Source organism: Microbacterium nymphoidis (genome assembly GCF_021044885.1).
Taxonomy (GTDB): Bacteria; Actinomycetota; Actinomycetes; order Actinomycetales; family Microbacteriaceae; genus Microbacterium; species Microbacterium nymphoidis.
The window spans coordinates 857,623-1,087,200 of record NZ_JAJNOD010000001.1 but is presented as its reverse complement, the minus strand read 5'-3'; the positions used below and the strand labels follow the sequence as shown (position 1 = coordinate 1,087,200).

Below are 229,578 nucleotides of genomic sequence, written 5' to 3'. Positions count from 1 at the left end.
GTCGATGAGGCCAAGGAAGCCGGCGAGCCGATCAAGTTCCTCGTGCAGGGCACGCTCTACCCCGACGTGGTGGAATCCGGCGGCGGCGCAGGCACCGCCAACATCAAGAGCCACCACAACGTGGGCGGCCTGCCGGAGGACATGCAGTTCGAGCTCGTCGAGCCGCTGCGCACCCTCTTCAAGGACGAGGTCCGCGCCATCGGCCGCGAGCTGGGACTGCCCGAGGCGATCGTCTCGCGCCAGCCGTTCCCGGGCCCCGGCCTGGGCATCCGCATCATCGGTGAGGTCACGCAGGACCGGCTGGATCTGCTCCGCGACGCCGATGCGATCGCGCGTGAGGAGCTCACCGCCGCCGGTCTCGACAACGAGATCTGGCAGTGCCCGGTCGTGCTGCTCGCCGATGTCCGCTCCGTGGGAGTGCAGGGTGACGGACGCACGTACGGCCACCCGATCGTGCTGCGCCCGGTGTCCAGCGAGGACGCGATGACCGCCGACTGGTCTCGTCTGCCGTACGACGTGCTGTCGAAGATCTCCAACCGCATCACCAACGAGGTGCGCGATGTCAACCGCGTCGTGCTGGATGTCACGTCCAAGCCGCCGGGGACCATCGAGTGGGAGTGAACTCGTCGAAGCACCTGACCGCGCCCGCGGTCAGGTGCTTCGTGCTTGCATCCCGGCTCATCCCGGATCTGGACGGCGGGTTCTGCCGCGCCGTCCTCGGTCGCGCGCGTGACCTCGTGGACGCCGGAGTCCCGGCCGAACTGCTGACCGTGGATCCGGGCAGCGCCGCCGACCATGACGCCCATCGCGCGGAGTTCGTGCGCCGAGGCGAGCTGGATCGTCCCGAGCGGCTGCGCAACCTCTTCGACGAGGCCAGCGCGGATCCATCGTGGGTGCGTGCTGCCGCGCATCCGGGGACACGAGACCCCGCGCTGGAGTACCGTCCGGTCCCCGCGGCCCACCCGGTCCTTGAGCTTCCCGTGATCGCCGGGAACCCCGACTGGCACCTCAGCACAGCGCCCGTGGTGGTGCTCGCCGCGGACGGCTCGGAGGCCGGCGTGCTGGACGGCTTCGGGGGACTGTACCGGGCGTGGCTGGACCACGTTCTGGCGACGGCACCCGGTGATGGCCTCCAGAGCGTGGTGATCGTCGAGGCGCGGCAGCTGGGGGAGCTGCTCACCGCCTGGGACTCACCCGCGAAGCTCGTCCACACCACGCACACCGCCCACATCGGGGAGCCCTACACCCCGGACGCGCCGATTCTGCCGCTCTGGCAGCGATGGCTGCATGCGGCCGGTGCGTTCGACGCGGTGGTCTGGCTGACGGCAGCGCAGCGCGACGACGTGATCGCACGGTTCGGCGCCGGGCGGATCGACGAGGTCCTGCCGTTCGGCGCGACGGCTGTCGCGCACCCGCGTCCAGCGGCCGAGCGTGACCGCCACCGTGCGGTGATGATCAACCGCCTCGCGCCAGGCAAACGGCTCGATCACGCGGTGCGCGTCTGGCGAAGGGTGGTGGACCAGCTGCCCGATGCGGTGCTGGACATCTACGGCGAGGGAGCGTCTCGCGGCGCGATCGAGGCGTTGATCGACGAGCTCGGCCTCACGGAGCGCGTCATCCTGCACGGCCAGATCGCCGATCCCGATACGGTGCTGGATGATCCGGCTGTGCTGCTGCTGACCACCGCGTTCGAGGGCCAGGGACTCGCCGTGCTGGAGGCGCTGGCACACGGGACGCCGGTGGTGAGCTACGACGTCCGTTACGGCCCCGCCGAGGCCCTGTCGGACGGCGGCGGTCTCCTCATCGCCTCCGGAGACGAAGACGCGTTCGGCGATGCGGTGCTCCGGATCCTGACGGACGACGACCTGCATGCGCGGTTGGTGGCCGAGGCGCACGCGGCGGCGCGGTCGCGCTCCCGCTCGGCGGCGACGCGGGAGATGCTGCAGATGCTGGCGCGCGTCGCGGAGCGTCCGCGACGGCGCTGAGGCTCAGGCCTCCGCGATCTCCGCGAAGAGCTCCTCCACGCGCTGACGCTCCCAGTCGAGGATCGGGTCGTCGGCGTGCGCTGACATGTTCTCCACGGCGGCGTCCAGAATCTCCTGTGCCGCGTCGGGGTCGGCGAAGCTCACAAGCTCGCCCAGGGCCACGGCTGCCTGGCACCCGACCACGGTGGTGGGGTCGGCATCGACCACCTCGCGCAGCAGGGCCTCCGCCTTCTCGAACTGCTTGCGATCGGCGAGCATGAGCGCGCGCTGGAACTTGACCTGCTGATTCACCCTTCCAGTTTCCACCCTGTCAGCGGAAACGACGAACGGGGCCGGATTCTTCCGGCCCCGTTCGTCGATGAGGGGATCAGTCGTTGCCGCGCGCGATCGCGATGATGCGCAGGATCTCCACGTAGAGCCAGACGACCGTCACCATGACACCGAACGCGGCGTACCAGGCGAGGTTCCGGGGAGCGCCGTTGCGCACGCCCTGCTGGATGCCATCGAAGTCCAGCACCAGCGAGTACGCGGCCATGATGACGACCAGCACACCGATGATGAGACCCAGCGGGACGCCGAAGCCGGCGATGTTGAGCTTCGCGCTGTACATGCCGAAGCCCTGGTTCAGCACGCCGGTCCACATCAGGATGAGGTTCAGCAGGGAGAACACCAGATATCCGACCATCGCGATCAGGAAGATCTTCGTGGCGCGCTTGCTGGCGCGGATCTTGCCGCTGGCGAACAGCGCGAGAGTGACGCCGACCACGGCGATGGTGGCGAGGGTCGCCTGCATGACCACGCCCGGCCAGAACGCCTCGAAGGTGGCCGAGATGGCGCCGATGAACAAGCCCTCGAACGCCGCATAGGCGAAGATCAGAGCCGGACGCACCTTCTTGCGCGACGTGAAGGTGACGACCATCGCCAGCACGAAGCCGCCGAGCGCACCGAGCGCCCACGGGATCATGTTGGTGGGCTGACGGTAGCTGACGGTCAGGCCGCTCGCCGCCCAGATCCAGCCGACGACCGCGGTGATCAGCAGCACGCCGAAGAGCGCCGCCGTCTTCCAGATGGTGTCTTCGTACGTCATGCGGCCGTGGTCGATGGCGCTGGCCGTGGGGGCGGCGTACATGCCCTCCAGGTTGGCCTGCACCGCGGCGTTCTGCGCGGCCTGCTGCGAAGCAGCCCACTGCGCGTTCTGTCCGGCCGATTGCGGGCTCTGGGTGTACGGCTGTCCGTTCAGGGTGTAGCCGCCCTGCGCGGGCGGCGGCACGAGCCCGGTCGTCTGCGCTCCCGCAGGAGCAACCGGAACGGCGGGAGCGTTACGCTCCTGGAACGCCGAGTTGCTGAAGATCGGGTTTCGAAGGGCCATTGCGGCTCACGCTCCAATGCTGTGTGTCAAGGACACGGTGTTCTTCATTGTACGGGCGGGATCCGGGAGAATCCCGGGATTCTCAGACGGCGAACAGCATCTGACCGGCTCGGCCACGTTCCGAGGACCCGGGGATCACGGTGCCCGGCGAGAGATGACCCCAGCGGACGATGATGGGGTGGTGCCCGGCGAGAGATAGCCCCAGCGGACTACGATGGGCCGGTGCCCCGTCGTCGCCCCCTCGTCATCGGCCATCGTGGAGCGCCCGGATACCGTCCGGAGCATTCTCCATCCGCGTACGACCTCGCCCTCGCGATGGGTGCGGACGCCGTCGAGCCGGATGTGGTGGTGTCGCGCGACGGGGTGCTGGTGGTCCGGCACGAGAACGAGATCTCGGGAACCACCGACGTGTCCGAGCGCCCCGAGTTCGCCGATCGGCGTACCACCAAGCGGGTGGACGGTGCCGAGCAGACCGGATGGTTCACCGAGGACTTCACCTGGGAGGAGCTGTCGACGCTGCGGGTGCGTGAGCGCATCCCGGCACTGCGCGCTACCAGCGCCACCTACGACGACCGGCAGCCGATGCTGCGCCTGCGCGACGTGCTGGACCTCGTCCATCGCGCCTCCCTCGAGCAGGGCCGTGAGATCGGTGCGGTGGTCGAGATCAAGCACGCCACGTACTTCGCCGGGATCGGGCTGGACCACGTGCCGCTGCTGCTGGCCGAGCTGGAAGCGTGCGGCTGGGGTGGTGGCGCGCACCCTCTCGTGATCGAGTCCTTCGAGCAGACCGTGATCACCCGCCTGCAGCAGGAGGGGCTCCGAGCGACCTATGTGTACCTGCTGGAGGCTGCGGGAACCGCCTACGACCTGCGCGCGTCCCGTCAGGCCGGCGTTCCTTCGTACGCGGATCAGCTCGGCCCCCGCGGCCTCGACGTGCTCGCGAGCCAGGTCGACGGGATCAGCCTGGACAAGAAGATCATCCTCCGGCCCGATCGGATGGGCCGCTCGCGCGGGCCGGCGCCGGTGGTCGAGGATGCCCATCAGCGTGGACTCCAGGTGTTCACGTGGACGGCCCGGCCCGAGAACGCGTTCCTGCTGAAGCAGTTCCGCACCGGTGCGAAGGCGGAGTTCGGCGACTACGAAGGCGAATGGCAGATTCTTCGTGAGGCCGGGGTGGACGGCGTGTTCGTCGATCACCCCGACCTCGGCGTCGACTTCTTCCGCGCACCGGCCGTTCGCGACTGATCACGGGCTTCTTCGTTCCTGCCCGCTTGTGATTTCCGGATGCGCGATGTCGGTGGCATGAGCGATGCTGTTATCCGCCGCATTCGTCGATCCGCACACCGGGGAGCATCATGACCGACGCCCACATCGCCGACACCCATGACCTCATCCGTGTGGTCGGAGCACGGGAGAACAACCTGCGCGACGTCTCCGTCGAACTTCCCAAGCGCCGGCTCACGGTCTTCACCGGCGTCTCCGGTTCGGGAAAGAGCTCGCTCGTGTTCGCGACGATCGCTGCGGAGTCCCAGCGGATGATCAACGAGACCTACTCCTCGTTCGTGCAGAACTTCATGCCCTCCCTCGCCCGTCCCGACGTCGACGTGCTCGAAGGGCTCACCACCGCGATCATCGTCGATCAGGAGCGGATGGGCGCCAACGCCCGCTCCACCGTGGGCACCGCGACCGACGTCAACGCGATGCTGCGCATCCTGTTCTCCCGCATCGGCGTGCCCCACATCGGCTCGCCTCAGGCGTTCTCCTTCAACGTGGCCTCGGCCTCCGGCGCCGGAGCCGTCACCGTGGAGAAGGGCGGACGCACGGTCAAGGAGCGCGCCGAGTTCTCCATCCTGGGCGGGCAGTGCCCGCGGTGCGAGGGCATGGGCACGGTGAACGACATCGACCTGGCCGAGGTGTACGACGAGAACCTGTCTCTGCTCGAGGGTGCCATCAAGGTACCGGGCTACACCCCTGACGGGTGGGCGACACGGATGTACGCCGAGTCCGGGTTCTTCGACGGCAGCACCAAGATCCGCGACTTCACGAAGCGTCAGCTGGACGATTTCCTCTACAAGTCGCCCGTCAAGGTGAAGATCGACAAGATCAACCTCACCTACGAGGGCCTCATCCCGCGCATCCAGAAGTCGATGTTGTCCAAGGACCGCGATGCGATGCAGCCGCACATCCGCGCCTTCGTCGACCGCGCCGTCACCTTCATCGTGTGTCCGGAGTGCGATGGCACGCGCCTCAGCGCCCCGGCACGATCGTCGAAGATCGCCGGGATCTCCATCGCCGATGCTTGCGCGATGCAGATCAGCGATCTGGCGCAGTGGGTGCGCTCCCTCGACGAGCCCTCGGTTGCTCCTCTGCTCACCGGGCTGCAGGAGACCCTGGACAGTTTCGTCGACATCGGTCTCGGATACCTCTCCCTCGACCGGCCGGCGGGAACCCTCTCCGGTGGCGAGGCGCAGCGCACCAAGATGATCCGTCATCTCGGCTCCTCCCTCACCGATGTGACGTATGTGTTCGACGAGCCCACGACCGGTCTGCATCCCCACGACATCGAGCGCATGAACCGCCTGCTGCTGGCTCTGCGCGACAAGGGCAACACCGTGCTGGTGGTGGAGCACAAGCCGGAGACCATCGCGATCGCGGACCATGTGGTGGATCTCGGACCGGGCGCCGGCTCTGCCGGAGGTGAGATCACCTTCGAGGGAACGGTGGAGGGGCTGCGCGCGAGCGAGACCCTCACCGGTCGGCACCTCGACCTGCGGGTCAACGTCAAGCCCACGGTGCGTGAGCCACGTGGCGCCATCGAGGTGCGCGGGGCAAACCTGCACAACCTGCAGGACGTGGACGTCGACATCCCGCTGGGCGTGCTCGTCGTGTTCACCGGCGTCGCCGGCTCGGGCAAGAGCTCTCTCGTTCACGGCTCGCTGCCGAAGGACGCGTCGGTGGTGTCGATCGATCAGGCACCCATTCGCGGCTCACGACGCAGCAACCCCGCGACCTACACCGGGCTGCTGGAGCACGTGCGCAAAGCCTTCGCCAAGGCGAACGGCGTGAAGCCCGCGCTGTTCTCGGCCAACTCCGAAGGCGCCTGCCCCAACTGCAACGGTGCCGGCGTGATCTACACGGATCTCGGCGTCATGGCCACGATGGAGACCACCTGCGAGGTGTGTGAGGGCAAGCGTTTCGACCACGAGGTGCTGCAGTATCACTTCGGGGGCAAGGACATCAGCGAAGTGCTGGCGCTGCCGGTGGCTGATGCGCTCACGTTCTTCGCCGAGGGCGAGTCCAAGATCCCGGCCGCCCACAAGATCCTCGGACGCCTGGCCGATGTGGGTCTGGGCTACATCAGCCTGGGTCAGCCGCTCACCACACTTTCGGGCGGAGAGCGTCAGCGGCTCAAGCTCGCGGCCCAGATGGGTGAGGGAGGCGACGTCTACATCCTCGACGAGCCCACCACGGGCCTTCATCTGGCGGACGTCGAGAACCTGCTGGCGCTGCTGGATCGGCTGGTGGACTCCGGCAAGTCCGTGATCGTGGTGGAGCACCACCAGGCGGTCATGGCTCATGCCGACTGGATCATCGACCTGGGGCCGGGGGCGGGCATCGACGGCGGCAAGGTGGTGTTCGAGGGTACGCCCGCGCAGCTCATCGCCGATGGCACCACGCTCACCGGCAAGCACCTCGGAGAGTACGTCAACGCGCAGCGCTGACGTACTCGCGGCGCTCTGAGGTCACTGCGGTCTCCGAGGTCCCTGCGGTCGCCGAGATCCCTGTGGTCGCCGAGATCACTGCGGTCACCGAGATCCCTGCGGTCGCCGAGATCACTGTGGTCTCAGACACCCCTGTGGTCTCCGTCATTGCTGTGATCTCCGAGCTTGCGGTGATCACAGGTCGCTGTAGTCGTCGCCCACGCCGAGCATGGTCACGACGCCGTCGACGACGGAGAAGCTGAGGTAGCGTTCGCCTTCTTCGCCCGGGTTCGCGAGAGACGACGTACCGGGAACCTTCTCGACGTTCAGACGGTACGCGGTGACATCGTCGTACGTGCCGTATGCGGTCACCTCGCCCCCCGCCGCCTCCACCTGCGCTACCGTCGCTCCCACGCTCAGCCCGGCAGACGTGAGGGCGACATCCTGCTCGGAGGCCGCACGGAACGTCACCGAGGCGGACGCCGGAGTGCCCTCGATCCAGGAGAGCGTCAGACCCGGCCAGCGGTACAGGTCGATGGGGTAGCGGTCATCGGGGCGCTCCGGCGCCACCTCGCCGAACATGCTGAACAAGGCGTCGCGTACGCCGACGGCGTCCGTGCGGATGTCGAGTACCTGTTCGCCACCCTCCGAGTCCGTGACGACGAGCTGGTCCAGGCGGAGGTCGAGACTGACGGGTGTGGCCGCGGAGTGCTCCGGCGTCGGTGTCGGGGTGGTGACGGCGGAGGCGGACGGTGACGGCGCGCTCGTACTCGTCGCGCTGGTCGGCGCCGGGGCGTTTGCCCCGTTCGGCTCGGGGGCGCAGCCTGCGAGCGCGAGGGCGCTCACGAGAACGCCGACGCTGATGAACAGCGGCACGCGTCGGTGAATGGCGAGGGTCCGCTGAGAGGTGTGAGCTGAGGCCGTCATGCGCTGATCGTAGCGATGCCGACCGGGTCCGCCGAAGCACCGGTGAGAGTCTGGAGACACGATCGTTATGACTTAGGCTGGTGGCGATAGCGCCTAGGGTTCCGGAACCACGTTCGACAGGTCCGAGCGGCGCCACGCGCGACGCCGTCGCACGTCATCTGACAGGACAAAAGCCCGGAGGACCGGTGTTCGTCGATCCATGAATCGGCGAGCGGAAGGTTCTCATGTCGCTTCTTGCTCTCGTCCTCGTTCTCGCCGCCGCGTGTGCGCACGCCGCCTGGAACGTGATCGCTCACGGTGCCAGCCGGGCCGGCTTGCCGTTCCTCTGGCTCGGCGCGCTGGCCAGCGGCATCGTATGGCTGCCCGTCGTGCCGTTCACGGGTGGGATCGGAACGGATGACTGGTCGGGCTTCCTCCTGGGAGTCGCCGTGTCGGCGGTGCTGCACGTGGTCTACATGCTGGTGCTGCAGCGGGGATACGCGGCCGGAAACCTCTCCACCGTGTACGCCACGGCGCGCGGGTCCGGGCCGCTGGTCACCGTGATCGTGGCGGTACTCGCACTGGGCGAGCGACCCTCACCGATCGCGCTCGTGGGCGTGATCGCGGTGATTGTCGGCGTGGTCTGGATCGGGCTGGTCGACCGCGGCGCGGGATCGTCGACGCGCCGCGGTGTGGATCCCGCGATCGTCTTCGGTCTCCTCACCGGTCTCGCCATCGCCGCGTACACGCTGTGGGACAGCCAGTCTCTGCGGATGTGGCACATCTCACCCGTGGCGTTCATGGTGGGGTGCACCCTGATCGAGGTGGTGCTGTTCGGCGCGATTCTCGGGCCGCGCTGGCGCCAGGTCGTTCCGCTCGCACGGCTGCAGTGGCGACGCCTCCTGGCCTTCGGTGTGCTGTCGCCGCTGAGCTACATCCTCGTGCTCGCCGCGACGACCATCGCACCCGTGTCGCTCGTCGCTCCCACGCGCGAAGTCAGCGTCGTGCTCGTGAGCCTCTTCGGCGCCTTCGTCCTGCGAGAGGGACGGCCCGGGCTGCGGGTGGGAGCCTCGATCGTGGTCGTGGCGGGGATCGCGCTGCTCGCACTCTGAGTGCTCTACACAGGTGATTCAGATTCTTCTGAGCTAACTTCGCCCGACATCGCCGGGGCGCATACTGCGCCTGCCACGGACTCGAACTGCGGCATCATGGGTGGTGAAGTCGTTCGATCACGGAACCGATCGCGATCCGAGGCGGCGGCGGAGGAGGAGCATCATGGGTCCGGTGAGCGACACCTATCGCAAAGACCTCGCGATGCTTCAGACACGGATCCCCGCGGACGCGCACGCACGACTCGTGAAGCTCGCCGAGGACATCCAGGACGCGCGCGAGCGCGACGCTTCGGGCTCCGGCGAGCTGGATCGGCGCATCGCCGTGTACATGAATGTGCGCGAAGAAGCGCTCACGCAGACCGCGCAGCGGATCGAACCCGTGCTCGGCGCCTGAAGCCGGTCAGACCCGCCCGCGGCGCCGGTACTCCGCCGGAGTCATGCCGTATTCGTCGCGGAAGCTCCGATAGCCGGTGTCAGACGATCCGAAACCCACGCGGCGGGCGATCGACTCGAACGGCTCCTGCGTGAGAAGCAGCTCGCGTCCGGCGGCGGTCACCCGCCAGCGGCGGATGCACTGTGAGATGGAGAGCGGCTCGGATTCGAACAGCCGGTGCAGTCGACGCACGCTCACCCCGAGCGCGGCGGCGATCACGGAGACGTGAAGGTTCGGGTCGGCGTAGTTGTGCTCGATGAAGTCGTGCACGCGGGCGCGGACCGCGTCATCCGGGTCGGCCGGCTCTCCTGCGGGCTGAGCGGCGAGAAGCGCGCGGGAGAGGTCGAGCAGGGCATGAGCGGTGAGATCCGCCTCCACCGTGTTGTCGTCCGGAGCCGACTGGGACAGGGAACGCAGCAGACTCTCGAACGCCGACCCCACCGCCACGTCCGCCAGCGGGCGCAAGCCGAGAGCATCCAGTCGCTCACGGGGCATCCGGAGCTTGCGCGTCGGAATGAGCACGCTGAGCAACCGCGACGACCCGTCGCTGCTCATCACGAACGACCGCCGGGCAGGAGCGAGCAGCCAGTGACCAGCCGGCACGGCGACTTCGTCGGCTCCCTCCTGGACGGTGACGCCGCCGTGGACGACGAACATGAGCCGCGCCACGTCCGCCATCGCCGCAGCGGCACCGACGGGCCGCTCGAAGCGGAACGCGGAGCAGCGCAGATCCTCGAACGCCGATTCACCGAGGGGCACCGACACGAGACGGCCACGGAAGCCGTCGTGATCGGCGCTGGTGAGATCGCCATCCGCGGCGAGCGAATCCATCCCGCGCCGCCCCGTCAGCGTGTAGACGGTGCGCGATCCTCGCGCAGCGGCGAGGGTGATGCCGAACGAGGGCATGACACCCGAGGTCACGATCGACCTCCCACCGGGGAAAACCACATGGGCGCCACCATACCTGCACCCTGCATGTTCGACCGGCGGGTTGACATGTCCTGCGGCGCGTCGCCGCCCGTACTGCGGTGACCGCGGCCCGCGGGAGCATTTGACGCGACGGCGGGAGTCGAACCCGCTGCACAACCGGGTATGAACCGGTGCCCGGAACCACCCGGACCGTCGCGATGTCCCCACGCTAACCCGCGATCGCCGCGCAGGAGCGTGAGTGACGAAGGATCACCGACCGTGACGGCACGTGACGAGATCCCACGGTAGAGGGGGGCGGATGCGGGCCCTGAACCGCATCCGCCCGGGGCCGCATCAGAGGAGCGACCGCTGCGCGGCAGAGCGCCGCTGGAGGTGCCGGGCGAGCGCGACGAGTGCACACAGCACCGCGATCACTCCGACGATGAGCACCATCCCCGCGCCGACGGCGAGGGGGGTGATGCGCAACCAGACGTCCGCCAGGAAATCGGCGGAGAGGGCGGTGGTCGACCAGAAGCCGATACCCGCGAGTGCCAGGAAGACCAGACCCCAGATAATCCCGCCCCAGCGGGTACGGGGGGCTTCGGGGACTGTGGGAAGGGAGGGCGCCGGGGGATCACCGGCGGCTGGTGTGACGGGGCTGGGGGCCGCCGTCGCGTCTCGCGCGACGGACGGCGCTGGCGGTGCCATCTGCGCAGGCACGTCCTCCACCGGCGCGGGCGCGATCGAGAGAGCCGGTGCCGTCAGCACAAGGTCCTCGTCCGGAACCGGGCTGCCTTCCAGGAGTGGGTGCGGCGCCGGGGCGGGCGAGTCGGACTCGTCACCATCGGGGCGCCGCTCTTCGGCGGCGTCCGCCACGTCCGAGGCCGGGGGCTCCTGCGAGTGCGTGGTCCCCGAGGACGGCACGGCTTCGTCATCGGTGGCCGGGGTGTACGCGTCAGGCGTGTCGTGGCTGTTCATCGCTTCCTCTCCGGAGCGAGTCCGGCGTTGATCCAGACGTCGTCCTGCTGGGTGATGTTCACATCGGTGATCACGGAACTGCGGGCGTGGGAGTCCGGGTCGCCGGTGATCAGGGGCGACTCGGCCATCGTGTCCAGCGTGAACGTCCACGTGTACGTTCCGTCGTCGTTGGTCCGGGGCGTGGGGAGGTCGATGTTGCGGACGTCCGCATAGCTGTCGTCGGTCTCCTCCACCCGGTAGGTGCCGAGGCTGAGCGATGCCGCGGTGATCGTGAACCTGACGATCATGCCCGCCTCCAGGTCGACCTGCGTGCTTCCTTCGCCACCCTTCTCGAGCGTGATCGAACCGGCCTGCATGGGCAGCATGAGCGACGGTGCGGCAGCGCTCGTCGACGGCTCAGGTGAGGACGAGGGCGCTGGCGCGGCGGTTGCGGTCGGGACGGGTTCCGGCTCCACCATGGCGTAGCCGGGATCCGCCGCCATCCAGGGGTTCAGGTACAGGTTGGTGAATCCGAAGGACTGCAGGTAGGTGCGGTCCGAGGGATCGGGACCGCTGATCGAGGCGCTGCCGATCGGCAGGAGCACCTGGCCGTCCACCCGCGCCACCTCGGATCCGCTCCAGGGCCGTCCCACCGACAGAGCGGGCACCAGCGTGCCGGCAGCGATCACCAGGCTGCTGACGGTGAGGAAGGTGATGAAGCCGCTACGGCGGCGAGCGATGCCCGCCACGATCATCGCGACCGCCCCGACGGCTGTGGCCGCGAGGAAAGCGAGGGTCGCCGCCATCATCGTGCCGCGCGGAGCGGCCACGAGCGCGACGGCGGCACCACCGGCGGCCATCACACCCAGCGTCAGTGCTACGTACCAGAGGGCCGTGCGAGGGCGAGAGGCGCGGCGCCGTGCCCGGGCCTCCTCGTACTCGCGGTTGGCTCGAGCTGTCGCCTCCGCGGCCTCGGCGCGGGCTTGCTCGCGCGCGACACGCTCGGCGTCGCGCTGCTGCTGACGCCACGCGTCGTGCTCCGCGCGCCACTGATCCTGCTGCTGACGCCATGTGTCATACGGAGCAGTCGTGGTCGGCGCGGCGCCGGGGTGAGGCTGGGATGCATCGACGGGGGAACCCGCCTCGGCGCCGGCCGAAGCGGCTAGCGGCCTGGAGGACGCCGCGGCGCTCTCGTGCCATGCGGGCGCGGTGCCGGGCTCGTCCGCCCTGACCCCGCCGGGAACCTCCACGTTGCCGCCACCGGTGGCGGCAACGTCGCGAGCGACGATGTGACCCGTGGAGTCGCCGTCGGCCATGCTGGCGGTGAGACCCTCATACGGGGGGATCTCCTCAGCGCCGGGCGTCGTGCTCGCGGCAGTGGTCGTGGCCTCGCCGGGACCTGCGACCGTCTCGTTGCGCCCGGCTGCGAAGGCGGCCGGCGCGTGCGCGGGGGCATCGAGTCGCGGCACGGGCCAGGCTCCGCCCGCCGGGGCGGTGGTCGAATACGGTGCCGCGCCGGGGTGGGGCGGGGGGCGGAAGCCCCGCGGGTCGGGTGAAGGCACCCCCGGGCCGTACGGATCGAAGCCCGCCTCTGCGCCGCCACGCCGGCGGTGGCGGGGCCGGCGGGCGACGGCCACGATCGCCACGCTCACGAGACCGATCAGTGCCAGCACCAGCAGCCCGCGCCACAGCACGCTGAGCGCGCCGCCGATGTCGTAGATGCCGCCCCATGATCCGCCCGACCACAGCAGCAGGTTGCTGACCCAGGGGATCACCGGCACGAAGCTCAGCAGGACGATCACGAGGGCGGCGATGGTCGGCGGCTCCAGCCTGCCATGGAAAAGGCTCTCCAGATGGATGACACCGGACCGGTCGGGAAGGACGACCCAGAGGATCGCGTACACCAGCAGCATCGGCAGGCCGAGGACGGCCGCCACGACGAAGATGCCGCGGACGATGAGCGGATCGATCCCCAGTCGTGCCGCGATCCCGCCGCAGACGCCGCCAACCCACGCATCGCCGCGGGCGAGCCCCAGGGTGCGAAGCCAGCCGAAGAAGCCGTTGCCCGTGCCGTGGGGCGCGGAGCCGTCTCCACCCGTGCCGGGAGCACCCGGGTACGGGGGAGGTGGGGTCGGCGACGAAACAGGATTGTCGGTCATGCTCTCCACTGTGCCGCCGCCTGCGTCGTGCGCGCCATGGGGGATGCCCCTGACGCACCCCTGATTCCCCGGGGTCGAGCACTCCGGGGCGCGGTGCATTGTGATGGGATGGGCACATGAGCGCTGTTCCTCCGGGGCCGGTGCGCCCGGGGAGCCCGGTGCACCCGCCGTCACCGCCGCTGCCGTGGCACGCCGCGCCTGTGGCGATGCCTGCGCCCGCGGTCGGGGCCGGGCCGGCGGGCGCCGTCCAACATGCTGCGGCGTCCGTGACATCGTCCGCTCCCCGCCCGGTCGGCTCCGTGACTCCACAGCCGCGTCCCGTGCCGGCACCGGGACGAGCCGTGCCGGCATCTCCGTCACCATCGTCGCCGCCCCCGACCGCACCCGCGGGTCGCGCCCTCGGACGCCCGCCCCTGCGTCGCAGCCGTCGCCAGCAGCTCGCCGGCGTCGCCGAGGGGCTGGCCGCGCACCTCGGCTGGCAGGTCGGCACCGTGCGCGTGCTGTTCGTCCTGCTGACCTTCATCAGCGGCGCCGGCCTCATGCTCTACGCATGGCTGTGGGCTCTCGTCCCCCTCGCCGATGCCATGCGGACCGACACCGGAGAGATCGCCGCGGACAACCGGGTCACCCGCAGCATGCCTGCGGCGTGGGCGCTCGTGGGGACCGGTGGGGTGCTCGCGGCGCTCGCGGCCTGGATGGTCGGCACCACGGGGCCCTACCAGAGCGAGTGGTTCTGGTGCTCGATCCTGGCTATGGCCGTCACCGTCGGAGGGGCACTCTGGGCAGGCTTCCTCGACGCGAATGACCCTGATCGCGGGGCCCGTCACGTCACGCTCGTGCGCGGAACGGCGGCCCTCATCCTCGTGGCCGTGCTCGTCACCGACGGCTGGGTGACCATCGGGCAGCGCAGTGTCTCCGCACTGGTGTGCGCGATGCTCGCCGTGATCGCGCTCGGCGCCGTCTACGCACCCATCCTCGTCACACGTCTGCGGGCCGCCTCGCACGAGCGGATCACGCGCATCCGTGAGGAGCAGCGCAGCGAGATGGCCGCGCACCTGCACGACTCCGTGCTGCAGACCCTCGCCCTCATCCAGAATCGCGCGGGTGCCTCCAGCGAGGCTGCGCGCCTGGCTCGCGCGCAGGAGCGGGAGTTGCGCAGCTGGCTGTACGACGGCGATGAGCCAGCGGACAGCGATCTGCCCACCGATCTACGCGACTACGCCGCGGCGCTGGAACTCGACTATCCCGTCCGCATCGATGTGGTCGCCGCCGGCACCAGCACCGAACGCGCCAGCGGTGACCTGGCCGCGGCCGCGCGTGAGGCCATGCTCAACGCCGCACGCCACGCCGGCGGCGACGTATCGGTCTATATCGAGGGGCGCGGCGACGCGGTGGAGGTCTACGTCCGTGATCGCGGACCGGGGTTCTCCCTCGATGGGGTGCCGGCGGATCGTCTCGGCGTGCGCCAGTCCATCATCGGCCGCATGCGGCGTGCGGGCGGATCGGCTCAGGTGCTGCCCGGAGCCGGGGGCAGCGGCACGCAGATCCGCTTGGCGCTGCGGCGTGACAGCTCGTATGCCACGAACGGCATGTCCGAAGGGAGGACTCCATGACCGACGTGCTGCGTGTCGTGATCGTCGATGACCATTCGATATTCCGCTCGGGGCTGCGAGCAGACCTCGATCCCGGCGTCGAGGTCGTGGGCGAGGCCGGCGACGTCGCCGCCGCGGTTGCCGTGATCGCCGCGACCCGTCCGGATGTTGTGCTGCTGGATGTGCATCTGCCCGGTGCCATCGGCGACATCACCGGCGGGGAGGCGGTGCTCCAGCAGGCGCTCCCGCTGTCGCCCGAGACCCGCTATCTCGCCCTCAGCGTCTCGGACGCGGCGGAGGACGTCGTGCGCGTGATCCGCGCCGGCGCGCGCGGCTACATCACCAAGGGATCCAGCGGAGGCGATGTGAGCGCCGGTGCGCGCGCCGTCGCCTCAGGAGATGCGGTTTTCTCGCCGCGGCTCGCGGGGTTCGTGCTCGACGCCTTCGGTGCCATGAGCGGAGAGACGGCCCGGGCAGACGACGAGCTGGACCGTCTGTCGGGCCGCGAACAGGAGGTCATGCGCCTCATCGCGCGCGGCTACGCCTATAAAGAGGTGGCGGCTGAGCTGTTCATCTCGATCAAGACCGTGGAGACGCATGTCTCGGCGGTGCTGCGCAAACTGCAGCTGTCCTCGCGTCACGAGCTGACCGCATGGGCAAGCGCACGGCGGCTGCTCTGAGCGGGCACGCATCGCGGCTCACAGCCAGTGCTGAGAAGGATCCGGAGTAGCATCTCGACATGACGACGGCGAGGACACGGGGCATCAGAGCGCTCGTGATCGTCGCCGTTCTGGCGCTGGGATGCGCGGTGGCGGCCGCTCTGATCGATGGCATCGTTACTGTGCACAGCGGCGCGACGCTCGCTCCCGAACGTTCCGAACGCGACGCATCGATGGCGTGGGCGGCACGCGTTCTGCTGATTCCCACGGCGGCGTGGCTCCTCATCGGCATCCTCGCCACGCGCACCGCTCTCGTGCGACGCCCCGGCGCCGCAGCGGCGCGCTCCACGTGGCTGGCTGCCACGCGGCCGTGGCGTGCGCGCGAGTCGCTGCTGGGCCTGCTGCCCTTCGACCGCGCCCTCATGCTCATCGTGCCGGGCGGTCTGCTGATCGCCACCCGTGCCGTCGAGGCCGCGTTCCTGCCGGCTTCACCCGCTCTGATCCTGACGCTGTCGTGGATCCTCTTCGCCGCGGTCGCTGCGGTGCTGGTCCTGCCTCGTTCGCCGTGGGCGGTGATCGCCGCGATCGGTGGCGTGGTGGTCTTCCAGTGCGCAGTGGACCTCGTCGTCATGTCGGTCGCCGGGCCCGGGGCGGCCTGGGTGGCGGCGTGGGCGTCGTTCCCGCTGCGCGTCGCGGTGTTCACGGTCGGCTTCGGTCTCGTCGGCTGGATGCTCGTGGCCGTCGGGGGAGCGGCGGCCCAGCAGCACGGCACGCGTCGCGCCACCGGTGTGGTGCTGGCGGCAGCCGGAGCCGCGGTGCTGTCGTTCGCCGTGCTCACGCTCGCGTTCGCACCGGAACGATTCGGCGCCCCGTGGGAGGACAGCATCGTCGAACTGCACGCACCGGCATTGCTCGTCTGGGTGCCCGCCATCGTGGGCATCGCGCTGCTGGCCACGGGCCTCGTGCTCCGGCGTGCGCCGGTGCGAGACGAAATCGTCGTCTGATCAGGCCGTCGGCCCCCGCTCTGCATCGCGGATGGTTCGACCCATCCGCCATACGCTGGGAACGCACAGCGTCAGCACGGCGATCACCGCGTAGATGATGCCTGAGGCGGTGATCACCGTGGCGGGGTCTCCGGCGGTGAGCAACCAGCCGAAGAGCATCGTGCCCAGTGGCATCGCGAGGTAGCTGCCCAGCATGTCGTAGCTCGACACCCGGGAGAGCACCTCGCCGGGAACGTTCTCCATCATCGCCACGCTCCACCCCGTGCTGAAGACTTCCAATCCGGCTCCGGCGACGAAGGCGGCGACCATCAGGGGGATGACGGCCGGATGGATGCCGAGCAGCAGCATCGGAAGAGCCACGGCCACCATGCCGATCATGCCGAAGCGCAACGGTCGCGACAGCGGCAGCCACATCAGCACCAGCGTGGTCACGAGTGTTCCGGCGCCGAGGGCTCCCAGGACCCACCCCCACCCCTGGACGCCGAGGAGCGGGTCGTTCTTGGCGATGAACGGACCACCCACCGACCATGCACCGATCTCGAGTGCGTTCAGCAGCCCGAACGCCACGACGATCACCCAGAGCCACGTGCGGCTGCGGAATTCGCCCCACCCGACACGCAGGTCCGTGAAGAGATCCGTGCTCGAGCGCGCGGGCGGAGGCAGCCGCACCATCGCGAGCAGCGGGATGGCGGCCACGAGGCCGATGCCCTCGATCACGAACGCCCACGCGGGGCTGGACAGAGCCACCACCAGACCTGCGATCACGGGCCCGCCGATGGTCACCAGAGAGCGCACGAACGACAGCATGGCGTTCGCCTGCTGCAGGGCGTCATGCGGTACGAGCTGCGGGATGATGCCCTGCATGGAGGGCATGATGAACGCACTGGTGGCCCCGGCGATGACCGCGGTCGCAGCGAGGGACACGACACTGGCGGTGCCCGTGAAGAGCATCGCGGCGGTGACGCCGACGGTGAGGGCATTGACCACGTAGCAGGTCTGGATGACCAGCGCGCGCGGCAGCCGATCGGCCACGACGCCGCCCAGCAGGAGGAACACCACGGTGCTGGCGGTGAGGGAGGTCATCACGATGGACAGTGCGAGCGGGGCGTTGTCGACGGACAGCACGGCGAACGCGAAAGCCACCGACGACATCGCCGCCGTGATCATCTGCAGGGCCCGTGCCAGGAAGAACCAGCGGAAGGCGGGGGCGCGCATCGCGGTCAGAGGCATCGCACCAGGTTAGCGACGGCATCGGACGTCGGATGCGGAGCCGGTGACCGCCGCACCGATGTCCGAGCCCCCGCCTAGACTTGTCAGGTCATGACCGAACAGCAGCCCGTTGTCCTCGGCCGGGATTCCGGCCACGCAGATCCGCTCCTCGATGGGCTGAACCCGCCGCAGCGCGCTGCCGTGGAGTACCGCGGTCCCGCGCTGCTGATCATCGCCGGCGCCGGTTCCGGAAAGACCCGCGTGCTCACGCACCGGGTGGCGCACCTCCTGCGCACCCGAGACGCCTATCCCAGCCAGATCCTCGCCATCACCTTCACGAACAAGGCCGCTGCCGAGATGCGCGAGCGGGTGACGGCGCTCCTCGGGGATGCTGCCCGCGGCATGTGGATCTCCACCTTCCACTCGGCGTGCGTGCGCATCCTGCGTCGCGAGGCGTCGCAGTTCGGCTTCACCTCGTCGTTCACCATCTACGACTCGGGTGACTCCCGTGCGCTGATCAAGCGCCTGGTGAAGGAGCATGAGGCGGACGCGTTCGGTCACACGCCCGCGTCCGTTCAGTCGCGCATCTCCAAGCTCAAGAACGAGCTGCAGGATGCGGAGTCCTACGCCCGCGATGCGAACATGAACGACCCCGCGGAGCGGGTCTTCGTCGAGGTGTTCACCGACTATCAGCGCTCGCTGCAGAAGGCCAACGCGTTCGACTTCGATGACCTCATCGGACAGACGGTGTACCTGTTCCGCGCCTTCCCGCACATCGCCGATCAGTACCGTCGCCGCTTCCGGCACATCCTGGTCGACGAGTACCAGGACACCAACCACGCGCAGTACTCGCTGATCCGCGAGCTGACGAAACCCGTGGGCGCCCCCGAGCCGTTCTCCTCCGGCGGGATGATGATCTTCGAGGCGCCCGGTGAGTCCGCGGACACGGCGCCGTCCTCGCTCACGGTCGTGGGCGACTCGGACCAGTCGATCTACGCGTTCCGTGGCGCGGACATCCGCAACATCACGGAGTTCGAGCGCGACTACCCGGGAGCGAAGGTGGTGCTCCTGGAGCAGAACTACCGCTCCACCCAGACCATCCTCTCCGCGGCCAACGCGGTGATCAGCAACAACTTCGACCGGCGCGACAAGAAGCTCTGGACCGATGTCGGCGCGGGGGAGCAGATCCTCGGCTTCACCGGGTACTCGCAGCACGACGAAGCGCAGTTCGTCGCCGACGAGATCGAACGGCTCCGCCGCGACGGCATGCCGTACGGCGAGATGGCGGTGTTCTACCGGACGAACTCGCAGTCGCGAGCGCTGGAGGAGATCTTCATCCGCTCTGCAGTGCCCTACAAGATCATGGGCGGCACCAAGTTCTACGAGCGGGCTGAGATCAAGGACGCCCTGGCCTACCTCATCGCTGTCGCGAACCCGGCGGACGAGATGGCGCTGCGCCGCATCCTGAACCGGCCCCGCCGCGGAATCGGCGACGTCACGGAGACGACCATCGCCCGTTTCGCCGCAGAGCACGGAATCACCTTCCGTGACGCGCTCGCGAACGCCGCCCAGCTCGGCGTCGGACCGAAGATCCAGTCCGCCATCGCGCACCTCGACGCCGTGCTGCTCGAGGCCTCGGAGATCCTCATGCCCGCCGACGGTGAGGTGCCGCCGCCCACATCCGTGGCCGAGGGTCTCACCCTGCTGCTGGAGAAGTCCGGCTACTTCGACATGCTGCGTCTCAGCAAGGACCCGCAGGACGAGGCGCGACTGGAGAACCTGGACGAGTTCGTCGCCGTTGCACGCGAGTTCGCGCGCAACAACCCGGACGGCGCGATCAGCGACTTCCTGGCCGACGTGGCGCTGGTCTCGGATGCGGATGACCTCGACGACGAGTCCGGGATGGTCTCCCTGATGACGCTGCACACCGCGAAGGGGCTGGAGTACGACGCGGTCTTCCTCACCGGCGTGGAGGAAGATCTCATCCCGCACCGCATCTCCGCGGGCGAGCCGGGCGGACCGCAGGAGGAGCGCCGGCTGTTCTACGTCGGCATCACGCGGGCGCGCAAGCGGCTGTTCATCAGCCTGGCGATGACGCGCGCGCAGTTCGGCGAGGTCACCGTGGCGATGCCCAGTCGCTTCCTCCAGGAGATTCCCGCGGAGCTCTTGCACTGGCGCCAGTCGCCGGGCGACGTCAATTCGCGAGGCGGCACGCAGTCGCGCGCTCTGAACGCACGACGCGGGCCGAACGGGTTCGGTCCGAAGCCGCTCGGTCGCAGCGAGAGTGCGGGCTTCGGACCGAAGTCCACGAGCCTGGACAGGTTCACCAACCGTGTGACCGCTCGGGTCCGAGACAACGGCGACCTGGAGCTGGCGGCAGGCGATCGCATCCGCCACGACGATTTCGGCGAGGGGCGTGTGGACGCGGTCACGGGAGAGGGTGCCAAGCGCATCGCCCACGTCCGCTTCGATGCGGCCGGAGCGAAGAAGCTGCTGATCAAGATCGCCCCGATCGAGAAGCTCTGACGCAGCATGACGAAGATTGAGTGTGCATCGTGCACACTCAATCTTCGTCATGATCAGGGATAAATCCCACTGTTAGCGCTATCCTCGAACGGGGGAAGGCGTCGGGGGATGGTCAGCAACACAGCAGTGCACGCATCGGGGGATTCGTGCGCTCTGCTGTCGTACCCGTGCAACCGGCCCTCTTCCTCGGTCGCTCCCGATCCGGCCCTCGGTATCGTCCGCGTCAGCGGGCGGAGTGCGGGAGCGGTGCCGCGGTGTCGGACCTTCGTGATCGCACGGGCAGGGGTGCCTCGTCATCGATCATCGAGCCGAGTCCGGCCGTAGCCGAGACCCCTGGTGCCTCATGGTGCCGGGGGTCTCGCCTCCCCCGCCGTGGCTCGATGACGCCGGCGGACGCCCGCCGCGTGCGGGGCCGTTAGGCTGGGCGCATGGCTCTCTTCTCGCGCCGAAAGAACACCCCGTCCACGCCCGACGCCTCCGTCGCGCCTGAGGAATCGGCGGTGCCTGCGCAAGCGGAGGCAGCGGCGGAGGCCGTGCCGGCTCCGGAAGAGCCGGTTCCGCACGTCAACATCAGTGTCTCCTCTTTCGGGGGCCTCGGCGCGGGCGCTCCGCAGCCGAAGCCCACCGCACAGGCCGCCCAGCCGGGCGCCGTGCCGGTGGTCGCACCCGGCCACAACGCTGACGGCACGGTGGCACTCCCGTTCGCGGCAGACGAGCCGCCCACGGATCTGGAGACCGTGCCCGGTCTCCGTGACAACGCCGTGCTGCGGGACGCTCTCGCCCGTCTCGGCGAGACGCCGACCGGTGCCGAGCTGCTGGGCGTCTTCCGCCAGGCCCTGCAAGGGCACCTGTTCCTCCGCGTGAAGGGTGACGCTCGTCAGCAGGTGGAAGCAGGCGAGGACCTGCAGCTCGGTGTGATCCGCAACGGCGATGAGAACTACATGCTCGCCTTCAGCTCCGGCCGTGCGCTGCAGCAGGCCGTCGAGGCCGACGGCGACACGGGGACCAGCGCCATCGGTCAGCCCGCTGCGCTCGTGCTGCGCCACGTGCTCGCCAACGATTTCGCGGGCCTCGTCATCGACAACTTCTCGGGCACCGCTCGCGCCGTGATCCCGCGTGATCTCATCGAGCGCGTGATGGGCGAATGCGACCCCACCTTCTCGGTGAAGTCCCTGATCGCGGGCGAGCGCACCGAGGACACCCCTGCCGCGGTCGTCGAGGCGCTGCGGGAGGGCCGGGTCTGGGTCGCGGTCGGCCGTGCCGGGGACAACGAGGACGGCACACCGCGCTTCGGTGTCGCCGAGGCGCACACCTCCGACGGCAGGCGGCTGCTGCAGCTGTTCACTCACCCTCTCGAGGTGGTCGCGCTCGGTCGCGGAGAACAGGCGGCCCCCTTCGCGTCCGACGCACTCATCAAGGCGCTCGCAGACAACTCCGGTGTGTCGGGCGTGATCCTCGACCCCGCCGGACCCAATCTGCGTCTCACCCGTGAGCACCTCGCACCGCTGCTGACCCCCGCCTCCTGACGCACGGGGCGCACTGGTCTCAGAACAGGCTGATGCGTCGCCCGGAATGAGCAGTTCGTGAGACCGGCGGTCTCAGTGCTCTCACAAACTGGGATCGTGCGGCCGAGGATTCGCAGAATCTGAGACCGCAGGGTGTGTGGCGTCGCGACGTCCTGCGCCCATCCGGGGGGCATCCCGGGGTCCACCTCGGCCCCTCGGGTCGTCGGCGCGAGGTGTTTCGCGCGGGGAGGGCGACGCGTAGGGTGCCGGTATGGCCTCAGAGCGCATCACGCTGACCGTTCCCGGACCCGAGGGCGACCGGGAGGTGTCGCTGTCGAGCCCGAACCGCGAGGTGTTCCCCGCGGCCGGGATCACGAAACACGAGCTGGCGGAGTACGTCATCGCGGTCTCGGGCCCGTTCCTCGCCGCGAACGGGGACCGTCCGGTGTCGCTGGAGCGGTTTCCCGGCGCGATCGATGGAGAGAGCTTCTTCTCGAAGAACCCGCCGAAGGGCACTCCCGACTTCGTGGGAGCTGTCTCCGTCCGCTACAACTCGGGACGGGTGCACCCGCAGCTGGTGCTCACCGAACCCGCCGCGATCGTGTGGGCGGTTCAGATGAACACCGTGGTTTTCCACCCGTGGGCCTCGCTCGCGGGGAACACCGACAACCCCGTCGAACTGCGCATCGATCTCGATCCGCAGCCGGGGACGACCTTCGCCGATGCGGTACATGCCGCGCACGGCATGCGATCGGTGCTGGCGGAGGCGGGGCTGGAATCCTGGATCAAGACCAGCGGAAATCGCGGCATCCACCTGTTCTGCCCGATCGAGCCGACGCACGAGTTCCTCGACGTCCGCCACGCGGTGATCGCGGCCGGCCGCGAACTCGAGCGCCGGATGCCGGACCGCGTGACGACCGCGTGGTGGAAGGAGGAGCGCGGCGAGCGCATCTTCATCGACTTCAACCAGGCCAATCGCGACCGGACGATGGCCGGCGCTTACAGCCCGCGCGCCCTGCCGACGGCCACGGTGTCGACGCCGGTCACCTGGGACGAACTCGACGATGTCGATCCCGCCGCGTTCACGGTGCGCACCGTTCCGGCCCGGCTGGCGGAGGGTGGTGATCCGTGGGCGCGGTTCGATGAGAACCCCGGCCGGATCGACACCCTGCTGCAGTGGTGGCAGCGCGACGTGGAGGCCGGTCTCGGCGAGATGCCGTTCCCGCCCGAGTTCCCGAAGATGCCGGGAGAGCCGCCGCGTGTGCAGCCCTCCCGCGCCCGCAAACAGGACTGAGTCCCGCGCCCGCACACAGGACTGAGCTTCCCCCTGCCGTGCGGCTCGCGCGGGCTGTGGGAAACGTTGACGGGGCCGCGGCAATACCGCTAGCGTCGCGCCATGACGTCGCAACCCGATGCGACCGGTGGCTCCGCCGGTCCCAGGCGCTCGCACAATGGCCTGGTTCCCGGCCCGCCGACCGGCAAGGGCCTCGCGATCGCGAAACTCGGGCTGTGGGGCTCCACCGTCATCGGTCTCGCATCGACCGCCCCGGTGTACTCCCTCGTCGCCACCCTGGGCTTCGTGGTGGCTGCCGTCGGCGCGCAGGCGCCGATCGCCTTCATCATCGCGTTCGTGCCGATGCTGTTCATCGCCTTCGCCTACCGCGAGCTGAACAACCGTGTGCCCGACTGCGGTACCACCTTCACCTGGGCCACCAAGGCGTTCGGACCGATTCTCGGCTGGATGGGCGGCTGGGGCGTGGCGATCGCGGGGATCATCGTGCTGGCCAACCTGTCGCAGGTGGCGGGCACCTATCTCTGGCTGCTGATCGGGGACGGCTCGCTCGCGGACAACCCCTGGGTGGTCACCGCGACCGGCGTCGTGTTCATCGCGGCCATGACCTACGTGAGCTATCGCGGCGTCGAACTCGGCGAGCGCATCCAGAACATCCTCCTGATCATCCAGTACGTCGCCCTGGCGCTGTTCGTGGTCGCGGCGATCTGGAAGATCTCCACCGGGCAGGCGGAGACCGGGGCGACGCCGGAGCTCTCCTGGTTCAATCCCTTCGCGTTCGAGTCGTACTCGGGCTTCATCGAGGCCGTGCTGCTGTGCCTGTTCATCTACTGGGGCTGGGACACCTGCCTCGCGCTGAACGAGGAGACGAAGGATCCGAAGCGGATCCCGGGTCGTGCCGCCGTGCTCACCTGCATCGTGCTGGTCGGCACCTACGTCGCCGTGACCGTCGCCGCCATGGCGTATGCGGGCCTCGGAGACAGTGGCGTCGGCCTGGGCAATCCCGACAACCAGGACGACATCTTCCTCGTACTGCGCGATCCGCTGCTCGGCCCGCTCGGTTTCGTGCTGGTGATCGCGGTGCTGGTGTCGGCGGTGTCGTCGACGCAGACCACCATCCTGCCGACCGCGCGCGGAACCCTGGCCATGGCGGTGTACAAGGCGCTGCCGCACGCATTCGAGAACGTCCACCCGAAGTTCAAGACGCCGTCGTTCTCCACCCTGATGATGGGCATCGCCGCCACGGTGTACTACGTGGGCATGACCCTGATCAGCGACAACATCCTGCAGGATTCGATCCTCTCGCTGGGCCTGGCGATCGCGTTCTACTACGCGATCACGGGCTTCGCCTGTGTCTGGTTCTTCCGCCGGGAGCTGACTCGCTCTGCGCGCGATCTGTGGTTCAAGGGGATCTTCCCGCTGCTGGGGGCGCTGATGCTCACGTACGCCTTCGTGCAGTCGCTCATCGACATGTGGGACGTGGACTACGGCTACACGACGCTGCTCGGAGTGGGCGGCGCGTTCGTGATCGGCGTCGGCTCCCTCCTGCTGGGCGTGGTGCTGATGGTGGTGTGGTCGCGCTTCGGCGAGGCTCGGCCGTTCTTCCGCGGCGAGGCGCTGAACGAGGACACCGAGGTGCTGGTGCCGGAGGACGAATACGGACTGGAACGCTCGGTCGACGGCGGTCTCACCTCGGGTGGGGCCTGGTAGGACGAACAACGCACGTTCGCGTGCGAGAGGGGACGACACATGCGCATTCTGATCCTGGGGGCCGGCGGTGTCGGCTCCGCCGCCGCACGCATCGCGAAGCGACGGGACTTCTACGAGGCGATCGTGATCGCCGACTACGACCCCGCACGGCCCGCGCAACTCGTGGCCGAGCTGGGCGACGAACGATTCAGCGCTGCGCGCGTCGATGCGTCGGACGAGGGCTCGGTGGCTGATCTCATCCGCGAGCACGGTGTCACGCACGTGCTGAACGCCGTGGATCCGAGATTCGTGATGCCCATCTTCCGCGGTGCGTTCGCCGCGGGTGCCACGTATCTCGACATGGCGATGAGCTTGTCCCACCCCCATCCGGAACAGCCGTTCCGCCTGCCCGGGGTGAAGCTCGGCGACGAGCAGTTCGCCCTCGCCGCGGAGTGGGAGGCGGCAGGTCGCCTCGCACTCGTGGGGATCGGCGTCGAGCCCGGTCTGGCCGACGTTTTCGCACGCTACGCGGAGGACGAGCTGTTCCAGAGCATCGACGAGATCGGGGTGCGGGACGGGGCCAACCTCACCGTGGACGGGTACGACTTCGCGCCATCGTTCTCCATCTGGACCACGATCGAGGAGTGCCTGAACCCGCCCGTGGTCTACGAGGACGGCCGCTGGTACACCACCGAGCCGTTCAGCGATCCGGAGGTGTTCGACTTTCCCGAGGGCATCGGACCGGTCGAATGCGTCAACGTGGAGCATGAGGAGGTCCTGCTCATGCCGCGGTGGACCCGAGCGCGCAAGGTCACCTTCAAGTACGGCCTGGGCTCGGAGTTCATCGAGGTGCTCCGCACGCTGCACAAGCTGGGTCTGGACCGCACGGAGCGGGTGACGGTGCCCGGGGGTGAGGTCTCGCCGCGCGACGTGGTGGCAGCGAGCCTGCCCGATCCCGCCACCCTGGGGGACCGGATGCGCGGCAAGACCTGTGCCGGAATCCACGTGACCGGCATCGGGCGTGACGGACACCCCCGCTCCACCTACCTCTACCACGTGGTCGACAACGCCGACTCGATGGCGAGGGACGGGTCGCAGGCTGTCGTCTGGCAGACGGCGGTCAATCCCGTCGTGGCACTGGAGCTGCTGGCCACGGGAGTGTGGAGCGGCACCGGTGTGCTGGGCCCCGAGGCCTTCCCAGCCGCACCCTTCCTCGAGCTGCTGGCCGACCCCGACGCCTATGACTCGCCGTGGGGCATGGTCGAGATGTGAGGACTAGTCCTCCAGCACCTCATCCAGATCGAAACGGGGTACCTGCTCCAGTTGCTCGTAGGTGCATGAGCGGGGGTCGCGGTCCGGACGCCAGCGCTCGAACTGGACGGTGTGCCGGAAGCGCAGGCCCTCCAACTGGTCGTAGCGGACTTCGAGCACGCGCTCGGGACGCAGCGGCACGAAGCTGACATCCTTGCTGCCGCTGAACCGGCTCCGTTCCCCTTCGGCGCGCACCAGCTGGCCCTCCGCGTCGCGCTCGACGAGCGGCTCGAGCTCCTCCACGAGCTCCTGTCGTCGTGCGTTCGTGAACGCGGAGACGCCGCCGACCTGACGCAGCAGTCCGTCCCCGTCATACAGGCCCACAAGGATCGATCCCACTCCCGAGCCCGACGAATGGACCCGGTATCCGAGGGCGACGACATCCGCGGTGCGCGCATGCTTGATCTTGAGCATCGCGCGCTTGCCCGGCTGATAGCCGTCGGCGAGAGGCTTGGCCACCACACCGTCCAGTCCCGCGCCCTCGAACCTGCTGAGCCAGTCCGCCGCAACGGCAGGGTCGGTGCTCGCGCGTGTCACGTGGAGTGGATCCGGGGCATCGGCCAGCAGCGCGAGCAGTCGCTCCCTGCGCTCGCGGAAGGGGAGGGCTGTGAGATCCTCATCACCGTCACGGAGCAGATCGAACGCCACGATCATCGCCGGTGTCTGCTCGGACAGCAGGGCCACACGCGAAGCGGCGGGATGAATGCGCTGCGACAGGGCCTCCCAGTCCAGCCGGCGGGATCCGGCGCACCCGGTGGCCACGACGATCTCACCGTCGATGACGGCGGGCCGGGGCAGCAGCCGGGGCAGCGCCGCGACGAGCTCGGGGAAGTACCGGGTGAGAGGCTTCGCTCCCCGAGAGCCCAGCTCGACCTCGGCGCCGTCCCAGGCGGCGAGCACACGGAACCCGTCCCACTTCGGCTCGAACAGGAGACCGCCGGGGTGACGGGCCGGATCGGGGATGGCGCTCACGGCCTTGGCGAGCATGGGAGCAGGGAGATCGAAGAGCATGCCCTCATGCTCGCGTGCGACCGTCGTCCTGTCGAGCCCCGTCCCTCATCCCGGATCAGTGAGGGTCGTGCGCCACGGCGTGATGGTATCGACGTGGATGGCGGCATCGAAGGCCGTCCGGGGAGTGGAGAGGATCTCCCCATCGCCGTTCATCGTTGAGCGGGTGGCGTCGATGAGCCGCACGATGGGGTCGTCACCACATCGATCTCGCCAGCTGAGGAGGCCGAATGCGATGGCGGGAGAAGCGAGCAATGCGTCGAGGCTGCCGGGTGCTGCCGCATCCAGCCACTGTGTAAACGGCACCGAGTGCCCGGGGCGGCTGTCCGGCGCCGGGCGATGCAACCACACCTCCCCGCTCCCGAAGGTGGTCGCGATCGATACGTAGTCATCGCCGAGGGAAGCAGCGAGGTGTGTGCCCATCGTCGGGAAGGGCTCAGTCACCAGCGGCGGGGCGAGCATCGGCGAACGCTGAATGTGACCGTTCGCTGCGACCACCAGCACCCGCTCGCCTCGTTCGAGAAGCGCGTGCACCGTACGTGCCATGAGGGCGTCTCGTGCGCTGGATGGCGTGATTCCTCCCGCACGACGCTCGATCATCGCGGTGAGGAAGCCCACCCCGAACCGCGCGCTGTCGGCCAGCCGGCGCAGCGTCCATGCGATGTCGCCGCCGGCGTCCGCGGCATACTGCGGCCAGAGCGCTTCGATCCGGGTGGTCAGCCGTGCAATTGCGGCGGTGAGGGCGTCGCGATCGGCTGCGGGGAGATCGAGGTAGGCGTGCAATGCTGGGGCTGCCCAGGCTATGCCGCCGTCGTTGGGAGGCAGATAGCCGAAAAGCGGCAGGATCTCGCGGCGCACCACCTCTGCGTACCCGGGATCGACGATGTCGAGAAGCCGCGCAGCCTCGTCCAGGGGCCGTGGTCCGCCTGCCCCGGATGCGCTGACGTCCAGCCCGAAGAAGCGGACCCGGCCGTCGGCTCGCAGATCCTCGAGCAGGCTGACCGACTCCGAGCAGGAACCGAAATGGTAGGTCATGCCGACGCGGGCGACCTCTGCGGCATCGCCCTGGTCTCCCGAAATCCAGCGCTGGACGCCCAGCCCCTCCGCGAAGCCCGATTCGATCGCGAGCGCGGTGAAGCCGTGACGTTCGACGAGGTATCGGAGCAGCCGGTGCCTCACGGCGAGGAATTCGTGAACGCGATGCATGCTCTCACCCAGCGCGACGACCCTGGCCTCTCCGATCAGCTGGTCCAGCGGCTCCAGATCGGCGTAGTCGTCATCATCCGCGGGTTCGACGGTGCGGAGCCGGTGCAGCGCACCACCGACGATCTGCCGGATCTCGTCCATGATCCGAGGCTAGCCATCACTGGGGGCGCACACGTGCGGCGTTCGCTGTCAGCGACCGGGGAGAATGGGGTGATGGCGATGTGTCTCTGTGGGTCCGGTGCTGAGGCGAGCTCGTGCTGTTCGCGTTTCCTGGACGGCGACGCTGTGCCCGCCTCGCCGGAGCAGCTGATGAGATCGCGATACACGGCCTTCGCGCGCGGCGATGCCCGGTACCTGATGAGCACGTGGCACCCCGGCACCGCGCCGGCGGAGCTCTCCCTGGACGACGCCACGCAGTGGCTCGGACTCGAGATCCTCGATGCGCCGCCGGTTGCGGACGACGCCAAGCGCGGCGTGGTGGAGTTCGTGGCGCGCTACCGCGAGTCCTCGGGCACACGGGGCCGCATCCATGAGCGCAGCCGCTTCGTGCGGCAGAGCGGTCGCTGGTGGTATCTCGACGGCGTCCATTCCTGAACCGACCGATACCATCGAGACGTGTTCACTCCGCCTCCCGCCCCCGTCGTGATCCGCGGCGGATTCTGGGGACCGCTCAGCTCCTATGCCCTGCTCTGGGCCGGGGGACTGGTGATCGTGTGGGGAGTCTCACGCAGCAATCCCCTCGCCTCGATCGTGGTCGTGGTGGCGATGCTCGCCGTCTTCGGCGTGATGTCGCTGATCGCGTCGGGAACCACGATCGCGCTGGATGACCGGGAGGTGGTGGTGACCCGACGTTTTCGGCCGACGTGGCGGTCACCGCTCACCGACTTCACGCACGTGGTGGAGAACATTCCGTCGCGACCGCGGATGCCGGCCCTTGCGGGCTGGAGCTTTCGCACCCGGTCCGGGAGCACCGCGGCGGTGGAACTCAGCTGGTTCTCGCCCGCAGACCGGCGCGCGCTGCATCGCCTGTTCGGCGATGTGATCGTGAACGCGGACGCAGGCCTGCGACGGCGCTGAGCCGCTGCACGCGGTACACGGCTGCGAGATCGGAATCCGGTTAGTCTGTCCGAAGTCCCCGCGCCGACGCGGTGGCACGAAGGCGACCCGCCGACGGGTCGGTAGGGGGTGACAATGGCATTCGCCTGGCGCCGAGCCCGCGTCGGCATGGGCCGATTGATCGCCATCGCCCTGCTCGTGCTCATCGCCACCGCCGGGGTCGGGGTTCTGCAGACGATCACCACGGCGGCCGTCTCGGCGGGATCCGAGCGGATGCTGGAGGACGCGGCTCCCGAGGGTCGCACCATGCGAATCGCCGCGAACGGCGTTGCGGATCTGGGCGACGTCGATCAGCGCGTGCGCATGGCGGTGAATGACGCCTACGGCGCCGCTCCCGTGCGCATCGATCGGCGCGAGAGCGCGGTCGTGACGGATGATCGGGGTCGTGGCTGGGAACTGCTCGCCGATGCGGGGGCACAGGACCGCGCCCGGCTCACTGCGGGGGCCTGGCCAGCGGAGGCGGGCCAGGCCGCTCTTCTGGAGACGTCCGCGCGCGCAACGGGGGTCGCGCTCGGTGACACGATCCGCACCGCGACGGGGGAACTGCAGGTCATCGGAACGTGGCTGCCGCTGGATGACACGGACCCCGCGTGGGCGGGGGATCCGGCCGTGTCCTCGGGCCGCACGGGCAACGCCGCCGGCCCGCTGCTCGTGACGCAGGACGCGCTGCACACCGCGTCCACGTCGGCGCGCGCGGAGTGGGTCATCGCACCGACATCGCTGTCCGCCGCCGGAATCAGCTCCTACCGTTCCGGAACCGCGCTCCTGGAACGGGTGCCGAAGAACGTCGATCCGGACAGTTCCGTCGGGCTTTCGGTGAGCGGTGAGCTGGCGGGCACGCTGGAGCGCATCGATCGAGCGGCGGTGGGAACACGCGCGATCGCTCTGCTGCCACTCGCTGTGGTACTGGTGATCGCCGCTGTGGTTCTCGGCTTCCTCGTCCTCTCTCTCGCGCAAACCCGCCGCGGCGAGACGGATCTGCTGCGCGCTCGCGGCGCGTCGGCCTTCGCGGTGGCGCGTGACGCGATGGCGGAGATCCTGATCGCCACCAGCCTCGCAGCGGGAGCCGGGGCCGGATTCGTCGCCCTGGCCGCGGCGGGGTGGCAGGTCGCACCCGCGGACGCGATGACGCCCGCGCTGCTGGTCGCGGCTCTGCTCGTCGCGGTCGCGGTCGCGGCCGCCGGATTCGCCGCGACCCGCCGGCCCTTCGCCCGTGAGCGCACCGACTCCGATCGCGCCACCGCCATCGCCCTCGGGACGCCGCTGCTGATCGTCGGGGTGATGGCGGCGGTGTCCTATCTTCAGCTTCAGGCGCGGGGCGGCGTCGTGGCCCCCGACGGCAGCGCAGACCTGTTCGCGCTTCTCGCCCCCGTGCTGCTGCTCATCACCGCGACCCTCCTCATCGTGGCCAGTGCGGGACCTCTCGCATCGCTGGGGGCCCGCGCCGCGCGCACCCGTCGCGGGTTCGTCGCCGCGCTGGTGCTGCGCCGCATCTCGCGCAGCAGCCGCACCCTGACCGCCGCGCTGCTGTGTCTGTCGCTCGCCGCGGGCATCGCGACGATCGGCCTCGTCCTCATCCCCGCGATGGGCGAAACACAGACCGCGGCGCAGCATCGCAGTCTCGGCGCAGACGTACGAGCGACGTTCCCCGTCCAACCCGGCAGCGACGCGAGCTCCGCACAGCTCGTCGCCGAGGCGTTCGGAGACGGCGCCTCGGTGGCTCTCAGTGGGCCCGCCACGGTGGGATCGGAAGCTGCAACGGCGCTCGCCGTTCCTCGCTCGGAGGCGGAGGCGCTGGTGGAGCCCGCCGCAGTGGTGGGCCTGGAAGATGCGACACAGCGACGCATCCCGGTGGTCTTCGGCGGCGTTCTCGCCGAACGGCTCGGCGCGCGCGTGGGCGATCAGATGGACCTCCGTCTGACGGCGCTGTCCAAGACGCTGCCCGTCTCCGTGATCGCCGTCGTTCCTGCGGTCGCGGGTGCGGGTGACCGCGGAGTGCTGATGGATCTCGCGGTGCTTCAGAAGCTCGGCGTCTCGCGTACCGGGGTGGTGCCGCAGCCCACCAGCGTGTGGGTGCGGACGGATGACGCGGACGCCGCGGCAGCCCGGTTGCGGGCGCTGAGTGCCGAGCCCGTCCAGATCCGCACGGCCCTGACCGATTCCGATGCGCCTGTGCGCGCCCCGGTCATGCTCGCGCTGCTCGCCGGAATCGGCCTGGCGGCAGCCATCGCCGTGGCGGGCTTCGCCGCCGTCATGGGCGCCGTCGTGCGGGAGCGGCGCGCCGATGAGCCGGCGCTTCGTTCGCTGGGCATGACAGTGCGGTCGGCCCGCACAGCGGCGCGAGCCGAGACCGTCGTCGTGGCCGGGTTCGCGGTGTTCAGCGGTGCGCTCGCAGGTGCAGCGGTCGCCGCCGCCATCGTGCCGCTGTTGGAAGGTGCACTGTGAGCCATCGTCCCGCCACCGGTGTGCTGCTGGCGCGCACCGCCGTCACCGCTCCGGTGATGTCCACCTTCGTCGTCCTCGTCGTCGCGGTGCTGTCCGTGATCGGTGCCGGGGCGCCCGCGTTCCTCGAGTCCGCTCGCACCGACACGGTCCGCGTCGCGCTGGCGCAGCTGCCGCCGTCCAGCCGGGATCTCTCCGGCAGCGGTGCCGGGCTTCCTCGGCTGGGATCCGGCGATCGCGCCACCTGGAGCGCAGCTGCGGCAGATCTGCGAGACCAGGTCGCCGCGCGCATGCCCGAGACGCAGGACGTCCTCGGAGCCGCACGCATGATCGTCCAGGTGACGAGCGGCTGGAGCACTCCCGTGGGGGATCCTCCCGAGCACCAGATCGCCAACGACGTGATGCTGACGCTCGACCCGCAGTGGGCGCAACGCGTCGACATCGTCGACGGCCACGCGCCGGCCGCCCCGGTCGCCGGCGGCGACATCCCGGTGGCGATCTCCGTCGACGCGTCGGAGAAGCTGGAATGGCCCATCGGCGAACGCCGGGATTTCGCGGGCCGGGTGCTGGTGCTGAGCGGAACCTATGAGGTGCAGGACCCCCACGACCCGGACTGGGCGTACTCGCCGTCCTCCGTCGTCAGCGGGCGCGCACCCACCAGCGAAGGCGGCATCGTCACCGTCGCCGCCGCCTATGCGGCAGCCGATTCCCTCGACGAGTTCGATCCCGATTTCGCCGCGACGGCAACCACCGTCAGCTGGATCCCCGTGCAGGGCGAGCGGATCACGGCGGATTCTGCGGAGGCGGTCGCCGCAGAGCTGCGCGGAGCGTCCACCTCGCGTTTCCGCGTGCCGATGACCTTCTCCGACCTCACGGATCGTGGCTACGTCCTGGCCTCGGCCGCCCCGCCGGTCCTCAGCGCCGCCGCCGCGCGCGGTGGCGCTCTGCTGGCCGTGTTCGCCGTCATCGCGGTCGGCCCGCTCGCGGTCGCTCTTGTCGCGCTCGCCCTCGCCGGTCGCATGCTCGCGCAGCGTCGGGCCGGCATCGTCCGCCTGGTGAGTGCACGCGGCGCCTCGGCGCTGGGCGTGTCCGTGGTTCTGGGCGTGGAAGGGCTCGTCCTCGGGGTGCTGGGAGCGGGGATCGGTGTGACGTGCACCGTTCTGCTGGGCCTCTGGCAGCACCCGGCTTCGTTGATCGCCCCGGTAGTGTTCGCCCTCGTGCCAGCCGCCGTCCTTCCCCTCGCGGCAGCGGTGTCCGCGCGTGCGGAGCTGCGGGCCGCCGCCGGCGGTGCGCCCACGGCGGGACGGGCGCGCCGGCTCATCGTCGAGGCGTTCGTCGTGCTGTGCTGCTCGGCCCTGGTCGTCCTCGTTGCAGGCCGGGGAGGGCAGGTGGCCACCTGGGACCCCCTGCTCACCGTCGTTCCGCTGGCGCTCACCGTGATCGCCGGCATCATCGCATTGCGGGTGGTTCCGCTGTTGCTGACCGCGGCGGAACGCGCCGGCGTGCGTTCGCGGCGGCTCATGCCGCTGCTCGGTCCCGCCCGCTCGGCTCGCGTCCCGGCCGTGCGGTCCGCCTCCGCGCTCGCCTCCATCGTCGGTCTCGCCGTGGCGGTCTTCGCCGTGAGCTTCGCGACGACCGTCGACGGCGGCATCGACGACACGGCTCGCGCGCAGACCGGCGCCGAGCTGCGGGTCCAGACTCCCTACATCGGACCCGAGCGGCTCGCCGCCGCGCGCACCGTGCCGGGGATCGCAGCGCTTGCGCCGGTGTACTCGTCGTCGAAGCTCAGCATCAGCACGGGCGGGCAGAAGGTGCCGGTGCGCATGTTCGTGGTCGACAGCGACGAGCTCGCCGAGGTGAGGGCGGGCGCATCCGGGACTGCGCTGCCCGGGACTCCTGCTGCCGATCACATCCCGATCGTGGTGTCGCAGTCCGCGCGGGCGCGCCTGGGTGACGGGGAGCTGACGGCGAACGGGCACGTCCTGAGCATCGAGGCGGTGGCTCCCGACGACAACCCCTACGGCGGGTACGACGTGTGGATCCTGGTCGATCATGCCGCGATGCGCGATCTCGGCGTCCGTCAGGACGCGCCCGATGTGCTGTTCGTCCGGCTGGATCCGTCCGCGTCGTTGATCGATGTGGAAGCGGGCTTGACCGGTGCGCTTGCCGCGCCGCAGTTCACGACTCCCGCGGGCGTGATCGCCGAGCGCAGCGCGGATCCGGCGCTGCAGGCGGTGCGCACCGCGCTGGCGATCTCACTCACCCTGGTGGCCGCGCTGCTCGGGGTGTGCATCGTCATGATGCTGGTGCTGGGTGCCCCGGCCCGGGCGCGCGTCCTGCGGGTGCTGCGCGCTCTCGGCTCACGCAGCCGCGGATTCGCCCTGGTCGCCTGGGACGTGCTGCCCACCCTGATCGTCACGATCCCGTTCGGCGCGGCCGCCGGGTTCGTCATGTCGGCGGTGGTCATCGCCGCCCTGGATCTGACCGGTTTCGTCGGTGGGTCGGTCCGTCCGACGATCCACGCGGGCGGTCCCTGGCAGATTGTGGTGATCGGGGGATACACCCTCGTGGTGGTGCTCATCGGTCTCGCGGCCGCCGCCCTGGCCGCCGCGCGTGCGGCCCGGTCGTCGGACCAGCGGATGGAAGAGGAAGGATGAGGGCGTGAACACGACCCAGCTCGCGAGCGACGTCGGCACCGGAGGAATCCTGTGCGAGGGCGTCGTGCGCATCTTCACCGCTCAGGGAATCGAGGTGCAGGCGCTGCAAGGGCTGAACCTCACCGTGGACACCGGCGAGATGGTCGCCCTGGTGGGTGCATCGGGCTCGGGCAAGTCCACCCTGCTCGGCATCCTCGCCGGCCTCGATGCCCCCACGGCGGGAGTGGCCCAGGTCGCGGGGCACGATCTCACCACGATGCGGCGCGCCGAGCGGCTGGCCTATCGCCGGCGCAGCGTCGGATTCGTGTGGCAGCAGTCCTCGCGCAACCTGCTGCCGTACCTCACCGCGCGGGAGAACATCGCGATGGCGCACACGGTGGCGCGGGTCGTGCCGAAGCCGCGGCGGGGCGCGCTCAGTGACGAACTGTTCGAGCTGCTGGAGATCGGGGACATCGCCGATCGTCGTCCGGCGCAGCTGTCGGGCGGCCAGCAGCAGCGGGTGGCGATTGCCGTCGCGCTGGCGAATGAACCGCGTGTGCTGCTGGCCGACGAGCCGACGGGGGAACTGGACGAGGCCACCGGCGCCGAGGTACTGGCGGCGATGGAAACGGTGAACGCCGAACGGGGAGTGACCACCTTGATCGTCACGCACGACGCCGCCATCACTCAGCACGTGGGCCGTACCGTGCGGATCCGCGACGGGCGCACATCCACCGAAACGCTGCGCAGCACGCTGACCGGGGCGGACGGCGAGACCACCCGTGTGGCGGAGGAATACGCTGTGATGGATCGCGCCGGACGCCTGCAGCTGCCGCAGGAGTTCGTCTCCGCCCTGCACCTGCGCGACCGCGTGAAGGTGTCTCTGGAACCCGACCACGTGCAGGTGCGACCCTCCGTGCCCCCGACGCGCGCCGCGGCGCCTCCGCCCGGCGACGCACCGGGGACGAGCGCGGCAGCGGCACGGCCTCTCACCCGCGCCGAGGCGCGTGCCGCCCGCGCCGCTGCCGCTGCTGCCGACACCGAGGGAGGCCGATGATGCCGGACGTACTGAACGCCGTCGAGCTGACGCGCACCTTCCGGACTCCGGCCGGGGAGGTGCACGCCGTGCGCGGGGTGACGATGTCGGTGGCAGCAGGCGAGCTCGTGGTGGTACGCGGGAGATCCGGCGCGGGAAAGACCACGCTGCTGAGCCTGCTCGGCGGGCTGGATCGCCCCACCTCCGGCGCGGTGTTCGTGGACGGTCAGGACCTCGCGGCCCCCGCGACGAACCTGTCCGCTCTGCTGGGCGACCGCGTCGCCTCCATCCTGCAGACCGGCGGACTCATCCCGCAGCTGAGCGCCGCGGAGAACGTCGAAGTGCCGCTACGCATCCGCCGCACCGCCGTGGCGGAGCGCGATGCCCGCGTGGCTGCCGCGCTGGAGGCCGTGGGGCTCGCCGAGCACAGCCGCCAGCGCCCGAGCGAGCTGTCTGGCGGGCAGCAGCAGCGCGTCGGGATCGCACGCGCTCTCGTGATGTCGCCCGGCATCCTCTTGGCGGACGAGCCCACGGCCCAGCTCGACAGCGAGACAGGCGCGCAGATCATGGCGCTGATCGCCCGTCTCGTGCACACCGAGGGGACCGCAGCGGTGGTGGCGACGCACGATGCGGCCATGGCCGAGCGTGCCGATCGTGTGCTCGAACTGCACGACGGAGCGCTGGTCGTGAGCTGATCGCCACCGGTCAGCGTCGGGGGAGCTTGTGCTCCCGCACGGCATCGTGGCTGGCCACGAGAAGCCGCTCGGCCGTGGCGAAGTTGCGCTGCACCACACGCACCACGAGGAAGTCGACGATCACCATCTGGGCGAGTCTGCTCGACATCGCGGCGGTGCGGAATGCGGCCTCACGGGCAACCGTCGTGAGCACGATGTCGGCGTCGAGCGCGACCGGGGACGACGGATCGTTGGTGATGGCGATCGTGGTGGCACCGCGCTCTCGTGCCAGCGCCAGCACCTGCTGCGTCTCGAGTGTGTATCCGGAGTGCGAGATTCCGAGCACGACGCTGCGCCCATCCGTGCTCGCGACGGAGGTGAGCGCGAGGTGGGTGTCGCTCCAGCAGAAGGTGGGGGTGCCGATGCGATGCAGCTTGAGCTGCAGGTCCTGTGCGGTGAGGCTGGAGGATCCCACACCGAAGACCTCGACCCGGGTCGTGGCGCCGAGCGCGGCGGCCGCGGCGTCGAGAGCGGCCAGATCCAGAGCGCGGGCGGTGTCCTCGATCGCTCGCACCTCCTGGTAGGCGACCTTCGAGACCAGATCGGCGACGGAGTCCTCCGTGGAGATGTCGGCATCCGCCACCTGGAAGTGCTCGCGTGAGGCCTCCTCACGGCTGTGCGCGGAGGCGAAGGCGAGACGGAAGTCCTTGTACCCGGCGAAACCGGCCGCGCGGCACATGCGTGTGACGGACGCGGTCGAGACTCCGACCGACTCGGCGAGCTCCGTGATGGTCGAGTGCAGCACGAGGCCCGGATCGTGCAGAACGGCGTCGGTGACGAGGCGCTCGGTGCGGCTCATCGATCCGAGCTTCTGCCGCAGGCTCGTGAGCACATCGCTCATGGCCGCTCCTTCGTGCTGTCTGGCGCCACCGGGCCGACGCACCGGTGCACCCTGAGAATACCCGCAGGTGTGGCAAAAATGTTCAAGGCGCGATTGAACTCTGAATATTTTTCACCATACTGGTCTGAGAACATTCTCACGAGTGAGGCACGAAAGCATGAACGCAACTCCCGACGCCGCAGCAGCGCGGCCGCTCCCGCCCACCGAGCAGCGTCTCGCGGCATCGGCCGACCTGGACGCCCTGCCCGCAGCGGAGGTGCTCCGGCTTCTCAACGAGCAGGACCGCGTCGCCGTCGACGCCGTCCAGCGGATCATCCCGCAGCTGGCGGAGCTGGTGGACCTCGCGGCGGACTCGTTCCGCGCCGGAGGCAACGTGCACTACTTCGGTGCGGGAACCTCGGGACGACTCGGCGTGCTGGACGCCGCGGAGCTGCGCCCGACCTTCAACCTCGAGCGCGGCCGTGTCGTGGCGCACATCGCCGGTGGCGAGACCGCGCTCCTCGACGCCGTGGAGAACGCCGAGGACTCGGAGGAAGAGGGCGCCGCCGCCGCCGCAGACCTCCGCCCCGGCGACGTCGCGGTCGGTCTCGCCGCCAGCGGCAACACCCCCTACGTCGGTGGCGCGCTGCGCGCCGCCCGGGCCGCGGGAGCGCACACCGTGCTCATCTCATCGAACCCGCATGCCTCCCTCGCCCCGCTCGCCGACATCGACATCGTGCTGGAGACCGGCGCGGAGGTGCTCACCGGGTCCACCCGTCTGAAGGCCGCCACCGCCGAGAAGCTCGTGCTCAACGGATTCTCCACCGCCCTCATGGTGGCCGTGGGGCGCACCTGGGGCAACCTGATGGTCTCGGTCGTGGCGACCAACGCCAAGCTGCGTGAGCGCACCGTGCGCATCCTGCGGGAGGCCACCGGAATCGAGGACACCGAGGCCCGCGAACGTCTCGAGGAGGCCGGTGGCGACCTGAAGACGGCCATCGTGATGACGGTGGCCTCGGTCACCGCCGCCGAGGCATCGGCTGCCCTCGCGGCAGGAAGCGGATCGGTTCGCGCCGCCCTCACGCATCTCGCGGACTGAGCGGACCCGGAACGGTGACGACGGCTTTCCTCGGCATCGACATCGGCGGTACCGGGTCGCGCTCGCGCCTGGTGTCGGCCGATGGCGTCGTACTCGCCGAGGCCAGCGGCCCACGCGGGGCGGTGACCGCGGGCGGGAGCGCGGGGCCCGATCTCGCTCTCGCGCTGGTCGAGCGTGCGCTGGGTGATGTCAAGACTCAGAGCATCGTGGGCATCGGCATCGGTGCGACCGGGATCGCGACGCTGGTGGCCGACCCGAGCGATCTCGTGCGCCGCGTGCGGGCACAGGTGCCCCGCGCCGCGGTGGCCGTCAGCATCGACGCCGTCACCGGTCACCTGGGTGCCTTGAGCGGTGCCGCCGGCGCCGTCATCGCCGTCGGCACCGGCGCCATCGCCCTCGGAGCCGATTTCCATGGCGTGTGGAATCGTGTGGACGGCTGGGGACACCTCCTCGGCGATCGTGGGTCGGGATCCTGGATCGGAATGCGGGCACTCCAGCTGGCGATGCGCCAGCGCGACGGCGTCTCCGGTGATGCGGATGCCGTCCTCGCCGCCGCGCGCGAGCGCTTCGGGGATCCGATGAGCTGGCCCGGTCAGCTGTACACGCGGGATGACCGTGCGGGCGTGCTCGCCTCCTTCGCAGCCGACATCGCTCAGCTCGACGACCCGCGCGCCCGAGAGATCATCCGGGAGGCCGCGACCGAGGCCGCCCACTCGGCGGTCGCGGCTCTGCCGGGGCTGCCCCCGCGCATCTCGGCGACGGGTGGTCTGCTGCGCTCGGAGGAGTATGCCGCGACCTTCCGCCGCGTCGTGCGCGAGCTGCGACCGGATGCCGAGCTCGTCCCGCCCGCTGGTGGGCCGCTCGAGGGGGCCGTCCAGCTCGCGCGGCTGGTCGTCTCGGCGCCGCCGGCACCCGCTGCCGGGTTCCTCTGGGCCTGACCCGCGTACCCTGGAATCGTGCCCGCCAAGATCATCCTGTACTACGTGTTCGCGCCCATCACCGACCCGGATGCGGTGCGGCTGTGGCAGCGCGACCTCTGCGAGGGGCTCGGGCTCCGCGGTCGCATCCTCATCTCGAAGGACGGGATCAACGGCACGCTCGGTGGGGACATGGCCGCCCTCAAGAAGTACGTCCGCAAGACGAAGGAGTACCGCGCCTTCGCGGACGTCGATGTGAAGTGGTCCAGCGGTACCGGCCTGGACGAAGAGGGCTTCAGCCTGGACTTCCCCCGCCTGAGCGTGCGCGTGCGTGACGAGATCGTCTCCTTCGGCGCGCCCGGTGAGCTGCGCGTGGACGACCGTGGCGTCGTCGGAGGCGGGGTGCACCTGAGCCCCGGAGCCCTGCACGACCTGGTGGCCGACCGGGGCGACGAAGTCGTCTTCTTCGACGGGCGCAACGCCTTCGAAGCCGAGATCGGCCGGTTCCGTGGCGCGATCGTTCCCGACGTGGAGACGACGCATGATTTCATCGCCGAACTCGACTCCGGCAAGTACGACCACCTGAAGGGCCGGCCCGTGGTCACCTACTGCACGGGCGGGATCCGGTGCGAGGTGCTGTCGAGTCTGATGACGGCGCGCGGGTTCGGTGAGGTGTACCAGCTGGACGGCGGGATCGTCCGTTACGGCGAGAGCTTCGGCAGTACCGGGCTGTGGGAGGGATCGCTCTACGTGTTCGATGGCCGTGAATCGGTGCCGGTGGGGCGCGACCCGAAGGTGATCGGACGGTGCGCGCTGTGTCAGACGCCCACCACGCGCATGGTGAACTGCGCCGACGACAGTTGCCGCAATCGCGTGGTGCTGTGCGCCGCCTGCGGGGACGCGGTCGTCTGCGCCCGGCACGCCGAAGCGCCTGCCGCGGCGGCCGTGACAGGATGAGCGCATGACCGATGAGACGTCAGCCGTGCGCGAGGCGCTGGCCAACCTGTTCGAGCACCTGATCCGCGAGGACGACCCGTGGGTGGTCGAGGTGGTGCGCGAGGCCGTTCAGCGGCCGTACGTGCAGGGCACGCGCAACGATGACGGCTCCATCGTCATCGAGGTCTCATCCAACGAGATCAACGACCCCCCGCTGTCGGGCCTGCAGATCGCGGCGCTTCGCGGGTGGGGCTTCAGCGCGGGAAGCGACGACGTCTCGCCCAATCATGCGCGGGTCTTCCCGGAAGGCGCCGATCGTGAGGCCGCCGAGCTGCTGGCCGACGCGCTCGTGACCGTGCTGCGGTTCTCGGGCGATGACGCGGTGCACATCGAGCTGTTCGAGTCCGACCTCACCGAGGTACTGGAGAACAATCCCGACCTCCCTCTCGCTGACCTCTGAACCACCCGCCGAGAAACCCACACACGTCCGGGAAGCCCTGCGTTGCGCAGGGCTTCCCGGGGACGTGTGTGGGCTTCTCACGGGCCGGACCCGTGCGCGCAGCGTCAGCCGCGCGGAGGAGCGTCCGGTGAGGCAGCGGCGGCAGCGGCGCGCTGCTCCGCCTCCACGCGCTCGGCCTCCTCGCCGCTGATCGCCTCGCCGCGGGCTACGAGTCCCGCCTGGTCGGACAGCGGGATCTGCTTCAGGAACAGGGAGAGCACCAGCGCGATCACCACGAACGGGATCAGGTACCAGAACACCGGCGCCAGCGCGTCCGCGTATGCGGTGACGATGCCATCGCGCACCTCGTCGGGAAGCGTGCTCAGCGTCGCCGGATCGATCGTTGACGCCGCAGCCGACGCGTCATCGGGCGAAGCGCCCGCGCCGGCGAAGACGCCCAGCAGGTTCTCCGTGAGGCGAGTGGTGAAGATCGTGCCGAACACGGCCGTACCGAGCGAGGCGCCCACCTCGCGGAAGTAGTTGTTGGTACTGGTGGCCGTGCCGATCTCGCTCGCCGGAACGGCGTTCTGGACGACGAGCACCACCACCTGCATGATCAGGCCGAGACCAGCGCCGAAGACGAAGAGGAACACGCAGATCAGCCAGATGGGCGTCGTCGCGGACAGCGTCGTGAACGCCGCCATGGCCGCACCCGTGATGATCGTGCCGAGGATGGGGTAGATCCGGTACTTGCCGGACTTGGAGATCGCGATCCCCGAGAAGATCGAGGTCCCCATGAGACCCACCATCATCGGGATCATGAGCAGGCCGGACGCTGCGGCTGAGGTGCCGGAGGACATCTGCAGGAAGGTCGGCACGAAGCCGATCGCGGCGAACATCCCGATGCCCAGCACCAGACCGATGGCGGTGGCGTTGATGAAGATCGGGTTGCGGAACAGGCTGAGCGGGATGATCGGATCCGCTGCGCGCGCCTCGGTCAGGACGAATGCCGCCGCCGCGGCGACGAGGCCCGCGCCCCACGCCCACGTGGCAGGGGAGGACCAGCCGAACTCCTTGTCGCCGCCGAAGTCGGTGAAGAAGATGAGGCAGGTGGTCGCGATCGACAGCAGGATCACACCGAGGATGTCGATCGGCTTCTGCGCCTTCTTGCTCGGCAGCTGCAGGGCCACCAGGGCGATGATGAAGGCCGCGATGCCGACGGGGATGTTGATGTAGAACGCCCACTGCCAGGTGAGGTGATCCACGAAGAAGCCGCCCAGCAGGGGCCCTGCTACCGCCGAGAGGCCGAAGACGGCGCCCAGCGGGCCCATGAACTTGCCGCGCTCGTTGGCGGGCACGATGTCGGCGATGATCGCCTGGGAGAGGATCATCAGACCGCCGCCGCCGAGACCCTGGAGCGCACGGAAGACCACGAACGTCCAGAAGTCGCCCGCGAAGGCGCAGCCGACGGAGGCGAGTGTGAACAGGGCGATGGCGATCAAGAAGAGGTTTCGCCGTCCCAGCACATCGCCGAACTTGCCGTAGATGGGCATCACGATGGTGGTGGCCAGCAGGTAGGCGGTGGTGATCCACACCTGGTGGTCCACGCCGCCGAGCTGGCCGACGATGGTCGGCATCGCCGTGGAGACGATGGTCTGATCGAGGCTGGAGAGCAGCATTCCGGCGATCAGCGCGCTGAAGATGATCCAGACGCGGCGCCGGGTGAGCAGGAACGGTGCATCCTGCGTGACGGGTGCGGACATTCAATCGACTTTCTGTGTGGGCACGAGGAGGGAGCGCGCGACCTGGAGGCGCTGGGCAATCAGGTCGCGGAAACTCTCGGGTGAGTCCTGATGGAGGATGCGGTCCATGCATATGCGCACCAGCGCACCGACGGAGTGGACGAGGACCTCGGCGCGGATATCGACGTCGTCGGTGCCGAGCCGCCGAGCGACCAGCTCGCGATCGCGCCGCTCGTTCTCGCCGAGCTGGTCGAACAGGCTCTTCAGCAGACGCGGCTCCTGATCGATGAGCGCGAACAGGGGGCGGGCGTCGTCGATCGGATTGAACACCTCGAAGCGGCGCACGCTGAGCTCGACGAAGTCGTCGACCAGATCGCCGCCGCGGGCGAGGAACTCGGCATCGAGCGCCTCCGTTCGCGGATCGTTCGCGGTGAATCCGAACACCGCGTGCTCCTTGCTGGCGAAGTAGTTGAAGAACGTGCGGCGAGACACCCCGACCTCGGCGCACAGCTCGTCGACGGTGAAGCCCGTGAAGCCGCGCTCCGTGGTGAGGAGTCGCGCCGTCGCGGTGAGTGCGGCGGCCGTCTCGCGGCGTCGGCGCTCCCGCAGTGATTCTGCACTTGTCTCCATGAGATGCAATTCTTGCACTGTAAAGCTGAAAGTGCACTTTGAGCTGCGGTGCGGGAATGCGATCTGTACCCGGGGCGTTGGGGGAGGCATGAGCATCACCCCGGACGCCGTCGATGTGGTCGTGATCGGTGCCGGGCAGGCGGGTCTGTCCGCCGCGCATCATCTTCGCCGACGCGGATTCGTGCCCGCGGGTGAGGGGGGCGAGCACAGCTTCGTGGTGCTGGATGCAGACGAACGGCCGGGTGGTGCGTGGCAGCATCGGTGGGAATCGCTGCGGATGGGAACCGTGAACGGCATCTACGAGCTCCCGGGCTTTCCGGTGCCGCCCGCCGATGCCGGCGTCCCCGCTCGGGACGCGCTGCCGCCATACTTCGCCGCCTATGAGGAGCGCTTCGATCTGCGGGTGCGCCGGCCGGTGCGTGTGCGCTCGGTGAGCCGGGCGGACACCGATCCCCAGGGGCGGCTGATCGTCGACACGGATCGGGGATCGTGGGCGGCGCGATACGTCATCAACGCGACAGGCACCTGGACCCAGCCGTACTGGCCCTACGTTCCCGGGCGCGAGACCTTCCGCGGTCGTCAGCTTCACACCGCGAACTATGTGTCGCGGGAGGAGTTCGCCGGAAAGCGCGTGGTGATCGTCGGCGGCGGCGTCTCGGCGCTTCAGCTGCTCGACGAGATCGCCGACGTCGCCGAGACGTTCTGGGTGACGCGTCGCGGTCCGGACTGGAAACGTGGCGAGTGGACCACCGCATCACGGATCGAGGCGCTGGACGGCGTCGAGCAGCGCGTGCGCGCCGGGCTCCCGCCGGGGAGTGTGATCTCGGTCACGGGCGACATCTGGGCGCCATGGGTGCAACGCGCTCACGACAAGGGCGTGCTGGTGCGACACCCGATGTTCACGCGGGTCGAGGCGGACGGCGTGCGTATGCCGGACGGCACGCTGGAACACGCCGATGTGATCCTGTGGGCGACGGGCTTCCGCCCCGCGATCGCCCACCTGGCACCGCTCGGGCTGCGAACCCCGGAAGGCGGGATCCGTGTGGCGAACGGACGGTCGATCGACGAGCCCCGCCTCTTCCTCATCGGCTATGGGCCCAGCCAGTCGACCATCGGCGCCAACCGTGCCGGACGCGACGCGGTGCGTGCGATCGTGCGGGAACAGGCGGGCGCCCTGGTGGGCTGAGTATCGTTGTGCGTGTGACCAGCATCGATTCACCGCTCGGCATGGTCCTGGTCGACAACGGTGAGAACCTGCGCGCGCCCGGTCTCGATCGAGAGGCCGTCGTGATCGGCCACGTCCACGACGGGGAGTTCCTCATCGTGGAGTTCGTGGCGGATGCGACGACGGCGGTCTTCGATGTCGCAGGCCGCCACACCGTCCCACTGAATCGGGATCGGGCGGCGACCGCCGGCTTCCTGCAGGCATTTGCCGACTACCTGCGCTCGGCAGGGCCGTCGTCCGACCCCCGGGTGCTGACGGCGGATCAGGCCGCCGAACGCCTCGCCGCGTTCCGGGCCGGGAAGATCGCCACGCCCCCGCCCCCGACGGCTGCCGCTCTGCCTCACTCCGTACGCGTGAGGAATCTGCTGCGTGCGCTGCGCCGGATCGATCCGCAGGCTGCGACGAGCCCCGGCTCCTGGTGGAGCGGGGCGATCGAGCAGGCGAAGGATGATCTGATCTGATCGATGGCACTCGTTGGGTGACTATCGTGGAGTGCGCGTCGAGCGTCGACGCGCCGCGTCGAGCGGTATTCCGTGCCGGTGTGCATCGGGCGAAGCCGGAGGGGGACACATGACCGACCAATGGGAGCACGTGCAGCGGGGCCGGGAGCTGCTGCTCGGTGGCTACCAGGTGCAGTGGACACCCAGCCGGATGACATCCTCGGGCGCGCGGACGATGCCGTACCCCGCATACGACGACGTGCTGATGAAGGCGCTGTGGGCGGCGCAGAGCATCGTCGGCACCGACTACGAGTACCTCGCCTCCTACAAGCGGGTCCGTGAGGTGCCGCTCGGTTCCGTCTCGGGGCCGGAGCTGTCCACCTGGTTCACCTACATCCTGCGGGGAGAGCGGTTCTCCGACGGGCACATCGCACAGTACGTCGAGTCGGGCGAGCTGCTCGTGCTCCTCGAGCGGCTGATCGCGCTGCGGGATTCATTGCCGACGGCGACCGGGGGTGCCGCCGGGGAGGAATGACCGCGTCGGCGCGCCTGAAGCCTGACTGGCCGGTTGCCTCTGAATATGCCCACTGAGCTGGGGAAAACACCGGTCGAATGTCGGTGGCCCCGAGTTGAATGGAGCTATGTTCATGTACGGTTCCGAGGCACTCGACCAGGTCACTGGCGCGGGGCTGGAACTCGCTGAGGCGCTTGCCGCACTGCCCGCGAGCCAGGACGCGGCCACCGATGAGGAACTCATCGCCCGGTTGCGGGTGCTGGGCGGAGTCCTGCGTTTCGTCGAGGGTGCCCTCCTGCAGACGGTGGGCGAGGTTCAGCAGCGCTCATCGTCCGCCGATCGCGGAGCCCGGATGACCACCCGGATCGGATGCCGCACAGTGGCGGAGGTGATCGAGCGCGCCGTGGGGGCGAGCGGTCGCACGGCGCGCCAGTGGGTGCGCGCCGCAGGGCTGATCACGCAGCCCACGGATCTGTCGGGAGCGGTGGTTCCGGGCCTGTTTCCGGCTGTCGCCGACGCGGCCAGGTGCGGAGTCCTGGGGACGGACGGGATCCTCGCGATCGCGGGCGTCCTGAACAACGCCGCTTCCCGCATCGATGCGGCGGCGGTGCATGAGGCGGAGCAGTTCCTCGTGGACCTTGCCCGTGGCGCACATGCGGTGACAGATGTCGCGGCATCGGCTGATCGAGATGGCTCCGCCGCTGGGAAGCATCCCGGTGCGGCGTGGAACGTGTGCTACCCGGCCTCGGACCTCGACGCGATGTCTCGGGCGGTTCTCGCGCGCATCGACCCTGACGGAGTGGAGCCGGCCGAGCGTATCGCGATGCTGAAGCGTGGCATCACACTCGGGACGCCGGTCGGTGGTCTTGTGCCGATTCGTGGTGCGCTCCTTCCGGAAGCCGCTGCGCAACTCCAGCTCCTTCTCGATGCATACAACAACCCCGCGGCACCGCCGATCCCGCTACCCTTCGCGATGTCTCCGGGTGGTCTGGATGCCCCTCGTGTCGCCGGCGCAGCGGATGAAGACGCGGATGGGACTGGGGGTGAACCGGGAACTTCGCCCGCTGATGTCGAGGCTGTCATCGGCGCTCCCGTCCTGCCTCTGCCGCGCGGCGGGGTGTACTTCCGTGAATCGACGCCGACCCTCATGTCGCCGGACAGCGATGTCGATGCGCCGCCGTGTGTCTGTGGTGCCCGAGACGTGAACGCGGCGCACGCCGAGCATGATTCTCGATGGCCCGGTGCCGGTGCGGAGGCGGGGTCCGCGATGGCGTGTGTGTGCGTGCCGTCACGCGCGGATGATCGGCGCACGCCGCCGCAGAAGCGTCACGACGCCCTGTCTGCGATCCTCCGCATCGCCGCTGAGTCCGGACGCGCTCCTGCTCTCCAGGGCCACGCGCCCACGCTGCTCGTTCGGATTCACAGCGCTGCCCTCAGGCGGCGCGCTGGCGCCCCTCATGACTCCGGAGCACATGCTGGTGAGGGAGTCGGTACGGACGCTCGGGTCGAAGCCGAACACTGCAACAGCGGCCTCACGGGCGATTCACTCGCTGTGGCACACGCGGAAGTCTCGGGACTCGAGATGCCGATCTCCATCGCAACCGCGCTGCGCATCACCTGCACCGGCGGCGTCCAGCACATCCATTACGACGCGAACCAGGCGGTCACGGCGATCAGCAGCGAGGCGCGCATCTTCACGCCCAGGCAGCGCCGCGCGATCAACGATCGGGACCGGGAGTGCATCATTCCCGGCTGCCACGTTCCGGCCACCTGGTGCGAACACCACCACGTCACAGAGTGGGCGAGCGGTGGTCCCACGCACACCAGCAACGCCGTGGCGATCTGCTTTCATCACCACCGCACTCTGGAACAGGCCGGGTGGCGGATTCGCATCCGCGAGGGAGTGCCAGAAGTGCAGGCCCCGCTCCTCTGGGATCCCGACCAACGCTGGATCCGCAAACCACATCACCGGCGCGATATTCGTCCCAGACAGACAGATGACACCTAGCGGGCGATGGAGCGCGTGACCGTGAACTTGGGCGTCCGAGACACCTGGGATGTCGGACCCACGATGCGCTCCAGCGCGCCACGGTGCTTGAGATGTGAGTTGTACACCGTGAGCAGCGTCCCGCCGGGGCGCAGCATCCGGCCCGCAGCGCGGAACAGCGGATGTGCCATGTCGTCGATCACGGCACGCCCATCGTGAAACGGCGGATTGAGCAGCACCACATCGACGCTCCGGTCCGGGATCCCCTCCCCGGCGTCGGCATGCACGGTGTCTACCCTGTCCGCGACGCCGGCGAGCTGGGCGGTACGGGAAGCGGAGGACACCGCCGACCAGGAGCGATCCGTCGCGATCACCCGGGCACCGGGCAGGTGCCGTGCCGTCCACACCGCCAGCACTCCCGTGCCGCACCCGAGGTCCACGACCGTGGGGTGTGCCGCAAGCGCAGCGGCATCCAGCTGTGCCGGCAGGACGTCCAGCAACGCACGTGTTCCGATGTCCAGGCGCGTGCCGGCGAACACGGCGCCGTGAGCCGCGATCGGAAACTCCAGACCGCCGGCCAGTTCTGAGCGCGGATACGGGGGAGACGGGGCGGGCCGCGGGCTGGACGCGATCAACGCGCGCGCCTTGTGGCGGCCCCGGCTGGCGGACACCTCGGCGAAGGAGTCGCGGAGCTGGTCGTTCATCCCTCGCTCCAGGTCCTTCTCGCGGGCCGCGAGGACGACGAGCACATCCGGATCGGCGAACCGGGCGACGAGGCCGGCGATCTCGTCGACTCCGGCGAGCGTCCGGGGAAGCTCGCCCACGACGAGGGTCACGCCGCTGACGAGCTCTGCATCCAGGCCATGGCGCGCGCAGCCGTCCGGTGCGATGGTGTGAACCGGGGTGTGTTCATCGAAGACGCGGACCGAGGCAGCGAAACGCCCGTGCACGGCCGCTGCCAGCGCGCCATCGCCGATGACGGCGACGGCGCCGTTACGTGCGAAGCCCCCGCGCGCCATGTCACGTTCGAGCGCCTCATCCAGAGCGAGACGGGCGGCGGGGGACAGGGCGTCGGTCACACTCCATGCTCCCATGCGCAGGAGAATCCGGGCGGCTCCCGCCGAAGGTCAGTGGGCGGGGGCCGCTGCGGACGATCGCACGACGAGGGTGGTCGACAGCTCCGTGTGCGCGGCCAGGCGATGACCCGCGCGGGATCGGACCAGGGCGTCGACCGCGGCGCTTCCCATCTGCGCCAGCGGCTGGCGGATGGTGGTGAGCGGCGGGTCGGTCCACTGTGAGTGGGGGATGTCGTCGAAGCCCACGACCGAGATGTCGTCGGGAATGCGCAGTCCCTGCTCGCGCAGCGCCCGGATGGACCCCAGTGCGCTGTCGTCACTCGCGGCGAAGATGGCGGTGGGGCGCTCGGCGCGCGAGAGCAGGAGCCGCGTGGCGGCGTACCCCTGATCGACGCCGTACTGGGTACGGATCACCAGCTCATCGTCCACGGGAACGCCCGACTGCAGCATCGCGGCCTGGAATCCGGCGAGCCGGGCGATGCCGTTCGCCTGGTCCAGGGGTCCGGTGATGGTGGCGATGCGGCGGTGTCCCAGTGAGATGAGGTGCTGTGCGGCGTCGAATGCGCCCTGGAAGTTGGTCGCGGCGACGGAGTATGTCCCCTCGGGAACCCGGCGCAGCGGGTCGACGATCACCAGGGGAATCCCGGCGTCTGCGAGGAGCTGCCGGGCTTCATCGCTGGGGACCCCGACAACGCTCAGCAGTCCGTCCGAGCCACGTTCGACCGCGTGGCGCACCCAGTCGTCGCAGTTCTCCGGGTCGGGATCCACCGTGAGCACGAGATCCTTGTCATGTCGTTTCGAGGCCTCCGCTGCTCCGCGGACCACCGCCTCGGACCAGGCTCGATCCAGATCGACGATGCGGACGTCCAGGAAACCGGTGGTGACACGTGCACGGGAGCGGATCTCGTACCCGTGCCGGGAGAGCACCTCGGTCACCCGTTCCCGCGTGGAGCTGGCCACATCTGGTCGGGAGTTGAGCACTTTCGAGACCGTGGGGACGGAGACGCCCGCCTCTTCGGCGATCCGGGCGAGCTGGACTGTCATGGTTCCCTTTCACAGACTTTCCGAAAAACCATACCGTGATCACCCCCGCAAGCGCAGGCATTTTCTGAGGAAATCTCTGGACCTATCCGTACCCGTCGCTCTATAGTTCCCGGAGAGGGATCGAAATTTCGAGACCCTGTTTCGAAATCACGAAGGAGTGAGCATGCGCAGGACACGAGTCACCGCTACGGCTGCCGTGGTCCTCGGTGCCGCCCTGGTGCTGAGCGGCTGCGGCCGCGGCGCCGACGGCGCGACCGGGGGCACGGACAGCGGAGCGGGCGCCGCGGCGGAGGGCAAGGCCACGGGCGTCATCGAGATCTGGACCGCGGGAGGGCATGCCGACAACCTGCAGGAGCTCGCGGGGCCCTGGCTCGACGACAACCCGGATGCCTCGCTGAAGGTCACCGACATCCCGTGGGACCAGGTGATCACCAAGATCCAGACGGCGACCGCCGCCGGTACCGGACCGGACATCATCATGACCGGGTCGGACCAGACGGCGACGGTCATCGGCATGGGCGGCTTCGACAAGGTCCCCGATGGGGTGTACCAGGCGGACGACTTCTATTCGGCCGCCATCGATTCGGTGACCGGACCGGACGGCGCTTACGCCATGCCCTGGTACGTGGAGACGCGCTTCCTCTTCTACCGCAAGGACCTCGCGGAGCAGCTGGGTCTGTCGGCGCCGACCACGTGGGAGGACATGAAGGCGATGGCCACCGCTTTCAAGACACGGCCGGGCGGCACCTACGGTCTCAGCCTGCCCAAGCCCACCGAGTCGCCGGCGCAGGTGATCGTGCCGTTCGTGGCGCAGGCGGGCGGCAGGATGACCGACGGTGAGAAGTGGACGATCGACACCCCCGAGTTCGTGCAGGCGCTGGACTTCTACGCGGGCTTCTTCACCCGCGGCGAGGCGCCCGCCGAGACCACCGATGCCACGTTCGAGAACGGCGGCACGCCGATGTTCATCTCGGGGCCCTGGATGCTCGATGTCTACCAGGAGCTCATCGACAAGGGCACCGCTCCCGCAGACTTCACGATGGACTCCGTGGGCTACGCCGTCTCACCCGCCGGCCCCGGCGGCAACAACGACCAGTACATCGGCGGGGGAAACCTCGGCGTCTTCTCCGCGGCGAAGAACAAGGAAGCTGCCTGGTCGCTGCTGTCCTGGATGGGGCAGACCGAGCAGCAGCAGGCCTGGTACGGGCTCCAGAAGGAACTGCCCGCCAACATCGCTGCCGGCGACGACTCCGCCATTCAGGAGAACCCCGTCACCAAGACGCTGATGGAGCAGATGCAGGACACCGTGGCACCGCCGAACTACCCGGCGTGGTCGCAGATCTCCGATCTGATCAGCAAGTACTCCGAGCAGGTCGCCCGCGGCGAACTCTCCAGCGCTGATGCGGCGAAGCAGATCCAGACGCAGGCCGACTCGATCGGCTTCGGATGGTGACATCCACCGCGCGGCGGCCGGGGAAGACGTCTTCCCTGGCCGCCCAGCGCCGCCGCTCCGCCCTCATCGCGTGGGTGTTCGTGTCGCCGTTCGTGCTGACGTTCGGCGTGTTCAGCCTCATCCCGCTGGTGAGCTCGTTCGCGATGTCGTTCACCGACCTGCGTGCCCGTGACATCCGCAACCCGTTCAACGTGAATTTCGTCGGACTCGAGAACTTCATCTCGGTTCTGACGAATGAGTCGTTCCTGCGGGCGCTGAGCAACACCCTGGTGTTCGTCGTGGTGGGCGTGCCGTCGACCCTGTTCATCGCGCTGGTGCTGGCCGTGCTCCTGAACTCACTGAGCCGCCGGGTCGCCACCTTCTTCCGTGTGGGCTATTACACCCCGGTCATCACGACCATCGTCGCGGTGGCCGTGGTCTGGCGGATCATGTACCAGGACACCGGTGTGATCAACACCATGCTGGGCTGGGTCGGAATCGACGGGCCCAACTGGCTGAGCGATCCGAACACGGCGCTGATGGCGATCACGATCATGGCGGTGTGGCGCAACATCGGATCCTCCATGGTGATCTTCCTCGCCGGTCTGCAGAGCATTCCGGCCGAGGTCAACGAGGCGGCCGCCATCGACGGTGCGAACGCGGTGCAGAAGTTCTTCCGCGTGACCATCCCGATGATGATGCCGACGATCCTGCTGAACACCATCCTGGTGACCACCGGCTACATGCAGTTCTTCGACGAGCCCTTCGTCATGACCAACGGCGGTCCGCTGGAGTCGACCACCTCCATCGCGCTGCAGGTCTACAACCAGTTCAAGTACGGCAACTACTCCGTGGGAGCCGCGGGAGCGTACGTCCTCTTCGTGCTCGTCGGAATCCTTGCCCTCATCCAGTTCCGCTTCTTCCGGCAGAGGACCTGACATGACCGCTCTTGATGCACCCGCGCGCACTGTGATGACCGCGCCCGCGGAAGACCGTTCTCGGCGAAAGCCCTTCCGCTGGGGAAACCTGGTGGTGATGGTGGTGCTGTCGATCGGGCTGGCTGCGACGATCCTGCCGTTCGTCTGGATGGTGCTCGGCGCTTTCAAGACCAAGGCCGAGATCATGTCCCGTCCGGTGACCTGGTGGCCGAAGAGCCCCACCCTGGACAACTTCGCCGCCTGGTTCTTCCAGTTCGACATCCTGCGCCCGTTCCTGAATTCGGTGCTGCTGGCCGCGGCCACCGTCGCCACGACGCTGCTGTTCTCCTCGATGGTCGGATGGGCGCTGGCCAAGATGCGTTTTCCGGGCAAGAACGCGATTATCGTGGTGGTGCTGGCGACGATGTTCGTCCCCGGCATCGTCACCCTCATCCCGCAGTTCGTGCTGGTGGCCAACCTCGGGATGGTCAACACCTACTGGGGGCTGATCCTGCCCGGGATGGTGGGCGCGTTCGGCGTCTTCCTCATGCGGCAGTTCATGCTGGAGATCCCCGATTCATTGCTGGACGCAGCCCGCATCGACGGTGCGGGGGAGTTCCGCACCTTCTTCCAGATCGTGCTGCCGTTGTGCAAGGCCCCTCTTGCCACCCTCGCGATCTTCACCTTCATGGGATCGTGGAACAGCTTCCTGTGGCCGCTGATCATCTCGCAGGACGACTCGATGTACACCCTCCCGGTCTCCCTCGCTCTGTTCTCGGCTGAGGCGGGTGGTCACGGGGCGGACTACGGCCTGCAGATGGCCGGATCGTTCCTGATCGTGATCCCGGTGCTGGTGCTGTTCATCGCCATGCAGAAGCATTTCATCCAGGGCATCACGATGACCGGGATCAAATGACGAAAGACGGGCGCCCGCGTGCTGCGGGCGCCCGTCCGTCGCATGTCGGGATGACCGCGGCCGCATCGGGCCGCACGGGCATCAGCGACGCGACCCAGTCACGAGCCGGACGAGGGCTGCGGGCCCGTCGTTCGGGTACGGATGATGCGGATCATACGCAAAGCGCAGATCGTGATCGTCACGCCGAGGACCACCACGATGATCGACGTCGTCGACGCATCCCGGCTGCCCACTGCGGAGGCGAGGACGAAGATCCCCATGCTCGCGATCACACCGTCGACGGCGGCCACCGCGGCGAGGAGCACGAGCGGGCCGATCGACACGTGTGCACCGCTGTCCGGCCGGGACAGAGAGAAGCCGTAGCCCGTCGTCATCAGACCCACGGCGGCCAGCAGCGTCGCCACCAGTGCGGGGCCGACCAGAGCGGAATCGGCGCCGACGTTCAGCCACGCGAGGAGAGCCGCGACCGCGGAAGCCGCCGTCGCGATGGCCGTCACCCAGGCCGCGCCGCGGCCCGCGCGTGGCCGGGGGCTCGCCCCGTGCGGAGCACTCATCGGAGGGGAGCCGTCGGAGCCGCCTGGCGCCGCAGCATCGCCGCGCGCAGGATGCGCAGCCCGCTGAAAGCGGACAGGATCCCCAGCACGAAGAGGATGACGGCCAGCGGTGTAGCACCGGTCAAACCCACCGCGATGCTCACGAAGAAGCCCACCAGAGGCACGGCGATGCCAACGACGTAGGTCGCCGCGCAGAGCAACCCGAGCGGGGCGAGGGATCCCGTCTCAGCACCCGCGTTCGCGGGGCGCGCCGCGCGAGAGCCCGCGATGCACAGGCTGAGGACACCCAGAACGAGTGCGGTGATCGCTGCGGCGATCAGACGGGGTTCGGCCGCGGCGAGAGCGAAGGCGACGGTGGCCACCGCGACGACGAGCGCGATCACGCCCGAGGACCGCGTGACGATGCGCGCGGCCCTCGGGTCGTGCTGCGGCGAGGGCGCAGGGGGAACGGTCATGCGTTCGCGAGCGGCGGCCAGGACGCGATGCCCGCCGCGGTGGACGTCATGGTGGCACGCGCCTGCCCCGCCGACAGGAACAGCACGGCGACACCCGTGCCCACGGCGGCCAGGAAGGCCACGATGCCGATGGTCACCAGCACGGGTACCGCGGGCAGTCCGACGATCGTCCCCGTCGCCACGGCAGCTCCCGCGAGGGCGCCCAGCAGCGTGAGGATCGCGACCACCACCGCGCCCCAGAACACGCCGATCGCCACGGCGAGGCCCGTCATGGCGCCGCTGACGTTCTCGGCGTAGTCCGCCATGATCGACGTGTTGGCGCGGCGCTGGGTCTCGATGCGCTGCTTGTACTGGTCGGCTCCGCTTCCGGTCCACTTGTCGTCGACGGAGAGATTGGCGTCCATGATCGTGTCGTTGATCCGTGACACCTTCGCCGCGGCGGTCTTCCATCCTTGCGCGGCGCCGTTGAGCATGAACGGGTCGCCGACGTGGCTGAAGAACTCCGAGATCGCCTTCCACATCTCGCCGATCTTCTGCAGCATGCCGTCCCAGGCCTCGCGGAGCCGGTCCGCCACCCAGGACAGCGCCGCGGGCAGGAGCCGAAGCGCGGCGTTGACCAGTCGCACGATCTCGTCGATCTTCTGGCGGATCTTCTCCAGCAGCTCCAGAGCGCGCTCGATGATCGGATTCATGTCGTCTTCCCCCTCAGACCACCGGCTGCCACATGCGTGACAGCTCGGATACGGTTCCCTCTTCCATCTGCTGATACATGTCGCGAACTTCGCGCAGCGCCTTAGCGCCGTTGCTTGCGGCCTGAGCGCCGTCCGCGAGGAGCTGCGTGACTCGCTGGTGCAGTTCCGCGTACTGATCGGCGACATCCATGGCGGCGAACGAGAACGCGCCATGAGTCACCTGAATCGCGGCGATCGAGTTTCCGCTGGTGCGGAGCGTGTTGGATGCCTCGTCCCAGATGGACGCGTCCTTGGTGAGCGCCTCGAAATTGGCGCGGAGATCGGGAGCCATTCTTCTTACCGTCCTGTCATGTACGACACGAAGCCGTCGGGGTCGTCGAGGAGGCGCTGGTACTTCTCCAGCGGCGTTCCGGCAAGCGCTGCAGATGTGCGCTCCTCCGCGGTCGCCTCGTGTGCTTCGCGCAGCGCCTCGTTCAGTTCACGTGCGACCTGGGTCGCCGCCGAGCGGGCAGCCCAGCGAGAATCCAGCGTGATGCCCTGCAACTGGCCGCCCGCCGTCAGGTTCACCGTGAGGTGACCGGAGAGCGGAGCGACGGTGTCCACGCGTCCGCCGCGGCTCATCGCGGTGGCGAACGTCTCATCGAAGCCGGCGGTCATGTCCTCGAGCATCTCCAGGACGTTCTCCAGCATCCGCTCCACCTGGGAGGCCGCGTCGGGACTCTCGGTCAACGCGGTGCGCAGCTTCTCCGCCACGGAGTCGCTTGTGGGCGGCAGCGGCGTGGCGCGGTGCTCGTGCTCCTGAGCCTCGCCGAGGTGTGTTCCCCACGCCTCCAGACGAGCCGTGCTGAGCTGCTGGAAGGTCTCGACCAGCCGGCCCGCGAGAGCAGAGGCCTCGATGTGGTTCTGCCAGTCGTTCGCTATCGCGAACGAGATCAGCCCCTCGGAGTCGATGTTCACGGTGAGAGCACCGGTCTCATCGGTGTGCGACGCGGGCTGCTCGCCCTCCGCCGCTTCGGTATACATCTGCGCTTCTCGATCGAATTCATCGCGCAGTTCGAAGAATCGCTCAGCATCGTCGGTCATCAACGCCCCCTTTTTGCGTCTGCTTCCTCTGCCAGGGTACACACGCTCATCGGATGGGCAAGTAGCCCGAAGCATCGACGAGGCGACGTCAGCCGATCTGCGCCTGGACGCGGCGGGTGACCTCGGCCATCGGCATCGAGCGGGGGAAGACGGCCACGACCACGTCGTCCTCGGCGGCACGGGCGCCGTCTGGGTGCACGCCGAAACGGTGCAGCGCATCATCCAGCGCCGCGCGCAGGGTGGCGGCGGGCACCTTGCGGCCGCGCAGCATCTGGCGAAGCACGTGATTGTGGACGGCGGCGACCACGGCCGCAAAGCCCACCGCGTCCACCGGATCGAGGCCCGGAAGGGCGCTGCGCAGGTACTCGTCGAACAGTCGCTCATAGCGGAACACGGTGACGATCTCGCGTTCGCGCAGGGCGGGGATGCGCCGCACGAGCTCGTAGCGCTTGCGCGCAACGTCGATGTCCGACGTGAAGTGCTTGAAGACGAGCATGGCACCGTCTGTCACAGCGACCCAGGGGTTCTCATGGCGGTCATCGAGGAAGGCGCGGGCCTCGGCCAGCACATACTCGTGATCGGCGAACACGACGTCGTCCTTGCCACCGAACTGGCGGAAGAACGTGGATCGGGACACGCCGGCGGCCTTGGCGATCTGATCGACCGACGTCTGCTCGAAGCCCTGCTCCTCGAAGAGGGTGAGGGCGGCGGCGACCACGGACGACACGTCTGCGGTGCTCTGGCGAGGAGTGCTCATTGGACGAGGGTACTGCGATACGCGGTGTCGCGAAAGGTGAAACTCAGTATCAGCCGAGCGGGTTCTGCGACCGGATGTCGTCCAGCATGGCCTTCGGCATCGCGAACGCTCCGAAGGACAGATTGATCATCAGCGCCAGATCGGGGTTCATGCCGGTGATCACGCTGCGCCCGTTCATCGGCACGCCGAAGCGGGCGACGTCCCCGGTGTGCTCCAGTGCGCCGGTGGTGCTGGCGACCACCATGTAGTCGACTTCGTCCACGCGCGTGATCACGGGGTCGATGGTGCCGCCCTCCGGATCGGTGACGGAGGGGACGTAGACGGTCGCCGCCAGGAAGGCATCCACCAGCTCGACGTGGGTGGCCTCTCCGGCCTCCGCCCGCGACGCCAGCTCCGCGAGCAGGTCGGACGGCTCTGCGGCCTCCGGGGTTGCGTCGGCGGCGGGCCCGAAGGCTGAGGCGGACTCGGGCGAGGGCGTGGCGCTGTCGTTCATCGCTCCGATTCTCCCAGATGCACGGCCGGTTCCGCTCCCGTGCACACCGGCCGCGGGCGCTCAGGCGGAGGTAGTAGGCTGTGATACCGGTCGTTATCTCGATATCGAGAGACTTTTTCCAGATCGCAGCCCACCGGAGGAACAACAGTGGATCTGTACGAGTACCAGGCACGTGACCTTTTCGAAAAGTACGGGGTGCCGGTTCTCGCCGGTATCGTCGCCGAGACTCCTGAGGAGGCGAAGGCGGCTGCCGAGAAGATCGGGACGGGTGTCGTCGTCGTCAAGGCTCAGGTGAAGACCGGCGGCCGCGGCAAGGCCGGCGGCGTCAAGGTCGCTAAGTCGCCGCAGGAGGCCTACGAAGCCGCCCAGGCGATCCTCGGAATGGACATCAAGGGCCACACGGTCCACAAGGTCATGGTCGCCGCGGGCGCTGACATCAAGCAGGAGTTCTACTTCTCCGTGCTGCTGGACCGCGCCAACCGCTCCTACCTGAGCCTGTGCTCGGTCGAGGGTGGCATGGAGATCGAGGTCCTCGCGGTCGAGAAGCCCGAGGCGCTGGCGCGCGTCGAGGTGAACCCGCTGACGGGCATCGACAAGGACAAGGCCCTGGAGATCGCCAAGCAGGCGAACTTCCCCGAGGAGCTGATCGACGCCGTCTCCGACGTGTTCGTCAAGCTGTTCGACGTGTACAAGGGCGAGGACGCCACGCTCGTCGAGGTGAACCCGCTGGTGCTCACCGGCTCGGGTGAGGTCGTCGCCCTCGACGGCAAGGTCTCGCTGGACGACAACGCCTCCGAGATCCGCCACCCCGAGCACGAGGAACTGGTCGACGAGGCCACCGAGAACCCGCTCGAGGCAAAGGCGAAGGCTGCGGGCCTCAACTACGTCAAGCTCGACGGTCAGGTCGGCATCATCGGCAACGGCGCGGGTCTGGTCATGTCCACCCTCGACGTGGTCGCCTACGCCGGTGAGAACCACGGTGACGTCAAGCCCGCCAACTTCCTCGACATCGGCGGTGGCGCATCCGCGGACGTCATGGCCGCGGGCCTGGACGTCATCCTCGGTGACGAGCAGGTCAAGAGCGTCTTCGTGAACGTGTTCGGTGGCATCACCGCCTGCGACGCGGTTGCGAACGGCATCAAGGGCGCACTCGAGAAGCTGGGCGACGCCGCCACCAAGCCGCTGGTCGTCCGCCTGGACGGCAACAAGGTCGAAGAGGGTCGCGCGATCCTCGCGGAGTACGCCCACCCGCTCGTCACCCTCGCAGCCACCATGGACGAGGGCGCCGACAAGGCCGCCGAGCTGGCCAACGCCTGATCGCCCTGGACTCGGATTCAAAGGACTAGAGATATGTCGATCTACATCAACAAGGACTCCAAGGTCATCGTCCAGGGCATCACCGGTGGCGAGGGAACCAAGCACACCGCGCTCATGCTCAAGGCGGGAACCAACATCGTCGGCGGCGTGAACGCGCGCAAGGCCGGCACCACGGTCTCGCACGTCGACAAGGACGGCAACGCCGTCGAGCTGCCCGTGTTCGCCTCGGTCGAGGAGGCCATGGCAGCCACCGGTGCCGACGTCTCCATCGCCTTCGTGCCGGGTGCGCACACCCGCTCCGCGATGATCGAGGCCATCGACGCCGAGATTCCGCTGCTCGTGGTCATCACCGAGGGTGTCCCGGTCGGCGACTCCGCCGAGGCGTGGGCGTACGCGACCGAGAAGGGCAACAAGACCCGCATCATCGGCCCGAACTGCCCCGGCATCATCACCCCCGGTGAGTCGCTGGTGGGAATCACCCCCGCCAACATCGCCGGCAAGGGCCCGATCGGCCTCGTGTCCAAGTCGGGCACGCTGACCTACCAGATGATGTTCGAGCTGCGCGACTACGGCTTCTCCACCGCCATCGGCATCGGCGGCGACCCTGTCATCGGCACCACCCACATCGACGCGCTCGCCGCGTTCGAGGCGGACCCGGAGACCAAGGCCATCGTCATGATCGGTGAGATCGGTGGCGACGCCGAGGAACGTGCCGCGGAGTTCATCAAGGCCAACGTCACCAAGCCGGTCGTCGGCTACGTCGCGGGCTTCACCGCCCCCGAGGGCAAGACGATGGGCCACGCCGGTGCGATCGTCTCCGGCTCGGCCGGCACCGCCCAGGCGAAGAAGGAGGCCCTGGAGGCCGCCGGCGTGAAGGTCGGCAAGACGCCGTCCGAGACCGCCGCCCTGATGCGCGAGATCATCGCAGCGCTGTAAGCAGCAACGACGAAGGCCTCCGGAGCGATCCGGGGGCCTTCGTCGTTCCCGGGCGGGTGGGTCACCGGGGCAGCGAGGCTTCCAGAGCGTCGCGCAGCCGGGGATGCTCGAAGCTGAAGCCGGCGTTCACGAGCTTCTCCGGCACCACCCAACGAGATTTCAGGATCAGCTCGGTCTCCGTCCGGATCAGGATGGCGCCGAGCTCGCTCACCCACCGCGGCATCGGGGGCCCGATCGGCGCACGCGACACGCGTCGCACCTCGCGCATCAGTTCCCGGTTGGTCACCGGGTGCGCCGCCGCGGCGTTGATGGCGCCGGACAGATCGTCGCGCTCCTCGATCAGATCGATGGCGCGGGCCAGATCGACGAGATGAATCCAGCTGAAGTGCTGTTCGCCGCCGCGCGAACCCGGCAGGTGAGCGGTACCGGCCCGCAGTCGCGCGCGGCTCACCGGCCACCAGCCGTCCGTGTTCGTGCCGCCGAGCCCCAGCCGGGCGAGCCGGTGCAGCGTGGCGAACACGCCGCCGTCACCGAGAACGATGGCGGTACGCAGCGCGATGCGGCGGGTGGCGGGAAGCGACTGCGCCATCAGGGCCCGCTCCCACGCCTGTGCGACCGAAACAGAGAATCCGGTGCCCATCTCGCCCGCCGACTCGGTCTGCGGGCGATCCATCGCGTGCCGGTAGATGGTCGCGGTGGACGAGTTGATCCACACCGGTGCGGGGGTGTCGGACGCGGCGATCGCGCGCGAGAGAGCTGCCGTGGTGTCCAGGCGCGATCGGAAGATCTCGGCGCGGTTACGAGCGTTGTAGCGGCAGTTCACGCTCTTGCCAGCGAGACCGATCACGAGTGCCGCACCGTCGACGGCGGCACGGATGGCGTCCGGGTCGTCCCAGGCGACATCGCACCCGCGCCGCCCGATCATGATGACCTCGCGTCCGGCGCTGCGATAGCGGTCCACCAGGTGGGTGCCCACGAAGCCGTTCGCCCCGCCGATGACCACACGGCCGTCCCTCACGATTCCGCCTTCTCGATGCGGTACGACCGAAAGGAACCGCGGTACTCGTAGACGCGGCCGATCAGTGGGAGATCCAGGGTGAACGACATGCCGTGCCCGTCGCCCTCGGCATACTCGACGATGCGGATGCGCGCGGGAAACCAGGGGGGAGTCCCCAGGCGGAGCCGGCCGATGCGCAGGCCGATGCGTCGACTGGTGATCAGCAGCTTCTCATCCCGGACGTCGAGGTCGAATCGAGCGCTCACCCGCGCCGGGGTCCCGATGGCGTCCGCGGTTCCCACGCCGCTTCGGGCGACGATGTCGGTCATCGTGAAGTCCCCGGTCGGCAGGTGGAAGGTGCGCACTCCCATCCCGCGCTCGCCGATCGTCCGGTTCACCACGGTGAACGGGACATCGAGCCAGAAGCCGGCCGGGACGACGGCGCTGCGCTGTAGCGGTCGCAGCAGCGGCCAGAGCCACTTCCGGGGCGTGCCCACCACGTGGAACACACCTTCGCCGCGCCCCACGTACCCGTCGGGAATCGTGTCGAAGTAGCGTTGCAGCGGCGCGGCGAGGCGATTCCTCCGGTCTCCGAGTGCTGCCGCATACGGCGAAACCGGCTGTGTCATCCTGAGCCCCCGAATCTCGAACTGAACACGTTCAGTTTCTTCGCTCGAGCGCACCGTGTCAACTCGGCGCTTCATGGCGCGCACTGTGCGCTTCCCGTCGTCGAATGGGCGCGAAACGTGCGCGATGAAGGGGCTCAGGCCCGCGGCGGGGCGGTGGAATCGCGGACGACGAGCTCGGTTGCAAGTTCCATGCGGGGCACGTCAGCACTGCCCCCCGCGATCAGTTGCAGCAACGTGCGCAGCGCGGTGCGCCCGATGTCGTGCAGTGGCTGCGCCACGGAGGTGAGGTGGGGGAGCGTCTGCTCGGCGAGCGGCGTTCCGTCGAATCCCACGATGCTCAGGTCGCGGGGGACCTCCAGCCCGCGGCGCCGGGCCTCGTCCAGGACGCCGAGGGCGATAGTGTCGCTCGCGGCGAAGATGGCCGTCGGTGGATCCTCCAGGTCGAGGACGGTCCGGGCGTTCGCCAGCCCGCCGGCGGGGGTGAATCCCGGCGCGTCGTACAGGTAGTCCGCACGCATCGGGATCCCTGCCGCCATCAGTGCCGCGAGGTAGCCGTGCATGCGCGCCTGGTTGCACTCGGCGCTCGCCGGCCCGCCGAGGTAGGCGATGCGACGGTGGCCGAGGCTGAGCAGATGTTCCGTGGCCGCCCGCCCGCCCGCCCAGTTGGTCGAGCCCACGCTCGGCAGGTCCGCGGCGGGAGTGTTCAGCGGATCGATCACGACAACCGGCAGCCCTCGCGAGGCGAATGCGGCGTGCTGTGCGGAGGACAGATCCGACGTCACCGCGATCAGTCCCTGCCGGCCCGAGTCCACCATGCGGTCCGCCCACTCGTCGGCATCGGTGAGGTGCATGCTCCCCGGGTTGACCGAGGAGATCACCACGTCCGTATCGACCTCTCGGGCATGCTCCAGGATGCCGTTGAGCACGCCCACCGAGTAGCCGTTGCGCACCTCGCCGATCACGAGATCCACCATCGTGCGATTGCCCGTCCGCAGCCGCCGAGTGCGGGGCGAGCGGTAGCCGGCTTCCGTGATCAGCGACTGGATGCGCTCCCGGGTCTCGTCGGACACGCCGCCGCGGCCGTTGACCACCTTGGACACGGTCGGAACGGAGACGCCCGCGGCTTCGGCGATGCTGGCCAGATTCGGGCCGGGGAGCTCTCGGGCCATGTCTTCCTCCGAGGAAAATTTTCGTTACAGACATCCTGTCGTGCCCGGCCCGCAGGAGCAAGAAGACAGCGCCGTCTGCCGGGAGAACTCGGCATTGACACCGATCTGCTTCCGGACTACGGTCAAGACCACGAAAGTTGCAGAGAAACTTGCGCAAACTTTCGCATCACAATCCCTCGTTTCAATGGAGAACTGAGATGGCACACAGCAGTCACCGCTCGTCACGTCGAATCCGCCTGGCAGCCGCGGTCGCGGCCTCCGCGATGGCACTGTCCCTCGCCGCCTGCGGCACGTCCGGTCCCACGGGCTCCGGCGGAGGCTCCGCCACGGGCGCCGCCACCATGTGGGCGCTGTCCGGTCAGCCGAAGGAGGGGCTGCGTCAGGACACCGTCGACGCGTTCAACAAGACCAACCCGGACGAGAAGCTCGAGGTCACCTTCTTCCAGAACGACGCCTACAAGACGAAGATCCGCACGGCCATCGGCGCGGGCCAGGCGCCCACGCTCATCTACGGCTGGGGCGGCGGCACGCTGAAGGCCTACGCGGATGCCGGGCAGGTGGAGGATCTCACCTCCTTCTTCGCCGACAACCCCGAGGTGAAGGACCGGCTCTTCCCCGGCTCGTTCGGTGCCGCCACCATCGACGACAAGATCTACGCGATGCCCATCCAGGACGTGCAGCCGATCGTGCTGTTCTACAACAAGAAGGTCTTCGCCGACGCCGGAGTCGAGCCGCCGAAGACCTGGGACGACCTGATGAGCCTGGTCACCACGTTCAACGAGAAGGGCATCGCCCCGATCTCGCTCGCCGGTCAGTCGCGGTGGACGTCGATGATGTGGCTCGAGTACCTCTTCGACCGCATCGGCGGGCCGGAGGTGTTCAACGACATCTTCCTGGGCAAGCCCGACGCCTGGTCCAACCCGGCGGCGCTCGAAGCGCTGGAGAAGGCTCAGGACCTCGTCGCCGCCGACGGGTTCATCAAGGGCTTCAACTCCATCACCGCAGATTCCAACGCGGACCAGGCGCTGCTCTACACCGGCAAGGCCGCAATGATGCTGCACGGCGGCTGGACGTATGGATCCATGAAGGCGGACGGCCAGAACTTCGTGCAGGACGGTAACCTCGGCTTCGTGTCGTTCCCGACCATCGAGGGCGGCGTCGGCGATGCCGAGAACGTCGTCGGCAATCCCGCGAACTACCTCTCCATCTCCTCGTCCGCCTCCGACGAGCAGAAGAAGATCGCCGAGGACTACCTGAAGACCGGGCTGTTCACCGAGGCGGAGATCGACGGCCTCATCGAGAACGGGGCCGTCCCCGTGGTCAACGGTGTCGACGACAAGCTCGCCGCGACGGACGACGCCGACTACCTGACCTTCGTCTACCAGCTCGCCGGGAACGCGCCGAGCTTCCAGCAGTCGTGGGACCAGGCTCTCAGCCCGACCGCCGCTGAAGCCCTGCTCAACAACATCGACCAGCTGTTCTCGCGCTCCATCACGCCGGAGGAGTTCGCGGCGAACATGAACAAGACGATCGGGAAGTGACCGTGAGCGCGAACACCGCGCGAGTGCTCGTTCCCGCCTCCCGTCGCGCGGGCGCGACGGGAGGTCTGAGCTGGCTCGCCGCCCCCGCCCTGATCTACTTCGTGATCTTCGCGATCGTTCCGCTAGTGGGCGTGCTGGCCCTGAGCTTCACCGACTGGGACGGCATCGGCGCGATCACCTTCTCCGGCATCGCGAACTGGGGCGTTGTCCTCACCGATCCCGGAACGTGGCGTGCGTTCGGCCTGACGATCATCGTCATGGTGCTGTCGTGGCTGGTGCAGACGCCGATCAGCCTGCTGCTCGGCGTCTTCACGGCGGGGACCCAGCGCTATCGCGCGGTGCTCGCGGTGCTGTACTTCCTGCCGCTGCTGCTCTCCTCCGCCGCGATTGCGGTCGCGTACAAGGCGCTGCTGGATCCGAACTTCGGTCTCGCCGCCGGGCTCGGACTCCCGTTCCTCGCGCAGGACTGGCTGGGTGATCCCGCGCTCGCGATGGGTGTGGTCATCTTCGTGATCGCCTGGCAGTTCGTGCCCTTCCACACGCTCATCTATCAGGGCGGCGTGCGGCAGATCCCGCAGTCGATGTACGAGGCGGCTCAGCTCGACGGCGCCGGGCGGATCGCCCAGTTCTTCCACATCACGCTGCCGCAGCTGAAGTACACGATCATCACGTCGTCGACGCTGATGACCGTGGGATCGCTGACCTATTTCGACCTGATCTTCGTGCTCACCGGCGGAGGGCCCGCGAACGCCACGCGGATCCTGCCGCTGGACATGTATCTCACCGGTTTCAAGGCGAACCAGATGGGCCTTGCGAGCGTGATCGCCGTCATCCTCGTGCTGCTGGGCCTCGGGCTCGCGCTGTTCCTGCAGCGTCTCGGCGGCACCGACAAGTCGGCCAGCCAGTTGGACGGAGCCTGAGATGACGACCACGACCACCCTTGTGATTCCCCGCGAGGCCGACCGCCGGCGTGCCCGACGCACGAGCACCGGACGTCCGAATCTGTTCGGCGGTCTCGCCGGCTGGATCTGGCTCGCGATCATCATCGTGCCGGTGTACTACGTCGTCGTCACGAGCCTGAAGCACCAGGCGGACTACTTCGGCCAGAACCCGCTGGCGCTGCCGATGAACCCGACCCTCGACAACTACATCGCCGTGATCGAGGCGGACTTCGTCCGGTACTTCATCAACAGCGTCCTCATCACGGTGGGAGCGGTGGTGCCGACCCTGGCGCTGTCGTTCATGGCGGCCTATGCGATCGTTCGTGGCCGCAGCCGCTTCCTGCGCATCGCGAACAGCACCTTCCTCATGGGGCTGGCCATACCGCTGCAGGCGACGATCATCCCGGTCTACCTGATGATCATCCGGCTGAACCTGTACGACAGCCTGCTGGCGATCGTGCTGCCCTCGGTGGCGTTCGCGATCCCGCTGAGCGTGCTGCTGCTGTCGAACTTCATCCGGGATGTGCCCAACGAGCTGTTCGAGTCCATGCGGCTGGACGGCTGCAGCGAGTGGCAGACGCTGTGGCGGCTGGCGCTGCCGCTGACGAAGCCCGCGATCGTGACGGTCGCCATCTACAACGCGCTGGGCGTGTGGAACGGGTTCCTCCTTCCGCTCGTACTCACCCAGAGCCCGGATCTGCGCGTGCTGCCGCTGGCGCTGTGGAGCTTCCAGGGCGAGTTCAGCGTCAACATCCCCGCCGTGCTGGCGTGCGTCGTGCTGACCACGCTGCCGCTCGTGGTGGTGTACATCTTCGGTCGTCGCCAGCTGGTGAGCGGCCTGACCGCGGGCTTCAGCAAGTGAGCGCCGCCCGCGCGAGCAACCTGACAGACGAAAGGCAAGACATGACGGACACGGCAAAATCGGCGCTCATCGTCCGGGGCGGATGGGACGGGCACGCGCCCGTCGAGGCGACGGAGCTCTTCATCCCGTTCCTGCGAGACAACGGCTACGCGGTGCGGATCGAGGAGAGCCCGGCGATCTACGCTGATGCTGCGGCAATGGCCGGATTCGATCTCATCGTGCAGTGCAACACGATGAACACCATCCAGCGGGAGGAGCAGCAGGGCCTGCGTGCGGCCATTGAGGCCGGTGCCGGAATGGCCGGGTGGCATGGCGGCATCGCCGATTCCTATCGCAACGACGCCGACTACCTCCAGCTGATCGGAGGCCAGTTCGCCACGCATCCCGGCAAGCACCCCGACGAGCGTCACGGCGAGCAGTCCGACAACTACCTCCCGTACACGGTGGAGATCACCGATCTCGGCCGCCGGCATGAGATCACCGCAGGGATCGAGGACTTCCCGCTGACGACCGAGCAGTACTGGGTGCTGCACGATGACCTGATCGACGTGCTCGCCACCACGACCCACCCGGTTCAGCCCTACCATCCCTGGCACCGGCCGATCACCTCGCCCGCGGTGTGGACACGCGAATGGGGGCAGGGGCGGATCTTCGTGGCGACGCCGGGGCACTCCGTCGACGTGCTGCAGGACCCGAACGTGCGCACCATCATCGAGCGGGGGATGCTGTGGGCCAGCCGCTGAATGTGGGCATCATCGGGTGCGGGAGCATCGTCGCCCAGTACCTGGCGACGTTCGCCCGCCTGGAGACCGTGCGATTGGTCGCCGTCGCCGATCTGATGATCGAGCGTGCGGCGGCGGTGGCCGCAGAGGTTCCGGGTGTGCGTGCTCTCAGCATCGACGAGCTCCTCGCCGACCCCGGCATCTCCCTCGTCGTCAACCTCACCATTCCGCTCGCGCATGCGGAAGTGTCGGAGCGGATCATCGCCGCGGGCAAGGACGTCTACAGTGAGAAGCCGCTCGCGGCCGACGGCGCTGCCGGTGCGGGGGTGCTGCGCGCGGCGGACGACGCCGGCCGATGGGTGGGCTGTGCGCCCGACACCGTGCTCGGGACCGGAGTCCAGACGGCGCGGCGGGTGATCGAGGACGGCCGCATCGGCCGGCCCATCGCCGCGACCGCGACCATGGTGACGCCGGGGCACGAGCGGTGGCATCCGAACCCCGATTTCTACTACCTGCCCGGCGGAGGACCGCTGCTGGACATGGGCCCCTATTACGTCAGCGCCCTCATCCATCTGCTGGGTCCGGTGGTGAGCGTGGTGGGATCGGCCAGTCGCCTGCGTGACGAGCGTGTGATCGGCTCGGGGGATCGCGCGGGTGAGCGTGTCCCCGTCGAGATCGACACCCACATCACGGGAGTGCTCGAGCACGCGTCGGGTGCACTGTCCACCCTTGTCATGTCGTTCGATGCGGTGGCCACGCGCTCGGCCAACATCGAGGTGCATGGGGAGAGCGGATCGATGGTGGTGCCCGATCCCAACACCTTCGACGGCGATGTGCTGGTGCGCTCGCTCGCAGACGTGGACTGGGTCGTGCAGGAGCCATCTGCCGGGTACATCGACGCCGGCCGTGGCGTGGGCATCCACGACCGGGCGCTCGTGGGTGACGACGCCCGGGCGTCGGGGGAGCTGGGCTATCACGCCCTCGATGTCATGGAATCGGTGCTGCGCGCCGCCGCCACTCGCACCGCGGTCCCGGTGGTGTCGACCTGCGTGGTTCCCGCCCGGGTGGAACTGCAGTCACTCTGATTCGTTGCGCGCAAAAGGCTGCAATCCGCGGAGGATTGCAGCCTTTTGCGCGCTATGAAACGGGTCAGGCGACGCCGAACGCCGCCTCGATCGGACCGCGGGCGAAGTAGATCACGAAGCCGATGGCCACCACCCACAACAGCGGGTGGATGCTCTTGGCCTTCTTCGACAGTGCATTGACGACGACCCAGCTGACGAAGCCCGCACCGATGCCGTTGGCGATCGAGTAGGTCATCGGCATGACGGTGACGGTGAGGAACACCGGCAGGAGCACACGGAAGTCGGCGAAGTCGATGTTCTTGATCTGCGAGAGCATCATGGCACCCACCAGCACGAGCGCCGCCGAGGCGACCGCGCCGGGAACCAGGGAGGTCAGCGGGGTGAAGAACATCGCCAGCAGGAACAGCACACCCGTGAACGACGTGGCAAGACCCGTGCGGGCGCCCTCGCCGATGCCGGCGCTGGACTCGACGAACACGGTCGCGGAGGAGGACGACGTGCCACCACCGACGATCGCGCCGACACCCTCGACCACCAGGGCCGACTTGATGCGCGGGAAGTCGCCCTTCTCATCGGCCAGGTTCGCCTCGCGGGCGAGGCCCGTCATCGTGCCCATGGCGTCGAAGAAGTTCGAGAACACCAGCGTGAAGACGATCATCACGAGCGCCACGACGCTGACCTTGCCGAGGTCGAAGCCGAAGTCCACCTTGCCGATGAGGCTCAGGTCGGGAAGGCTCACGATGCTGCCCGAGAAGGAGAACAGGTCCTGCGGCCAGATGAGGTTGACGATCGCCGCGACCACCGTGCCGCCCACCAGAGCGATCAGGATCGCGCCCTTGATCTTCAGCGCGATGAGGACGCCGCCGATGAGGACGGTGAGGACGAACAGCAGCGTGGCAACGGATGCGACGGAACCGCTCACGCCGAGGTCCACCGGCGGGGAGGGGTTGCCCGTCGCCGTGACGAAGCCGGCGTTGACGAACCCGATGAAAGCGATGAACAGGCCGATGCCGACCGTGATAGCGAGCTTCAGCTGGACAGGGACCGCGTCGAAGATCATCTTCCGCAGCCCGGTGGCGGCGAGCAGCACGATCACCACACCGTTGATGACCACCAGCGCCATGGCCTCGGGCCAGGAGACCTGCCCGACGACCGAGAAGGCGAGGAAGGCGTTGATGCCGAGACCGGCGGCGAAGGCGAACGGCAGCCGGGTGACGATACCGAACAGAAGGGTCATCACACCGGCGGTGAGGGCGGTGGCGGCAGCGACGGCCGGGCCGGCCAGCGTGTTGCCGTCGACGTCGGGGGTCGACAGGATGATCGGGTTCAGGATCACGATGTACGCCATCGTCACGAAGGTGACGAGACCGCCGCGGAGCTCTGCTCCGACGGTGGATCCGCGTTCGGTGATGTGGAAGAAGCGATCGAGTGCGGTGGTGGGCTGGGCTGGCGCCGTGGCCATGGGGCTCCTCATACGTGTCAGGGTGGGGGTGAGGCGCGTATCCTCCGAAGCGGAGGTACGATATGCCACTCTCAGGAATTTACCAGCCGGGACGTTACGAGTGGTCCCGCAAGCAGGCGGAGGAGTACGAGGCCTCGAACGGCGCCGACGCCGCGGACATGCAGGGCAAGCCGATCATCGTGCTCACCACGCTGGGCGCGCGCTCGGGCGCGCTCCGCAAGACCGCGCTCATGCGCGTCGAGCACGAAGGACGTTACGTGGTGGTCGCGTCCAAGGGCGGAGCACCGGATAACCCGGCGTGGTACTGGAACATCCGCAAGAACCCGCACGTCGAACTGCAGGACGGTGCGGACAAGCGCGACTACACGGCACGCGAGCTGTCCGGGGCGGAGCGGGAGGAATGGTGGGCCCGGGCGTGTGAGGCCTGGCCGCCCTACGCGGACTACCAGACCAAGACCGACCGCCTCATTCCATTGTTTCTGCTGGAGCCCGTCACTTCGCAGTGACGCGACCGCGTGGCCTCGCTGAGAACTGACGGGACGGCGGCGCGGGAGGAACGGCGCACCGTACGCTCGCAGGTATGGTCGGAAGGCCATGCACCGCCTCACCGTCGCCCTCCTCGCCGCCTTCGACGCGATCGTCGCCGCCGCCGTGGGGCTCGTCGTCGTCGGCGCTCCACTGGCGCTGTTCTGGGCGACCGCGGCGGATGCCTCCTGGGCGGGGCTGTGGCCGCTGATCGCGAAGATCTGGCAGCTCGGCGGCCTGGTGCCGGTGACCGTCACGCTGCCCGAGTCGCTCCTCACCGCGCTCGGTGTGGCACCGGATGCCGGCGGCTTCATCATCTCCCTCGCGCCCCTGGCACTGACCGCTTTCGTGGCGATTTTCGCGGCCCGCTCGGGCGTGCGCGCGATGCGGGCCGGTGCGGGACTCGCCGGTGTACTCTCCGGTGCCGTCGTCTACACCGCTGTGGCCGTCATCGTCCAGCTCACCTCCGCAGCGCCGCTCGCGCACACCATCACGTGGCAGGCCATCCTGCATCCGGCCCTGCTCTACACCGTGCCCGCCGCTCTCGGCGCACTCGTCATCGCGTGGCGCGACGGCGACCGTGGGCTGGTCGACTGGGTGCACGACCTGGTCGACGAAGCGCCCGTGCAGTGGAGCGAGCTGCCGGCACTGGCCGCGCGCGGCATCGCGATCGGCTGTGCATCGCTGGTCGGCGCGGGTGCGCTCGCCGTGCTCGCGTCCGTCGTGCTCCGCGGCGGGGAGATGATCTCACTGTTCCAGTCCGCCCGGGTCGACGTCTGGGGTGCGGTGCTGGTCTCGCTGGCGTCCCTCGCCTATCTGCCGACGCTCATCGCGTGGGCCATCGCCTGGCTGAGCGGCGCAGGGATCACGGTGGGAGTCGGCTCCACCCTGACGCCGGCAGCCGTCCACCTCGGCGTGGTCCCCGCGCTTCCGCCGCTGGGCCTGCTGCCGACGGGCGCGACACCGATCATGCTGGTCGTCGTGATCGTGCCGGTTGCCATCGGGGCGCTGGCCGGGTGGGTCCTGCGCTCCGGCTTCGTCGCGGTGCTGGGAGATGACGAACCGTTCCTGCCCCGCGTCGCACTCAGCGTCAGCGTGGCGGCCGGAGTCGCAGCGTTCGCGGCGATCGCGAGTGCCCTCGCTCGCGGCGGCATCGGACCGGGACGACTGGTCGAGCTCGGACCCCATCCCGGGTTCGTCGCGCTCGCCGTCGGCGTCGAGGTCCTCGTGGGTGCCGCGATCCTGCTGCTGTCGCCACGTCGTCGTCGCGACGAGTTCTGAGCGTTGCTCATGCGGTAGGGCGCTCTTCCGAGCGCCAGTAGACTGTTGGCGTGCTGTCGGCTGTCGTGCTCATCTCGGGAACCGGATCGAACCTGCGTGCGCTGCTGGAGGCAGCGAGCGTCGCGGACTATCCGGTGCGTATCGTCGCGGTCGGCGCGGATCGGGAGGCGGAAGGCCTCGCCCACGCCGAGGCCTTCGGTGTCCCGACCTTCGTGGTCCCGTGGCGCGGCAAGGAAGAACGAGCCGCCTGGGGTGACGAGCTCCTTCACCAGCTCGAGGTCTGGAATCCCGACATCGTGGTGCTGTCCGGATTGATGAAGCTCCTGCCGCCTGCCGTCGTCGCGCGTTTCTCGCCGCGCATCATCAACACCCACCCCGCCTACCTCCCCGAGTTCCCGGGCGCTCACGGTGTGCGCGATGCGCTCGCGGCCGGCGTCACGCAGACGGGTGCCAGCGTGATCGTGGTCGACGACGGCGTCGACGCGGGACCGATCCTCGCCCAGCGCCGCGTTCCGGTGCTGCCCGGCGACGATGAGGCCACGCTGCACGAGCGGATCAAGCCCGTCGAGCGGGAGCTTCTCATCGACGTCGTCCGCCGCATCGCCACGGGTGAGATCGACCTCGCCGCTCCCGCGCATCCCTGACCGCGCACCGACCCCCATCTGGAAAGAGGAACCATGGCCGGCCACAGCCACGACCCCGCCGACTACCGGGAGCGCGACGTCGTCCCCGTCCGCCGCGCGCTCATCTCCGTGAGCGACAAGTCCGGACTGCTGGAGCTGGCTTCGGCCCTCTCCGCAGCCGGCGTCGAGATCGTCTCCACCGGCTCCACCGCCGCCACCATCCGCGACGCGGGCCACCCGGTCACGGATGTGGCCGCCATCACCGGCTTTCCCGAGATGCTCGACGGCCGAGTGAAGACCCTGCACCCCAACGTGCACGGGGGCCTGCTGGCGGATCTTCGACTCGAGGACCACGAGCGTCAGCTCGCCGACTTCGACATCCGTCCGTTCGAGCTCGTCGTGGTGAACCTGTACCCGTTCGTGGAGACCGTGGCCTCGGGCGCGCAGGGCGATGCCGTGGTGGAGCAGATCGACATCGGTGGGCCCGCGATGGTCCGCGCGTCGGCGAAGAACTACGCCAACGTGGCGATCGTCGTCTCTCCGTCGTCGTATCCGTCGATCATCGAGGCGGTGACCGCCGGTGGCACGTCCCTCACGCAGCGCCGTGAGCTGGCGGCGCGCGCGTTCTCGCACACCGCCTCCTACGACGCCGCCGTGGCCGCCTGGTTCTCCGGCGAGACCCTGGGGGAGGGCATCGAGCTTCCGGAGCACCTGACCATCCAGGCCGAGCGTCTGAACACCCTGCGCTACGGCGAGAACTCGCACCAGCGCGCCGCGATCTACACCCGCCAGGGCGGACGCGGCATCGCCCAGGCCACGCAGCTGCAGGGCAAGGAGATGTCCTACAACAACTACGTCGACGCCGACGCCGCTCTCCGTGCCGCGTACGACATGGTCAAGCCCGCCGTGGCCATCATCAAGCATGCCAACCCGTGCGGCATCGCCGTGGCTGCGCCCAACGCGCTCGACCCGATCGCCTCGGCTCACCTGCGCGCACACGAGTGCGACCCGGTGTCCGCATACGGCGGCGTGATCGCCGCGAACGGCACCGTCACGCTGAAGATGGCCGAGAACCTCGCTGACATCTTCACCGAGGTGATCGTGGCCCCCTCCTACGAGCCCGCCGCGCTGGAGGCCTTCAGCCGCAAGAAGAACCTGCGCGTGCTGCAGCTTCCCGCGGACTGGCAGCAGGAGGAGATGGACGTGCGTCTGGTCTCCGGCGGACTGCTGCTGCAGGATGCCGACCGGTTCCCGTCCGACATCCTGTCGGTGGCGGAGAACTGGGAGCTGGTCTCGGGTGAGCGCCCGGCGGAGGACGAGATGGAGAACCTCATCTTCGCCTGGAAGACCTGCCGCGCGGTCAAGAGCAACGCCATCGTGCTGGCGAAGAACCTCGCCACCGTCGGTGTGGGCATGGGTCAGGTCAACCGCGTCGACTCCTGCCGTCTGGCCGTGGAGCGTGCGGGCGAGCGCGCTGCCGGCTCGGTGGCGGCGTCCGACGCCTTCTTCCCCTTCGCCGACGGCCCGCAGGTGCTGATCGACGCCGGTATCTCCGCCATCATCCAGCCGGGTGGTTCGGTGCGCGATCCCGAGGTCATCGCCGCGGCACAGGCCGCGAACGTGACGATGTTCTTCACGGGCGAGCGTCACTTCTTCCACTGAGTCACAGCCGCTGAGAGGACGGCCGCGGTGCGTCACGCACCGCGGCCGTCCTCGTGTGCGCAGCGCACCGGGGCCGCCGCCGTGCGCGCAGGCGCGAACCCTGCGGGCGGCACCGTCCGGGGCGAGCGACGGGGGCCGTGATATCCCGACGGCGCCGCCGGATCAGAGCGACGCCGCGGGTTCACAGTAGGGTCGCGATGATGCGGAAACGCCGCTGTGATACCTCGATCGGGCGAACGGCAGCGAGCGCGTGCAGCTGTTCTTCGTGCTCTCGCACGGTGAAGCCGGGGACGTCCCATGGGACCATCGCGAGGTACTCCACGAGCGTGCCGACGTCACGGAAGCGCATCGCGCCGGTCCAGTCGTCGGCCCGATCGATCCGGAAGCCGGCAGCGGTGAGCGCGGCCGCCAGGTTCTCCAGGGTGACGTGGTCGTAGAGCCCCTCGCCACCGAACCACGCGCGCAGCTGCTCGCCGTCACGTCCATCGACCTGCTGGGTGAACAGCCGGCCACCCGGTCGGAGTACGCGAGCGAACTCCGAGGCGTCGACGGCCTCATGGCGGTTCAGGAGCAGGTCCTGCGTGGAGTCGGGCAGCGGGAGGCGCTCGCCCAGCTCCGGATCGTAGGAGAGCACGTCGACGCCGTGCGGCGCCAGGGCTGCGCGAGCGAGCGGCTGGTTCTCTTCCCAGCCCTCCGTCGCGATGATGGTGCCGTGGTGATCGCCGATGGCCGCCAGATGGGTGAGAAGCCGCTCGCCACCCCCGGTTCCGATGTCGACGGCATACTGACTGGAGCGCAGTGCCGTGCGGACCTCGTCATCGAAGTCCCAGGGCGGATCGTCGCAGTCCAGCCGTCCGTCGAGCGCCGCGAAGTCCCAGCCTGACATCGTCGATCTCTGATGCAGGTGCGCCAGCCACCCGATGAGCTGCGGATCTCGCGCGGTCACGGGCGGCCGTATGCCTCGAGCAGACGCAGCCACACCTCGCTGATGGTGGGGTACGAGGGCACCGCGTGCCACAGGCGCGCGAGCGGGACCTCACCCACGACGGCGATGGTGGCGGCGTGAACCATCTCCTCGACCCCGGGACCGATGAGTGTGGCGCCGATCACGACACCGCGGTCCTCGTCGACGATCATCCGGGCATGACCCGCGTAACCGTCCGCGAAGGTGGCGGCACCGGCGACGGATCCGAGGTCGTAGTCGACGACCCGCGTGCGCACACCGGCGGCCTCCGCCTCGTGGGCGGTCTGACCGACGGATCCCACCGGGGGATGACTGAACACCACCTGTGGCACCGCGGCGTGATCGGCGGTGGCCACGTGCGCGCCCCACGCGGCACCGTCCACCGGGCGTCCGTGGGCGCGCGCGGCGATGACGTCACCGGCTGCACGGGCCTGGTACTTGCCCTGGTGGGTCAGCAGCGCGCGGTGGTTGACGTCCCCGACGGCGTAGAGCCAGTCGGTGCCCGGCACGAGCATGGTGTCGTCCACGGGGATCCAGTCATCGTCGCTCACACCGGAGACCCCCAGCGCCGTCAGACCGAGATCCGACGTTCGCGGCCGGCGCCCGGTGGCCACGAGAACCTCATCGGATGTGATCTCCGTGCCGTCCGTGAGGACCACCGTGCGCCCCTCCACCCCGAGGTGGGCCGATGCGGGGCGGGAAGCCGCGAACACCACGCCGGCGTCGCGCAGCGACGCCGTGACGCGCTCGCCGACGAACGGCTCCATCCGGGGCAGGATCCCGGACGGAGCGACCATCGTGACCTGTGATCCGAGTGCCGCGTACAGGGTGGCCATCTCCACCCCCACGACGCCGCCGCCGATGACGGTGAGCGATGCCGGCACGTGATCGGCCGAGGTCGCCTCGCGACTGGTCCAGGGTGAGATCTCGGCAAGCCCGGGGACGTCGGGCACGAGCGCGCTCGTGCCCGTGCACACGGCGACGGCGTGGCGGGCTGTCAGCACGACGTCCGTGCCGTCCCCGGCTGTGACGGTGACCTCGCGTACGCCGCTGATGCGGCCGTGGCCGCGAACGAGGTCGATGCCGGCCGAGGCCAACCACTCCACCTGTCCCGCGTCGTCCCAGTCATGTGTGAACTCGGTGCGTCGGCGCAGCACGGCGGAGATGTCGAGTTCCCCGGTGACGGCCTCGGCGGATCCGGCCACCGCGCGCGCCGCCGCCAGCGCTTCGGCCGGTCGCAGCAGCGCCTTGGACGGCATGCATGCCCAGTACGAGCACTCGCCGCCGACCAGCTCGGCTTCGACGATGACGGCGGTCAGACCGCCCTGCACGGCTCTGTCGGCCACGTTCTCGCCGACGGGCCCTGCCCCGATCACAATGACGTCGTACTCCTGCGCGCTCATGGGTACACGCTACAACCCCGTCCATCGTGCGCAATCCGCTCGTGTTTCGCCGGGATACGAGCCAATCGCGCGCTATCAACGGGCTCTGGGCGCCCCCATCGCGATGTCCGATTTCCGCGAGCCAATGACCTGCGCCGGTGTCAGGATGGACCCATGAGCCCGAACCTGACCTTCGACGAGAGGTACCGCGCGATCAGTTCCCGCGATGCCCGGTTCGACGGGCAGTTCGTCACCGTGGTGCACTCCACCGGCATCTACTGCCGGCCCTCGTGCCCGGCGCGGACGCCGCGGCCGGAGAACGTCTCGTTCCTGCCGACCTCGGCAGCGGCGCATGAGGCGGGCTTCCGTGCCTGCAAGCGCTGTCTCCCGGAGGCTGCACCCGGCTCACCCGAGTGGGACCTTCGCGGCGACGTCACGGGACGCGCGATGCGCCTGATCGCGGACGGTGTCGTCGAGCGGGAGGGCGTGGCGGGGCTGGCGTCTCGCCTCGGCTACTCCTCCCGGCACCTGACGCGCGTGCTCACCGAGCAACTCGGCGCCGGCCCGCTCGCGCTGGCGCGGGCGCATCGCGCCCACACGGCGCGCATGCTGCTGGTCGGAACCGATCTGTCCGCGGCGGACGTCGCGTTCTCGGCGGGATTCGCGAGCGTCCGTCAGTTCAACGACACGATCCGTGAGGTCTTCGATCTCACCCCCATGGCGCTGCGTGCTCGTCGTCGTACGCGCGAGAGCACGGAGGGTGGGCGCATCGACCTGGTGCTGCCGTACCGTGCCCCGTTCGATCCGGCGGGCGTCTTCGCCTGGATGGCGGCCCGTGTGCTGCCGGGGACCGAGGCTGCCGGACCCGACGGTTTCGAGCGGACTCTCCGCCTGCCCGGCGGGCCGGCGTGGTTCCGCGTGGCGCGCGCCGATCACGCCCGCCTGCGTCTCTCCGTGCGACTGACCGCCCTCGGCGACCTCAGCAGCGTTGTGGCACGTGCGCGCCGGATGTTCGATCTGGACGCCGATCCTGCCGCGATCGACGAGTCGCTGGGAGCGATTGCGGAGCTGGCGCCACGTGTCCACGCCGTCCCGGGCATCCGCGTACCGGGCACCGCGGATCCTCACGAGATGCTGATCCGGGCGATGATCGGCCAGCAGATCTCCGTCCCCGCCGCTCGCACACACCTCACCCGCCTGGTCGACGCGCTCGGCGAGGAGACCGACATCGCGGGAGAGGGCGGTCCCCGGCGGCTCTTCCCGACGATGACGGCGATCGCGGAGCGCGGCGCCGAGGTGCTGCGCGGACCTGCGGCGCGGATCCGCGCGATCACCGGTGCGGCAGCTGCCATCGCCGCCGGGGATCTCCAGCTCACCAGCGGCGACGATTCCGAGGACCAGCGCCGGCGACTGCTGGCGCTGCCCGGTGTCGGACCGTGGACCGCCGACTACGTGCGCATGCGAGTGGTGGGCGATCCGGATGTCTTCCTCCCCGGAGACGTCGCCGTGCGCCAGGGCGCTGCGCGCGCCGGCCTTCCCGCGGAGGCCGCGAGCCTTGACGACTGGGCACGACGGGCATCTCCCTGGCGTTCCTACCTCACCGCGCACCTCTGGCGTGTGCTCTCCACACCTGTTCACCACACCGCTCCGGTCACCGGGGAAGGACGATCATGACCACCACCAGCGCAGTTGTCCAGTTCATCGAGACGGCAGACGGCCCGTTCGGGATCCTCACCGACGAGGACGGCGCCGTGATCGCATCCGGCTGGACCGACGATCCCGCGTCGCTGATCGACCGGCTCCGCCCGCAGGACCGTCCCACCGATATCCGGGCGGGGGAGACGCCGGCAGGCGATGCCGTGCGCGCCTTCTACGACGGCGACGTCGAGCCGATCATGACCGTGCCGGTGCGTCAGCGCGGCACCGAGATGCAGCGGGCCGGATGGGAGGCCCTCCGGCGCATCACCCCAGGCTCGCCCCTGTCGTATGCCGAGTTCGCCGCAGCGCTCGGCAGCCCGACCGCCGTTCGCGCGGCAGCATCGGTGTGCGCGCGCAACGCGGTGGCGCTGTTCGTCCCCTGCCACCGCGTGCTGCGCACCGATGGCACTCTCGGCGGGTTCGCCTGGGGCACCGAGGTGAAGCGCTCGCTCCTCGCGCGCGAGGCGGCGGCGTAAGCGGTCGCCCTCCGCTTCATCGTGCGCACATGGCTCCTATTCCTCGCGAATAGGAGCCATGTGCGCGCTGTGAACGCCTTTCCGGAGTCGAGAAAACAACACTTGCGGTCAGGGAACTCACAGCATAGTCTGGAGGGCTGTCGCGTCGACCGGCGTGACATCCCGTGAGCTCCAGGAGGCCGCAATGAACGAGACCGCTCTCACCACGTTTGTCGCCGCCTTTGTGCCCGCGGGGATCGCGACGCCCACGTTCGGCTAGAACCGCGTCGCCGCATCTCCGTCGCGGCCCCCTGCATCACCGGTAGCACCGGTCATTCGCGCGCTCGCGCGCATACACCTCTCGATCTCGACGTCCCTCAAGGATCATGTCTTCTTCCGCGCACTCTGCTGAACGTCTGTCAACCCCGCGCGCACTCGCGCGCCTGATTCCCTATGTCAAGCCGGTCGCCGGCCGCCTCGTCGGTGGTGCCGTCAGCGCCCTCGTTGGCGCCGTGATCGCGCTGCTCATCCCCGTCGCCCTGGAGAGCATCGTGCAGGGCCCCGTCGCCGGTGGCGACACCGTCGGTATCGTCGTCGGCGCCATCGTCGTGCTCGTCCTCGGGCTTGGCGAAGCGGCGATGGTGTGGCTGCGCCGCTGGTTCGTGCTGGACCCCTCCATGGGAGTCGAGTACGCCATGCGCACCGACTTCTACTCCAAGCTGCAGCGTCTGCCGGTCGCCTTCCACGACCGCTGGCAGTCCGGCCAGCTGCTCAGCCGCATGATGCAGGACATCGGCCTCATCCGCCGCTGGCTGGCCTTCGGGCTCATCCTGCTCGTCGTCAACATGCTCACCATCGTGATCGGCACCGTGCTGCTGTTCCGCTGGCACTGGATGCTCGGCGTCATCTTCCTCGTGTGTTCGCTGCCGCTGTGGGTGCAGGGCTACTTGTTCGACCGCAAGTACGGTGAGCTGTCCCGGCTCAGCCAGGATCAGGCCGGCGACCTTGCGACCAGCGTCGAGGAGAGCGTCCACGGCATCCGTGTGCTGAAGGCGTTCGGCCGTGGCAAGCACGCGCTCGGCAAGTTCGCCGGGCAGGCCGAGACTCTGCGCCAGACCGAGCTGCGCAAGGCCAAGGCCGACGGGAACATCTGGTTCTGGCTCGTGCTGATGCCCAACATCGCCTTCGGCGTGAGCCTGCTGGCGGGCATCTGGCTGCGCAGCCAGGGCGCCATCAGCGTGCCGGAGCTGTTCGCGTTCTTCGCCATGGCCGCAGTGCTGCGGTGGCCCATCGAGTCGATCGGCTTCCTGTTCTCGTTCCTGCTGGATGCACGCACGGCCACCGACCGCGTGTTCGAGGTGTACGACGAGCTCGACACGATCACCGATCCGGCCAACCCGGTCGAGATGCCGACCTCGCGCGGCGAGCTCGTGTTCGAGGGCGCACGCTTCCGCTACCAGGATGCCGGTGCCCACGAGCGTGACCTGCTCGACGGCATCGACCTGCACCTGCAGCCGGGGGAGACGATGGCACTCGTCGGTCTCACCGGCTCCGGGAAAACCACTCTCACGACACTCCCCACCCGTCTGTACGACGTCACCGGCGGCCGTGTCACGCTCGACGGCGTCGATGTCCGGGACCTCCGCCTACGGGATCTGCGCCGTCACATCGCGATGGCGTTCGAGGACGCCACCCTGTTCTCGGCCTCGGTGCGCACGAACGTGCTCCTCGGGCGTCCGGAGCTGGACCCGAACTCGGAGGAGGGCGAGCGCGTCATGCGTGAGGCCCTGGAGATCGCTCAGGCGGGCTTCGTGGACGACCTGCCGGACGGCGTCGAAACGGTGATCGGTGAGGAGGGGATGAGCCTGTCCGGCGGGCAGCGCCAGCGTCTCGCCCTCGCCCGCGCCGTCGCCGCCGCCCCGGCGGTTCTCGTGCTCGATGACCCGCTGTCCGCACTCGACGTGGACACCGAGGCGCTCGTGGAGGCTGCGCTTCGCCAGGTGCTGGCTCACACGACGGCGCTCATCGTGGCGCATCGTCCGTCCACGGTGGCGCTCGCGGACCGCGTGGCGCTCCTGGAGAGCGGGCGCATCACCGCAGTGGGAACCCACTCGCACCTGCTCGCCACCAGCGAGCACTACCGACATGTCATCTCCAGCCTCGAAGAAGCCGAGGCGGAGAAGACGGAGATCAGGAAAGCGCAGACCGGGATCATCGAGATCGTGGCTCAGGAAGCGGAGGTGGAGCTGTGAGTTCTGTCACCGGAACCCAGGGCGAAGAACGCATCGACTACAGCAAGGCGGAGAGCCGGGCGATCCGTCGCCGGTCGCTGCGCCTGCTGGGCTCGCTCATCAAGCCCACCCGTGGGCTCATCGTCCTCACCGCGATCGTGGTGGTGGCTTCGACCATCATGCAGGTCATCGCGCCCCGCCTGATCGCCTGGGGCATCGACGATGCGCTGCCCCTCGCGGTGGAGCAGGGCGACTGGAGCCTCGCATTCGTCGTCGTCGCGGTGTACATCGTGGTCGGCCTCGGCGGCGCCGCGCTGATCGGCTGGTATGCCGTGCTCGCAGCCAAGCTCACACAGGGCATCATGCTGGATCTGCGTAAGCGGATCTTCCTGCACACCCAGCGGCTGAGCCTGGAGTTCCATGAGTCGTACACGTCTGGGCGCATCATCTCGCGGCAGACCAGTGACCTGGACTCCATCCGGGAACTCCTGGATGGCGGGCTGAACCAGCTGGTGTCGGGTCTGCTGTATGCCGTGTTCACTCTCGTGATGCTCGTGACCCTGGACTGGCAGTCCGGCGTGGTGCTGGTGCTCGCCGGCATCCCGCTGTACCTCCTGATGCGCTGGTTCTACGCGCGCTCGCAGGTGATCTTCCGTGAGTCACGAGTGATCAGCGCACGCGTCATCGTCAAGTTCGTCGAGACGATGACCGGCATTCGCGCAGTGAAGGCGTTCCGCACCGAGCCGCGCAACGACACGGAGTTCAGCGGGCTGTCCGCGGACTACCGCAACGTCAACATGCGCTCGATGAAGCTGTACGGCACCTTCGATCCGGGCATGATGGCCATCGCGGCGATCACACTCGCCGTCGTCGTGCTGTGGGGCGCGTTGCGTGTGCCCGACGGGACCATGTCGGCCGGTGTGCTGCTTGCCGCGGTGCTGTACGTGCGGCAGTTCTTCGGTCCGCTGCAGGACGTCGCGATGTTCCTGAACTCCTACCAGTCGGCCACGGCTGCGCTGGAGAAGGTGTCGGGTGTGCTCGAGGAGACGCCGACCGTTCCGGACCCGGCGAAGCCGGTGGACCTCTGGGACGCTCGCGGGGAACTGGAGTTCGATGCGGTGACGTTCGGATACTCCGACGCCCGCACGATCCTCCCGGACTTCTCGCTGACCATTCCGGCGGGGGAGACGATCGCACTGGTGGGGACCACCGGTGCGGGCAAGTCCACGCTTGCGAAGCTGGTGTCGCGCTTCTACGACCCCACGAAGGGCGCCGTGCGCCTGGACGGCGTCGATCTGCGCGAACTGCACCCGAAGGATCTTCGTCGTGCCATCGTCATGGTGACGCAGGAGGCGTACCTGTTCAGCGGCACGATCGCGGACAACATCGCACTCGGAAAGCCCGATGCGACGCTGGACGAGGTCATCGCGGCGGCGCGCGCCGTCGGTGCTGACGGGTTCATCCAGGCGCTGCCGGACGGGTACGACACGGACGTCAACAAGCGTGGTGGCCGTGTGTCGGCGGGTCAGCGCCAGCTCATCTCCTTCGCCCGCGCCTTCCTCGCCGATCCCGCCGTGCTCATCCTCGATGAGGCGACGGCATCGCTCGACATGCCCAGCGAGCGGCAGATCCAGGACGCCCTGGAGACGCTGCTGGCCGACCGCACGGCGATCATCATCGCCCACCGCCTGTCGACGGTCGCGATCGCCGACCGGGTGCTCGTCATGGAGCACGGCCGCATCATCGAGGACGACACCCCCGAGGCGCTGATCGCCGGGACGGGCAAGTTCGCTCAACTGCACGCGGCGTGGCGGGAGACTCTCGTCTAGGTCGGTTTCATAGCGCGCAAATGGCTCCAATCCGCCGGGATTTGGAGCCATTTGCGCGCTATGAACGGCTCAGCGCTGCTCGAACACGGACGGCCACCAGCTCGGGGTGTTCCAGGAGAGGGGCGGTGATCTCGACCACCGCCCAGCCCGCGGCGCGCAGCCGAGCCGCTCGTTCGACGTCCTGCGCCCAGCTCTGCGCGTGCAGCATGCCGTGGTACTCCACGGCCACGCGCTCGCGGACGTAGGCGAGGTCGACGCAGGCGAGGAACGCACCGGATTCCGTGAAGACATCGACGTTCAGCTCGGGTTCCGGGAGACCCGCCTGCATGAGAGCGAGCCGCACCCGGGTCTCGCGCGGCGACCACGAGTCCTCTCGGATGAGCTCCAACGCCGTGCGGAGCCTCTCTGCGCCGGTTCGTCGCCCCGCGTCGAGCATCTGACGCAGTTCCTCCCGCGTGGCAAGCGGCTCGCGACCGGGATCCGGACGACCCCGTCCGTCTCGCCACCGACGGCAGAAGTGATCTCCGAGGGCGACGAGGTCGGTTACGGAAAGCATGCCGAGCGACGCCCAGGTCGCGGCGGGGGACGAGACGCGGAGCCCGTCGACCTCGGCGACCGCTGTGAGAGACAGGTACGAGCGATGCCCGACCACCCCGGCGGTTCGCGGCTGCGCGAGATGACCGAGCGCGGTCACGTGCAGAGCGGGTGTACCGACGGGATCTCCCGCGCCGTCGCGTTCCAGGGGCAGGGGCGCGTCCCAGAGCGAGGCCGCGGTCTGATGGCTGAAGCAATGGCCGGTGTGCAGGCGCGGCGCATAGTTCCGCGCAGCTGTTCGACGCTGCAGCCGCTGGCGTTCGTATGGCGACGCGGGCATCTGCGCCGGGTCTTCCGGGGAACCGTCGAGGCGCACGCCGTAGTACGGCGCGATGAGATCACCGCCTCGGAGCCTCGCGCGGCTGACCGCGTGCCGTCGGGCAAGAGCGACATCGAATGCGGCGCCGAGGCCGTCCGGCAGCGGTGTGGACCTTCTTCCCATGACATCCCTTTCGTCGTGCGCGACGTGCCCTCATCCGTCGGGAACACGAGCAGATCGGGCGCGCTGAGGGATCAGCCTGCCGCCGCGGGCCGCATGGGGCCACGCCCACGCCGCCAATCGGGACAACCCCCGTCGTCATGAGGGAGGGGGAGGAGCCGCTAACGGTTCATAGCGCGCAGATGGCTCCAAACCACGAGGGTGTGGAGCCATCTGCGCGCTATGAAAGTGATCAGACCTTGACGGTGGCGATGACCTCGCTGTACTCGGTCTCGCCCACCGGCGTGAAGCCGACGGCCGTGAAGAAGCGCTCCGGGCCGTCTTCGCCCGCTTCGTAGATGACGTCCACGTGGTCGAAACCGCGCTCAGCGGCGACGCGGCGCAGCTCGTCCACGGCGAAGCGACCGACGCCGCTGCGCTGGGCATCGGCATCGACGTTGATGCGCCACAACACCGACTGGAAGTGGGGCTCCGTGGCGTCGTGGTCGAAGTTGGCGCTCACGAAGCCGACCACACGGTCGCCGTCCAGCACGACGCGCTGCCAGGTGGTCTGCGGGTTGACGACAGTGGTGGCCAGGTCGTACGAGACCGGCGCAAGGAACTGCTGCTGCCCTGGCTTCAGGGAGAGGTTGTTGACCGCCACGATGGTCTTGGCGCCGAGTTCTTCCAGTCGCAGTTCGCTCATAGCCACAGGGTAGCCGCTACCACTGACACTTTGGGCCGGGTTGTTTCTGTGAAAGTCATCGGCTGGATGAGCGACCCGTGAACGCCCGGTGTTGCGACGAAGAACGGGCGCCGTCCGGAGAGGACGACGCCCGTTCCATCATCAGGACTCAGTAGTGGACGCTGACGCTCACGCCATCGGCTGCCCAGTTGTAGAGCCACAGCGCCTCGTCCTCACGCATGTTGATGCAGCCGTGGCTCATCGGCGTGCCGAAGTTGTTGTGCCAGTACGTGCCGTGGAAGGCCTCGTCGCCGTTGAAGTACATCACCGTGGGGACGTCCTTCGTGCAGTAGTCGTAGCCGTCGACACAGCCCATGTCCTGCATGGGGACGTGGGCGAAGATCGTGAACTCACCGGTGTGCGTCTCGTGACCGGCGGCACCCGAGGAGATGCTGAACGTGCGGATCGCCTTGCCGTTCTCGTACACGTAGGTGCGCTGCTCGCTGAGGTTGACCTCGATGTGGCGTTCGACCTTCGTGATCTCCGGCTGGGTCTCCTCGACAGGCAGAACCAGCTTGCCGTCGCCGGCGGCCACCTGCTGGGCGAACGCCGCCGCCAGCTTGGACGTGTCACCGAGCTTTCGTCCCGTGCGCGAGGGCTCGCCCTCCTCGACGAGATCGCCCCACTTGTTGACGATCTCGGTGCCGTTGACGGCCGCGCGATCGACCTTCTCGGCGAGCGTCGGCAGGACCTTCGCCAGCGCCGCCTCATCCACCTCGATGGTGAGCGCGCCGGAGTCGTCGATGGTGGGCTTCAGCCACGATGCGGCGGTGGCGGCGTCGACCGGCACGGTGCGCTCGTCGCCGACGTAGAAGCCGATCGTCGAGACCAGCCCGTTGAGCTTGTCTGCTGCAGCCTGAGCCGCCTCGGTGGAGACGGCGGGAGTGAGAGTCTCCGGCTTGGCCGACGCCTGAGCGACGGTCTTACCGTTCTCGAGCGCAGACTGCAGCGCGGCACGAAGGCCGTCCACATCGATCCCCGAGCCGTCTGCGGCGGGCTTCACGTGGTACGAGCCGTCGGCGAACGTCACCTCGGCATCCGTGGCCGCGACGAAAGCGTCGGGAAGTGCCGCGCGCAGTGCAGCCTCGGCCTTGTCCTCATCGATGGTCACGGCGCCGGTGTCTGCCGCCGAGTTCCAGGCGTCCAGCTTCCACAGCGGAGCGTCGCGGTGCGCGGCATCGGCCAGGGCGCCGGCGTCGATCGTGGCGCCGAGGTCGGCCGCGCTCAGCGTGACCTTCTCACCGTCGCCGGTGAGCTCGATCGTGGTGGAGGCCAGACGATCGGTGATCGCGTTGGCCGCAGCAGTCGGGGTGAGACCGCCGATCGGAACGCCGGAGGCGCTCACGCCCGGTGCGATGAGCGTGGTCGAGGCGATCACGAGTCCGGCGGCGACACCGGCGGCCGGCAGGAAGACCCACGGCCAGCGCCTGCGACGCTTCTTCGGCTCGGCGTCGACCCAGACGGCGACCGGGGTGTCAGCGGCCTGCGGCAGCGCTGTCAGCGTCGGCTCAGCGGCGACAGGTGCCGCAACGGTCTCGACGGCGACGGGCTCAGCCGCGTCGCCGTCCGCGGCGGCGGTGTCCGCACCCGACGCCGCGGTCGCGGCGTTCTCGCCCACGGTGGCATCGGCAGCAGTCGCGTCGTCACCCGACGTGGTGTGCTCGGGCTGATCGTGATCGGTCATGGCGGAACCCCCTGGTCATTCGTCGCCACGCCTATCGTAAGTTCGCACCACCCCCGTGCGGGGCTCACGCGTATCACGATTTCGCCACGTCTCGTGGCGGACGCCCCGGACAGGCACGAACGCCCGGAGCCAGCGGCTCCGGGCGTTCGTGATCTCGACGGGGTTCGTTCAGTCGGACACCACGGCGATCGCGTCGATCTCGACGAGCATCTCTTCGCGGGGCAGCCCCGTGAAGACGGTGGTGCGACTGGGCAGAACGCCCCCGGTGGTGTGCTTGCTGACGAACTCGCCGTAGGCGTCGTTCATGATCGAGAAGTCCTCACGCTTGGTGAGGTACACGCGCAGCATGATGACGTCGTCGAACGTGGCGCCGGACGCCTCGACGATGGCCTTGACGTTCTCCAGCGTGCGGATGGTCTGCGCGGCGACGTCTCCGGGGAAGAGGTACTCGCTGGTCGCGGGATCGACCGGCCCCTGGCCGGAGACCTGGACGATCGGGCCCTTGCGGACACCCTGCGAGAAGGTGTGGGCGGGGGCGGGGGCGTTGTCGGTGCGGACCTCGATCTTGGTGCTCATGACAGTAAGAATACGGGGCGCTGGCGAATTTGTTCGGCGTACTGCCTAAACTGATCCCGTGACGATGACTGTCCCCGATCCCGTTCTCGGTCCCTGGGCGAAAGCATTCCCCCCTCGCCTCTGGGGCTCCGCCCTCTCCGACGTCCACACCGCCCGCGCACGTCTCAGCGAGTTCATCACTCCCGTGCTGGTGCTGGGTACCGAAGCGCTCGGCCACAACGAGCGCACCGTCGCAGGTTGGGCCCGAGAGGCCGGCGTCCAGCTGGCGCCGCACGGCAAGACGACGATGTCGCCCGCGCTCTGGCAGCGGCTGCTGGCCGAAGGGGCGTGGGGGATCACTCTGGCCACGCCCTGGCAGGTGGAGCTGGCGGTCTCCGTCGGGGTGCAGCGCATCCTGCTGGCCAACGACCTCACCGACATCGCTGCGGCCACGCGGTTCTCGGAGCACGCCGCGCGCGGGGTGCGCATCGTGGTGTGGGCCGACTCGCCGGCCACGGTCGCGCGGTTGGCGCGGCACACCGGACCCGCGCCCCTCGAAGTCATGGTGGATGTGGGCGGCGCCGATGGGCGCACCGGCGCTCGCGGCTCCGACGCGGCGGTCGCGGTCGCCGAGGCCATCGCCGCGGAGCCGAACCTCACGTTTGCGGGTGTCGCGGGCTACGAGGGGCTGTTCGGCGCGACCCGCGAGGACGTCGCCGAGGTCGACGTGTTCCTGCGCGAACTGCTCGCGGTCCACGAGCGGGTCGCTCATCTGGTTCCCGGCCGCCCGATCCTCTCCGCGGGAGGCAGCGAGTGGCCGGACCGCGTCGCCGCCATTCTCGGCGGTCGATCGGACGCGGACGTCATCGTGCGATCCGGCGCCTACCAGGTGCACGACGACGGACTGTACCGGCGTGAGAGCCCCTTCGGCACCGCTGTGGGCGCAGAGCGGCTGCACTCCGCGATGCACGTCTTCAGCCGGGTCGTGTCCCAGCCCGAACCCGGTCTGGCGCTGCTCGACGCCGGACGGCGCGACGTCTCCTTCGACATCGATCTGCCGGAGGTCCAGCTCCTCGTGGGTCGCGGGCCACTGGATGCGCGCATCACGGGCCTCAATGACCAGCATGCGTTCCTGCGCACCGACGGTGAGGCCCCGGCGGTCGGCGAGGTCGTGCGTCTGGGCCTGTCCCACCCCTGCACGGCGCTGGACAAGTGGCGGGTGATCCCGCTCGTGGACGACCCCGATGCGGACGACCCCCTCGTCATCGGGGCGGTGGCGACGTGCTTCTGAACGAGATCGCGCTCAGCGCGGAGAAGGACGTCCGCGTGTATCGCGGAGCGACGGTTGTGGACGGGTCCGGAGACCCGCGATACGTGGCGGACGTCGCCGTCGAAGGCGCGCGGATCGTCGCGATCGGACAGCCCCTGCGACTGTCCGGGAACGCGGTGGAGATCGACGCCCGGGGCCTGGCGCTGGCGCCGGGATTCATCGACATGCACGCGCACAGCGACCTCGCAGTGCTGCGCGGCGCCGATCACGGCGCCAAGCTGCTGCAGGGCGTGACCACCGAGGTCCTGGGACAGGACGGGCTCGGCTACGCTCCCGTCGACGACACGGTGGCGGCGGCCGTAGCCGCGCAGATCACCGGCTGGAACGGCCCGATCGACACCGCCGCCATGCCCTGGCGATCGGTGGCGCAATACCGTGCGGCGATCGACGTCGCCACCGCCGGCAACGCCGCCGTCCTGGTCCCGCAGGGCAACCTCCGCATGCTCGTGGTCGGCCACGACCCGCGTCCCGCCACCGAACCGGAGATCGCGGAGATGTGCCGCATCCTCGGCGAGGCGATGGACGAGGGGGCGTTCGGGATGTCGAGCGGGCTCACCTATACGCCGGGAATGTACGCCTCCACCGAGGAGCTCATCGCGCTGTGCCGTGTGGTGGCCGAGCGCGGTGGCTACTGGGCTCCGCACACCCGCAGCTATGGGGGCGCGGCGCTGGACGCATTCCGTGAGGCGCTGGACATCGGCCGTGCCACTGGCTGCCCCGTCCATCTCACCCATGCGACGATGAACTTCGCGCCCAATCGCGGACGCGCCGGAGAGCTGCTCGCGCTGGTCGACGCGGCCATCGCGGACGGCGTCGACGTCACCCTGGACACCTACCCCTATCTGCCGGGCGCCACCACGCTCGCCGCTCTGCTGCCCAGCACGCTCTCCGCGGGCGGGGATCTGCTGGCGCGGCTGCAGACACTCACCCAGGAGGATCGCGAGTGGTTGCGCGTCCAGCTAGACGAGGTCGGCTGCGACGGGTTCCACGGCGAGGTCGCCGACTGGGCGGCCATCGAGATCTCCGGAGTGCGCGACCCGGCGAACGCCGGATACGTCGGCCGCACCATCGCCGACATCGCGTCCGCGTCCGGGGCGCGCCCCGTGGACGTCGTCATCGACCTCCTGGTACGCGACGAGCTCGCCACCGGCGTGCTGATGCACATCGGCGATGAGGCCAACGTGCGCGAGATCATGGCGCATCCAGCGCACACCGGGGGATCGGATGGCATCCTCATCGGCGGCAAGCCCCACCCTCGCGGATACGGCACCTTCCCCCGCTACCTCGGCCACTATGTGCGCGAGGTCGGCGTTCTCTCGCTGGAGGAGGCGGTCCGCCACCTCGCGGCGACTCCCGCACGGCGGCTCGGCCTGGATCGCGGTGACGCTCCCCGTGGTGTGATCCGGGTCGGCGCGACCGCGGATCTCGTCCTGTTCGACCCGGACGAGGTCATCGACGGCGCGACCTTCGCGGCGCCTCGTACCGCGCCGTCCGGCATCCGCGAGGTTCTCGTGGCCGGACAGGTCGTGGTCGCTGCGGGCGAGCTCACCGGCGCTACACCCGGCCGCGCGCTGGCGCATCAGCCCGCCGCGCATCGCGCCGTCGTTCCGCGCGTGGATGCGACGATCGATCCTCGTGGCGCGGTCTCTCTCGCGAACCTGCGCGTGGTCGCGGGGGAGGGACTGGACGCCGCCGTGTTGCAGGGCTTCCTCGACCGCGAGGGAGCGGCATCCGCGCCGGTGGACGTCCACGTCACGATCGCGGACCTCGCACCCGGTGCCTTCTCGGTGACCGTGGACGCGGAGGGGGTCCGTGTCGTGGGCGGCGATGCGGCGGGTGCGCTGTACGGCGTGATCGTCCTGGACCAGCTGCGCGAACCTGAGGACGTGTCGCATCCGGTGCCCTTCGGGTCGTGGAGCTCCGCTCCCGCATACGAGTGGCGCGGTCTCATGCTCGATGTCGCCCGTCATTTCCGTCCCGTGGAGGACGTGCTGCGCATCATCGATCTGCTCGCGCGTCACCGGATGAACGTGTTCCACCTGCACCTCACCGATGACCAGGGATGGCGGTTCGAGGTGCCCGGCTGGCCGCTGCTGACCACCCGCGGCGGCGTCCGATCCGGCACCAAGCACGGTCATGGGCCGCTCGCCCAGGTCGTGATGGGGGAGCACCGGGGCTGGTACACCGCCGCAGACCTGCGACGCATCGACGACTATGCCGCAGCTCGCGGCATCACCGTCGTGCCGGAGGCGGAGTTCCCCGGTCACGTGCAGGCCGCGCTCGCGGCCTACCCGGATCTGGGAAACCTCGACGCGGCTGCGGCGGAGGCCGAGCCCTGGCACAGTTTCGGTCTCAACCCGCACACACTGAACCTGGAAGAGGGCACGCTCCAGTTCGCGCGTGATGCGCTGGATGTCCTGATCGACTGCTTCCGTTCCGAGCTGATCGGCATCGGCGGTGACGAGGTGCCGACCGCGCAGTGGGCGGCCTCGCCGCGCGTGGGGGAGCGGATGGCCGAGCTCGGAATCGACGACACCCACGGTGTGCAGCCCTGGTACACGGCACAGCTCGCGGCGCATCTGGCGTCCCGGGGTCGTCGTGCCTTCGCCTGGGACGAGGTGCTCGCCGGTCCCACCCCGGACGGGGTGGTCATCGCGGCCTGGCGCGGACCCGTGGCGGCAGAGGTGGCGCTGGAGCGCGGCTTCGAGTGCGTCGCCTGTCCCGACATGATGCTCTACCTGGACTACCGGCAGAGCGAGAGCCTGGAGGAGCCGATCCCCGTCGGTCCCCCGCTCACGCTCGCCGGCGCGTGGCAGACACGGATTCCGGAGGGCTGCCTCGGCGGCCAGGCGAATCTCTGGACCGAGCACATCTTCTCGCGTGACCGCGCCGACTTCGCTCTGTTCCCGCGGTTGTCCGCAATCGCGGAACGACTGTGGCTGGGCGGTACGCCCGGTGACCTCGCCGAGTTCGAGTCGCGTCTGGCCGTGCAGTTGCGCCGTCTTGCCGCGTGGGGCGTCGCGTATCGTCCGCTCGACGGTCCGCGGCCGGAGCAGCGCCTCCCCGGCGTCCCCGGAAGCCCCCGGACCCTCGCCGAGCGGGAGGCGGTCGTGGCCGAGCTCGTCGCCGACCTGCGCCCCTAGCCCTCGCCGCTCGCACCGGGCGCCCCGGCGTCCGGCCCGAGCCTGGGCGCTGACCCTGGCGTCCGGCCCGAGCCTGCTGCTGACCCTGGCGTCCGGCCCCGAGCCTGCCGCCGACCCCGGCGTCCGGCCCGAGCCTGCCGCTGCCCCCGGCCTCAGGCCCGAGCCGCCCCCTCGCCGCGCGCAGGCATCCCTCACGCGACGCCGTCCGCCGCGAGACTTCCGTCCGCGGGCGAGAGTCGCTGCAACGCGCCGATTGCCGCCGACAGGCGGACGCCTCGCGAGACATGGGGTGGCGCGCGGGGACGACGACCGGGAGATGCGGCGAACCGTTCGGGGGTAACGAATGGGTAACAGAGGGCGGAAAACCAGGGGCGGGGTTGCGCCGGTGAATGTTCGTAAGGTGTACTAACAAACATCATGACTGCATCGGAAGCGCAGGGTCGCTCTTCTCAGGAGAAGGGCGCGCCCACCCGGGTCCCCCGCCTCGGCGGCGGCTCTCTGCGCGCCACCGGCAAGGTGCTCCCCGAGCACGCTCGTGGTCACAACCGTGCGCTCGTGCTGCAGACGCTGTTCCACGACGGGGCGATGAGCCGCGCCGACGTGTCGCGCCGTACCGGCCTCACCCGGGTCACGATCTCCGACCTGGTCGGCGAGCTCATCAACGACGGGTTCGTGGAGGAGAAGGGCGTGCGTGAGGCGGTGGGGCCCGGCAAGCCCGCGATGCTCATCGACCTCGCCCGCGACGCACATCAGATCATCGGTCTCGACCTCTCCGGGCCGACGCCGCTCACCGGTGCCGTGATCAGCCTCGACGGCCAGATCGTGGAGCGCCGCGAAGTGCCGGCACCCGCGCAGGGTGACGGCGCCACCGCGCTCGCCGCCGTCATCGGCCTCGCCCGTGAGCTGATCGCTGCAGCCACCGCCCCGGTGCTGGGCATCGGCGTGGGAACCCCGGGTATCGTCGACCCGGCCGGTGTGGTCCGATCCGCACCGAACTACGGCTGGACCGACCTCGCGCTGCAGCAGATTCTCGAGGACGAACTCGGCCTGCCCGTCGTCGTGCTCAACGACGCTAACGCCGCGGTCCTCGCCGAGCACACCTTCGGTCACGCCACCGCCGACACCCTCCTCGTGAAGGTCGGCCTCGGCGTCGGCTCCGGCCTGCTGGCCGGGGGTGAGCCGCTGCGCGGCAGCCACTTCGCGGCTGGAGAGATCGGTCACGTCACCGTCGGCACCGACGGCGGACCCCGGTGCGCGTGCGGCAAGATCGGGTGTCTCGAGGCGTGGCTCGCAGCCCCCGCGCTGCGTCGTCGGATGGCAGAATCCGACGATCCCGAATCCGTTCTGCGCGACGCGGGGGAGCGGCTGGGCATCGCCCTCGCCCCCATCGTCGGCGCGCTCGACCTGTCGGAGATCGTGCTCTCCGGCCCCACAGACCTGCTCGATGGACCCCTCAGTGATGAGGCCGCGAGCACACTCCGCAACAGGACGATGGCGCTGTTCCACGACAACGTCCTGCTGCGGATGACCGAGCAAGGATCCGACATCGTGCTGCGCGGCACGGCTGTCATGGTCCTTTCCTCGCGTCTCGGGGTGTCTTAGTTCGGACACCCCCGGCGGAGCGATCCGCCACACCCCACCACCAAGTAAGGAATCAAGATGAACCGCAAGATCGGAGCGGTCGCCCTCACCGGCGCTGCCGCACTCGTCCTCGCCGGTTGCGCCGGCGGAGCTGCCGACGCTGGCAGCTCCGCCGGTACCGGCGACGCAGCGAAGGGCGGCGAGCTGACCGTCTGGCTCGTCGGCACCGACACCCCCGATGAGGCCCGCACCTACCTGAAGGACACCTTCGAGAAGGAGAACGAGGGCTGGAAGCTCACCATCGTCGAGAAGACGTGGGCTGACACCAACGAGGCCTACATCGCGGCACTCAGCTCGAACGACGCCCCCGACGTGGTCGAGGTCGGCAACACGCAGGCCCAGGGCTTCATCGACAAGGGAATGTTCCTGGACATCACCGACCAGGTGCCCTCTCTCGGCGGCGACAAGCTGCTGCAGTCGTTCGTGGACCTGGGCTCCGCTGACGGCAAGACGTACGCGGTGCCGTACTACGCCGGCTCGCGCATCGTCTTCTACTCGCCGGAGATCTACACCGGCTCCGTTCCCGCCACTCTCACCGACTACGTGGCCGCGGGCAAGGCGATGAAAACCGACACCCGCTCGGGCATCTGGGCTCCGGGTAAGGACTGGTACAACGCCCTGGCGTATGTCTGGGCCAACGGCGGCGAGATCGCCGTGCAGGACGGCGACACCTGGGACGCCCAGTTCGCCAGCGAGAAGTCCGTTGCCGGCCTGACGATGCTGCAGGACGTCTACAAGAACGCCAACGTCGCGCCGGCGGACGCCGACGAGACGGGCCCGCAGGTCGGCTTCTGCGCCGGGGAGACCGGGTTCCTCTCGGCTCCGTCGTGGGTGCAGTGGTCGATCAAGGCCGCATCGGACAGCGACAACCCGGGCTGCCCGGACACGTTCGGCAAGGACCTGCAGGCGTTCGCCCTTCCCGGCATGAAGGCCGGAGAGGCCGCCCCGGTGTTCGCCGGCGGCTCCTCGCTGGCCGTCGCCACCAAGTCGGACGCTCAGGAGCAGGCCAAGAGCGCCCTCGCCATCCTGCTCTCGGACGGCTACCAGAAGATCATGGCCGGCAACGGCCTGATCCCCGCACTGACCTCGCAGGCCCAGTTCCTGCCCGAGGACCAGATCACGCAGGAGGCTGCCAAGGCCACCGCCGCCTCGCGTGCCGTTCCCGCCTCGCCCAACTGGGCCGAGGTGGAGAAGTCCCTCGTCATCCCCGACGCGCTCGTGAAGATCGCCAAGGGTGAGGACGTCAAGACTGTTGCGGAGAAGCTCGATAAGGACATCGAAGCCATCCTCAACAAGTAAGCCGGAAAGGGCCCTGGGACCACACACCCGGGGCCCTTTCTGTCTGGAAGGGACTATTTCGCATGAGCGTGGCTGAGATCACAGCGAAGCGCCACCGGCGCCGCTCCGCCCCCGAGCCGGATCCTCGCACCCGCGCGCGCAAGCGCCGCGAGGCCCGCAACGCGTGGGCACTGCTCGCACCCGCGATCGTCCTCCTCGGAGTGATGGTCGGCTACCCGGGTGTGACGATGGTGACGAACTCGTTCACCGACTTCAGCATCAAGAACAAGATGCTGGACACCCCGGCAAACTTCGTCGGGCTCGACAACTACATCAAGGTCCTCACCGCCAGCGATTTCCCGATCGTGCTCGTGCGCAGCCTGCTGCTCATGGCCGTGATGACCGCCTTGATCATGGTGATGGGCACCCTGATCGCCGTGCTGATGACGCGCCTGTCGCGCGGCTTCCGCACCCTGGTCGCCGTCGGTCTGCTGCTGGCGTGGGCGATGCCTCCGCTGTCGTCCACGGTCGTGTTCAGCTGGATCTTCGACACCCAGTACGGCGTGATCAACGCGGCGCTGAACGCGATCACCGGGACCACGGCGTTCACCAACCACTCCTGGCTGATGAACCCGTTCTCCTTCTTCACCGTGCTGACCTTCATCGTGGTGTGGATGGGCATCCCGTTCGTCGCCTTCACGGTGTACGCGGCCCTCGGCCAGGTGCCCGGCGAGGTGCTGGAGGCCGCGGCTCTGGACGGCGCGAGCGGACTAAACCGGTTCCGTCTTGTGGTCTTCCCGTACCTGCGTTCCGTGATGATGGTGGTCTTCATCCTCCAGGTCATCTGGAACCTCCGCATCTTCACGCAGGTCTTCGCCCTGCAGGGACGCGGTGGCACGCCGAGCGAGACGAACGTGCTCGGCACCTACATGTTCCGCCTCGGAGCGGACGATTTCGGCATGACGGGCGCCATCGGTGTGCTGATGGTGATCATCCTCATGGCCATCTCGTTCGGCTACATCCGCAGCACCCTGAAGGAGGAGGAGAAGTGAGCACCGCCACTCTCGCCCCCGAGCAGAGCGCCACGCGTGCCGTGGTGACCAGCCCGCAGCCCGGCCGCGCCTCCCGGCCGGTCAAGGCCGCGAAGGAGAACCAGAACACCAACCTGCCGCGCCGGCGCAGCACCCGCGTGGTGCTGAACATCGTGGCGGTCGTCGTGTTCGTGTTCAGCGTGTTCCCGGTCTACTGGATGGTCAACATGTCGTTGACGCCGTCCAACCAGATCGTCAGCCGCACACCCAGCTGGCTTCCCCTGAACGGCACGTTCCGCAACTACGTCGCGGCGTGGTCCAAGCCCGCAGCGGCGGGTCAGACGGACTTCCCGCACGCGCTGCTGTCCTCGCTCGCGGTGACCATCCCGGTCGTGATCGTGACGCTGCTGATCGCCTTCCTCGCCTCCATCGCGCTGTCGCGCTTCCACTTCAAGGGACGCTGGGGCTTCATCGTCACGGTGCTCATCGTGCAGATGATCCCGGGTGAGGCGATGATGTTCACGATCTACGCGATGATGGACGACGCGCACCTGAAGAACCTGCTGGGTCTGTCGATCGTCAACGTCGCCGCTGTGGTGCCGTTCACGATCTGGACGCTGCGCGGATTCGTGGCCGGTGTACCCGCCGACCTCGAAGAGGCGGCGATGATCGACGGCTGCACCCGCACCCAGGCGTTCTGGAAGATCACCTTCCCGCTGCTGGCGCCAGGGCTCGTGTCCACGGGCATCTTCGCCTTCATCCAGTCGTGGAACGAGTTCACCATGGCGATGCTGTTCCTCGAGGGGTACAACCTCACCCTGCCGCCGTGGCTCAACTCCTTCCAGTCCGCCACGGAGGCGACCAACTGGGGAGCGGTGATGGCGTCCTCGACGCTGATCGCGCTGCCCGTGGCCATCTTCTTCCTGCTGGTGCAGGGACGAATGGCCAGTGGCATGGTCTCGGGCGCGGTGAAGGGATGAGGGCCGCGCCGGCGTACGCATGCCCGGGCGGGGAGCAGTGAACGAGTGACGGAAGTCAGCAGTGACGTGTCAGGAGCAGTGAAGGGATGACGCGATCGTGAGAGTCGGGCTCGACGTCGGCGGTACGAAGATCGAGGCGGTCGCGCTCGGCGATGACGCGGCGGACAGTGCCGCGATCATCGGCCGGGTACGGCTGGCCACCACGCCGGGAGAGGCGGGGGTGGTCGCATCGATCGCGCAGGCGCTGTCGCAGCTGACGACGCAGCTCGACGTCGCACTCGACGCCATCACGTCGGTGGGCATCGGCATCCCGGGGATGATCGAGCCCGGCACGACCATCGTGCGGCATTCGGTGAACCTGGGCGTCGAGGAGCTCGATCTCGGTGCGGCTCTGCGAACGGTGCTGCCGGCGCGGGTGCGCGCGGACAACGACGTGAAGGCCGCGGCCGTGGGCGCGTACGCGCTCCGCGGCGGCCTCGGATCCATGGCTTATCTCAACCTCGGCACCGGCGTGGCCGCGGGGATCATCCTGGACGGCGAACTGCTGGGCGGCGCGCGCGGCGGTGCGGGGGAGGTGGGACACCTGAGCGTGGACCCGCAGGGCCCGCGCTGCCGCTGCGGCCAGCTCGGCTGCGTCGAGGCCTACGTCGGCGGTGCCGCCCTCGCCGAGCGCTGGGGCGCCACGGATCCGTACCCGGTACGTCACCTGTTCGATGCGGCCGATGCCGGTGATCCGCGTGCGATCACCCTGCGCGACGGCGCCGCCTTCGGGGCCGCCGCCGCGGTCCGATCACTGATGCTGTCGGTAGATGTGGAGACCGTCGTGATCGGGGGAGGGCTGTCGGCGCTGGGCGACCGGCTCCTCACCCCGATCCGCGAGCGTCTGCGCATCGAGGGCGAAACGTCTCCGTTCCTGCACTCGCTCGAGCTGGGTGCCAGGATGGAACTGCTGCCTGCCGGATCCCCGGCGGCGGCCCTGGGCGCGGCGCTCATCGGCGCCGACGAAATGAGAGAAGGAGCGCTCACGCATGGCTGAAGTCGTGATCGTCGCTGACAAGAAGGCTGCGGGGACCCTGGTCGCCGCCGAGATCGTGCGGCAGATCGCCGCGAAGCCCGGCTACGTGCTGGGTCTCGCGACCGGATCCACCCCGCTTCCGGTGTACGAGGCACTGACGTCGGCGGCCGCCGGCGTGGACCTGTCGCAGGTGCGCGGGTTCGCGCTCGACGAGTACGTGGGAATCGATCCCGCGCACCCGGAGAGCTACCGCAGCGTCATCACCCGCGAGGTGGTGGAGCCGCTGGGACTGAACCCCGAGCTCATCCACACCCCCAACGGCTCCCTGGAGGGCATCGAGCACGCCGGCGCCGACTACGAGGCCGCTATCGCGGCAGCGGGCGGCGTGGATCTGCAGATCCTCGGAATCGGCACCACCGGTCACATCGGCTTCAACGAGCCCGGTTCGTCCTTCGCCTCGAGCACCCGGGTGAAGACGCTGACCGAGCAGACCCGCATCGACAACGCCCGCTTCTTCGACGGCGACATCTCGCAGGTTCCCATGCACTGCATCACGCAGGGCCTCGGGACGATCCAGCGCGCGAAGCACCTCGTGCTGCTCGCGTTCGGCGAGGGCAAGGCCGAGGCGATCGCCGGAGCCATCGAGGGACCGGTGTCATCCGCGTGCCCGGGTTCGGCGATCCAGCTGCACCCGCACGTCACCGTCGTGATCGACGAGGCGGCGGCATCCCGCCTGGAGCACGCCGACTACTACCGCTACGCCTACGCCAACAAGCCGGCGTGGCAGGGACTGTGATCCGGCGGCGCTAGCCGCGACAAACCCATGCACGTCCGGGGCACCCTGCAACGCGGGGCTTCCTGGACGTGCATGGGTTTTCCCGTGACGGTGGGTGATCAGCGCTGCGGCCACGCGAGGGGGAGCAGAACCTCGGTCGACAGCGGCGCCAGGGGCACCTCGGTGTCGGGGGTGATCCACAGCGCCTCGGCGATCTCGGCACGCGGGGATACGCCTGCCGGGTCGATGGTCAGGGCGAACGCGTCGGCCACCACGGTGTGACCCGGCTCGTTGGCCGCCACAGCGCGGTGACGTCCGAGCGGACGCAGCTCGTGCACCGTGGTCTCGATCCCGAGTTCCTCGTTCAGCTCGCGCACCGCGGCTTCGGCCGCGCTCTCGCCGGGCTCCGGCTTCCCGCCGGGCTGCATGAAAGTGCTCGTGCCGTTCTTGCGCACCACGAGCGCTCGTCCGCTCTCGTCGGTGATCAGCACAGCGCTCACCAGGATCTCGGGGGTCATCTCTCTCCTTCATCGGTCGACGTGTGCTCGGGCCTCGCATCGGCGAACACTGCTCCGGGAGCGAGGATCCCCAGCGGGTCGAACACCCTCTTGATCTCTCGCTGAAGCCGCCACTGGCGATCCCCGAGCTCCTCACGAAGCCACCGCGCCTTCAGGATCCCGACGCCGTGCTCACCCGTGAGCGTCCCGCCCAGCCGCAGGGCGCTACGGAACAGCTCGCCGGCGGCATCCCAGACGCGGGCGGGCACCTCAGGACCGTCGAAGATGAAGTTGGGGTGCAGGTTCCCGTCTCCCGCGTGAGCCACGACCGGGATGAGGAGGTCGTAGTCGCGCTCGATCCGTGCGATCTCGTCGAACATGTCGGCCAGTCGTGACCGGGGCACCGAGACGTCTTCGATGAGTGTGGTCCCCCGTGCCGCCATCGCGGGATGCATGCTGCGGCGGATGCGCAGGAGCTCCGCGCCCCGAGACGGATCTGCGGTGACCTCCACGACGGCGCCGTGCCGGCGGAGGACGCCGGCGATGGCATCGGCCTCGGACGGCGCGGACGCGCCATCCGTCTGCGCGGTGACGTGGACCGTTCCCGCGGGCGGGGGGACCAGGGCGAGCAGCTCGTGCACGGCCCGGACGCTGTGTGCGTCCATGAGCTCGAGGATGGCCGGCTGGATGCCCGCAGCGGACACTGCAGCCGTGGCGGCGGCTGCGGAGCGCACATCGGTGAACACCGCCGACACCGTGCACACCGCTCCTGCCACCAGCGGGCGGAGCTTCAGCGTGGCGCCGACCACCACGCCGAGCGTCCCCTCGGAGCCGATCATCAGCGCGGTCAGATCGTAGCCGGTCACGCCCTTCACGGTGCGATGACCGAAGCGGACCAGTTCGCCATCGGCCAGCACCACGTCGACACCGAGGACCGCGTCGCGGACGACACCGTACTTCGCGCACAGCAGTCCACCTGCACCGGTGGCGATGTTGCCTCCCACAGTGGAGATGTCCCGGCTCGCGGGATCCGGCGCCCACCACAGCCCGTGCTCGGCGAGGGCGGCGTTGAGATCGGCGTTGATGATGCCCGGCTCCACCACGGCCAGCTGATCCTCGGGGCGGATCTCGCGGATGCGGTTCAGCTGCGTGAGGGACAAGCAGATGGTCCCGGCTCCCGCGAGCCCCGCGCCGGCGAGCCCGGTTCCGGCGCCACGGATCACGACGGGTGTGCCGGTGCGGGTGGCGATACGCATCACGGTCTGCACGTCGGCCACCGAGCGTGCGTGCACGACGGCGAGGGGAGCGGCGGGGGCGCGGTGGCCGGAGCGGTCCGCACGCGCAGCATCGAGCGACGTGGGGCGCAGATCGACGGCGGCGCCCAGGGCGTCCTGCAGCAGCAGGACGACGTCCGCCGTCATGCGAGCCCGCCCGCGGCCGCGTGCGTCATGAGACGTCAGGACAGCGCGCGGCGTCCGGCCACGACTCCGGAGGCCACGGCCACGACGGCGTACGCGATGCCGATGATCGACTGCCCCATGTCCCACCACGCCAGCGTTCCCGCGGCGAAGATCAGCAGCTCGATGAGCACCCGCACAAACGGATGAACGCGGATGACGGCGCGCGGCGAGACGAACAGTGCCCACACCAGCAGGGCGACGACAGGAGCCGCGATGGCGATGATGAGGTTCCACGGGAACGTCCACATCAGCGCGCCCCACAGCACGAAGGTCGCGAGCGTGGCGATGATCACGACGACGCGGATCAGATCCAGCGGGGTGAGCGGCGCGCGCGTCCCGGGGGCGAGCTCGGCTGCGGGCTGCGGGGAATCGGACATGACTCCAGTCTACGAGGCTGCGACTCCGGGTTTCCCGCGCCACCATCGTCGCGCGGGTGCTGTGCCTGACATGGTGGCGCGGGTGCTGCGCCTGAGACGGTGCGCGGGTGCTGCGCCTGAGACGGTGCGTGGGCGCGCCGCTTGACCGTCGCCTCGCCGATCGGCGCCAGCGAGCTGAAGGACTTCTCGTTACACACTGAGCGGGTGCGTCGTCCACAGCCAGAACGCACTCTCGGCACTGGTGTCCGGCGAGCGGAGTGCAAGGAATCCGCCGTCGCTCAGGTCACGAGGTCAGTAGAGCTCGTCCCACTCACGGGCCGTGTGCGTTTCGCTGCGCCCGACAATGTTTCCCCCGAGCAGCGAGACGAAACCGATCTGCGTGTCATCGATGTTCGCCGCGGGAATTGTGACAGCGACCCCCACGCAGAACACCCACGTCTCTGTGCCGGTCGGGCACGCGTTCCAGAGAACTCCGGTAACGTCTCCCTGCTCTCCATCGATCAGCGGGCGGATGTCCTGTCCGAAGCCCCCGTCGAAGTACACCACGACCGTCAGCTCGTCCAGGCCAATCTCTGTGATCGACGACAGGAGAGCCGGCATGTCAGCAGGGCTGGCCGTGGGGCTCGGCGTGGGCTCGGGTGTGAGCGTGGGTGTCGGGGACGGCTCGATCGTCTCCGTGGGAGTTGGCTCGGGAGTGGGCCCAACCGTCGAGGTTGGCCCAGGCGTGGGCGTCGCGGTCGGAGTCGCGGTCGGAGTGGGCGTCGGTGACACAGTCGGTGACGGCGTCGGCGAGGCTGTTGGCTCCGGGGTGGGAGTCCGCGTCGGCGTGGGCGTCGGGCTGGGCGACGACGTGGGCGTCGGGCTGGGCGACAGCGTCGGTGTCGGGCTCGGGGTGAGGGTCGGCGTCGGCTCCGGCGATGCGGGCGGCGTGGGCGACGGCGGTACGGGAGTCACGGTCGGTTCCGGGTCCACCGTCGGTTCGGGGGCCACGGTCGGTTCCGGATCCGCGGTCGGCTCCGGGGCGGCGGTGGCAACCGGCGGCACGGACGGGATCGGCGTGAGCGAGGTGAGGGGCGTGGGAGCCGTGGTGGGCGTCGCGGTGGGGCTCGGCGGCAGTGTGGGCAGATCGCTGGGCGTGGGCGAGGACGTCGCGGCGAGGGCGGGGGAGGCGGACGAGTCGTCCACGCTCACATCCAGCCCGCCGCCGTCCTGGCTGCTGCCCGCGGCCTCCTGCTGCGAGGCGGGGGGCTGAGACGAGAGCACCGTCCCGGCCACCGCGGCTCCAGCGATGAGCACACCGGCCGCGGCGATTCCGACGATGGTCGCGATGCCCGTGGCGGATGAGGCTCCACCCGCGGCCCCGGCACCGCCACCGGCACCCGCTCCGCCGCTTGAGCCGCTGCCACCCGACGCCACGCCTCCGGCGCCCCCGGATGCCGCGCCGCCGGCGCCGCCCGCACTGGGGGCGCTGCCGATCGGGATGACTCCCGCACCGGCGCCGCCCGATCCGCCGCTCGCCGACGCCACGACAGCCGATACATCGGCAGCGGGGACGGGGTGGAAGGCTCCGGCCGCGGAACCCCCGCCGGACGCGCCCGCGATCACACCGCCATGTGCCGCACCGCCGTGCACCACGGCCGCCGGCATCGCGGGGGCGATGGTGGCGGGCAGCGCTGGCGTCGCGCCCGCAGCCAGCGCGGCAACGGCCGTCCCGCCGCCCTGCAGGGTGGCGAGGTATGCGGTCGCACCGGTGGCGCCGATCGTCAGCGGAAGCAGCACGAAGGCGAGTCTGTGGGAGACGTTCTGCGCTTCCTCGGCGACGATCGTGCATCGCGCGCAGCCGGCGAGGTGGTCCTGCACCTTGCTTCGGTCGCGGTTGCTGATCGTCCCGCGCGCGTAGGTGCCGAGGCGTTCGATGACCCACTGACAGGGGGAACCGTCGTCAAGACTGGCGAGGTGTGCCGTGATCCACGCCTCGCGGAGACCCTCACGGGCGCGCGCTGCGAGCTGGGCGACCGCCATGGGCTTCATCCCGAGCAGCGGAGCGACTGCCGCGGGCTTCATCTGCTCGATCTCGGTGTACCAGAGCACCTCCTGCCACCGGGTGGGCAGGCTGCGGAAAGCACGATGCGTCAACCCGCGATCCAGCGCCTCCTCGGCGGCCTGATCCGTGGTGTGCGGATCGGCGACAGCGTCCAGGTCTTCGATCGGGGAGTCGTTCTTGGCGCGTCCCCAGCTGGCAGCGGCGTTGCGGATGCTGGAGAACAGGTAGGCGCGAAACGCCCCCGTGGGTCCGCCGCCGCGGCGGATCGCCTGGAAGATGCGGGTGTACGCCTCCTGCACGAGATCGTCGGCGTCGATCTTCGTGGTGATCGAACGGGCGACGTGCATGCCTGCCGAGTAGTGGCGCTGCCACAGTTCGCCGTAGGCTTCCGTGTCCCCCTGGCGGGTGCGCTCGACCAGCGTCGTATCGGGTACGACGTCGGGCGTCACAGAATCTTCAGGGTGCACGGTGGCTTTCGTTCGGGGCGAAATAGGCCGGCTACCACACGGCCATTGGGATATTCTCGCGTGAAATCGACGGCGCGTCCAGTCTGCGGGAGGCGCACTGTGGATATCTGGGCGATCGCCGGACGGCGCCTGTGGATGTGCATTCGGCACACCCAGATGTCGCCAAGTTACTGAGAAAAAGCCAGGTCCGTTTGGTACCCTGAGCTGTGCGGCATCGTCCCCAGCGGCCGCAGTTCGGCAGGGGGAGCCGAGGCAATTATTCGTCCCCAGCGAGCGCCCGCTCCCGTCGGACAAGAGGGGCGGCACGTCGATCCGACGGCCGCCCCTTTCCTCTCCGGTCCGTGTGACCTCAGACGCGGGCGCCGTCCGCCCACACGGCGCGCACGTGCAGATCACGATCCAGCAGCACGGCGTCGGCGGCGTACCCCTGACGCAGCCGTCCCAGATCCTCGCCGCGGCCGATCAGCTCGGCGGGAGTGCGGGTGAGGGCGTCCACGGCCTGCTCCAGCGGAACGCCCGCCTGCACCACATTGCGCAGCGCGGCGTCCTGCGTGAGCGTCGATCCGGCGATCGATCCGCCCTCCGCAAGACGGGCGACGCCGTTTCGCACCTCCACCGCCAGAGCCCCCAGGATGTAGTCGCCGTCACCGACGCCGGCTGCAGCCATCGCGTCGGTGACCAGCACCATGCGCCCCGGAGCGGAGGCGAACATCATCCGGATGAGATCAAGATCCACGTGGGTGCCGTCGGCGATGATCTCCAGTCGCACGCGCGGATCGGACGCGGCGGCGACCACCGGGCCGGGCTTTCGGTGGTGGATGCCGGGCATCGCATTGAACGCATGGGTGATCAGCGTCGCACCCGCGTCGAACGCCTCGCCCGTGATCTCGGCGTCCGCGTCGGTGTGTCCCACGGCCGCGATGGCACCGGAGGCGACCACGGCGCGCACGGCATCGAGGCCGCCGGTGAGCTCGGGGGCGAGCGTGATCTGCCGGACGGTCCCCTCACCGGCATCGAGCAGGCGCTGCACGAGGCCCACCTCAGGAGCGCGCAGCAGCTCGGGATCGTGCGCCCCCTTGTGACCGGGATCCAGGAACGGGCCCTCCAGATGCGATCCGAGGATGTCGCGGTCGGTGCGGGTGAGCCCGGCGATCAGGGCGACGTTGGCCGCCAGCTGGTCGATCGGCGCGGTCACCAGCGAGATGACCGCGCGCGTCGTGCCGTGGCTGCGGTGCACGTCCCGGGCGGCGCGGATAGCGTCGACCCCGTCGTCGTAGGCGAAGCCGGCGCCGCCGTGCCCGTGCACGTCGATGAATCCCGGCGTGAGGATCGCGCCCTCACCCGCCACTTCGACCGCGTCGATCACCACATCCGCCTCGGCCGCGACATCCTGCCAGGGCGTCGTCTGGCCGGTCGCGAGTACCCCGTCGTCGTCGAGCAGAGCCCATGCTCCCGGCAGGCGCTGGCCCGACTCGATGATGTCGACCGAATGGATGAGGGTGCGCATGGATGCTCCTGTCAGAGGCCGGGCGGTCACGCCTGCGGCCAGGCGATCTCGGGGCTGCGGTAGTAGCCGATTCCGTCAGCCTGCCACGCCGGCGCGTGCTGTGCGACGCGCTCGCGCAGCGAAGCCCAGTTGCGCTCTGCCCCGTCTCGCGCGCTCCAGGCGATCTCGGCGAGGCCCGGCAGACGCGGGTAGGTGAGGAAGTCGATGTCGGCGGGCGTGCGCACGCTCTCGGTCCACAGCGGTGCCTCGACTCCGAGGATCTGCGCCTCATCGACGCCGGGGACGATGTCGGCGGGGTCCCACGCGTAGGATTCCTCCACGCTCGTGGGTCCGTCCGCCCACGCCAGACCGAGCTCCGTGGACGCGTCGTACTTCATGTCGAGGTACGCGACGTCCGCGGGCGAGATGATGAGTGATCCGCCGCCGTCCACGAAGGTGCGCGCGGCATCGGCGACGCCCGCCTGCGGGGTGCGGAATCCCCAGTACTGGCCCACGGTTCCCGCAGCCAGCGCGCCGGAGCGGCCCGCCTCGTGCCAGGCGACCGGAGTCTTGCCGGTGGCAGCGATCGCCGCGCTCGCGGTCGCCACGAAGGCGGCGAAGTCGGCGGGATCGGTGCCCAGGCACTCATCTCCGCCGAGGTGCACCCAGGGCCCCGGTGTCATGGCGGCCACCTGCGTGAAGACATCCGCGATGAAGGCGTCGGTAGCGGCATCGCCCACCTTCACCGACGAGAACCCGACACCCCAGCCGACGTAGGGCTCACCGAAGACGGGGAGGGCCTGGTTCAGCCGCGCGGCATCGGACTCGAGGTGATCGTTCATCACCGGCTGCTCGGTGAACTCCGGGTACGCCACCGTGATCGCGTGCGTATGGCCGGGGGTGTCGATCTCAGGCACCACGGTCATGTGGCGCGCAGCCGCGTACGCGATGATCTCGGCGTAGTCTTCGGCCGTGTAGAAGCCGCCCTCGTCACCGAGCGCCGCGGTGCGACCGCCCAGCTCGGTGAGTTTCGGCCAGCCCTCCAGCTCGATTCGCCACCCCTGGTCATCGGTGAGATGCAGGTGCAGCACGTTGATCTTGTACGCGCTGACGCCGTCGATGAAACGGCAGACCTCGGCCACGGAGAAGAAATGGCGGGCGACGTCCAGCATCACGCCGCGGTAGGCGAAGCGCGGGCGGTCGGTGATGTCTGCCCCTCGCACGAACCAGCCCTCGGCGTCCCGCGCGAGGAGCTGGCGCAGCGTCTGGCTCGCCCAGTATGCGCCGCGCGGGGTCTCGGCCTGGATGAGGACGCCGTCGCCGGTGCGCAGCGTGTACCCCTCGTCCGATCCACCCGGGCCGAGCGCCAGCACGATGTCACCCGGTTCGGGGGAGACGCCGATGACGAGCTCCATGTCCAATCCGGTGCGTTCGGCGATCGCTGCGGCAAGGAGGAAGGCCTCACCGCGCGTCACCTCGCCCGTCACGATGCGCGTGGCCTCGGTGAGGCGCACCGGGGGTGCGTCTGCGACGGAGACCGGGAAGGGGATGAGGGGGAGTGGAGCGACGCCGATCGACATGTAAGGAAACCTAACAAACGCGACAGGCGGAAGCCACGACGAGCTCACGAATTCGCAGCGTATCCGTCAGATCGGTCGCGGCGCGCAGGTTTCGTCCCGCCCTCCGGAAGCGGCGCGCGCCTCACCGCTTCCGCTACACTCGCTGGTGTCGCGACTGGCGTACAAGGTGGGTCACCACCGGGAAGCGATTCACATCTTCGACCGCGCGCCTGGGTCGATTCGGAAACACGCAGAACACCCTCGTGGAGGCATCCGCCATGACCGATTCCTATTTCAACGCCCCGCTCGCCGAGGTCGATCCTGAGATCGCCGAGGTCCTCGAGCGCGAGCTGACCCGTCAGCGCGACTACCTCGAGATGATCGCATCCGAGAACATCGTGCCGGTGTCCGTGCTGCAGTCGCAGGGCTCCGTGCTCACCAACAAGTACGCCGAGGGTTACCCGGGCAAGCGCTACTACGGTGGTTGTGAGGAGGTCGACGTCGCCGAGGAGCTGGCGATCGCGCGTGCCAAGAGCCTGTTCGGCGCCGAGTTCGCCAACGTCCAGCCGCACTCGGGCGCCACGGCGAACGCAGCCGTCCTGCACGCGATCGCGCGTCCGGGCGACACCATCCTCGGCCTGTCCCTCGATCAGGGTGGCCACCTCACGCACGGCATGAAGATCAACTTCTCCGGCCGGCTCTTCGACATCGTCGCGTACGGCGTGAACCCGGAGACCTCCCTCGTCGACATGGACGAGGTGCGCCGCCTGGCCATCGAGCACAAGCCGAAGGTCATCATCGCCGGGTGGTCGGCCTACCCGCGCCAGCTCGACTTCGCGAAGTTCCGCGAGATCGCCGACGAGGTCGGCGCCTACCTGTGGGTGGACATGGCGCACTTCGCCGGTCTCGTCGCCGCGGGTGTGCACCCCAACCCGGTGCCGCATGCCCACGTGGTCTCCTCCACGGTGCACAAGACCATCGGCGGCCCCCGCTCCGGTTTCATCCTCACCAACGACGCCGACATCGCGAAGAAGATCAACTCGGCCGTCTTCCCGGGCCAGCAGGGCGGCCCCCTCATGCACGTGATCGCGGCCAAGGCCACCGCGTTCAAGCTCGCGGCCACACCGGAGTTCAAGGACCGTCAGGAGCGCACGCTGCGCGGCGCCAAGCTCATCGCCGATCGTCTCCTGCAGGACGACGTGAAGAACGCCGGCATCGCCGTGCGCTCGGGCGGCACCGACGTGCACCTGGTGCTCGTGGACCTGCGCGACGCCGAGATCGACGGCAAGCAGGCAGAAGACCTCCTCCACGAGATCCACATCACGGTGAACCGCAACGCCGTCCCGAACGACCCGCGCCCGCCGATGGTCACCTCGGGTCTGCGCATCGGCACCCCCGCCCTCGCGACGCGCGGCTTCGACGACGCCGACTTCGCCGAGGTCGCCGACATCATCGCGCTCGCGCTGCTGCCCGGCGCCGACGTGGAGGCGCTGAAGGCACGCGTCCAGGTGCTGGCGGACAAGTTCCCGCTGTACCCGGGGCTGGCACAGTGACCGCTGTCGTCCTCGACGGCAAGGCCACCGCTCAGGCGATCAAGGACGAGCTGACCGAACGCGTCGCCGCGCTCAAGGCTCAGGGCGTCACGCCGGGTATCGCCACCGTGCTGGTGGGAGCGGACCCCGCATCGCAGCTGTACGTGGGCATGAAGCACCGCCAGTCCGAGGCGATCGGCATGAACTCCATTCAGGTGGAGCTGCCGGGCGATGCCACGCAGGCCGACGTCGAGGAGGTCATCGACCGCCTCAACGCGGACCCGTCCTGCCACGGCTACATCGTCCAGCTGCCGCTGCCGAAGCACATCGACACCGACGCGATCCTCGAGCGCATCGACCCCGCGAAGGACGCCGACGGCCTGCACCCCACGAACCTCGGCCGGTTGGTGCTGAACGTCAACGCTCCCATCGAGACGCCGCTGCCGTGCACGCCGCGGGCCGTCATCGAGCTGCTGCTGCGCAACGACTACGACCTCACCGGCAAGCACGTGGTGGTCGTGGGGCGCGGCGTGACGATCGGACGCTCGATCGGGCTGCTGCTCACGCGGCGCGCGATCAACGCCACCGTCACCCTCACCCACACCGGAACGCGGGACCTGCCGTTCTATCTGCGTCAGGCCGATGTGATCGTGGGCGCCGCGGGAGTGAAGCACCTGGTGAAGCCGGAAGACGTCAAGCCCGGCGCCGCCGTGCTCGACGTCGGCGTCACGCGGGAGGATGACCCGGAGACCGGCAAGAGCAAGGTGTACGGCGACATCGCCCCGGGCGTCGAGGATGTGGCGGGCTACCTCTCGCCCAACCCCGGTGGGGTGGGTCCGATGACCGTCGCCCTGCTGATGACCAACGTGGTGGAAGCAGCCGAGCGCAGTCTCGTCTGATGCCACTGCCGGGGCGGGCTCTTCTTCGGAGGAGCCCGCCCCGCTCTCGCCTGCGGTACCCGATCGATGAGGATTCGAGGACGATGAACGACAGAAGCGGGTTCCGCATCGGCGCCCTGGTATGGCTGGCCGTCGCGAACTTCTCGATGGGCATCGACGGCTACGTGCTCGCGGGGCTGCTGCCGCAGATCGCTAGCGATCTGAAGGTGGATGCCGCCGCTGCCGGCCAGCTGATGAGCGTGTTCGCCGTCACCAGCGCGATCGGCGGACCCGTCCTCGGCGCCCTCACCGGACGCTGGGAGCGCAAGGCGACGATCCTGCTCTCGCTCGGCGTCTTCGTTCTCGGGAATCTGCTCGTCGGGCTCGCGCCGACCTACTTCTGGGCGATGGCGGGACGGGTCGTCTCCGCCCTCGGCGGCGCCCTGCTCAGCGCGGCGGTGGGCTCCTACGTCGTTGCCGCCACCCCCGAGCAGTACCGCGGACGCGCCCTGTCCTGGGTGATGGGCGGGTTCCTCTTCGCCACGGCGCTCGGGGTGCCGGTGGGGCTCGTGATCGGACAGGCGGACTGGCGTATCCCGATCTTCCTCGTCGTCGGAGTCGGTCTTGTCGCCATGGTCGGCATCTTCCGCGGGGTCACGCCGTTGCATCTGCCGGCCACAACCGTGCGCGAGGCGCTCAGCCCGCTCACGCAGCCGCGAATCCTGCTGGCCCTCATCGTGCCGACCGGCCTGATGTGCGCCAGTTACCTCTGCTTCACCTACGCCACGCTGATCCTCGGTCCGCGCATCGGCGAGGGCTATCCGATGATCGCCGCTCTGTTCGGCTACGGTGTGGTGAGCCTGGTCGGCAATCTCGTTTCGGGACGGGTGATCGACCGGCGCGGGCCGGTCGCCGTGCTCACCGTGATTCTCACCGCCGTCGTGACCGCGGCCGTCCTCGGCTGGCTCGGTCTGATGCTTCCGGGCATCCTCGGAGCGATCGCGGGTGTGGCGTGGTTCCTGGTGTGCGCGTTCTTCAACGGCGGCTCCGGCGTGGCCGGTCAGGCGCGGCTGGCCGCCATGGTGCCACCCACCGTCGCGGCGCTCGTGCTCGCCGTGAACACGAGCGCCATGATGCTCGGAAGCGGATTGGGCAGCGCGCTGGGCGGTGTCGCGCTGGTCGCGGGCTCCAGCGCGGACCAGCTGCTGCTCATCTCCGGTGGCGTGCTCGCCCTCACCCTGTTCGCGCACCTCGCCACCCTCGCGTGGCTTCGTCGCAACGTGCCCGCCGCAGAGCCGGTTTCTTCGTAGTCGGCGTCCTCCGCCGGTGCGGCGAGGACGCTAGAGCTCCACCGGGGGGACCGGCTCGGCTCCCTCCTCCTCCGGGTGGCGGGCGAGGTTCACGATGCCGGCGATCAGCCCGCCCCACACCGTGACCATCGCGACGATCATCATCACCACTGCCGTCGTCGTCATCGCGCACCCGCCTTCGTCGCCACCTGGATACTGCCGGTCTCCGGGTCGGGATCGTATGCCTCGTCGACCAGGAACTCGTCGTAGTCCGGGTCGTCCTTGGCGTGCGATGTCCTGCTCCACGGCACGAAGGAGAGGATCACCCCGCCCACGATCAGAGCGATCGCCATTCCCCAGCCGAAGATCGCGAGGAACCACCCCGGATACCCGCTGTAGGGCTCGGAGATCTTCGAGATCAGCTCGTTGACCAGCAGGTAGCCGAGCACGACCGGCGCGAGCACGCCGACGAGGAGTTTCCAGATCGTTCCGATGCGGAAGCTCGAGCGCCGGTTCAGGTGCTCCTGCAGCGCCGGGAGCTTGTGCAGGAACCAGGCGACAACGATCACCGCGATCAGCGCCACCGCCATGATTCCGAAGGCGTTGACGAACGCGTCCGCGGTGTCCAGCACCGCCAGCGCCGTCGTGGTGGAGAACAGGGCCATCGAGATGACCGCCAGGGGGATCGCCACCACGAGGGTCGTGGATACGCGTCGCCATCCCAGCTTGTCCTGCAGCGCTGCGACGATCACTTCGAGGATGGAGATGAGCGAGGTGACTCCGGCGAACACCAGGGCGCCGAAGAACAGGACGCCGATGATGGAGCCGCCCGTCGCGTTCGAGACGATCGTCGGGAACGCGATGAAAGCCAGGCCGATGCCGGAGCTCGCGACGCCCGACACATCCGTTCCCTGAGCCGCGGCCATGAACCCCAGCGCGGCGAACACGCCGATGCCGGCGAGGATCTCGAACGAGGAGTTGGCGAAGGCCACCACGAGGCCCGAGCCGGTGAGGTCGGTACGCCGCTTCAGGTACGACGAGTAGGTCACCATGATGCCGAACGCCACCGACAGCGAGAAGAAGATGTGGCCGTAGGCCGACGCCCACACCGCGGGGTTCGCGAGAGCCTCCCAATCGGGGGTGAAGAACGCGTTGAGCCCATCGAGAGCACCGGGGAGGAACAGCGACTGCACCACCAGCACTACGAACATCAGGGTGAGCAGTGGCATGAGGATCATGTTGGCCGCACCGATGCCGCGCTTCACGCCGAGGCACATGATGACGATCACGACGAGCCAGACCAGGAGCAGCGGGATGCCCACCTGTGGGACGAACTCCGCGGAGACCCCGACTTCCTGGACGTCCGCCATGCGCAGGAAATCGGTGAAGAAGAAGTCCTGCTCGTTGCCCTTGCCCCAGGTCAGCTGGGCGGAGAACCAGGTGTACATCGCCGACCACGCGATGATCACGGCGTAGTAGGTGGCGATGACCACGCAGATCAGCACCTGCCACCAGCCGAGCGGCTCTGCTGCGCGATGCATGCGCCGGAACGCGAGCGGAGCGGATCCGCGGAAGCGGTGACCGATGGCGTAGTCGAAGAACAGCAGCGGGATGCCTGCGGTGAGCAGGGCGCACAGATACGGGATGAGGAAGGCGCCACCACCACCCTCATACGCCACATAGGGGAATCGCCAGATGTTGCCGAGGCCCACGGCAGAACCGATCGCCGACAGGATGAACACGTTTCTCGAGCCGAATGCCTCGCGGCGGGCTGGCTGCTTCGTTGCGGTCGCCATCCCAGCACCCTACTAGGCTGATCGGCGGGGAGGAGGGCAGGCATGCGCGCAACCGTGAAGGACGTGGCCGCTCGGGCCGGTGTGTCCGCGAAGACCGTCTCCAACGTCATCAACGGTGTCGTCTACGTGCGCCCCGAGACGAAGGAGCGCGTCGAGGCGGCGCTGCGCGACCTGGACTATGTCCCCAACCTCTCCGCGCGAGGGCTGCGCAACGGGCGATCCGGCGTGATCGCCCTGGCGCTGCCGGACCTCGCCACCCCGTACTCGGCGGAGATGGCGCACCACTTCGTCGAAGCCGCTCATGCGCGCGGATGGGGCGTGCAGATCGAGGAGACCGGCGGTCGCCCCGACCGTGAGGCCCAGCTCCTGTTGCGGGCACGGGCGCGACTCGTGGACGGTCTCATCCTGAACCCCACCGTCACCGACGAACTCGATCTGCCCGACGCGTCCGAGCTCCCGCCCGCGGTGGTGATCGGCGAGGTCGAACAGCCCGCGCTGGATCAGGTCCGGGTGGATCCGGACCAGGCGGCGTATGACATGACCCGGCTGCTCATCCAGCGAGGGCATCGGCGCATCGCCGTGGTGGGGTCGGATCAGGGATCGGGAACCTCCACGGCGGTGCTGCGCACGCGCGGGTACCGTCGCGCGCTCGCCGACGGCGGCATCGACGCGGACGACAGCCTCGAGATCTCCTGCGACGACTGGACCCCGCGCGGGGGAGCGGCCGCGATACATCGGTATCTGGACGAGTACCCGGTGCCGGAGGCCATCTTCTGCTTCACGGACTCCCTGGCCATCGGCGTGCTCAATGAGCTCTGGCGCCGGGACATCGTCGTTCCGGAAGACGTGTCCGTGGCGGGGTTCGACGACGTGGCGGACGGGGAGTTCGCGACCCCGCCGTTGACCACCGTGTCGTTCGACAAGACCGCCTTCGCGAACGCCGCGCTGGATCGCCTGGCGGCGCGCATCTCGGACCGGGCCGCCGCCCAGACGGTGACCACCGTCGGTCACGTGATCGTCGAACGTGCCAGCACCGCGTCGCGGCCGTCGGCCCCACCCCTTTCATAGCGCTCGCTTCGCTCCTAAACACCCGGGGTGGGAACCAACTGCGCACGATGAACCGAGACGGAGAGGATGATCATGGACCGCACGACGATCAACCGCCACCTGCGGGCACAGTTCTGGCCGATGCTGACCGCCGTCGGCTTCCAGCGGAAGGGCGACATCGCCCGCCGTCGTTTCGACGGGGGAGTCGTGCACGTCGTGGAGATCCAGCATCGGCCTCGAAGCGCGGTGTTCCAGGTGAACCTCGGTGTGCACCTCCTGACACTCGATCAGCAGACCGGCACGTCGGCACCGGAACCCGATGCGCTGCGCGAGTACGACTGCGCATGGCGCGGCTCGGTCATCGCGGGATTCCGCAATGCTCAGGACTCTGAGTTCGCCTACGGTCGCACGGCGGAGGAGGCGTCCGAGTCGGTGGCCTTCCTCGGATCGGAATGGGAGCGTCAGGCAGCCGCGTTCTTCGGCCCGCTGACGGTGTTCCCCGAGGATTTCCACGCGCGGGCGCGCGCCATGATCACGGAGGCGCCCCACCCGGCGCACATGCGGACCTGGGCGCGGGTGGCACTGCTGCTGCATGACCCTGAGCTGGCCCGCGAGATCGCCCGTGCCGCCTTGCCTCGCGTCGCGGAGCGCGCCACCGCGCTGCGTGATGATCTCGCCGCCCTCGCAGCGGGTGCCTTCGAGAGCGCAGACGGCGACTGATGACCGATGCGCAGTGCCCTCGCCCAAGGGGGTAGAACGAGGACACTGCACATCGGGTGATGCACATGAGATGAGGGTCCCCCCGGAACGCCATGCGTGTGCATCGAGCAGCAGACCTCCGACAGTGCCACTGCGAACGTCAGGATATGGAACGCGGGCCGTCCTGAGCTAGGGCGCGCCGAAGTTGACCCCCGCACAGGGGTCAAGCGTGATCGTCCCGGGCGGGCGTCGCCCCGGACGACGTTCCGCCAACGTCGGGCGGCGTGCGACGAAGCAGGCGCGAGGTGGCCGTTGCTCTCCACGCCCGGCCACCTCGCGGGGCGCCGCTCGTGCTCAGGGGAGGAAGCGGGAGAGCGGTGCCTCCGGCGACGCCATGGTCACGGCTTCCCCCGAATCGTGTCGCACGCATCGCCTCCGCAGGAGAACCCCGACGGAACCCCTGCGGGCACAGAGTACGAATCGTCGCCCGTGCCGTCGAGCCGCGAGAGGTGTTTGACCCCACAGCTGAGGTCAGGCTCGTCGTCGATTGCACTACTCCGCGATCGGTCCCGCTCGTCAGGGCGTCAAGGCGCGGTTCTCCAGCGGCCAGAGGGGAATGACCCCAGTGCTGGGGTCATTCCCCTGCCATATATGGACGGTACATGCGTGGCATGTGAGCATGAACCGAAACGCCCCGCCGTACAACAGCCGCTCTCCCGAACATTGGAGCGGGCCTGGAGCGGGGCACTGGGGATCTCTCCCATACGCATGGGGATGTGTGTGGGAGATGCAGCACGCATGGGAGAACGCAGCATTCGTGCTGCACAGAACAAGGAAGTGGCATGACGATCACTCATACACGCGAACCGCGGAGAACACGAGCGTCCGCCGGGCGCCGAACGGCGGTGGTCGCCGGACTCGTCGCGGTTCTGGCCGGCTTGTGCTCGCCGTTCGCGCCGACCGCATCGGCCGCGCCCGGCGATGGCACCGTCACCGTCCACGTGGTGCAGGAGGTGAACGCCAACGGGCTCGTCGACTCGACGACGATGGAGCCGCCGCTCATCGGCGTGGACGTGACCCTCACCGACATGAACGGTGCCTCGATCACCGTGCAGACCGACGCGAATGGAAACGCGGTGTTCACTCCCGCGGCCTCCGCGCTCGTCGGGGGTCAGTACCGGGTGGATGTCGCCAACCCGCATCCGGGGACGTTCTTCCCGAGCTTCGCGGCTAACGGCACCGGCGCATCCGCTGCGGTCACGACGGCAGACCTCGCGAATGCGGCGAACAAGAAGCTCTCCAGCTCGACAGAGTTCGTCGATGTGCGTAACGGGGCAGCAGCGTATGTGAACGCTGCGTTCTGGTACCCGCCGTATTACTGCCAGCAGAACGCGACCATTGTTGGGGCGTGTCTGCCCAACAGCACGCCGGGCTTTGTGAGCAACCCCACCGATCACTCTCTCTTCTCGACGAACTACAACCTGACCACGGCTCCGGCGAAGGTGGCCGAGCAGGGGGCCACGGGCGCGCTGTACGGCATTGCCTACAACGGGACCACGAAGCGGGTGTTCTCCAGCGCGGTTGCGCGCCGCAGCTCCAACTACGGCCCCGGCGGTCCCGGCGCGATCTACGTGACCGACCCGGCGACGGGCGGTGCCACGCTGTGGGCGACCGTGCCGAACGTCGGTCCGGACACCCACGACCAGACCACGATGCACGACTACGGCTTCTTCGACCAGGTCGCCAAGAAGTCGCTCGGTGAGCTGGAGATCACGAACGACGACAAGTACCTGTTCGTGACCAACCTCGAGGACCAGAAGGTCTACGTCTACGACGGCATGGCAGCCTCGGGTGCCAACGCGCTCCTGGGGTCCTACCAGATCCCGAACCCCTGCGCCGAGCCTGCCGACTGGCGGCCCTTCGGCGAGGGCGTCGGAATGTTCACGAGCTACGTCGGCGGCGTCTGCTCCGCGCAGACCAGCCAGAACCGTGACGACATGCGCGCCGTGGTGTACGCCTTCGACCCCGCAACGGGAACCTTCGGCAACATCGTGCTGGACCAGTCGCTCAACTATGGCCGCGGCCAGGCGTTCCCCGACGGCAGTTGCAGCGGCGAGCCGCTGAACACGGGCGGCATCGGCCGCTGGTGGCCCTGGATCGGCAGCTACCCGAACACGGCCAACCAGCTGACCACGAACGCGAACGGGTGCTGGGGCTGGACCTCGTACCCGCAGCCGATCCTCGCCGACATCATCGAGGACACGAACGGCGATCTGATCATCGGGCTCCGTGACCGCTTCAGCGACCAGGCACCCCACCGCTCGCAGAACCCCACTCGTACCGGAGGCGTCTCCGACAACGTGGAGCCCACGTCGGGCGCCGACCTGGTGCGCGGGTGCAAGCTGACGGACGGCACCTTCGTGCTGGACCCGAACTACGCCGGCGAGCCGCTCGCTGCGGGCAGCATCTGCACCAACAACAACGTCGCGGGGACCGACTCGCACGGCCAGCCGCGGACCTTCCGTGAGTACTACGTGGGTGACTTCCAGAACGGCAGCCACCAGGAAGGTCTGTACTCCGGCCAGGCGCTCTCGCGCGTCGAGACGACGATCGCCTCGGACATCGTCGACCCGCAGGGACTGTGGCAGGTCGGTCTCGGTCTCATCAACCGCGACGGTACGGACAACTCCCGCGGTCTCAACGTGCCCACGGCAACCAACAGCTTCCGCAAGGGTGGCGGTCTTGCCGACCTTGAAGTGATCTGTGACCAGGCGCCGATCCAGATCGGTAACCGCGTGTGGTTCGACGAGGATCGCGATGGAACCCAGGACCCGACGGAAGTTCCGCTGCCCGGTGTCACGGTGAACCTCATCAAGGACGGTTCGGTGATCGCCACAGTGGTCACAAACGCTCGTGGTGAGTACTACTTCTCGTCGCTGACGACGGCCGCGATGACCACGGACACGGATTACGTGGTGGAGTTCGTGAAGCCGGCGACGGGGACGGTCAACCTGGGCACCGTGACCGGCACGAAGCCGTGGAGCGATCTCTCGCTGACGATGAACGAGGCAGGGTCCGTGCGGGAGATCGACTCGAACCCGGACCCGGCGACGGGTCGGTACAACCTCCACGTGGGTGGACCGGGTCAGAACGATCACACGATCGATGCGGGTTACATCATTCCGCTGCCGGTGACGCCGACGTTCGGCAAGACGTCCGACCCGGTTCCCGGGACGGTTGTGAAGCCGGGCGACTCGGTGACGTACACGGTCACGGCTGTGAACCCGAGCGACACCCGGGCGATCACGGCGGGCACGCTCACGGACGACATGGCCGGGGTGCTGGACAAGGCTGCTCTGGCTCCTGCCGGTGCGACTCCCGTGCTGACGTGTGAGGGCCCTGCGGGCGCGACGTGCGGCGAGATCGTGTTTGACGCGACGGCGAAGACGATCGTGTGGACGGCAAGCACCGCTCACCCGCTCTCGCCGGCGACCACGGCGAAGATCACCTACACGGTCGTCATCAACGAGGGCGCCACGGGCACGCTGACGAACGTGCTCGTCGAGCCGAACATCACGACCGAGCACCCGATCATCACGTGGGACAAGGTCGCGGTTCCCGGCAACGGTGAGCTCGTGAACCCGGGTGATGTGGTGACGTACACGATCTCGGTGAAGAACACCGGAGCTGTCGCGTCCAACGCATTCTCGGTGACGGACGATCTGACCGATGTGGTGAACAATGCGGACATCGATCCCGCGTCGATCACCATTGATCCGGCCGGCCTGGGTGCGGCGTCGTACGACGCGGCCACCAAGCTGCTGACGTGGACCGGTGTGCTGCAGCCCGGGGAAGAGGCCAAGGTCTCCTACTCGGTCACGGTGAAGCCGGACGCGTTCGGCGAGCTGCGCAACCGCTACTTCGACAAGACCGTGGTCAACCCGGTCTCGGTGAAGCTGGCGTGGCACAAGGTGGACCCGGAGGGCAACGCCCTGAAGGGTTCGGAGTGGACTCTCACGCCTGTGGATGCAGCCGGGGCTGCGACCGGTCCTGCAGTCGTCGTCGTCGACTGTGTCGCTGCGGCGGCTGCGGACTGCACCGGTGCTGATACCGATCCTGCGGCCGGAGCATTCCTGGTCGGCAAGCTGAAGCCGGGAACTTACTCCCTGGTGGAGACGAAGGCGCCTGTCGGCTTCGTGCTGCTGACCGATCCGATCGCGGTGACGGTCCTGAGCGACACGGCTGTGACGACTCTGCCGGACGTGGTGAACCAGCAGCAGGGCGTGCCCGCGATTCCGCTGACCGGTGGATGGGGAAGTGACTACTTCCTCGCCGGTGGTGGCGTTCTGATGGTGCTCGCCGCCGGAGTGTTCCTCTTCATCTGGCGCCGCCGCGCGTCATCCGTGAGCGAATGAGTTCGCCTATGGATTCCCACAAACCCCACGCAACACACCCGATAACCATTCCCGTCGAAATCCCGACTAGAACAGAAGGAACTATCCACATGACAATCTCACGCAAGCAGCGTTTGCTGCGGGGAGTTGCGTTGGGCTCTGTGCTCGCGCTGGCCGGCACCGGCATGGCGACATCCGCGTTCGCTGCCGACATCGATCAGTCCCAGACGGGCTCGATCATCATCCACAAGCACGAGAACCCGGGCAACGGTGCGGGCACGCCCGACGGCACGGGTACGGCGCCGAACACGCCCGGTATCGCCGGCGTCGTGTTCGAGTACTGCACCATCGATGGCATCGACCTGTTCGACGGCACGAACACCGGTTGGGACGCTCTCAAGGCGATCACGCCGGCACAGCTCGCGGCTGCTGCCTCGACGAGCGTCACCACCCTCGGCTCCTACAACCTCGTGGACTGTGCTCCGGCTCCCGCGACGGACAGCAACGGTCTGTCGACGACCCCGGATCTGCCGCTGGGCCCGTACTTCGTGCGTGAGATCTCGGCACCGAGCAAGGTTGTGGCTCCGGCCGCTCCGTTCGTCGTCGCGCTGCCGACGCCGCACGACCTGCAGAACCTGGACGGCGAGTGGGTGTACGACGTGAACGTCTACCCGAAGAACACGGTTGCCGAGGGCCCGCGCAAGAACATCGTCCACCAGGATGACAACGGCGCGGCGCTGGGCGCTCCGATCGACTACGAGATCACCACGAAGATCCCGGCGCTCGCCGCCGGCGAGACGTACGACAAGTTCATCCTCACGGACACGCTGGACACCAAGCTCACACCGGACACCGACCCGTCCAAGGTCACCGTCAAGGTGTTCGGCGGGGCGACGTTCGTGCAGGGCACGGACTACACCTTCGGCTGGAGCGGCCAGACGCTCACCGTGACGTTCCTGGCTCCGGGCCTGGCGAAGCTGCAGCCGGGTCAGAACGTGGTCGTCGGCTTCACCGCCGCCGCCAACGCGATCGGTACGATCGACAACCAGGCCTTCGTGAACCTGAACGACCTGCAGATCGGCACGGTTCCCCCGGGAACTCCTCCGGGAAGCAACCCGACCAACGTCGTGCAGACGCGCTGGGGTGCGCTCGAGCTGAAGAAGGTCAACGCCGACAACACCGGCCAGGGTCTGTCGGGTGCGGAGTTCACCGTGTGGATGAGCACGATGGACGTCGCCGGCTGCAAGGCTGACTTCGCGAACCTGAAGCAGGTCACCCAGCCCGGAACCACCGACCCGTACGTCGTCACCGCCGGTGCCGGTGGTGTGGTCACGATCCCGGGTCTCTGGGTTGGTGACACCGAGCTCGAGATCGCCGCTGACGGTACCGTTACGAACACGACCGTCGCCGGTCACGACTACCAGGCGCGCTGCTACGTGATCCAGGAGATCAAGGCCCCCGCGGGCTTCATCCTGCCCACCGGTGACGCCGCTCTCACCGAGATCGTCGTGCAGCCGGGCGCGGTCGGCGCCGCCAACCCGATCGTGACCATCACGAACAAGCAGCAGGGCGTTCCGAGCCTGCCGCTGACCGGTTCCGACGGCCAGCTGATCCTGACCATCGGCGGCATCGCCCTGATCGTCGTCGCTGCCGGCGTGATCGTGATCGCTCGCCGCCGTCGTCACGACGAGACGGCCGACCAGTCCTGACAGACCGGTCTTGATCGCAGAAGGGGGGGGGCGCCCCGCCCCCCCCCCCACTTCTGCGATCTGAACACGCCGCGTCGTCCAGGGGAGAAGGACCGATGACCACACGACAGAAACAGCGTCGAGCCCAGGCGGGCACCCGGGGATCGCGGGTGTCCGTGATCGTGGCCGCCGTGCTGGCCTGGGCCGGGCTGACACTGGTGATGTACCCGACAGCGGCCGCCTGGGTCAGTTCATACAACCAGTCGCTCGCTCTCGAGAGCTACGGGCAGCAGGTGGTGGCGGCATCACCGCCGCCGGAGGACCAGATTGCGATCGCCGAGGAGTACAACTCGAAGCTCTCCTCGGGTGCCATCCTCGCGGCGAACACCAACGTCCCCACCGGATCCGGCAGCCTCGACGGTGACGAGCTGAACTACTGGAAGCTGCTGGATGCCGGACACGGACTGATGGGACGCATCCAGATCCCGTCGATCAGCGTGGATCTCCCGATCTATCACGGCACCAGCGACGAGGCGCTGCTCGAGGGAGCCGGACACCTGCAGGGCACGTCATTGCCCGTTGGCGGTATCGACACGCACTCGGTGATCACCGCTCATCGCGGACTCGCCAATTCCCGGATGTTCACCGATCTGGACCAGGTGAAGAAGGGGGACACATTCTCCATCACCACCTTCGGGCACACGGTCAGCTACCAGGTGATCGACACAAAGGTGGTCGATCCGAAGGACAACGCGAGCCTGCGGCAGGAAGCGGGGAAGGATCTGGTGACGCTGGTCACCTGCACGCCGCTCGGCATCAACACGCACCGTATCCTCGTCACCGGAGCGCGCATCCTCCCGACCCCGCCCGAGGACCTCGCCCGAGGTGAGGGGCCGGCGGCGGTGGCCTTCCCCTGGTGGTTCGTCGCGTACGCCGGGATCACCCTGGGCGGGATCGTCCTGGTGTGGTGGCTCGTACGCCGTATGGGCCGGCCCGCGACGAAGAAGCGTGCGCGGGAGGAAGAGGAAGGGGCGGCTGACGCTCTCGCGATCTGACCCCATCGATTCGTTTCATTGCGCGCAATTGGCCCCTATCCAACCCGGATAGGGGCCAATTGCGCGCAATGAAACGGTCAGCCCTTGAGGCCCGAACCCGTCACGCCCTCCACGATCTGACGCTGGAAGATCAGGTACAGGATCACGAGGGGGAGAGCGGCGAGGATCGCGCCTGCCTGGATGTCGGCGTAGCGCTGACCGAAGCTGCCCTGCACCGTGGCGAGGCCCACGGGGATCGTCATCAGATCCGGGTTGGAGAGGACGTACAGGGGCAGCAGCAGGTTGTTCCACACACCAACGAAGGTGAGGATCGTCACCGCGGCGATCACCGGACGGCTCAGCGGCATGATCAGCGACCAGTAGATGCGCCAGGTGCCCGCCCCATCGATGACCGCAGCCTCCTCCAGCTCGCGCGGAATCGAATCGAAGAACTGCTTGAAGATGAACACCGCGATCACCGCAGGAACCTGGGGGAAGATCACGGACCAGTAGGTATTCAGCAGGCCGAGCGCGTTGAGCTCCTGGAAGATGGGGACGATGAGCACCTGGCCGGGGATCATGATCCCGAGCACGATCAGCAGCATGACGGTGTTCGAGCCGCGGAACCTCAGGCGAGAGAGGGCGTAGGCGGCCATCGAGGCCAGCAGTACGGTCAGCACCGACGTGACGACGGAGGTGATGGCGCTGGACAGGTACCAGTTCCAGATATCGCCCGAGCCGAGCAGCGTGGAGAACGAGTACAGCGTCGGATTCCAGTCGCTGAGGATCGCGGCGGCCCCGATCGCGGCGGTTCCGTTGTCGGTGAGCGCGGTCTTCAGCGCAAACAGGCTCGGGATCAGCCAGATCACGGAGAAGATCACGAGCACGACGGCGGCGACCGTATTGAACGTGCGTCCGTTCACCGGCTTTCGCACCCGCGAACCCGGCGCAGCGGCCGAGATTCCGTCGCGACGCTTGCGGGGAACGGTGATGTTGATGGTGTCGGTCATCTCAGCTCTCCTTCTGGGCGGCGGCGCGCTCGAACAGCTGCCGGATGATCGCGACGATCACGATGACGATGAACAGCAGGACGCTCGCCGCCGACGCGGCACCGAGGCGGTTGTCGGTGAACGCGGTGCTGGTGATCACGCCGAGCGTGACCTGCGTCGAGATGCCGGGGCCACCACCGGTCATCAGGTACACCTGGTCGAAGATCTTGAGGCTCGCGATGATCTGCAGCAGCACCACAAGGGTGGTGGTCTTGCTGATCATCGGGATGGTGATGTAGCGGATCTGCTGCCACGGGCTCGCACCGTCGACGGCGGCTGCTTCGTACAGCTCGCGTGGGATCTCCTGCAGGCCGGCGAGATACAGCACGTAGTTGAACCCGATCGTCCACCACAGGGTCGCGATCGCGATGCCGATCATCGCGGTGTTGGGGTCTGACAGCACGCCGGATCCTGGCGTGATCCCGAACAGCGACTCCACCCAAGCCCACAGACCCGTGGTGGGGGTGAAGATGAACACCCAGATGAGGGAGATCGTGGCAGAGGGGAGGATGTAGGGGAGGAAGAACGCCAGCCGGTAGAACCACTGGAAGCGGCGCATCCGATTGGTGAGCACCGCGAACACGAAGGCGAGGATCACCAGCGGCGGCGTGGTGTACAGCGTGAACTGCAGCGTGTGCCACAGCGAACTCCAGAAGTCCGCCCGGGTGAGCATTTCCGCGTAGTTCGCGAAACCGGCGAACGATCCGAGGCCGGTGCGCACCGTCGAGGTGTTGAAGAAGCTCATGACGAGCATGTAGATCGTCGGGCCGAGCAGGAAAGCCAGGTAGAAGATGCCGAACGGGGCGATGAACAGCCATGCGCTGCGCGCGGTGCCGGTGGTGGCGCCGGCGTAGCCGGAGCTGGCTGTGCGGTGCGTGCCGCGCGCGGCACGCGGGACGGTGAGGGTTGCCGTGGTCACGTCGTCGTACCTCCGGGTCAGAGCGGGCTCGGCGTGTTGAGGTACACGGCGAGTTGATCCTTGATGGCCGACAGCGCCTGCTGCGGCGTGATGGACAGTTGCTGGACCAGGCCCAGCTGCGCGCCGACGATGCCCTCGAACGTGGATCCCGATCCGCCGTACCAGGCGGGATCGTCATACACGGCCGAGTCCGCGGCGGAGGCATAGTCGGATTGCGGGACGAGGTTCGCGAACTCCGCACTGGTGGCGGTCGGGAGATAGGCGGGAACGTGACCGCCCTGTGCCCAGGTCATCGACTGGTCGAGCATCGACTTGATGAACCGCATCGCCTGCAGCCGCTGCTCGGGGGTGCGCTCCTTGCGCGGCAGGATCAGCGCGTGCGAGTCGGCCTGGGATGCGGGCTTGTCGAACAGCGTCGGAACCGGCACCATGCCGAACTTCAGGCCCTTCACCGATTGGGCCGTGGAGATCTCCCACTCACCCTGCAGGTACAGACCCGCTTTCTCGGTGAACATGTAGGACTGCGCGGTGGCGTAATCGAGGCCCTTGTTGGTCCACCCGTTCTTGACCCAGGCCTGGATGCGGTCCATCACCGACAGGAAGACCTCCTCGTTGACCGTGAGCCTGGCGCCGTTGTCGGAGAGGAACGGGGTGGCTCCCTCGTGCTGGTTGTACAGCGTCCAGAACACGCGCCACGGTGTTGCGCTCTCTCCTCCGACGTTGGCGATGGTGATCGCCTCGCCGCCGGTCACGTCGTGGATCGCGGCGAGGGCCTGCTCGAAGGTGTCGATGCCGTCGAGTTTGTGCAGCTTGCCGCCGGAGATGAGACCCGCTTTCTCGCAGACCGCCTCGTTGAAGAACATCACGAGCGGGTGCGTGTCGATCGGGATGGCGATGTTCTGTCCGTCGGTGATCTGCGCATTCCACGGCCGCTCCGAGAAGTCGGCGGACGAGAGACCGACGCTGGCGAGATCCTCCTCGCTGATCGGGTCCAGCAAGCCGCCCTGCCATAGCGGCTTCGCCCGGGTGAGATGGGACACCGCCACGTCCGGCGGTTTGTTGCCGACCGTCGCCAGGGTGACCTTCGTGTAGTAGGGGTTGCCCCACGCGAAGGTGGTGGCCTGGAGCGAATCCGGACCGTTCTGCGTGCGGTAGACGTCCAGCATCTCCTGCAGGCGCACGCCGTCACCGCCGCCGAACAGGTTCCAGAACACGAGGGTCTCAGGTTTCAGACTGCTTCCGAACAGGCCTGCGGAGACCGGTGAGGAGCACCCCGCGAGCAGGGGAACGGCTGCAGCGCCCAGTGCTGCAGCGAGGAACCCCCGGCGTGTGAGCCGGAGTGAGGTATCAGGCATTCGTACGTGACCTCCTTGTCGACGAGATCCGAGAACGGATTCTCGGGTTGAGCCGAGTCGCACTCATTTCAACGTGGTAACGGTAGCGCGGGATGGTTCGCCTGGCAATGGCGATTTCTCAATCTCATGCGGAAGGGACCGGTCACGAGGTCCGTTTTCGGCGGTGTCGAGTGCAGGGTCGACAGTTCTGTTCCAACGATGTAATGTGATCCGCTAACGGGCAGTGTCGCCGCAGGGCGGGCAGGTCCGCTCATCGACAACAGACAGCGACAACGAGGAGTCACATGTCCCGCGCGACCATCACCGTCGACCGCGACTTCACCGTCGGCCCGGTGCCCCGAAGGATCTTCGGATCATTCGTCGAGCACATGGGCCGGTGTGTCTACACCGGAATCTACGAGCCCGGCCATGCCACCGCGGACGAGGAGGGATTCCGCACGGACGTGCTGGAGCTCACCCGCGAGATGGGGGTGAGTGTGGTCCGCTACCCCGGCGGCAACTTCGTGTCCGGCTACCGGTGGGAAGACGGCGTCGGACCCGTTGCCGAACGCCCCCGCCGCCTTGACGGCGCCTGGCACACCGTGGAGACGAACGCCTTCGGCCTGCACGAGTTCGCCAGCTGGGCGCGCAAGGCCGACGTCGAGATCATGGAGGCGATCAACCTCGGCACGCGCGGCGTCGAGGCCGCGCGCGAACTGGTGGAGTACGCCAACCACCCCGGGGGCACGGCCCTGAGCGACCTTCGTCGCCGCAACGGAGCTGCGGACCCGTTCGGCATCAAGCTCTGGTGTCTCGGCAACGAGATGGACGGCCCGTGGCAGATCGGTCACAAGACGGCCGACGAGTACGGCCGGCTCGCTCAGGAGGCGGGCAAGGCCATGCGCCTGGTGGACCCGTCGATCGAACTGGTCGCGTGCGGAAGCTCGTCCAGCGGGATGCCGACCTTCGGCGAGTGGGAGCGGATCGTGCTCGGTCACACCTACGACGTGGCCGACTATGTCTCACTGCACGCCTACTACGAGGAGAGGGAGGGAGACGCCGCCAGCTTCCTGGCCTCCGCCGTCGACATGGACTACTTCATCGAGTCGGTGGTCTCCACGGCGGATGCCGTGCGGGCCGCGGGCAAGCACAAGAAGTTCATCAATCTCTCGTTCGACGAGTGGAATGTCTGGTACCAGAGCCGCCCGGGAGTCGATTCCCCGGCCGAGATTGAGGCTGCGGGTACCTGGACGGAGCACCCCCGCATCATCGAGGACGAGTACAACGTGACAGACGCCGTCGTCGTCGGCACGCTCCTGAACTCCCTGCTTCGCCATGGTGACCGCGTATCGATTGCGAACCAGGCGCAGCTGGCCAATGTGATCGCGCCGATTCGCAGTGAGGCGGGCGGGCCGGCGTGGCGCCAGTCGATCTTCTGGCCCTTCGCGCGCATGTCCGAGCTCGCGCGCGGCGAGATTCTTCGTCTGGCGGTGTCCAGTGACAAGTACGGCACGGCACGCTTCGGCGACGCCGACCTCGTCGACGCCAGCGCCACCTGGGATGAGGAGACCGGGCGCGTCGCCATCTTCCTCGCCAACCGCGGTCTGGACGAGGACGCCGACGTGTCGGTCTCGCTGCGGGGCTTTACGGGGTCTCGCGTCACCCGCGCCGAGGTGCTCACCGTTCCCGAGGGCGGCGATCGTTTCACCTCCAACATCGTGGATGCCCAGGACCGGGTGGGCCTGCGACCGCTCTCCGCCGCCGTTGACGGTGCGACTCTCACCACCACGCTTCCTGCGCTGTCGTGGGCGGTCATCGAGGTGGAGGTCGCGAAGGCCTGAGTGACGTCCCTCGTCTCGTCCCGCGGCCCTCGGTGGCGTGGCGGGACGGGGGACGGCGGAGGCGCTGTGCCGGCGTGCCCCGCCGACGCTCCCCAGGTTCCTCCGATGTTCTCGGGGTGACGCCGATGTTCTCGGGGTGCCGCTGATGTTCCCGGCGCCGCCGTCGAGTCTCCAGCGCGGCGCTGATGTTCGCGGGTGGTGCTGGTGCTCCCGGGTGGTGCTGGTGCTCCGGAGCGGTGCTCATGTTGGCGGGGTGGTGCTGGTGCTCCCGCGTGGTGCTGATGTTGGCGGGGTGGTGCTGGTGTTCCGGAGCGGTGCTGATGTTGGCGGGGTGGTGCTGGTGTTCCGGAGCGGTGCTGATGTTGGCGGGGTGGTGCTGGTGCTCCGGAGCGGTGCTCATGTTGGCGCGGTGGTGCTGGTGCTCCGGAGCGGTGCTCACGTTGGCGGGGTGGCGCTGGGATGCCAGGGTGGCGCTGATCTTCCCAGGGGCGCCGCTGAGTCTCCAGGGTGACGCTGATGTTCGCGGGGTGGCGCTGGTGTTCCGGGGTGGCGCTGATGTTGGCGGGGTGGCGGTGGCGTTCCGGGGTAGCGCTGATGTTCCGGGGTGGCGCTCGCTTTCCCGGGGTGGCGCTCACGTCCTCCGCGGTGGTGCTGGTGTCCGCCGCTCACGCCGGGCGGACGCCGCGGCACCGCTCGTCCGGTGGTTTCGACGCCGTGGGCCGCCTCAGGATGCCGGGCGAGCGAGGTCGCGTGCGATAGTGGCAACCACGGATTCGAAGACCGCGTGCCAGTCGGTTCCGTCGGGCATCACGCCGGCGAGCTGCAGACTCACGGCCCCGTGTACCTGGGCCCAAATGGCGAGCACGCGGGTACGCACGACAGTCTCGCTCGCGCGGGGCAGGAGAGCTGTCACCGTGCGCATCAGCGGGAGGATGGCCCCGTCGGATGACGGAACGTCTTCGGGTGCGCAGGCGAGCAGTGCGCCTCCGAACATCAGTCGATAGCGCACGGGATTGGCCAGTGCCCAGGCCCGATACGCCCACCCCAGCGCGGCGAGCCCTTCGGTCTCCGCCGCGTGCTGTGCGGCGCCGAACGACGCGAACGCGTCGTCGATGACCGCCGCGACGAGTCCGTCGCGACTGCCGAACAGTGCGTAGACCGCACTCGTCGACGTGTGAGCTGCGGAGGTCACGGCGCGCAGCGAGAACCCGTCCACTCCGTGTGCGTCGATAGCCTCGGCGGTTTCCGTGAGCACGCGTGTGCGCAGCGCATCGTCATACACCGGGGGTCTTGCCATGGTGTCTACCGTATCGTAACGTTGTTCCGTAACAGTGTTATGAAATGGGGATCGACATGACTGAGGTACATCCCGGCAGGTTCACCGCCCGGCCCGAACAGCAGAGCATCACGGTCTTCCTCATCGGGATGCGCGCGAACCGCTGGTGGAAACTCGGCCGGGTCGCCTCCGTCGCGCGGGAGATGCCTCGCATGCTGGCGCACCTCGCCGGTCATCCGGAGGCCGGCATGCTCGGCTGTCATTCATGGTTCGGCCGGACGACGCTGCTGCTGTCCTACTGGCAGAGTCCCGAACATCTGCAGCGGTTCGCCGCGGATCGTGACGCTCCGCACCTGCAGCCCTGGCGGGATTACATGCGTCGGCTCCAGGGCAGTGGGGACATCGGCGTCTGGCATGAGACCTATCAGGTGCCCGTCACCGATCAGGAGGCGGTGTACGTGGACATGCCGGTGTTCGGTCTCGCGCGAGCGACCCGACATGTCCCGATCGGGGCGGGGATGCAGACGGCGCGGCAGCGACTCGGTCGGACGAGCGTGCCGACACGCTCCACAAAAGAGCCAGGCCAGAGCGACTTTTCGCCAGCCGGGGAAAAATCTCCAAAAAAATTCTGAGTTCTGCGTCATAGATCGCCGGTGTTCCCGTCTCTATGGGTGAGACACCGTATGCGACATCCGGGGGGAGTTGCAGCAGTCGGTGCGAGAGGGGATGGCGATTCGTCGCCACTCGGTGGGACCGGACCCGATGAGGTCCCACCGATCCTCGCCTCGCGTGTGGAGCACTGGGGGGTGCTTCCGGAGGGCGCGGGACGTGGAGAAGAAGAGGCGGGGTGGATGGCGAGGGGCCACCACCCCGCCTTCTTCGTTGTCCGGGACGTGATGCTGCGGTCTGCGGTCTGTGAACGAGAATCGCCGCGTTTCGGATCCTCGCTCCCAGACATCCTCGCTCCCAGACGAGGCCTCACGGCCGGATCAGGGACGGAAGCGGGCGAGCGCTGATTCGGAGGCTCGGGCGAGGAGCGAGACATCGGCGGCCACCGCGATGAAGGAGGCCCCCGCAGCGAGGTAGGCATCGGCGGCGTCCGGCGCGAACGCGTTGACGCCGACGGGCTTTCCTGCCGCGATGACCGCGTCGAACACACGGTGGACGGCCGCGACCACCTCCGGGTGGGTCTGCTCACCGATCACGCCGAGCGACGCCGCCAGATCAGCGGGTCCCACGAACACGCCTGCGACACCGTCCACGGCGGCGATCTCCGCCGCCTGCGCCACGGCATCGGCCGACTCGATCTGCACGAACAGCGAAACGTGCTCGTCCGCGTTCCGCAGGTAGTCGTCAACACGGTTCCACCGCGCCGAACGCGACAGGGCTGAGCCGACTCCGCGCCGCCCGGCAGGCGGGTAACGTACGGCGGCCACCAGTTCCCGGGCCTGCTCGGCGGTGCCCACCATCGGAACCAGGACGTTCTGCGCCCCGAGGTCGAGCACGCGCTTGAGGGTGACGTCGTCGCCGAACGGCACGCGGACGACCGGGCTCACGCTCGGGTAGCCGGCGAGCACCTGGAGCTGGAGTTGCACTGACTCCAGCGAGTTGGCCGAATGCTCCATATCGATCAGCACCCAGTCGGGCTGCGCTCCGGCGATGATCTCTGTGACGAGAGGGGACCCGGCCACCGACCACAGCCCGATCATCGGCCGGTCGGCTGCGGCGAGGGCCTCACGAAACGTGGGTTGGAGTGTCATGCGTGCTCCCTCATGCGATGCGGCATTCGATCGTCCCGAAATCCCCGTAGTCGGCGAGAACGGTGTCGCCCGCCTCCACCCACACCGGCCGGGTGAAGGAGCCCGCGAGGATGATCTCGGCCGCCTCCAGACGGTCTCCGTGCTGGTGCAGCTTATCGGCGAGCCAGGCGACGCCGCGTGCCGGATGCCCCAGCACCCCAGCTGCCACTCCGGTCTCCTCGACCTGCCCGTTCTTGAACAGCACCCCCGGGACCCACCGCAGATCGATCTCTTCCGGGCGTCGGTGCACGGTGCCGAGGACCATCGCCCCGTAGGCGGCGTTGTCGCTGATGGTATCCACGATCGTGCGGCCCTCCAGCTCGATGTGCGAGTTCAGCACCTCGAGGGCAGGGACGACATAGTCGGTCGCGGCGATGACCGCGTCGAGCGTGCAATCGGGTCCGGACAGCGCCTCCTTCAGGACGAACGCCAGCTCGACCTCGATGCGCACGTTCGAGAAGTGCGCGGCGGGAATCACCGCTCCCGAGGCATGGACGGTGTCATCGAACATGACGCCGTAGTCCGGCTCTGTGATGCCGGTGGCGTGTTGCATGGCGCGCGAGGTCAGCCCGATCTTGCGCCCGATCAGCCGGCGCCCGGAAGCGATCTGGCGGTCGCGCCACACGCCCTGAATCGCGTAGGAGTCCTCGACGGTCGCTTCGGGATACCGTGCGGTGATCCGCGGGATCACCGTGTGCTCGCGATCAGCGACCGCGAGCTCGTCGGCCAGGTGGGTGATCGTGTCAGGTGTCAGCATGGGCGGCTCCTCTCGTGACCCGGGATCAGAGCTGGTGGCCGAGCTTGTACTCGCCCTGCTTCCATTCCGGCATGGCGTCCTCGTCGGTCGGTCGCGTGTAGGAGAAGCCGTCGGCACCGATCGTGACCGCCATCTCGCTGGAGTCGGTGCGGGCGACGACGGGCTGCGGGTTGCCGTCGAGGTCCAGCACCAGGGAGGCGTCGGTGTACCAGCTCGGCACCACGGGATTGCCCCACCAGTCGCGGCGCTGGTTGTCGTGCACGTCCCAGGTGATCACCGGGTTGTCCGGATCACCGGTGTAGTAGTCCTGCGTGTAGACCTCCACGCGGTGACCGTCCGGATCGCGCAGGTAGAGGTAGAACGCGTTGGAGACGCCGTGCCGGCCGGGGCCGCGCTCAATGGCGTCGGATCGGCGCAGTGCGCCGAGCTTGTCGCAGATCGCGAGGATGTTGTGCTTCTCGTGCGTGGCGAAGCAGACATGGTGCATCCGGGGTCCGTCGCCGCCGGTCATAGCCGTGTCGTGCACGGTGGGCTTGCGGCGCATCCATGCCGCGTACACCGTGCCTTCCTCGTCCTGGATGTCCTCGGTCACGCGGAAGCCGAGATCCTGCATGTACTTCACCGCGCGCGGGACGTCGGGGGTGACCTGGTTGAAGTGATCCAGCCGCACCAGCTCGCCGGGGATGTGCACGTCGTAGCGCCACGACATCCGCTCGACGTGATCGGTCTGGTGGAAGAACTCGTACGGGAAACCGAGGGGGTCGATCACGCGGACCGAGTCGCCGATGCCCTCGACGAAGCCCTCGGGGTTGCGTCGCACCTCGCAGCCCAGCTCCGTATAGAACGCAACCGCGCGGTCGAGGTCCTCGGGGGTGCGCACGCGGTAGGAGAAAGCCGCGACGGCGGCGATCGGCCCCTTGCGCAGCACCAGATTGTGGTGGATGAACTCCTCTGTGGATCGGAGGTAGATGCTCTCGTCGTCCTCCTGCGTCACATACAGCCCGAGAACGTCCACGTAGAACACACGCGAGGCGGCGAGATCGGTGACGACGAGCTCCATGTAGGCGCACCGCAGCACATCGGGCGCAGTCGCGGCCGGAGTGGGGATCGGATTGTCCGTGACGATGGGCGCCTCCTGGCTCACGAAGAAGCCGGAGGAGGTGAGGGTCATGTCTTCACGATTGGTCATGTCTGGTCCTTGCGTCGTTGCGGGGCCGGTCGCGGCTCAGTGCTTGCCGAAAGTGGGGTTGTGCGGTTCGCCCAGGGTGATGTGGACCGCCTGCTGGTCGGTGTAGAAGTCGATCGAGCGGTAGCCGCCCTCGTGCCCGAGGCCGGAGGCCTTCACTCCGCCGAAGGGCGTGCGGAGGTCTCGTACGTTGTTGCTGTTGAGCCACACCATGCCCGCTTCGATCGCCTGCGCGAAGTTGTGGGCCCGACGCAGATCGTTGGTCCAGACGTAGGCCGCGAGGCCGTACTTCGTGTTGTTGGCGAGGGCCAGCGCCTCCTCGTCGGTGTCGAACGGTGTGATGGCCACGACCGGTCCGAAGATCTCCTCCTGGAAGATGCGCGCATCGGGGGAGACGTCGGCGAACACCGTGGGGGCGACGTAGTTGCCGGTGGGGAAGCCCTCCGGGCGCCCGCCGCCCGCGACGAGACGACCTTCGCCCTTGCCGATCTCGACGTAGCTCATCACCTTCTCGTAGTGCTCGGGATGCACGAGCGCGCCCACCTCCGTAGCAGGATCCTGTGGGTCTCCCACCTTCACGCGCTTCGCCTGGGCGGCGTACCGCTCGACGAACTCGTCATAGACGGAGCGCTCGACCAGGATGCGGGAGCCCGCAGTGCAGCGCTCGCCGTTCAGCGAGAACACGCCGAAGATGCAGGCGTCGATGGCGGTCTCCAGGTCGGCGTCGGCGAACACCACGGCGGGGCTCTTGCCGCCGAGCTCCATCGACAGGCCCTTGAGGTACGGGGCCGCGTTGCCGAAGATGATCTGTCCCGTGCGGCTTTCCCCGGTGAAGGAGATGAGCGGGACGTCCGGGTGCTTCACGAGCGCGTCGCCGGCATCCTCGCCGAGGCCGTTCACCAGGTTGAACACGCCCTGGGGGAGACCGGCCTCTTCGAAGATTCCCGCCCACAGCGACGCCGACAGCGGCGTGAACTCGGCCGGCTTGAGCACGACGGTGTTGCCGGTGGCCAGGGCAGGGCCCAGCTTCCACGACTCCAGCATGAACGGGGTGTTCCACGGGGTGATGAGACCCGCCACACCGATCGGCTTGCGGTTGACGTAGTTCATCTGCCGGCCCGGCACCTTGAAGGCGTTGTCGTGCTCGGCGACGATGAGGTCGGCGAAGAAGCGGAAGTTCTCGGCCGCGCGCCGCGCCTGACCCAGGGCCTGCGTGATCGGCAGTCCGGAATCGAAGCTCTCCAGCTCGGCGAGTCGGCCGTCGCGCGATTCGACGATGTCGGCGATCCGGTGCAGGATCCGCGAGCGCTCGCGGGCCGTCATCCGCGGCCAGGGGCCGTCGGTGAACGCCCGACGAGCAGCCGCCACGGCGCGATCGACATCTGCCTTCTTGCCCGCCGCGGCCTGCACGTAGGTCTCGTTGGTGACGGGATCGAGCACGTCGAAGGTGTCGCCGTCGAGCGAATCGACGAAGGAGCCGTCGATGTAGTGCCGGATGCGGTCCGGCAGCTCCGCCGGGATGTGACGATCGGACATCGGTCCTCCTGAGTGGTCAGCGCGCGGTGCGCTCAATTGGATGAGGGAAGGGATCCGAGGCTCCGCGATGCGCGGTAGGCCTGGAGGGTGTGGTCGCGGTGCTCGCGAGCGGCGATCTCGATGCGCATCCCGTCGGCGCCCTCGCGGATCAGGCGGATGAGCTCGCTGTGCTCCTGCACGGAATGCGCCGCGCGGTCGGGGACGAAGGAGAACGTGGAATCGCGCAAACCGGCAAGTCGTGCCCAATCGCGCTCGACGAGCTCGACGAGGTGCTTGTTGGGGCAGGCCTCGAACAAGGTGGCGTGGAACTGCTGGTTGAGGATCGTGAACGTGTGCGGGTCGAAGTTGGCCAGCAGCGTGTCCATGCGGGCGTTGATCGCCTCGGCTCGTAAGAGCAGCTCTTCGGTGAGCAGCGGTGCGGCCAGCGCTGTGGCCGCACCCTCGATGATGCCGAGCGACTGCATCGTGTCGGTGTAGCGATCCGCGTCGACGAGCGCGACCCGCGCTCCCACGTTGCGCTCGAACGTGACCAGCCCCTCCGCCTCGAGGCGGCGGATCGCCTCGCGGACGGGAACCACGCTCATCTCGAGCTCTTCGGCGAGGGACGCCAGTACCAGCCGGTAGCCGGGCCCGAACTGGTGGCGGTCGATGTGACCGCGGATCCAGATGTAGGCGAGCTCCGACTTGCTGCCCGCGGTGCGCGCGTCGGGGGTGTGGATGTCGATGGGGCCGAAGTCAGCCACGGTTCTTCTCCTCGGCACGCCAGGCGTCATAGCGTTCGCGCCACGCGGCGTTCATCGGGAACAGGCCGTCCACCTTCGCTCCGGCGGCCACCTGCGCCGCGATCCAGGCGTCCTCGTCCTCCTGCGCGAGGGCCGCGTCCACCACCTCCTCCGCCAGGGCGGGCGGGATGACGATGACGCCGTCGCGGTCGGCCACCACGATGTCGCCCGGCTGCACGGTGGTGCCGCCGCACGCGATGGTCACGTCGCTGTCCCACGGCACGTGGCGGCGCCCGAGCACGGCGGGGTGAGCTCCGCGGCTGTACACCGGGATGCCCACTGCGGCGACGGCGTCGTAGTCGCGTACGCCGCCGTCGGTGATGATGCCGGCGGCGTGCTGGGCGCGGGCGCGGATGGCGAGGACGTCGCCGAGTGTTCCGGAACCGGATTCCCCGCGCGCCTCGATCACGATGACCTCGCCCTCCTGAACGGAGTCGAAGGTGCGCTTCTGGGCGTTGTATCCGCCGCCGTGTGATGCGAAGAGGTCCTCCCGGTTCGGTACGAATCGGAGGGTGCGGGCCACGCCCACGATCTTCTGCTCCGGGTGCATCGGGGTGACGCCGTCGATCGTGGTGTTGTTCAGACCGCGCTTTCGCAGCTGCTGGGAGAGACCCGCGACCGGGGCGCGACGCAGGCGAGCGGCCAGATCGGGATCCAGTCCGGTGCGAACGGGCGGCAGCCCGGCGGCATCGCGCGACCCCCACGCCTCCTCGCGCTGCAGATCGTCCGCAGCCGGCACCGATCCCACCGAGGCGTCGTACGCGCCGGAGCCGGCGATCACCGTTGTGCGCAGGCGACCCGTGCTGGCCGCAGAGGTGAACACCTCGACCTCGACGACGTCGTTGGGCTGAACCACGGTGGAGCCGGCCGGCGTGCCCGTGAGGATCACGTCGCCGCGCTCCAGGGTGAAGTGCTGGGAGAGGTCCGCGACGAAGCGGGGGAGGGAGAAGAACATCCCGGCCGACGAGTCATCCTGCAGCAGCTGTCCGTTCACCCAGGTGCGGATGCCGATGTCCTCGGGGTCGACGCCGTCGGCATCGATGAGAGCGGGGCCGAGCGGGGTATACCCGTCGCCGCCCTTCGAACGGACGTTGGAGCCCTTGTCGGCGGCTCGCAGGTCGTACAACCCGAAGTCATTGCCCGCGGTGATCCAGCCGACGTGAGACCACGCGCTCTCCAGCGGCACCCAGCGTGCGGGCGTGCCGATCACGAGCGCGATCTCGCCCTCGAAGGCGAGCAGCTCGGTGCCCTCCGGGCGCTCGATGACGCCCCCGGACGCAGCGACCGAGCTGGAGGGCTTGAAGAAATACGAGGGCTGTGCGGGCTTGCGGCCGCGCTGCTGGGCGCGCGATTCGTAACTCAGGTGCACGGCGATGATCTTGCCGGGGCGCAGCGGCAGGGCGGCGAAGCGCGGATCGGTGTCCAACGTCTCTCCTTCACGTCGACGGGAATGAGTCACGGTGACCCTATCGGAAGAACCTGTTGAGTCGTATCTCAAATCGTATATGATCATGGTCACTCGGACAACGACGATTCCACAACCTCCACAGATCGTCGTCCGGACCCGCACAGATCGACGAGGGAGTCATCATGAGTTCACACACAGCACCCGGGGGTCTCACCCCCACCGGCACGATCAGCTCGGCCGGGGACCGTCGCAGGGTCGTCTTCGCGACGGTGATCGGAACCACCATCGAGTGGTACGACTTCTTCACCTACGCCACCATGGCGGGCCTGGTCTTCGGCACCCTGTTCTTCGAGCCGGCCGGTGCCGGCGTCGGAACCCTGCTCTCCTTCGTCACCGTGGGCCTCAGCTTCCTGTTCCGTCCGCTCGGAGCTTTCCTCGCCGGCCACTTCGGCGACCGCGTCGGCCGTCGTCAGGTGCTGGTGGTGACGTTGTTCGGCATGGGCGTCGCCACCGCTCTCATCGGCGTCCTGCCGACCTTCGCGGCAGCCGGGATCGTGGCGCCGATCCTGCTCATCCTGCTCCGGGTGCTGCAGGGCGTCTCCGCCGGCGGTGAATGGGGAGGTGCCGTGCTCATGGCGGTGGAGCACGCACCGCGCGACAAGCGTGGTGCCTTCGGCGCCGCACCCCAGGTGGGCGTCCCGCTCGGTCTGCTGCTCTCCAGCGCCGTGATCGCGATCGTGTCCGCGCTGGCCCCGGGCGATGCGTTCCTGGAGTGGGGATGGCGCGTTCCGTTCCTGCTTTCGGTCGTGCTGATCGTCGTGGGCTACTGGATCCGTCGCAGCGTCGAGGAGAGCCCCGTGTTCGCCGAGATCGCCGAACGCTCCGCTCAGACCAAGACCCCGATCGTGGTGCTGTTTCGTACGTACGGTGTCGTGGTGGTGCTGGCGGCGCTGGTATTCGCGGGCAACAACGCGGTCGGCTACATGACCACCGGCGGCTGGATCCAGGGCTACGGTGCCAATGCGCTGGGCCTCACCCGTCCCGAGGTGCTGTGGTCCGTCGCTGTCGGCGCCGTCATCTGGCTGGTGCTCACCTGGTTCGGCGGCACGATCTCGGATCGCATCGGCCGGCGCCGTACCTATGTGATCGGATGGCTGCTGCAGGCGGCAGGCGTGCTGTCGCTGTTTCCGCTCGTCAACACCGGAAACGTCGTCCTCTTCGCCCTCGGGCTGTCGATCCTGTCCGTCGGGCTCGGCCTCACCTACGGACCGCAGTCCTCGTTCTACGCCGAGATGTTCCCGGCGTCGGTGCGATTCTCGGGCGTCTCCATCTCGTATGCGATCGGCGCGATCTGCGGTGGCGCGTTCGCGCCTCTCGTCGCCGAGGCGCTGTTCCAGGCCACCGGCGGCACCACCGCGGTGATGTGGTACCTGCTCGCGATGACGATCGTCGGTCTCCTTGCGACTCTCGCCTTCCGCAACCGCGCGGGAATCCCCCTGGGGATCGATCACGAGGCGGAGCAGGCGAAGACCCCGCTCTACGGGGTCGGCGTCACCGAGGCCTGACCAGACGACGAAGCGCCGGCTCCTCGCCGGCGCTTCGTCGTCTGCGCTCAGGAGTTCACGCGGATGATCTCCTGCTGGTACGGAGCGATGACGCCGGTGGAGATGCGGCAGTCCAGAAGTAGGAAGCGCCGCTGGTCCACCGGCTCCGCGCTCCAGCTGTCCAGATGGTCGAGCTGCGCCAGCGACGTGACGACGACGCCCTCGGCGCCGACGGCCTCGGCGAGGGCGGCAAAGCTCACCCCGGGGATCATCATCGGGCCGGTCGCGAGGCCCTTCAGCCCATAGAGGTTGACCTCGGCGCCGTATGCGCCGTCGTTCCAGATGACACCGATGCCGCGTCCACCCGCCGACCGGACGGCGGATTCGAGATCGGCAAGCGCCATCAGCCCACCGCCGTCGCCCGAGGAGAGCACGATCGTGGCATCGGGCCGGGCAGCTGCGGCGCCGACCACGCTCGGGAAGCCGAGCCCGATCGACTGGTAGGCGGTGCCCACCATCATGAACCGATCCGGGGACGCGACCGGCCAGTACATGTTGGCCCAGCCCAGGAAGTGCCCGCCGTCGGTGACGACGACGCGGTCCTCGGGCAGGCTCCGGGCGATGCGGATCGCCACGGAACGAGGGTCCAGCCGGCCGTCGGGCGCGAGCTCTTCCCCGGCGTCGCGCGCCACGAGCGCATCGACGTCGATGCGTTCCCGCCACGCCGGCAGCGTGCGCTCGGGCAGCGCCGCGAGGATCTCCTCGGCTGCGACGCGGGCGTCGGCGCGGACATAGCCCGACACCACCGCGTGGGTCGCCGCGGCGGAGATGTCCACCTGGAACACCCGCGTCCCGGGGGCGAACAACTCCCCGAAGCGCATGGTGAACTGGTTGAGCCCGGCGCCGAAGACCACGGCGACGTCCGCCTCGCGGATGAGTTCCATCGCGCCGTCAGCGCCGAACCCGCCGGTCACGCCCAGGTCGTAGCGCGTGTCCGGGAACAGCCCGCGGCCCAGCGCCGTCGAGGCCGTGACCGCACCCGTCGCCTCGGCGAGACGCCCGAGCGCTGTCCCGGCGCCGGCGAGATGCGCACCGCGCCCCGCCAGCAGGAACGGCCGTTCAGCGGTGGCCAGCGCCTCGGCGATCTCACGGATCCGGTCGGTGCCGACCTCGCCGCGCGGCTGCAGTGCGGCGGGCAGCGACAGGGCGGGCACCTCGCCGGGCTCGCCCGCCTCCAGCGTGGCGACGTCGTAAGGGATGGCGAGGACCACCGGCACCTTGTAGCTCAGGGCGTGCTCGATCGCGATGGCCGTGGTGGCCACCGCGTCGGCGCGGCCCACGGTGTAGGTGCGCGCGCCGACGGCCGATGCCAGCGCGATCTGATCCACGTCCCACGGCCGCGGGCCTGACGTGGGCTCATCGCCCACCACGAGCACCAGCGGGACGTGCGCCTGTGCGGCTTCGGCCAGTGGTGTCAGGGTGTTGGTGAATCCGGCGCCGTACGTGGCGGTGGCGATGGCGATGCGTCCCGAGGCGCGGAAGTGCGCATCGGCGGCCACCACGCCGCCCGCCTCGTGGCGCACAGCTGTGAAGGTGACGCTGCGCGAGCGCTCGAGGGCGTCGAGCAGGTAGGCGTTGCCGTTGCCCATCACGCCGAACACCTGATCGGTGAAGGCGGCGAGCGCATGGGCGACGTGCGCGGAGACGGTGGTGTCGGTGGGAACGGGAGTGGGCATGACGGTGCTCCTGGAGAGACGGAACCGCGATGCGCGTCGGTCGAAGACGAGTGAGCACGGATCGCGGAGGGGATCCGTATGTGTCTCACGCGAGCGGCCCTCATCGGCTGCTCGGCTTCGTGCCCTTTTTTCGAGCACCGGGTCAGGCCCGGACTGGCCCAGTATACGGCGGGAACAGCCCGCGCCGATGTCGGTGGTCCGCGCGAGGATGGCGACATGACGACCTATCACTTCTACACCGCGTCCAGCCTCGACGGCTTCCTCGCCGACCCCGAAGATGACCTGGGATGGCTGCTCAGCCGGCATTTCGATGAGAAGGGGCCGATGAACATCCCGGACTTCCAGGCGGGCATCGGCGCCAACGTGATGGGGGCGACGACCTACGAGTGGCTGCTCGCGCACGGGGGCACCGACTCGTGGCCCTACGAGGTGCCCACGTTCGTCTTCACTCACCGAGAACTCGCGGCGGTGGACGGCGATGTCCGATTCGTCTCCGGCGCCCCCTCCGACAATCGCGCCGCTATCGAGTCCGCGGCCGGGGACCGCGACGTGTGGGTGCTCGGCGGGGGTGCGCTGGCGGCGGCGTTCGCGGACGACGGGATGCTCGATGAGCTCACGGTGACCTTCGCTCCGGTGCTTCTCGGCGCCGGCCGTCCGCTGTTCGGAGGCGCCCGGGAGCTGCGGCTGCGTGAGCACGCGGTCAACGGCGAGTTCCTGGCGGCGCGGTATGAGGTGCTGGGGCCGCGCGAAGCCTGAGCCGCAGCGTGAGAATGAGGTGACCGAGAAGGAGGTCCCATGGCCGAACAGCGCACCGCCGTCCTGCACGTCTCCGATCGCCCGGAGGACATCGCCCGCGCGATTGGAACCGCACAGACTCTGCACGAGACGCATCCCTCGTACCGGCTGAGGATCATCGTCAACGGGTCCGCGGTGCGCGGCGCCACCAAGGACGCCGATCCGCTTCTGGTGCCCGGCTTCGTCTCGGTGCAGGTGTGCGAGGTGGGATTACGCGGGCGGGGAATCCCGCTCGGTGACGTCCAGGAGAGCCTGGAGACGGTGCCGTCCGCCGCCGTGGCGCTGGTGGATGCGCAGTTCGCCGGGGCAGCATACATCCGGGTGTGAGGCGACGAGGGACCGGTGCCGCGACGATGTTTGGAGAAAATATATAGACCGGTCTATTATGCGAGCATGGCATCCAAAGGAGACCTCACGAAGGCGCGGCTCGCGTCGTCCATGCTCGAGCTCATTCAGACCAGCGGCTACAGCGGCACCGGACTCAACGCGGTCATCGACCACGCTCACGCTCCCAAGGGCTCGGTGTACTTCCACTTCCCGGACGGGAAGGAGGGGCTGGGCATCGCCGCCGTCGACCTCGCGGCGCAGCAGTTCCAGACCCTGATCGCCCAGTCGGCCGCCACAGCGGGGGGCGCGGCGGAGGCGGCGCGCGCGGCGATCGAGGCGCTTGCCACCCTCGTGGGGGACAGTGACTTCCGGCTGGGGTGCCCAGTGTCCGTCGTGACGCTGGAGATGGGTGCCGAGAGCGAACGGCTGCGCGAGGCGTGCGCTGCGGCGTTCGAGTCGTGGATCACCCCGACAGCGGCCCTCCTGGAAGCCGATGGCATCGACGCCGCTCGCGCCCGGTCCCTGGCCACCGTCATCGTGTCGATGATCGAAGGCTCGGTGATTGTCTCGCGAGCGACGCGGAGCACCGCGCCGCTGCTGTCCGCCGCCGATCTGGTGGCAGAGCTCATCGCACAGCAGAAGACGGGAGAGGCAGCGCGATGACCGCCACCGAACAGCCGCGCCACGCCCTCATCTTCGGCGCGACCGGACTGATTGGCCGCCACCTCATCCTCGCGCTTGCCGGTGACGGCGCACGTGTCACCGCCGCGGTCCGAAGCGCGAGCTCCGCTGCCGCGATGAAGCGCTGGCTCACCGATCACGGACTGCCCGGAGCCGTCGACACCGTGACGGTCGACTTCGACGCCGACGAGATCATTCCCGCCGGCTCCGCCTCGCTCGCGGATGTGACGGAGATCCACAGCTGCGCCGGGTCCTACCGGTTCGGGATGAGCGCCGAAGAAGCGCGCCGCGCCAACGTCGGCATCGTCGAGAAGGTCATCGACCTGGCGGCGGAGCTGCCGCACCTGCAGCGCGTGGTCCACATCTCGGGCTATCGCGTAGGCGGCCAGAATCCGGACTCCGTTCCGTGGCCGGACGAGCATCGCGCCGCGCTTTATCGTGACCACGGCGCGTATGAGGCTTCGAAGGAGGAGTCCGACGCGATCTTCCAGGCCCGGGCACGCGAACGCGGACTGGCGTGGACGATCGTCAATCCCTCCAGCGTGATCGGCGACAGCGTGACCGGGGAATCCGACCAGCAGATCGGCCTGGCCGCCACCATCGGCCAGGTCTGGGACGGCACCCTCGCGGCCCTGCCCGGCGACGACTCGACGTTCCTGCCGGTCATCACCGTGGACTATCTTGCTGCGTTCATGGCCGCCGCCGCCGTCGATCCCGCGGCAGCGGGCCAGGAATACTGGATCCTGGACGATGCGACTCCGCCGCTGGCCGACCTGCTCAGCCAGACGGGAGAGCATCTCGGGGCGAAGGTCCCGCGATTGCGTATCCCGGTGGGCATGATCAAGCGTCTGCCGCGCTGGGTCACCCATGCGGACCCTGAGACGCTCACCTTCATGTCGGCGGATCGATACCCGACCCGCCCGGCACTCGACTTCGCCGAGAAGCACGGGCTCGTGATGCCGGACGCGCGAACGTCGCTGCGGCGGTGGGCGGATCATCTCGCCGCGCACCGCTTCGGAGAGGAGAGCGCCACGGATCGCCGCTTCGCCGATATCGGCGGAGTGCGGACCTTCGAGCTGGGGGCGCCCGGCTCCGAGCAGCTCATCCTTCCCGGGCTCCCGGTCAATGCCGATACCTGGGCGCCGGTCGCCGCGGGCATCGGGGCGCGGGTCGTGGACCTGCCCGGGCTCGGCCTCAGCGGCGGACAGGGCATCGAGGACTGGGCGCGGTGGCTTCCCGCGCTGCTGGGCCCGGGCCAGACGGATCTCATCGGTCATTCCCTCGGGGCGGCAGCCGCCGTCCTCGCAGCCGATCGCTTCCCGTCCCGCGTGCGATCCCTGACTCTCGTCGCGCCCTTCTTCTTTCAGCCGCCGACTGCCTCGATCACCCGGCTGCGGCCCCTGGTGAGCATGGCACTGCGGCGTGCGGATGCCGCCGGGCTGTCGCGGCGTCTCACCGGCTCGTCCGAGAGCGCGGCAGAGCTGCGATCCAGCGTCAGCGATCTCCGGCACCGCACCGCACGCCGTGTCGCGACGCAGCTCGCGGCGGCGGGCTCGGCGCAGTGGCGCAGTGAGCTGCGCGCGGCACTGTCACGATTCGCCGGGCCGGTGCGGATCATCGCGGGCAGCGATGATCCGCTGGCGCTGGAACACCTCGAGTCGCTGTCGGGGGCCGAACTGAACTCCGTTCCCGGTGCCGGACATCATCCGCAGCTGACACACGCCGAGGCACTCACGGACCTGCTCGCGACCACCCGCGTCTGAGCACGCGGATCGCCGGTTGCGGGCGCAGCACCCGCAACCGGCGATCAGGCGTCCACAGACATCCGGAAGTCGTAGCGAGCGGGCAGCGGGTCGGCGATCGCGGCCCGTTCGGCGAGCGTCTCGGATGACGCGGACGGGTCGGCGGCGCGCTGGATGCCGATGGCTGCCGTCCGCCAGAGTGCGGTGAGGGCGTCGTCGCCTTCGGCCAGGTCCGCGACGTCGATGCCCTCGGTGAGGAGATCGCGGGCCTCGGCATATCGCTCCAGCGCGACCAGCGCCTGTGCCCGCAACATCCGAGCCCGGCCTCCGGGACGTTCCTCCTCGGCCGTGGTCGCCGCTCGGAGGGCGTCTGCGGGCGCGCCGAGGCGCAGCAGCAGCTCGCCGAGGTCGACGACGGCCCAGACGGGAGCTGCCAGCTCCTGCGCCCGAAGCGCGTGCTCACGTGCGGCGGTGAGCTCGCCGCGTTCCTCGGCAAGTTCAGCCAGAGCCCGTTGCACGTACCAGGTGTCCTGCTGCCGCGCGGCGGCGGAGAACGCCTCCCCTGCCTCCTCGAGCCGCCCCTGCGCGGCGTGGATCACGCCGAGCGCGAAGGAGGCATCAGGCGTCGCCTCCTTCTCGAGGAACGGGACCCAGGCGTCGTCCCGCTGGTAGCCGAGGGGGAGACCCTCCGGGAACGGCCCGCCGCGCAGCAGCTGAAGCCAGCCCTCCTGCTCTGCACCGAGATGATTGGGCCGGAACGGCGTCTGGGAGTCGTCGAACGGGCCCGTGCGGGTGTGGATCCGGCGGCGCTGCTCCAGCGCACCCCACCCCGATCCGACGCTGAGGGCGTCGCCGACGCGATCCTGTGCGGTGGAGCGGATGCTCTCGGCCTCGATCGCTGCGCGGAGTCGTTCTGCCGCGGGTGACGAGGCCACCTCGTCGATCGCCGCATCCCACGAATCACCCAGCGCGACAGCGCCGTCCACCTCGAGCAGGCCGTACGCCTCCGTCCAGCTCCAGGTGGCGCCGGCCGGCATCGGCACGTGCTCCAGCTGGGTGCGGGCGAGGCCGGCCTGGATCTCCAGATAGCTGCCCGTTCCGTGCGAGAGCCAGGACTGCCACCGTCGCCCGCCGTCGGATTCACCCCAGACGAACAGCTTCCTGCCCCGCAGCGGTGCGTCTGACACCTGCAGCAGTCCGCGGCCATCAGGCTCGACGGCGGCGATCCAGGGATGGACCTTCTCGTCCAGGTCGAAGAAGTAGTCCGCGGCCTGCGGGGCCAGGGCTGGGCGGGTGATGTCCGGGCGGGGAGCATCATCTCCGACGGGGATCAGATGCACGTTCTCGCGATACGCGAACTTCCACGCCCCGTGCGCCGGGGCGATCACGCGGGTGCCGGCGGTCTGATCGACGGCGATGTTCGACCACCAGTACATCGGCACGGGCTCGGACGATTCCCGCACGTCGGTGATGGTGTTGCGCACCAGAAGCTCGCGCGCGTGGGCGCCCAGCACGAACTCCACGCTGTAGACGACACCCCGAAGACGCTCGTACTCGTAGAGACGGACGGCGGCGGCACCGTCCGGACGCTCCACCTCGACGGCGTGCAGCGTCGACGCCGTGAGCGGGGTGTGCCCAATCGTGCCGATGTTCCACTCGACGCCCCCGGAGAACCAGGCGTTTCGCAGCGCGAGGTTTCCGGGCTGGAAGACGGCGTTCACATGCAGCAGCTCACGCTGGGCGTCCTTGTCGTAGAGACGTCGCAGTCGTCCGCCGAGGTCGGGGAGCACTTCGGCGCGCAGGTGGTCGTTCTCCAGGACGATCACACGGTGATCGCGGTCGGTGAGCGTGCGATCGTAGTCCTGCTGCGGGAGGTAGGGCGCCACGTTTCGCACGTGCCCGTAGCCGAGTCCGGCGCGCAACTCGTCATCGATTTGCTCACCGCCCTCGATGGCGTGCAGATCCTGGGTGCGCCGCACCGGCACCAGGTTCACCGGGTCGCCGAGGGTGGCGCTGGGCAGGGACAGCGTGTGAACGCGCAGGGAGGCGGGGGCCACGTCGACTCCTTCGTCGAGGGAGGGGGAGGGGGAATGCCGCGGTCAGGCGGCGTGCGAGTTCACAGCGACGATCCGACCCTGTGGATCGAATCCGAACTGAGCCGCCGTTGCGCCGTCGGACAGCGTCGCGCCGCTGAAGGCGTCGTCGTTCCAGTGGAACGACCAGCGCTGGGCGGTGGCCAGTCCCCACACCGCCGTGCGCGGGTCGCGGAACAGGCCGGTGCTCAGCAGGCGCGGGAGCTTGGCGACCACCGCGGCCAGCGTCAGGGGAGCCAGTGGCGCATCGAGCAGGAAGATGAAGCGGGTCCCGCCGTCGACCGGAGCCGAGTAATACGGGCCGCGTCCGAGGATGCCGACCGCGGTCTGGCCGATCTCGTGCGCCAGCTGCGCCATCGCATCGCGGTCCTGAGCATCGAAGTCCGCGGGGAACGGCACCTCCCCGATGCTGAGCTCGCGCACGCCGTCGCGTTCGCCGGCGGCGCGCAGCGCGGCCGAGGCGCCCTGCGGGGAGCCCTGCGGGTGTGCCCAGTCCCACAGCACCGAGCGCGGGCCGGGTGCGATGGACGCGATGAGGTGGGCCTGCGTCGCGAGGCGGCGCGCCGGGTCCTTCTCCGAGGTGAACGTGAGAGTCCCCTGCTGCATGTCCACATCCCAGCGGTGCTGACCGAGAGCGTCCGTCGCCTCCACGAGCGCGTCCTGCTGGAGCAGGGACAGCAGCAGACCGCGATCGATATAGGTCTGCAGAGCGGGGAACGTCGTCATCGTGGTCCTTTCGGGAGGGCGCAGAGTGCGCAATCTGAAGTCTGCCACCCGAGTCGATGAGTCCGCTCAAGATCCGGGGAAGTTTCCGCCTCCACAAGACGGGTTCACTTCGCTCCGGTCATCGGCACGCTCCGGTGCGTGCGGGGCCCTAGCGTTGAGGGCGGGGATAGAAACGGATCCACCACACTGAACGCAAGGACGCGCATGGACGATTTCGCCGCACACCGCACAGCATGGAACAGCCAGGAGGAGCTCGCGGAGCGGATGATCCCGCATATCGGGGCACTGCACCGGGACCGCGGGGTGGTGACGTCGATCCACGGGCATCGATTGGTGGGGCTGAGCGCGACGGGCATCCTGGCGGCGCACCAGCGTGCGCAGAGCGTGGGACACGAGCGCATCGACGTGGCGGACAGCCTCGCCGTCGTCGAAGCACTGCGGACGATCGGCCCGGCACCGGCGTCCATCGACGTGGCACGCCTCATCTCCTCCCGTCCCAAGGACGTGGATCTGGAGTCCCACCTGCGCGACCAGCTCGCCGCCGTGCTCGGCGCGCCGCGTGAGGACGCCGAGGACCGCGATGTCGTGCTGTACGGATTCGGCCGCATCGGCCGCCTGCTGGCGCGCATCCTCATCTCGCACGCGGGCGGCGGCTCGGGGTTGCGCCTGCGCGCGATCGTGGTGCGTCGCGGGTCGGACTCCGACCTCGCCAAGCGCGCCTCGCTGCTGGCGCGGGACTCGGTGCACGGCCCGTTCGAGGGAACGGTCACCGTCGATGCGGATCGTGAGCAGATCATCGCGAACGGCACGCGTGTCCAGGTGATCTACGCGGATGATCCCGCGGCCATCGACTACACCGCCTACGGCATCGACGATGCCATCGTGGTGGACAACACCGGCCGCTGGCGGGATGAGGAGGGCCTCTCCCAGCACCTCCGCTCCCGCGGGGCGGCGCGCGTCCTGCTGACAGCGCCGGGAAAGAGCCCGCTGAAGAACATCGTTCACGGGATCAACCACGAGAGCATCACCGACGACGACCTCATCCTCTCGGCGGCGTCGTGCACCACCAACGCGATCACACCGGTGCTCGCCGCGATGGACGAGGCTTACGGCATCGTGCACGGGCACGTGGAGACCGTGCACTCGTTCACGAACGACCAGAACCTGATCGACAACTTCCACAAGGGTGACCGGCGCGGACGCTCCGCGGTGCTGAACATGGTGATCACGGAGACCGGAGCCGCGAAGGCCGTCTCCAAGGCGCTGCCGCAGCTGGAGGGAAAGCTCACCGGTTCCGCCATCCGCGTCCCCACCCCCGATGTGTCGCTCGCGGTGCTGAACCTCACCCTGCACCGTCCGGCCACGAAGGACCAGGTCAACGACTACCTGCGCCGGGTGTCGCTGCACTCGAAGCTGCGCCAGCAGATCGACTACGTGGAAAGCGCCGAGGTGGTCTCCACGGACTTCGTCGGATCACACCGCGCGGGCATCGTCGATGGACTGGCGACGATCGCCGAGGACACCACGGCGATCCTCTACGTCTGGTACGACAACGAGTACGGCTACTCGCGTCAGGTGGTGCGCGTGCTGGAGGCGATGGCGGGATCGCACCCGCTGGTGCTCCCGCCGCGTCGCGAGGTCACGCTGCTGGAGGGCTGAGGACGGTCGGCGTCTGCGCCGGTCAGGCCGCGGCGTTGGTGTGCGCTCGGGCGAGGTCGGTCTCGACTCCGGTCACCCGGCCCTGGGTATCGAACCGGAAGGCCGCCGAGCCCGTGGCGTCGGAGAGGGAAGCGGCGGCGAACTCCGGCTGCGTCCACGCGAACGTCCAGCCGAGTCGCGTGGCGGCGAACCACAGTGCGGTGCGGGCATCCAGTGGGGGCGTCGAGCTCATCATGGGGATGAAGGTGCTCATCAGGTCCGCCACCGTCGGGGCGGCAAGCCCGGGCACCTCCAGCGCGAACACGGCGCGCGAGCCGCCGCCCATCGGTGCCGAGTAGTACGGGCCCCGGCCGCGCGCCACCACCGAGGCCACCCCGATCTCATGCGAGGTCTGCGTGATGTAGTCGTCGGCGTCCGTGACGTCGGCGGGGAACGGGAACTCCGCCACGTCGAGACCGGGGTGGCCGGAGTCCCGGATGAGCGCGGCCACGCCGTTGGGCCGTCCCTGCGGGTGGCCCCATCCCCACAGCGTGGAGCGGGGCCCGGGCGCGATGGATGCGACCAGATCGATGCCGGTGTCGATGCGCCGCATGTCGTCGGCACGATTGACGAACGACAGCCGGCCTTCCGCCAGATCCACCTCCCAGCGGGTGTCGCCCAGCTTCTCCGTCATGGCGCCGAGCGCACCCTGCCACAGCCAGGACAGCATCTGTCCCTGTGCCACCAGCGGGATGAGCGCGTTGTTCTGCATGCCACCAGTGTCGGGGGCGTGGCCGGTGGGTCGCATCCCGGCAACGCCTTTATGAGCAAGGTCTCATCTCGACGCCCCGATTCCAGCCCGATACCGGACCGTTGCGCCGGGGCGGCTGGTCTCAATCACCGCTGTTTCGGCGCGGGTGTTCGACGTCTTCTGAGACCAGGGATCAGTCCGGTCTCAGAAGATGTCTGGGCTCACATCGCCGTCGACCGTTTCTGAGACCGTCGAGACGGAACGGGTGCTGGCCGATGTCGGAGGTCTCGGGCATGCTGAATGCGACGACGGACGGGAGACGGCAGCATGGGAACACCCCGAACGGTGGCAGACGCCGATGACGCCGGGCTCGAGGCGCTCCGCACCGCTCGGTTGTCGTCGCACCTGCTGACGGAGCCGGCCGCGGGCCCGCTTGCCGCGGCGGAGCGTCTCGCCGCCACCCAGGCGCAAGAGTTCTGGGGCGGCCGCTTCGCGCTCTCGGCACGCAGCGCGGGGGCTCCGACGGCCCGGCAGATCGATGCGCTGTTCGATCGCGGCGACCTCGTCCGCACCTGGCCGATGAGGGGGACACTGCACATCATCGCGGCCGCCGACACGGCGTGGATGGTGCCCATCACGGCGCAGCGGATCCATCGATCGGGAGCTTCTCGCCATCGCGAACTGGGACTGGCAGAAGACGACTTCGCGCGCGCAGAGCGCGTCGTTCGGCGTGCTCTCAACGGCGGCGGCCTGCGGCGCGCGGAGATGTTCGCCGCGCTGGAAGCGGACGGCGTCGGCACGGCCGGCCAGCGCGGCACCCACCTGCTGCACACCCTGGCGCTGCGTGGCGTTGTGGTGTGGGGCGCCACGGTGCCGCGCCCCGACCAGCCAGCCACCGAGCAGCTCCTCACCCTCACCGACCACCTTCCGACGCAGCGTCCCACCCCGGCGCATCCGGAGGCGGAACTCTTCCGGCGCTACCTGGCGGGGCATGCCCCGGCATCGATCGCCGACTTCGCGTGGTGGGCGGGTACGACGATCACGCTCGCCCGCGCCGCGGCTGCGGTCGTTCGCGATGACGACAGTGTGATTCCCGACGCCGCGCTGCTCGTTCTCGCCGGCGATCGAGCGGTGCCGTGGGACGGTGGCGCTGCGGTTCGGCCTCCGGATTCCCGGGCGCGGCTGCTCGGCTCCTTCGAGGAGTACTACATCTCCTACGCTGATCGGTCGGTCGCCGCCGACGAGCGCATGCGCGCGGAGATCGGACCCGGAAAGAACGGCATGGTCAAGCCGATCGTGCTCCGTGGGGGACGTGTCGTGGCCACCTGGTCACGCGGCGCCGCCGACGTGCTCGCCACGGAGCTTGCGGAGGCGTGGCACCGCCACATCGCCTGAGGTCCCGTTCACCCTGCGCAGTGGTTGATGACCTGGTGTAATGGTTGATTTGCACAATGCCCTTACCTGAGGATGGTCCCAACGGGCAGGAGGGACGGGGATGGAACCGCTGGTGCCATGGACGACGATGGCGGCGATGGCGCTTGCCGCACTGGTGATGGTGCTCACACCGGGGCCCAACATGGTCTATCTGATCTCACGCACTGTGTCACAGGAGCCGCGCGCCGGGCTGATCTCCCTCGCCGGAACGGCCGCCGGTTTCCTGGTGTACCTGACGGCGGCGAACCTCGGCCTGGCGATGATCTTCGTGCTGGTGCCCTGGCTGTACATCGGCCTGAAGGCCGTGGGGGTCGCCTACCTGCTCTTCCTGGCATGGTCAGCGCTGCGTCCGGGTGGCGCGGGGATGTTCGAGCAGCGCGCGCTGGCACCGGATCCGGCGTTGCGGCTGTTTCGCGTGGGCCTGATCACCAACCTCCTCAACCCGAAGGTGGCGGTGATGTACCTCGCGCTGATCCCGCAGTTCATCGATCCGCGGGCGGGAAGCGCGATGACGCAGGGCTTCGTGCTCGGCGGCGTTCAGATCCTGGTGAGCCTCTCGGTCAACGCCGTCATCGTGCTGGCGGCGGGGTCCATCGCGCGCCTGCTCACCGCCCGTCCTGCCTGGACGCGCTGGCAGCGACGGATCACGGGCGGACTCCTCGGACTCGTCGCCGTCTTCCTCGCGCGTGAGGTGCCCCACGCCGCGAAGGTCTGAGCGGGTTCAGGTTCAGCGGGTGAACCCGGCGGCGAGTGAGCGCCGGAAGAGGAACGTCACGAGGGTGCTCGCCGCGAGGATCGCCGCCCCTGCGAAACCCGCCGCCGGGTACCCGGGGCCGACCACCAGCGCTCCGCCGAGGGCCGCGCCGCCGGCGATTCCGAGGTTGCAGGTGACGTTGATCCAGGCGCCGGCCATGTCGGGGTTGGCGGCGCCGACGCGCACCAGGGCGTTCTGGTAGGTCGTGTTCACCGGGCCGAACGACGCGGTCCACAGTGCCGTGATGATGAGGATCGGCAGCAGCAGTGGATAGACGAGACTCACGAGGAGCTGCATCGCGGTGATCGTCAGGGGCACGAACATCAGCCAGCGCATCGGCGCACGATCGATGTAACGCGCCGCGAGCTGGATAGCCAGGAGCCCCGTCACCCCGAGCGCGGCGAGCATGGCGCCCAGCCAGATGCCGGGCAGACCGGAGGACAGGAGCAGGGGCGACACGTACGTGTAGAGCGTGTAGTAGCCGAGGAATGCGGCTCCCGCGAGCCCCGCCACCAGGAGCATTCGCGCGCCGCCGGGGACGACCGACTTCGCGGCCGCGCGGTCGTGGCGGACGGCGGGAAGCAGCGGTGCCGCAGCCAGGATCGCGATCGCGCCGATCGCTGCGAGAGCGCCGAAGGCCGCCCGCCATCCGAATGCCGTCGCGACTACCGCACCGGCGGGCACACCCACGATGAGTCCGGCACTGGTTCCGGTCGCGACGAGCGCCAGCGCGCGACCGGTGAGTCCCGGGGGTGCGATGCGTGCGGCGTAGCCGAGCGCCACGGCGCAGAACAGCGCGTGCGCGATGCCGGCGATCCCGCGCGCGATCGCGAGTGTCAGGAAGTCGGGGGCGAGCGCTGCGAGCGTGTTGGAGGCTGTGAAGATCGCCAGCGTCACCAGGACCAGCGTCTTGCGCTGCACGTGACTCGTGATGCGGGTCAGCGGGACCGCGGTGAGGGCGACGATCATGGCGTACAGGGTGACGAGCATCCCCGCCTGTGCTTCGTCGACGCCGAAAGACTGCACGATCGCGGGCACGAGTCCGATGGGCACCACCTCGGTGGTGATCGTGGCGAAGCACGCGAGCGTGAGGATCCACAGCCCCAGCCAGGGGCGCTGCTGATGAGACACGGAACTCCGATTCCTGCGGGGTTCCCGCACCGCCATTCTCCCCGGAGAGAGGGGGGAGGGGCTACTCGGCGGCGTGGCGTTCGAGGAAGCCGTAGACCTCGCTGTCGTCGACGCCGGGGAAGGCGCCGCGCGGGAGCGGGGAGAACATGTGGGTGTGCACGCGGGCGCTCGGCCAGGCTTTGCCCTTCCACTTGCCGGTCAGCTCGGCGGGGGCGCGACGGCAGCAGGACTCGTCCGGGCAGGTGGACACGGCGCGCACCTGGGTCTCGCGGCCGCGGAACCAGCGGGCGTCGTCGAATGGAACGCCCACCGTGATGGAGAACTCGCCGTCTGCGGTGGAGCCGGTCTGCGTGGAGCACCAGAACGTCCCCGCGGGCGTGTCGGTGTACTGATAGTGCTCCGTGGTGCGGTTCTGCTGCTCGAACGCGGCTCGGGCGGAGAACTTGCGGCAGGCGGGCTGCCCTTCGACCGACCCGGTGATGTCCTCGGGCAGGGGGAGGTCGTCGTTCTCGAACACGCGGCTGATCGCGCCGGAGCCGTCCACGCGGAGGAAGTGCAGCTTGATGTCGAGGTGGCGAGTGGCGAGGTTCGTCAGGCGCATGCCGGCCGCCTCGTGCGTGACGCCGAACGCATCACGGAAGTCCTCCACGGCGAGGTTGCGGTCCTTCTTCGCCTGGGCGAGGAAGTTCACGGCCGCGGCCTGCGGCATGAGCGCGCACGCCGCGTAGTAGTTGATCTCCAGCCGTTGTTGCAGGAAGTCCGCATAGTCGGTGGGTGGCGTGTGCCCGAGCAGGCGATGGGCCATCGCCTGCAGCGCCATCGAGCGCAGGCCGTGTCCACCGGGGATCGAAGACGGCGGAAGGTAGATCCGTCCGTTCTCGAGATCCGTGACCGAGCGCGCCGAATGGGGAAGGTCGTTGACGTAGATGAGCTCGAAGCCGAGCTGCTCGGCCATGATGCTCACCGTGCGGTGGGAAAGGGCGCCCGTCGTGTGGCCCGCCGCCTTCAGCTGCTTCTCGGCGAGCGCCTCGATGTCGGGAAGGTAGTTGTCGAGCGCGCGCATCTTCAGCCGCAGCTCGGTGTTCGCCCGACGAGCCTCCTCGGGCGTCGCGATCGCCTCGCGCTCGCGACGCTGCAGTTCGTGATGCAGGCCGAGGATGGCCTCGATGGTCTCATCCGTCATGGCCTTGTTCACTCGGACGGCCGGGATCCCCAGCTGACGGAACACGGCGGAGGTCTGCGCCCGCTCCAGCTCGATCTCCAGTGCTGCGCGACGGTTCGGCGGCTCGCCTGAGATGAGATCGGTGACCTCCGTCCCGGTGGCCTGGGCGATCGCCTGCAGCAGGGAGAGCTTCGGCTCCCTCTTGCCGTTCTCGATCAGGCTGAGCTGAGAGCCGGCGACGCCGACGATCGCGCCGAGTTCGTCGAGGGTCAGGCCGCGGTCCTGCCGATGATGACGGATGCGGTGGCCGAGCGTGGCCAGTTCGATACCGGATGCCATGTCTTGATGATACGTAAAGATCATGGTTTCTTTCGACTCCGGATGGCGATAAGTGTCGGAAAACACGACAGAAGATTGATTCAGATCATCGCTCACCATCGAAGGAGATGACATGGCACTCGCCGAATCCCTCGCCGTCCGCACCCACCGCCCGACGCCGCTCAGCGCCGCACGGTCGTTCGGGGCGCGCCCGGACTATGAGGGAGCATCGATGGCGGCGCTGGTGGCCTGGGTCGACGAGATCGCGGCGCTCACCCAGCCGGAGCGGATCCACTGGGTCGACGGGTCGGTCGCCGAGAACGATGCGCTGCTGCGGGAGATGGTCGACGAGGGCCGCCTCATCAAGCTCAACCCGCAGTGGCGCCCCGACTCCTACCTCGCTCGCTCGCACCCGAGCGACGTCGCCCGCACCGAGGGCCGCACGTTCATCGCATCGGAGCGCAAGATCGACGCCGGCCCGACGAACAACTGGGCCGACCCTGCTGAGATGCGCGAGAAGCTCACCGGCCTGTTCGCCGGTTCGATGCGCGGGCGCACGATGTACGTCGTCCCGTTCTCCATGGGCGCCATCGGCGGCCCGCTCAGCCACATCGGCGTGCAGGTTACCGACAGTGCCTACGCCGTCGCCTCGATCAGCATCATGACCCGCGTCGGAGACGCGGTGACACGGCAGATCGCCGCGGGAGCGGACTGGGTCAAGACCGTCCACTCCGTGGGCGCGCCGCTGGAGCCGGGGCAGAGCGATGTCGCGTGGCCGTGCAACGACGACAAGTACATCGTCCACTTCCCGGAGACCCTCGAGGTGTACTCCTTCGGCTCCGGCTACGGCGGAAACGCGATCCTGGCCAAGAAGTGCTTCGCGCTGCGGATCGCCTCGGTCATCGGCCGAGACCAGGGCTGGCTTGCCGAGCACATGCTGCTCATCCGCGTCATCGACCCGCAGGGGCGCCGGTACCACCTGGCAGCGGCGTTCCCGTCCGCCTGCGGAAAGACCAACCTCGCCATGCTGCGCCCGACCATCCCCGGGTGGCGCGTGGAGACGCTGGGCGACGACATCGCCTGGCTGCGTCCGGGCGAAGACGGGCGCCTCTGGGCTATCAATCCCGAGGCGGGCTTCTTCGGCGTGGCGCCCGGCACCGGCGAGTCGACGAACGTCACCGCGGTCGAAACGCTGTGGGGCAACACCATCTTCACCAACGTCGCGCTGCGTCCCGATGGTGACGTCTGGTGGGAGGGCCTCACGGATGAGGCACCCGCGGAGCTGACCGACTGGGAGGGCAACCCCTGGACGCCGGCCGACGATCGCCCCGCGGCCCACCCGAACTCCCGCTTCACGGTATCCGCCGCCCAGTGCCCGCAGATCGCGGACGACTGGGAGGAGGCGGTGCCGCTGGACGCGATCCTCTTCGGCGGGCGCCGCGCGACCAACGTGCCGCTCGTCGTCGAGGCGACGGACTGGACGCACGGCGTGTTCATGGGGGCCAACATCTCCTCCGAGCGCACGGCCGCGGCAGAGGGTACGGTGGGCGAGCTGCGTCGTGACCCGTTCGCGATGCTGCCCTTCTGCGGCTACAACATGGCCGACTACTTCGCACACTGGCTGAAGGTGGGCGCAGAGCTCCGGTTCGACCGCGCTCCGCGCATCTTCCAGGTGAACTGGTTCCGCCGCGGCAGCGACGGGCGCTTCCTGTGGCCGGGATTCGGCGACAACTCCCGCGTGATCGAGTGGATCGTGCGCCGGGTGAACGGCGAGGTGGATGCCGAGAGCAGCCCGATCGGCCGCCTTCCGCGCACGGCGGACCTGAACCTGGACGGGCTCGATGTGTCCGATGCGGATCTCGCCGAGCTGTTCGCGATCGACCCCGCGCTGTGGGCGGCCGAAGCGGACCTGACCGAAGAGTTCTTCGCCACCTTCGACGGCCGGATCCCGGCCGCGCTCGGCGCCGAACTCGCCGCGCTGCGTTACCGCCTGGCGGAGATGCAGCGCACCCCTGACCCTCGGAACGACGCATGAGCGTCGTGATCGCCGGAGACGTCCGGCGAGCCTCCGAGACCCGCGGAGGGACATCCCCCTTGCTCCGGTGAGGATGTCCCGATGCGTGCAACCGGTGCGATCCGCGTTGGCCCTGAGAGAGCCGCGGTGAGCGCACGGATCCGGCCCCGTGTCTGTCGTGAGACACGGGGCCGCGGCATTCCCACGGGTGCGTGGGTGGGTTAGGTTCGGAGCGTGACGCGACGACGCCTGACACTGCTGCTGACGGGAGCCCTGCTCCTCACCGCCACCGCGTGCGCCCCCGAAGGGCCGGACGGGCTGCCGGTGGCAGAGACCAGCACCGCCGCCCCGTCGCCCACGCGCACGGCGTCGCCGACTCCCACCGCTACCCCCACACCCACACCCACGGTGGATCCGAACCGCTACGCGAAGTCCAACCAGTTGCCGCCGGAGGGCGTCGCAGCCACCGGGGACTTCACCGGCTCTGCGACGGGAACCGTGGTGGTGACCGTCAACGGCTCGGCCGACGCCACCCTCACGGTGCAGGAACTCAGCACCTCGGCCGGCACCTACGACGTGCGGCTGTCGCAGTGGTCACGCGATGATGATGCGTGCGTCGACGAGGGAAGTCTGCCGATCGATCCTGCGGGCGACGGGACCCGGCAGCGGTACCTCGGCAACGCCGGCACGGAGGATTGGACCTACTTCCGCGAGGTGGACATCACCGTGCCCGCGGATCCGGCCAAGCCCGTGTACGACCAGCACGGCCTCGCGTGCGAGAACGTCATCATCGCCCGCGCGGTGCTCAGCTGGTGGATGAGTCCCATGCGGCCCTGGCTGGCAGAAGACGTCGTGGACCTCGGTCCGCATCCGGGAGCCACCGGGAAGGTGATTTCCTCCGACGACGGGCGCCCGGTGACGTACGTGGTCGCCTGGGACGACAAGATCGCCGACATCGCGGATCGGTTCGGCATCACGCGCAGCGAACTGGAGTACCTGAACCCGACGCGTGCCGCGGTCGGCAACGACCTGGGGGAAGGGCAGTACCTGAACCTCGATGTCGGCAACCGCGGACGGGTGCTGGATCCCAGTCTGCTGTGACCGCCACCCGTCCGCGAGCCGGACACTCTCAGGTGATGTTCTCCTCGTAGGCGGTGTCCTTCGTCTCGTGTGAGAGAAGCAGCGCGATGAGGGTGAGTACGGCCATCACCGAGAGATAGACGCCCACCAGCCACGGATTGCCGCCGCCGGTCTGCCAGAGCGCCACCGCGATGAACGGGGCCACCGCCGCGCCGAGGATCGACGACACGTTGTAGGAGACGGCGGAGCCGGTGTACCTCACGTTCGTGGGGAACAGCTCGGGCAGCAGCGCGCCCATCGGGCCGAAGGTCGCGCCCATCAGCGTGAAGCCGAAGATGAGGAAGCCCTGCATGAGAGCTCCGGTGAACTTCGGGTCGCCCTGGGGGAGCAGGAACACCGTGAACAGGGCGCCGAACACGATGATCGCAGCCGTCACCCAGAGCAGGAGCCTGCGCCGGCCGATCGCATCCGCGACCGGACCCGACAGCAGCGTGAAGATCCCGAAGAACACGACACCGACGATCTGCATGATCACGAAATCGACGTAGGTGAAGCCGAGGCCCGGTGTGGGCGCATCGACCGCTGCGGTGCCGTAGGAGAGGGTCCACACCGTCATCAGATAGAACAGCACGTAGGTGGCCAGCATGAAGAAGGTGCCGAGAATGAGCTGCTTCCAATAGCGGCGGAACACCTGCCCGAGCGGGAACTTCTTGATGGCACCCGCCTTCTCCGCCGTCGAGAAGGTCCTCGATTCGACGAGCTTGAGGCGGACCCACAGACCGATGACCACCATCACCGCGCTGAACCAGAACGGCACACGCCAGCCCCACGCCAGGAACTCGGGTGAGCGCTGACCGGTGCCGTCGGCGTGCGGCAGCAGGAAGTTGATGATCAGGAACAGCGAGTTGGCGATGATGAACCCCAGTGGCGCCCCCAGCTGCGGGAACGTGCCGTACCAGGCGCGCTTGCCCTCTGGAGCGTTCTCCGTGGCCACGAGAGCGGCGCCGGACCATTCGCCACCGAGGGCGAAGCCCTGGGCGAGCCGCAGCACCAGCAGCAGCAGGGCTGCGACCCAGCCGATGCTCTCGAAGGTGGGGAGGCAGCCGATGAGGAAGGTCGCGATTCCCATCGTCAGCAGGGAGGCGACGAGGGTGGCCTTGCGTCCGAACTTGTCACCGAAGTGACCGAAGACGACCGCGCCGATGGGACGGGCGACCATGGCGGCGCCGAACACCGCGAAGCTGGACAGCAGGCTGGCGGTGGAGTCGGTGCCGGGGAAGAAGAGCGTGGGGAAGACCAGCACGGCCGCCGTCGCGTACGCGTAGAAGTCGTAGAACTCGATCGTGGTGCCGATGAGGCTCGCGGTGATGACGCGTGTGCGTGAGTTGACGGGAGCGGCGGGCGCCGGGGTGGAAGTGGTGGACTGTGACATATCTCTCGCAATGGGGAGCGGTGTGAGCACCGCTCGTCGCCGAGTCGCAGGGTTGACGCTCCCCGGCGGCTCGACGATGCGTCACCTCTGACGACGAGTACGGTTGCCCGTCGCAGATGTCAGCGTACGCCCGTCGTCAGCGTTTCATCAGGAATCGCTTCACGAAACGTCACCGCTTCGTGTCGCCGACCGGCTCAGCCCTGCGGGTGCAGCAGCGCGTCGTCGATGATGTGCCCCATGCGCGCCCGCTTGGTCTCGAGGTAGCCCTCGTTGTTCGGGCCGACTCCCACCACGAGGGGAACCTGCTCCGCCACCGTGACGCCGAGACTCTCCAGCTGGTGGACCTTGTCGGTGTTGTTCGTGAGCAGACGCACCTCGTGGACGCCCAGGTCGTCGAGGATCGCCGCGGCGGCCCGGTAGTCGCGAGCGTCGGCCGGCAGACCCAGCGCCAGGTTGGCGTCGAGGGTGTCCAGCCCCTGCTCCTGCAGCGCGTATGCGCGCAGCTTGTTGAGCAGGCCGATACCGCGCCCCTCCTGACCGCGCATGTAGATGACGACGCCGCCGTGCTCGTTGATCAGGTCCAGGGCGGCGTCCAGCTGAGGGCCGCACTCGCACTTCTCCGAGCCGAACGCTTCGCCGGTCAGGCACTCCGAGTGCACGCGGACGAGTGCGCGCTCGCCGAGCTCTCCCGCCACGATGGCAAGGTGATCGGTGCCGGCCTCGCCGTCGTGATAGGCGAGGAATCGGAAGGTGCCGTGCACGGTGGGGACGGTGGCCTCGGCGCTGCGGACCGTGGTGGAGGCTGCCGTGCGGGAGTTGTCGATCATGCGGGGCTCTTCCGTGATGGTGCGCGCGCCGGGCGCGGGTGAGACGAGGGGCGTCACGCGAGCGTGAAGAAGCTGGTCGGATCCGAGTGCGATGAGGGTCGGCTCGGTGAGGCGGATCGCCTCCGGCATCGACGGTACGCCGATCTCGCCGAGAGCGAGGCGTGAGCCGCCGAGAAGAAGGGGAGCGGTGTACACCAGGACGTCATCCACCAGCCCCGCGGCGAAGAAGGCCGACGCCAGTGCGGGACCGCCCTCCACGAACACGGACTGCACGCCGCGCTCAGCGAGATCCGTGAGCACGGCGGCGAGGTCGTGGGTGCGCGCATGAATGAGCTCGCGCGGGTGCGCGCGCAGACGAGCATCCTCGGGGATCGCGCGTTCGCCGATCACGACCGGAATCGGCTGGTGGGCGTACAGCTCATCGCCGTGACGGGCTGTGAGGGAGGGGTCGTCGGCGAGCACCGTTCCGGTTCCCACCACGATGGCGTCGTGCTCGGCGCGGCGACGGTGCACGTCGGCGCGCGCCTCCGGGCCGGTGATCCACTGGCTCGTGCCGTCATCGGCGGCGGCGCGCCCGTCCAGGCTCTGCGCCCACTTGACCGTCACACGCGGGCGCCCAAGGCGGACGAGCTCCAGCCAGGATTCGATGAGCTGTGCGGCCTCGACGCTGAGCAGCCCGGATACGACGTCAACGCCGGCGGAGGCCAGCCGGCCGGCGCCACCGCCCGACACGGCGCCGGGGTCTGCCAGCGCATAGACCACCCGAGCGACGCCCGCGTCGATCAGCGCCTGTGCGCAGGGCCCGGTGCGTCCGGTGTGATTGCACGGCTCCAGCGTGACGACAGCGGTGGTGCCGCGCGCTGCGCCCGCTGGAAGGTGTGACAGGGCGTCCACCTCGGCGTGCGGTGTCCCGGCCCCGCGGTGCCAGCCCTCGGCCAGCACCTCACCGTCGGGCGCGAGGATGACGGCGCCCACCTGCGGGTTGACGCCGCGGGGGCCACGCGCTGCGAGCACCAGGGCCCGCGCCATCGCGCGGCGTTCGGCATCGCTGAACATGGGGTCCTGACTGTCGGGGATATGACGCGGGTGCGCCTCATCGGCTGCGCACGAGTGTATTCAACGCCACCGACACCCGTTCATTCCCGTTCAGCGAAATCCGCTGTCACGCCGATCGCCGCCGGCACCGCCCCTGCACAGTGGGGAGGTGCCGGCGACGGATCAGCCCGCCGCGAGGGACAGCACCTGATCGGCGTGGAAGCAGGCGGTCTGCCGCCCGCCCTCACCGATCGGCTCCAGCGGCGGAACCCCTGTTGCGCACGCCGATGTGGCGAAGGAGCAGCGGGGGTGGAACCGGCAACCCGACGGCGGGTTCACGGGCGACGGGGGTTCGCCGGTCAGTCTGGTGCGCTCGGACAGCTTGCCGCGCTCAGCGCGGGTGTGCGGCGGGATGGCCGACAGCAGGGCGCGGGTGTACGGATGCGCGGGGCGGCTGAACACGTCGTCGGTGTCGCCGAGCTCGACGACCTTGCCGAGGTACATCACGGCTACCCGATCGGCCACGTGCCGCACCACGGACAGATCGTGCGCGATGAAGACCACGGAGACGCCGAGGCGACGGCGCACGTCGTCGAGGAGATTGATGACCTGCGCCTGCACCGAAACGTCCAGGGCGGACACCGGCTCGTCGCAGATGAGCACGTCGGGATCCAGTGCGAGTGCCCGGGCGATGCCGATGCGCTGGCGCTGTCCTCCGGAGAACTGGTGCGGGAACCGGGACGCCATTTCGGGCGCGAGCCCGACAAGCCGGAGCAACTCCGCGACGCGCTCGCGGCGGCTGGCGGCCGTCCCAGTGCGGGTGGCGGCCAGCGGCTCCGCAATGATCTCGTTGACCGTCATGCGCGGATTCAGCGACATGTACGGGTCCTGGAAGATCATCTGGATTCCGCGCCGCATCAGCGCGCGCTGGCGCATGCTCCCGGTGGACACGTCGGTGCCGTCGTAGACCAGCGAGCCGGCGTCCGGCGTCTCCAGGCCCACGAGCATGCGCGCCAGCGTGGATTTGCCGCAGCCGGACTCTCCCACGACACCCAGCACCTCGCCCCGTCGCAGGGCGAGGTCCACACCGGCCACGGCGGAGACGCGCGTGGGGCGAAGCCCCCGGCCGGTGGTGAACGTGCGCGTGAGGCCCTCGGCCTGCAGGATCACATCCTCAGTGGACATCGACACGGAGAACCTCCTCAGTGCGGAAGCAGGCGGCGGAGCGGCCGGAGCCGATCGCCTGCAGTTCGGGTCGGGATTCGCGGCAGCGGTCGATGGCCAGCGGGCAGCGGGGATGGAAGGCACAGCCCGACGGGGTCTGCGCGGGCGTGGGAGGGCTACCCGGAATCGCGTACATCCGCTCGGTGCGGGTGGCGGCCGGCATGGAGCGAAGCAGCGCCGCGGTGTACGGATGTGCGGGATGCTCCAGCACGGTATCCCCGTCGCCGGCCTCCACGATCCGTCCGGCGTACATGACGGCCAGCCGATCGGCCACCTCCATCACCACTCCCAGGTCGTGGGTGATGAGCAGGATGCCCATTCCGAGCCGATCCCGGAGCGATGCGAACAGGTCGAGGATCTGCGCCTGCACGGTCACGTCCAGTGCTGTGGTCGGCTCGTCCGCGATCAGCAGCACCGGATCCAGCGCGATGGCCATGGCGATCAGGATGCGCTGGCGCATGCCGCCGGAGAACTGGTGCGGGTAGTCGGCCACGCGGCGGGCGGGGGAGGGGATTCCCACGAGCCCCAGCAGCTCGACGGCACGAGCGTGCGCCTCCTTGCGGCTGATGGCGCGGTGAGCGCGGAGCAGATCGATGATCTGATCGCCGATGCTCAGCACCGGGTTGAGTGCTGACAGGGCATCCTGCAGCACGAGGCTCACACGGTCGCCGCGCATGCGCCGGCGCTCCTCATCCGAGCAGGTCAGCAGATCCACGCCTCCGGCGACGAGGCGCTCCGCCGTCACCGTGCCCTCGTCGATGAGTCCCATCACCGCCCGGGCGGTGACGGACTTGCCGGAGCCGGACTCCCCGAGCAGCGCGACGAACTCGCCGCGGCGGACGGTGAGGTCGATGCCGTGCACGATCTCGACCGCGCGGGTGCCGGAGCCCACTCTCACCCGCAGGCCGGCCACCTCCAGCACCGGGCCGGCAGCCGCGGAGTCGTTGTCCACAGAAGTCGTCATGGAGACCACTATGCCGCGGATTTGTTTCGTGTGCATTAATTCTTCACCGAAATTTCTCAAACAAGTTGACAAGCGTGCCGAATTGTCGAGATAGTCATCATCACCCCGCGTCTGACCGCGGCCAACCAACCGATCCTGAGCAAGGGAGCAGCATGCTCGAACCTGCCGCGCGGTACACCGGCTATACCGCATACGACTATCTGGAGCCCGGCGTCGACTTCCGGGAGTTCCGCTACGCGAAGCAGATCGGCCGGGTGCCCGAGTACCAGGGCCTCCAGCTGACCGAGGAGCAGAAGCAGCGCACCACGCGCCTGCTGACAGATGAGATCGTCATTTCGCTGCACGATCACGTGCAGGTGTTCCCCGAGGACATGGGCGAGCTGCGCGACCACATCCGCCAGGGCCGCGAACCCACCGGCTACGAGGGCCTCAGCCGCTCCGGCCTCACGGCGGTGTTCGACAACGGCATGGACGGCACCTGCTGCATCTCCTCCGACGCGGGCTGGAAGTACCAGGATGTGCTGTTCGACCTCGGCGTTCGTATGGCCGACCTCGCGCACCAGGACTTCGTGATCAAGGCCGAGTCGCTGAAGGACATCCGCTACGCGGCGGAGACCGGACGCGTCGCGCACGTGTTCGCTCTCGAGGCGGCGACGATGATCGAGAACGAGGTGGATCGGCTCGACGTGCTCTACGGCTTCGGCGTCCGTCAGATGGGCATCGCCTACTCGGAGGCGAACATGCTCGGCTCCGGGCTCAAGGAGCGCGGCGACGGCGGCCTCACGTACTTCGGTGAGCGGGCGGTCGAGCGCATGAACAAGCTCGGCATCGCGATCGACATCTCCCACTCGGGCGATCGCACCTGCGTCGATGTCATCAAGCACTCGAAGGTGCCGGTGTTCATCACCCACGCGGGAGCGCGAGGACTGTGGCCGACGAACCGCATGAAGACGGACGAGACCATCATCGAGTGCGCGAAGCGCGGTGGCGTCATCGGCATCGAGGCCGCACCCCACACCACCATCTCGCCGCAGCACCCGAAGCACTCCCTGGATTCCGTGATGGATCACTTCGAGTACTGCGTGAACCTGGTCGGCATCGACCACGTCACCTTCGGACCCGACACCCTCTTCGGCGACCACGTGGGCCTGCACGACGCGTTCTCCTCGAACCTGTCGATCGGGCAGGCGCACGGTCACGTGGACTACGAGAAGCAGCCCTACATCGACGGCATCGAGAACCCCGCCGAGGAGTTCTACAACATCATCGGCTGGCTCGTGAAGAACGGCTACTCCGACGACGAGATCCGCAAGGTCGTCGGCGGCAACACGATGCGCGTGCTTGAGGAGGTGTGGGTCTGATGCGCGGACGGCTCCTGGCGCTCGGCGCGGCTCTCGCTCTCACGGTGAGCCTTGCCGCGTGCGCGCCGCAGGCACCCACCTCGCCCACAACCGACGCCGGTACCACCGGCGGCGCGTCGGCGGGAACGGGTCCCAGCGACAAGACGCTCTCGGTGGGCACCACCACCGACGTCGTCAACTTCAACCCGGTGCTCGGCAACAGCCGCACCGACTCGTGGGTGACGAACCTGATGTACCCGCACCTGCTCTCCATCAGCGACACCGGCTCCAAGGAGCCGAACGTCGCCACCGACTGGGGCTACGTGGACGACACCACCGGCTTCTACGAGATCCGTGACGATCTCGTGTGGAGCGACGGCACCCCGCTCACGGCGAAGGACGTCGCCTGGACGCTGAACGCGGTGAAGAAGGACGAGGCGCCCGGAACGTTCTTCGGTCAGCTCGGCAACCTCGACACCGCCACCGCGGTGTCGGACACCCGCGTCGAGCTCACGCTCTCGCAGCCGGACTCGTCCATCATCGAGGAGATCGGATTCTGGGGCGTGGTCGTCCCGCAGCACGTGTTCGAGCCGAAGGGCTCGATCGCTACCTTCGCGAACGACGGCAAGGACGGCGGATGGGTGGGCCTCGGCCCGTTCATCATGTCCGACTTCCAGGTGGGCCAGCACTACACCCTCAAGCGCGTGGACTCCTACCCGCTCGTCGACGGTGGCGTGCCGGGCCCGGCAGAAGTGGTCTACCGCGTGTACCCGGACGTCAACACCGAGATCCTGGCGCTGCAGAGCGGCGAGATCGACGTCATCGCGAACGCGCTGCCGCCCACCCAGGTCGAGAAGCTGCGCTCCACGGCAGGGCTGCAGGTGATCGAGGCGGCCGGTCTCGGCTACGCGCACATGGTCTACAACATGGACAACGCCGATCTCGCCAAGACCGAGGTGCGCCAGGCGCTCGCCCACGCGGCGGACTACGAGGCCATCCGCACGGTCGTGCTGCAGGGACAGGCGGTCTCCACCGGCTCCAGTGCGCTGATGCCCGTGCTCAAGGACTACTACGACGACTCCATCACGGAGTACGAGTACGACCCCGAGCAGGCGCGGTCACTGATGGAGAAGGCCGGCTACACGGCAGGCGCCGACGGCATGTTCCCGCTGGAGTTCCGTCTCATCTACTCGCTGCAGGATGCGGTCACCAGCCAGTGGGCGCAGATGGTGAAGGACAGCGCGGCCACAGCGGGCATCAAGATCACGCTGCAGGGTTCCGAGCGCAACACCTACCTGGCGCAGACGAACGAGGGCGACTACGACATCTATGCGGGCAACTTCGCCATCATGGACGACCCGGTCACCAACTTCGCGCTCTCCTACCTGCCGGGCGGGGCGATCAACTACACCCACGTGGATGATCCGGAACTCAACGCGCTGATCGAGAAGGGCATGGTCACCTTCGACAAGGACGACAAGATCGCCGTCATGCGTGACGCGAACAAGATCGTCCACGAACAGGTGTACGACAACATCATGTACACGCAGAACCTGTTCTTCGCCGCCAGCGACAAGTGGACCGGCTTCGTCTCGAAGCCGAGTGAGCTTCTGTCCATCGTCAACCCGCTCTCGCTCGCGAGCGCGACGCCGGTCGAGTGACCGGCCGCTGAAAGGGGTCGCCCGGGTGTCTCGTCTTTCGTTCCTGCTGGGCCGCGTGGGTCGCGGGCTGCTCACGATCTGGTTCGCCGTGACCGTGACCTTCCTGCTGCTTCGCATCCTGCCAGGAGATCCAGCGCTCGCGCTCGCGAGCCCGAACATGACCGAAGACATCCGGGCGACCATCCTTCAGCAGTACGGGCTGGACCAGCCCCTGATCGTCCAGTACGGGCTGTACATGTGGCAGCTCGTGCAGGGAAACCTCGGCATCTCGTTCACGCAGTCGGTGCCCGTGGTGGACGTGATCATGCAGCGGCTGCCCTGGACGCTGCTTCTCACCCTCACCGCCCTCGCACTGACCATCATCATCGGCATCCCGCTCGGCGTGGCCGCGGCCTCGCACAAGGGCCGCGCCACCGACCGGGTGGTGCAGATCCTCGGGGTCACCGGACAATCCCTGTTCGTGCCGAGCGTGGGCATCCTGCTGCTGTTCGTCTTCGGCCTGTTCCTCGGCTGGTTCCCCATCGGCGGCGCCTTCGACAACGGGGTGTACGGCATGGACTGGTATCTCAGCGTCGCCCGCCATCTCGTGCTGCCGGCCGTCTCATTGATGCTCGTGCAGATCGGCTCCTACGTGCTGACCATGCGATCCACGCTGATCGACGCGCTGGGGGAGGACTACGTGACGCTCGCGCGGGCCAACGGGCTGCCGTACCGCCAGATCCTCTGGAAGCACGCGCTGCGAAACGCGCTGCTGCCCACCACCACACTGATCGGCCTGCAGCTGGGCTTCCTGGTGGGAGGGGCGGTGCTCACGGAGACAGTGTTCGCCTATCCGGGCGTGGGCCGCGGCATCTACGACGCGGTGACCCAGCTGGACTTCCCTGTGCTCCAGGGCGCATTCCTCATGCTGGCGCTCACGGTCGTGGTCGCCAACATGGCCACCGACATCATCTACGGCTACCTCGACCCCCGGGTGAAGACCTCATGAGCGAGAACCTCCACAACTCCGTCGCAGCGCAGGCCCCGAAGCCGGCCGTCGAGACCGCCGTCGCCGGCGCCATCATCGACGCCGGGGCGCACGAGCCGGTCGCCACCGAGAACGTCCGTGCGTCCGTGCACACCTGGCGTCAGTTCCGCCGTGATCCGCTCGGGATGATCTCCCTCGCGGTGCTGCTCGCGCTCGCGGTGATCTCGGTGGCTGCGGGTCTGCTGGCTGCATATCCGGCCAGTTACGGGCCCGATGTGCTGCAGCCGCCGTCGGGTGAGCACTGGTTCGGCACCGACTCGCTCGGCCGCGACGTGTACGCGCAGGTCATCTGGGGCACGCAGCAGAGCGTGCTGGTCGCCGTCGCGGCGTCTGTCATCGCCATCGCCTTCGGCACCTTCGTGGCCGTGATCGGCGCCTACTTCCGACGCGCGGACGGGTTCATCAGCGTGATCGTGGATATGACGCTGTCCCTGCCCGTGCTGCCGCTCATGATCCTGGTCGCCGCCCTCGTCGGGCCGAGCACCACGACGATCATCCTGGTGGTGGCGGCCTTCTCGTGGCCGGAGGTGACCCGCCTGGTGCGCTCGCAGGCCCTCACGGTGGTGGGGCTGCCCTACGTGGACGCCGCACGTCTGATGACCACCTCGCCGTGGTGGATCATCACCCGTCACGTGCTTCCCGCCGTGACGCCGGTCATCGTCGTCTCGGTCGTGGTGACCGCCTCCCGCGCGGTGCTCTCCGCCGCCGGCCTCGCCTTCCTCGGTCTCGGGGACCCGACGACGTGGTCCTGGGGTCGCATCCTCTACGAGGCACAGCAGGCGGGGGCGATGTCGAGCGCGTGGTGGCTGACGCTGTTCCCCTCCCTCGCGATCCTCGCCCTGGTGCTCTCGGCGACGCTGCTGTCGATCGCCTACAACGACGCCCGCAACCCCCGCAACCGTGCGCGCTGACGCGCCCGATGCCCACAGGAGCAACGACATGGTGTTCTCCCAGCGACTCTCGCCGGACTTCTTCCCCCGCGTGCACGAGCGCGTCCGCGCCGCGATGGCCGACGACGGAGTGGATGCGATCCTCACCGACGACCCGGAGGACATCGCCTATCTGACGGGCTTCTTCCACCACCCCTCGGAGCGCCCGGTGGCCGTGTGGCTGGATCTCACCGACGAGGTGGTGATGCTGGTACCGGCGCTGGAATGGGAGTACGCGCAGGCGCAGAACGCCACCGCGGAGCTGGTGTCCTTCCCGGAGTATCCGGGGATCGTCCCGCCGTTCGAGTTCCTCGCCCGTCGCGTGGGAGCCTCCGGCAGGCGCATCGGCTTCACGGCCACGATGTCCACCTCTCGTCTGCTGGCCGCGCAGGCCGCGTTCGCAGGCTCCGTGCTGACGCCATCGGACATCGTGCTGCACAGCCGCTACATCAAATTCCCGGAGGAGATCGCACTGCACCGCGAGGCCGCCCGCATCACGGACCTGATGCTGGTCGCGGGCGTGGAGCTGGTGCGCGAGGCCGTAGCCGCTGGCGGACAGCTGCCGAGCGAAGCGGAACTCGAGCGGCACGTCACCTCGGTGGGCGTCTCCACGATGTACGCGGAGCATGAGAACGTGGTCGTCGCCTCGCTGCTCGCGGGCGGACTCGTCTACTCCGGGCCGAACTCGGCCTTCCCGCACGGCCTGCCGTCGGCGCAGCGCCTGCAGCCGGGAGACACCTTCATGCTGTCGCTCGGCTGCGCGGTGGGCGGACGATTCGTGGAGGGCGAACGCACCTTCGTGCTGGGTGAGCCGAGCGCGGACCAGATCCGCTATCACGACACCGTCCGAGAGGCGCAGGAGGTGGGAACCCACGCCATCGCGCCCGGCGTGGAGTGCCGCGAGGCGAATCGTCGCTGCCTCGATGTCATCCGCGCTGCGGGCCTGGGCGAGCACCTGCGCCATCGGCAGGGCCACGGCATCGGGCTCGGCATGCACGAGGCACCCTGGCTGGAGGACGGCGATGCCACGGTGCTCGCCGCCGGCATGGTCGTCTCCAACGAGCCCGGCATCTACATCCCCGGCCACGCCGGCTACCGCATCAGCGACAGCATGCTCGTCACCGACAGCGGTGCCGAGCGGCTCACCGCCTTCCCGCGGGATCTCGCATCCTGCACCATCGCTCTCTGAATCTGACCGAAAAGGAGTCTCCATGACCGACAAGCAGGTATCGCCGGAGTTCGCGGCCGCCACCACCGAGGCGCAATGGGTGCAGATCAACGGGAACCATCTGGCGGTGGAGGTTCTGGGGCCCGAGGGGGCGCCGGTCATCATCACCCACCACGGCGCGCCCGGACTCGGCTCCCGGGCAGAACCCCGCGCGAGCTTCGGTCGCCTCGCCGACGAGTACCGCGTGGTGGTGTTCGACGCGCGCGGCAGCGGTCAGAGCGAAGGCAACGGCACCTTCAGCCACGAGCAGTGGGCGGCCGACATCGACGGCCTGCGCGAGTGGATCGGTGCCGAGCGGATCGTCATGGCGGGTGGTTCCTACGGCGGGTTCATGGCCATGGAGTACGCCCTGCGCTACCCCGACCGCGTCGCCGCCGTGGTGCTGCGCGACACCAGCCCGGACAACGGCAACGCCCATCTCGCGCGGGAGAACGCGCTCGCGAGTGACCGGGTCGACATCGACATGGAGAAGTTCGACCGCATCGACCTCGGTCAGGTGCGCGACAACGAGGACCTCAAGGACTGCTGGCGCGAGATCCTGCCGCTGTACGACTTCGTCTACGACCCGGAGGCTGTGGAGCGCAAGGTCGAGGCGACCCCGTACCGCTATGAGGCGCACAACTACGCGTTCTCGGTGAACCTCGTCGACTACGACCTGAAGCCCCGGCTGCACGAGATCTCGGTGCCGACACTGATCACGGTTGGCCGGACCGACTGGATCACCCCAGTATCGTGTAGCGAGACGATCGCTGAGCTGGTACCGAACTCTGAGCTGGTCGTCTTCGAGAAGTCGGGGCACTCCCCGCAGATCGAACAGGCGGAGGAGTGGACCCAGACAGTGCGGGACTTCCTGCACCGGGTCTACCCTCCGAAGTGACCACGACGGTGGCAGGGGGGACAGGGGGACGCAGTATCGACGAGCTGGACAAGCAGATCATCGTCGCCCTGCAACAGGACGGACGCGCCAGCTGGCGCGCGATCGCCGACCAGGTGGGCGCTGCGGTCTCCACCGTCGCCCGGCGGGGGCAGCAGCTGCTCACGGACGGCATCGTGCGTGTGGGCGTGATTCCCACGCTTGGCAACTCCGGACGGGTGGAGTCGTTCCTGGTGCGCGTGAACTGTTCGCCGGGCACGCAGATGGACGTGGCCGAACAGCTCGTGAAGTCGCCGTACGTGCGGTTCGTGACCCTCGTGACGGGGCGATTCGACCTGTACGCCGAGGTGGTCATCACCGGCGGCTCCGCGCAGCAGACGCGCGTTCTCACCGGGCTGCAGTCGATTCCGGGGATCGAGCGCTGGCGCAGCGACTTGCTGACCTTCAACTACAAGGTCAGCTTCGACTGGGGCCGGCAGCTGTTTGAGCCGGATGCCACCGAGAGCGGCTCGGAGGCGCTCATGCCGCCGCCGAACTCATGCGAACCGGACCATTTCGACGACGCCGATCGTCGCATCGTGGGCGAGCTCTCCGTGGACGGGCGTGCCTCGTTCCCCTCGATCGCGACGAAGCTCGGGATGAATGAGAGCAGCGTCCGACGCCGCTACGAGCGTCTCAAAGCGAACGGGTGCATCACCACGGCCACGTCCGTCACGGCGGCGTCACTCGGGATGAGCGCCGAGACGCTCATCATCCTGCGGGTGGCGCCTTCGCACCTGGAGCGGGTGGCGCAGGCGCTGCGCCCGCACCTCGCGGTGCGCTTCATGGCGGCGGCGCTCGATGAGAGCTCGCTCTACTGCGAAGTGATCCTGCCCTCCACCGACGACCTGCACCGCTTCCAGACCCAGACCCTGGGAAAGCTCGACGGTGTGAAGGGGTGGACCGCGTGCATGGAGCTGGTGTTCATGAAGCGCGGTTTCGTGGAGACTCCGGGCTGGCGCGATCAGGTGATGTACGACCAGGGCGAGATGCCGGCCAACCCCTGGCTGCAGATCCCTCCGGGCACCGCGTTCACCTGATCGGCGCTCAGGCTTCGGCGAGGGCGAGCGCCGTCGGCTCGTCGACGATGAGATCGGTGATGAGACCGGCGGCGAGCGCACCCCGGATGCTCGGCGCCTTCGCGCGCCCCGCCACCACGCACACGCGCCGCGGGGTGCGACGGAGCACGCGGAAGTCGGGACCGGTCGCGCGTTCGTTCACGGCGATGCCGTCGGTGGATCCGTCGGCGCGGAAGAAGACCGTCGCGACATCCCCGATCACCCCGGCCTCGGACAGTGCCCGATAGTCCGCCTTCTCCAGGTACGAGTCGTGATACACGTGGCTCGGGACCTCGGAGATCGGCGAGCCCACGCCGAACAGTGCGACGTCGAGGCGCGACTGCAGCGCCAGGATCCGGCGGATCGAGCGTTCCCGCCAGAAGGCCTCCCGGGTGTGCGGATCGTCGAAGAATGCGGGCACGGGGAACTGCTCCACCGCTGCGCCGTAGGCGTCGCCGAATCGGCGCAGCAGCTCGCTCGCGTACAGCACGCCCGTCGAGGCGAGGTTGCCGGAGCCGTTCAGCTGGATGATCACGGAATCGTGGGTCTGCTTGGGCACCAGGAAGCGGCTGACCGCGCTGATGGTCGATCCCCACGCGATGCCGATGCGCTGATTCGAGTCGATGAAGCCCGTGAGAATCCGTGCAGCGGTGAGCGCCACGCGGTCGAGCCGCTCGATGTCGCTGACCGTGTCGGGCACGGGCACGACATGCGCTGTGACGCCGAAGCGTGAGCGCAGCTCCTTCGCCAGCGCCGCGGCGTCATCCTGTTCGGGGCGCACCCGGATCTCCACCAGCCCGGTGTCACGGGCGAAACTCAGCAGGCGTGACACCGAGGAGCGTGAGGTGTGCAGTTCGCGCGCGATGGCATCCATCGTGAGGTCCTGCAGGTAGTACAGGTGAGCGGCGCGCAGCGCATCGCGCACACGGGCGGGATCCGCGTCCCAGGAGTGGTCGGGCATGACCATAGCGTAGCCGTCCTGCACATTCGTTCACGAAGGTTGAAAGGATGTTCTCGCCGCGAGAGGATCGAGGGGACGGCGTGAGGTCCGCGCCGCCGGGAAGGATCATGATGGCTGCCTCCACCTCGCCCCGAACTCCCACCGGGATCGAGCGCCTCGCCGATCGGCCCTACGCGGACGTGCTCATCATCGGCGGCGGCATCAACGGCATCGCCACGTTCCGTGATCTCGCCCTGCAAGGCGTGGATGTCGCCCTCGTCGATCGCAGCGACGTGATCACCGGAGCCTCGGCGGCATCCAGCCACATGATCCACGGTGGCGTTCGCTACCTCGAGAACGGCGAGTTCCGCCTGGTCCACGAGGCCGTCACCGAGCGCAACGACCTGCTGGGCACCGCGCCGCACTACGTGCGCCCGCTGCAGACCACCATCCCGATCTACTCGACCTTCTCCGGCATCCTGAACGCCCCCCTGCGCTTCCTCCGCCACGGTGCGGGCAAGCCGCAGGAGCGCGGCGCCGCACTCATCAAGATCGGCCTGGTCATCTACGACTCGTTCTCGCGCGGCGGCGGACGGGTGCCGCGGCACGAGTTCCACGGCCGCAAGCGCTCACTGCGGGCGCTGCCTCGGCTGAACCCCGGCGTGAAGTACACGGCTACCTACTGGGACGCCTCGATGCACGATCCCGAGCGGCTCGCGATCGACGTGGCGCGTGACGGCGTGACGGCGGGCGGCGATCGTGCACGCATCGCCACCTACACCGCCGCGGTGGGCGCTCGTGACGGAAAGGTCATCCTGCGCGATGCCGACAGCGGCGAGGAACTCGCGTTCTCGGCCGGTGTCGTCGTCAACGCGTCCGGGCCCTGGACCGACCTCACCAACGAGGCGCTGGGACGGCCGACGCGGTTCATGGGGGGCACGAAGGGGTCCCACATCGTCGTGGACAACCCGCAGTTGCTGGAGGCCACCGGCGGACGCGAGATCTTCTTCGAGCACAACGACGGACGCATCGTGCTGATCTACCCGCTCAAGGGCAAGGTGCTCATCGGCACCACCGACCTCGAGCACGACATGTCGGAGCCGGCTGTCTGCACTCCGGAGGAGGTGGCGTACTTCGTCGAGCTGGCCGCGCACGTGTTCCCCTCGATCCCGGTGGACCCCGAGAGCATCGTGTACCGCTTCTCCGGTGTCCGGCCGCTGCCCGGCCATGGCGACGAGGCACCCGGTTTCGTATCCCGCGACTATCGCATCGAGACGGCCACCCTGCCCACCGGCGACGCCACGGTGTTCAGCCTGGTCGGCGGGAAGTGGACCACGTTCCGCGCGTCCGCCGAGCGCCTGGCCGATCACGTGCTGGAGGCACTGGCGCGCCCCCGTCGCCGCTCCACCCGCGGTCTCGCGATCGGCGGTGGCAAGGACTACCCCCGCACCGAACGGGCGCGACAGGCCTGGCTGGACGACAATGCATCCTCCCTGCCGCGCGAGCGCGCCGCGCAGCTGCTGGATCGCTACGGCACGGTGGCCACCGCGGTCATCGACGCCATCGTGGCCGACGCCGACGACGCCCCGCTCGCCGGAGCGCCCGCGTACTCCACCGCAGAGCTTCGTCACCTGGCCCGCACCGAGCACGTGCGTCATCTGGAGGACATGCTCATGCGTCGCACCAGCATGGCCTTCACTGGGCTGGCGTCCGAGGAGAATGCACGTGCCGTCGCCGAGGCGATCGCCGATACGCTCGGATGGGATGCGGCCACGGTGGACGCCGAGGTCGTGCGCGGCCTCGCCCACGTCAACTACGCCGTCCCCGAGTACGCCTGATCCGTTCTGCAGCGCCAATAGGAGGCAGTGTGGCCGCCCACGTGATCGCCCTCGACCAGGGCACCACCTCGACCCGTGCGATCGTCTTCGATCGGGCGGGGGAGATCGTCGCGACCAGTCAGCGGGAGCACGAGCAGATCCTGCCGCGTGCCGGCTGGGTCGAGCACGATGCGACGGAGATCCGCGACAACACCCTCTGGGTGCTCCAGCACGCGCTCGACGAGGCCGCGATCGACGTCTCCGACGTCGCGGCGCTGGGCATCACGAACCAGCGCGAGACGGTGATCGTCTGGGATCGGGCCACGGGCGAGCCGATCCACAACGCGATCGTCTGGCAGGACACACGCACGCAGGCGAAGGTGGATGAGCTCGCTCGCGACGGCGGCACCGACCGCTTCGCCGACCAGACCGGGCTGCCGCTGTCCACCTATTCGTCGGCCTCGAAGATCGCGTGGATCCTCGACCGGGTGCCCGGAGCGCGCGAGCGTGCGGGGCGTGGCGAGCTGCTGTTCGGAACCCCCGACACCTGGCTGGTGTGGAACCTCACCGGCGGAACGGACGGCGGCGCTCATGTGACCGACGTCACCAACGCGTCGCGCACGCTCCTGATGGACCTGCGCACCCTGGACTGGGACGACGAGCTGTGTGCGGTATGGGACATCCCTCGCCAGATGCTGCCGGAGGTGCGCTCGTCCTCGGAGATCGTGGGCGCCATCGCCGGGGGACTGCCGGCCGCCGGTGTCCCGATCGCCGGCATCCTCGGCGATCAGCAGGCCGCCACCTTCGGCCAGACCGCGTTCGAGGCCGGGGAGTCGAAGAACACCTACGGCACGGGCAACTTCCTCATCGTCGGAACGGGCACCGAGATCGTCCGTTCCCGCAACGGTCTCATCACCACGGTCGCGTACCGTGTGGCGGACGAACCCGCCCGCTACGCGCTGGAGGGGTCGATTGCGGTCACCGGCTCGCTCGTCCAGTGGCTGCGTGACAACCTCGGTCTGATCGCCGAGTCCAGCGACGTGGAGCGGCTGGCCGCCACGGTGGAGGACAACGGCGGCGCCTACTTCGTCCCGGCGTTCTCAGGGCTGTTCGCGCCCTACTGGCGTCCGGATGCGCGTGGCGCCCTCGTCGGGTTGACCCGCTTCGTCAACAAGGGCCACATCGCGCGCGCTGCGCTGGAATCGACGGCGTTCCAGACACGCGACGTGATCGACGCCGTGGTGGAGGACACCGCGACCGCCCTGCCCGAGCTGCGCGTGGACGGCGGGATGACCCGCAACGACACGCTGATGCAGTTCCAGGCGGACGTGCTCGGGGTCACCGTCGTCCGCCCGCGCATCACCGAGACCACGGCGCTGGGCGCCGCGTTCGCTGCGGGCCTGGCGACAGGCGTGTGGGCGGACCTGGACGAACTGCGGGCGCTGTGGCAGGAGGATCGCCGCTGGACGCCCGCGATGGACGAGGACCAGCGTGAGCGCCGCTACCGCGTGTGGCGCAAGGCCGTGTCCAAGTCCCTGGACTGGACCGACGCCGACACCGAGGCCCTCGACGCCGGCTGACCGGCCCCACCCGGTTCATAGCGCGCGAATGGATCCTATTCGCCCCAGTTTCGGGCGATTTGCGCGCAATGAACCGGATTCAGCGGCGACACCATCTCGACCCCGCAGCGCAATTGGCTCCAAACCACGAGGGTATGGAGCCAATTGCGCGCAATGAACCGGGATCAGTAACGCAGACCGTGGCCGAAGCGGAACGTGGGATCCTCGGTGTCGAAGGCCACGTCCGAGCGGCTCGCGGCAACGGCGGCGTCCGATCGCGGCAGATCGAACGGCAGCGAGCCGAGCGGCGAACGATCGCCGAACAGCACGCGCAGCACCGCCAGGTCGGAGGCGCCGTAGTTCGCGATGACCGCGCCGGCGGTCTTTTCGAGCCCGCCCAGGACCGCGGGACGATCCAGGTAGATGTCGATCACGGTGGGCACCTTCTCGGCGATCGCGGTGAGGCGTGCATGCTCCTCGGCGGGGAATTCGAGCGAACCCTCATGGAACATGGCGGAGAAGCCGCCGCGATCACGGATCTCGAATGGCGCCTTGATGCGCAGGATCGCGACATCCGCGTCGTCGGGGGAGTCCACGAGAGTGGCGAAGTCTGCGAGCACCTCGGCGTTCACACCCTCCGCGTAGACCTTCACGCCCCGCGCGAGCGGAAGGAGCGAGTCGGCGTTGGTCAGCAGGGTGAGCGAGTCGCTCTGGGCAGCCAGCCCCTCCTCCACCCAGTCGCTCTGACCCACCACGATGGCGGCACGGTCCTCGTCCACGAAGGGGTTGTCGAACAGGCCCAGCCGGAACTTCTCGCTGAGCAGCCGGCGGATCGAGACGTCGAGGCGCTCCTCGGACACGGTGCCCTGGGCCATCAGGTCCAGGAGCACATCCGTGCACAGTTCGCCCCCGAACTGATCGACACCGGCGTCGAGGGCTTTGACCATGCGCTCCGGCCGGGTCAGCTGCTCCACGCCCCAGGCACGGGCGGGCATCTCGCTGCCGAGCACCTCGGCGTCCGTCAGCAGACCCCAGTCGGTGCACACGATGCCCTCGAAGCCGAGTCGGTCGCGCAGCAGATCGGTGAGCACGTCTTTGTTGAACCCGAAGCCGACCTCCTCCCAGTCGGTGCCGACCGGCATGCCGTAGTAGGGCATCATCTGCGTTGCCCCGGCGTTGATCGCCGCGATGAACGGGCGGAGGTGGTACTCCTGCTCGCCGCCCGGGTAGACCTGTTCGCGACCCCACGGGAAGTGCGGATCCTCGCCGTCCTTCTGCGGTCCGCCGCCGGGGAAGTGCTTGACCATCGCGGCCACGGACTCGGTGCCGAATTCCTCGCCCTGGAAGCCGCGGATGTAGGCGACGACGAGATCGGACGTGAGGTCCGCACTCTCCCCGAACGTGCCGCTGATCCGAGACCAGCGGGGCTCGGTGGCGAGATCGATCTGCGGGTGGAGGGCCACCCGCAGTCCCACGGCCAGGTACTCCTGGCGCGCGATGTCACCGAATCGCTCGAGCCGCTCCGGCGATGCGAGCGCGGCGAATCCCAGTGTCTCCGGCCACTGTGAGAAGGGGCCGGCCAGGATCGAGGTGAGCGGGTTGTCGCTGAAGGCGTGGCGCGGATCGGTGGAGAACGTGATCGGGATGCCGAGGCCGTTCTCCAGCGCCGTGCGCTGCAGGTCGTTGTGCCACGCGGCGAACTCCCGGCCGTCTCCAGCCGCGCCGATGATGTTGAAGTACGTCATCCGGCGCTTTCGCACCATCGACACCGCCGACGGGATGCCGAAGGTGGGGTTGGCCTGGTTCGGATCGCCGTACGAAATCATCGTGTGGAAGAACATGCCGGCTTTGTCGGCGGCGTCCATCCGGCTGAGGAGATCCTCGACGCGCTGGGCGACGGCCAGTGAGGCGTCCTGATACGGGAAACGAGCGGAATCGGTCATGATCTCTTCCTACTTGGCGGACTTGATGAACCAGACGCTGACGGCGCCGAGAATGCTGAGGACGATGCCAATCGGGAACAGGCCGGCATAGCCGAACACCAGCACGATGGCGCCCGCGAATCCGGGGGCGAAGGTCTGCGGCAGCGTGGCCGCGATGTTCACCACGCCCAGGTCCTTGGCGAACGACTTCGCGGACGGGAGGACCTGGCTCATCAGGGCCGTGTCGACCGCCTGGAACATCCCGAACCCGAAGCCGATCACCGCGGTCATGATGAGCCAGGACTCGTACGTGGGCCAGAACCACGGCAGCGCGAGGGCCAGGCCCATGACCACGGAGGATCCGAACACGAACGGCTTGCGGCGTCCCACGCGGTCAGACAGCGGACCCGAGATCACGGTGGCGATGATCGTGCCCACCAGGCCGACGATACCCAGCAGGGGGATCACCGTCTGCGGCTCGGCGATGCCGAGATAGTCGCCCAGGATGTAGAGCTGGTAGCCGGTCACACCGAAGTAACCGGTGTAGAGCAGCAGGCGCCCCGTGAAGGCCCAGAAGAAGTCGGGGTGCTTGATCGGGTTCACCCAGAAGGTGCCGATGAAGTCGCGGAGGCTGAACGGCTCGCGCTCGAAGTTGGTGCTGGGACGGTCCGGGTTGAGGAGGACGAACAGCCCGATCACCACGAAGGCGAACACGGCGAAGATGATGTAGCCGGCTGTCAGGCTGTTGAACAGCAGTGAGCCGACGATCTGGCCGCCGAGGGCACCGGCCATGAGGCCGACGCCCGACAGCGCGGCGAACGTGCCGCGTCGCGCGATGGGCACGCGGTCCGGCAGGACCGCGGATAGCGGGCCCTGCGCGAAGTTGTAGGCGATCTGCACCAGGCACCACGCGATGAGGATGCCGACGAACGAGTTCGCGAACGCCAGCCCGACAAGTGCCAGTCCACCGCCGAACACACCAAGCATCATCCACGGCGCCCGGCGGCCGTACTTCGATCGGGTGCGGTCGGACAGCTGTCCGGCGACGGGCTGGGCCACGAGCGCGCAGAGGGCTCCGACCGTCGCGATCACCGCGAAGGTCGCCACCTTGCTCTCCGGGAACAGCAACTCGATCTGATGCGGCAGCAGGACACCGGGGACGGCGCCCCAGATCAGGAAGATGGCGAAGTTGGCCGGGATGATCGAGCCGAGAAGGCGGCCGAGCCCCGTCAGCGGCGCGGGCGGGTCATCCTCGCCCGAGGCGGTGCGGACGTACGTGGTCTGCGTGAGCGGCGGTTGCACCGTTTCCGGCGCGTCGGGTGAAGTCGACGACATTGTCAATCCTTGCCAGGTCAGGGTCTCGAGTGGGAGGTGATGCCTGTCAGGCGGAGCCGGGATGGTCCGCCGTGACCATTGCGAAGACGCTAGCATGAAAACCGACACATGTGTAGGTGTTGGGAAAAGGGCCTGATCGGATAACCTTTTCTGATCCAGTTGTCGTGGACAGGAGTGTCGTTTCCCCAGCAATGCCTACACAAGTGTCGGTTTTCGTGGCGCAAGTGCTACCGTGTCAGCATGACCCCGACCGACGACGAAGCCCGCGGCTACGCCAATGGTCGTGCGCGCCGTGATGTCATCATCCGCACCGCATCGGAGCATTTCGCCGAGCGCGGCTTCGTCTCGGCCACGATCCTGGAGATCGCGGCAGCATGCGGCATCTCCCGCGCGGGGCTGCTCCACCACTTCGCCGACAAGGAAGCACTTCTGCACGCGGTGCTGGAGGCGCGGGACGAGGAGGACCAGGAGCGGTTCGCACCCTATGTCGAGGCTCACGGCGCTATCGGGGTGCTGCGCGGCATGGTCGACCTCGCCGATCACAATCGCCTGGTGCCGGGGCTCATCGAACTCTTCGTCCGCCTCTCGGCGGAGGCGGCGGCCACCGACCATCCGGCTCACGACTACTTCACACAGCGCAACGAGCGCATCCGCCGCGGAACCGCGCGGGCGCTGGTCGCGCTACAGGCGCGCGGACTCGTTCGGGCCGACCTCGATGCCCGCAGCGCCGCGCTACGCCTCACCTCGCTGATGGACGGACTGCAGCTGCAGTGGCTGTTCGACTCGGAGGTGGACCTGGCTCGGGAGATCCGCGGTGTGGTGGGGGAGTGGCTCACGCCCGCGGGGCGCGAGGCATTCGACGCCGCGCTTCCAGTGCTCGCGGCGTGAGTGGGCCTACTTCAGCAGCCGGCTGAGGCGACGATCCGCCAGCGGCTTGCCGCCGGTCTGGCATGTGGGGCAGTACTCCAGCGAGCGATTCGCAAAGAACACGCTGCGCACCGTGTCACCGCACACGGGGCAGGGTTTGCCCGCCTGCGCGTGGACGTTCATGCCCGCACGCTTGGCGTCCTTCAGCTCGGCGGGCGGCTTGCCGGAGGCCACCGAGACCGCGTGGGTGAGGGTGTCGATCATGGCCTGATGCAGCCGTGCGGTCTCCTCCTCGCCCAGTGTCGCGGCGATGGCGTACGGGGACAGCTTCGCGGCGTGAAGGATCTCGTCCGAATAGGCGTTGCCGATGCCGCCGATGATCGACTGATCGCGTAGGAGCCCCTTGATCTGTGTGCGGCGGCCGGCGAGCATCGTGCGAAACTCCTCGAGCGAGAGCGGCGGCCGCAGCGGATCGGGACCGAGGCGGGCGATCCCCGGCACGGTCTGCGCATCGCGGGTGACGTACACTGCCAGAGACTTCTTGGTGCCCGCTTCCGTGAGGTCGAAGCCTGAACCGTCGTCGAAGGCGATGCGCAACGCGATCGGGGTGCGACCCGGCTTGATGGCCGTGGCGGGAAGCGCGTCGTACCAGCGCAGCCACCCGGCCTTCGCAAGATGGAAGATGAGATGCACCTCGTCGCCGGCCGACGTGAGGGTCAGGATGTCGATGAACTTCCCGTGGCGCGTCACCCCGCGTACCTCCGCGTCGATGAGGGCGTGGATCGGGGGATCGAAGGTCTTCAGCGCGGCGATGGATGCGACCGTGGTCTTCGTGATCGTGCGCGCGGCCAGACGATCGTCGAGGTAGTCGACGAGTCCCTGTACCTCTGGCATCTCAGGCATGCGCCCATCCTGCCATCCGGCGCCGACATCGACGACCCCTCACCCCTCAGGGAGGAGCCAGACCACGGCAGCCCACCGCGTATCGGAGGGGGCGGTGACCTCCAACCCACCGGCCGCGACGGAGAGATTCGAGTCGTGAACGATGCGGTATGTCTTCCCGTCGCAGGGCACCTCCGCGGAACTGCCGGCGAGGATGCCGAACCTCAGCGGAGTACCACCCCTGCACGTCAGATCGGCGCCCATCGTCCCGACAAACTCACGGGTGCTCGTTCGCGGAAGCGGACCCTCGGTGGCGGCGTACTCCGCGATGACGGTGGCGTTTTCCGGCGTCGCCGGTGTGACCACTTCGTCGGACAGTGAGGTCTGCGCCAGGGGCGGCGTGGCGACAGTGGACTCCTCCAGCGACATCACCTCGACAGTGGTCGCTGGAGCGCACCCGCAGAGCGCCAGCACAAAACCGAGTGCCACCGTTCCGGCAGCGACCTTCATACGCATGCCGCGACCCTAGCCCCGGGCCCGCGGGCGGGCAAGCGTCTCAGCCGAGGACGTCCCAGACGGCGGGCGTCGGAGAATCGGTGAACAACCGTCCGGCGCTCCAGCCGTCGGTGCGGCCTCCGCCGGTTGTGACGAACGCGCCGCGGCGCACGCCCTCGAAACGAAACCCGAGCGCGCGGGCGGCTCGGGCCGATGCGACGTTGCCCACGGCGGCGTTCCACTCCAGACGATCGAGTCCGAGGCCCGACGGCTCGAACGCGTGGTCGATGACCGCGTGGGCGGCCTCCGTCAGATACCCGTTGCCGCGCTGGTCGCCGCGCATCCAGAACCCGATCTCGGCGGCGCCTGCGCCACGGCGAGTGAGGCTGATCATGCCGACCAGCGAGACGGCCGCGTGCTGCGGGGCCGTGCGGATCGCCCATTCGTAGCCGCTGTCCGCCGAGGACCGGGAGGCTGCCTCGTCGACGAACTCGACCGCATGCTGCAAGGTGTACGGCGACGGCAGCGGCGTCCAGCGGGGGATCTCCGGATCCTGGCAGGCGTCGGTGATCGCGGGCGCATCCGCCGCGGTCGGTGCGGAGAGGGTCAGGCGCGTGGTGCGCAGGATCGGAGTGCTCATCAGTGTCCCGGAACGGACGGAGGGAGCGACGTGGTGCCGCTCCCTCCGTCGATGTGTTGTGCTCAGCGGCGACGCAGCAGGCCGACCTTGTCGTACACGTCGCCCAGGGTCCGATCGGCGACGGCCTCGGCCTTGCCAGCGTTGACCGACAGGACGCGGTCCAGCTCTGCGGGATCGGCCATCAGTTCGAGGGCCTTCGCGCGCACCGGCTCGAACTCGCTCACGACGGCATCGGCGACGGCCTTCTTGAAGTCGCCGTACCCCTTGCCCGAGAACTCGTCCTCAATCGCCGGTACCTGACGGCCGGTGAGCGCCGACATGATCACCAGCAGGTTCGACACGCCGGGCTTGTTCTGGCGGTCGTAGCGGACGGTGCCGTCATTGTCGGTCACTGCGCGCATGATCTTCTTCGCGTTGACGCTCGGCTCGTCGAGCAGGTACAGCACACCGGACTGGTTCTCCGCCGACTTCGACATCTTCGACGTCGGGTTCTGCAGGTCGTAGATGCGCGCGGTCTCCTGCTGGATCACCGGATTCGGAACGCGGAACGTCTCACCGAAGCGGGTGTTGAAGCGCTCCGCAAGGTCGCGGGTGAGCTCCACGTGCTGCTTCTGGTCCTCGCCGACCGGGACGACATCCGTCTGGTATAGCAGGATGTCGGCGGCCATCAGCACCGGATAGGTGAACAGGCCAACGCTGGTGGTGTCCGCGCCGTATCGGGACGACTTGTCCTTGAACTGCGTCATGCGTCCCGCCTCGCCGAAGCCGGTGAGGGTCGAGAGGATCCAGGCGAGCTCCGCGTGGGCGGGGACGTGGGACTGCACGTAGAGCGTGGAGCGGGTCGGCTCGATGCCGGCGGCGATGTACTGCGCAGCGGTACGGCGCGTCTTCTCACGCAGCTGCTGCGGATCCTGTGGAACGGTGAGGGCGTGCAGATCGACGACGGAGAAGAACGCGTCGTAGGAGTCCTGGAGGCCACGCCACTGCATCAGCGCACCGATGTAGTTGCCGATCTGCAGAGAATCGGCGGAGGGCTGCATTCCAGAGTAGAGGCGCGCTTTTCCAGTCACCCCTCGATCCTACGCGTGCCGTGAGCATGCACCGACGCCGGCCCTCGTCCGCGGCTGCCATACTGACGGCATGGGCGAGCAGATCACCGTCACCGAGGCCGATATCCGCGGTATCCGCCGCGATTTCACGCGCTACGTGGTGACGCGCCCGGCAACCATCGTCGCTCTGGTCGTCTTCGCAATGGCCACCATCGTGTTCGTGATTGTGGCGCTCGCCGCCCAACCGTTCTTCTGGGTGGCGGCGGCCGTCGCAGCGTTCGTGCTCGTCCTGTTGCCCTCGGCGCTGGGGCGTCAGGTCACCCGTGCGGCGCGCGCGGCGATGCCGGCCGGTTCCTGGATGCGCGCCTGGATCGAGGATGGGGCGCTGAAGACCGCCGGACCTACCGGGTCTGCGTCCACCTCGCTGCCCGCGTTCCGTCGAGCCATGGTGCATCCTGACGCGGTGCTCGTGCAGCGAACCGGCTCGAACGTGGTGGGCGTGTTCCCGCGCCGCTGCTTCACCCTCGAGGAGATCGAGGTGCTGCGTCGCGTCGACGCGGCACGCGGACGCGGCGTGCAGAGCTCGCCGCCCGCGCCCGCCGCGTAGCCGACTCAGATCTCGTAGTCGACGATCACGGGGGCGTGATCGCTCCAGCGGGTGTCATAGCTCGGCGCCCGGAAGACGGAGTAGTTCGATGCGACGGCGGCGAGCGCGGGAGATGCCAGGTGGTAGTCGATGCGCCAGCCGGAGTCGTTGTCGAACGCCTTGCCACGGGCGGACCACCACGTGTAGGGGCCGGGAACCTCGCCCGCGTGGGCGCGTCCCACGTCGATCCAGCCGAGGCCCGCGCCCACGGACCCGTCCACTCCGGTGATCTCGGTCCCCACGGCACCGAGGAAGCGGTCGAAGTAGGCGCGTTCGCGCGGCAGGAACCCGGCCTTCTTGACGTTGCCCTTCCAGTTCTTGATGTCCAGTTCACGGTGACCGACGTTGAGGTCTCCCGTGATGAGGGCGAGTGCGTCGCCGGCGCTGAGCTCGGGAAGGCGCAGCGTCATGGCATCGAGCATGGCCCACTTGGGATCCTGCTTCGCGGGCGTCTCCGCCTCACCGGTGAAGACGTACGCGGAGACCACGGTGACGGTGCGGCCGTTGACCACGAAGTCGGACTCGATCCAGCGCCCGGCGGTGTCGTGCTCGGCGGCGGCGATACCGATGCGAACGGCCGCGGCCTCGCTCCGGCTCGCGATGGCAACACCTGCGCGTCCCTTGGCGGTGGCCTCCTCATCGACGATGACCCAGCCGGGCAGCGCCTTCTCGAGCTCAGCGCGCGGGGCGCGGACCTCCTGGAGGGTGAGGACGTCGACGTCGGCCGTCTCGAGCCAGTCGTGCATGCCATTGCGCACCGCCGCTCGGATGCCGTTGACGTTCACGGATGCGATGCGAAGACGTGTCATGGGTACAGGCTACCGACCCCCTCGGACATTGCCGGTCGTCGTCAGCGCCGTCCGCGGTGGGCGCGTTGCGCTTCCAGCGTGGCCAGACGCTCGCGCGCTTCATCCAGCTCCTCCCGAGCCCGGGTGACGGTGCGGATGGCACGCCCGCGCGCGGCCCAGGCGGCGTCGCGGCGCGCAAGCCGAGCCTCGCGCAACCTCACCTCTGCGGCTCGCACCATCAGGTCGGCCTCGTCGATGCGCCGCTCGTGCTCGCTGCGCTCGACGATGGGCGTATCGGTCTCATCCGCGCGCTCGGTGATCCAGGCCGCCGCCAGCAGCACCACGATCATCGCTATCCGGAACCACAGGAACAGCCCCAGCAGGATGGCGAACGTCGCGATCAGCGGGTTGGCGGGTGGGCGGCCGAGCAGCCATCCGGCGGAGAACTGCAGGATCACGAGTGCCGCGGCGCCCGAGGCAGATGCCGGAAGCACCTGGCGCAGGCCCAGGTCCGTGCCGCTCAGCCAGGTGAACAAGGTGACGAGCACCACGAGGTCGACGAGCAGGGTCACCACGACGGTGGCCGAGCGGCCGAGGAGGGCGACGGCCGGAAGCGACTCTCCCCACCCCAGTGCATCGAACACCCCGCCCAGAGCAGAGGTTCCGATCGCGCTCATGGCACCACCGGTGAGCAGCAGGATGGCGTAGCCGAGCGCCGCAAGCGCATCCCACACCTTGACCATGGCGAAGTGGGCGTCCACGGCGGGAAGGCCGAACATGTCACGGACGGCGCTGCGGAGAAAGGTGACCCATCCCACGGCGGTCCAGGCGAAGACGACGAAGGCGACGACGCCCGTGACCGACCAGACCGGACGCGCACCGGCGGCGAGATCGCGCACCTGCCCGTCGGAGACCAGTCCTGGCCCGCCGTCGAAGGAGATGAGCCCCGGCGCGAGGCCGTTCACCAGTCCCAGCAGCGAGTCCACGGCCTGCACGGATGACCCCAGCCAGATCCCCAGCACGGCGACGGCGATATACAGCGCCGAGAAAACGGCGAACACGGCCTGGTCGCTGGTTCCCGATGCCAGCAGCAGGCCGTTGCGGCGATTGAAGCGCGCCCACACCCGCAGCGGGAACGAGTTGGAGAGCGCGCGTGTCAGCGATCGGTTGCGGGCTTCCCCGGCCCCCTGCGTAGTCTCGGCGCTCACCCGTCCAGCCTAGGGGCGCGCCCGCCGTGCGCCTGGTTGCGAACGCATGAGCATGCGCCGAAAGCAGGAGAGATGCACGCTATCCGTCATGATCTCGCCGCATCGTCCTGCGTTCACGACGCGGATGCGGGGGAGTGGGCTCAGTCGGGCGACGACCCGTCGCGCTGGCGCTTCAGCTCACGCTCGCGCAGGAGGGTCTGTTCGATGCGCTGGCGCGCGGTGATGCGCTCGGCGGGCGTCGCCTCCAGCTCCTCCAGCTCGCGTTGACGCAGCTCGAACTTCTCCTCGGCGTGCGCCACGTCCCGACGCGCGGCACGACGCTGCCAGAACCCGGCCTCGACGGCGGCTCCCCGAGCTTCGGCGAGCTCCAGCTGGGCGGCATCCAGCAGCACGAGCGCGTCCTGGATGCGCTGCTCGCGCGCTCCGACGCGCTCGATGACGATGTCGTGGTCATCGGCGGATTCGGCCACCCACGCCGCCGACAGCAGGATCGCCATCATCACGAAGCGGATCCAGAGCAGGAGACCGATCAGCACCGCGAAGGTGACGAGCAGCGGGTTGCTCGGGGTCTTGCCGATCAGGAAGCCGAACGCGAGCTGCAGAACCGCTACCGCGCCGCCACCGAGGAGCGCCCCCGGAAGCACGTGGCGGGTGCTCAGGGAAGTGGCTGTGAGGAAGCGGAAGAGGACGACGAGCGTCACGGTGTTCACGGCGAACAGCACGGCGATCGACACGACCCGGCTCACGAAGGCGAGCCACCCGTCATCCGTCCACTGCAGGAGGGAGAAGAGCCAGCTGAACGCCGAGGTGGTTCCCCAGCCGAGGACCGCTCCGATGAGCAGGAGCACCGCGAACCCGATGGCCGCGAGAAGGTCACGCACCTTCAGCAGGATCGCATTACCGGTCTCGTTGGGCAGGCCGAAGATATCGCGCACGGTGGCGCGGATCGCCCCGATCCATCCGACCGCCGTGAACAGCACGACGAGGAGGGCGACGATACCGGTGATGCCGAGGGTGGTCGCACTCTGCGAGGCGACGTCGTGGACGGCGTCAGGGGAGATGATCCCCCCGTTCTTCTTGATTGCGCCCGGCAAGTACTGGTTGATGACGTCGATCAGACCGTCGATGGCCGCAGCGTTGCTGCCCAGCCATAGTCCCGCGACCGCGAACGCGAGATAGAGCGCGGCGAAGATCGCGAACAGCGCTTGATAACTGACACCGGCTGCAAGCGTCTGTCCGTTGCGCCGGGAGAAGCGCTGGAAGACGCGCACCGGGAACCACTGCATGACCTTCTCAGCCGTCTGCTGCGCCTGCTGCACGACCGCCGCCGGTCCCGACGCCTCCTTTTCGTCCTGCTCCGCCGCCGTGCGGCTGCCGACCTCGCTCATGCCGCCGCCCGGACCGAGAACGCCGCCGCCGCGTCGAGCGCAGCCGGTGCGCCTTCGGGAAAGAGCGGGAAGCTGACCGCGTCGATGTCCGCGATGTCGTGCCAGCGGATCGGGCTGCCCTCATCGAGCACGAACAGCGCCGCATCGTCGGGGATCTCCTCTAGCGCGTGTCCGCGGGCGGCGAAGATGAACGCGATCTCGTGGCCCGGCTGGCCTTCGTAGGAGAAGAGGTTCTCCGTCACGGAGATCAGCTCGACCTCGTCTGGCTCGATCCCGAGCTCCTCAACGAACTCGCGTCGGACGGCCTGCGCGGCGGTCTCGCCGAACTCGACACCGCCTCCGATGGCGCGCAGGAACCGTTGCCCGGTCGCCAGCTCGACACCCTCCAGGGCGAGCACACGCCCCTCTCGAACGGGCAGGCCGACGGCGATGACTCGGATGGCGCTCACCCGTCCACGCTAACCGATCTGCTCCGGGCGGGTGGTGCGGGTTGACGCGAGCGACGAATCGGCGCTAGCGCAGACCAGAGGGGCCCCCGCAACCACCCCCCCCCCCCCCGCCCCCCCCCCCCCCCCCCCCCCCCCCCCCCCCCCCCCCCCCCCCCCCCCCCCCCCCCCCCCCCCCCCCCCGCCGAGCTCCACGCGCGATGGAGCATGCCGCGAGCGAGCAGCGGCGCGATCCTGCAGTCGCAGGTCCCTGTCGTCGGTCAGCCCGTGCGGGTCTGGCGTCTGGAGCCGGGACACGGAGACAGTGCACACGTCATCGATGTGGTGGATCCGTCGGCGGCGGAGTCCGCGCGCTGACCCGGATCGGCCTCGCTAGCGCCGCGTGCTCCGGGCCGGTTGAAAGCTGGGAATGGGGATGGGCTTGGTGGCGCGGCTGCGCTCCGGCGATTCCGCCGGTGTCTCCGCGGGTACGGCGGGGTCCGGATGCGGGGGCGAGGAGCCCGGTGAGGCGCCGAGGGGCTGGGAGATGTTCATGACTGCACCCTAGGCAGACGGGTCGACGATCAGCCACCGGCTTGCGGGGATCCGGATTGCGGGGTACGCGCGGGCGCGAACGCGCCTCAGCCTGGTCGGCGATGTCTGCCGCGGCGGCTCGGTGGTGACCGGCTCCGGTCTGATACGCACCGGTCGAGCCGGACGCAGGGCTGCCAGGACACGATCGGCCGGGCGCGGCGGCCGATCGTGTCCTGCTTCCGGATCAGCCTCGCAAGCTCGTCACGGTGCGGGCGGTGCTGAGCGCAGCACTCGCCGCCTCGGCACCCTTGTCCTCCCGGGAGCCGGTCAGCCCCGCGCGGTCCAGGCCTTGCTGCTCATCGTCCAGGGTGAGGACGCCGAAGCCCACGGGGCGGCCCGCGTCGAGCGCGACTCGTGTCAGACCATCCGTCGCGGCAGCGGAGACGAACTCGAAGTGCGGTGTCCCACCCCGGATGATCACGCCCAGGGCGACAACGGCGTCGGCACCGCCCTCGAACGCCGCCTGGGCGGCGACGGGGAGCTCGAAGCTGCCCGGCACCCGCACCAGCGACCACTCGGCTCCGGCAGCGTCCAGCACGCGTGCCGCGCCGGCGATGAGGCCGTCGGAGATCGTGGTGTGCCAGCTTCCCGCGATGACGACGACACGCAGTCCTGCCCCGTTCACGTCCAACTCCGGTCCGGTGCCGCTCATGCCGCGTGTCCTTTCAGTTCATGCTCCGCCGCGTCCAGGTATCGGCGCAGCTCTTCGATCGTGATGACGGGGATGCCCTCGGCGGCGCCGAGGTCGCGCAACTCGGGAAGACGCATCATCTCGCCGTCCTCGCGCACCACTTCGGCGATCACCGCGACGGGGGAGAGGCCCGCCAGACGCATCAGATCGACCGCGGCTTCCGTGTGTCCGGCACGATGTCGCACCCCACCGGCCACCGCCCGCAGCGGCAGGACATGACCCGGTCGGATCAGATCCGCTGCGACGGCGTCCGGCGCGGCGAGCGCGCGGAGGGTGCGGGCGCGATCCGTGGCGCTGATGCCGGTGGTGATGCCGCGGGCGGCGTCGACGGAGACGGTGTAGGCCGTGCCGCGCGGATCCTGGCTGTGCGGGACCATCAGCGGCAGCTCCAGCCGATCGGCCACGTCGGCCGGCATTGGGGCGCACAGGTAGCCGCTGGTGTTCCGGACCGTCCAGGCGATCCATTCGGGGGTCGCGAGTTGCGCGGAGAGGATCACGTCCCCTTCGTTCTCGCGCCCCTCGTCGTCGGCCACTAGTACCGGCCGTCCCGCCTGCAGCGAGGCGAGAGCTGCTGGGATGGCGGTCATCGCGAGGCCCCGGCGAACTCGGCGAGCCGGGCGACGTGGCGTGCCAGGATGTCGGTTTCCAGGTTCACGCGGGTGCCGATGACCGCCGCGCCCAGGGTGGTGGCCGCGATGGTCGCCGGAATCAGCGACACCTCGAACCACGCCGCCGCCTCGCCCGCTGCGGACACGGCGGACACCGTGAGCGACACGCCGTTGACGCAGATGGAGCCCTTGTCCACCACGAGCGGCGCGGCCTCGGCGGGCAGCGCGATGCGGACCACCCGCCAGTCCGGGTGCTCGGTCACCGTCAGCACCTCTGCGGTCTGCTCGACGTGTCCTTGCACGATGTGTCCGCCCAGGCGAGCATCCGCGCGAAGTGCCCGTTCGAGATTCACCGCCGAGCCGGGGGACCACTCGCCTGCGGTGGTCACGCGCAGGGTCTGGGGCATGGCCTCGACCTCGTAGTCGGTGTCCACGCCTCCCGGCGCGACGGCGACGACGGTGAGGCAGACTCCGTCGGTCGCAATGGAATCGCCCAGCGAGGCGGTGGCGGCGACCTCCGGCGCCCGCACGGCGAATCGGACCACCTCGGGCCCCGCGGTGACGCGCACGATCTCGCCGATCTCTTCGATCAGTCCGGTGAACATTGTTCTCCTCTCCCGGACGCCTGCGGCTCCGGCTGGTGTCAGCCGCGTCCGGGGTGCGCAAGAGGGAACGCGCGATCGCCGACGAGTGCGTTTCGGCGCCTCCGTCTGCGACCCGTGCTGCCTCCCATCCGGACTCGGGCCATTCGCAAGCGAAGACCCATCACCGTCGGTCCCGGAGTTTCACCGGGTCAACCGCAGAGGCAAGCCTCTGCGGGTCGCGGACTGTCACCGCCGGTTCGGATTCTCACCGACCCCGGAGCACGTGTGTCGCATTGAGTGTAACCCCGCCCGATGCGCGCTCGGCGCATGCGGGGGTTAGACGGCCCCCTTCGGCACGAGAGCCAGCAACTCGGGCAGCAGCACGCGCGCGTCCACCATGTGATCCTGCCCCGGCACGGTGCGGGGGGTGAGTCCCGCGTCGCCTGCCACGCTCGTCGCGACGGCATGAAGGCTCGCGGGGCTCTTCTCGCCGACCAGCACACGCAGGGGAGAAGCGATCCCCGCGGCGACGCCGGGCTGAGGGGGACTCGCTGTGAGAGCCATGTCGTATCGCAGCGTGGGAGCGAGGGCGCGCATCCGCCGCCACCCCGGCAGCAGCGGCAGCATCGTCGTGAAGACGCGAGGCATCCCGATTCCCCCGAGGAAGCGCCGGATCGCCGCGCCTCCTTTCCCGCGCTCGACGAGGCCGTCGACCTCGTCGCGGAGGGCAGCGTAGGTCTCGGCTTCCGCGGAGTCCGCCACCCACGACGCGTCGTAGAGGACGCTCCCCAGCACGCGCGCGCCCAGTTCGCGTGCCGCCTCCAGTGCGATGATCGCCCCGGACGAGTGACCGTAGAGGAACGCCGAGCCACCGAGGGCGTCGATCATCGCTTCCACGTCCTCCACCTCGCGCTCCAGGGACCACGGCTGCCGGTCCCCGGAGCCGCCGCGGCCGCGTCGGTCGTAGGACAGGATCCGGAACCGGGTCGCGAACACCTTCACGTCCTGGCGCACCGGTGCGAAGGTGCGATGACAGCACGCTCCGGTGATGTAGACGAGCGGTGGGCCCGACCCCGCGATCTCATAGGCGAGGATCGTGCCGTCCTGCGATGTCGTCGTGTTCATGACGCTCTCTCTCGATGCTTTTTAGACTGGTGGGTCTAGTATTGAACATCAGGACGGACGTATCTAGAGGGAGGCAGCACCGTGCGACCCAGTTCAGCGGGGAAGATCCGGGCGGCGCTCGCGGCCGCGGAGGACGCGTTCCTCGCGCAGGGATTCGACGCTGTGACGATGGATGACATCGCCCGCGCGTCCGGTGTCGCGAAGCAGACGCTCTATTCTCATTTCGTCAGCAAGGAGGGCTTGTTCCTTCAGCTCGTGACGACGATGACGGGTGCTGCCGGCGATGCGGTGCTCGACGAACCGCCCGTGATCCCCACCGCCGCGGACGTCGAGCCCGCACTCATCGGTCTGCTCGATGAGCAGCTGTCAGTGGTGCTCACACCCCGGCTGCTGCAGCTGCGGCGTCTGGTCATCGGAGAAGTCCGCCGGTACCCCGAACTCGGTCGCGCGCTCGCGGAGAACGGGCCGCACCGGGCGATCGCCGCGCTCGCGGAACTGCTCACCGATCTCGACGTACGCGGGCTGCTTCGCGTCCCCGACGCGCCCCGCGCGGCGAGTCAGCTGAACTGGCTCGTGATGGGACAGCCGGTGAACGACGCCATGATGTTCGGCGACGACCGCGTTCCCACCTCGGCCGAACGCAGGCGCCATGTCGCTTCCGCCGTCGCGCTCTTCCTGGCGGCGCACCGAGACTGACTCGCGCATATTGTCCGCATATCGAAATCCGCATACGACGTGACAACACGCGTCGGGCTTCGCTGGGGATATGTCCTCATGCGTCCCTGAGCTCGTCGTGCACGATGAGGCGATTCGAGCGAACACCGCCCGATTCGTCGAACTGACCGGTGGCCGCGTCATGGCGGTGCTGAAGGCCGATGCGTTCGGTCACGGCTCCATCGCGGCGTCCGTGCTCGCCGCCGGGGCCCGCTCGATCGGGGTGACCTCCGTCACGGAGGCCCTCGCTCTGCGTGCCCGCGGTATCCGAGCCCCGATCCTCAGCTGGCTGAATCCGCCGGACGCGGACTTCGCATCGGCAGTGACCTCCGAGATCGACGTCGCCGTTTCCGGCCTGCAGTTGCTGCACGCGGTCGCCATGGCGGCGCGGAGCGTCGGCCGTGTGGCGCGCGTACATCTGCACGTCGACCTCGGCATCGCGCGTGAGGGCTGCCCGGTGGCCGAGTGGGCCGCGCTGTGCGCCCTGGCGCGAGAGTACGAATCCGCCGGCGCGCTCCGTGTCGTCGGTGTCATGGGGCACATGTCGTGCGCCGATGTTCCCGATCATCCGCAGAACGCGCGGGAGCGCCTGATCTTCCAGAACGCTGTGCGTACGGCCCGTCGCCGTGCCCTGGCTCCGGGCCAGCTGCACCTCGCGGGGACGGCGGCGACCCTCACCGGTGTGGGAGCCGGGTTCGACCTGCACCGCATCGGGGCGGGACTGTTCGGCATCGACCCCTCCCACTCCACGCACGTCCTCCGTCCAGCGCTCACCCTGACCGCGCCGGTGGTTTCTGCCCGCACGGCGACTGCGGGGACCGGAGTCGGGTACGGCCACGACTTCATCGCCGATCGATCGACCCACCTCGCTCTACTGCCGATCGGCTACGGCGACGGTCTGCCGCGGGAGGCGTCGGGCGCGGCCGAGGTACTCGTGCGCGGTCGGCGCCGGCGGATCGCCGGGCGCTTTTCCATGGACATGCTCGTCGTCGACACGGGTGACGACCTCCTGGAGCCGGGGGAGAGCGTCACGCTCTTCGGGCCCGGAGATCACGGTGAGCCGACGGTGGCGGAGTGGGCCGCCTGGTCGAACACCATCGAACACGAGATCGTCACGCACGTGGGCAGCCGGGTGGCGCGCGTGCACCGCACCATCGAACGCGCACACCGCGCGGAGGGAGTTCACTCATGAAGATCGCTGTGATCGGGGGCGGCCGCAACGACGAGCACCTCGTCTCGCTGGCATCCGCAGCCGGAATCGCGCACGCCGCCCGGCAGGTGGGCTGGGAGACGGTGGCGCTCACTATCGACGAAGACGGTACGTGGCGCGATCGTCAGGGGGCAGAGCTGTCTCCGTCTCGAGCCGTCGGGCAGCTCACGCAGTGCGATGTCGTGTTCCCGGCGCTGCACGGTGTGCACGGGGAGGACGGCGCGGTGGCCGGCCTGCTCGAACTGTGCGGCGTCCCATTCGTGGGCTCGCCGGTGCGCGCGGGCGCCATCGGCATGGACAAGTGGCTCACGAAGCTCGTTGCCACGGCGGTCGGCATCCGCACGGCTGAGGGTGTCGTGGTCCCGCCCGGTACGTCTTCGCCCGTCGTGCGGCTGCCGCTGCCGGTGGTGGTCAAGCCTGCGACGGGCGGATCCAGCAACGGTGTGTCGGTGGTGGGCCAGCGCGCCGAGCTCTCCACCGCGATAGCGGATGCGCGCCGCGCCGGCGCCACGGTGCTCGTCGAGGAATACGTCCGGGGTCGCGAGGTGGACGTCGCGGTCTTCCGCGACGCGACCGGACAGCTGCGCCTCGGCTCCACCCTGGAGATCGGCGTCGAGGCGGGCGGCGTGTTCGGACGCGCGGCAAAGTACGACGGGACCGCGCGATTCACCCTGCCCGCGGACCTCTCCGCCTCGGAGCATCACGCCATCCGCGAATCCGCCGCCGCCATGTACGACGCGATGGAGTGCAGCGGCGTGGCCCGGTTCGACTTCTTCGTCACGGACACCGGCCTGGTGCTCAACGAGGTGAACACGTCGCCCGGGATGACCGAGCAGTCCCAGGTTCCCCGCATGTTCGCCGCTGTCGGTATGGCGTACCCGCAGCTCATCGCCGAGCTCGTGGCGGCGGCACGCGTCCCGGAACCGATCGGCATCACCGCATGACCCCGGCCGATCACGAGCGGCTGGCGTGGGCGGACGCGCTGAAGGGCGCGCTCATCCTGCTCGTCGTCTTCTGGCACGTGGTGCTGAAGACCTACCTGCAGGTGGACTGGCGCATCGGCCTGCCGATACCGGGCATGTGGGGCCTGCTCAGCGACATCATCTGGCCTTTCCTCATGCCCCTGTTCCTGCTGGTGTCCGGGGTGTTCGCGGCTGACGCGTTGTCGCGCCCGGGGGCCAGCGTCCTGCGATCCCGGGTGTTGCGGTTCCTCTACCTGTACCTGCTGTGGACGCTGATCCACATGGCGGCGATGTGGGCCTTCCCCGACTTTCCCACGGCTGTTCCGCGCAGCGTAGCGGAGTTCGTCGAGGCGATCACCATCAGCCCGCCGAACACGTGGTACCTCTATGCGCTTGCCCTCTACTTCCTGCTGGCTCGTGCGCTGCGCCGCCTCCCGACGTGGGCCGTACTCGTTCCCGCGGCGGCGCTCACGGTGCTGGTCGCCTCCGGGGTCATCGACATCGTGAGCAACCGCGGCTCGATGCTCTCCAACCTCCTGTTCTTCCTCATCGGTGCGCGATTCGCCCCGGCGATCAAGCGCTTCGCCACGCGTCCGCGACCGGCTCTGGTGCTGCTGCTGACGGCGGGCTACGCCGCCCTCTACGGCGGCATGCGGGTCCTGGACGCGGCCACGGTGCCGGGTGTGTGGCCGCTGGTGAGCCTGGCGGGCGTCGCCATGGGACTCTCCCTGGCGCCGCTGCTGCCCGCGATCCCGCTCCTGGGTGCCTGGCTGACGCGCCTCGGGCGGCATACTCTTCCCGTGTACCTGTTGCACATGCCGATTCTGGTGTTGGTGGACGCCGTCGTCATCGGATGGGTGTCCGATGGGCGCGGTGCGGTGCAATTGGTCGCCGCCGTGGTGCTCCCCATCATGCTCACCGCCCTCGTCACCGCGGGCAGCGCGCTGCTCGGCGCCTGGATCGAGAAGGATGGGCCTCGCTGGCTGCTCGAGCTGCCAACGCGGATGACCAGCCCGCGTGTGCCCTGGCGCGTGGCCGGCGCCACGGTGATGCTGATCATCATCGGAGTCGTCGCAGCACGCGCCTCAGCGCTTCCGGCCGCACCGGAGGCGATGCCGCAGGTCGCCCCTCAGCGAGCGGGCGAGGTCAGCATCGGGGCCGTGGGAGACGTCCTCGTCTACGACACAGGCCATCGCACACCGGAGGATCGCGGCCGAGGCCACTTCGACGCGGTGCGGTCGTGGTTCACCGAGGATCTGGTGACAGGGAACCTGGAGCAGGCCATCACTGCCGACACCGGCTACGACAAGTGCGGCGGGCAGGACGAGTGCCTCGCGTTTCGCAGCGACCCCGACGTGGCCCCGTTCCTCGCGGGCTTCGACCTCCTCAATCTCGCGAACAACCACTCTCGTGACTATGGCGATGCCGGCTTCACGAACACACGGGATCTCCTCGCCGATGCCGGGATCCGCACCGTCGGAGAGCGCGATGAGGTGGCCTGGACGAGGGTGGGGGACAGCGTGGTGGCGGTGGTCGGGTTCGCGCCCTATGACGGCTTCAATCGCGTGACCGATCTTCGCCACGTGCGCGCCGTGGTGCGATCGGCGGCGGCCGAAGCCGACATCGTGATCGTGCACGCGCACATGGGGGCGGAGGGGCCCGGTGCCGACGTCGTGCACGCGGGCACGGAGACGATGTTCGGCGAGAATCGCGGTGATCCGATGGCCTTCGCCCATGCCGCGGTCGACGCCGGCGCCGACGTCGTGATCGGACACGGCCCGCATGTGCTGCGGGGTATGGAGCAGTACCGGGGCCGGATCATCGCATACAGCCTGGGCAATTTCGGAGGCGGAGGCGTTTTCGGCGCTGAAGAGGAGACTCGTCGCGGGGCGTACCTCAGCCTGCGTCTCAGACCTGACGGGGCACTCATCGAGGGAACCGTTCACTCGCTGCGCTTCGCACCGGAAGACGGCGCTCCCCTGCCGGACCCGTCCGGCTCGGCCGCCAGCGCGATGGATGAGCGCGGACGGCGCGACTTCGGCGACCACGCGATCCGCGTGGGCTCCGGGGGAACACTCGTGATGCCGTAGCCGGGTGTTCACGGTGCGGGAACCCTCCGGCCCCGCACCGCGAACGTGTGCTCAGCCCTCGCCGGTCAGCTTCCGCAGGGCCGCGAGGAGCTCCTCGCTGGTGTGGGTCTCCTGATCCAGGTTCTCCTGCAGCAGTGCCACCGCCTCCGTCGCGCCGAGCGCCGTCAGCGGCACGATGAGCGAGGTGTAGGCGGCGATCTCGTAGTGCTCGTTGCCGAGCGCTGCGCTGAGCGCCACCTGATCGCGCAGCTTCGGCGCCGACCGCTCGATCAGCGAGCCGGCCTGCTTGGAGATGCCCTTCGTGCTCGGAGACGGCGATGTGCTCTGCTTGAGCTCCAGCGCCTCGAACACCTTGCCGAGGTTCTCGATCTGCTCCCGCGTCTCGTCGGCGTGATGACGGAAGAGCTTCTTGATATCGGCGGAGCGCGCGGCACCTGCCAGCTCCTGAACGGCGGCGAGCGAGTCGTGCTCCATGGTGAGCGCCGTGCGCAGCTGGAAGTGCACGAGCTGATCGGGGGTATCGAGTATCTGCTGGACCATGGTCCTCCCTTTCCTCTGGCCCCTGACGCTAGGAGAACCTCGCATCGCCCACACGGGGGTTGACTCCTCTCCGAGCATCGCGATAGAGGGCCGGGCCCTCTCACGCCCGGCCCTCCCGTCACAGCACGCTCAACAACTCCTGCATCTCGGTGATCTCCGTGCTCTGATCGTCGATGACCTGCTGGGCGAGCTGACGGACATCGGGCGATTGCGCATCGGCCAGCGCTGTCCGTGCCATCTCGATCGCGCCCTCGTGATGCGCGATCATCTGTTCCACGAACAGTGGTCCCGCCTCTGCGCCGGGGGCGGCTTCCAACCGGTCGAGGTCATCATCGGAGAGCATCCCCGACATGCCGTGATGCATGCCATCGGTGTCCGGGGAAGCCGCCTCGGCAGGGACGCCCCAGGCGGAGAGCCAGCCCTGCATCCGATCGATCTCCGGACCCTGCGCCTGCGCGATCCGGTCGGCCAATGCCGATACGCGCGTGTCGACGCCGGTCTTGCCCGCGATGATCTCCGCCATCTGCACCGCTTGCTGGTGATGGGGGATCATCATCGTCACGAACATCACGTCCCCGGCACCAATCGCCGACGCGCTCGCGCTCGCGGACGGCGACGCTTCGCCGGCGGATCCCGCCGCGCAGCCGGTGATGGCCAGAGTGAGGGTGAGAGCGCCGGTTCCCAGCGCGATGGTGAGCTTCTTCATGTCTTGTCCTATCTGTGTCGGTGTGAGCGGCAGGGGCATGGACGCCCGCGCGGCTCACGTCCGGCTGATCGACAGGAGGATGAGGGAGGGACGCGGTGGAGCGATGGCACGTGCTGACAGCCCGGCGCCGGTGCGGGAGGCCGGCGGCGGCGCAATCGCGAGGGGAGTGGCGGGAGCGCTGACGGGCGCGGGCGTGCTGAGCAGCGCGGGAACGCAGTCGGCCCCGCCATGCGCGTGAGGCGGGAGAGTGTCCACGAAGCCTGCGGACTGGATCTCCTCGGCGTACGGCAGTGGTGCGGACGCGCTCGGGGGCTCCGTGTCGGCGCCGTGGGCACCGGCGGCATGCATCGTGGCAACCGGTGATGCGGTGGGCGCGGCATGGCCACTGACCAGCGCGTGCATCCCGATGAACCCGACGGCAGTGAGGAACACGAAGAGGGGGAGCGCCGAGCGCAGCCAGCGACGGAACGTCGTGCTCATCTCGCCTCCATCCGTGCCCGGCAACCCCATGCCCGCCCTTGACAGGAATATCGCTCGTATGGGGATAGTTGATGGTAGCAGTACCCCCTAGGGGTATGAGGTGCATCGTGCGCCTCCTGGCCAGCAGGTCTTGCGGCCCGACACCGAAGGAGCCACCATGAATCGCGCCGAGCACCGAGCTTCGGACTTCGGACAACTCGACCACGACCACGCGGCGCATGGCGATCACGCGGCGCATGGCGATCACGCGGCGCATGGCGATCACGCGGCGCATGGCGATCACGCGGCGCACGGGGATCACGCGGCGCACGGGGATCACGCGGCGCACGGGGATCACGCGGCGCACGGCGGTCACGGCGATCATGTCGCACAGTTCCGGCGTCTGTTCTGGATCATGCTCGTCCTCGCCGTGCCGACGGTAGCAATGTCCGGCATGTTCGCGATGATCGTCGGATACGCGGTGCCGCAGCTGCCGGGCATCGCGTGGGTGTCGCCGGTTCTCGGAACCGTGATGTACGTCTGGGGAGGCCGGCCGTTCCTGTCGGGAGCCGTCTCGGAGATCCGCGCCGGTCGGCCCGGAATGATGCTCCTCATCGGGCTGGCGATCACGGTGGCCTTCCTCGCCTCGTGGGGTGCGAGCCTCGGGGTGCTCCACCACGAGCTCGACTTCTGGTGGGAGCTGGCCCTTCTCATCGTGATCATGCTGCTCGGTCACTGGATCGAGATGCGCTCGCTGGCCCAGACGACCTCGGCGCTCGATTCCCTCGCCGCCCTGCTCCCGGATGAAGCGGAGCGTGTTGAGGGCGACGGCGTCGTTCGCGTCGCACCGGACCAGCTTCGCGTCGGAGACGTGGTGATCGTCCGCCCGGGTGGCAGCGTGCCGGCGGATGGCCGCGTGATCGACGGGCGCGCATCGATGGACGAATCCATGGTTACGGGGGAGTCGCGCACCGTCGAGCGCGGCGTCGGCGACACGGTGACCGCCGGCACCGTGGCCACCGATTCCGGATTGCGCGTCCAGATCAGCGCCATCGGCGACGACACCACTCTCGCCGGCATCCAGCGCCTGGTGGCTGATGCGCAGAACTCGTCCTCGCGGGCGCAGCGGCTGGCCGACACCGCAGCGGGATGGCTGTTCTGGTTCGCGCTCGGGGCTGCTGTTGTCACGGCGATCGTCTGGACGTTGCTCGGCCGCGGTGACGACGCCGTCATCCGTACCATCACGGTGCTGGTGATCGCGTGCCCCCATGCGCTGGGCCTGGCCATCCCGCTGGTGGTGTCCATCGCCACCGAACGCGCTGCCCGTGGCGGGGTTCTGGTGAAGGACCGCCTCGCGCTGGAGACCATGCGCACCGTGGACGCGGTTCTCTTCGACAAGACCGGCACGTTGACGCGAGGCGAGCCGATCGTCAGCGCGGTGGAGTCGATCGAGGGCATCGCGGCCGAGGAGGTTCTTGCGCTGGCTGCGGCAGCGGAGGCGGACAGTGAACACCCGCTGGCCCGGGCGATCGTGCGAGCCGCACGCGATCGCGGGCTCTCGGTGCTGCCGGCACGCGACTTCACATCCTCACCCGCGGTCGGCGTGTCGGCGTCGGTCGCCGGGGCGACGATCCGCGTGGGCGGGCCGCATCTGCTCGCGGAGGAGTCCGCGGCGGAACTCGCCGTCGCAGACCGCTGGCGCGAGGACGGTGCCATCATCCTGCATGTCCTGCGCGACGGTGCCGTTGTCGGCGCGCTGAAGCTGGCCGATGACGTGCGGCCTGAGTCACGCGAAGCAGTCGCCGCCTTGCAGGCTCAGGGGGTGGAGGTCGTGATGATCACCGGTGACGCGGAGGCTGTGGCTCGCGCGGTGGCTCAGGAACTCGGCATCGAGCGCGTGTTCGCCGGAGTCCGCCCGGAGGACAAGGCCGCGAAGGTCCAGGAACTGCAGCGGGAGGGGCGTCGCGTGGCGATGGTGGGCGACGGCGTCAACGACGCTCCCGCCCTGGCGCAGGCTGATGTGGGCCTTGCCATCGGCGCGGGTACTGATGTGGCGATCGCCTCCGCCGGGGTGATCCTCGCCGGTGACGATCCGCGCGCGGTGCTCTCGGTGATCGAACTCTCGCGGGCCTCATATCGGAAGATGAAGCAGAACCTGTGGTGGGCGGCCGGCTACAACCTGCTGTCCGTCCCGCTGGCCGCGGGGGTGCTGGCTCCGGTCGGCTTCGTCCTGCCGATGTCGGTCGGGGCGATCCTCATGTCGCTGTCGACCATCGTGGTCGCACTCAACGCCCAGCTTCTGCGCCGGCTGGATCTGCGCCCGGAAAGCGTGGTGCGCACCGTTCTCGATCGGTGATGTGCGTCGCCAGCACGCCGCGGTGGCGACGTATGCCGTCGCCGGGGCCGTCGTGTCAATCCCCACGGCGAAAATCGGCCTATGCCGCACACTTCAGCAACGGCACGCTCTCGGCGAGCGGCGCGGGCTCGAAGGAGGGCAATGATGAACGATGGAGTCCACCAGCTGGTTCTGGAGTCATTGGATGCGTCGACGTGGCGTCTGAGCGATCGGGCGGTGCCCCGGGGCAACGCCGACGCGATCCTCGGGTGCGTCGAGCGGATGGGCGACGGCGTGTACGAGGTGATCTGGCTGGTGGGCGGACTGTCGAAGCAGCAGTTCTCCTCGCTGGAGTCGGTGCTGCTAGCCGGGGTCGCGCGTATCCACGGTGCTGCGGCGGAGGCGACGATGGTGCATCGCATCTGACGAACGAAAGCGGGGGGACGGCGCAACGCGTCGTCCCCCCGCTCGGCGTCGGTGGGGCATCTCAGTTCTGCCCGCCAGCGCGGCCCGCTTCGCGGGGATCGGCACCGCCGTCAGACCCGAACTGCCCGCCGCTGGCCTCGCCGCCCTTGCGGCCGGCTTCGCGGGGGTCGGCGCCGTTCTCAGCTCCGAACTTGCCGGTGCTGGCTTCGCCGCCCTTGCGGCCGGCTTCGCGGGGATCGGCGCCGTTCTCAGCTCCGAACTTGCCGGTGCTGGCCTCGCCGCCCTTTCGGGCCTGCTCCTGCGTGTCCGAGCGGTTGCCGAACTGTCCTTCGTTCTCGCGATCAGTCATGATCGATTCCTTCCTTCGCCCGTGAGGACGACATCGGGGAGACGACCCCGTGCCGCAGGGGATCCTCCGGCTGGTGCCTCCTGGTGTCCCATGCAAGGCGCATCCCTCGAGGAATCGGAGGGGGTTCACAAGGTCGGGAGTCGGTGAAACAATCGGGCGCCTTGCGGAGTGCCCGGGCCGATAGGCGGGGCCGATCCCGCTGTCAAGGCCCTGCGCTTCGGCGTCACGCCCGACTTAGCCTGCCGGCATGACTGACCGACTGACCGACCCCAGGACCAAGTACACCACCGGCGGGTTCGCCGCAGACGACCAGCAACAGCCCGGCCTCACCGGCGATACCGTCCCGCGCCCCGATCACGGTGAGAGCACCTACCGCGGCGCTGATCGCCTGCGGGGCCGTCGCGCTCTGATCACGGGCGGCGACTCCGGAATCGGCCGCGCCGTGGCCATCGCGTTCGCGCGCGAGGGTGCGGACGTGGCGATCAACTACCTCCCGGAGGAGGAGGAAGACGCCCGGCGCACCCAGGAACTCATCGAGGACGCCGGCACGAAGGCCGTGCTCCTGCCCGCCGACATCACCTCGGAGGATGCGGCGGTCGGAGTCGTCGAAGACGCGCGCCGTGCGCTCGGCGGCATCGATCTGCTCGTCCTCAACGCGGCGTACCAGAAGCAGCGCGAGGATGACGCCGACATCGACACGGCCGAGTTCGACCGGGTGATGCGCACCAACCTGTACGCACCGTTCTGGATGGCTCGCACCGCGCTGCCCGAGATGGAGCCGGGCTCGTCCGTGATCGTGACGACCTCCATCCAGGCGTTCTCGCCGTCGCCCGGACTGCTCGACTACGCGATGACGAAAGCCGCCCTCGCGGCGTTCGTGCAGGCCCTTGCCGAACAGCAGGGACCGTCGGGGATCCGCGTGAACGGCGTCGCCCCCGGACCGATCTGGACTCCGCTCATCCCGGCGACCGGCTGGCCCGACAAGCTGCCGAAGTTCGGCCAGGACACGCCCCTGGGGCGCGCCGGGCAGCCGGCCGAACTCGCGGGGGCCTACGTCTACCTGGCGTCGGAGGAAGCCTCCTACGTCTCTGGCACCATCCTGGCTGTCACCGGCGGCAAGCACCTGTGACAGTACCCACGAGGAGCGCTGGGGTGGGGCTGTCGTGCCGCACCCCAGCATCCGCGGGGGACTCGCGATGTCGTCGGGTCAGTCGACGATCTCGCGCTGCGTGCGGATGAACTCCGCGTCCTCCGGATCCAGTCGCGCCCCTTCTGACACGTGCGTTCCCGTGATCGCGGCGATCTCCTCGCGCACCTCGGCCGGAAGAGCCTCATCCTGGAGGGCACGCAGGGCGTGCTTCGCGGGGATCGACAGATTCGGCCACCAGGTGTGGATCTCCGGGATCATGAGAGCGTTCCGTTCTTGCGTACCGGGGTGGCAGCAGTGTTCGCCGGCCATTCGGAACCGGACGAGGACTGCTCGTGGAACGGCTCGGCCGTCAGCCGGATGCCGCCGGTGGAATGTGCCGAGTGGGCGAGCTGATCGATCCACTCCGGGCTGATGTCGGCGGGGTTCGGATCGTCGAAGACGAACCGCAGGGGAATGGACGGATGCAGCCAGAGGGTGCTGCGCCCGCCCGGCTGACCCTCCGGGTGGACCCAGGACAGCGTGAAGCTTTCACCTCGGCGAAGCTTCGCCGTGACCACCAGCTTCAGGTGGGCCAGAGTCCGATCCTCGATCTCGATCGGTGCGGCGGGGCCGCCATAGAAGAGCACACCCATGATCAGCCTTTCAATGTCCGGACCGTGCCCGTGCCAGGTGCCGAGTGCTGGGGCTCGGGAACCAGGTGAAGACCGGTGGGGGAGTTCGCGGTGTAGGTGAGTGCGTCGAGCCACTCGGGGTTCAGCTGCGGGCGACGGCTCCCGCTGAAGCGATACACGACCGGAATGGACGCGTGCATCCAGACGCTCGTCCGGCCGTCGCCGAGACTCGCGTCCTCGCGCCAGGTGAAGTGGAATGCCTCGCCGCGTCGCAGCTTCGTTCCGATGACCATCTGCAGGTGAGCCAGTGCTCGATCCTCGATGTCAACCTTCGTCGTGTCTGAATAGAAGAACTTGCCCATGGCGGGCCTCGATCCTGTGGGGGGTTATCGCGGTCCATGTCGAACGGCGACAGTCCCCACGGTGGCACATCGGTGCTGTACGCAGCAGGGGGGAGGCGCGATATGCGGTATGCGTCTGGCACAAACTGCCGGTCAGAGTGCCCTGCAGCGACACATGAGAATCCTCACATGATCAGGCGGAAACGCCTTCCTGCAACGATGAAGGCGGTCGGAGTCCGAGGACCCCGACCGCCTTCATCGTTGCGTCTTACTGGTTGATGCCCTTGAGCGAACCGGTGATCTTGGACAGGTCGTCGGCGTACACAACACAGTCGACCTCGCGGTCCCCGCCCTGCTCCCACGACTCGGTGGTCGGGGTGATCGGGTACCAGCCGTAGATCGAGGTCTCGGAGTCGAGGCCGACGTACGTCGCGAACTCGGCCTCGCACTTCTCCATGGCAGCCGCGGTGATCGCGTCGTCGCCCGGGAAGTCCGAACCCTCCATGTCGAAGAGGAAGTAGACCTCTTCGTCGTGCTCCTGGTCGCACGGCACGGCCGGGACCTCGGTGATCGTGGTGGCTTCCTGCGCAAGCAGGCAGTCGCCGACCTTGAGGCTGAAGGCGTCCTGCTGGCCGGCCTCCGAGATGGCGCCGTCCTCGTCGCGCGTGGCGCTCGGTGCGAACATGCTGCAGCCGGTCAGGCTGACAGCGGCGGCGATGGCGAAAGCTGCGGCCAGAGTGCGGCGCGCTGCGGTGGTCTTCATGCGTTCTCCCCACAGGATGATGGAGCGCACCATCCGGGACAGAGAGTGCGCGTGCAGAACACCGGGTGCGAGTCCGGTGGATGAAAAAATGTTACCTGAGCGTCTGCTTAGAGCGGTAATTCTGACGACGACCGGCCGCCGGTCAGGACTCGAAGCCGTCGACCCCGGGCGTCCAGCTGGTGAGGGTGCGACCCCATCCGCGCTTCTTGGCGATCTTCTGGACGGTCTTCCAGTCTCCGTCGTCGATGCGATCCACGTACAGCACGCCGTCCAGGTGGTCGAACTCGTGCTGCATGATCCGTGCCCGCCACCCGCTCACGTCGATGGTGACCGGGTCGCCGTTGAGGTCGGTGCCGGTGACGCGCACACGTTCCGATCGACGCAGCGGGAACCGCTCGCCGGGAACGGAGAGGCACCCCTCCGATTCGTCGTCGGGATCCGGCGCGCCGGGCTCCAGGGGCATCATCCACAGCTCGGGATTGATGACCTCCCCCCGCCAGGGCTGCCCCTCATCGTCCTCGTAGGAGTAGACGTAGATGCGCAGGGCTACGCCCACTTGAGGGGCCGCCAGCCCGACGCCGGGGGCGAGGTCCATCGTCTCGTACATGTCGGCGACGAGCGTGCGGACATCGTCGGTGATCTCACCGACGGGGGAGGCGGGGGCGTGCAGGACGGGATCGCCCATGATGCGAATCGGAAGTACGGCCACGTCAGAAGCCTAGTCTGAGGCGCCGAGCAGGTAGGCTCAGGGGGTGATGTGGGGGACTGTTGCGGCCGCGCCAGACGTCAACGACCTCATTGGCTTCTTGCAGAACCCGAAGATCCTCCTCGGGATCCCGCTCGCTCTCGCCGGCGCCGTGTTCATGTCACTGGGTACGCAGTACCAGCACCGCGGCGTCGCCAAGGTGGAGAAGCTCAGCGGTCAGGACGCCGCAGCCGGTCTCAGCCGCGGACAGCTCGGGCAGCTGCTGACGCGTCCGTCGTGGATCGTCGGAACCCTGATGCTCGGGCTGGCGATCGTCTGTCAGCTCGCCGCCATCTGGCTCGCGCCCCTCATCGTCGTGCAGCCGCTCGGTGCCGTCGCTCTCGTGATCACGACGCTGCTGAACGCCCGCATCACCGGGTTCACCCCGACGCGGCAGTCACTGATCGCCATCGGCCTCTGCGTCGGAGGCACCTTCCTCTTCGTTTTCCTCGCCGCGATGTACGCCGAGGACAAGCCCGTCACCGATGCTCAGCTGGGCACCGTGCTGAGCATCCTCCTGGTGGTCATCATCGTTCTCGGCGGCCTCTGGGTGCTGCTGCGCAATCGCATGAAGGCGCTGTTCTACATCATGGGTGCCGGCATCATCTACGGATTCGTGGCCACCCTCGCCAAGGTGGTGCTGAAGCGCATCCAGGAGCAGGACTTCGAGTGGCTGACGCTGGTGTGCCTCATCGCGCTCGTGGCGGGGACCCTGCTCGGCGGCTACTTCGTGCAGACCGCCCACGCGTCCGGGCCGCCCGACCTCGTGATCGCCGGTCTCACCGTCGTGGATCCCATCGTCGCGGTGCTGATCGGTCTGCTGGTGCTGGGCGAGGCCACTTCGGCTCCCACCTGGATCTACGTCGGCTTCGGCATCGCCGGAGCAATCGCGACGTTCGGAGTGGTGGCCCTCACCCGCTACCATCCGCAGGTGATCGAGGAGAGCCAGGAACTGCCGATTCAGCGAGGCAGCGGGGGAGAGCCGAGTGCGTCGGTGCCGTCATCTCCGCAGCCCACGGGGCCGGCGGTGTCATTCGACGCACCGGACGCGGCGGATCTTCCCAGCACCGATGATCTGGTGGAGAACGCATCGGATCCGGGCATCGCGGCGGATCCCGCGCCCCGGCCGGTCGCCGGATCTCACGACCGTCCGTTCCCTCACTCCGATCATTGACCCGCGACCGGTAGGCTGATCGCATACGGGGCGGTGGCCAAGCTGGTTAAGGCAGTGGGCTCATAACCCAACGATTCGCGGGTTCAAGTCCCGCCCGCCCTACCGTTCATCGCTGGGGCCGCGCATCGGCGGCCGCCTACCCGGCGCTGCTGCAGAGGCTCTTCACGTCCGCTTCACCCGCGGTGAGAGCCGCGTCCCAGTCCTGGAAGAGGCCGTCGTACTTCTCTGTCACGGCGTGAAGCTCATCCAGCGAGAGCTTGGCCAGTTCCTCCGTGGTCGGCATGGTGAGGAAGCCGTCCTCGTAATAGACCTGGTAGGCCTGGTACATCGTGTCGAGCGAGGCGAACACCTCGGGCACGGTGACCTGGATCATCGCCGCCTTGATCTGATGCAGGGCGGTGGCGCCCGCTTCCTGGCCTCCGGTGAGGTCGCCCGCCGCGATGAGTGACGATGCCTGGTTGTACTTCGTGGCGGCATCGACCCAGTCCTGGTCAACGATCTCGCAGGCCTGGGCGGTGGTCTGGCTGTTCTTCACCGGGCCGCACAGATCGAAGCGTTCCATATCGGCGTCGGCCATCTCCTGCTTGAGCCTCAGGTCCTCTTTCGACACCATGAAGATCTTGTTCGTGGGGTCGTTGGGGTCTGCGACGTATCCCTCCGGGATGGCCATCAACGCCGGCCACACCTCGTCGATGTACTGCTGGTGGGCGCTGATGGTCTTCTCCAGTGCAGCGTGGACCTCGGGCACCGTCACCTTGTCGGCGACTGCGTGAAGCTCCGTGACGATGGCCTCGTGCCGTGTCTGAGCGAGAGCGAAGTCCTTGCGGGCGCCGGTGTCGTTGTCGGGTCCCTGGACGGAGGGCCAGGGATCCAGTGCCAGGCCCCACTCTGCGGTGACGGTGTCGCACGCCTCCATCAGCGTCTGTGCCGGAGTCTCGGTCGGGCCGGTCGCTGTGCTCGCCCCGGCGGGTTCGTCCCGTGGCGATGTCATGGGTGTGCACGCGGTGGCGCCGAGCACGGCGATGGCGAGTGCGGTGATGGCGCTTACGCGCTTCAGCGATGTGCGCATCGTGAAGATCCCCCAAGCTTCTGCGGACTCCGATCCTACCGAGCCGTCGGCGGGAGCGCTCACATTTCTGAGAATTCGCCGGATGACAGAAGAACCGCGTCATGGCGGGCGAGGTCCTGCGTCTTGTTCTCTGAGGCCCGCTCCACCTGCGGGTCTCACTTCCCGAGGCATGCCCACCCGACTACGGTCCTGCCGCCCTTCCGAAAGGTGTTTCACCCGATGAAAGAAACACGAATCACACGCCCGCGAGCTCGATGGATATCGACGGCCACCCTGATCCTCGTTGCGATGAGCGCGCTGGGAGCGACAGCCGCATCCGCAGCGGTCTCCCCGACGAGCGGCCCGACCGCCGGCGGCACCGTGGTCTCCGATCAGTACCCGATCGGCATTGACTTCACCATCGTCGACGGCGGCTCGTACGGCACCGTGGCGCTGGGTTCCGATGGCGTGGTCTACGCCTGGGGCGACAACGCCGCCGGTCAGCTCGGAGACGGCACCACAACAAGCCATTCCACTCCGGCGCCGGTATCGACTCCCGCCGGTGTGAGCTTCACCGACATCGCGGCCGGTGAAGCCCACGTGCTTGCCCTCACCTCCGACGGACAGATTTACTCGTGGGGGAGCAACAGCTCCGGCCAGCTCGGTATCGGGTCCACCACCAGCAGTTCCCTGCCCGTGCTGGTTCCCACCCCGGCGGGTGTGACGTTCACTCAGGTGAGCGCCCGGGGAGGATCCTCGTATGCGCTGACGGCGGATGGCCGCGCCTATGGCTGGGGCGTCGGCTATCTGGGGACGGGTTCGTGGCAGGACAGCCTCGTGCCGGTGCCGCTGCAGATGCCGGCGGGTGTCACCTTCGCGCAGATCGAGGCGGGCAGTCGCGGTGGTGCTGCGCTCACCACGGACGGCGAGGTCTACACCTGGGGCATCAACTTCTTCGGTCAGGTGGGCGACGGCACCAACGTCGACCGCTACACCCCGGTTCGTGCGCACCTGCCGGCAGGGGTGACCGCGACGTCGATCGCGGCGAACGGCGCTGTGCTGGTACTCGGCAGCGACGGCAACGTCTACGCCTGGGGCAACAACACCCAGGGACAGCTGGGCGATGGCAGCACCGTCAACCGCAACTCGCCCGTGCTTGTTTCCGTCCCCGCCGGGGTCACCTTCACCAGCATCGGACTCGCCGGGGGAACGGCCTATGCGCTGACCGCGGACGGCATCGCATACTCGTGGGGCAGCAACAGCTCCGGTCAGCTGGGCAACGGCACGGCCACCAACCAGGCGTACACGACGGTTCCCGGACCCGTGCAGATGCCGACCGGCGTCACGTTCACGACGATCGGCGGAGGCTCGAGCCACGCCATCGCGCAGGGCTCCGACGGCAACACCTACGTGTGGGGAAACAACTACTACGGTCAGCTCGGCTCGGGGTTGGGAACGCTCCACTATGCGCCTGTTCCCCTCAATCGTGATGTCGTGATCACGAGTGTCACCTTCGGTGGCGTGGCGGGAATCAACCTGACCCAGGGTGATGGCACGTGGACGGTGCAGACCCCGCCCGGATGCGGCGCGGTCGACGTGGTGGTCAGCTGGACGCTGTTCGACACCACCGACTCGGCGACCTACCCCGGTGGCTTCGTCTACGGCACCGCGCCGAGCATCACCCAGCACCCGGCCTCGACCTCGATCACCAGCGGCGACACGGCTGCCCTCACCGCACAGGCCACCGGGGACAGCGCCCCGACCGTGCAGTGGCAGAGCTCTGCCACCCCGGACGGCCCCTGGACCGACATCGCCGGTGCCACCACGGACACCCTCGACGTGGCCCCCACGGTCACAACCAGCTACCGTGCGGTGTACGCGAACTGCAACGGCCAGGCCACGACCGACATCGCGACGATCGATGTCACGGAGCCTGTCGGCCAGCTCTCCTGGACAAAGACTTCACCCGACGGAGTCGCCCTCGCCGGATCCGAGTGGACGCTCACGCCCCAGGGTGGCACGGCGACCACCGTCGTCGACAACGGTGCAGGAGACGAGAACCCCCTCGACGGCGAACTGCTGGTCACGGGACTGCACTGGGGGGACTACGTCCTCACGGAGACCGCTGCACCGCAGGGCTACGTCCTGGACGCCACCCAACGCCCCGTCACCATCGCATCCGCATCGACGGACCTCGGCGCCATCGTGAACAAGCCCATCGTCCAGCCGACGACGGATCCCACGCCGACGCCGACGCCCACGCCGACGTCCACGAGCACGCCGACGTCCACGCCCACGCCGACCGCCGATCCCACGACGACGCCTACCGCAACGCCGACGCCGACGACGGAGCCGACGAGCACGCCGACGCCGACGACGGAACCGACGCCGACGACGGAACCGACGAGCACGCCGACGCCGACGACGGAACCGACGCCGACGACGGAACCGACCAGCAGCCCGACACCGTCATCGACGACGCAGCCCACTGCGCAGCCGACTGCCACCAGCAGCGCGACGAGTGTGGCGCCGACGCACCCCGGGGCGGGGGCGAACCCGCCATCAGGCCCGCGGCCGCACCTTCCGGTCACAGGAGCCGCATCGGTGAGCATCCCGCTCGGAGCGGGCGCTCTCGCCGTCGCGGTCGGTCTGATCGGTGTGATCGTCGCCCGTCGCCGGTCTCGGGCATGAGATCGAAGCTGCCGATCTCGTTCGCGCGCCTCGCGCGGTGAGACGGCGCTGATTCCCGGTCCGCTCTGCAACGGCGGACCGGGAACAGCGCTGCGGGACCTCCGCGCGCCCTTTTCGGTCTCGGATCTCTCGACGCTGACGGCGTGGCCGTGCGGGGTGTCTCTGACCTTCGGTAGCGTCGACTGCGGAGGTCCGGATGCGGCAGAGGAAGTCACGCGGCGGTTTCCGCCGCGCGGCGGCGGAAACGGCCGCGCAGGTGCGTGCGCTCGATCGAGCGGTCTACTCGGCGGTGGCCTCCACACCCAGTCCGGTGCTTGACCGCTGGATGCCCAAGCTCACCAATGCCGCGGATCATTCCGTCCTCTGGCTCGCCATCGCGGGAGGGCTGTACCTCACGGGTCGCAGCCGGGCGAGACGGGCGGCGCTGCGCGGCGTCGTCACGCTCGGTGCCACCAGTCTCATCGCCAACCAGCTGGCCAAGCGTCTGCATCATCGCGACCGCCCGCTGCGCACACTGATTCCCCTGGGGCGGCTCTCTCGCCGGGCGCCCGCCTCCTCGTCTTTCCCGAGCGGCCATTCTGCGAGTGCCGCGGCATTCGCCGCCGGCGTGTCCACCGAGCTTCCCGCGCTCGGCGTCCCGCTTCAGGTGCTTGCCGGGCTCGTGGGCTTCTCCCGGACGGCGACCGGCGCACACTATCCGTCCGATGTGGCCGCAGGCTTCGTCCTCGGCAGCGCGGTCGCCGCGATCGGTCGGCGCCTCGTGCCACCGATCCCTTCCCCGCTGCGATCGCAGCCACAGGAGCTGGATCACGTCGAGCCCCGCCCGTCGGGTGAGGGTGTGACGCTGGTGGTGAACCCGGCCTCGCACAGCGGACGCGGTGCCGCACTGTCCGAGAGCCTGCGCCGACGTCTCCCGCGCATGCGCATCGTGGAGTTCCGTCCCGAAGACGACGTTCGCGCTGTCATGGCTGCCGCGGCTGCGGACGCCGAGGTGCTCGCCGTCGCCGGGGGCGACGGCACCGTCCGCGCCGCGGCCCAGGCGGCGGTGGATCACGACGTGCCCCTTGCGGTGTTCCCCGCCGGCACGTTCAATCATTTCGCCCGAGCGGTGGGGACCTTCCCCGCCATCCGGACGGTCCAGGCCATCCAGCACGGCACGGTGGGCAAAGTGGATGTGGCCTACGCGAACGACGAGATCTTCCTCAACACCGCGAGCATCGGCGCCTACACCGACTTCGTGCGCATCAGGGAGAAGCTGGAGAAGCGGATCGGGAAGCCCCTGGCCGCGCTGGTGGCAGGGTGGCGGGTGATGTCGAAGAACCGTTCGGTGGCGGTGACCGTCGACGGACGAACGCGCGACTCAAGCCTGCTCTTCCTCGGCAACGGCCAGTATCAGCCGCAGGGCTTCGCGCCCAGCAGCCGGGACGATCTGCAGGACGGGTTGCTCGACCTCCGCATCCTCGACGTCTCCTCGCGGGGCTCGCGGATCGTGGCATTGCTCGCCACGCTCACGGGCCAGCTGGGCCGGGTGCGGCAGTACCACGAGGTGTCCGCGCCGGAACTGGAGATCACGCTTCCCGACGGGCCGACACGCATCGCGCGGGACGGTGAGGTGGGCGAGCTCGCCGACGTGCTCCATGTGCGATCCGTGCGCCGGGCCCTCACCGTCTACCGGTCGCGCCACCGCGCCTGAGATCGCCGAGGATCGTGGGGCCCCGCGGGCGAGTCCCGGCGGTGAGCCGTTTCGCCTCAGATCTTGCGGTTCTGACGCGGCACCCAGACCTGCGTGATGATGATGAGGATCGAGGCGGTCACCGGCACGGCGATGAGCGCGCCGAGCAGTCCCAGCAGCGTCCCGCCCACCAGCGCGCCGATGACCACGAGAGATCCGGGAATGGCAATGGCTCGATTCATCACGCGCGGGGTGATCACGTATGCCTCCACCTGCATGTACACGAAGTAGATGACCGCGAAGACCAGCGCCAGCAGCGGTGAGGTGAACAGCGCGATTCCCGTCCCGATCACCCAGAACAGCAGCGATCCCACCAGCGGAATGAGCGTGATCAGGAAGGCCACCGTCGCCATCAGCGGAGGGAACGGCAGTTTCAGCACAAGGTAGACCACGAGCACCAGAAGCGCGTTGATGAATGCGAGTGACACCATTCCCATCACGTAGCCGCCCACCGAATCGGTGATCTGCGTCGAGATACGATCGATGCTTCGCCGATCCCGTGCCGGGGCGAGTGCCAGCAGCCCGGCCTTCATCGACGGCATTGTGGCCAGGAAGTACAGCGTCAGCACGAGCACGATGAGGCCGCCGGACAGCCCGTTGGCGATCGCTGCGCCCACCTGCAGCGCGGCCCCGCCGATCTGCAGGGCTCCGCCACTGATCTGTGCGATCCGAGACGGGTCGCTCAGGAACTTCTGCACTTCGGTCATCACATCGTTGAGCCCGACCCCGAACTGGGCTTCCAGGGCGGCGTAGAAGTCGCTGGCGAGGAACGCCTGGATGGTGCCGGGGATGGAGGCGATGAACGAGGTGATCTGATCGATCAGGGTCGGAAGGATCGCCAGCACGATCACGGCGAGCACAACGGCGAGACCGGCGATCACGATGACGACCGCCCAGGCGCGCGCGAGCCCGCGCCGCTCCAGCGCGCGCACGGCGGGGTCCAGGCCCAGGGCGACGAACAGCGCAAAGGTGATGTAGATGAGGATCGTGGAGAGGTTCGACAACGCGACGCCCAGCACGATCGCAGCGAGGGCGCCCAGCGTCACGAGGAACCCGAAGGCGAAGGGGCGATCGATGCGGGTCCACCGAGGTCGACGGCGCGGTTCCGGGTCGGTCACGGGGATCTCGTCCGCCGTCGGTGGGCTCGCCGTCGTGGTGCTCGTGGCGTTCTCCTCCGCGTCTCCCAGAGGGGCGGACTCGGACGCAGCGGAGGAGGACTCGGGCACAGTCATGGCTTCACTGTAGGCGAGAGCGCGCGGGCAGCCCGATCACCCCGCCACGGCGATGAGCACTCCGCCCACGGCTCCCACGATCACCGCGACCCACGGCGGCGTCCGCCAGGCGATGAGCAGCACGAAGCACACCAGGGCGAGACAGAACTCCGCGGGGCCGGTCACCGCGGACGTGAATACGGGGGAGTACAGCGCGGCGGCGAGAACGCCGACCACCGCGGCGTTCGCACCGCGCATCATCGCCTGTGCCCGTGGGCGTGAGCGCAGGGTTTCCCAGAACGGCAGCACACCCAGCAGCAGGAGGAATCCCGGCAGGAAGATCGACAGCAGCGCGACCACCGCGCCGAGGACGCCACCCGGCCCGGTGGGGGAGAGCGCGCCGAGGAAGGCTGCGAAGGTGAACAGCGGGCCCGGCATCGCCTGAGCGGCGCCGTACCCGGCGAGGAAGTCCGCCTCCGACACCCAGCCGGTGTCGACCACTGCGCTGTGCAGCAGCGGGAGCACCACGTGGCCGCCGCCGAACACCAGGGATCCGGATCGGAAGAAGGCGTCGACGAACGCCACCCCGCTCCAGCCGGAGACCCCCGCCACGACGGGAAGGCCAAGGAGCGCGAGTGCGAACAGGGCGAGTGAGACGATGCCGAGGCGGCGCGGAATGCGCAGGTGGAGCGACGACGACCCGTCGCCGCCCGTGGTGCGGCACAGCATCCACCCGGCCAGCGCGCCGACGGTGATCGCCGCCAGCTGGCCGAACGAGCCGGGCAGCAGCAGCGCGGCGGCTGCGGCGAGGGCGGCGATGGTCGCGCGGGTCGGGTCAGGCGCCAGCGTGCGCGCCATCGACAGCACCGCCTGAGCGATCACCGCGACTGCGACGAGCTTCAGGCCCATCAGGAGCCCGCTCCCGATCGTGCCCGCGAACAGCGACGCACCGAACGCGAACGCCGTCATGAGGGCCGCGGACGGCAGAGTGAAGGCGACGAATGCGGCCAGGGCGCCGCGAAGTCCCGCCCGGTGAAGGCCGATCCCGAAGCCCACCTGACTCGATGCCGGACCGGGCAGGAACTGACACAGCGCGACGAGGTCCGCATAGGACGCGTCGTCGAGCCACGCCCGGCGCTGCACGATCTCCGCTCTGAAGTAGCCGAGGTGTGCGATCGGCCCGCCGAAGGAGGTCGCACCCAGTGTGAGGAACACACCGAAGACCTCCGCGGCGGTGCCTTCCCGCACGCGGCCATCGGACGCTCCGTTCACCTCCTGCTCCTTTCCGGGGATGCGGCGCTGGCAGTTCGTCAGGGATCGTACCCGCTGTGGGTGTCGTGTCGGTGTCGGATCGGACTGGGCGGCTGACGATGGGAGGATGGAGGGGCGTGTGGAATTCCAGCACGCCGGAAGGATGAGCGTGACCAGGATCGACCGGTACACCGTGGCCACTGATGGTGCGTGCAAGGGAAACCCGGGCCCCGCCGGATGGGCGTGGGTCGGTGAGGACGGCCACTGGGCCGCCGGCTCGATCCCCGCCGGCACCAACAACATCGGTGAGCTCCTCGCCGTGCTCTACGCGATCAGGGACCACCAGCACGTGCAGCATCTCGTGATCCAGGCCGACTCGATGTACGCCATCGACACCTACACGAAGTGGATGGACGGGCACGAGCGGCGCGGCTGGAAGACATCGTCCAAGCAGCCGACCAAGAACGTCGACATTCTCAAGGCGCTCATGCAGGCACGGGAGGATCGTCGGGCCGCCGGGCTCGATGATGTCGAGTTCCAGCATGTACGCGGCCACGCCGGGCATCGGCTGAACGGCTGGGCGGACAACCGGGCGGTGCGTGCTTCGCATCACGCCGCCGAGGGCAAGGAGCTCATCTGGACGACGCACCGCGGGCTCGATCGGGTCGACGTGACACACGATGCGCCCGCCGCCGGTGAGGACAAGCCGCGCCGGCGGTGATCCCGAAATGACACGCTTGTGATTTCGTGATCCAACTGAGATGATTCTCAAAACGAACAGCACGTAGCAGATCGCTCGGATCAGGTCGTAGGGGAAGACGCACCTGACGAAACGGAGAGAGATCGTGGCTACACCACAGGCGCGCGGAGTGATCTACATTCACTCGGCGCCGCGCGCGTTGTGCCCACACCTGGAGTGGGCGGTCGGTCGCGCCCTCGGGCGCGCCGTCAACTTCGACTGGACCGACCAGCCGGTGCTCACCGGCGCGCGTCGTGCCGAGTTCTACTGGGAGGGGCCCGCGGGAAGCGGCGCCGCTCTCGCCACCGCCATCCGCGGCTGGGAGCACCTGCGCTACGAAGTGTCCGAGGACCCCACGCCGCGCAGCGACGGCGGTCGCTGGATGCACACGCCGGACCTCGGGATCCACTACGCGCAGACCGACACCGCGGGCAATGTCGTGCTGGGTGAGGACCGCATCCGGTATGCCATGGAGATCGCCGCCGGCGATGCGTTCGAACTGCAGCGGGAACTGGATGTCGCCCTGGGCAGCGCCTGGGACGAGGAACTGGAGCCGTTCCGCGCGGCGAGCGACGAGTCGCCCGTCATCTGGCTCCACAAGGTCGGATAGAAAGCTCGGTGTCAGCCGCCGCCGAGACGATCGGTGAACGGCTGACACCACCAGGATGTGCGGAGGAGGCGCGAGTAACGGGAACCGGTGATCCGCTCCCGGAGCCTGTGAAAACGAATCCTTCGCCCAGTACGACAGAAGCCCCGCCGGATCACCGGCGGGGCTTCGTCACATCGGATCAGGCGTTGCGGAACGCGACGACGGCGTTGTGCCCGCCGAAGCCGAACGAGTTGCTGATCGCGAGCTGCGGGCCGTCGCCCAGCGGCTGGGGCTCGCCGGACAGCCGGAACGGAACGGCGGGGTCGGGCTCGGTCATGTTGATCGTGGGAGGGGCCACCCGGTCGCGCAGGGCGAGAATGGTGAACACGGCTTCGAGCGCACCGGTGCCACCCAGGAGGTGACCGGTCGACGCCTTCGTCGCGGAAACCGGGATCTCGTCGATCCGGTCGCCGAAGACACGCTTGAGGGCGACGTACTCGTTGGGGTCTCCCACCGGGGTGGAGGTCGCGTGGGCGTTGATGTGGGTGACCTCGTCGGCGCTCGCACCGGCCATCGCCAGCGCCTGCTCGACGGCACGAGCCGCGCCCGTGCCCTCGGGGTCGTTGCCGGTGATGTGGTACGAGTCCGCTGTCACGCCGCCGCCGACGACGTAGCCGTAGATCTTCGCGCCGCGAGCCTTCGCGTGCTCCTCGGTCTCCATGATGAGAACCGCGGCGCCCTCGCCCATGACGAAGCCGTCACGGTCGATCGCGCCCGGACGCGAGGCGTGCGCGGGGTCGTCGTTGCGGCGCGACAGCGCCTGGGCGGAGGCGAAGGAGGCCACCGTGATCGGGTGGATCGCCGACTCGGCGCCACCGGCGATGACCACGTCCGCCAGACCCTCCTGCAGGTGCTCGTAGGCGTTGAGGACCGACTCGGTGCTGGAGGCGCACGCGCTGACCACGGTGCGCGCATAGGCGCGTGCCTCGAACTGCAGCGAGAGGTTTCCGGCTGCGGCGTTCGGCATGAGCATCGGGACCGTCAGCGGCAGAACGCGGCGCGGTCCCTTCTCGCGCAGCGTGTCCCAGGCGTCCAGCAGCGTCCACACGCCGCCGATGCCGGTGGCGAAGTCCACGCCCAGGCGCTCGGGGGCGACCTCGGGGGAGCCGGCGTCGGCCCACGCCTCACGGGCGGCGATGAGGGCGAATGCGGACGAGGGGTCCAGTCGCTTGGCCTCGTGACGGGGCAGGACGTCCTCGGGACGGATGGCGGCCTCCGCCGCGAACGTCACGGGAAGCTCGTACTTCTCCACCCACTCGTGCTCGAGCGTGCGGGCGCCGGAAACGCCGGCGAGAAGGTTCTTCCAGTTCTCTTCGGCGGTCGCGCCGAGCGCGGAGATGGCACCGATTCCGGTGACGACGATGCGCTTGGTCATGCACTCTCTCCTGGTTTGTGCGAAAAGCGTGGGGCGGTCCTGGTGGGACCTGGGTCCGCGGGGGACATGAAGGGGCGGCGTGCCGCAGCGTTCGGCTGCGGCACGCCGAAGGAATTACTCCTGGCCTGCGACGATGAAGTCGACGGCGTCGCCGACGGTCTTCAGGTTCTTGACCTCGTCGTCCGGGATCTTGACGCCGAACTTCTCCTCGGCGTTGACGACGATCGTCATCATGGAGATCGAGTCGATGTCGAGGTCATCGGTGAACGACTTGTCCAGCGCGACCTCGTCGGCCGAGATACCGGTCTCGTCGGTGACGAGCTCGGCAAGACCAGCGAGGACCTCGTCCTTCGTGAATGCCATGATTTCTCCTTGTTGTTGGATGGGCGGAAACAGTTTATGGGGGGAGTGCGTCAGGGGAGGACGACGACCTGCGCGCCGTACACCAGTCCGGCACCGAAGCCGATCTGCAGCGCAAGGCCGCCGCTCAGCTCCGGGTGCTCCTCGAGCAGGCGGTGCGTCGCGAGGGGGACCGAGGCGGCGGACGTGTTGCCCGTGGTCTCGATGTCGCGGGCGATCACGACGCTCTCGGGCAGCCCGAGCTGCTTGGCGAACTCGTCGATGATGCGCATGTTGGCCTGATGGGGGACGAATGCGGCGAGGTCGGAAGCCTGGACACCCGCGACCTCGAGGGCCTGCTTGGCGACCTTGGCCATCTCCCACACCGCCCAGCGGAAGACGCTCGGACCCTCCTGGCGCAGCGTCGGCCACTTCGCCTCGCCGTCGCGGAACTCCACGAGGGTGTGGTCCATGCCCACGGTGTCGGCCTTGGAGCCGTCCGAACCCCACACCGTCGCGGAGATGCCGGGGGTGTCGCTCGGGCCGATGACCACGGCGCCGGCGCCGTCGCCGAGCAGGAACGAGATCGTCCGGTCGGTGGGGTCGATGACGTCGGACAGCTTCTCCGCACCGATGACCACGGCATACTTGGCTGCGCCCGCACGGATCAGGGCGTCGGCCTGGGCCACGCCGTAGGTGAAGCCGGCGCATGCGGCGTTGCTGTCGTAGGCGGCGGCCGGGTTGGCGCCGACGCGGTCGGCGACGACGGCCGACATCGACGGGGTCTGCTGCACGTTGCTGATGGTGGCGCAGATGACGAGGTCGATCTCTGACGGATCGACGCCGCTCTTCGCGATGGCCTCGGCGGCGGCCGCGGTGGCCAGGTCGGTGGCGCTCGTGGTGGCGACGGCCCGTACGCGCGTCACCACGCCGGTGCGCTGGCGGATCCACTCGTCGGACGAGTTGATCGGCTCGACGATCTCGTCGTTGGTCACCGCGTTCTCGCCACGGGCGGCGCCGTAGGAGTAGATCCGGGTGAAGGCGGGGCCCTGCCCCTGGGTCAGCGTGACGCTCATGCGTTCTCTCCGTTCAGCATCGCGACGGCCGCTTCCAGGTCGTCCGGGGTCTTGACGGCTACCGTCGGCACGCCGCGAAGGCCGCGCTTGGCGAGGCCGACCAGAGCGCCGGCCGGGGCCAGCTCGATCATGCCGGTGATTCCGGCATCGGCGAAGGACGCCATGCAGAGGTCCCAGCGCACGGGGGAGGTGATCTGATGGACGATCAGCTCCAGGGCGCGGTTCCCGTCCGTGATGACAGTGCCGTCGCTGTTGGTCCACAGCGTGCGGTCCGGGGCCAGTACGCCGTCGGCTGAGGCGGCCTCGACCGCACTCTGCAGCGCGGGACGCGCCGAGGCCATGTAGCGGGTGTGGAATGCTCCGGCCACCTGAAGCGGGATCACGCGAGCTCCACGCGGGGCATTGTCGCCGAGGGCTGCGAGGCCCTCCACCGATCCGGCGGCGACGATCTGACCACCTCCGTTGAAGTTGGCCGGCTCCAGGCCCGCGTCGGCGATGGCTGCGAGTACATCGGACTCGACGCCGCCGACCACGGCGGCCATGCCGGTGGCCGCCTCCGCCGCGGCTGCGGCCATTGCGCGTCCGCGCTCGCCCACAAGGTGCATCGCGTGCTCGTCCGAGACGATGCCCGTCGCCGCGAGCGCCGCCACCTCACCGACCGAGTGGCCCGCCACACCGCCTGCGCGGGAGGCAGCATCTCCCAGCGCGTGGAACGCGAGGAGACTGGCCGCGACGATCAGCGGCTGCGCGATGGAGGTGTCGCGGATGGTGTCGGCGTCGGACTCGGTCCCGTGCGCGATCAGGTCGACCTGGGCCGCGTCGGAGTACGCCTGCAGACGTTCACGAGCGCCCGCCAGCTCGAGCCAGGGGGTGAGGAATCCGGGAGTCTGTGAGCCCTGACCAGGGCATGCGAGGACGATCACTGATTCAGTTTGCCAAGGAATTCCGCCCTGCGCTGGCATACTCCTCACAGAAAATCGATCACTGTTTGTGTGAAGTCGACAGGATTTGACCGTTGCGGCGTGTCGGTCGCCGCCGCACACCGTCTGCGGCCCCGATTGAGCCGAGGATCAGGGCGGTCTGCAGGATCAGGGCCTCGCGCGGCCCGGTGGCATCCCAGCCGATGATCTCGCTCACTCGCTTCAGCCGGTAGCGCACGGTGTTCGGGTGGACGAACAGCTCACGGGCCGTCGCCTCCAGCGACCGGCCGTTGTCCAGGTAGCTCCACAGCGTCGCGACGAGGTCTGCCGAGTGGGCCAGCAGCGGACGGTAGATGCGCTCGACGAGCGTGGTCCGTGCCAGCGGGTCGCCGGCGAGGGCGCGCTCGGGAAGGAGGTCGTCGGCTTCGACCGGGCGTGGCGCGTGACGCCAGCCGCTGGCGACGGCGAATCCGGCGAGGGCCGCGCGCGCGGACATGCTCGCGTCCACGAGGGCGGGGACAGTGGGGCCCAGCACCAGGTGGCCCGAGCCGAAACAGGGCTCCATCGCCTGGGCGATGTCGACGAAGGGCCGGCCCTCGGCGGGCTCCGTGTCGGCAGCCGGATCCTGCGCACGCCCGATCACGAGCACGAGCCGGGCGCCCTGAACGCCGACCAGCACGTCCACGCCGAGCTTGCGGGCGGTGCGTCTGACCTGATCGATGTCGAACATCGCGGGTGTGGTGCCCACCAGCACGCTGACTTCGCCGTGGCCGTGCCAGCCCAGGGCGGCGATGCGACTGGGAAGCTCGTCGTCCGTCTCGCCGGTCAGGATCGAGTCCACCACCAGGGCCTCCAGGCGCGCGTCCCACAGACCGCGCGCTTCGGCCGCGCGGGCGTAGACGTCGGCCGCGGTGAAGGCGAGGTCGCGGGAGTACTCCAGGATCGCCTCGTGGACGTGACCGCCGCGTCCGGCGACGCGCTCCTCGGTGACCTCCACGGTGACGCGGATGAGCTGCAACGTCTGCTGCAGACTGACGCTGCGCAGGAGCTCACGGGGAGCGGCGGCGAAGATGTCCGCCGCGATCCACGGAGTGGAGGTGGGGTCCTCGTACCACTGGATGAAGGACGTGATGCCGGCCTGCGCCACCAGGCCCACGGACGAGCGCCGCGCCGGGGGCATCTCGGCGTACCACGGCAGCCTCTCTTCGAGGCGTTTCGTGGTCACCGTCGCCAGGTCGCCCGAGATCTTGCGCAACCACGCGAGAGTCTCGGCCTTGTCCTGGGGGATGTCCCCGGCGGGCGCGTTCGCCACCGCTCTCAGCTCTCGCCGCCCGCGTTTCCGCTGGTCCCGGCGTTCACGTTGAACAGGTCGTACTTGTCGATGGCGGCCTTCACGACCGAGCGGTCGATCTTGCCGTCCTCGGCCAGCGACAGCAGCGTGCGCACCACGATCGACGGGCCGTCGATCTTGAAGAAGCGACGCGCCGCTGCGCGGGTGTCCGAGAAACCGAAGCCGTCGGCACCGAGCGATGCGAAGCGCTGAGGCACCCACTGACGAATCTGATCCTGCACGGCGTGCATGTAGTCGCTCACCGCGGTGACGGGGCCCTCGGCCTCGTTCAGGCGACGCGTGACGTAGGGAACCAGCGGCTCCTCCTCCGGGTGGAGGAAGTTGTGCTCATCGGCGGCGAGGCCGTCCTTGCGCAGCTCTCCCCACGAGGTGACCGACCAGACGTCTGCAGACACACCCCAGTCGTCGGCCAGCAGCTGCTGCGCCTCCAGCGCCCACGGCACTCCCACGCCGGAGGCGAGGAGCTGAGCGCGGGGGCCGGAGCCCGTGGCCTCGGAGATGCGGTGCATGCCGCGCAGGATGCCATCCACGTCGACGCCCTCGGGCTCGGCGGGCTGGACGATCGGCTCGTTGTAGACGGTGATGTAGTACATCACGTCGGGGTCGGGGTGGTTTCCGCCGTACATGCGGTCCAGGCCCGCCTGCACGATGTGCGCCAGCTCGTAGCCGTAGGCCGGGTCGTACGCGATGGTGGCCGGGTTCGTGGAGGCCAGCAGCGGCGAGTGTCCGTCCGCGTGCTGCAGTCCCTCACCGGTGAGCGTGGTGCGTCCGGCGGTGGCGCCGATGACGAAACCGCGCGCCATCTGGTCGCCCGCTGCCCAGAAGGCGTCGCCGGTGCGCTGGTGGCCGAACATCGAGTAGAAGATGTAGACCGGAATCAGCGGCTCGCCGTGCGTGGCGTACGAGGTTCCCGTCGTGGTGAACGCGGCGGTGGCGCCGGCCTCGTTGATGCCGACGTGGACGATCTGACCCTGCGGGCTCTCCTTGTACGCCAGCAGCAGCTCGCGGTCGACCGAGACGTAGTTCTGGCCGTGCGGGTTGTAGATCTTGGCGGTCGGGAAGTACGCGTCCATACCGAACGTGCGGGCCTCGTCGGGAATGACGGGGACGATGCGGTGTCCGATGTTCTTGTCGCGCAACAGGTCCTTGAGGAGGCGGGCGAAGGCCATCGTCGTGGCGATCTCCTGCGTACCGGAGCCCTTCTTGACGAGCTTGTAGGCGTCGTCGCCGGGCAGGTCCAGACCCACGTGCGTGGTGCGGCGCTCCGGGAGGAATCCACCGAGGGAGCGGCGCCGTTCCAGCATGTACTGCGTGGTCTCGTCCTGCTCGCCCGGGTTGTAGTACGGCGGGAGGTACGGGTTCGCCTCGAGCTGGGCGTCGGACACCGGGATGTGCATGGTGTCGCGGAACAGCTTCAGGTCGTCCAGCGTCATCTTCTTCATCTGGTGCGTGGCGTTGCGGCCCTCGAAGTGCGGGCCGAGGCCGTAGCCCTTGACCGTCTTGGCGATGATGACGGTGGGCTGGCCCTTGTGCTCCATCGCGGCCTTGTAGGCGGCGTACACCTTGCGGTAATCATGGCCGCCGCGCCGCAGGCCCCAGATCTGGTCGTCGGTGTAGTCCTTGACCATCTCGAGCGTGCGCGGGTCACGACCGAAGAAGTTCTCACGGATGAACGCGCCGGACTCGGCCTTGTAGGTCTGGTAGTCGCCGTCCGGGGTGACGTTCATCAGGTTGACGAGCGCGCCGTCCTTGTCACGGGCGAGCAGCTCGTCCCACTCCCGGCCCCAGACCACCTTGATGACGTTCCAGCCGGCACCGCGGAAGAAGCTCTCCAGCTCCTGCACGATCTTGCCGTTACCGCGCACCGGACCGTCGAGGCGCTGGAGGTTGGCGTTGATCACGAAGGTGAGGTTGTCGAGGCCCTCGTTGGCCGCCACCTGCAGCTGGCCACGCGACTCGACCTCGTCCATCTCGCCGTCGCCGAGGAACGCCCACACGTGCGAGTCGCTGGCGTCCTTGATGCCACGGTTGGTGAGGTACTTGTTGGTCATCGCCTGATAGATGGCGTTGATCGGGCCGAGGCCCATCGAGACTGTCGGGAACTGCCAGTAGTCCGGCATGAGACGCGGGTGCGGGTACGAGGGCAGGCCGTTGGCGCCTGCCGACTTCTCCTGACGGAATCCGTCGAGCTGGGCCTCGGTGAGGCGGCCCTCGAGGAAGGAGCGGGCGTAGATGCCGGGGGAGGCGTGACCCTGGATGAAGATCTGATCGCCGCCGCCCGGGTGACCGTGGCCGCGGAAGAAGTGGTTGAAGCCGACCTCGTAGAGGGTGGCGGCTCCGGCGTACGTGGAGATGTGCCCGCCCACGCCGATGCCGGGACGCTGCGCGCGGTGCACCATGATGGCGGCGTTCCAGCGGATCCAGGAACGATAGCGGCGCTCCAGTTCTTCATCGCCCGGGAACTCCGGCTCGTTGACGGGCGCGATCGTGTTGATGTAGTCCGTGGTGGGAACCATCGGGACGCCCAGGTGCAGCTCGCGCGAGGTGGAGAGCATGCTGAGCATGATTTCCCGGCCGCGCTGCGGGCCCTTGGCATCAACGAGATCGGTGAGGGATTCCTGCCACTCGGCGGTCTCTTCGGGATCGCTGTCGAGAGGTTCTTGGCTGTAGGGATCCTGGTCGTGAACAGTCACCGGGCGACCTTTCGTCGTACTGGCAGATCATGCCAAAGGGGCGGATCGGCGCACGGGGAGGTGTTGTAGACATCACACGGCATGCGCATCACCAGCCTACCCACATTCCGCCGCACGCCGCGTGTGGTCATCGCGGAGGGTCAGCGGGTTCGGCGGAAGCGGGTGAGGACGGCCCCGGATGGGAACTCCTCCCGATGCACTGGCTCAAGGCCCGGCCGATTCGTCAGTCCCTCGAGCAGGTAGGGACCGTGGCCAGCGACGTGCGGCTGCACGAGGAACTCGTACTCGTCGATGAGGTCCAGCTGCGCGAGCGCGGTGGGCAGGGTGACCCCGGAGACGAGAATCTCGCCGCCGGCTCGCTCTTTCAGGGCTGCCACCGCCGCGAGCAGGTCCCCGCGCAGCAGTTCGGCGTTCCAGTCCACGGAGGGGAGAGTGCGTGAGAAGACGCTCTTGCGGGCGCGGCCGATCGTCTCCGCGAACTCGATCTCCCACGCAGGCGTGCCCGGGGGCAGCGGATCGCGCCAGGCATCGCGCATCATCTCGTAGACGACACGACCGAACAGGAGCTCGTCGGCACGGGCGATGCTCGCGGTGGCGGCACGGTTCACGTCCTCTGTGGGGTTGCCCTCGCGGTGGTCCACGCAACCGTCGAGCGTGACATTGATGTAGTAGCGGAGCGTGCGCATGGCCTCACGGTAGGCTCCCCGGCCTGCGCGGGCAACGGCTATGCGCCGGCGTCCCGGCTCGAGCCGTTCACCTCGTCCGCGCGCTCCTGACCGGTGAGGGCGGCGATGGCCGCCATGATGCGTTCGGTGGCGATACGGCGTGCGGCACCGCGGGGCATGCCCTCCAGATCGCTGAGATCCAGCGGAGCGCCGAAGCGCGCCTCGGGGCGCGGGCGCCCGCGGAGGGGGCCGAACAAGGCCATGTCTGCCGTTCCGACCACTCCGACGGGCACCACCGTCGCCCCGGTCTCCAGCGCCATCCAGCCGGCCCCGCTGCGCCCCTGGTACAGGCGCCCATCGCGCGAGCGCGAACCTTCCGGGAACACCGCGAAGACGCTTCCGGCACGGAGGATACGGGCACCGGAGTCGAGGGCGGCCTGTGCCGCCTGCCCTGCGGTGCGAAGCACCGGAACGCCGCCGATCGACGTGAAGAACCAGCGGAGGACACGCCCGAGGGGGCCGGGTCGGGTGAACAGGCTCGACTTGGTCAGGAACTGGACGGGACGCGATGCGGCCGTCGGAATCAGCACGGTGTCCCACCCGGACAGGTGGTTGGCGACGAGAAGGACCGCACCGGTCGGCGGCACGTGCTCGCGACCGCTGGTGCGCGCGCCGTATAGAGCGGTGAAGAGCGGGCGCAGCACCGCGCGCCCGACGAAATAGACGGCTCCCGGCCGGGGGATCGGGGTCTCGGCTTCGCTCACCCTCCGATCCTAAGGACACCCGCGAGCACGCTGGAGCACCTCGTGGCGCAGGTGCGGGGCCGGAGAGCCATACGATCAAGCTGTGGCAGATGCACAGCAGTACCCGTCCGATGTCCTGTGGGCATGTGTCGAAGACGGATTCCATGTGGGCAGTCGCGGGGGTGACTTCCTCGGGTTCGTCGACCGCCGCCCCGATGGCACCTTCCGTGCGCACGACTCGCACTCGCAGCCTGTCGGCGACTTCCCCTCGCTTCGCGAGGCGACCTCCGCGGTCACGAACCTGCAGTCGACCGACCAGACCCGGCATTGCGCCGACGCCCAAGGAGTGACCCCGTGACCGCGAACCGTGAGGGTCTGATCACCCTCGTCTACGCCAGCACCGCCTCGCAGCCGTTCCGCGAGACAGCGCTCGCCCAGCTCCTCGTCGAATTCCGGCGCTTCAATACGGAGAATCACATCACCGGCATGCTGCTGTTCAGGGATGGCAGGTTCATCCAGGTCCTCGAAGGTGCACCGTCGGTCATCGAGAGCCTGCTCGAGCGGATTGGGCGCGACTCCCGTCATCACGACGTGCGAATCCTGGTGTCGGAGCCGATCACGGAGCGGAAGTTCGCGGATTGGAGCATGGGCTACCGTTCGTTCCGTCGCGGTGTCGAGCCCGTTCCCGCTGGATTCCGCGACTCGTTCGCCGACCTGGAATCGGCGACGGATGCCTCGACCACGGCACGGGCGCTGGGCGAGCTCACACTGTGGTTCCGCACCCGGGAGGCCGCGCTGTCCTGATGTGGACGGGCCCGTTTCCGCGTCAGTCCCAGACCAGGGACACCACGCGATGGTGGCCGGGGACAGCCGGGACCTCGGTGTAGTCCTCGAGGGACGACTCGTCGGATTCGACAACGCCGTCGCTGTGCAGCCAGGCGATGTCGACGGCTTCCTCCAGTTCGGTGGCCGGGAGGGTGGTGGCGAACAGGACGGATTCCGCGATCACGTCCCCGTCCGCATCGTCCAGCTGTGTGTCATCATGAAGCGCGACGCGGACCCACTCCACCTCGTCGCGTGCTGCCACGTCCCGCAGCCGGGCCACGATGTCAGCCAGCGGCGGCCGGCCCCATCCCTGCCGATTCGGCGCGAGCGAATCACAGAGGCTTGCGCATACCTCCAGCCAACCCGCGTCGCGCTTCGCGCAGAAGTGTCGTGATGTCATGCCCACCCGTGACATCCGTCATGGGTGGGATGGGCGGCGTCGCCTCATCCGGGAGTCGGACTCCTCGAACCGATCCCGGGCCGGGCCGTGATGGCAGCCGGGACCCTGCTTCTCGTCGCGGCGTCGTGGCTGGTCTTTCGCTCGCGTGACGCAGCGGGATGAGTGACGGATCGGAACCACGCGGGAGCGCGTGGTCGCGGCTATTGATGATGTGGTGGGCCCTGCCGGGATCGAACCGACGACATCCACGGTGTAAACGTGGCGCTCTACCAGCTGAGCTAAAGGCCCTCGCCGTCCATTCTATCGGGCGGAGACGGCTGCTGAGCACACACCGTGGGTGAAAAAGCGTGGGACTGACCGGGAACCGGCGACCCACGCCTCGACCACCGTGCGCGCTGGGCGAGCCCACCCTGTGGTATCGCGCCCGCGAGGCCGCGGTGTCCTGACGGTGCGGCGACCCTGGGCATGCAGGGCGCCGTCGTGGGAACATGTCGGCATGGAATTGCGGCGGTACCGCTGGCGCGGGGTGGACGACACGAGTCGTGTCGAGTCGGCCGTCGTCCGGTTCGGGGATCAGAGCCTTCGCGCTCACGGCGGATCCGTAGCCGCCGGCTATTCGACGGCATGGAGCCTCCGTGTGAGCGAGGGATGGATCACCGAGGAGCTCGCGGTGTCGAGCTTCGGTGAGGGGTGGCACAGATCCCTGGTTCTCAGCCGCACCGGGGACGGACACTGGCGAACGACAGGGGAGGCGCACGGATCCGTCGATCTTCCGGACCTCGGCATCCCGGACCCGAGCGTGCTCGACGGCGCGGTTGACTGCGACCTCGGCCTGTGCCCTCTGACCAACGTCATGCCGATCCGGCGCCTGGGACTCCTGGAACACGCCTCTGAGGCGGTGTCGCTCGTGATGGCGTGGGTCGAGGTGCCCTCCCTTCGCGTGCTGCGCAGCGGCCAGCTCTATGGCGCCGAGGTGCCCGATGGAGGCTCCGCGCGTTCGATTCGATACACCAGCCGGAGCCGGGACTTCGATGCGGAGCTCACGGTCGATCGCGATGGTGTGGTCATCGACTATCCGACACTGGCGCGGCGCCTTGCCGAGGATTGACCGACCGGTGCTGTCATATGGCATGCACTCTGCGCACAGCGCCGTTCGACGCCGGACTTGCCGCGCTGACCTCAAGGCCCTCGCGGTCTGTCCTCTCGGGCCCGCGACGGCAGCCGGGAGACGATGCTCGGGTATAAGTGTGGGGCTGATATTTCGTTGATATCAGCCCCACACTTATGCACCGCTCAGACCACGAGGAAGCCCAGGACGGCGCTCACGATCGAGATGACCGCGAGCACCGCCGACGGAAGCGTGACCTTGAGGGCGTCGCGGTGGCGGAGGTGGACGACGATGGCACCGAGCATGATCACCGCGAGGCACGTGGCAGCGATGGGGGAGAGGATCGGTGCGACGCCGGTTGCGAGCGGCAGGATCAGGCCCAGCGCTCCGACCACCTCGGCCGCTCCGATCGCCTTCAGCGAGGCGGGCGGGAATCCCTTCGCCCACGCCATGCCGGACGCCACGAGGGCATCCTTCGACTTCACGAGCTTGTTGACCCCGGCACCGAGGAAGGCGAGAGCGAGGAGGGCGTTGACGGCCCAGAGGGCGATGATCATGTGGTTCCTTCTGTGAACAGGGTTACGATGAGTAACAGGCCTCATGATGCGTCACTTGAGGGACGCATACAAAAGGCACACGGAGGTAAGCAGGTGACATCGATCGTCGAGCCCAGCGCGTACGAGGCGGCGTGCAACGGTCGCGGACCGGCGGACCACGGCCGCGTCGTGCGCGAAGTGCTGGACCGGGTGGGGGACAAGTGGTCGGTGCTGGTGATCGGTGCGCTGCAGGGGCAGCGTCTGCGCTTCACGGAACTGCTCCACGCCATTCCCGGCATATCCCAGCGGATGCTGACCCTCACGGTGCGTCAGCTCGAGCGCGATGGGCTCCTCACCCGCACGGTGCACGCGGAGGTTCCGCCGCGGGTGGAGTACGAACTCACCGATCGGGGGCGAGGATTCGTCGAACTCGCTCTGGCTCTCGCCGAATGGGCGATCGAGCATCGCGAGGGAATCGAAGCCTCTCGGGCGGAGTACGACGCGCGCGCCTGAGCTTCGTGAAGAAGTACATGGCTTATAAAGCGAAAATATAAGCTATATACTTCAGGCATGACCGAGACTGTAGCGATCATCGTCGACATCGTCGGCTCTCGTCGCGCCGACGACCGGGCGGCGGTACAGGCGAACGTTCATGCCCTGTTCCGCCGGGTGGAGGAGAGCGTCCCGCCCTTGCTCGCGCTGTGGTCCACGGCGGGCGACGAGTTTCAGGCCACCTACTCCTCGGTGGCGGACGCGTGTGCTGCCACGACTCTGGTGCGCCTGGAGGCCGTCGATACCGGGACGGACGTGCGCTTCGGAATCGGGCGAGGCCGATCCCGCATCGTCTCCGGCGCCGCCGACGAGATCCCGATCTACGATGGCAGCGCGTGGTGGTCGGCGCGCCGCGCGATCGACACCGTGCACCGGCTCGCCGGACGCACGGGACGCGCCCGTACGTGGGTGGTAGACGGCGAGGACGAGCCCGCCGACACCAATGCCGCGCTGCTCCTGCGCGATGAGCTCATCGGGTCGATGAAGCCCCGGGAGGCGCGCATCGCATGCGCCATGATCGCCGGGCGGTCTCAGGCACAGATCGCGGAGGCGGAGGGGATCACCCAATCCGCCGTGTCGCAGAGCGCACGCCGCTCGGGCGCGGCCACGCTGGTGACGGTGCAGTCGTTGTGGACAGGAGGTCGCGCGTGAACATGGTCGCCGCACTGCTCGTGGTGGGTATCGCGGGTGCCGACATGATCGGATGGCTGATCACGCGCGCGCAGCGCGGGAATCGTTCGCTCACCGTGAGGGTCGTCGTGATCGCGGTGTGGGCACTGCTGGTCGGAATCGCCGTGCTGCCGATGCAGGTCTCAGCCGCTTATGCGCCGGTGCTCGCCGTGCTCACCTTCGTATGGCCGGTGCTCGCCGGCCTCTGGGCTGCATCTGTGCTCGGATACATCGCCGTGATCGCCGGCATCATGATCGCCGGCGGCACCGGCTTGCCTCTGGTGGGGAGCTTCGGCACCTTCGGATACGTGGTCACGACCGCCATCCCGTTCGCCAAGCCGGTCGCTGTCGTGGGAGTCACCCTTTTTCTCGGGCTCAGCGCGAACCTCATCTGCCGCGGGGCGCTGCGTCGTGCGCGTGTCGCCGAGGAACCTTCGCTCATCACCTCCGCCGGACACACCCAGCAGGGGTCGCCGACCCTCGGAGCCCGGATCCGTGACGCGTTGCGCACCCGATGGCTGACGGATCCGCTTCGCCCCGGCGAGATGCGCGGCGGCAGGCTGATCGGTCCGCTGGAGAGGTGGATCATCGTCGCGCTGGCGCTTGCCGGAGCGCAGGGGGTCGTTGCTGCGCTGATGGCCGCGAAGGGGATCGTCCGGTTCCCGGAGATCTCGAAGAACGCCGGTGAAGGCTCCAAAGCGGAGGAGTTCCTCGTGGGAAGCCTCATCAGCTGGGGCCTGGCAGGAGCAGGCGCCGCGATGGTGGCGTTCGTGTGAGCGGGGCGCGTGAGCAGGACATCGTCCGGGTGGAGGCTTCGGTGGGTGCCCGCCTCCCGGAGTGGCTGCGAGAGCGACTCCTCTCCGAGAACGGTTTCATCCTCGACGACTCGGCCGGAACGACCGGTCGTCGCTGGCGGATGTTGCCGGTGCGAGACGATGGCGATCGCAAGCGGATGATGCGCACGGCCGAGGACATCGCCCGTGCGACGGCCATCGCCCGCGCCGTCGATCGCGTCTCGGCTCCCGGCTTCGGAGAGCCGGAGCCGGGCCGGCCGTTCCCATCCGACGCCGTGGTCATCGGTGTCGGCTGGAGTGAGGTGGAGCGACTGGCCCTGCTCCCGGACCCGGACAACAGGGGGCGACTGGGCATGACCCTGTACCGGCAGATGCAGTTCGCGCCCATCGAATCGCTGGGCCTGGGCGTGGACGAGCTCGCGCCTGACCCGACGACCTTCGATACGGGAGAGGAACTGCCCGCATTCCGCTACCACCCCGACCCGGTGGCGACCGGATCCGTTCGACGCTCGCCGAATGCATGCTCATGCTGTGAGCGGCGCCGCGGCTGGGAGTATGTCCCGCGCCCGTACGGTCGCGCCGAGTTCGCTCATATCTGCCCGTGGTGCATCGCGGACGGCTCAGCGGCTCGCGCGGGAGCGCGTTTCGTCGACACGTGGGCCCTGGATGAGGCGGGCATCGCCCCTGACGTCCAGCATGACGTGGCCACCCGGACGCCGGGCTTCGCCACCTATCAACCCGAGGAATGGCAGTCGCACTGCGATGACGCAGCCGCATTCATCGGAGAACTCGATGCCGAGGGGCTGCGTCTGCTTGCGCCCGAGCGCCGTGACGCGCTGGGCGTCACGGCGGAGGCGATCGAGCTGGTCGCGCAGCAGCAGGCCGGCTTCGCCGTGTTCGGGTTCCGGTGCCTCCACTGCGGTGCGGTGCTCGGCTTCCTCGACATCGACTGAGCAGCTCCGCCGACGGGTGAGAGCCGCGCGCGCACGGTAGATTGGTGGAGTGAAAGCGAGCCAGGCAGACCAGCGCATCCTCCTCGACGTGGCGGACATCGACCGTCGCCTGAAGCACGCTGAGCACCAGCGAGCGAATCCCGCGCATGCGTCGCGGATCGCTGAGCTCGCCTCGCAGCGGGCCACGCAGACGCAGGAGCTCATGCAGCGCATCGGCGTCCGGGATGATCTCAAGACGGAGATCGGACGCATCGAGTCCGATGTCGCCACCGCCCGGGCGCGCCGTGAGCGCGACACGGACCGTCTGGCCGGAGCGTCCGCCAAGGAGGCTGTTGCGCTCGAGAACGAGATCGCAAGCCTCGCCAAGCGCCTCAGCGACCTGGAGGACGCGGAGCTGGAAGCGATGGAGAAGCTCGAGGCCGCGGAGGCAGGCGTGGCCGAGCAGGAGGCGCTCATCGCCGAGACGAACGCGGAGGGATCCCGCCTCACGGCGGAGGCGAAGGCCCAGGTTGCGGACGCGACGACCGCGGCGGAGCAGCTGCGTCGCGATCGCGAGGCCGTGACCGGGACGGTGCCGGAGGCACTGCTCGCCCAGTACGAGCGCCTCGCTCGCACCGGCAACGGAGCGGGCCTGCTGCGCGCGCGCATGTGTGAAGCGTGCCGCATGGAACTCTCCGGCAGCGACCTTGCTGAGGTGGCGGCCGCAGCGGCGGACGAGGTCGTCTTCTGCCCGCAGTGCGGGGCCATCCTCGTCCGCACTGACGAGTCGGGGCTGTGATCACGCGCCTGCGCCGATGACGGCACCCGCCGGCGCGTCCTGGGCCGTGATCGGCTCGCGCGGAGACACGGTGGAGGTCTCTCTCCGCAACCAGGACGAGATCGATCGGATCGTCCTCACGCGTGCCGCGCTGCCGCAGTGGGTCGCGGAGCGCGAGCTGTCCGCCCGCCCCCGCTGGGTGTGGAGCGACACCGCGCACTGGTATCCCGAGCTGCTGGCGGCGGGAGTGCGCGTGCAGCGGTGTCTGGATCTGCGGCTGTGCCATGCGATCCTGCGCGATTCGATCCTGGTGCCCGCCGCCGATGCCGCCGCGCAACGGCTTCGCGCACCGTCAGGGTGGGACGCGCCGGTCGACATCGAGGCACCGCGCGCGGACGCGCTGTTCGACCTCGACGACGCTGCTCGTGGTGTGCCCCACGGGATCGATGAGGCCCTCGCGGAGTTCGGCCGGCAACGCGCCCTGCTCGACAGCGTGGACGGCCGCCTGCGGTTGCTCACGGTGGCCGAGTCCGCGGGTGCTCTCATCGCGGCGGAGCTGCGTGCTGCCGGCCTTCCCTGGCACGTACCCACACATGAGGCGATCCTCGACGACGAGCTCGGATCACGCGACGCGACGGGCACGCCGCGCCGCATCGCCGAACTGGGGGCGCAGGTGCGTGAGATGCTCGGGGATCCGGCGCTGAGTCTCGACAGCCAGCCGAAGCTGCTGCGCGGCCTGCACCGGGCGGGCATCCTCGTCGAGTCCACCAGCAAATGGGAGCTGGCGGAGGTCGACCACCCCGCTATCGCTCCTCTGCTGGAGTACCGCCGGATCACTCGCCTGCAGAGTGCCAACGGCCGGGCCTGGCTGGCGGAGTGGGTGCACGACGGGCGGTTCCGTCCCGTCTACATCCCCGGTGGGGTGGTCACCGGGCGCTGGGCATCCGCCGGAGGCGGTGCTCTCCAGCTGCCCCGGCAGCTCCGCCCCGCCGTCCGGCCCGATCCCGGCTGGTCGCTCGTGCTCGCGGATGTCTCGCAGCTGGAGCCACGGGTACTGGCCGCGCTGTCGGGGGACCGAGCCATGGCGGAGGCCGCGCGAGGGCGCGATCTCTACACGGGTTTGGTGGAAGCCGGTGTGGTGGCAACACGGCAGGAGGCGAAGATCGCCGTGCTCGGGGCGATGTACGGCTCGACGACCGGAGAAGCGGGCCGCCTGGTGCCGCGCCTGCGCCGTGCCTTTCCCCGGGCGATGGCCCTCGTCGACAACGCCGCGCGCATGGGCGAAGACGGTGGACGCGTGTCTACCCTGCTCGGCCGGACCTCGCCGGAACCCGGTGAGGACTGGGTCGGTGTTCAGCGCCGCGCGTCGGATGCCGATGCCCGCGGCAGCGACGAGGAGCGGGCTCGCCGATGGGCGAAGGATCGCGGACGGTTCACGCGCAACTTCGTCGTCCAGGGAACCGCTGCCGAGTGGGCGCTGGTCTGGCTGGCGGAGATCCGCACCCGTCTGGACAAGCTTCCGGGCGTCGGGCTCCATCAGGCCGCGCCGGCCTCCGGCCCGGTGTTCGCCTCCCGCGCTCACCTGGCATTCTTCCTGCACGACGAGGTGATGCTGCACGTTCCGACGCCCCTCGCCGATGCGGCCGCTCAGGTCGTCCGCGATGCTGCCGACGCCGCGGGACGTCTGCTGTTCGGCGACTTCCCGCTCGATTTCCGACTCGACCTGCGCATCGGCGAGGACGCGTCGAAGTAGCGGGGCGCCCGGCGTAGACTGGAGGCGAATGGGTCGGCCAGACGGTCGCGTGGCGGGAAACCGCACCGAGGAACGTCCGGGCTCCACAGAGCAGGGTGGTGGGTAACACCCACCCGGAGTAATCCGCGAGACAGTGCCACAGAGAGAAGACCGCCGGGATTCGTCCCGGTAAGGGTGAAAGGGTGGCGTAAGAGACCACCAGGGATCGTGGTGACACGATCTGCTCGGTAAACCTCACCCGGAGCAAGACCAGACAGAGGATGCTGACGCGGCTCGCCGAGTCCTCGGGTAGGTCGCTGGAGCGGCACGGCAACGTGTCGCCGAGAGAGATGGCCGTCACGGTGATTCGTCACCGGACAGAACCCGGCGTATCGGCCGGCCCGTTCACCCCACCGGACGCCCCGCGGGCGCAGAGCGTGCATCCCCGGGAGACGACGGAGGGCCCCGCCTGGCGACGGAGCCCTCCTGCCGGGGGTGATCTCAGTGGCCGTCGCCCGCGAGGCTCGCCGCGCCGATGATCCCCGCGGCGTTGCGGTGCACGGCCGGGACGATCGGGGTCTTCAGATCCAGCAGCGGCAGGAACTCGTCCGGGTGCTTGGAGACACCACCGCCCACCACGAACAGGTCGGGGGAGAAGATGAACTCGACGTGCGCGTAGAACTCCTGCAGCCGCTTGGCCCACTGCTTCCAGGACAGCTCGTCACGCTCTTTCGCCGAGTACGCCATCCACTTCTCGATGGACTTCTCCTTGCGCTTGAGGTGACCGAGTTCCGTGTTCGGGATCAGCACGCCGTCGTAGAGGAACGCCGAGCCGACGCCGGTGCCCAGCGTGGTGAGGATCGTGAGTCCCTGCTGGCCGCGCGCTGCACCGTGACGCACCTCCGCCACCCCGGCGGCATCGGCGTCGTTCACGAAGGTGATGTCGCGTCCGAGCCCGCTCTCGAAGAACTTCTCCGCCTCGAAATCGACCCACAGCGGTGAGATGTTGGCGGCTGAGAGCGTCATGCCGCGCTTCACGATGGCCGGGAAGGCAACGCCGAGCGGGAGGTCGGAATCGGCGACCTCGAGCGTCTCGAGCACCTGCTGGACCGCGGCGAGCACGTCCTTCGGCTCGGCACCCTCGGGAGTGGATACGCGAACGCGCGACGAGATGAGCTCCCCCTTCTCCAGGTCCACGATGCCGGCCTTGATGCCGGTGCCGCCGATATCGACACCGATCGCACGCGAAGTAGTCATGCGTTCAGCCTACTGGCGTGACGCGCCGCACGATGCTGGTCGCGCGGGGGTGCCCGACCGTAGGCTGAACGTGACGAAGGAGGACCCATGTCCGAGACGAATCTGCCCGATCCCGCCGAAGCCGGCACGTTCTGGTTCAACCCGAAGACAGGTGCTGTCGAGGAGGGCATGGAATCGCCCGGATACGACCGCATCGGGCCGTTCCGCTCCGCGGCCGAAGCCGCGAACGCCCCCGAGGTCCTGCAGGCCCGTTCGCGTGCGTGGGCCGAGGATGAGGCCCAGGAGGACTCCTGGGGTTCATGAACCCCCGCGTCGCGAACGAGGCGTGAGCGGGCGGCGGCCCAGTAGTCTGACACGAGGCCAGGAGAGGATCTGAATGGACAAGCAGCGCGACTTCGTTCTTCGCACCATCGAGGAGCGCGGAGTCAAATTCGTCCGCCTGTGGTTCACCGACGTGACCGGAACGCTGAAGTCCGTCGCCCTGGCGCCCGCCGAGGTCGAGGGTGCCTTCGCGGAGGGCCTGGGCTTCGACGGATCGGCCATCGAGGGGCTCACCCGCACCTACGAGTCCGATCTGCTCGCCCAGCCCGACCCCGCGACGTTCCAGATCCTGCCCTGGCGGGGCGAGACCGACCCGACCGCGCGGATGTTCTGCGACCTCACCACCCCGGACGGCCGCCCCGCCGTGTCCGATCCGCGTCATGTGCTCAAGCGTGCGCTGGCCAAGGCGGCGGACGCCGGCTTCACCTTCTACACCCACCCGGAGATCGAGTTCTACCTGCTGAAGTCCTCGCAGCTCGGCCCGGACGGGATCCCCGTGCCGGTCGACTCGGCAGGGTACTTCGACAATGTGCCCGGTGGCACAGCGCACGACTTCCGCCGCCGCTCCGTGCGCATGCTGGAAGACATCGGCATCTCGGTGGAGTACAGCCACCACGAGGGTGGCCCGGGCCAGAACGAGATCGATCTGCGCTATGCCGACGCGCTGGCCACGGCGGACAACATCATGACGTTCCGCACCGTGATCAAGGAGGTGGCCATCGAGCAGGGCGTGTACGCCACCTTCATGCCGAAGCCTCTATCCGGCCACCCGGGATCCGGCATGCACACGCACATGTCGCTGTTCGAGGGTGACACCAACGCGTTCTACGAAGAGGGTGCGCAGTACCAGCTCTCCCGCATCGGACGCCAGTTCATCGCGGGACTGCTGCGTCATGCGAACGAGATCACAGCCGTCACGAATCAGTTCGTGAACTCCTACAAGCGTCTGTGGGGCGGCGACGAGGCACCGAGCTTCGTCTGCTGGGGCCACAACAACCGCTCCGCCCTGATCCGCGTGCCCATGTACAAGCCGAACAAGACGCAGTCCACGCGCATCGAGTACCGCGCCCTGGACTCGGCGGCCAATCCGTATCTGGCGTACGCGCTGATGCTGGCGGCCGGCCTCAAGGGCATCGAGGAGGGGTACGAGCTTCCGCCTGAAGCCGAGGACAACGTCTGGTCGCTCACGGAC

Annotated in this window: 205 protein-coding genes, 3 tRNA genes, 1 other RNA gene, 1 pseudogene and 2 riboswitches (2 of these 212 cut by a window edge); of the genes and pseudogenes, 111 read left to right on the top strand and 99 right to left on the bottom strand. The window is 68.7% G+C overall.

Going from position 1 to position 229,578, the window contains the following annotated elements:
- Positions 1-621: the 3' portion of a glutamine-hydrolyzing GMP synthase gene (guaA, locus tag LQ566_RS05140; RefSeq protein ID WP_231090536.1), read on the top strand. It extends 960 nt beyond the left edge of the window; only the last 621 of its 1,581 coding nucleotides appear in the window; its start codon lies beyond the left edge, outside the window; it ends in the stop codon at positions 619-621.
- 41 nt (positions 622-662) lie between these two features.
- Positions 663-1,985 carry a glycosyltransferase gene (locus tag LQ566_RS05135; RefSeq protein ID WP_231090535.1) on the top strand — a complete coding sequence of 441 codons (1,323 nt, stop codon included), beginning with the start codon at positions 663-665 and terminating at the stop codon, positions 1,983-1,985.
- A gap of 3 nt (positions 1,986-1,988) precedes the next feature.
- Here the strand turns inward: LQ566_RS05135 and LQ566_RS05130 are convergent, their stop codons facing one another.
- Together LQ566_RS05130 and LQ566_RS05125 are read right to left on the bottom strand one after the other, a co-directional pair.
- Positions 1,989-2,276 carry a hypothetical protein gene (locus tag LQ566_RS05130; RefSeq protein ID WP_231090534.1) on the bottom strand — a complete coding sequence of 96 codons (288 nt, stop codon included), beginning with the start codon at positions 2,274-2,276 and terminating at the stop codon, positions 1,989-1,991.
- A gap of 76 nt (positions 2,277-2,352) precedes the next feature.
- Positions 2,353-3,354, bottom strand: coding sequence for a Bax inhibitor-1/YccA family protein (locus LQ566_RS05125; RefSeq protein ID WP_231090533.1), 1,002 nt, complete (start codon positions 3,352-3,354; stop codon positions 2,353-2,355).
- Between the two features lie 222 nt (positions 3,355-3,576).
- On the opposite strand from LQ566_RS05125, the gene LQ566_RS05120 reads away from it, so the two are divergent.
- Entirely contained in the window at positions 3,577-4,599 is a 1,023-nt protein-coding gene (locus LQ566_RS05120) for a glycerophosphodiester phosphodiesterase family protein (protein WP_231090532.1), read from the top strand.
- A gap of 110 nt (positions 4,600-4,709) precedes the next feature.
- Complete coding sequence (locus tag LQ566_RS05115; RefSeq protein WP_231090531.1) at positions 4,710-7,076, top strand: ATP-binding cassette domain-containing protein; 2,367 nt, start codon at positions 4,710-4,712, stop codon at positions 7,074-7,076.
- Between the two features lie 174 nt (positions 7,077-7,250).
- Here LQ566_RS05115 and LQ566_RS05110 read toward each other — a convergent pair whose 3' ends face one another.
- Complete coding sequence (locus LQ566_RS05110) at positions 7,251-7,982, bottom strand: hypothetical protein (RefSeq protein WP_231090530.1); 732 nt, start codon at positions 7,980-7,982, stop codon at positions 7,251-7,253.
- 224 nt (positions 7,983-8,206) lie between these two features.
- Between LQ566_RS05110 and LQ566_RS05105 the strand changes: the two genes are divergently transcribed.
- Together LQ566_RS05105 and LQ566_RS05100 are read left to right on the top strand one after the other, a co-directional pair.
- Positions 8,207-9,073 carry an EamA family transporter gene (locus LQ566_RS05105; RefSeq protein WP_231090529.1) on the top strand — a complete coding sequence of 289 codons (867 nt, stop codon included), beginning with the start codon at positions 8,207-8,209 and terminating at the stop codon, positions 9,071-9,073.
- A gap of 172 nt (positions 9,074-9,245) precedes the next feature.
- Positions 9,246-9,467 (top strand): hypothetical protein, encoded by a 222-nt coding sequence (locus LQ566_RS05100; RefSeq protein ID WP_231090528.1) that lies wholly within the window; start codon positions 9,246-9,248, stop codon positions 9,465-9,467.
- A gap of 6 nt (positions 9,468-9,473) precedes the next feature.
- Here LQ566_RS05100 and LQ566_RS05095 read toward each other — a convergent pair whose 3' ends face one another.
- From LQ566_RS05095 to LQ566_RS05080, 4 genes are all read right to left on the bottom strand, one after another.
- Positions 9,474-10,427 (bottom strand): helix-turn-helix transcriptional regulator, encoded by a 954-nt coding sequence (locus LQ566_RS05095; RefSeq protein ID WP_231090527.1) that lies wholly within the window; start codon positions 10,425-10,427, stop codon positions 9,474-9,476.
- A gap of 133 nt (positions 10,428-10,560) precedes the next feature.
- Positions 10,561-10,633 (bottom strand) — tRNA-Met (locus LQ566_RS05090).
- A 136-nt stretch (positions 10,634-10,769) separates the two neighbouring features.
- Positions 10,770-11,393 carry a hypothetical protein gene (locus LQ566_RS05085; RefSeq protein WP_231090526.1) on the bottom strand — a complete coding sequence of 208 codons (624 nt, stop codon included), beginning with the start codon at positions 11,391-11,393 and terminating at the stop codon, positions 10,770-10,772.
- Positions 11,390-13,531, bottom strand: a complete 2,142-nt coding sequence (locus LQ566_RS05080; protein ID WP_231090525.1) for a PspC domain-containing protein — start codon at positions 13,529-13,531, stop codon at positions 11,390-11,392. The genes LQ566_RS05085 and LQ566_RS05080 overlap by 4 nt, the downstream gene beginning before the upstream one ends.
- 116 nt (positions 13,532-13,647) lie before the next feature.
- Here LQ566_RS05080 and LQ566_RS05075 point away from each other — a divergent pair, with 116 nt between their 5' ends.
- The 3 genes from LQ566_RS05075 to LQ566_RS05065 are packed head-to-tail and all read left to right on the top strand — an operon-like array spanning position 13,648 to position 16,786.
- Positions 13,648-15,144, top strand: coding sequence for an ATP-binding protein (locus LQ566_RS05075; protein WP_231090524.1), 1,497 nt, complete (start codon positions 13,648-13,650; stop codon positions 15,142-15,144).
- The gene (locus tag LQ566_RS05070; RefSeq protein ID WP_269142783.1) at positions 15,141-15,803 is read left to right on the top strand and encodes a LuxR C-terminal-related transcriptional regulator; all 663 of its coding nucleotides are present in this window, start codon (positions 15,141-15,143) and stop codon (positions 15,801-15,803) included. Before LQ566_RS05075 ends, LQ566_RS05070 begins: the two co-directional genes overlap by 4 nt.
- A gap of 59 nt (positions 15,804-15,862) precedes the next feature.
- Positions 15,863-16,786 carry a hypothetical protein gene (locus LQ566_RS05065; RefSeq protein ID WP_231090523.1) on the top strand — a complete coding sequence of 308 codons (924 nt, stop codon included), beginning with the start codon at positions 15,863-15,865 and terminating at the stop codon, positions 16,784-16,786.
- Here the strand turns inward: LQ566_RS05065 and LQ566_RS05060 are convergent, their stop codons facing one another.
- Positions 16,787-18,016, bottom strand: a complete 1,230-nt coding sequence (locus LQ566_RS05060) for an MFS transporter (RefSeq protein ID WP_231090522.1) — start codon at positions 18,014-18,016, stop codon at positions 16,787-16,789. It abuts the gene before it with no gap.
- Positions 18,017-18,106: 90 nt separating this feature from the next.
- Between LQ566_RS05060 and LQ566_RS05055 the strand changes: the two genes are divergently transcribed.
- From LQ566_RS05055 to LQ566_RS05035, 5 genes are all read left to right on the top strand, one after another.
- Positions 18,107-20,521, top strand: a complete 2,415-nt coding sequence (locus tag LQ566_RS05055; protein WP_231090521.1) for an ATP-dependent helicase — start codon at positions 18,107-18,109, stop codon at positions 20,519-20,521.
- 428 nt (positions 20,522-20,949) lie between these two features.
- The gene (locus LQ566_RS05050; protein ID WP_231090520.1) at positions 20,950-22,047 is read left to right on the top strand and encodes an SseB family protein; all 1,098 of its coding nucleotides are present in this window, start codon (positions 20,950-20,952) and stop codon (positions 22,045-22,047) included.
- A 250-nt stretch (positions 22,048-22,297) separates the two neighbouring features.
- Positions 22,298-23,320: a non-homologous end-joining DNA ligase gene (ligD, locus tag LQ566_RS05045; RefSeq protein WP_231090519.1), complete on the top strand. Its 1,023-nt coding sequence runs from the start codon at positions 22,298-22,300 to the stop codon at positions 23,318-23,320.
- Between the two features lie 102 nt (positions 23,321-23,422).
- Positions 23,423-25,027, top strand: a complete 1,605-nt coding sequence (locus tag LQ566_RS05040; protein WP_231090518.1) for an APC family permease — start codon at positions 23,423-23,425, stop codon at positions 25,025-25,027.
- Positions 25,028-25,066: 39 nt separating this feature from the next.
- The gene (locus tag LQ566_RS05035) at positions 25,067-26,278 is read left to right on the top strand and encodes a saccharopine dehydrogenase family protein (protein ID WP_231090517.1); all 1,212 of its coding nucleotides are present in this window, start codon (positions 25,067-25,069) and stop codon (positions 26,276-26,278) included.
- Positions 26,279-26,281: 3 nt separating this feature from the next.
- On the opposite strand, the gene LQ566_RS05030 is transcribed toward LQ566_RS05035, so the two are convergent.
- Both LQ566_RS05030 and LQ566_RS05025 read right to left on the bottom strand, forming a co-directional pair.
- Positions 26,282-27,328, bottom strand: coding sequence for an ATP-dependent DNA ligase (locus tag LQ566_RS05030; protein WP_231090516.1), 1,047 nt, complete (start codon positions 27,326-27,328; stop codon positions 26,282-26,284).
- A gap of 45 nt (positions 27,329-27,373) precedes the next feature.
- On the bottom strand, positions 27,374-28,672 hold the full coding sequence (locus tag LQ566_RS05025; RefSeq protein WP_231090515.1) for an erythromycin esterase family protein: 1,299 nt from the start codon (positions 28,670-28,672) through the stop codon (positions 27,374-27,376).
- A 72-nt stretch (positions 28,673-28,744) separates the two neighbouring features.
- On the opposite strand from LQ566_RS05025, the gene LQ566_RS05020 reads away from it, so the two are divergent.
- The 6 genes from LQ566_RS05020 to LQ566_RS04995 all read left to right on the top strand — a co-directional run bounded on the left by LQ566_RS05020 (position 28,745) and on the right by LQ566_RS04995 (position 36,456).
- Positions 28,745-29,125: a YchJ family protein gene (locus tag LQ566_RS05020; RefSeq protein ID WP_231090514.1), complete on the top strand. Its 381-nt coding sequence runs from the start codon at positions 28,745-28,747 to the stop codon at positions 29,123-29,125.
- Positions 29,126-29,146: 21 nt separating this feature from the next.
- On the top strand, positions 29,147-29,608 hold the full coding sequence (locus LQ566_RS05015; protein WP_231090513.1) for a hypothetical protein: 462 nt from the start codon (positions 29,147-29,149) through the stop codon (positions 29,606-29,608).
- A gap of 114 nt (positions 29,609-29,722) precedes the next feature.
- Positions 29,723-32,092, top strand: coding sequence for a hypothetical protein (locus LQ566_RS05010; RefSeq protein ID WP_231090512.1), 2,370 nt, complete (start codon positions 29,723-29,725; stop codon positions 32,090-32,092).
- Entirely contained in the window at positions 32,089-34,746 is a 2,658-nt protein-coding gene (locus LQ566_RS05005; RefSeq protein ID WP_231090511.1) for an ABC transporter permease family protein, read from the top strand. Before LQ566_RS05010 ends, LQ566_RS05005 begins: the two co-directional genes overlap by 4 nt.
- A gap of 4 nt (positions 34,747-34,750) precedes the next feature.
- Positions 34,751-35,782, top strand: a complete 1,032-nt coding sequence (locus LQ566_RS05000; RefSeq protein ID WP_231090510.1) for an ABC transporter ATP-binding protein — start codon at positions 34,751-34,753, stop codon at positions 35,780-35,782.
- Complete coding sequence (locus LQ566_RS04995) at positions 35,782-36,456, top strand: ABC transporter ATP-binding protein (RefSeq protein WP_308070533.1); 675 nt, start codon at positions 35,782-35,784, stop codon at positions 36,454-36,456. Before LQ566_RS05000 ends, LQ566_RS04995 begins: the two co-directional genes overlap by 1 nt.
- 10 nt (positions 36,457-36,466) lie before the next feature.
- Here LQ566_RS04995 and LQ566_RS04990 read toward each other — a convergent pair whose 3' ends face one another.
- Entirely contained in the window at positions 36,467-37,336 is an 870-nt protein-coding gene (locus tag LQ566_RS04990; RefSeq protein WP_231090508.1) for a MurR/RpiR family transcriptional regulator, read from the bottom strand.
- A gap of 157 nt (positions 37,337-37,493) precedes the next feature.
- Here LQ566_RS04990 and murQ point away from each other — a divergent pair, with 157 nt between their 5' ends.
- The 4 genes from murQ to LQ566_RS04970 are packed head-to-tail and all read left to right on the top strand — an operon-like array spanning position 37,494 to position 40,727.
- Complete coding sequence (gene murQ, locus LQ566_RS04985; RefSeq protein ID WP_231090507.1) at positions 37,494-38,414, top strand: N-acetylmuramic acid 6-phosphate etherase; 921 nt, start codon at positions 37,494-37,496, stop codon at positions 38,412-38,414.
- Positions 38,415-38,428: 14 nt separating this feature from the next.
- Positions 38,429-39,352, top strand: coding sequence for an N-acetylglucosamine kinase (locus tag LQ566_RS04980; protein ID WP_231090506.1), 924 nt, complete (start codon positions 38,429-38,431; stop codon positions 39,350-39,352).
- Positions 39,353-39,367: 15 nt separating this feature from the next.
- Positions 39,368-40,288 (top strand): oxygen-dependent tRNA uridine(34) hydroxylase TrhO, encoded by a 921-nt coding sequence (gene trhO, locus LQ566_RS04975; protein WP_231091380.1) that lies wholly within the window; start codon positions 39,368-39,370, stop codon positions 40,286-40,288.
- A 4-nt stretch (positions 40,289-40,292) separates the two neighbouring features.
- The gene (locus LQ566_RS04970) at positions 40,293-40,727 is read left to right on the top strand and encodes a TY-Chap domain-containing protein (RefSeq protein ID WP_231090505.1); all 435 of its coding nucleotides are present in this window, start codon (positions 40,293-40,295) and stop codon (positions 40,725-40,727) included.
- Positions 40,728-40,831: 104 nt separating this feature from the next.
- On the opposite strand, the gene LQ566_RS04965 is transcribed toward LQ566_RS04970, so the two are convergent.
- Positions 40,832-42,469 (bottom strand): MDR family MFS transporter, encoded by a 1,638-nt coding sequence (locus LQ566_RS04965; protein WP_231090504.1) that lies wholly within the window; start codon positions 42,467-42,469, stop codon positions 40,832-40,834.
- A complete protein-coding gene (locus LQ566_RS04960; protein ID WP_231090503.1) occupies positions 42,470-43,078 on the bottom strand; it encodes a TetR/AcrR family transcriptional regulator in 609 nt (202 codons plus the stop codon).
- An 88-nt stretch (positions 43,079-43,166) separates the two neighbouring features.
- Between LQ566_RS04960 and LQ566_RS04955 the strand changes: the two genes are divergently transcribed.
- The 4 genes from LQ566_RS04955 (at position 43,167) to LQ566_RS04940 (ending at position 47,265) form a co-directional block, all read left to right on the top strand.
- On the top strand, positions 43,167-44,264 hold the full coding sequence (locus LQ566_RS04955) for an NAD(P)-binding domain-containing protein (RefSeq protein ID WP_231090502.1): 1,098 nt from the start codon (positions 43,167-43,169) through the stop codon (positions 44,262-44,264).
- 14 nt (positions 44,265-44,278) lie between these two features.
- A complete protein-coding gene (locus tag LQ566_RS04950) occupies positions 44,279-44,764 on the top strand; it encodes a hypothetical protein (RefSeq protein WP_231090501.1) in 486 nt (161 codons plus the stop codon).
- Between the two features lie 109 nt (positions 44,765-44,873).
- Positions 44,874-45,278 (top strand): DUF6508 domain-containing protein, encoded by a 405-nt coding sequence (locus LQ566_RS04945; RefSeq protein WP_231090500.1) that lies wholly within the window; start codon positions 44,874-44,876, stop codon positions 45,276-45,278.
- 106 nt (positions 45,279-45,384) lie between these two features.
- A complete protein-coding gene (locus LQ566_RS04940; protein WP_231090499.1) occupies positions 45,385-47,265 on the top strand; it encodes an HNH endonuclease signature motif containing protein in 1,881 nt (626 codons plus the stop codon).
- Here LQ566_RS04940 and LQ566_RS17620 read toward each other — a convergent pair.
- Entirely contained in the window at positions 47,262-48,323 is a 1,062-nt protein-coding gene (locus LQ566_RS17620; RefSeq protein WP_231090498.1) for a methyltransferase, read from the bottom strand. The genes LQ566_RS04940 and LQ566_RS17620 overlap by 4 nt on opposite strands.
- Before the next feature lie 48 nt (positions 48,324-48,371).
- Positions 48,372-49,364: a LacI family DNA-binding transcriptional regulator gene (locus LQ566_RS04930; protein WP_231090497.1), complete on the bottom strand. Its 993-nt coding sequence runs from the start codon at positions 49,362-49,364 to the stop codon at positions 48,372-48,374.
- 163 nt (positions 49,365-49,527) lie between these two features.
- On the opposite strand from LQ566_RS04930, the gene LQ566_RS04925 reads away from it, so the two are divergent.
- Genes LQ566_RS04925 through LQ566_RS04915 form a run of 3 tightly spaced genes read left to right on the top strand, consistent with a single transcriptional unit; the run spans position 49,528 to position 52,629 of the window.
- Complete coding sequence (locus LQ566_RS04925) at positions 49,528-50,817, top strand: extracellular solute-binding protein (protein WP_231090496.1); 1,290 nt, start codon at positions 49,528-49,530, stop codon at positions 50,815-50,817.
- On the top strand, positions 50,811-51,734 hold the full coding sequence (locus LQ566_RS04920; RefSeq protein WP_231090495.1) for a carbohydrate ABC transporter permease: 924 nt from the start codon (positions 50,811-50,813) through the stop codon (positions 51,732-51,734). The genes LQ566_RS04925 and LQ566_RS04920 overlap by 7 nt, the downstream gene beginning before the upstream one ends.
- 1 nt (position 51,735) lies before the next feature.
- Positions 51,736-52,629 carry a carbohydrate ABC transporter permease gene (locus LQ566_RS04915; protein WP_231090494.1) on the top strand — a complete coding sequence of 298 codons (894 nt, stop codon included), beginning with the start codon at positions 51,736-51,738 and terminating at the stop codon, positions 52,627-52,629.
- A gap of 98 nt (positions 52,630-52,727) precedes the next feature.
- Here LQ566_RS04915 and LQ566_RS04910 read toward each other — a convergent pair whose 3' ends face one another.
- From LQ566_RS04910 to LQ566_RS04880, 7 genes are all read right to left on the bottom strand, one after another.
- A complete protein-coding gene (locus tag LQ566_RS04910) occupies positions 52,728-53,183 on the bottom strand; it encodes a hypothetical protein (protein ID WP_231090493.1) in 456 nt (151 codons plus the stop codon).
- On the bottom strand, positions 53,180-53,638 hold the full coding sequence (locus tag LQ566_RS04905) for a hypothetical protein (protein ID WP_231090491.1): 459 nt from the start codon (positions 53,636-53,638) through the stop codon (positions 53,180-53,182). The genes LQ566_RS04910 and LQ566_RS04905 overlap by 4 nt, the downstream gene beginning before the upstream one ends.
- The gene (locus LQ566_RS04900) at positions 53,635-54,330 is read right to left on the bottom strand and encodes a hypothetical protein (protein WP_231090489.1); all 696 of its coding nucleotides are present in this window, start codon (positions 54,328-54,330) and stop codon (positions 53,635-53,637) included. Before LQ566_RS04900 ends, LQ566_RS04905 begins: the two co-directional genes overlap by 4 nt.
- 13 nt (positions 54,331-54,343) lie before the next feature.
- The gene (locus LQ566_RS04895) at positions 54,344-54,661 is read right to left on the bottom strand and encodes a hypothetical protein (protein WP_231090487.1); all 318 of its coding nucleotides are present in this window, start codon (positions 54,659-54,661) and stop codon (positions 54,344-54,346) included.
- A 5-nt stretch (positions 54,662-54,666) separates the two neighbouring features.
- On the bottom strand, positions 54,667-55,413 hold the full coding sequence (locus LQ566_RS04890) for a hypothetical protein (RefSeq protein WP_231090486.1): 747 nt from the start codon (positions 55,411-55,413) through the stop codon (positions 54,667-54,669).
- 88 nt (positions 55,414-55,501) lie between these two features.
- Positions 55,502-56,170: a TetR/AcrR family transcriptional regulator gene (locus tag LQ566_RS04885; RefSeq protein WP_231090485.1), complete on the bottom strand. Its 669-nt coding sequence runs from the start codon at positions 56,168-56,170 to the stop codon at positions 55,502-55,504.
- Positions 56,171-56,219: 49 nt separating this feature from the next.
- Positions 56,220-56,663: an SseB family protein gene (locus LQ566_RS04880; RefSeq protein WP_231090484.1), complete on the bottom strand. Its 444-nt coding sequence runs from the start codon at positions 56,661-56,663 to the stop codon at positions 56,220-56,222.
- 147 nt (positions 56,664-56,810) lie between these two features.
- Between LQ566_RS04880 and sucC the strand changes: the two genes are divergently transcribed.
- Positions 56,811-57,980, top strand: coding sequence for an ADP-forming succinate--CoA ligase subunit beta (sucC, locus tag LQ566_RS04875; RefSeq protein WP_231090483.1), 1,170 nt, complete (start codon positions 56,811-56,813; stop codon positions 57,978-57,980).
- A 33-nt stretch (positions 57,981-58,013) separates the two neighbouring features.
- Entirely contained in the window at positions 58,014-58,916 is a 903-nt protein-coding gene (sucD, locus tag LQ566_RS04870) for a succinate--CoA ligase subunit alpha (RefSeq protein WP_231090481.1), read from the top strand.
- A 61-nt stretch (positions 58,917-58,977) separates the two neighbouring features.
- Here the strand turns inward: sucD and LQ566_RS04865 are convergent, their stop codons facing one another.
- From LQ566_RS04865 to LQ566_RS04855, 3 genes are all read right to left on the bottom strand, one after another.
- The gene (locus tag LQ566_RS04865) at positions 58,978-59,934 is read right to left on the bottom strand and encodes an epimerase (RefSeq protein ID WP_231090480.1); all 957 of its coding nucleotides are present in this window, start codon (positions 59,932-59,934) and stop codon (positions 58,978-58,980) included.
- Positions 59,931-60,542, bottom strand: a complete 612-nt coding sequence (locus LQ566_RS04860) for a DUF4166 domain-containing protein (protein ID WP_231090479.1) — start codon at positions 60,540-60,542, stop codon at positions 59,931-59,933. The genes LQ566_RS04865 and LQ566_RS04860 overlap by 4 nt, the downstream gene beginning before the upstream one ends.
- Before the next feature lie 134 nt (positions 60,543-60,676).
- Entirely contained in the window at positions 60,677-61,711 is a 1,035-nt protein-coding gene (locus LQ566_RS04855; protein WP_231090478.1) for a LacI family DNA-binding transcriptional regulator, read from the bottom strand.
- A 197-nt stretch (positions 61,712-61,908) separates the two neighbouring features.
- Between LQ566_RS04855 and LQ566_RS04850 the strand changes: the two genes are divergently transcribed.
- Genes LQ566_RS04850 through LQ566_RS04830 form a run of 5 tightly spaced genes read left to right on the top strand, consistent with a single transcriptional unit; the run spans position 61,909 to position 66,862 of the window.
- The gene (locus LQ566_RS04850; protein ID WP_231090476.1) at positions 61,909-63,252 is read left to right on the top strand and encodes an extracellular solute-binding protein; all 1,344 of its coding nucleotides are present in this window, start codon (positions 61,909-61,911) and stop codon (positions 63,250-63,252) included.
- 23 nt (positions 63,253-63,275) lie between these two features.
- A complete protein-coding gene (locus LQ566_RS04845; protein WP_231091379.1) occupies positions 63,276-64,172 on the top strand; it encodes a carbohydrate ABC transporter permease in 897 nt (298 codons plus the stop codon).
- A 1-nt stretch (position 64,173) separates the two neighbouring features.
- Complete coding sequence (locus tag LQ566_RS04840; RefSeq protein WP_231090474.1) at positions 64,174-65,055, top strand: carbohydrate ABC transporter permease; 882 nt, start codon at positions 64,174-64,176, stop codon at positions 65,053-65,055.
- A gap of 41 nt (positions 65,056-65,096) precedes the next feature.
- A complete protein-coding gene (locus tag LQ566_RS04835; protein WP_231090472.1) occupies positions 65,097-65,798 on the top strand; it encodes a ThuA domain-containing protein in 702 nt (233 codons plus the stop codon).
- Positions 65,783-66,862 carry a Gfo/Idh/MocA family protein gene (locus LQ566_RS04830; RefSeq protein WP_231090471.1) on the top strand — a complete coding sequence of 360 codons (1,080 nt, stop codon included), beginning with the start codon at positions 65,783-65,785 and terminating at the stop codon, positions 66,860-66,862. The genes LQ566_RS04835 and LQ566_RS04830 overlap by 16 nt, the downstream gene beginning before the upstream one ends.
- Before the next feature lie 64 nt (positions 66,863-66,926).
- Here LQ566_RS04830 and LQ566_RS04825 read toward each other — a convergent pair whose 3' ends face one another.
- Positions 66,927-68,336, bottom strand: coding sequence for an NCS2 family permease (locus tag LQ566_RS04825; protein WP_372459776.1), 1,410 nt, complete (start codon positions 68,334-68,336; stop codon positions 66,927-66,929).
- A gap of 50 nt (positions 68,337-68,386) precedes the next feature.
- On the opposite strand from LQ566_RS04825, the gene LQ566_RS04820 reads away from it, so the two are divergent.
- From LQ566_RS04820 to purH, 4 genes are all read left to right on the top strand, one after another.
- Complete coding sequence (locus LQ566_RS04820) at positions 68,387-68,830, top strand: nitroreductase family deazaflavin-dependent oxidoreductase (protein ID WP_231090468.1); 444 nt, start codon at positions 68,387-68,389, stop codon at positions 68,828-68,830.
- Positions 68,831-68,918: 88 nt separating this feature from the next.
- Positions 68,919-70,130 (top strand): cell division protein PerM, encoded by a 1,212-nt coding sequence (locus tag LQ566_RS04815; RefSeq protein ID WP_231090467.1) that lies wholly within the window; start codon positions 68,919-68,921, stop codon positions 70,128-70,130.
- A 50-nt stretch (positions 70,131-70,180) separates the two neighbouring features.
- Positions 70,181-70,774, top strand: coding sequence for a phosphoribosylglycinamide formyltransferase (gene purN, locus LQ566_RS04810; protein WP_231090464.1), 594 nt, complete (start codon positions 70,181-70,183; stop codon positions 70,772-70,774).
- A gap of 33 nt (positions 70,775-70,807) precedes the next feature.
- Complete coding sequence (gene purH, locus LQ566_RS04805; protein ID WP_231090462.1) at positions 70,808-72,415, top strand: bifunctional phosphoribosylaminoimidazolecarboxamide formyltransferase/IMP cyclohydrolase; 1,608 nt, start codon at positions 70,808-70,810, stop codon at positions 72,413-72,415.
- A 181-nt stretch (positions 72,416-72,596) separates the two neighbouring features.
- On the opposite strand, the gene LQ566_RS04800 is transcribed toward purH, so the two are convergent.
- On the bottom strand, positions 72,597-73,361 hold the full coding sequence (locus LQ566_RS04800; RefSeq protein WP_231090461.1) for a class I SAM-dependent methyltransferase: 765 nt from the start codon (positions 73,359-73,361) through the stop codon (positions 72,597-72,599).
- Complete coding sequence (locus tag LQ566_RS04795) at positions 73,358-74,782, bottom strand: dihydrolipoyl dehydrogenase family protein (protein ID WP_231090459.1); 1,425 nt, start codon at positions 74,780-74,782, stop codon at positions 73,358-73,360. The genes LQ566_RS04800 and LQ566_RS04795 overlap by 4 nt, the downstream gene beginning before the upstream one ends.
- Positions 74,783-74,935: 153 nt before the next feature.
- Here LQ566_RS04795 and LQ566_RS04790 point away from each other — a divergent pair, with 153 nt between their 5' ends.
- From LQ566_RS04790 to LQ566_RS04775, 4 genes are all read left to right on the top strand, one after another.
- The gene (locus tag LQ566_RS04790) at positions 74,936-76,435 is read left to right on the top strand and encodes an AlkA N-terminal domain-containing protein (protein ID WP_231090458.1); all 1,500 of its coding nucleotides are present in this window, start codon (positions 74,936-74,938) and stop codon (positions 76,433-76,435) included.
- The gene (locus LQ566_RS04785; protein WP_231090456.1) at positions 76,432-76,935 is read left to right on the top strand and encodes a methylated-DNA--[protein]-cysteine S-methyltransferase; all 504 of its coding nucleotides are present in this window, start codon (positions 76,432-76,434) and stop codon (positions 76,933-76,935) included. The genes LQ566_RS04790 and LQ566_RS04785 overlap by 4 nt, the downstream gene beginning before the upstream one ends.
- A 365-nt stretch (positions 76,936-77,300) precedes the next feature.
- Positions 77,301-79,166: an ABC transporter ATP-binding protein gene (locus LQ566_RS04780; protein WP_231090455.1), complete on the top strand. Its 1,866-nt coding sequence runs from the start codon at positions 77,301-77,303 to the stop codon at positions 79,164-79,166.
- A complete protein-coding gene (locus tag LQ566_RS04775; protein WP_231090454.1) occupies positions 79,163-80,974 on the top strand; it encodes an ABC transporter ATP-binding protein in 1,812 nt (603 codons plus the stop codon). The genes LQ566_RS04780 and LQ566_RS04775 overlap by 4 nt, the downstream gene beginning before the upstream one ends.
- Positions 80,975-81,032: 58 nt before the next feature.
- Here LQ566_RS04775 and LQ566_RS04770 read toward each other — a convergent pair whose 3' ends face one another.
- The 4 genes from LQ566_RS04770 to LQ566_RS04755 all read right to left on the bottom strand — a co-directional run bounded on the left by LQ566_RS04770 (position 81,033) and on the right by LQ566_RS04755 (position 84,991).
- Positions 81,033-82,010, bottom strand: a complete 978-nt coding sequence (locus tag LQ566_RS04770) for a putative endonuclease domain-containing protein (RefSeq protein WP_231090453.1) — start codon at positions 82,008-82,010, stop codon at positions 81,033-81,035.
- Positions 82,011-82,239: 229 nt separating this feature from the next.
- Positions 82,240-82,692 carry a GNAT family N-acetyltransferase gene (locus tag LQ566_RS04765; RefSeq protein ID WP_231090451.1) on the bottom strand — a complete coding sequence of 151 codons (453 nt, stop codon included), beginning with the start codon at positions 82,690-82,692 and terminating at the stop codon, positions 82,240-82,242.
- A gap of 148 nt (positions 82,693-82,840) precedes the next feature.
- Positions 82,841-84,415: a L,D-transpeptidase family protein gene (locus tag LQ566_RS04760; protein ID WP_231090450.1), complete on the bottom strand. Its 1,575-nt coding sequence runs from the start codon at positions 84,413-84,415 to the stop codon at positions 82,841-82,843.
- Positions 84,416-84,583: 168 nt separating this feature from the next.
- Positions 84,584-84,991 carry a RidA family protein gene (locus LQ566_RS04755; protein ID WP_231090448.1) on the bottom strand — a complete coding sequence of 136 codons (408 nt, stop codon included), beginning with the start codon at positions 84,989-84,991 and terminating at the stop codon, positions 84,584-84,586.
- A gap of 64 nt (positions 84,992-85,055) precedes the next feature.
- Between LQ566_RS04755 and LQ566_RS04750 the strand changes: the two genes are divergently transcribed.
- The 8 genes from LQ566_RS04750 to nagB all read left to right on the top strand — a co-directional run bounded on the left by LQ566_RS04750 (position 85,056) and on the right by nagB (position 96,184).
- Positions 85,056-86,261: an alanine racemase gene (locus LQ566_RS04750; RefSeq protein ID WP_231091378.1), complete on the top strand. Its 1,206-nt coding sequence runs from the start codon at positions 85,056-85,058 to the stop codon at positions 86,259-86,261.
- Positions 86,252-89,443, top strand: coding sequence for a family 20 glycosylhydrolase (locus LQ566_RS04745; protein WP_231090446.1), 3,192 nt, complete (start codon positions 86,252-86,254; stop codon positions 89,441-89,443). The genes LQ566_RS04750 and LQ566_RS04745 overlap by 10 nt, the downstream gene beginning before the upstream one ends.
- A gap of 417 nt (positions 89,444-89,860) precedes the next feature.
- Positions 89,861-91,045: an ROK family transcriptional regulator gene (locus LQ566_RS04740; protein WP_231090445.1), complete on the top strand. Its 1,185-nt coding sequence runs from the start codon at positions 89,861-89,863 to the stop codon at positions 91,043-91,045.
- 57 nt (positions 91,046-91,102) lie between these two features.
- Positions 91,103-92,383, top strand: a complete 1,281-nt coding sequence (locus tag LQ566_RS04735) for an extracellular solute-binding protein (RefSeq protein WP_231090444.1) — start codon at positions 91,103-91,105, stop codon at positions 92,381-92,383.
- A gap of 68 nt (positions 92,384-92,451) precedes the next feature.
- Positions 92,452-93,414, top strand: a complete 963-nt coding sequence (locus tag LQ566_RS04730) for a carbohydrate ABC transporter permease (protein WP_231090443.1) — start codon at positions 92,452-92,454, stop codon at positions 93,412-93,414.
- On the top strand, positions 93,411-94,373 hold the full coding sequence (locus tag LQ566_RS04725) for a carbohydrate ABC transporter permease (protein ID WP_372459775.1): 963 nt from the start codon (positions 93,411-93,413) through the stop codon (positions 94,371-94,373). Before LQ566_RS04730 ends, LQ566_RS04725 begins: the two co-directional genes overlap by 4 nt.
- 97 nt (positions 94,374-94,470) lie before the next feature.
- A complete protein-coding gene (locus LQ566_RS04720; RefSeq protein ID WP_231090442.1) occupies positions 94,471-95,409 on the top strand; it encodes an ROK family protein in 939 nt (312 codons plus the stop codon).
- On the top strand, positions 95,402-96,184 hold the full coding sequence (gene nagB / locus LQ566_RS04715; protein WP_231090441.1) for a glucosamine-6-phosphate deaminase: 783 nt from the start codon (positions 95,402-95,404) through the stop codon (positions 96,182-96,184). The genes LQ566_RS04720 and nagB overlap by 8 nt, the downstream gene beginning before the upstream one ends.
- Positions 96,185-96,282: 98 nt before the next feature.
- Here nagB and LQ566_RS04710 read toward each other — a convergent pair whose 3' ends face one another.
- From LQ566_RS04710 to LQ566_RS04685, 6 genes are all read right to left on the bottom strand, one after another.
- Positions 96,283-96,681 carry an NUDIX hydrolase gene (locus tag LQ566_RS04710; RefSeq protein WP_231090440.1) on the bottom strand — a complete coding sequence of 133 codons (399 nt, stop codon included), beginning with the start codon at positions 96,679-96,681 and terminating at the stop codon, positions 96,283-96,285.
- Positions 96,678-98,081: an FAD-binding oxidoreductase gene (locus LQ566_RS04705; RefSeq protein ID WP_231090439.1), complete on the bottom strand. Its 1,404-nt coding sequence runs from the start codon at positions 98,079-98,081 to the stop codon at positions 96,678-96,680. The genes LQ566_RS04710 and LQ566_RS04705 overlap by 4 nt, the downstream gene beginning before the upstream one ends.
- A 35-nt stretch (positions 98,082-98,116) precedes the next feature.
- On the bottom strand, positions 98,117-98,497 hold the full coding sequence (locus tag LQ566_RS04700) for a YrdB family protein (RefSeq protein WP_231090437.1): 381 nt from the start codon (positions 98,495-98,497) through the stop codon (positions 98,117-98,119).
- Positions 98,498-98,788: 291 nt separating this feature from the next.
- Positions 98,789-100,990: a sigma-70 family RNA polymerase sigma factor gene (locus LQ566_RS04695; protein WP_231090436.1), complete on the bottom strand. Its 2,202-nt coding sequence runs from the start codon at positions 100,988-100,990 to the stop codon at positions 98,789-98,791.
- 367 nt (positions 100,991-101,357) lie between these two features.
- Positions 101,358-102,515: an N-acetylglucosamine-6-phosphate deacetylase gene (gene nagA / locus LQ566_RS04690; RefSeq protein WP_231090435.1), complete on the bottom strand. Its 1,158-nt coding sequence runs from the start codon at positions 102,513-102,515 to the stop codon at positions 101,358-101,360.
- Positions 102,516-102,541: 26 nt separating this feature from the next.
- Positions 102,542-104,074 (bottom strand): beta-N-acetylhexosaminidase, encoded by a 1,533-nt coding sequence (locus LQ566_RS04685; protein WP_231090434.1) that lies wholly within the window; start codon positions 104,072-104,074, stop codon positions 102,542-102,544.
- A gap of 140 nt (positions 104,075-104,214) precedes the next feature.
- A riboswitch (ZMP/ZTP riboswitch) is annotated at positions 104,215-104,296 on the top strand.
- A gap of 35 nt (positions 104,297-104,331) precedes the next feature.
- Here LQ566_RS04685 and glyA point away from each other — a divergent pair.
- The 3 genes from glyA to LQ566_RS04670 all read left to right on the top strand — a co-directional run bounded on the left by glyA (position 104,332) and on the right by LQ566_RS04670 (position 107,773).
- The gene (gene glyA / locus LQ566_RS04680) at positions 104,332-105,606 is read left to right on the top strand and encodes a serine hydroxymethyltransferase (RefSeq protein WP_231090433.1); all 1,275 of its coding nucleotides are present in this window, start codon (positions 104,332-104,334) and stop codon (positions 105,604-105,606) included.
- A complete protein-coding gene (locus LQ566_RS04675) occupies positions 105,603-106,484 on the top strand; it encodes a bifunctional methylenetetrahydrofolate dehydrogenase/methenyltetrahydrofolate cyclohydrolase (RefSeq protein WP_231090431.1) in 882 nt (293 codons plus the stop codon). The genes glyA and LQ566_RS04675 overlap by 4 nt, the downstream gene beginning before the upstream one ends.
- Positions 106,485-106,567: 83 nt before the next feature.
- Positions 106,568-107,773, top strand: coding sequence for an MFS transporter (locus tag LQ566_RS04670; RefSeq protein ID WP_231090430.1), 1,206 nt, complete (start codon positions 106,568-106,570; stop codon positions 107,771-107,773).
- Between the two features lie 30 nt (positions 107,774-107,803).
- On the opposite strand, the gene LQ566_RS04665 is transcribed toward LQ566_RS04670, so the two are convergent.
- Both LQ566_RS04665 and LQ566_RS04660 read right to left on the bottom strand, forming a co-directional pair.
- Positions 107,804-107,938: a methionine/alanine import family NSS transporter small subunit gene (locus LQ566_RS04665; protein WP_231090429.1), complete on the bottom strand. Its 135-nt coding sequence runs from the start codon at positions 107,936-107,938 to the stop codon at positions 107,804-107,806.
- Positions 107,935-109,548: a sodium-dependent transporter gene (locus LQ566_RS04660; RefSeq protein ID WP_231090428.1), complete on the bottom strand. Its 1,614-nt coding sequence runs from the start codon at positions 109,546-109,548 to the stop codon at positions 107,935-107,937. The genes LQ566_RS04665 and LQ566_RS04660 overlap by 4 nt, the downstream gene beginning before the upstream one ends.
- 42 nt (positions 109,549-109,590) lie before the next feature.
- Here LQ566_RS04660 and LQ566_RS04655 point away from each other — a divergent pair, with 42 nt between their 5' ends.
- The 5 genes from LQ566_RS04655 (at position 109,591) to LQ566_RS04635 (ending at position 118,431) form a co-directional block, all read left to right on the top strand.
- Entirely contained in the window at positions 109,591-110,616 is a 1,026-nt protein-coding gene (locus LQ566_RS04655; protein WP_231090427.1) for a LacI family DNA-binding transcriptional regulator, read from the top strand.
- A gap of 72 nt (positions 110,617-110,688) precedes the next feature.
- The gene (locus LQ566_RS04650) at positions 110,689-111,315 is read left to right on the top strand and encodes a DUF4304 domain-containing protein (protein WP_231090426.1); all 627 of its coding nucleotides are present in this window, start codon (positions 110,689-110,691) and stop codon (positions 111,313-111,315) included.
- An 821-nt stretch (positions 111,316-112,136) separates the two neighbouring features.
- Entirely contained in the window at positions 112,137-115,709 is a 3,573-nt protein-coding gene (locus LQ566_RS04645) for a DUF7927 domain-containing protein (protein ID WP_231090424.1), read from the top strand.
- Positions 115,710-115,798: 89 nt separating this feature from the next.
- Positions 115,799-117,397 (top strand): SpaH/EbpB family LPXTG-anchored major pilin, encoded by a 1,599-nt coding sequence (locus tag LQ566_RS04640; RefSeq protein WP_231090421.1) that lies wholly within the window; start codon positions 115,799-115,801, stop codon positions 117,395-117,397.
- Between the two features lie 95 nt (positions 117,398-117,492).
- Positions 117,493-118,431, top strand: coding sequence for a class C sortase (locus tag LQ566_RS04635; protein WP_231090420.1), 939 nt, complete (start codon positions 117,493-117,495; stop codon positions 118,429-118,431).
- A 77-nt stretch (positions 118,432-118,508) separates the two neighbouring features.
- Here the strand turns inward: LQ566_RS04635 and LQ566_RS04630 are convergent, their stop codons facing one another.
- From LQ566_RS04630 to LQ566_RS04620, 3 genes are read right to left on the bottom strand one after another with little or no spacing between them, the layout of a single operon-like run.
- The gene (locus tag LQ566_RS04630; protein ID WP_231090419.1) at positions 118,509-119,420 is read right to left on the bottom strand and encodes a carbohydrate ABC transporter permease; all 912 of its coding nucleotides are present in this window, start codon (positions 119,418-119,420) and stop codon (positions 118,509-118,511) included.
- Position 119,421: 1 nt separating this feature from the next.
- Positions 119,422-120,378 (bottom strand): carbohydrate ABC transporter permease, encoded by a 957-nt coding sequence (locus tag LQ566_RS17615; RefSeq protein ID WP_231090417.1) that lies wholly within the window; start codon positions 120,376-120,378, stop codon positions 119,422-119,424.
- A 17-nt stretch (positions 120,379-120,395) separates the two neighbouring features.
- Positions 120,396-121,733, bottom strand: coding sequence for an extracellular solute-binding protein (locus LQ566_RS04620; protein ID WP_231090416.1), 1,338 nt, complete (start codon positions 121,731-121,733; stop codon positions 120,396-120,398).
- 284 nt (positions 121,734-122,017) lie between these two features.
- On the opposite strand from LQ566_RS04620, the gene arfA reads away from it, so the two are divergent.
- On the top strand, positions 122,018-123,553 hold the full coding sequence (gene arfA, locus LQ566_RS04615) for an arabinosylfuranosidase ArfA (protein WP_231090415.1): 1,536 nt from the start codon (positions 122,018-122,020) through the stop codon (positions 123,551-123,553).
- A 724-nt stretch (positions 123,554-124,277) separates the two neighbouring features.
- On the opposite strand, the gene LQ566_RS04610 is transcribed toward arfA, so the two are convergent.
- Positions 124,278-124,850: a TetR/AcrR family transcriptional regulator gene (locus LQ566_RS04610; RefSeq protein WP_231090414.1), complete on the bottom strand. Its 573-nt coding sequence runs from the start codon at positions 124,848-124,850 to the stop codon at positions 124,278-124,280.
- 56 nt (positions 124,851-124,906) lie between these two features.
- On the opposite strand from LQ566_RS04610, the gene LQ566_RS04605 reads away from it, so the two are divergent.
- The gene (locus tag LQ566_RS04605) at positions 124,907-125,461 is read left to right on the top strand and encodes a DUF4188 domain-containing protein (protein ID WP_231090412.1); all 555 of its coding nucleotides are present in this window, start codon (positions 124,907-124,909) and stop codon (positions 125,459-125,461) included.
- 357 nt (positions 125,462-125,818) lie between these two features.
- Here LQ566_RS04605 and LQ566_RS04600 read toward each other — a convergent pair whose 3' ends face one another.
- From LQ566_RS04600 to LQ566_RS04575, 6 genes are read right to left on the bottom strand one after another with little or no spacing between them, the layout of a single operon-like run.
- Complete coding sequence (locus LQ566_RS04600) at positions 125,819-126,589, bottom strand: HpcH/HpaI aldolase family protein (protein WP_231090411.1); 771 nt, start codon at positions 126,587-126,589, stop codon at positions 125,819-125,821.
- Positions 126,590-126,599: 10 nt separating this feature from the next.
- Positions 126,600-127,385, bottom strand: coding sequence for a 2-keto-4-pentenoate hydratase (locus tag LQ566_RS04595; protein WP_231090410.1), 786 nt, complete (start codon positions 127,383-127,385; stop codon positions 126,600-126,602).
- Between the two features lie 25 nt (positions 127,386-127,410).
- Complete coding sequence (gene hpaD / locus LQ566_RS04590) at positions 127,411-128,574, bottom strand: 3,4-dihydroxyphenylacetate 2,3-dioxygenase (protein WP_231090408.1); 1,164 nt, start codon at positions 128,572-128,574, stop codon at positions 127,411-127,413.
- Positions 128,575-128,610: 36 nt separating this feature from the next.
- Positions 128,611-130,107, bottom strand: a complete 1,497-nt coding sequence (gene hpaE, locus LQ566_RS04585) for a 5-carboxymethyl-2-hydroxymuconate semialdehyde dehydrogenase (RefSeq protein WP_231090406.1) — start codon at positions 130,105-130,107, stop codon at positions 128,611-128,613.
- A gap of 32 nt (positions 130,108-130,139) precedes the next feature.
- Positions 130,140-130,850 carry a GntR family transcriptional regulator gene (locus LQ566_RS04580; protein ID WP_231090405.1) on the bottom strand — a complete coding sequence of 237 codons (711 nt, stop codon included), beginning with the start codon at positions 130,848-130,850 and terminating at the stop codon, positions 130,140-130,142.
- A complete protein-coding gene (locus LQ566_RS04575; protein ID WP_231090404.1) occupies positions 130,843-132,315 on the bottom strand; it encodes a fumarylacetoacetate hydrolase family protein in 1,473 nt (490 codons plus the stop codon). Before LQ566_RS04575 ends, LQ566_RS04580 begins: the two co-directional genes overlap by 8 nt.
- A gap of 164 nt (positions 132,316-132,479) precedes the next feature.
- Here LQ566_RS04575 and LQ566_RS04570 point away from each other — a divergent pair, with 164 nt between their 5' ends.
- A complete protein-coding gene (locus LQ566_RS04570; protein ID WP_231090403.1) occupies positions 132,480-133,862 on the top strand; it encodes an MFS transporter in 1,383 nt (460 codons plus the stop codon).
- A gap of 47 nt (positions 133,863-133,909) precedes the next feature.
- Here the strand turns inward: LQ566_RS04570 and LQ566_RS04565 are convergent, their stop codons facing one another.
- The gene (locus tag LQ566_RS04565; protein WP_231090402.1) at positions 133,910-135,577 is read right to left on the bottom strand and encodes a thiamine pyrophosphate-binding protein; all 1,668 of its coding nucleotides are present in this window, start codon (positions 135,575-135,577) and stop codon (positions 133,910-133,912) included.
- Positions 135,578-135,793: 216 nt separating this feature from the next.
- Between LQ566_RS04565 and LQ566_RS04560 the strand changes: the two genes are divergently transcribed.
- The 4 genes from LQ566_RS04560 to LQ566_RS04545 all read left to right on the top strand — a co-directional run bounded on the left by LQ566_RS04560 (position 135,794) and on the right by LQ566_RS04545 (position 139,143).
- Entirely contained in the window at positions 135,794-136,333 is a 540-nt protein-coding gene (locus tag LQ566_RS04560; protein WP_231090401.1) for a dihydrofolate reductase family protein, read from the top strand.
- Positions 136,334-136,372: 39 nt separating this feature from the next.
- Positions 136,373-136,699 carry a DsrE family protein gene (locus LQ566_RS04555; RefSeq protein ID WP_231090400.1) on the top strand — a complete coding sequence of 109 codons (327 nt, stop codon included), beginning with the start codon at positions 136,373-136,375 and terminating at the stop codon, positions 136,697-136,699.
- A gap of 66 nt (positions 136,700-136,765) precedes the next feature.
- Complete coding sequence (locus LQ566_RS04550; RefSeq protein ID WP_231090399.1) at positions 136,766-137,362, top strand: TetR/AcrR family transcriptional regulator; 597 nt, start codon at positions 136,766-136,768, stop codon at positions 137,360-137,362.
- The gene (locus LQ566_RS04545; protein ID WP_231090397.1) at positions 137,359-139,143 is read left to right on the top strand and encodes an alpha/beta fold hydrolase; all 1,785 of its coding nucleotides are present in this window, start codon (positions 137,359-137,361) and stop codon (positions 139,141-139,143) included. The genes LQ566_RS04550 and LQ566_RS04545 overlap by 4 nt, the downstream gene beginning before the upstream one ends.
- 44 nt (positions 139,144-139,187) lie before the next feature.
- Here the strand turns inward: LQ566_RS04545 and LQ566_RS04540 are convergent, their stop codons facing one another.
- Complete coding sequence (locus LQ566_RS04540; protein WP_231090396.1) at positions 139,188-141,179, bottom strand: DUF5107 domain-containing protein; 1,992 nt, start codon at positions 141,177-141,179, stop codon at positions 139,188-139,190.
- 42 nt (positions 141,180-141,221) lie between these two features.
- Positions 141,222-141,941 (bottom strand): DUF6882 domain-containing protein, encoded by a 720-nt coding sequence (locus LQ566_RS04535; protein WP_231090395.1) that lies wholly within the window; start codon positions 141,939-141,941, stop codon positions 141,222-141,224.
- A 204-nt stretch (positions 141,942-142,145) separates the two neighbouring features.
- Here LQ566_RS04535 and LQ566_RS04530 point away from each other — a divergent pair, with 204 nt between their 5' ends.
- Positions 142,146-143,600 (top strand): glyceraldehyde-3-phosphate dehydrogenase, encoded by a 1,455-nt coding sequence (locus tag LQ566_RS04530; protein ID WP_231090394.1) that lies wholly within the window; start codon positions 142,146-142,148, stop codon positions 143,598-143,600.
- 22 nt (positions 143,601-143,622) lie between these two features.
- On the opposite strand, the gene LQ566_RS04525 is transcribed toward LQ566_RS04530, so the two are convergent.
- The gene (locus LQ566_RS04525) at positions 143,623-144,351 is read right to left on the bottom strand and encodes a DUF6882 domain-containing protein (protein ID WP_231090392.1); all 729 of its coding nucleotides are present in this window, start codon (positions 144,349-144,351) and stop codon (positions 143,623-143,625) included.
- Positions 144,352-144,657: 306 nt separating this feature from the next.
- Between LQ566_RS04525 and LQ566_RS04520 the strand changes: the two genes are divergently transcribed.
- Positions 144,658-145,725 (top strand): winged helix DNA-binding domain-containing protein, encoded by a 1,068-nt coding sequence (locus LQ566_RS04520; protein WP_231090390.1) that lies wholly within the window; start codon positions 144,658-144,660, stop codon positions 145,723-145,725.
- Between the two features lie 100 nt (positions 145,726-145,825).
- A complete protein-coding gene (locus LQ566_RS04515; protein WP_231090388.1) occupies positions 145,826-146,479 on the top strand; it encodes a LysE family translocator in 654 nt (217 codons plus the stop codon).
- A gap of 12 nt (positions 146,480-146,491) precedes the next feature.
- Here the strand turns inward: LQ566_RS04515 and LQ566_RS04510 are convergent, their stop codons facing one another.
- Both LQ566_RS04510 and LQ566_RS04505 read right to left on the bottom strand, forming a co-directional pair.
- Positions 146,492-147,649 (bottom strand): MFS transporter, encoded by a 1,158-nt coding sequence (locus LQ566_RS04510; protein WP_231090387.1) that lies wholly within the window; start codon positions 147,647-147,649, stop codon positions 146,492-146,494.
- Positions 147,650-147,710: 61 nt separating this feature from the next.
- On the bottom strand, positions 147,711-149,150 hold the full coding sequence (locus tag LQ566_RS04505; RefSeq protein WP_231090386.1) for an XRE family transcriptional regulator: 1,440 nt from the start codon (positions 149,148-149,150) through the stop codon (positions 147,711-147,713).
- A gap of 112 nt (positions 149,151-149,262) precedes the next feature.
- On the opposite strand from LQ566_RS04505, the gene LQ566_RS04500 reads away from it, so the two are divergent.
- A complete protein-coding gene (locus LQ566_RS04500; protein WP_231090385.1) occupies positions 149,263-151,164 on the top strand; it encodes a phosphoenolpyruvate carboxykinase (GTP) in 1,902 nt (633 codons plus the stop codon).
- Between the two features lie 213 nt (positions 151,165-151,377).
- Positions 151,378-152,244, top strand: a complete 867-nt coding sequence (locus LQ566_RS17440; protein WP_269142781.1) for a LysM peptidoglycan-binding domain-containing protein — start codon at positions 151,378-151,380, stop codon at positions 152,242-152,244.
- Positions 152,245-152,272: 28 nt separating this feature from the next.
- On the opposite strand, the gene LQ566_RS04490 is transcribed toward LQ566_RS17440, so the two are convergent.
- The 4 genes from LQ566_RS04490 to LQ566_RS04470 form a co-directional block, all read right to left on the bottom strand.
- A complete protein-coding gene (locus LQ566_RS04490) occupies positions 152,273-153,655 on the bottom strand; it encodes an MFS transporter (protein WP_231090383.1) in 1,383 nt (460 codons plus the stop codon).
- Between the two features lie 194 nt (positions 153,656-153,849).
- The gene (gene ribD, locus LQ566_RS17765) at positions 153,850-155,538 is read right to left on the bottom strand and encodes a bifunctional diaminohydroxyphosphoribosylaminopyrimidine deaminase/5-amino-6-(5-phosphoribosylamino)uracil reductase RibD (protein ID WP_372459774.1); all 1,689 of its coding nucleotides are present in this window, start codon (positions 155,536-155,538) and stop codon (positions 153,850-153,852) included.
- A 162-nt stretch (positions 155,539-155,700) separates the two neighbouring features.
- Positions 155,701-156,702: an ABC transporter ATP-binding protein gene (locus tag LQ566_RS04475; protein WP_231091375.1), complete on the bottom strand. Its 1,002-nt coding sequence runs from the start codon at positions 156,700-156,702 to the stop codon at positions 155,701-155,703.
- Positions 156,692-157,705: an ABC transporter ATP-binding protein gene (locus LQ566_RS04470; RefSeq protein WP_231090381.1), complete on the bottom strand. Its 1,014-nt coding sequence runs from the start codon at positions 157,703-157,705 to the stop codon at positions 156,692-156,694. Before LQ566_RS04470 ends, LQ566_RS04475 begins: the two co-directional genes overlap by 11 nt.
- Positions 157,706-157,857: 152 nt before the next feature.
- On the opposite strand from LQ566_RS04470, the gene LQ566_RS04465 reads away from it, so the two are divergent.
- Genes LQ566_RS04465 through LQ566_RS04435 form a run of 7 tightly spaced genes read left to right on the top strand, consistent with a single transcriptional unit; the run spans position 157,858 to position 165,843 of the window.
- Entirely contained in the window at positions 157,858-159,066 is a 1,209-nt protein-coding gene (locus LQ566_RS04465) for a dipeptidase (protein ID WP_231090379.1), read from the top strand.
- Positions 159,066-160,706, top strand: coding sequence for an ABC transporter substrate-binding protein (locus LQ566_RS04460; RefSeq protein WP_231090377.1), 1,641 nt, complete (start codon positions 159,066-159,068; stop codon positions 160,704-160,706). The genes LQ566_RS04465 and LQ566_RS04460 overlap by 1 nt, the downstream gene beginning before the upstream one ends.
- 25 nt (positions 160,707-160,731) lie before the next feature.
- The gene (locus LQ566_RS04455) at positions 160,732-161,694 is read left to right on the top strand and encodes an ABC transporter permease (RefSeq protein WP_231090376.1); all 963 of its coding nucleotides are present in this window, start codon (positions 160,732-160,734) and stop codon (positions 161,692-161,694) included.
- Positions 161,691-162,644 carry an ABC transporter permease gene (locus LQ566_RS04450; RefSeq protein ID WP_231090375.1) on the top strand — a complete coding sequence of 318 codons (954 nt, stop codon included), beginning with the start codon at positions 161,691-161,693 and terminating at the stop codon, positions 162,642-162,644. The genes LQ566_RS04455 and LQ566_RS04450 overlap by 4 nt, the downstream gene beginning before the upstream one ends.
- 28 nt (positions 162,645-162,672) lie before the next feature.
- Complete coding sequence (locus tag LQ566_RS04445; RefSeq protein ID WP_231090374.1) at positions 162,673-163,851, top strand: M24 family metallopeptidase; 1,179 nt, start codon at positions 162,673-162,675, stop codon at positions 163,849-163,851.
- A gap of 22 nt (positions 163,852-163,873) precedes the next feature.
- Entirely contained in the window at positions 163,874-164,767 is an 894-nt protein-coding gene (locus LQ566_RS04440) for an alpha/beta fold hydrolase (protein ID WP_231090373.1), read from the top strand.
- The gene (locus LQ566_RS04435; RefSeq protein WP_231090372.1) at positions 164,764-165,843 is read left to right on the top strand and encodes an Lrp/AsnC family transcriptional regulator; all 1,080 of its coding nucleotides are present in this window, start codon (positions 164,764-164,766) and stop codon (positions 165,841-165,843) included. The genes LQ566_RS04440 and LQ566_RS04435 overlap by 4 nt, the downstream gene beginning before the upstream one ends.
- Positions 165,844-165,850: 7 nt before the next feature.
- On the opposite strand, the gene LQ566_RS04430 is transcribed toward LQ566_RS04435, so the two are convergent.
- On the bottom strand, positions 165,851-166,822 hold the full coding sequence (locus LQ566_RS04430; RefSeq protein ID WP_231090371.1) for a sugar-binding transcriptional regulator: 972 nt from the start codon (positions 166,820-166,822) through the stop codon (positions 165,851-165,853).
- A 107-nt stretch (positions 166,823-166,929) separates the two neighbouring features.
- Between LQ566_RS04430 and LQ566_RS04425 the strand changes: the two genes are divergently transcribed.
- The gene (locus LQ566_RS04425) at positions 166,930-168,639 is read left to right on the top strand and encodes a glycerol-3-phosphate dehydrogenase/oxidase (RefSeq protein ID WP_231090370.1); all 1,710 of its coding nucleotides are present in this window, start codon (positions 166,930-166,932) and stop codon (positions 168,637-168,639) included.
- A 29-nt stretch (positions 168,640-168,668) separates the two neighbouring features.
- Entirely contained in the window at positions 168,669-170,198 is a 1,530-nt protein-coding gene (gene glpK, locus LQ566_RS04420; RefSeq protein WP_231090369.1) for a glycerol kinase GlpK, read from the top strand.
- A 164-nt stretch (positions 170,199-170,362) separates the two neighbouring features.
- Here glpK and LQ566_RS04415 read toward each other — a convergent pair whose 3' ends face one another.
- Both LQ566_RS04415 and LQ566_RS04410 read right to left on the bottom strand, forming a co-directional pair.
- Positions 170,363-172,120: a glycoside hydrolase family 3 protein gene (locus LQ566_RS04415; protein ID WP_231090368.1), complete on the bottom strand. Its 1,758-nt coding sequence runs from the start codon at positions 172,118-172,120 to the stop codon at positions 170,363-170,365.
- 9 nt (positions 172,121-172,129) lie between these two features.
- Entirely contained in the window at positions 172,130-173,434 is a 1,305-nt protein-coding gene (locus tag LQ566_RS04410; protein ID WP_231090367.1) for an MFS transporter, read from the bottom strand.
- A gap of 240 nt (positions 173,435-173,674) precedes the next feature.
- Here LQ566_RS04410 and LQ566_RS04405 point away from each other — a divergent pair, with 240 nt between their 5' ends.
- On the top strand, positions 173,675-174,322 hold the full coding sequence (locus LQ566_RS04405) for a TetR/AcrR family transcriptional regulator (protein ID WP_231090366.1): 648 nt from the start codon (positions 173,675-173,677) through the stop codon (positions 174,320-174,322).
- Positions 174,323-174,328: 6 nt separating this feature from the next.
- Here the strand turns inward: LQ566_RS04405 and LQ566_RS04400 are convergent, their stop codons facing one another.
- The 4 genes from LQ566_RS04400 to trpS form a co-directional block, all read right to left on the bottom strand.
- A complete protein-coding gene (locus tag LQ566_RS04400; protein ID WP_231090365.1) occupies positions 174,329-175,204 on the bottom strand; it encodes an Fpg/Nei family DNA glycosylase in 876 nt (291 codons plus the stop codon).
- Between the two features lie 39 nt (positions 175,205-175,243).
- Positions 175,244-175,699: a hypothetical protein gene (locus LQ566_RS04395; RefSeq protein WP_231090364.1), complete on the bottom strand. Its 456-nt coding sequence runs from the start codon at positions 175,697-175,699 to the stop codon at positions 175,244-175,246.
- Between the two features lie 40 nt (positions 175,700-175,739).
- Positions 175,740-176,318, bottom strand: coding sequence for a GNAT family N-acetyltransferase (locus tag LQ566_RS04390; RefSeq protein ID WP_231090363.1), 579 nt, complete (start codon positions 176,316-176,318; stop codon positions 175,740-175,742).
- A gap of 62 nt (positions 176,319-176,380) precedes the next feature.
- Positions 176,381-177,388, bottom strand: a complete 1,008-nt coding sequence (trpS, locus tag LQ566_RS04385; RefSeq protein WP_308070524.1) for a tryptophan--tRNA ligase — start codon at positions 177,386-177,388, stop codon at positions 176,381-176,383.
- A 70-nt stretch (positions 177,389-177,458) separates the two neighbouring features.
- Between trpS and LQ566_RS04380 the strand changes: the two genes are divergently transcribed.
- A complete protein-coding gene (locus LQ566_RS04380) occupies positions 177,459-177,974 on the top strand; it encodes a hypothetical protein (RefSeq protein WP_231090362.1) in 516 nt (171 codons plus the stop codon).
- Between the two features lie 5 nt (positions 177,975-177,979).
- Here LQ566_RS04380 and LQ566_RS04375 read toward each other — a convergent pair whose 3' ends face one another.
- The 4 genes from LQ566_RS04375 to LQ566_RS04360 form a co-directional block, all read right to left on the bottom strand.
- Positions 177,980-178,822, bottom strand: coding sequence for an exodeoxyribonuclease III (locus LQ566_RS04375; protein WP_231090361.1), 843 nt, complete (start codon positions 178,820-178,822; stop codon positions 177,980-177,982).
- 41 nt (positions 178,823-178,863) lie between these two features.
- Positions 178,864-180,009: a YihY/virulence factor BrkB family protein gene (locus LQ566_RS04370; protein WP_231090360.1), complete on the bottom strand. Its 1,146-nt coding sequence runs from the start codon at positions 180,007-180,009 to the stop codon at positions 178,864-178,866.
- Positions 180,010-180,149: 140 nt separating this feature from the next.
- Positions 180,150-181,397, bottom strand: coding sequence for a YihY/virulence factor BrkB family protein (locus LQ566_RS04365; protein ID WP_231090359.1), 1,248 nt, complete (start codon positions 181,395-181,397; stop codon positions 180,150-180,152).
- A complete protein-coding gene (locus LQ566_RS04360) occupies positions 181,394-181,846 on the bottom strand; it encodes an NUDIX domain-containing protein (protein WP_231090358.1) in 453 nt (150 codons plus the stop codon). The genes LQ566_RS04365 and LQ566_RS04360 overlap by 4 nt, the downstream gene beginning before the upstream one ends.
- Before the next feature lie 204 nt (positions 181,847-182,050).
- Here LQ566_RS04360 and LQ566_RS04355 point away from each other — a divergent pair, with 204 nt between their 5' ends.
- Positions 182,051-182,200: a hypothetical protein gene (locus tag LQ566_RS04355; RefSeq protein WP_231090357.1), complete on the top strand. Its 150-nt coding sequence runs from the start codon at positions 182,051-182,053 to the stop codon at positions 182,198-182,200.
- Between the two features lie 400 nt (positions 182,201-182,600).
- Here the strand turns inward: LQ566_RS04355 and ribH are convergent, their stop codons facing one another.
- The 4 genes and pseudogenes from ribH to LQ566_RS04335 all read right to left on the bottom strand — a co-directional run bounded on the left by ribH (position 182,601) and on the right by LQ566_RS04335 (position 185,424).
- Positions 182,601-183,068, bottom strand: coding sequence for a 6,7-dimethyl-8-ribityllumazine synthase (gene ribH / locus LQ566_RS04350; protein WP_231090356.1), 468 nt, complete (start codon positions 183,066-183,068; stop codon positions 182,601-182,603).
- A gap of 23 nt (positions 183,069-183,091) precedes the next feature.
- Positions 183,092-183,694 (bottom strand): annotated as a pseudogene (gene ribB, locus LQ566_RS04345) (3,4-dihydroxy-2-butanone-4-phosphate synthase); the annotation flags it as partial.
- Positions 183,691-184,320 carry a riboflavin synthase gene (locus LQ566_RS04340; RefSeq protein WP_231090355.1) on the bottom strand — a complete coding sequence of 210 codons (630 nt, stop codon included), beginning with the start codon at positions 184,318-184,320 and terminating at the stop codon, positions 183,691-183,693. The gene LQ566_RS04340 and the pseudogene ribB, both read right to left, overlap by 4 nt.
- 110 nt (positions 184,321-184,430) lie before the next feature.
- Positions 184,431-184,586: riboswitch (FMN riboswitch) on the bottom strand.
- Positions 184,587-184,635: 49 nt separating this feature from the next.
- Complete coding sequence (locus LQ566_RS04335) at positions 184,636-185,424, bottom strand: alpha/beta fold hydrolase (protein ID WP_231090354.1); 789 nt, start codon at positions 185,422-185,424, stop codon at positions 184,636-184,638.
- A gap of 81 nt (positions 185,425-185,505) precedes the next feature.
- Here LQ566_RS04335 and LQ566_RS04330 point away from each other — a divergent pair, with 81 nt between their 5' ends.
- The 4 genes from LQ566_RS04330 to LQ566_RS04315 all read left to right on the top strand — a co-directional run bounded on the left by LQ566_RS04330 (position 185,506) and on the right by LQ566_RS04315 (position 190,400).
- Positions 185,506-186,120 (top strand): TetR/AcrR family transcriptional regulator, encoded by a 615-nt coding sequence (locus LQ566_RS04330; protein WP_231090353.1) that lies wholly within the window; start codon positions 185,506-185,508, stop codon positions 186,118-186,120.
- Between the two features lie 70 nt (positions 186,121-186,190).
- A complete protein-coding gene (gene alr, locus LQ566_RS04325) occupies positions 186,191-187,330 on the top strand; it encodes an alanine racemase (protein WP_231090352.1) in 1,140 nt (379 codons plus the stop codon).
- Positions 187,327-188,292, top strand: a complete 966-nt coding sequence (locus LQ566_RS04320) for a D-alanine--D-alanine ligase family protein (protein ID WP_231090351.1) — start codon at positions 187,327-187,329, stop codon at positions 188,290-188,292. Before alr ends, LQ566_RS04320 begins: the two co-directional genes overlap by 4 nt.
- Positions 188,289-190,400, top strand: coding sequence for a CapA family protein (locus LQ566_RS04315; RefSeq protein WP_231090350.1), 2,112 nt, complete (start codon positions 188,289-188,291; stop codon positions 190,398-190,400). Before LQ566_RS04320 ends, LQ566_RS04315 begins: the two co-directional genes overlap by 4 nt.
- Before the next feature lie 51 nt (positions 190,401-190,451).
- Here the strand turns inward: LQ566_RS04315 and LQ566_RS04310 are convergent, their stop codons facing one another.
- From LQ566_RS04310 to LQ566_RS04300, 3 genes are all read right to left on the bottom strand, one after another.
- Positions 190,452-190,940 carry a YciE/YciF ferroxidase family protein gene (locus LQ566_RS04310; RefSeq protein ID WP_231090349.1) on the bottom strand — a complete coding sequence of 163 codons (489 nt, stop codon included), beginning with the start codon at positions 190,938-190,940 and terminating at the stop codon, positions 190,452-190,454.
- Between the two features lie 118 nt (positions 190,941-191,058).
- Positions 191,059-191,646: a DUF305 domain-containing protein gene (locus LQ566_RS04305; RefSeq protein ID WP_231090348.1), complete on the bottom strand. Its 588-nt coding sequence runs from the start codon at positions 191,644-191,646 to the stop codon at positions 191,059-191,061.
- Between the two features lie 54 nt (positions 191,647-191,700).
- Positions 191,701-192,126 carry a DUF6153 family protein gene (locus tag LQ566_RS04300; protein WP_231090347.1) on the bottom strand — a complete coding sequence of 142 codons (426 nt, stop codon included), beginning with the start codon at positions 192,124-192,126 and terminating at the stop codon, positions 191,701-191,703.
- A 157-nt stretch (positions 192,127-192,283) separates the two neighbouring features.
- Here LQ566_RS04300 and LQ566_RS04295 point away from each other — a divergent pair, with 157 nt between their 5' ends.
- A complete protein-coding gene (locus LQ566_RS04295; RefSeq protein WP_231090346.1) occupies positions 192,284-194,461 on the top strand; it encodes a heavy metal translocating P-type ATPase in 2,178 nt (725 codons plus the stop codon).
- Positions 194,462-194,605: 144 nt separating this feature from the next.
- The gene (locus LQ566_RS04290; protein ID WP_231090345.1) at positions 194,606-194,866 is read left to right on the top strand and encodes a hypothetical protein; all 261 of its coding nucleotides are present in this window, start codon (positions 194,606-194,608) and stop codon (positions 194,864-194,866) included.
- A gap of 61 nt (positions 194,867-194,927) precedes the next feature.
- Here the strand turns inward: LQ566_RS04290 and LQ566_RS04285 are convergent, their stop codons facing one another.
- On the bottom strand, positions 194,928-195,215 hold the full coding sequence (locus LQ566_RS04285; RefSeq protein ID WP_231090344.1) for a stress protein: 288 nt from the start codon (positions 195,213-195,215) through the stop codon (positions 194,928-194,930).
- Between the two features lie 247 nt (positions 195,216-195,462).
- On the opposite strand from LQ566_RS04285, the gene LQ566_RS04280 reads away from it, so the two are divergent.
- Positions 195,463-196,344, top strand: coding sequence for an SDR family oxidoreductase (locus LQ566_RS04280; RefSeq protein WP_231090343.1), 882 nt, complete (start codon positions 195,463-195,465; stop codon positions 196,342-196,344).
- Positions 196,345-196,422: 78 nt separating this feature from the next.
- On the opposite strand, the gene LQ566_RS04275 is transcribed toward LQ566_RS04280, so the two are convergent.
- The 5 genes from LQ566_RS04275 to def all read right to left on the bottom strand — a co-directional run bounded on the left by LQ566_RS04275 (position 196,423) and on the right by def (position 198,789).
- Complete coding sequence (locus LQ566_RS04275; protein WP_231090342.1) at positions 196,423-196,623, bottom strand: hypothetical protein; 201 nt, start codon at positions 196,621-196,623, stop codon at positions 196,423-196,425.
- Positions 196,620-196,997, bottom strand: a complete 378-nt coding sequence (locus tag LQ566_RS04270) for a DUF7882 family protein (protein ID WP_231090341.1) — start codon at positions 196,995-196,997, stop codon at positions 196,620-196,622. Before LQ566_RS04270 ends, LQ566_RS04275 begins: the two co-directional genes overlap by 4 nt.
- A 2-nt stretch (positions 196,998-196,999) precedes the next feature.
- Positions 197,000-197,338, bottom strand: coding sequence for a DUF7882 family protein (locus LQ566_RS04265; RefSeq protein ID WP_231090340.1), 339 nt, complete (start codon positions 197,336-197,338; stop codon positions 197,000-197,002).
- A 247-nt stretch (positions 197,339-197,585) separates the two neighbouring features.
- Positions 197,586-198,080: a septum formation family protein gene (locus LQ566_RS04260; protein ID WP_231090339.1), complete on the bottom strand. Its 495-nt coding sequence runs from the start codon at positions 198,078-198,080 to the stop codon at positions 197,586-197,588.
- Between the two features lie 142 nt (positions 198,081-198,222).
- Positions 198,223-198,789, bottom strand: a complete 567-nt coding sequence (gene def, locus LQ566_RS04255) for a peptide deformylase (protein WP_231090338.1) — start codon at positions 198,787-198,789, stop codon at positions 198,223-198,225.
- A gap of 46 nt (positions 198,790-198,835) precedes the next feature.
- On the opposite strand from def, the gene LQ566_RS04250 reads away from it, so the two are divergent.
- Together LQ566_RS04250 and LQ566_RS04245 are read left to right on the top strand one after the other, a co-directional pair.
- Positions 198,836-199,999 carry a DMT family transporter gene (locus LQ566_RS04250; RefSeq protein WP_231091373.1) on the top strand — a complete coding sequence of 388 codons (1,164 nt, stop codon included), beginning with the start codon at positions 198,836-198,838 and terminating at the stop codon, positions 199,997-199,999.
- Between the two features lie 27 nt (positions 200,000-200,026).
- A tRNA-Ile gene (locus LQ566_RS04245) sits at positions 200,027-200,101 on the top strand.
- A gap of 34 nt (positions 200,102-200,135) precedes the next feature.
- Here the strand turns inward: LQ566_RS04245 and LQ566_RS04240 are convergent.
- Entirely contained in the window at positions 200,136-201,068 is a 933-nt protein-coding gene (locus tag LQ566_RS04240) for a hypothetical protein (protein ID WP_231090337.1), read from the bottom strand.
- A 288-nt stretch (positions 201,069-201,356) separates the two neighbouring features.
- Here LQ566_RS04240 and LQ566_RS04235 point away from each other — a divergent pair, with 288 nt between their 5' ends.
- Both LQ566_RS04235 and LQ566_RS04230 read left to right on the top strand, forming a co-directional pair.
- On the top strand, positions 201,357-203,738 hold the full coding sequence (locus LQ566_RS04235) for a SpaA isopeptide-forming pilin-related protein (protein ID WP_231090336.1): 2,382 nt from the start codon (positions 201,357-201,359) through the stop codon (positions 203,736-203,738).
- 196 nt (positions 203,739-203,934) lie between these two features.
- The gene (locus LQ566_RS04230) at positions 203,935-205,431 is read left to right on the top strand and encodes a bifunctional phosphatase PAP2/diacylglycerol kinase family protein (protein WP_231090335.1); all 1,497 of its coding nucleotides are present in this window, start codon (positions 203,935-203,937) and stop codon (positions 205,429-205,431) included.
- A 56-nt stretch (positions 205,432-205,487) separates the two neighbouring features.
- Here LQ566_RS04230 and LQ566_RS04225 read toward each other — a convergent pair whose 3' ends face one another.
- Entirely contained in the window at positions 205,488-206,702 is a 1,215-nt protein-coding gene (locus tag LQ566_RS04225; protein ID WP_231090334.1) for an AI-2E family transporter, read from the bottom strand.
- A 36-nt stretch (positions 206,703-206,738) separates the two neighbouring features.
- A complete protein-coding gene (chrA, locus tag LQ566_RS04220) occupies positions 206,739-207,953 on the bottom strand; it encodes a chromate efflux transporter (RefSeq protein WP_231090333.1) in 1,215 nt (404 codons plus the stop codon).
- A 148-nt stretch (positions 207,954-208,101) separates the two neighbouring features.
- Between chrA and LQ566_RS04215 the strand changes: the two genes are divergently transcribed.
- Together LQ566_RS04215 and LQ566_RS04210 are read left to right on the top strand one after the other, a co-directional pair.
- On the top strand, positions 208,102-208,653 hold the full coding sequence (locus LQ566_RS04215; RefSeq protein ID WP_231090332.1) for a ribonuclease H family protein: 552 nt from the start codon (positions 208,102-208,104) through the stop codon (positions 208,651-208,653).
- Positions 208,654-208,777: 124 nt separating this feature from the next.
- Positions 208,778-209,281, top strand: a complete 504-nt coding sequence (locus tag LQ566_RS04210; RefSeq protein ID WP_231090331.1) for a DUF3145 domain-containing protein — start codon at positions 208,778-208,780, stop codon at positions 209,279-209,281.
- A 178-nt stretch (positions 209,282-209,459) separates the two neighbouring features.
- Here the strand turns inward: LQ566_RS04210 and LQ566_RS04205 are convergent, their stop codons facing one another.
- The 8 genes from LQ566_RS04205 to LQ566_RS04170 all read right to left on the bottom strand — a co-directional run bounded on the left by LQ566_RS04205 (position 209,460) and on the right by LQ566_RS04170 (position 218,503).
- Complete coding sequence (locus tag LQ566_RS04205) at positions 209,460-210,695, bottom strand: beta-ketoacyl-[acyl-carrier-protein] synthase family protein (RefSeq protein ID WP_231090330.1); 1,236 nt, start codon at positions 210,693-210,695, stop codon at positions 209,460-209,462.
- 114 nt (positions 210,696-210,809) lie between these two features.
- Complete coding sequence (locus tag LQ566_RS04200; RefSeq protein WP_231090329.1) at positions 210,810-211,058, bottom strand: acyl carrier protein; 249 nt, start codon at positions 211,056-211,058, stop codon at positions 210,810-210,812.
- 50 nt (positions 211,059-211,108) lie between these two features.
- Positions 211,109-212,110 carry a beta-ketoacyl-ACP synthase III gene (locus tag LQ566_RS04195; RefSeq protein ID WP_231090328.1) on the bottom strand — a complete coding sequence of 334 codons (1,002 nt, stop codon included), beginning with the start codon at positions 212,108-212,110 and terminating at the stop codon, positions 211,109-211,111.
- Complete coding sequence (locus LQ566_RS04190; RefSeq protein WP_231090327.1) at positions 212,107-213,033, bottom strand: ACP S-malonyltransferase; 927 nt, start codon at positions 213,031-213,033, stop codon at positions 212,107-212,109. Before LQ566_RS04190 ends, LQ566_RS04195 begins: the two co-directional genes overlap by 4 nt.
- 58 nt (positions 213,034-213,091) lie before the next feature.
- A complete protein-coding gene (locus tag LQ566_RS04185; protein ID WP_231090326.1) occupies positions 213,092-214,342 on the bottom strand; it encodes a PucR family transcriptional regulator in 1,251 nt (416 codons plus the stop codon).
- Positions 214,343-214,347: 5 nt separating this feature from the next.
- On the bottom strand, positions 214,348-217,074 hold the full coding sequence (aceE, locus tag LQ566_RS04180) for a pyruvate dehydrogenase (acetyl-transferring), homodimeric type (RefSeq protein ID WP_231090325.1): 2,727 nt from the start codon (positions 217,072-217,074) through the stop codon (positions 214,348-214,350).
- Between the two features lie 140 nt (positions 217,075-217,214).
- Positions 217,215-217,760 carry a dihydrofolate reductase family protein gene (locus LQ566_RS04175; RefSeq protein ID WP_231090324.1) on the bottom strand — a complete coding sequence of 182 codons (546 nt, stop codon included), beginning with the start codon at positions 217,758-217,760 and terminating at the stop codon, positions 217,215-217,217.
- Positions 217,761-217,798: 38 nt separating this feature from the next.
- Complete coding sequence (locus tag LQ566_RS04170) at positions 217,799-218,503, bottom strand: lysophospholipid acyltransferase family protein (protein WP_231090323.1); 705 nt, start codon at positions 218,501-218,503, stop codon at positions 217,799-217,801.
- Between the two features lie 82 nt (positions 218,504-218,585).
- Here LQ566_RS04170 and LQ566_RS04165 point away from each other — a divergent pair, with 82 nt between their 5' ends.
- Positions 218,586-218,840: a hypothetical protein gene (locus LQ566_RS04165; RefSeq protein ID WP_231090322.1), complete on the top strand. Its 255-nt coding sequence runs from the start codon at positions 218,586-218,588 to the stop codon at positions 218,838-218,840.
- Positions 218,837-219,286, top strand: coding sequence for a BLUF domain-containing protein (locus LQ566_RS04160; RefSeq protein WP_231090321.1), 450 nt, complete (start codon positions 218,837-218,839; stop codon positions 219,284-219,286). Before LQ566_RS04165 ends, LQ566_RS04160 begins: the two co-directional genes overlap by 4 nt.
- A 22-nt stretch (positions 219,287-219,308) precedes the next feature.
- Here LQ566_RS04160 and LQ566_RS04155 read toward each other — a convergent pair whose 3' ends face one another.
- Positions 219,309-219,707: a YfbO family protein gene (locus LQ566_RS04155; RefSeq protein WP_504754463.1), complete on the bottom strand. Its 399-nt coding sequence runs from the start codon at positions 219,705-219,707 to the stop codon at positions 219,309-219,311.
- Between the two features lie 212 nt (positions 219,708-219,919).
- Positions 219,920-219,995, bottom strand: a tRNA-Val gene (locus LQ566_RS04150).
- Positions 219,996-220,203: 208 nt separating this feature from the next.
- Between LQ566_RS04150 and LQ566_RS04145 the strand changes: the two genes are divergently transcribed.
- Positions 220,204-220,815, top strand: coding sequence for a putative glycolipid-binding domain-containing protein (locus LQ566_RS04145; RefSeq protein ID WP_231090319.1), 612 nt, complete (start codon positions 220,204-220,206; stop codon positions 220,813-220,815).
- Positions 220,816-221,000: 185 nt separating this feature from the next.
- Here the strand turns inward: LQ566_RS04145 and LQ566_RS04140 are convergent, their stop codons facing one another.
- Complete coding sequence (locus LQ566_RS04140) at positions 221,001-221,372, bottom strand: DoxX family protein (protein WP_231090318.1); 372 nt, start codon at positions 221,370-221,372, stop codon at positions 221,001-221,003.
- A 93-nt stretch (positions 221,373-221,465) separates the two neighbouring features.
- Between LQ566_RS04140 and LQ566_RS04135 the strand changes: the two genes are divergently transcribed.
- The 7 genes from LQ566_RS04135 (at position 221,466) to rnpB (ending at position 227,216) form a co-directional block, all read left to right on the top strand.
- Complete coding sequence (locus LQ566_RS04135) at positions 221,466-221,864, top strand: winged helix-turn-helix transcriptional regulator (RefSeq protein WP_231090317.1); 399 nt, start codon at positions 221,466-221,468, stop codon at positions 221,862-221,864.
- 57 nt (positions 221,865-221,921) lie between these two features.
- Positions 221,922-222,554, top strand: coding sequence for a SatD family protein (locus tag LQ566_RS04130; RefSeq protein ID WP_231090316.1), 633 nt, complete (start codon positions 221,922-221,924; stop codon positions 222,552-222,554).
- A 2-nt stretch (positions 222,555-222,556) separates the two neighbouring features.
- The gene (locus LQ566_RS04125; RefSeq protein ID WP_231091372.1) at positions 222,557-223,348 is read left to right on the top strand and encodes a hypothetical protein; all 792 of its coding nucleotides are present in this window, start codon (positions 222,557-222,559) and stop codon (positions 223,346-223,348) included.
- Entirely contained in the window at positions 223,345-224,319 is a 975-nt protein-coding gene (locus LQ566_RS17610) for a CbrC family protein (RefSeq protein ID WP_231090315.1), read from the top strand. Before LQ566_RS04125 ends, LQ566_RS17610 begins: the two co-directional genes overlap by 4 nt.
- A 49-nt stretch (positions 224,320-224,368) precedes the next feature.
- A complete protein-coding gene (locus LQ566_RS04115; protein WP_231090314.1) occupies positions 224,369-225,097 on the top strand; it encodes a zinc ribbon domain-containing protein in 729 nt (242 codons plus the stop codon).
- A 16-nt stretch (positions 225,098-225,113) separates the two neighbouring features.
- A complete protein-coding gene (locus tag LQ566_RS04110) occupies positions 225,114-226,829 on the top strand; it encodes a bifunctional 3'-5' exonuclease/DNA polymerase (RefSeq protein WP_231090313.1) in 1,716 nt (571 codons plus the stop codon).
- A 29-nt stretch (positions 226,830-226,858) separates the two neighbouring features.
- Positions 226,859-227,216: RNase P RNA component class A (gene rnpB / locus LQ566_RS04105), an RNA gene on the top strand.
- A 93-nt stretch (positions 227,217-227,309) separates the two neighbouring features.
- Here rnpB and ppgK read toward each other — a convergent pair.
- Positions 227,310-228,065 carry a polyphosphate--glucose phosphotransferase gene (gene ppgK / locus LQ566_RS04100; RefSeq protein ID WP_231090312.1) on the bottom strand — a complete coding sequence of 252 codons (756 nt, stop codon included), beginning with the start codon at positions 228,063-228,065 and terminating at the stop codon, positions 227,310-227,312.
- Between the two features lie 87 nt (positions 228,066-228,152).
- Here ppgK and LQ566_RS04095 point away from each other — a divergent pair, with 87 nt between their 5' ends.
- Together LQ566_RS04095 and glnA are read left to right on the top strand one after the other, a co-directional pair.
- Complete coding sequence (locus tag LQ566_RS04095; RefSeq protein WP_231090311.1) at positions 228,153-228,368, top strand: SPOR domain-containing protein; 216 nt, start codon at positions 228,153-228,155, stop codon at positions 228,366-228,368.
- A 73-nt stretch (positions 228,369-228,441) separates the two neighbouring features.
- On the top strand, positions 228,442-229,578 hold the 5' portion of the coding sequence (gene glnA / locus LQ566_RS04090; protein ID WP_231090310.1) for a type I glutamate--ammonia ligase. Its footprint extends 204 nt past the window's final position; only the first 1,137 of its 1,341 coding nucleotides appear in the window; its start codon is at positions 228,442-228,444; its stop codon lies off the right edge, out of view.

Excerpts from the sequence above, each read along its gene's own strand:
- LQ566_RS05125 (WP_231090533.1), bottom strand. The coding sequence starts at position 3,354 with ATGGCCCTTCGAAACCCGATCTTCAGCAACTCGGCGTTCCAGGAGCGT.
- LQ566_RS05115 (WP_231090531.1), top strand. The coding sequence starts at position 4,710 with ATGACCGACGCCCACATCGCCGACACCCATGACCTCATCCGTGTGGTC.
- LQ566_RS05110 (WP_231090530.1), bottom strand. The coding sequence starts at position 7,982 with ATGACGGCCTCAGCTCACACCTCTCAGCGGACCCTCGCCATTCACCGA.
- LQ566_RS05105 (WP_231090529.1), top strand. The coding sequence starts at position 8,207 with ATGTCGCTTCTTGCTCTCGTCCTCGTTCTCGCCGCCGCGTGTGCGCAC.
- LQ566_RS05085 (WP_231090526.1), bottom strand. The coding sequence starts at position 11,393 with ATGAACAGCCACGACACGCCTGACGCGTACACCCCGGCCACCGATGAC.
- LQ566_RS05080 (WP_231090525.1), bottom strand. The coding sequence starts at position 13,531 with ATGACCGACAATCCTGTTTCGTCGCCGACCCCACCTCCCCCGTACCCG.
- LQ566_RS05075 (WP_231090524.1), top strand. The coding sequence starts at position 13,648 with ATGAGCGCTGTTCCTCCGGGGCCGGTGCGCCCGGGGAGCCCGGTGCAC.
- LQ566_RS05070 (WP_269142783.1), top strand. The coding sequence starts at position 15,141 with ATGACCGACGTGCTGCGTGTCGTGATCGTCGATGACCATTCGATATTC.
- LQ566_RS05065 (WP_231090523.1), top strand. The coding sequence starts at position 15,863 with ATGACGACGGCGAGGACACGGGGCATCAGAGCGCTCGTGATCGTCGCC.
- LQ566_RS05060 (WP_231090522.1), bottom strand. The coding sequence starts at position 18,016 with ATGCCTCTGACCGCGATGCGCGCCCCCGCCTTCCGCTGGTTCTTCCTG.
- LQ566_RS05055 (WP_231090521.1), top strand. The coding sequence starts at position 18,107 with ATGACCGAACAGCAGCCCGTTGTCCTCGGCCGGGATTCCGGCCACGCA.
- LQ566_RS05050 (WP_231090520.1), top strand. The coding sequence starts at position 20,950 with ATGGCTCTCTTCTCGCGCCGAAAGAACACCCCGTCCACGCCCGACGCC.
- ligD (WP_231090519.1), top strand. The coding sequence starts at position 22,298 with ATGGCCTCAGAGCGCATCACGCTGACCGTTCCCGGACCCGAGGGCGAC.
- LQ566_RS05040 (WP_231090518.1), top strand. The coding sequence starts at position 23,423 with ATGACGTCGCAACCCGATGCGACCGGTGGCTCCGCCGGTCCCAGGCGC.
- LQ566_RS05035 (WP_231090517.1), top strand. The coding sequence starts at position 25,067 with ATGCGCATTCTGATCCTGGGGGCCGGCGGTGTCGGCTCCGCCGCCGCA.
- LQ566_RS05030 (WP_231090516.1), bottom strand. The coding sequence starts at position 27,328 with ATGCTCTTCGATCTCCCTGCTCCCATGCTCGCCAAGGCCGTGAGCGCC.
- LQ566_RS05025 (WP_231090515.1), bottom strand. The coding sequence starts at position 28,672 with ATGGACGAGATCCGGCAGATCGTCGGTGGTGCGCTGCACCGGCTCCGC.
- LQ566_RS05020 (WP_231090514.1), top strand. The coding sequence starts at position 28,745 with ATGGCGATGTGTCTCTGTGGGTCCGGTGCTGAGGCGAGCTCGTGCTGT.
- LQ566_RS05010 (WP_231090512.1), top strand. The coding sequence starts at position 29,723 with ATGGCATTCGCCTGGCGCCGAGCCCGCGTCGGCATGGGCCGATTGATC.
- LQ566_RS04995 (WP_308070533.1), top strand. The coding sequence starts at position 35,782 with ATGCCGGACGTACTGAACGCCGTCGAGCTGACGCGCACCTTCCGGACT.
- LQ566_RS04990 (WP_231090508.1), bottom strand. The coding sequence starts at position 37,336 with ATGAGCGATGTGCTCACGAGCCTGCGGCAGAAGCTCGGATCGATGAGC.
- murQ (WP_231090507.1), top strand. The coding sequence starts at position 37,494 with ATGAACGCAACTCCCGACGCCGCAGCAGCGCGGCCGCTCCCGCCCACC.
- LQ566_RS04970 (WP_231090505.1), top strand. The coding sequence starts at position 40,293 with ATGACCGATGAGACGTCAGCCGTGCGCGAGGCGCTGGCCAACCTGTTC.
- LQ566_RS04965 (WP_231090504.1), bottom strand. The coding sequence starts at position 42,469 with ATGTCCGCACCCGTCACGCAGGATGCACCGTTCCTGCTCACCCGGCGC.
- LQ566_RS04960 (WP_231090503.1), bottom strand. The coding sequence starts at position 43,078 with ATGGAGACAAGTGCAGAATCACTGCGGGAGCGCCGACGCCGCGAGACG.
- LQ566_RS04955 (WP_231090502.1), top strand. The coding sequence starts at position 43,167 with ATGAGCATCACCCCGGACGCCGTCGATGTGGTCGTGATCGGTGCCGGG.
- LQ566_RS04945 (WP_231090500.1), top strand. The coding sequence starts at position 44,874 with ATGACCGACCAATGGGAGCACGTGCAGCGGGGCCGGGAGCTGCTGCTC.
- LQ566_RS04940 (WP_231090499.1), top strand. The coding sequence starts at position 45,385 with ATGTTCATGTACGGTTCCGAGGCACTCGACCAGGTCACTGGCGCGGGG.
- LQ566_RS04930 (WP_231090497.1), bottom strand. The coding sequence starts at position 49,364 with ATGACAGTCCAGCTCGCCCGGATCGCCGAAGAGGCGGGCGTCTCCGTC.
- LQ566_RS04925 (WP_231090496.1), top strand. The coding sequence starts at position 49,528 with ATGCGCAGGACACGAGTCACCGCTACGGCTGCCGTGGTCCTCGGTGCC.
- LQ566_RS04920 (WP_231090495.1), top strand. The coding sequence starts at position 50,811 with ATGGTGACATCCACCGCGCGGCGGCCGGGGAAGACGTCTTCCCTGGCC.
- LQ566_RS04915 (WP_231090494.1), top strand. The coding sequence starts at position 51,736 with ATGACCGCTCTTGATGCACCCGCGCGCACTGTGATGACCGCGCCCGCG.
- LQ566_RS04910 (WP_231090493.1), bottom strand. The coding sequence starts at position 53,183 with ATGAGTGCTCCGCACGGGGCGAGCCCCCGGCCACGCGCGGGCCGCGGC.
- LQ566_RS04905 (WP_231090491.1), bottom strand. The coding sequence starts at position 53,638 with ATGACCGTTCCCCCTGCGCCCTCGCCGCAGCACGACCCGAGGGCCGCG.
- LQ566_RS04900 (WP_231090489.1), bottom strand. The coding sequence starts at position 54,330 with ATGAATCCGATCATCGAGCGCGCTCTGGAGCTGCTGGAGAAGATCCGC.
- LQ566_RS04895 (WP_231090487.1), bottom strand. The coding sequence starts at position 54,661 with ATGGCTCCCGATCTCCGCGCCAATTTCGAGGCGCTCACCAAGGACGCG.
- LQ566_RS04890 (WP_231090486.1), bottom strand. The coding sequence starts at position 55,413 with ATGACCGACGATGCTGAGCGATTCTTCGAACTGCGCGATGAATTCGAT.
- LQ566_RS04885 (WP_231090485.1), bottom strand. The coding sequence starts at position 56,170 with ATGAGCACTCCTCGCCAGAGCACCGCAGACGTGTCGTCCGTGGTCGCC.
- LQ566_RS04880 (WP_231090484.1), bottom strand. The coding sequence starts at position 56,663 with ATGAACGACAGCGCCACGCCCTCGCCCGAGTCCGCCTCAGCCTTCGGG.
- sucD (WP_231090481.1), top strand. The coding sequence starts at position 58,014 with ATGTCGATCTACATCAACAAGGACTCCAAGGTCATCGTCCAGGGCATC.
- LQ566_RS04860 (WP_231090479.1), bottom strand. The coding sequence starts at position 60,542 with ATGACACAGCCGGTTTCGCCGTATGCGGCAGCACTCGGAGACCGGAGG.
- LQ566_RS04855 (WP_231090478.1), bottom strand. The coding sequence starts at position 61,711 with ATGGCCCGAGAGCTCCCCGGCCCGAATCTGGCCAGCATCGCCGAAGCC.
- LQ566_RS04850 (WP_231090476.1), top strand. The coding sequence starts at position 61,909 with ATGGCACACAGCAGTCACCGCTCGTCACGTCGAATCCGCCTGGCAGCC.
- LQ566_RS04840 (WP_231090474.1), top strand. The coding sequence starts at position 64,174 with ATGACGACCACGACCACCCTTGTGATTCCCCGCGAGGCCGACCGCCGG.
- LQ566_RS04835 (WP_231090472.1), top strand. The coding sequence starts at position 65,097 with ATGACGGACACGGCAAAATCGGCGCTCATCGTCCGGGGCGGATGGGAC.
- LQ566_RS04825 (WP_372459776.1), bottom strand. The coding sequence starts at position 68,336 with ATGAGGAGCCCCATGGCCACGGCGCCAGCCCAGCCCACCACCGCACTC.
- LQ566_RS04820 (WP_231090468.1), top strand. The coding sequence starts at position 68,387 with ATGCCACTCTCAGGAATTTACCAGCCGGGACGTTACGAGTGGTCCCGC.
- LQ566_RS04815 (WP_231090467.1), top strand. The coding sequence starts at position 68,919 with ATGCACCGCCTCACCGTCGCCCTCCTCGCCGCCTTCGACGCGATCGTC.
- purH (WP_231090462.1), top strand. The coding sequence starts at position 70,808 with ATGGCCGGCCACAGCCACGACCCCGCCGACTACCGGGAGCGCGACGTC.
- LQ566_RS04795 (WP_231090459.1), bottom strand. The coding sequence starts at position 74,782 with ATGAGCGCGCAGGAGTACGACGTCATTGTGATCGGGGCAGGGCCCGTC.
- LQ566_RS04790 (WP_231090458.1), top strand. The coding sequence starts at position 74,936 with ATGAGCCCGAACCTGACCTTCGACGAGAGGTACCGCGCGATCAGTTCC.
- LQ566_RS04785 (WP_231090456.1), top strand. The coding sequence starts at position 76,432 with ATGACCACCACCAGCGCAGTTGTCCAGTTCATCGAGACGGCAGACGGC.
- LQ566_RS04780 (WP_231090455.1), top strand. The coding sequence starts at position 77,301 with ATGTCTTCTTCCGCGCACTCTGCTGAACGTCTGTCAACCCCGCGCGCA.
- LQ566_RS04770 (WP_231090453.1), bottom strand. The coding sequence starts at position 82,010 with ATGGGAAGAAGGTCCACACCGCTGCCGGACGGCCTCGGCGCCGCATTC.
- LQ566_RS04765 (WP_231090451.1), bottom strand. The coding sequence starts at position 82,692 with ATGAGCGAACTGCGACTGGAAGAACTCGGCGCCAAGACCATCGTGGCG.
- LQ566_RS04760 (WP_231090450.1), bottom strand. The coding sequence starts at position 84,415 with ATGACCGATCACGATCAGCCCGAGCACACCACGTCGGGTGACGACGCG.
- LQ566_RS04755 (WP_231090448.1), bottom strand. The coding sequence starts at position 84,991 with ATGAGCACCAAGATCGAGGTCCGCACCGACAACGCCCCCGCCCCCGCC.
- LQ566_RS04750 (WP_231091378.1), top strand. The coding sequence starts at position 85,056 with ATGACTGTCCCCGATCCCGTTCTCGGTCCCTGGGCGAAAGCATTCCCC.
- LQ566_RS04740 (WP_231090445.1), top strand. The coding sequence starts at position 89,861 with ATGACTGCATCGGAAGCGCAGGGTCGCTCTTCTCAGGAGAAGGGCGCG.
- LQ566_RS04735 (WP_231090444.1), top strand. The coding sequence starts at position 91,103 with ATGAACCGCAAGATCGGAGCGGTCGCCCTCACCGGCGCTGCCGCACTC.
- nagB (WP_231090441.1), top strand. The coding sequence starts at position 95,402 with ATGGCTGAAGTCGTGATCGTCGCTGACAAGAAGGCTGCGGGGACCCTG.
- LQ566_RS04710 (WP_231090440.1), bottom strand. The coding sequence starts at position 96,681 with ATGACCCCCGAGATCCTGGTGAGCGCTGTGCTGATCACCGACGAGAGC.
- LQ566_RS04705 (WP_231090439.1), bottom strand. The coding sequence starts at position 98,081 with ATGACGGCGGACGTCGTCCTGCTGCTGCAGGACGCCCTGGGCGCCGCC.
- LQ566_RS04700 (WP_231090437.1), bottom strand. The coding sequence starts at position 98,497 with ATGTCCGATTCCCCGCAGCCCGCAGCCGAGCTCGCCCCCGGGACGCGC.
- nagA (WP_231090435.1), bottom strand. The coding sequence starts at position 102,515 with ATGCGCACCCTCATCCATTCGGTCGACATCATCGAGTCGGGCCAGCGC.
- LQ566_RS04685 (WP_231090434.1), bottom strand. The coding sequence starts at position 104,074 with ATGTCGATCGGCGTCGCTCCACTCCCCCTCATCCCCTTCCCGGTCTCC.
- glyA (WP_231090433.1), top strand. The coding sequence starts at position 104,332 with ATGACCGATTCCTATTTCAACGCCCCGCTCGCCGAGGTCGATCCTGAG.
- LQ566_RS04670 (WP_231090430.1), top strand. The coding sequence starts at position 106,568 with ATGAACGACAGAAGCGGGTTCCGCATCGGCGCCCTGGTATGGCTGGCC.
- LQ566_RS04665 (WP_231090429.1), bottom strand. The coding sequence starts at position 107,938 with ATGACGACGACGGCAGTGGTGATGATGATCGTCGCGATGGTCACGGTG.
- LQ566_RS04660 (WP_231090428.1), bottom strand. The coding sequence starts at position 109,548 with ATGGCGACCGCAACGAAGCAGCCAGCCCGCCGCGAGGCATTCGGCTCG.
- LQ566_RS04655 (WP_231090427.1), top strand. The coding sequence starts at position 109,591 with ATGCGCGCAACCGTGAAGGACGTGGCCGCTCGGGCCGGTGTGTCCGCG.
- LQ566_RS04650 (WP_231090426.1), top strand. The coding sequence starts at position 110,689 with ATGGACCGCACGACGATCAACCGCCACCTGCGGGCACAGTTCTGGCCG.
- LQ566_RS04645 (WP_231090424.1), top strand. The coding sequence starts at position 112,137 with ATGACGATCACTCATACACGCGAACCGCGGAGAACACGAGCGTCCGCC.
- LQ566_RS04640 (WP_231090421.1), top strand. The coding sequence starts at position 115,799 with ATGACAATCTCACGCAAGCAGCGTTTGCTGCGGGGAGTTGCGTTGGGC.
- LQ566_RS04635 (WP_231090420.1), top strand. The coding sequence starts at position 117,493 with ATGACCACACGACAGAAACAGCGTCGAGCCCAGGCGGGCACCCGGGGA.
- LQ566_RS04630 (WP_231090419.1), bottom strand. The coding sequence starts at position 119,420 with ATGACCGACACCATCAACATCACCGTTCCCCGCAAGCGTCGCGACGGA.
- LQ566_RS04620 (WP_231090416.1), bottom strand. The coding sequence starts at position 121,733 with ATGCCTGATACCTCACTCCGGCTCACACGCCGGGGGTTCCTCGCTGCA.
- arfA (WP_231090415.1), top strand. The coding sequence starts at position 122,018 with ATGTCCCGCGCGACCATCACCGTCGACCGCGACTTCACCGTCGGCCCG.
- LQ566_RS04610 (WP_231090414.1), bottom strand. The coding sequence starts at position 124,850 with ATGGCAAGACCCCCGGTGTATGACGATGCGCTGCGCACACGCGTGCTC.
- LQ566_RS04605 (WP_231090412.1), top strand. The coding sequence starts at position 124,907 with ATGACTGAGGTACATCCCGGCAGGTTCACCGCCCGGCCCGAACAGCAG.
- LQ566_RS04600 (WP_231090411.1), bottom strand. The coding sequence starts at position 126,589 with ATGACACTCCAACCCACGTTTCGTGAGGCCCTCGCCGCAGCCGACCGG.
- LQ566_RS04595 (WP_231090410.1), bottom strand. The coding sequence starts at position 127,385 with ATGCTGACACCTGACACGATCACCCACCTGGCCGACGAGCTCGCGGTC.
- hpaD (WP_231090408.1), bottom strand. The coding sequence starts at position 128,574 with ATGACCAATCGTGAAGACATGACCCTCACCTCCTCCGGCTTCTTCGTG.
- hpaE (WP_231090406.1), bottom strand. The coding sequence starts at position 130,107 with ATGTCCGATCGTCACATCCCGGCGGAGCTGCCGGACCGCATCCGGCAC.
- LQ566_RS04570 (WP_231090403.1), top strand. The coding sequence starts at position 132,480 with ATGAGTTCACACACAGCACCCGGGGGTCTCACCCCCACCGGCACGATC.
- LQ566_RS04565 (WP_231090402.1), bottom strand. The coding sequence starts at position 135,577 with ATGCCCACTCCCGTTCCCACCGACACCACCGTCTCCGCGCACGTCGCC.
- LQ566_RS04560 (WP_231090401.1), top strand. The coding sequence starts at position 135,794 with ATGACGACCTATCACTTCTACACCGCGTCCAGCCTCGACGGCTTCCTC.
- LQ566_RS04555 (WP_231090400.1), top strand. The coding sequence starts at position 136,373 with ATGGCCGAACAGCGCACCGCCGTCCTGCACGTCTCCGATCGCCCGGAG.
- LQ566_RS04550 (WP_231090399.1), top strand. The coding sequence starts at position 136,766 with ATGGCATCCAAAGGAGACCTCACGAAGGCGCGGCTCGCGTCGTCCATG.
- LQ566_RS04545 (WP_231090397.1), top strand. The coding sequence starts at position 137,359 with ATGACCGCCACCGAACAGCCGCGCCACGCCCTCATCTTCGGCGCGACC.
- LQ566_RS04535 (WP_231090395.1), bottom strand. The coding sequence starts at position 141,941 with ATGACGACGTTCCCCGCTCTGCAGACCTATATCGATCGCGGTCTGCTG.
- LQ566_RS04530 (WP_231090394.1), top strand. The coding sequence starts at position 142,146 with ATGGACGATTTCGCCGCACACCGCACAGCATGGAACAGCCAGGAGGAG.
- LQ566_RS04525 (WP_231090392.1), bottom strand. The coding sequence starts at position 144,351 with ATGCAGAACAACGCGCTCATCCCGCTGGTGGCACAGGGACAGATGCTG.
- LQ566_RS04520 (WP_231090390.1), top strand. The coding sequence starts at position 144,658 with ATGGGAACACCCCGAACGGTGGCAGACGCCGATGACGCCGGGCTCGAG.
- LQ566_RS04515 (WP_231090388.1), top strand. The coding sequence starts at position 145,826 with ATGGAACCGCTGGTGCCATGGACGACGATGGCGGCGATGGCGCTTGCC.
- LQ566_RS04505 (WP_231090386.1), bottom strand. The coding sequence starts at position 149,150 with ATGGCATCCGGTATCGAACTGGCCACGCTCGGCCACCGCATCCGTCAT.
- LQ566_RS04500 (WP_231090385.1), top strand. The coding sequence starts at position 149,263 with ATGGCACTCGCCGAATCCCTCGCCGTCCGCACCCACCGCCCGACGCCG.
- LQ566_RS04490 (WP_231090383.1), bottom strand. The coding sequence starts at position 153,655 with ATGTCACAGTCCACCACTTCCACCCCGGCGCCCGCCGCTCCCGTCAAC.
- ribD (WP_372459774.1), bottom strand. The coding sequence starts at position 155,538 with ATGTTCAGCGATGCCGAACGCCGCGCGATGGCGCGGGCCCTGGTGCTC.
- LQ566_RS04475 (WP_231091375.1), bottom strand. The coding sequence starts at position 156,702 with ATGTCCACTGAGGATGTGATCCTGCAGGCCGAGGGCCTCACGCGCACG.
- LQ566_RS04470 (WP_231090381.1), bottom strand. The coding sequence starts at position 157,705 with ATGACGACTTCTGTGGACAACGACTCCGCGGCTGCCGGCCCGGTGCTG.
- LQ566_RS04465 (WP_231090379.1), top strand. The coding sequence starts at position 157,858 with ATGCTCGAACCTGCCGCGCGGTACACCGGCTATACCGCATACGACTAT.
- LQ566_RS04460 (WP_231090377.1), top strand. The coding sequence starts at position 159,066 with ATGCGCGGACGGCTCCTGGCGCTCGGCGCGGCTCTCGCTCTCACGGTG.
- LQ566_RS04450 (WP_231090375.1), top strand. The coding sequence starts at position 161,691 with ATGAGCGAGAACCTCCACAACTCCGTCGCAGCGCAGGCCCCGAAGCCG.
- LQ566_RS04445 (WP_231090374.1), top strand. The coding sequence starts at position 162,673 with ATGGTGTTCTCCCAGCGACTCTCGCCGGACTTCTTCCCCCGCGTGCAC.
- LQ566_RS04440 (WP_231090373.1), top strand. The coding sequence starts at position 163,874 with ATGACCGACAAGCAGGTATCGCCGGAGTTCGCGGCCGCCACCACCGAG.
- LQ566_RS04430 (WP_231090371.1), bottom strand. The coding sequence starts at position 166,822 with ATGCCCGACCACTCCTGGGACGCGGATCCCGCCCGTGTGCGCGATGCG.
- LQ566_RS04425 (WP_231090370.1), top strand. The coding sequence starts at position 166,930 with ATGATGGCTGCCTCCACCTCGCCCCGAACTCCCACCGGGATCGAGCGC.
- LQ566_RS04415 (WP_231090368.1), bottom strand. The coding sequence starts at position 172,120 with ATGACCGATTCCGCTCGTTTCCCGTATCAGGACGCCTCACTGGCCGTC.
- LQ566_RS04410 (WP_231090367.1), bottom strand. The coding sequence starts at position 173,434 with ATGTCGTCGACTTCACCCGACGCGCCGGAAACGGTGCAACCGCCGCTC.
- LQ566_RS04405 (WP_231090366.1), top strand. The coding sequence starts at position 173,675 with ATGACCCCGACCGACGACGAAGCCCGCGGCTACGCCAATGGTCGTGCG.
- LQ566_RS04400 (WP_231090365.1), bottom strand. The coding sequence starts at position 175,204 with ATGCCTGAGATGCCAGAGGTACAGGGACTCGTCGACTACCTCGACGAT.
- LQ566_RS04395 (WP_231090364.1), bottom strand. The coding sequence starts at position 175,699 with ATGCGTATGAAGGTCGCTGCCGGAACGGTGGCACTCGGTTTTGTGCTG.
- LQ566_RS04390 (WP_231090363.1), bottom strand. The coding sequence starts at position 176,318 with ATGAGCACTCCGATCCTGCGCACCACGCGCCTGACCCTCTCCGCACCG.
- LQ566_RS04380 (WP_231090362.1), top strand. The coding sequence starts at position 177,459 with ATGGGCGAGCAGATCACCGTCACCGAGGCCGATATCCGCGGTATCCGC.
- LQ566_RS04375 (WP_231090361.1), bottom strand. The coding sequence starts at position 178,822 with ATGACACGTCTTCGCATCGCATCCGTGAACGTCAACGGCATCCGAGCG.
- LQ566_RS04365 (WP_231090359.1), bottom strand. The coding sequence starts at position 181,397 with ATGAGCGAGGTCGGCAGCCGCACGGCGGCGGAGCAGGACGAAAAGGAG.
- LQ566_RS04355 (WP_231090357.1), top strand. The coding sequence starts at position 182,051 with ATGCCGCGAGCGAGCAGCGGCGCGATCCTGCAGTCGCAGGTCCCTGTC.
- ribH (WP_231090356.1), bottom strand. The coding sequence starts at position 183,068 with ATGAGCGGCACCGGACCGGAGTTGGACGTGAACGGGGCAGGACTGCGT.
- LQ566_RS04340 (WP_231090355.1), bottom strand. The coding sequence starts at position 184,320 with ATGTTCACCGGACTGATCGAAGAGATCGGCGAGATCGTGCGCGTCACC.
- LQ566_RS04335 (WP_231090354.1), bottom strand. The coding sequence starts at position 185,424 with ATGAACACGACGACATCGCAGGACGGCACGATCCTCGCCTATGAGATC.
- alr (WP_231090352.1), top strand. The coding sequence starts at position 186,191 with ATGTCCTCATGCGTCCCTGAGCTCGTCGTGCACGATGAGGCGATTCGA.
- LQ566_RS04320 (WP_231090351.1), top strand. The coding sequence starts at position 187,327 with ATGAAGATCGCTGTGATCGGGGGCGGCCGCAACGACGAGCACCTCGTC.
- LQ566_RS04315 (WP_231090350.1), top strand. The coding sequence starts at position 188,289 with ATGACCCCGGCCGATCACGAGCGGCTGGCGTGGGCGGACGCGCTGAAG.
- LQ566_RS04310 (WP_231090349.1), bottom strand. The coding sequence starts at position 190,940 with ATGGTCCAGCAGATACTCGATACCCCCGATCAGCTCGTGCACTTCCAG.
- LQ566_RS04305 (WP_231090348.1), bottom strand. The coding sequence starts at position 191,646 with ATGAAGAAGCTCACCATCGCGCTGGGAACCGGCGCTCTCACCCTCACT.
- LQ566_RS04300 (WP_231090347.1), bottom strand. The coding sequence starts at position 192,126 with ATGAGCACGACGTTCCGTCGCTGGCTGCGCTCGGCGCTCCCCCTCTTC.
- LQ566_RS04295 (WP_231090346.1), top strand. The coding sequence starts at position 192,284 with ATGAATCGCGCCGAGCACCGAGCTTCGGACTTCGGACAACTCGACCAC.
- LQ566_RS04290 (WP_231090345.1), top strand. The coding sequence starts at position 194,606 with ATGAACGATGGAGTCCACCAGCTGGTTCTGGAGTCATTGGATGCGTCG.
- LQ566_RS04285 (WP_231090344.1), bottom strand. The coding sequence starts at position 195,215 with ATGACTGATCGCGAGAACGAAGGACAGTTCGGCAACCGCTCGGACACG.
- LQ566_RS04280 (WP_231090343.1), top strand. The coding sequence starts at position 195,463 with ATGACTGACCGACTGACCGACCCCAGGACCAAGTACACCACCGGCGGG.
- LQ566_RS04275 (WP_231090342.1), bottom strand. The coding sequence starts at position 196,623 with ATGATCCCGGAGATCCACACCTGGTGGCCGAATCTGTCGATCCCCGCG.
- LQ566_RS04270 (WP_231090341.1), bottom strand. The coding sequence starts at position 196,997 with ATGGGTGTGCTCTTCTATGGCGGCCCCGCCGCACCGATCGAGATCGAG.
- LQ566_RS04265 (WP_231090340.1), bottom strand. The coding sequence starts at position 197,338 with ATGGGCAAGTTCTTCTATTCAGACACGACGAAGGTTGACATCGAGGAT.
- LQ566_RS04260 (WP_231090339.1), bottom strand. The coding sequence starts at position 198,080 with ATGAAGACCACCGCAGCGCGCCGCACTCTGGCCGCAGCTTTCGCCATC.
- LQ566_RS04250 (WP_231091373.1), top strand. The coding sequence starts at position 198,836 with ATGTGGGGGACTGTTGCGGCCGCGCCAGACGTCAACGACCTCATTGGC.
- LQ566_RS04240 (WP_231090337.1), bottom strand. The coding sequence starts at position 201,068 with ATGCGCACATCGCTGAAGCGCGTAAGCGCCATCACCGCACTCGCCATC.
- LQ566_RS04235 (WP_231090336.1), top strand. The coding sequence starts at position 201,357 with ATGAGCGCGCTGGGAGCGACAGCCGCATCCGCAGCGGTCTCCCCGACG.
- LQ566_RS04230 (WP_231090335.1), top strand. The coding sequence starts at position 203,935 with ATGCGGCAGAGGAAGTCACGCGGCGGTTTCCGCCGCGCGGCGGCGGAA.
- LQ566_RS04225 (WP_231090334.1), bottom strand. The coding sequence starts at position 206,702 with ATGACTGTGCCCGAGTCCTCCTCCGCTGCGTCCGAGTCCGCCCCTCTG.
- LQ566_RS04205 (WP_231090330.1), bottom strand. The coding sequence starts at position 210,695 with ATGACCAAGCGCATCGTCGTCACCGGAATCGGTGCCATCTCCGCGCTC.
- LQ566_RS04200 (WP_231090329.1), bottom strand. The coding sequence starts at position 211,058 with ATGGCATTCACGAAGGACGAGGTCCTCGCTGGTCTTGCCGAGCTCGTC.
- LQ566_RS04195 (WP_231090328.1), bottom strand. The coding sequence starts at position 212,110 with ATGAGCGTCACGCTGACCCAGGGGCAGGGCCCCGCCTTCACCCGGATC.
- LQ566_RS04175 (WP_231090324.1), bottom strand. The coding sequence starts at position 217,760 with ATGCGCACGCTCCGCTACTACATCAATGTCACGCTCGACGGTTGCGTG.
- LQ566_RS04155 (WP_504754463.1), bottom strand. The coding sequence starts at position 219,707 with ATGACATCACGACACTTCTGCGCGAAGCGCGACGCGGGTTGGCTGGAG.
- LQ566_RS04145 (WP_231090319.1), top strand. The coding sequence starts at position 220,204 with ATGGAATTGCGGCGGTACCGCTGGCGCGGGGTGGACGACACGAGTCGT.
- LQ566_RS04140 (WP_231090318.1), bottom strand. The coding sequence starts at position 221,372 with ATGATCATCGCCCTCTGGGCCGTCAACGCCCTCCTCGCTCTCGCCTTC.
- LQ566_RS04130 (WP_231090316.1), top strand. The coding sequence starts at position 221,922 with ATGACCGAGACTGTAGCGATCATCGTCGACATCGTCGGCTCTCGTCGC.
- LQ566_RS04125 (WP_231091372.1), top strand. The coding sequence starts at position 222,557 with ATGGTCGCCGCACTGCTCGTGGTGGGTATCGCGGGTGCCGACATGATC.
- LQ566_RS04110 (WP_231090313.1), top strand. The coding sequence starts at position 225,114 with ATGACGGCACCCGCCGGCGCGTCCTGGGCCGTGATCGGCTCGCGCGGA.
- ppgK (WP_231090312.1), bottom strand. The coding sequence starts at position 228,065 with ATGACTACTTCGCGTGCGATCGGTGTCGATATCGGCGGCACCGGCATC.
- LQ566_RS04095 (WP_231090311.1), top strand. The coding sequence starts at position 228,153 with ATGTCCGAGACGAATCTGCCCGATCCCGCCGAAGCCGGCACGTTCTGG.